The organism is Pectobacterium quasiaquaticum (assembly GCF_014946775.2).
Classification (GTDB): Bacteria; Pseudomonadota; Gammaproteobacteria; order Enterobacterales; family Enterobacteriaceae; genus Pectobacterium; species Pectobacterium aquaticum.
On sequence record NZ_CP065177.1, the window covers coordinates 1 to 230,686 of the forward strand.

Genomic DNA, 230,686 nt, shown 5'->3' on the forward strand with positions numbered 1-230,686 from the left:
GTGTCACTTTCGCTTTGGCAGCAGTGTCTTGCCCGTTTGCAGGATGAGTTACCTGCCACAGAATTCAGTATGTGGATACGCCCGTTGCAGGCGGAGCTGAGTGATAACACTCTGGCGCTCTACGCCCCCAATCGCTTTGTGCTGGATTGGGTCCGTGATAAATACTTAAATAATATAAATATTTTGCTGAATGATTTCTGCGGGACGGATGCCCCTTTACTGCGTTTCGAAGTGGGAAGTAAACCGTTGGTTCAGACGGTAAGCCAGCCTGCGCAGTTGCATCACACTCCTGTCAGCGTGACACGGCAGCAGCCAGTGCGTACGGCTCCGGTACGGCCAAGCTGGGATAACTCGCCTGTACAGGCAGAGCATACCTACCGTTCGAATGTGAACCCCAAGCATACATTTGATAATTTCGTTGAGGGTAAATCGAACCAGTTAGCCCGCGCAGCGGCACGTCAGGTGGCCGATAACCCTGGTGGCGCATATAACCCACTGTTTCTTTACGGCGGCACTGGCTTGGGTAAAACGCACTTATTGCACGCGGTGGGGAATGGCATCATTGCCCGCAAGCCCAATGCGAAAGTGGTTTACATGCACTCCGAGCGTTTCGTGCAGGATATGGTTAAAGCGTTGCAGAACAATGCGATTGAAGAATTCAAACGCTACTACCGTTCTGTTGATGCACTGCTGATCGATGATATCCAATTCTTTGCTAATAAAGAGCGTTCGCAGGAAGAGTTCTTTCATACCTTTAATGCGTTGCTGGAAGGTAACCAGCAAATCATCCTGACATCTGACCGCTACCCGAAAGAGATCAACGGCGTGGAAGATCGCCTAAAATCCCGCTTTGGTTGGGGGTTAACGGTCGCGATTGAACCGCCAGAGCTGGAAACACGCGTGGCGATTCTGATGAAGAAAGCGGATGAAAACGATATTCGTCTGCCTGGCGAAGTGGCGTTCTTTATTGCCAAACGCCTGCGTTCTAACGTGCGTGAACTGGAAGGCGCACTGAACCGCGTTATCGCAAATGCTAATTTTACCGGCCGCTCGATCACCATTGATTTTGTGCGTGAGGCGCTGCGCGATCTGCTGGCGTTGCAGGAAAAACTGGTTACTATCGACAATATTCAAAAGACCGTGGCGGAATACTATAAAATCAAGGTAGCTGACCTGCTGTCTAAACGTCGTTCCCGCTCGGTGGCGCGTCCGCGCCAGATGGCGATGGCGTTGGCGAAAGAACTGACGAATCACAGCCTGCCGGAAATCGGCGATGCCTTTGGCGGGCGTGACCATACGACGGTGTTGCATGCCTGCCGCAAGATTGAGCAGTTGCGTGAAGAAAGCCACGACATCAAAGAAGATTTTTCCAATTTAATCAGAACTCTATCGTCATAACACTATGAAATTTATTGTTGAACGCGAACGTCTGTTAAAGCCATTACAACAGGTCAGCAGCCCGCTGGGCGGCCGACCGACTTTACCGATTCTGGGCAACCTGTTGATTCAGGTGACGGAAGGCGTGCTGTCGCTGACCGGTACCGATCTGGAAATGGAGATGGTAGCGAAGGTCGCGCTGACTCAACCGCATGAACCGGGTGCCACGACCGTCCCTGCCCGCAAACTGTTTGATATTTGCCGGGGTCTGCCGGAGGGCGCGGAAATCACGATTATGCTGGATGGCGATCGCATGCTGGTGCGCTCCGGCCGCAGCCGTTTCTCGCTGTCCACGCTGCCTGCAGCGGATTTCCCTAATCTGGACGACTGGCAGAGCGAGGTTGAATTCTCTCTACCGCAGGCGACGATGAAGCGTTTGATCGAAGCGACGCAGTTTTCGATGGCGCATCAGGATGTTCGCTATTACCTCAACGGCATGCTGTTTGAAACCGAAGGCGAAGAGCTTCGCACGGTCGCGACCGATGGTCACCGTTTGGCGGTTTGCGCCATGCCGGTTGGCCAATCTTTACCATCACATTCGGTGATCGTGCCGCGTAAAGGCGTGATGGAGTTGGTGCGTCTGCTGGATGGTGGTGATACCCCGCTGCAGTTGCAAATCGGCAGCAACAATATTCGTGCGCATGTCGGTGACTTCATTTTCACGTCGAAGCTCGTTGATGGTCGTTTCCCTGATTATCGCCGCGTATTGCCGAAGAACCCAGATAAAACACTGGAAGCCAGCTGCGATCTGCTCAAGCAGGCCTTCTCCCGTGCGGCGATTTTATCGAATGAAAAATTCCGCGGTGTGCGTCTGCATCTAATTAAGAATCAGCTCAAAATTACTGCTAACAACCCAGAGCAGGAAGAAGCCGAAGAGATTCTGGATGTACAATACGACAGCACCGAGATGGAAATCGGCTTTAACGTGAGCTATGTACTGGATGTGCTAAATGCGCTGAAATGCGAAGGTGTGCGTTTACTGCTGACCGATTCCGTTTCCAGCGTGCAAATCGAAGATAGCGCCAGCCGAGCCGCGGCCTATGTCGTCATGCCAATGCGGTTGTAGAATTATCGGGCAAGTTGACTTGCCCTTTCATCATTAAGATAACTGCAACATGGCCCTTACTCGTCTTCTCATCAAAGATTTCCGCAATATTGAGGCGGCCGATTTGGCGCTGGTTTCTGGCTTTAATTTTTTGGTCGGCGCCAACGGCAGCGGTAAAACCAGCGTGCTGGAAGCGATTTATACGCTCGGGCACGGGCGAGCGTTTCGTAGCATCCAGGCGGGACGCGTGATTCGTCACGATCAGCCGGAATTTGTGCTGCATGGTCGTATTGACGGTATCGAAACGGAGCGATCCGTCGGGTTAAGCAAAAACCGTCAGGGTGACAGCAAAGTGCGGATTGACGGCAGCGACGGTCATAAAATCGCTGAACTGGCGCAACTGCTACCGATACAACTGATCACCCCAGAAGGATTTACCCTGCTCAACGGCGGCCCGAAATTTCGTCGCGCCTTTCTCGACTGGGGCTGTTTCCATAATGAACCCGGCTTTTTCGCGGCCTGGAGCAACATGAAGCGTTTGTTGCGCCAGCGTAATGCAGCGCTGCGTCAGGTGAGTCACTATGGGCAGCTTAGAGCCTGGGATCAGGAACTGGCGCCGTTGGCAGAACGTATCAGCGAATGGCGTGCGCAATACGCTGAGGCGATTGCCAATGATATTGCCACGACCTGTACGCAATTTTTGCCTGAATTTTCGCTCAGTTTCTCTTTCCAGCGCGGCTGGGATAAAGAAAGTGAGTACGCCGAACTGCTGGAACGGCAGTTCGAACGCGACCGTATATTAGGTTATACGGCGCTGGGACCGCATAAAGCCGACTTCCGCATCCGCGCCAGCGGCGTGGCGGTCGAGGATATGCTGTCCCGTGGCCAGCTCAAGCTGCTGATGTGTGCGCTGAGGCTGGCTCAGGGTGAATTTCTCACCCGTCAGAACGGACTGCGCTGTCTGTATCTGATCGATGATTTTGCTTCCGAACTGGATAGTACCCGCCGCCGTTTGCTGGCTGAACGGTTAAAAGCCACCCATGCACAGGTTTTTGTCAGTGCCGTGAGCGCTGAACAGATAGAGGACATGGTTGGTGAAAAGGGCAAGATGTTCCGCGTAGAACAGGGTAAAATAACGGTTCAATCACAGGACTAAAATGAGCGAGAAACGTTGATGTCGAATTCTTATGACTCCTCAAGTATCAAGGTATTGAAAGGGCTGGATGCGGTACGTAAACGCCCAGGTATGTATATCGGCGATACGGACGACGGTACCGGCCTGCATCACATGGTATTCGAGGTTGTGGACAACGCTATCGACGAAGCACTCGCTGGCTATTGTAAAGACATTATCATCACCATCCATGCTGATAACTCGGTATCGGTGCAGGATGATGGTCGTGGTATTCCTACTGGCATTCATGAAGAAGAAGGGATTTCCGCGGCTGAAGTTATCATGACTGTGCTGCATGCAGGCGGTAAATTCGATGATAACTCATATAAAGTCTCTGGTGGCCTGCACGGCGTAGGGGTTTCCGTGGTTAACGCCCTGTCAGAAAAACTGAAACTGGTTATTCACCGCGACGGAAAACTTCACGAACAAACCTATAAACACGGCGTGGCGCAGGCTCCGCTGGCTGTTACGGGTGAAACCAACAGAACCGGTACGACGGTACGCTTCTGGCCGAGCCATGAGACGTTCACCAATGTGCTGGAATTCGAATATGAAATTCTAGCCAAGCGTCTGCGTGAGCTGTCGTTTCTGAACTCCGGCGTCTCTATCCGCCTGATTGATGAGCGTGAGAAAGATAAAGCCGATCATTACCATTATGAAGGTGGCATCAAGGCGTTTGTTGATTACCTGAACCGTAACAAGACGCCAATCCACCCGAACGTGTTTTATTTCTCGATGACGAAAGACGACATCGGTGTTGAAGTGGCGTTGCAGTGGAATGATGGCTTCCAGGAAAACATTTACTGCTTTACCAACAACATTCCGCAGCGTGATGGTGGTACGCACCTTGCCGGTTTCCGTGCCGCGATGACCCGCACGCTGAATAACTACATGGATAAAGAAGGCTACAGCAAGAAAGCCAAAATCAGCGCCACCGGTGACGATGCGCGTGAAGGGCTGATTGCCGTGGTGTCCGTGAAAGTACCCGATCCGAAATTCTCCTCGCAGACCAAAGACAAGCTGGTTTCTTCCGAAGTGAAAACCGCTGTTGAATCGCTGGTGAACGAAAAGCTGGTGGATTACCTGATGGAAAATCCGTCAGACGCCAAAATTGTGGTCGGTAAAATCATCGATGCCGCACGTGCCCGTGAAGCGGCGCGCAAAGCGCGTGATATGACGCGTCGTAAAGGTGCGCTCGATCTGGCTGGCCTGCCTGGCAAGCTGGCGGACTGTCAGGAACGCGACCCAGCACTGTCTGAACTGTATCTGGTGGAAGGGGACTCGGCGGGTGGCTCTGCTAAGCAGGGGCGTAACCGTAAGAATCAGGCGATTTTGCCGCTGAAAGGTAAAATCCTGAACGTCGAGAAAGCCCGTTTTGACAAGATGCTTTCCTCGCAGGAAGTCGCGACGCTGATCACCGCGCTGGGCTGTGGTATTGGCCGTGATGAATACAACCCGGACAAATTGCGCTATCACAGCATCATTATCATGACCGATGCCGACGTCGATGGTTCGCACATCCGTACCCTGCTGTTAACCTTCTTCTATCGCCAACTGCCTGAAATTGTTGAGCGTGGTCACGTTTATATTGCGCAACCGCCGCTGTACAAGGTGAAAAAAGGCAAGCAAGAGCAGTACATCAAAGACGATGAAGCGATGGATCAGTACCAGATTGCACTGGCGCTGGACGGCGCGACGCTGCACACCAATGCTGAAGCGCCTGCGCTGGCGGGTGAACCGCTGGAAAAACTGGTTTCTGAGCATTATGCCGTGCAGAAACAAATTGGCCGCATGGAACGCCGCTTCCCGCGTGCGTTACTGAACCGTTTGATCTATCAGCCTACGCTGTCCGAAGCCGATTTAGGCGAGCGTGAAAAAGTACAGGCGTGGGCGGAATCGCTGGTTAGCAGCCTGAACGCAAACGAAGTGCACGGCAGTACGTACAGCTTTGTGATTCACCACGACGAAGAGCGTAGTGTATTCGAACTGGCACTGCGCGTACGCACGCACGGTGTGGATACCGATTATCCTCTGGGCGCAGGCTTCGTGGCGGGTAGTGAATACCGCAAGTTGAATCAGTTGGGTGAAAAATTGCGTGGCCTGATTGAAGAAGATGCGTACATCGAACGTGGCGAACGTCGCCAGCCGGTTGCCAGCTTTGAACAAGCGCTGGACTGGCTGGTGAAAGAGTCCCGCCGTGGCTTAACCATACAGCGTTATAAAGGTCTGGGTGAAATGAACCCGGATCAGCTGTGGGAAACCACGATGGATCCGGCTAGCCGCCGCATGCTGCGTGTAACAGTGAAAGATGCCATTGCTGCCGATGAGCTGTTCACGACCCTGATGGGTGATGCGGTTGAACCGCGTCGTGCGTTTATCGAAGAGAACGCCTTGAAGGCAATGAATATCGATATCTGATTTAGATAGATTCTGACCGCTCGATCGGTTTATCAGCAACCTGAGCCAGTTCCCTACGGAGCTGGCTTTTTTATATCTTTTTATCAGGCTAGCGCACGTCGTTTAGCGCTGCGCATTTCCTGTAGCAGGGTGATGAAAGACGTGATCAGCATAAAGATAACGGCAGACCAGAAAATGGCGTGAGGATGGCCGTGATCCAGCAGCCAGCCGAACAGAACCGGTCCTGCGGCACCGCCAATGTTGAAACCGGTGGAGACAATCCCAAATACTCGTCCTTCCGCGCCCGGCGGAGAGGCGGCGCGCACCAGCATATCCCGAGAAGGGGCGATCATGCCGGAGAGGAAACCAGCGGCGGCCAACAACGGCACGAGCACAACGGTGGGTAAAGAATACATGGCAACGATACTGACCAGCACGGCGGTGACGGCTAACGCCGCCGTCGCCACCAGCCCGTGGCGTTTAGTTTTATCTGCCAATGAGCCGCCAGCCAATACGCCAAAGGCGCTGGCGAACAGGAATGCGGTCAGCGCCACGTTAGCCTGTGACAGCGACAAATCGTAGCCCGTGACTAACGCCGTCACCGAGAAGTTCTGGATTGAACCCGTACTTAAATTCAGCAGCAGGAACAGAATGAGCAGCGCCAGAATCGGCAGCGTGAAAACGGGTGCGCGCGATTTGCTCGGCTGGGTGCCTGTTGCTGCCGCAGGTTTCACTCGGATGGGCTCATCGCGATCGGTCAGAAGCAGCGGTATCGTCAGCAAGCCGAGAACGCCGGAAACGATGAATGCGCTACTGATGCCGGAAAAGGCGGCAACGGACAGCAAAATACCGGGCGCAATGGCCGTGCCCAGAAAGCCGGAAAACGTATGCACCGAGAACGCGCGGCCCATGCGTTTCTCATCAATCCCGCGCGACAGCAAGGCGTAATCCGCCGGATGGTAAACTGCGTTCGCTACCCCAGCGAGTCCCATCGCGGCGACCAGCCAAACGTAGCTGCCTGAAAAACCGAGCGAGAGAAAACAGAGGCTTCCGAGCGTGATCCCGGCGGTTAACGTACGGCGTGCGCCGATACGGTCCACCATAAAACCAATCGGTGTCTGCACGCAGGCGGAGACAATGTTGAATACGCTGAGCGCAAAACCGAGCTCGACAAAGCTAATATCACGCTGGGCTGACAGCAGCGGAATGAGCGCGGGCAGCACCATCATATGGAAGTGACTCACCAGATGCGCTGATGAGATTTGCGCTAGTAGCGGTAGTTTTATGAATTTCATGTTGTTTTTGCAGCTTACAGGTCTGTAGATTTTATTATCGTGAGAGCTGGCGCAGGAACAGGGCGTCACTCCCTGGCAAATGGATCATAAGGTTAGCCTATTACTTATATCATCTATGGCGAATATTGATACCCGCCTTTTCGGCAGAATAGGGAGAGAATGGCATGACGAGTAAATCGTATTTGGGGGGTATTTGGTCAGATTCGTTCGAGGATTGCTGTCCACGCTGGGAATAACGCACAGGCCGTTTCCGGCCCGTGCGGGTGAGTTGGTGAAGGAAGAAATGGTGATTACGAGAGCTTAAATACCAGCACCGTTTGCGCGAGCTGTCTGGCCTGTTCTTCCAGTGACGCTGCCGCCGCCGTGGCTTCCTGCACCAGCGCGGCGTTCTGTTGGGTGACACCATCCATCTCGTGAACGGCCTGTGTCACCTGACTGATCCCGCGCGATTGTTCATCCGACGCTGAGACGATCTCATCCATGATGTCTTTTACCGACGTGACGGCACTCAGCATTTCTTGCATGGTCTCACCGGCGTTCTGCACCAGCGTGACACCACTGTCGACGCGGCTGGCGGATTCTGTAATCAGCGCGGTGATATCTTTTACGGCACTGGCGCTGCGCTGCGCGAGATTACGTACCTCGTTGGCAACAACGGCAAAACCGCGCCCTTGTTCGCCCGCTCTGGCCGCTTCCACCGCCGCGTTGAGTGCCAGAATATTGGTCTGGAACGCGATGCCGTTGATGATACTGGTAATGTCGGCAATTTTCTTCGAACTGTCGTCGATCTCATTCATTATATGAACAACCTGACCGACAATCTTGTCGCCTTTCTGGGCAATGTGGGCCGCGTTCTGCGCCAGAGTTGTGGCGTTATGGGCGTTATCCGCATTCTGTTTCACCGTCGCCGTAATCTGTTCCATGCTGGCGGCGGTTTCTTCCAACGCCGCTGCCTGCTGCTCGGTGCGCGAAGCAAGATCGATGTTGCCTGCCGCAATTTCCGTCGCACCGTGGCTGACGGATTCGCTGGTGCTAATTAGCTGCTCGGCGATATCTCTCAACTGTGCCTGCATGGTGTGCATTGCGTAAAAAATACTGCCGTCGTCCTTTGGCTGCACGGGGATAATTTGCGTTAAATCCCCTTGTGCCACGGATAGCGCGATCTGCGCGGCCTGAGCGGGTTCCCCGCCGATAGGACGGGCAACCTTGTGGTTAAAGATGATGCCCAGTACGCCGGAAACGACCACGATACTCAGCACTATAAGCAGTAGCGCCATGTTGCGCTGCTGCACCGTTTCCGCCATCACCACATTAACGGGAGCAGACAGGCCGAGCATCCAAGGCGTACCGGTATCGCCGATTTTTACTGGCACATACACGTTAAACGCCGGCGTGTTCAGCACGGCACTGTTACGTTCGATCTGATAAGGCTGACCGGTGGTGGCATGTTCAAGCAGCGTTGGGTCATTTTCAATTTTTTTGGTCACCCGAGCGTTGTCGGGATGAGAAATATAGGCACCCGTGTGGGACAGCAGCTGTGCATAGCCTGAGCCTTTATAGGGTTTGATGTCATTAGCGAGCCGTTGCAGTGTATCCAGCGAAAAGTCTGCGGTGACGGAGCCGTAAAATTTGTTGTTGATGATAATAGGCACGGCAATGGAGGTCAGCAGGACATCGACGCCGTTGTAGGGGTAGCTATACGGTTCCAGAATCACTTCTTTCTGGAGCTTTTTCGGTAGCAGATAGTAGTCGCCGCTGCCGGGCGTTTCATAATCCACCAGATTATGCAGAGCAACGTTGCCTGCGGTATCGCGATCGACATAGCGGACGAAGCGGCCTTGCGGGTCCTGATCGGGTTGACTGGCGAACTCCCGATCTTTGCCGTCAAACGCATCGGGTTCCCACGCCAGCGACATCGAAAGGAAGTCGGGATGACTCTTCAGCGCATTCTTCAGCAGTGTCTCCGCAGTTTTTCGATCGGCGTTACCTGCTTCTTGCAGGCTGACCACGCTCTGCACCAAATTACGTGCCGCATGGAGTGCGACATCCAGTTTTTGCTGAATCAGGTAGCTGTTGGTATACGCCGTTTGCTCAAGATACTGCTGTGCGATGGTCTTTTGCTGCTGGCCAGATTGCCAAATCAGCAGGCCGATGGTGAGAATAAAACCGAGTGCGATGGTGGTGACGCCCGCCAGGAGCATCAGCATCCGTGTGCTGAGTTTTCTTCTTAACGCGGTTGGCGAGGAATGAATGGGTAGATTGCTGTGATTAACCGGTAACAGTGTTGTAGACATATGCGTAATATCCTCGAGGATATAAGCGCCTGTAGGCACCTTGTTTCATAAAAGAATCAATCGATTGTCTTCCTTTCTGTTTTGGCGTCATTCCCTTGCGCGACTCGTCATTATTTGTGATGTAAGTCACAAATAAATTATCGGCGAGAAACACTATGTCTTTAGATTATTCACGAAAATGTCACAAATCAGGTGGTACTTAAATCAAGATAGCAGTGAGGCAGGACGCCTCACTGCGTGAGCGAGGATTAGGCGGCAGGGCCTTTGTTGACGGAATCGCGGATAATCAATTCGCCTTTGAAGGCTGGCGTAGGCGCGATGGTTTCACCTTCCAGTCGGCACAGCAGTTTCTCAAGGGTATAGCTGATCATCTCGGCGACGGGCACATGCACGGTAGTGAGGGGCGGGTAGAACCATGATGCCATCGGTAAATCATCGAACCCCAGTAGCGAGACATCCTGCGGAATCGCGAGGCCGTGTTCGCGTAGCGCTTTGGCCGCGCCAATCGCCATATCGTCATTACTGGCGACGAGCGCACTGAAGGTGGCAGACCGCTGAAGCAGGATTTGTGCCGCCGTATAGCCGCTGTCATGGGTCCAGTCACCTGGTGCAACCAGCCCGTCATTATAGGGAATCCCGTTTTCCTCCAGCGCCTGCCGGTAGCCCGCCAGTCGGCTTGTACCCGTGGGGGAGTTCGCCGATCCACAGACAAAGGCGATATCACGGTGGCCCTGTGCTATCAGGTAATTGACGGCATCATGGCAGTGCTGCTGGTGATTGGCGCAGATGCCGTTATCGCCGTGCTGATGCAGTGTGCGGTTCACGACCATGATCGGCTGATCGTGCTGTTCGATAATCTCTTCCAGTTCATTCGTAGAGAGAAAACGCGGATAGATAATGACGGCATCGCAGCGTAAATCGAGCAGGAACTGGATCGCTTCGCGCTCTTCTTCCGCGCTGTGCTTGCCATCTGCCATGATGAGCTGCCGCCCGTATTTCTCCGTCATGGTTGCCGTTTGGAACAGCAATTCGCTGAAATAGGGGCCGCTGTACAGCGTGTTGGTCACAACCAAACCAATAATTTGCGATTTGCTCGTGGCGAGCTGGCGCGCCAGCAGGTTGGGCCGGTAGCCAATCTCTTCAATCGCCTGGAATACCCGATCCCGCGTGGTTTTACTGACGTAGTTATTCCCTGTCAGCACGCGTGATACGGTGGCTTTGGATACACCGGCTTTTTTCGCTACATCGAGCATGGTTACCATCGTACTTTCTCGCTCTCCTGTACTGCCTGATGTCGTCATTATAGGGAAAAATCCTCCTTTTTTATCACCAATAACAAGTGTAGGGATAAAAATATTCCCCGATTGCGCTATTTATGATCGCCTTCAAAAAATAGTAAAAACAATATGAAACCGGTTGCATATTATTTTGTGTCTTGCTTGAATAATAAAAAAACGGACGGTGAGGTGCAGTATGAATAAGATTTTACTCTGTTGCGCAGCAGGAATGTCTACCAGCATGCTGGTACAGCGGATGGAAAAGGTCGCCGAGAAAAATGCGATCGCTGTTGAGATAAAAGCCGTGGGTTTTGAAGAGTTTAATGAGCTAATTGATGAATATGATTGCTGCCTTCTGGGGCCGCAGATTAAGTATAAATTGCCTGAATTCAAGGCGATAGCTGACGAGAAAGCGAAGCCGATCGCGGTCATTAATATGGTCGATTACGGCATGATGAATGGGGAAAAAGTCCTTAACGATGCCCTGGCGATGATCGCGTAATATAACGGGAGGAATAATGAGTAAATTAAGCGAGTCATTATTCAGCGTTATCGAAAACCGTATTAGCCCCATTGCGGCTAAACTTTCCAGCCAGCGTCATGTCGTTGCCATTAAAGATGGCTTCATTGCCTCGATGCCGTTTTTAATTGTTGGCTCTTTTATGATGTTATTCGCTCATCCACCTTTTAGCCCGAATAGTGAATGGGCTTTTGCACAGTGGTGGCTGGGGATGGTGGAACGCCACGGCGAACAAATCATGATGCCCTATAACATGACGATGGGCATTATGGCGGTGTATATCACCAGCGCCATCGCTTATAACCTGGCACAGAGCTATAAAATGAACGGCTTTATGGCGGCCAGTCTGGCGCTGATGTCGTTTATGGTCGTTGCGGCGCCGCAAATCGACAAAAGCCTGCCGGTCGGGTCGCTGGGCGGCGAGGGAATTTTCACCGCGATTATCGTGGCGATCTATTCGACGGAACTGATGCACTTTTTGCAGAAGCACAATGTTGGTATCCGCCTGCCTGAACAGGTACCGCCGAAAATCCGCCAGTCTTTCGATCTGCTGATCCCGATTCTTGCTATCTTCCTGACGCTTTTCCCGCTTAGCCTGTTTATGCAGAGCCAGTTCGGCATGTTGTTACCGCAGGCGATTATGGCCGTCTTCGCGCCGATTATCTCGGCATCCGACTCGCTCCCCGCCATCCTGATCGCGGTGCTGCTCTGCCATCTGCTGTGGTTTGCTGGGATTCACGGGGCGGTTATCGTCGGCGGCATTTTGCAGGCGTTCTGGCTGACTAACTTAGGGATCAATCAGGAAGCGTTTAACACGGGCGCACCGATCACCAAAATTTTTATTGAACCCTTCTGGCAGTTCTTCATTACGGTGGGCGGCTCGGGAGCGACCATGGGGCTGGTCTTTCTCTACTTGCGTAGCCGTTCTGCTCACCTGCGCTCCATCGGCAAGTTGGCCGTGGTGCCAAGCATGTTCAACATCAACGAACCGGTGATTTTTGGTTCACCCGTCGTGATGAACCCGCTGCTGTTCATCCCATTTATTACCGCGCCGCTGGTGAACGCCATCCTTGCTTATATCGCATTAAAAACCGATTTGGTACACCGCGTCATTTCTCTTGCACCCTGGACAACGCCGGGCCCGATTGGCGCAGCCTGGTCTACGGGGTGGGACTGGCGTGCGGTGGTGCTGGTGGGGGTACTGATTGTCGTTTCGTCCTTAATCTATTACCCCTTCTTCAAAATGTATGAACGTCAGCTGGTCGCACAAGAAGTGGGGACGGCAGAGGAGGCAGTGAGTGATGCGCGATGAAACCATTCTTGATGAAACGACAGTAATGGAACTGATTATCTATGCGGGAGAGGCACGTTCCAGCTCGATGGAAGCGCTGATCGCCGCCAGAAAATACGACTGGGACAGGGCTGAGGAACTGCTTAACACGGCTTCTGTGGTGGCGCGTAAAGCCCATCAAATCCAGACTGCCCTGATTGGTGCCGATGAGGGCAGCGGAAAAATCCCGGTCAACCTGATTCTGGTTCACGCGCAAGATCACCTGATGAACGCGATGCTATGCCGTGAGCTGGTGGAGGAGCTGATTCAACTGCATCGGGAAATCTCCACCCTGAAACAATCTATCCATTAAACCGATTGTAAATGAACAACATGTAAATCTGAACTAACGAAAAGGAAACAAGATGTCTGCTGAACAATTACCGAAAGACTTTCTGTGGGGCGGCGCGGTAGCGGCGCATCAAGTTGAAGGTGGTTGGGATCAAGGCGGCAAAGGCGTCAGCATTTGTGATGTCCTGTCCGGCGGTGCTCACGGCGTTGACCGTGTGATTACCGATGGCGTACAGCCTGGTGTCAGTTATCCAAACCATCAGGCGGTGGAGTTCTATTCCCACTATAAGCAGGATATTGCCCTGTTCGCCGAAATGGGCTTCAAATGCTTCCGCACCTCGATTGCCTGGACGCGTATTTTCCCCAATGGCGATGAGCTGGAGCCGAATGAAGTCGGTCTGCAATTCTATGACGACCTGTTTGATGAGCTGTTGAAATACAACATCGAGCCAGTGATTACGCTGTCTCACTTCGAGATGCCACATCATCTGGTTAAGCAATACGGCGGCTGGCTGAACCGTAAAGTGGTGGATTTCTTTGTCCGCTACAGCGAAGTGGTTATGAAGCGTTATCAGTCTAAAGTGAAATACTGGATGACCTTCAATGAGATCAATAACCAGCGTAACTGGCAGTATCCGCTGTTTGGCTACTGCTGTTCCGGCGTGATTTTTACCGATCACGACAAGCCAGAGCAGGCGATGTACCAAACGCTGCACCACCAGTTTGTCGCCAGTGCGAAAGTGGTGAAGCTGGGTCATGAAATTAACCCGAATTTCAAAATTGGCTGCATGCTGGCGCTGGTGCCGATCTATCCGTGGTCATGCCATCCAGATGACGTGATGTTTGCCCAGGAAGCGATGCGCCAACGCCACCTGTTCGGTGATGTGCAACTGCGTGGTTACTACCCGTCTTACATCCTGAAAGAGTGGGCGCGCAAAGGCTATCAGATTGATATGCAGCCGGAAGACGAACGGACGCTGCGCGAAGGCTGCACGGACTATCTGGGCTTCAGCTACTACATGAGCAGCGCGGTGCAGTTGGCGGCAAAAGGCCAGAAAAAGGAAGATGCGATTACGGGCTTTGACGGCGGCGTGAAGAACCCGCATGTGAAGGCATCGGAGTGGGGCTGGCAGATCGATCCGGTTGGCCTGCGCTATACGCTGAACAGCTTCTACGAGCGTTATCAGAAACCGATGTTCATCGTCGAAAACGGCTTTGGCGCGGTAGACAAGGTGGAAACCGACGGCAGCATTAGCGACGATTACCGCATCGAATACCTCAAGGCGCATATCGATCAGATGAAGAAAGCGGTTGTGGAAGACGGCGTGGAACTCATGGGCTATACCCCGTGGGGCTGCATCGACTGCGTGTCGTTCACCACGGGCCAGTACAACAAACGCTACGGTTTCATCCACGTGGATAAACACGATGATGGCACTGGCACGTTCAAGCGCTCGAAGAAAAAGAGCTTCGACTGGTATAAGAAGGTGATCGCCAGCAACGGCACTGAATTATAACGGCGATTACAGGAAAACGTTGGTCACAGAGCCGTGCTTAGCCGCACGGCTTTTTACGTTATACCCGTCATACTTCAAGTTGCATGTGCGTTGGCTCCATTCGGTCACCCGAATCACTTACTTGAGTAAGCTCATCGGGATTCTCTCATTCGCCGCCTTCCTGAAACTCGAATTATTTAGGGTATATATGTAATACGCCTGTCACCCTGCTGTATTTCACTAACGACTTCATCGCTGAATCGCGTTAGCATGAAAACAGATAACTTGATGCTGGAAAAACTATGTCTGTAAAACTGATCGCGATTGATATGGACGGGACGTTGCTGACGCCCCAAAATCAAATTTCACCTGCGGTAAAAGCCGCGATTACCGCTGCCAGAGAGAAAGGCGTGCAAGTTGTGCTGGCTACCGGTCGCCCCTACATCGGCGTGGAACGCTACCTGATGGAGTTGGATTTGCAGCAGGAAGGCTGTTACTGCATCACCAATAACGGTGCGCTGGTACAGCGTACGGTCAATGGCGACTGTGTGGCGCAAACGGCGCTGAGCTTCGATGATTATCTCTATTTCGAAGCACTGGCCTGCAAACTGGGCGTCCATTTCCACGCGCTGGACTTCAATTTCGTCTATACCGCCAATAAAGACATCAGCCCTTACACCATTCATGAATCTCACCTGACCGGGATGCCGTTGAAGTATCGCGCGATAGAGGAAATGGATCGCAGCCTGACGTTCCCGAAAGTGATGATGATTGATGAGCCAGAGATCTTGGATCGCGCCATCAGCCAGTTGCCACCGGAAGCCTTTGAACGCTACACCATCATGAAGAGCGCCGAATACTATCTGGAAATTCTGGATAAACGCGTCAACAAAGGTGAAGGCGTGAAGATGCTGGCGGAGCACCTCGGCATTCCACGTGAAAGCGTCATGACGCTGGGTGACCAGCAGAACGATCTGGCGATGATTCGCTATGCGGGTATCGGCGTCGCGATGGGCAATGCCATCGACGAAGTGAAAGCAGCCAGCCAGTTCGTCACCAAAACCAACATCGAAGACGGTGTCGCCTACGCGATCGAGAAATTTGTGCTGAATGCCTGATTAGAGAGATATAAATTGGAATAGCCATCAATGATGGCTATTTTTATTTAAAATAATAATCTGCTATTTATTTTTTATAAATCCATTCCCCAGTAGTCATTATTCAATAAATACATTAATAAAAATAACGATTTTTGCTGGAAATTATTTTAATTCCAGACTGCTCGCTATTTTTTCTTTCATAACCTGAGTGATGTGATTCACCACCTGGCTGCGGGGAATTTGCGGGGGATAAACCGCGCAATACGCCATTTTTATATCAGGATTGAAAGGCTTAACGATAACCGGCGAAGGGCTGTTCAGGGCGGTAATAAAATCCACCACGCCGATGCCGACGTTTCTTGATGCCAGCACGCAGCAGTTAGCCATTGAGGTTTCGATGGGGTTATGCAGATAGATCTGCTCTTTTCTGGAGGAGATATCAAGCTGCGCCCGCAGTGGTGTGGTTCTTCCCGGCAGAATAGCGCGCGTACTGGCCAGGTCGGCAAGCGTAATTTCATCCGCCGTGGCAAGAGGGTGATCCACCGCTAACACCGCGACAGCACTGGCGTCCGCCAGTGGTTCAGCTTCCAGCCCTTTGATGCCCGGCTGGCCAAAAATAAAGCCGACGTCATACTGATTTTCAGAAATGGCGCTCGTAATATGGCTACTGCTTTCTATGTCTAAAAACAGGGAAAGATCGGGGTATTTCTTGAGTAAGGTAGGGAGAACCTGATCTGAACAAAGAAACGAGAGCGCCTGAACGGCGGCGATGCGCAGCACGCTGCCCTTGGCATGGCGAATTTCATCCGCAATCATCCCGATGTGATCCAACCCCAGATAAAGACGCTCGACTTCGCGATACAGCTTCATCGCCTCCGCGCGTGGAACCAGGCCGCGCCCGTCCCTATCGAACAGCTTAAGGTTCAGTGCGTCTTCAAAGTCCTTAATGAGTCGGCTGACCGCGGGCTGGGTGATGTACATCATGTTTGCGGCAGCGGTGATGCCTCCAGTGAGGATGACTTTATGAAAGGCTTCAACCTGGCGGGGATTGATACGCATGCTCGTCACCTTAAAACATAACATTTAGTTATCAATTTAACACAAAATGCAATTTTTCATTATCCAATCTCGCGCATAGACTGACAATCATAAGATTTAATACACTTCACTAGTAATCAATCATGGAATAGAGGGTTAGTGAATGAAGAAATCAACGCTGGCGTTATTGTTTACCGTTTTATTTTCATCTTCACCTTTGGTTTATAGCGCGGACCTGAATATCGGTTTGGCTTCCTCCACCACATCAATGGATCCACAGTTTTATGTGAGTGGGGCGAATAGCGCAATGGCGCGCAATATTTTTGACGGTTTGGTTGTACAGGATGAAAAACAGCAGATTGCATCTGCCCTGGCAACCAGTTGGAAAGTGATTGACGACAAGACGTGGGAATTTGCATTGCGTCCTGGCGTTAAGTTTCACGACGGCAGTGATTTTACGGCTAAAGATGTGATTGCCAGCATCAAGCGTGTTGCGCTGGCATCGAAAAACAGCCCTAGCTCTTATGCACCTTACGTCAGCGACATTGCTGAGGTAATAGAAGTAAATCCACTAACGGTGCGGATTAAGACAAAAGAGGCTTCGCCGCTGCTGCTGAATAATTTAAGTCGAGTTTCCATTTTGCCTGCTCGACTTGAGAACGTCCCAACGGAAACGTTGAATTCAGGAAAAGATGTGATTGGTACAGGGCCATTCAAATTTGTTTCCTGGGTGCCGGACGACCGAGTAGTCCTTGTTCGAAATGACGATTACTGGGGAGGAAAAGCAGAGTGGGACAACGTTACTGTCCGTGTATTTAAAAACAGTAGTGCACGTGTAGCAGCCGTATTATCCGGTGATGTGGACATGATTGAAAACGTTCCAACAGCCGATAGCAGTAATATTGAAAAAAATCCGCAGTTAAAAACGATTTCAACACCAGGGAATCGTGTTATTTACCTTCACATGGACCAGCAGCGAGATGAATCACCGTTCGCCAAAGGTCCTGATGGTAAAAACCCATTACTAAAAAAAGAAGTACGCCAGGCGATGTCTTTAGCTATTAATCGCCAGGCAATCGTTGACCGTGTGATGGAGGGGCAGGCTGTTGTTGCCTCTCAGCTTGTACCTAAGGGGTACCTAGGTTATTCCGCTTCCATTCCTGCGCCGGTTTATAATCCGGATAAAGCCAAACAGGAACTGGCGGCGGCGGGTTACCCCGACGGCTTCACGCTGACCTTCCACGCGTCGAACGATCGTTATCCTAATGATTCTAAAATTGCTCAGGCCATTGGCCAAATGTTCACACGGGCTGGTATCAAAACCGAGGTGGTTACGATGCCCGGCAGTGTGTACTTCTCACGTGCGTCCCGTCTCGAATTCAGTTTGATTATGGGCGGGGCCGCGATTGAAACCGGGGAAGCTTCTGGCGTATTGGGGCCATTGTTAGAAACCTTTGGCCCCAATGCAGGACAGGGTAATCGTGGTCGCTATTCCAATCCTGTCTTTGATAAAACGCTGAACGAAGCACGTGTCACGCTGGATGAAACCAAACGTGGTGCGCTGCTGGCTGAGGCGATGAACATTGGCATGAACGATCTGGGTGTGATTCCGGTGATGTTCCTGTCCAACACCTGGGCGATGAAAAAGCAGTATACCTACGTGGGCCGTTCCGATGCCTACACGCTGCCGTACTTCGTCCGTTCTGCGAAATAGTCACCTGTCATTTATGATTCAAATAAGGGGTGAGTATTCACCCCTTATCTATCCGTAACAAGGAGAGCGGAGTGAATACATTTAGCGGTGTTTTTCCCTATCTGGTGTCACCCGATTCTCTTTAACACCTAATAGCTTTGTTATTTTTCACGCTATATAGAGGTGTGGGGTTTTCTGCACCTTGATGTTCGGCAGTACCTATTAAAAAGAGAAAAGGAATCATCGAAGGATGAGCGCTTTACCTATTATTATTGATTGTGATCCGGGGATAGATGACGCGATTGCGTTATTAAGTGCATTTGTGGCACCAGAGTTGGATATTCGCGGTATCTGCACAGTGTGCGGTAACCAGTCGCTGGACAAGACGGTGCATAATGCGCTGCAAATTGTTGAACTGGGGCAACGCACGGATATCCCCGTTTTCGCTGGCTGCCATCGGCCGCTGCTGCGCGACCCTATTCATGGCCAGTTTCACGGCGAAAGCGGACTGGGCCAGACGGTGCTGCCTGCGCCACAAAAACAGGCCGAAGCGAAACATGCGGTGAATTTTATCATTGAGCAGTGTCGTCAGGCGATCGCTGACGGCACGCCGATTACGCTCTGTACATTAGGGCCGTTAACCAACGTGGCGATGGCGCTGCGTATGGCACCCGAGATTGTCGACGGAATTGCACGCATCGTGATGATGGGCGGAGCGTACCGCGAAGCGGGCAACCGCAGCTTGACGTCTGAATTCAATATGATCGCTGATCCGCAGGCCGCCAAGGTGGTGTTCGACTCGTCGATTGCCATCGTCGCGTTACCGCTGGATGTCACGCATCAGGTAATTTTAACGCCGGAATTAGTGGCGCGTTTCATTGCGCTATCCGGACGCATCTCCGCGCCGTTGGGTGAAATGATGGCGTTTTGGGACCGCAATGATATCCGTCGCTACGGCTCACGCGGCGGCCCGCTACACGATCCGCTGGTCATTGCCTGGGTGCTGGCACCGCACTGTTTCACGACGGAAAAAGCCAGTGTTTACATTGAGCAGGAAAGCGAGCTGTGCATGGGGCAGACCGTTGCCGACTGGTACGGAAAAACCGATCGTCAGCCGAATGTCGATGTGGTGACGGGGGTGGATGCTAAACAGGTTGTCGAGCTGTTTGCTGACCTATTGAGCCGCTACAGCGAGGGTGTCTGACATGGTTCGAGAACGCATTATTATTGATACCGATCCCGGCGTCGACGATGCGATAGCCATCTGGCTGGCACTGGCGTCGCCCGAGCTGGACGTGCTTGGGATTACCGTGGTGGCAGGCAATGTGCCGCTTGCCGCCACGCTGCCGAACGCCTGCAATGTGGTAGGGGTGACGGGCAGAACCGATGTGCCGATTTTTGCGGGTGCCTCGCGCCCACTCATCCGCGATCAGGTGTTCGGTAAATATGCCCATATCGGCAAGTTTTCCTCTGAGTGGTTGCCAGAAAGCACGCTGTCACCGGAACAGGAACACGCCGTCGATTTTCTGGTGCGGATGACGCGTCAGGCGGCGGCCGACAATAACCCGATCACCATTTGTTCACTTGGCCCGCTGACGAATCTGGCGTTGGCGCTGTGCTTCCATCCTGATGTCGCTCGCGGCATCAAACAGATTGTGTCCATGAGCTGCGCCTTTACCGCGATGGGGAATCGCGTGCCGTGGGCGGATTTTAACGTTTATGCCGATCCGCATGCGGCGGAGATTGTTTTTTCTTCCGGTGTTCCGATTGTCATCATGCCGCTGGATGTAACCTTTCAGGCGCTGATTCAGACAGAACAGGTTGATGCCATCGCACGTAGCGGCGGTGCGCCGGGTAAGGCGATGGCCGCGCTGCTGCGCATGTTTGACCGTAGCGAAGTCGAGCGCTTTGGCCGTGAAGGTGGACCGATTCATGATGCGACCGTCATTGCGTGGCTGTTGAAGCCCGAGCTATTCAAGTCAAAACACGTTCGCGTCGGGGTAGACGTTTCTGGTAAGACCATGGGTTACGTGTTTGCCGATTTTTATCACAAGCTGGGTGAGCCAGCGAATGCGCTGGTCATGCGGGAAATCGACGAACAAGGATTCCTCGGGCTGATTGCCGATCGCCTGCGTCGCTATGGCTCTGAAGCAATAAATGATGTTGAAGCAATCAATGGATCTGAGGAGCGCTGATGGTCGCCTACCTGCTGAGCCGAATCGGACAAACGCTGCTGACGCTGGCTGTGATGTCGGTGCTGGTGTTTGTGGGGGTTTATCTGGTCGGTAATCCGGTCGATATGCTATTGAGTGCGACGGCCACGCCAGCGGAGCGGCTGGCGGTGATTCAGTCCTTTGGTCTGGATAAGCCCGTCTGGGAACAGTACGGGCTGTTTGTCTGGAACGCCTTGCAGGGCGACATGGGCAACTCGTTTATCTTCAACCAACCCGCGCTGACGCTGATTTTCCAGCGCATGCCCGCCACGCTCGAACTGGCGATGGTGGCGTTCGTGATGGCGCTGGTTGTCGGTATTCCGCTGGGGATCTACGCTGGCCTGAAGCCGGACAGCGCGGTGTCCAAATCCATCATGACTTTTTCCATCCTCGGCTTTAGCCTGCCCACGTTCTGGATTGGGCTGGTGATGATCATGCTGTTCAGCGTGAAGCTGGGCTGGCTGCCGTCCTCTGGTCGGGGCGATACGCATGAGTTATTCGGTATTCCATTCAGTTTTCTGACCCGCGATGGTCTCGAACATCTTCTCTTGCCTGCGTTTAACCTTGCGCTGTTTAAAATCTCGCTGGTTATCCGCCTGATGCGCGCGGGCGTGATGGAGTGTCTGCAACAGGACTATGTGCAGTTTGCTCGTGCGAAAGGGCTGTCGGAAACCCGCATCGTGCTGGTGCATGTGCTGCGCAACACGCTGATTCCACTGATTACCGTGCTGGGGCTGGAGCTGGGATCGCTGATCGCATTCGCCGTCGTCACGGAAACCATTTATGCCTGGCCGGGCATGGGCAAGTTGATTATCGACTCGATCGCCGTGCTCGACCGTCCGGTCATCCTGGCTTATCTGATGATTACCGTCGTGATGTTCAGCGTGATTAACCTGCTGGTCGATTTGCTGTATGTGCTGGTCGATCCACGTGTGCGGCTCGGAGGAGATAAGGGATGACGGGAAATACGATACACCAGCCCGCTGCCGTGCAAAAAAACGCTCATCCGGTGAGGCGCGTGGTGATGGCGCTGATTAACGATAGGCTGGCACTGTGCGGGCTGATCATGCTGGCAATTTTCGTGCTGCTGGCGCTCCTTGCCCCGCTGCTGTCGCCGCAGAATCCCTACGATTTGATGCAGCTCGACATCATGGATGGCCGACTCGCGCCGAGTGCGCAGAGCATGGCTGGCATGACGTATTGGCTGGGGACGGACGATCAAGGGCGCGACCTGTTCAGCGCCATTCTGTACGGCACCCGCATCAGCCTGATAGTGGGTTTCTCCAGTGCGGTGCTTGCGTTGCTGATTGGTGCCTCGTTGGGGCTGATTAGCGCCTACGTCGGTGGAAAAACGGATGCCACGATCATGCGTATCGTCGATATCCAGCTCAGCTTCCCGCCGATCCTGATTGCACTGATCCTACTGGCGGTGCTGGGGCAAGGGGTCGACAAGATCATCATGGCGCTGGTGGTGACCCAGTGGGCTTACTATGCGCGCACGATTCGCGGTTCGGCACTGGTGGAACGTCGCCGCAGCTACGTGGACGCGGCGCGCAGCATGGCGCTATCCAACCGCCGCATTCTGTTTCGCCATATTTTACCCAACTGTCTGGCACCGCTGATCGTGGTAGCGACGATGCGCATCGCCTACGCCATCATGCTGGAAGCCACGCTCTCGTTTTTGGGGATCGGGCTGCCTGTGACGGAACCGTCGCTGGGGCTGCTGATCTCAAACGGCTTTGAATACCTGATGTCGGGCGACTACTGGATCAGTTTCTTTCCGGGGCTGACGCTGCTGCTGCTGATTGTGGCGATCAATCTGGTCGGGGATGCGCTGCGCGACATCCTCAATCCGCGGAATTAATCTGTGGGAACGCCCATAGGAATAAGGGGTAACGCACACATGACAGCGCCGATTATGTCCGTTTCGCATTTGACCACAGCCTTTCAGGTGAACGGCGAGTGGATGAACGTGGTGCGGGATTTGTCCTTCACGATTGGCGAGAAAGAGACGGTCGCCGTGGTGGGGGAATCCGGTTCAGGGAAAAGCGTGATGGCGAAATCCATCATGCGTTTGCTGCCGCCCGGGCAAAGCCGGGTTGAGGGTCAGATTCATTTCGGCGACACCGAGCTGCTGTCGCTCCCTAATAAAGCGATGCAGGACGTGCGCGGGAACCGCATCGGCATGATTTTCCAGGAGCCGATGACCAGCCTGAATCCGGTCTTGCCGATTGGCTACCAGATTACGGAAGTGCTGCGACGCCATCGCGGCATGGGGAAAGCCGAAGCGCGTGCCGAAGCGGTGCGGTTGCTGGAAAAAGTACGTATTCCGGCGGCTAAATCACGGCTGAACGAATATCCGCAGAGCTTCTCCGGCGGGATGCGCCAGCGCGTGGTGATTGCGATTGCGCTGGCCTGCCACCCGAAGCTGCTGATTGCCGACGAACCGACGACGGCGCTGGACGTTACGATTCAGGCACAAATCCTGACGCTGATAAAAACCCTTCAGGAAGAAGAAGGGATGTCGGTGCTGTTTATCACCCATGACATGGGCGTGGTGGCGGAAGTGTCCGACCGCACGCTGGTGATGTATCAGGGCGAAATGGTGGAAAACGCCGTCACGCGGGAGATCTTCCATCATCCGCAGCAGCCCTATACCCGCATGCTGCTGTCCGCGGTGCCCAAATTAGGCTCGATGTCCGGTAGCGCATGGCCGCAGCGCTTTCCGCTGGTCGATCTCAAAACGGGCGAGCGCCAGCCGGTGCCGGAGGCGGTGAACACCGTGTCGGGCGAGGAGCCGGTGCTGACGGTAAAAAACCTGGTTACTCGATTTGATATCCGATCAGGGTTTTTCCGTCGGCTGTCCGGGCGCGTTCACGCGGTGGAGAATGTCTCGTTCGATCTCTGGCCGGGCGAAACGCTCGCGCTGGTCGGGGAATCGGGCTGCGGTAAATCGACCACGGGTCGGTCGATTATTCGCCTCAATGACGCCGTCAGCGGTGACATTCAACTGCTGGGAAAAAATATCCTGACGGCGGATAAGCGTGAGCTGACGGATTCGCGGCGGCAGATTCAGATGGTATTTCAGGATCCGTATGAAAGCCTGAATCCACGCATGCGGATAGGGGAAGCCATTGCCGAGCCGATGCTGTTGCACGGTCTGGCGACCCGACAGAATGTGAATGCGCGAGTGAGCGAACTGCTGGAACAGGTGGGATTATCCGGCGATATGGCTTCACGTTTCCCGCATCAGTTCTCCGGCGGGCAGCGGCAGCGCGTCTGTATTGCGCGTGCGCTGGCGCTGGAGCCAAAAGTGATCATTGCTGACGAATCGGTGTCGGCGCTGGATGTGTCCGTCAAGGCGCAGGTCATCAACCTGATGCTGGATCTCCAGCAGAAACTGGGGCTGTCATTCCTGTTTATCTCGCACGATATGGCCGTTGTCGAACGAATCAGCCACCGCGTGGCGGTGATGTATCTCGGTGAAATCGTGGAGATCGGGCCACGTTCGGCGATCTTCGACAATCCGCAGCATGACTATACCCGACGTCTGATTTCCGCGGTGCCCGTGCCGGATCCAGACACCCGCCCGGTGCGCAATATCACCAATGATGAGCTGCGCAGCCCGGTACGCGCTCCTGATTTCCATCCTCCCGCACGTCGCTATAAGCAAGTCGGAGAGGGGCATTTTGTTCTGGAGTGAACGAATCGCGTTTACTGAAAATCCAGAACGACTTAATTACAAAGTAAGCGCGATACGCTTACCATCAGGCAAGGTCACATCTAGCGTAAGCTTGCCGCCTAGAGCAGTGACATAGCGTTTCAGCGTTGACAGTTTTGGGTCATTTTCGACCTTCTCCATCTTAACAATAGATGGCTGCTTGACGCCCAGTGCTAACGCAAGCTGAGTCTGCGACATGTTCAGCTCTTCGCGTAATTTCGCTAAAGTGATTTCCTGACGGATCTCAGCCGTGCGCGCTTCAATGCGGGCGCGGCTCTCCGGTGAACGTTTAGCCATCATTTCTTTAAGCGTCGCCATCTTCTTTTACCTCCGGTGATATCAGATGCGATGCAAACTCAGCGTCTGCGATCTTAATCATACGTTCGTAGAACAACTTTTCATCTTCGCCTTTCTTATCTCCTGCACATAAAACAATCGCTTTACGTGTCCGGTCAAACGCGAAGAATGTTCGGAATGGGTGGCCGCTAACCTGAACTCGAAGCTCCTTCATATTTTTGTATTTTGAGCCTTTAATCTGATCAACCTGTGGTCGCCCTAGCTGTGGGCCATCCTCTTCGAGTATAGAGAGGTGTGCCAAAATTTCTTCCTGTACCGTTTCAGTTTGCTCATCAAACCACGTATCGAATAGTGCCCGTGTGACTATTTCCCATGCCAATCTGTAAACCTCCATGTCCTACACGCCGTAAATACATTATAACCCACAGGCTATATTAGCAAGCAATCCTTGTTAGGAATAATGGAGCCGCCTTCCATCTTCGCTCGACCCAATCCCTCTGGATGTTGAAATCTGGTAACACGCGATGTTGCCAAATTGTATTTATTGTCCGTTTTGTGATCCAGATTGTAGTACAAAGCATATATATAGTACTACAATAAATCCGAGAAAAGAGGGAAGGATGCGGTTATTGTGCAACAGTTCGACGACGTCAGGCGGCATGGCGGGTAAAGTAAGTGCAGTGATATCAATCCGTTTTGTCTCGTTGAGGTGATGATGAATAAGCAAGAATTAAGCAAAACCGACCGCATCATTCTGGATATTGGCCAACAGATCGTTGGCGGGAAATATGCCCCGGGTACGCCGTTACCCGCAGAAGCTGAGTTGTGTGAAGAATTTCAGACCTCGCGCAACATCATTCGCGAAGTGTTCAGAGCGTTGATGGCGAAAAGGCTGGTGGAAGTGAAACGGTATCGCGGCGCGTTTGTGGCCGCGCGTAACCAGTGGAATTACCTGGATACCGACGTTCTGCAATGGGTTCTGGCAAGCGATTACGACCCGCGGTTGATCAGCGCGATGAGCGAAGTACGTAATCTGGTAGAGCCGACGATTGCCCGCTGGGCCGCCGAACGGGCGACCTCAAGCGAGCTGGCGGTAATTGAAGCGGCGCTGAATGACATGATTTCCAACCATCAGAATCGCGACGCATTTAATGAAGCAGATATTCGCTTCCATGAGGCGGTATTGGCGGCGGTGCATAACCCGGTGTTACAGCAGTTGAGCGTCGCGATCAGTTCCTTGCAGCGGGCAGTGTTTGAACGCACCTATATGCCGGACGAAGACAACATGCCACGGACATTGCGTGAGCATCAGGATCTCTACGATGCCATTCGGCATCAGGATATTGAAGCAGCAGAGCGGGCGGCGTTGACCATGATTGCCAGCTCGACCAAACGGTTAAAGGACATTACATGAGTGAAAGCTATATCGCCATTGACTGGGGTTCGACCAACCTACGGGCGTGGCTGTATCTGGACGGCGTCTGTATCGACAGCGTGAAGTCTGAAGCGGGCGTCACGCGTTTGAACGGTCAGACACCGCAGCAGGTTTTTCAGCAGATCGTTGCGCCGTGGCAGCAGCACAACGTGCCTGTCGTGATGGCGGGCATGATTGGCAGCAATGCGGGCTGGCTTTCCGTGCCGTATCTGTCATGCCCGACTCGCCTGACGGACGTCGCCCATCGCCTGACGCGCGTGGAAGAAGCCCAGCCGCTGGCCGCCTGGATTGTGCCGGGGTTGAGTATTGCGCAGGACGATAACTGCAATGTGATTCGCGGTGAAGAAACCCAGCTGATTGGCGCATATAGCGAATGTCCTTCCTCTCTTTATTTAATGCCGGGAACCCACTCGAAATGGGTGCGGGCTGATGACAGCAACGTGCTGGATTTCCGCACGGTGATGACCGGTGAACTGCATCACCTGCTGATGACGCAGTCGCTAATTGGCGTGGGGCTGACCGAGCAGCAGCCGTCCTCTACCGCTTTCCAGCAAGGGCTGGAACTGGGCTTTGCCGACGACAATATCATCCGCTGCCTGTTTGAAACCCGCGCGGCGCATGTGCTGGGGCGTCTGGAGAAAAGTGCCGTGAGCGACTGGTTATCCGGGCTGCTGATTGGCAACGAAGTCTCACAAATGCAGCGCCATTATCAGATGGCAGTCGGAGACAGCATCACACTCATCGGCTCTCCTGCGCTGACCGCGCGCTACGAAAAAGCATTACAACAAGCTGGATTGCGCTGGCAGCAGTTGGATGGCGATCGGGCTTTTCAGGCAGGAATAAGGAGCATTGTTAATGAGCTGGAATACTAATCTTCCCTTGATTGCGATTCTGCGCGGTATCACGCCGGACGAGGTGCTGGAACACGTCGCGGCGCTGCTGGATGCCGGATTCGATGCGGTAGAGATCCCGCTGAATTCGCCGAACCCGTATGAAAGTATTCAACTGGCGGTAGAGCATTTTGGCGATCGCGCCCTGATTGGGGCAGGTACGGTACTAAAAGCCGGCTATGTCGATAAATTACAGGAAATTGGCAGCAAGTTAGTGGTTACGCCCAACATTTCCCCCGAAGTGATTCGTCGGGCTGTGGGTTACGGCATGATGGTGTGCCCTGGCTGTGCTACTGCGACGGAGGCCTTCACGGCGCTGGATGCGGGTGCGCAATCGCTGAAAATTTTCCCGTCATCGGCGTTTGGACCTGACTACATCAAGGCACTGAAAGCGGTATTGCCAAAAGACGTTCCCGTCTTTGCCGTCGGTGGCGTCACGCCCGAAAACCTGAAGGATTACCTTAGTGCGGGCTGCATCGGTGCCGGGTTAGGCAGCGATCTGTATCGAGCCGGTCAGTCGGTTGACGTCACCGCGCAAAAAGCACATGCATTTGTTAACGCCTATAAGGACGCTGTTCAATGAAAATTACCAAAATCACCACGTACCGGCTGCCGCCACGCTGGATGTTCCTGAAAATTGAAACCGATGAAGGCATTGTCGGCTGGGGCGAGCCGGTTATCGAAGGCCGTGCACGTACCGTTGAAGCTGCCGTTCACGAGCTGTCTGACTATCTGATCGGGCAAGACCCGGCGCGCATCAACGATATCTGGCAGGTGCTTTACCGTGCGGGCTTCTACCGCGGCGGCCCGATCCTGATGAGCGCTATCGCGGGTATCGATCAGGCATTGTGGGACATCAAAGGCAAGGCGCTGGGTGTACCAGTTTATCAGTTACTGGGTGGACTGGTGCGCGATAAGATCAAAGCGTACAGCTGGGTGGGCGGCGATCGTCCTTCCGAAGTGATCGCAGGCATCAAGAAGCTGACCGACATTGGCTTCGATACCTTCAAGCTGAACGGCTGTGAAGAGATGGGCATCATTGATAACTCACGCAAAGTGGATGCGGCGGTGGCCGTGGTCGCGGAAATTCGCGAAGCCTTTGGCAACAGCATCGAGTTCGGTCTGGATTTCCACGGTCGTGTGGATGCGCCGATGGCGAAAATCCTGATCAAAGAGCTGGAGCCGTACCGTCCGCTGTTTATTGAAGAGCCCGTGCTGGCTGAACAGGCGGAATACTATCCTCGTCTGGCGGCGCAAACCCACCTGCCGATTGCGGCGGGCGAGCGGATGTTCTCACGCTTTGATTTCAAACGCGTGCTGGCAGACGGCGGACTGGCCATTATTCAGCCTGACCTGTCTCACGCAGGCGGTATTACCGAGTGCTTTAAAATTGCTGCCATGGCGGAAGCCTATGATGTCGCGTTGGCACCACACTGTCCATTAGGCCCAATTGCACTGGCTTCCTGTTTACATCTCGACTTTGTGGCGCGTAATGCCGTATTCCAGGAGCAAAGTATGGGCATCCATTATAATAAAGGTGCCGAGCTGTTGGATTATGTTATCAATAAAGAAGACTTTGCTATGACCGATGGCCATTTCTATCCGCTGAATAAGCCTGGCCTCGGCGTGGAAATTAATGAAGAGCTGGTTATTGAACGTAGTAAAAATGCGCCAGACTGGCGTAACCCAGTGTGGCGTTATCCTGACGGTGCCGTCGCTGAGTGGTAATACCCGTCACTCACGTTGGCTTGCCTGCAACTCAAATGATTTAGGATATAACGAAAAAAATAGGTTAGGATTTTAATAACCAGTAATACATAACGCCTTTCCCCGGCACGACGGAATAAAGCAATCATGGATTATCACGGAATATATTATTTTGTGAGGGATTACTGTTTTATTTTATTAGCATCGGGGAAAGTAATCTTCCATTTATCATGAGTAAGCCACCACCAGGATTTTAAAAATAAAATATACCAACTGCTGGTGTTGTTGAACGTTCAAAAATAGCGGGCGATAAATATCGCAGCCCGTTTAATAAATAACAGGAATATAAGATGGATATGACATTAACTACCCGTCCTACAAAACGGCGTTATTTCACCTTGCTGATGATTTTTATTACGGTCGTCATCTGCTATGTGGATCGTGCCAATCTGGCTGTGGCGTCGGCACATATTCAGGAAGAGTTCGGCATTACAAAAACACAAATGGGCTATATCTTTTCCGCGTTTGCCTGGACCTATACGTTATGCCAAATACCTGGCGGCTGGTTCCTTGACCGCGTCGGTTCAAAGGTCACTTATTTTATCGCCATCATGGGGTGGTCGATTGCCACGTTGCTGCAAGGTTTCGCCACGGGTCTGGCGTCGTTGATTGGTTTGCGTGCGGTGACCGGGCTGTTTGAAGCGCCTGCGTTTCCGACGAATAACCGCATGGTGACCAGCTGGTTCCCTGAGCAGGAACGTGCTTCTGCCGTTGGATTCTATACGTCAGGACAGTTCGTTGGTCTGGCATTCCTTACGCCATTGCTTATCTGGTTGCAGGAAATCCTGAGCTGGCACTGGGTATTCATCGTCACCGGCGGCGTCGGTATTGTGTGGGCAATGATCTGGCACTTTGTTTATCAGCCACCGAAGAAAAGCAAAGGGATCAATCAGGCTGAGCTGGATTACATTGCCGAAGGCGGCGGTATCGTTGATGGTGATGCCCCGACTGAGAAAAAAGCACGTACGCCATTAACGGCAGCCGACTGGAAACTGGTGTTTAACCGCAAGCTGGTCGGCGTGTATATCGGACAGTTTGCCGTGACCTCTACGCTGTGGTTCTTCCTGACGTGGTTCCCGAACTATCTGACACAGGAAAAACACATTAGTGCACTGACGGCAGGCTTTATGACGACGGTACCTTTCCTGGCGGCGTTCGTTGGCGTGCTGCTGTCTGGATTTGTGGCGGACCGTCTGGTGCGTAGCGGAAAGTCGATCGGTCTGGCGCGTAAAACGCCAATTATCTGTGGCCTGTTGATTTCAACCTGCATCATGGGGGCGAACTATACGAACGATCCGGTATGGATTATGACGTTGATGGCGCTGGCATTCTTTGGCAATGGTTTTGCCTCCATCACCTGGTCGCTGGTGTCGTCTCTGGCACCGATTCGCCTGATTGGTCTGACGGGCGGGGTATTCAACTTTGTCGGCGGTCTGGGCGGTATCACGGTGCCATTGATTATTGGCTATCTGGCGCAGGATTACGGTTTTGCTCCGGCACTGACCTATATTGCTGGCGTAGCACTGGTCGGTGCACTGTCTTACATCTTACTGGTGGGTGAAGTGAAACGTGTAGGCTAACGCTCGTTACTTGCGTGCGGTAGGCTCTGGAAAAAACCATAAAAAAACGGACTTTCCTCTTGGTTGAGGAAAGTCCGTTTAATTTTTTGATTGTTTATCAGCAGCCATTATTTGTAGATAACAGCGACGCCGCGCAGTTGGTTGTCACCGGTGGCAGACGTAATGGTGAAGGCGTTGGCACCGGCTTTTTCTGCTTTCTGAGCCAGCTGCGCTTGCAGTGAATCCAGGCTGTGCGCGGTAGCACTAACGACCCCCACTTTTTCCAGGCTCTGCGCCTGTTGTGAAGACACCTGATCGGCAGCGAAAGTACCGAAAGACAGAGTAGACAGTACGGCAGCAGCGGCGAAGAGTTTTACGTTTTTCATGTGATGTATCCTATTCAATGTTGTTTGGAGTGAAAGGTCATTTCCTTTCGATGAAGAGGATATTACGCCGATGCAGGTAGAAGTAAAAACGGAGTGTTTTGAGATTGTCTGTCAATATTTTTGATTTTAAGTCTAGCGATAAGTTATCCCGTCTCGATTGCCAGCGGCGTCCCTTTGGTGAGCGGCGACGGTGAATGCGCGTGTATTGCAGAATCCACCATATATAGAAAATGCCTGAAATCAGAGCACTTAGCGTAATAAGCACTGCAATAGTGGGTTTTACTCGTCCTTCACGTCCGAAATCCGTTTTACATGACCTGCCTCACATTGTTTCCCGCAATGTCTATCATTTCGTGAACCTATTCTCATATATTGTCTTTTCATGGAAAACGGTTTCCATAGGCGTGTTTCCAATGCATGTATGTCCAATAGCGGTGTTTATTCACGATGCTTTTATTGATGCCATTTTTTATTCATAACGCTTTTTATTCATAACGTATGACGACGGGGTATTGAAAATGAAAAGGATCATGCTTTGTTGTTCCGCTGGGATGTCTACCAGCCTTTTAATGAGAAAGATGAAGGAGGCGGCCAGCGCACGTGGTCTGGACGTTGAGATTGCCGCCTACGCTGCCCATAAATTCGATGAGTAGATCGGGAAGTATGACGTTGTGCTGTTGGGGCCACAGGTGAAATATATGCCTGGTTGAAGAAACGCAACATCACGATTCGCCTGCCGAAAGAGGTGCCTACTGGCGTGGCGCGTTCGTTTGAAATCCTCATTCCAGCGCCAGCGCATAAACACGAGTGAAGCAGAGAGGAACGTATGCACGATCATCTTCAGAACGATTTTCGCTTTCCCGCGAATTTTTGGTGGGGTAGCGCCAGTTCGGCACCGCAAACGGAAGGCGAAAGCCTCAACTATGGTAAAAGCGCCACCGTGTGGGACGAATGGTTTGCCACGCAGCCCGGCCGTTTTCACCAGCAGGTTGGGCCGGCAGAGACTTCCACGTTTTATCAGCACTGGCGTGAAGATATCGCGCTGCTGAAGACGCTGAATCACAACACGTTCCGAACGTCGATCTCGTGGGCGCGGCTGATTCCCGATGGCGTCGGTGAACCGAATCCGCAGGCAGTCGCGTTTTATAATCAGGTCATTGATGAAATGCTGGCGCAGGGCATCACGCCGTTTATCAATCTGTTCCATTTTGATATGCCGATGGTGATGCAGCGGCTGGGCGGCTGGGAAAATCGGGCGGTGGTCGTGGCTTATGCGGGCTATGCGGCGACCTGCTTCCGCCTGTTTGGCGACAGGGTAAAACACTGGTTTACGTTTAATGAGCCAGTGGTGCCAGTGGAAGGCGGGTATCTGTATGATTTCCACTATCCGAACGTGGTGGATTTCAAACGTGCGGCGACGGTGGCGTACCACACGATGCTGGCGCATGCGCTGGCGGTGAGGGCGTATCGCCAGCAGTCTCAGGGTGGGGAAATTGGCATTATCCTCAATCTGACGCCTTCCTACCCGCGTTCCCAGCATCCGGCCGATGTTAAAGCTGCCAACATCGCCGATCTGATGTTTAACCGCAGCTTCCTCGATCCCGCACTGCGGGGCGAATACCCGCAGGAACTGGTCGATCTGCTGCATCGATACGGTCAACTGACGCATTGCCAGCCTGACGATCGTGCGCTGCTGGCCGATGGGATTGTCGATCTGCTGGGGATTAACTACTACCAGCCGCGGCGTATTCAGTGCCGCGACAGTCTGGTTAACCCTGATAGTCCATTTATGCCCGAGTGGTTTTTCTCCAGCTATGAGATGCCAGGGCGAAAAATGAATCCCTATCGCGGCTGGGAAATTTACGAACCGGGCATCTATGACATTCTGACCAACCTGCGAGTAAATTACGGCAATCCGCGCTGCTTTATTTCGGAAAACGGCATGGGTGTCGAGAACGAACAGCGTTTCGACGTTAACGGCCAGATTCAGGATGATTACCGCATCGATTTTGTCCGTGAGCACCTGAAGTATGTACACAAAGGGATCGCCGAAGGCAGCAACTGCCTTGGCTACCATATGTGGACGTTTATCGATAACTGGTCGTGGTCGAATGCCTACAAAAATCGCTATGGCTTTGTGCAACTGGATCTGGCAACGCAAAAACGCACGGTGAAGAAAAGCGGGGAATGGTTCGCGGCGACAGCGGCCGAGAATGGCTTTCAAGGTTCAACGTCGTAAGTCTTTATCCATGTCGGTGTGGCATTCTGCCACACCGAATTAATCGTCCTTCCAGCTTCCCCACAGTCTCCCTTCCACATAAAAATCACACATAAAAAAACGGCTTGCCCTGATGAGGAGGCAAGCCGGAAAGAGGGTAATACGCGATGTCTTGCAGGTGTTTCTATAATGGCATAGCGGGATAAAAAATTAGGGTAAACAACGATTAGTTGTAGATTACCGCAGAGCCACGCAGTTGATCGTTACCGGTCGCAGACGTGATGGTATAAGCTTTAGCGCCTGCTTTTTCTGCTTTCGCCGCGAGCTGAGCCTGTAGTGAGCTGAGGTCTTGAGCGGTAGCGGTAACGACGCCTGCTTTTTCCAGATTTTGAGCCTGTGCAGGAGAGACGTATTCAGCAGCAGAAGCACCGAAAGTCATGGTAGCGAGAACAACAGCAGCGGCGATGGTTTTTACGTTTTTCATGGTGTCTTATCCTTTTCTGATTTGATAGGTGAAAGGGGGCTGCCCTTTCGATATGAAGAATGTTACGCCGATGCTAATAAATTAAAAAACGGATGTTATTGAGCTAGTCTTTCTATTTTTTTGAATGAGATTTATCGATGTTGTTTGTTTTTTTTAAATTAAAAACAATAAGTTATACATAAAACTGAAATTTATTTACAAAAAATTGACTGATATTGAATAAGTGGGGTGATGTCTTGTCTGTTGAGGTTCAACTAACGTTTAATTCTTCTGGTCATCAACTTACCAATATTAATTGCTGGTCATGTGATGGGAATTGGCTGGTTTATGACATAAGACCCTATGGATCTTCATTCACAGGGCTGACCATTGAGCGCATACACCTGAAAAGCCGGGAAACCGAGGTGATTTATCGGGCGACGGCGGGGGCGCACGTGGGCGTGGTGACCTGTAGCCCGCAGGAACCGCTACGCTATGTCTTTATCCACGGTCCAGAAAACCCAGATAGCGAGTGGCAGTATGATTTTCACCATCGGTGTGGAACGATAGTGGCGGATCGCCAGCGCGATGAGGCCATCACGCTCGATGCTTTCTCCATTACGCCGCCTTATCAGGCCGGTGCGCTGCGCGGCGGCACGCATGTTCATGTCTTCAGCCCGGATGCCAGCCGCCTGAGCTTTACCTATAACGACCATGTGCTGCATGAGCGCGATCCGGCATTGAACCTGCGCAATGTGGGCGTAGCCGTGCCGCTACAGGCCGTCACCGTTGAAAAACACCATCCGCGTGAATATGACGGTAGCCACTATTGTGTGTTGGTTAGCAGAACGACGCCGCAGCCGCAGCCCGGCAGCGATGAGATCAATCGCGCCTATGAAGAAGGTTGGGTAGGAACGGCGGGCTATATCAGACAGGATGGTTCGCGGCAGCGCTGGGCGCTGGCGTTTATCGGCGATACGCGCGCGGCGGATGGGACAACGGTGCCGGAGGTTTTTATCGTCGACTTGCCGGAGGCGCTGGAAGAGTACGCCAAAGTGGGTGATGCGCCACTGGCGGGGACGGCAACGTCAATGCCTGCGCCGCCAGTGGGCGTGCAGCAGCGGCGTTTAACGTTTACGCACTCGCGTCGTTATCCTGGTCTGGTGAACCAGCCGCGCCACTGGCTGCGAGCCTCGCCCGACGGCAGTGAGATTGCTTTCCTGATGCGGGATGAGGCAGGCGTGGTGCAGTTGTGGACGCTTTCCCCGAACGGCGGTGAGCCAAGGCAGGTCACGCGCATGGAGCACGGCGTACAGTCGGCCTTTAACTGGCACCCGGATGGACGTTCTCTGGCATTTGTGTCTGACAACAGCATCATGCTGTGTGAGGCGAAAAGCGGTGAGCTTGTTCGGCTAACAGCGCGGACGGACAGCGCACCGAGTGCGGATGCCGTGGTCTTTTCCCCTGATGGGAAACAGATTGCGTATATGCGCGAGATTGACGGCTTTAATCAGCTTTTTGTTGTAGCAACGACGTAACCCTTACGCGCGAATTCATGGCGAGTGCGGTGCTATCAAAGCTGATTATGCGGCATCGTGGCGAGCTGCGAACTGGCGGTCTGGTTTTGCTCTTCGCTGTGGGAAATGCGCTCGCGCGTCGACAGTTTGTTCTTATCGCTGCCTGTGCGGTAGTAATCGTAGGGCAGCAACAGGGTGTCAGCCACCGCCGAGAACGGCAGGTCGATAGCGACCAGCGGCATCATCGCCCAACTGGTATCGTCGTCACGCAGCATATCCACACTGGCGCGCGTGCCGGAATAGTATCCCTGATCGCCTCCGGTATGCGTCATTACGCTGGAGCAACCGCTGGTTGCCACCGCACCGCTACCGGTAATGATGAAAGAGAACAACGCACTTTTCAGTAAGGTCATATTCCTGTCCATTAATAACCGCTGTCAGAGCGGGTCAAAGCCTAATACTGGTCACTTAAGTCCGTTTCCCCGTGTATCTCAATACTTAAACGATCGGCATGAGGTCAAAGCCTGTCTATCTTGAGTGTATGTGATAAGACCCGTAGCGTAAGTGAATATTGCATGAAACCCAGCGATTTTTCCTTTTTGCCTCTTGAAAGTCTGAGGGGGGTCACCATATTGATGATAAGCCGAAAGAAAACGATACGCCGTCAGGGTATCTGTCTCGGCTGTGAACCTGTCCTTATGAGGAAGGTAAAAATAAATCCTCGCTGCCTGTTTAGGAGGCTGTTTTATGCGTAACCCCGATTTTTCCCCACTGTACCGTTCTGCTATTGGTTTCGATCGCCTGTTTAATCTCTTAGAAACTGGGCAGACCCAGAGTAACGGCGGCTACCCTCCCTACAACGTCGAACTGGTTGACGAGAACCAATACCGCATTGCGATTGCCGTAGCTGGCTTCGCCGAGCAGGAACTGGATATCACTGCGCACGACAACTTATTGATTGTAAAAGGTGCCCATGCCGGTGAGCAGGTTGCCCGCAACTACTTGTATCAGGGGATTGCCGAGCGCAACTTCGAGCGTAAATTCCAACTGGCCGAACATATTCAGGTAAAAGGCGCCAATCTGGAAAACGGGCTGCTGTACGTCGATCTCGAACGTATCGTGCCGGAAGCGATGAAGCCGCGTCGGATTGAAATCAAGTAAACCCACATCACGTTATTTGCACGAATCGCGCATTGCCTGAAACGGCAGTGCGGTGGATGAACGCTTCGTCTGCCGAATGGGGACGACGCCAGCTATAGAATAGAACTGTGGCTGGCATAGTGTATGCCCGTATGGGCACCATTAATCTCGCTTCTTAGAAGGAGTCATATTATGCGTAACTACGATTTATCACCTTTACTGCGTCAGTGGATCGGTTTTGACAAATTAGCCAGCTCAATGCAGGGCAGCCAGGAACCGATTGATTTTCCTCCGTATAATATCGAGAAGAAAGACGACAACCACTACCGCATCACGCTTGCTCTGGCAGGGTTCCGGCAGGCCGATCTGGACATTGAAGTAGAAGGCCCGCGCCTGACAGTAAAAGGCAGCCCGGCACCGTCCAAGAAAGCCGTGGAATATCTGCATCAGGGGCTGGTGTTTAAGCCTTTCACGCTGAGCTTCACGCTGGCCGAGCATCTGCATGTGTCCGATGCACACTTTGAAAATGGCCTGCTGCATATCGATCTGGTGCGTGACGTGCCGGAAGCCTTGCAGCCTCAACGTATCGCCATCAATAGTGACCGTCCGGCATTGAACCAGCAGCCTGCTGAAGATGCCTCATAACGCGATATCCGCATTATTTGTTTGATGATTTCCCGCGCTCGTATCATTACGGGCGCGGTTTTGTGTTGCCCGCCACGTTTCCCTCCCCGGCATTCTGCCAGAATCACAATATACTCATCATAGAGTATGGCAGCAGTGGCATTTCCCAATAAAAACGTCCGCAAAGGATACGGGTATGAGTGATATCGCACTTACCGTGAGTATGCTGGCGCTGGTTGCGGTTCTGGGGTTATGGATCGGCAACTGGCGGATTTACGGCGTCGGTTTAGGGATTGGCGGGGTTCTGTTCGGTGGGATCATCGTCGGGCATGTTGCCCATCAGTACCAGATTCAACTGAATGATGACATGTTGCACGTCATCCAGGAGTTCGGGCTGATTCTGTTTGTCTATACCATTGGCATTCAGGTCGGGCCGGGTTTCTTTTCCTCTCTGCGTGTATCTGGCCTGCGCCTCAATGCGTTTGCGCTGCTGACGGTGTTCCTCGGCTGCGTGGTGACCGTCCTGCTGCATAAACTGCTTAATATTCCTTTGCCCATTATCCTCGGTATTTTCTCCGGCGCGGTGACCAACACGCCTTCGCTCGGCGCGGGTCAACAGATTCTGACCGATCTCGGGTCGAGTTCTGCATTGGTGAACCAGATGGGAACAGGCTACGCGATGGCGTACCCGCTGGGGATCTGCGGCATTTTACTGGTGATGTGGTTGATGCGGATCCTGTTTCGCGTCGCGGTGGAGAACGAGGCAAAGCAGTTTGAAGTCAGCAACGGTCTGCATCACGAGCAACTGCACACCATGAATGTGTCGGTGACGAATAGCAATCTGCAAGGGCTGGCGATTCAGGCTGTGCCGATTCTGAACCGCGACACCATCGTCTGCTCCCGCCTGAAACGCGGTGATGAACTGATGGTGCCGTCGCCACAGACGCTCATCCAACTGGGCGATTATCTGCATCTGGTGGGGGCGAAAAACGATCTGGAGCAGGCGCGTCTGGTCATCGGTAATGAAGTGGAGGCATCGCTCTCAACGCGTGGCACGGATCTGCACGTTGAGCGCGTGGTGGTGACGAATGAGAAGGTGTTGGGACGCAAGATTCGCGAGCTCAATCTGAAGCAAAACTACGATGTCGTGATTTCGCGCCTGAACCGTGCGGGCGTCGAGCTGGTTGCCAGCAATCAGGCTAGCCTGCAATTTGGCGACATTCTGAATCTGGTCGGGCGAAAAGCGGCGATCGATGCCGTCGCGGATATCGTGGGAAACGCGCAGCAAAAACTCCAGCAGGTACAGATGCTGCCCGTCTTTATCGGAATTGGGCTGGGCGTATTGCTGGGCTCGGTACCGCTGATGATTCCCGGCTTTCCCGTCGCGCTGCGGCTTGGGCTGGCGGGGGGGCCGCTGGTGGTAGCGCTAGTGCTGGGGCGCATCGGCAGTATCGGTAAACTTCACTGGTTTATGCCGCCCAGCGCGAACCTAGCGCTGCGTGAACTCGGCATTGTGCTGTTCTTATCGGTAGTGGGGCTAAAATCTGGCGGCGACTTCGTCGAGACGTTATTGAACGGCGACGGAGTGTGGTGGATTGGCTATGGCGCGCTGATTACCATTGTGCCGCTGCTGCTTGTCGGCATATTGGCGCGAACGTTGGGTAAGATGAACTACCTGACGCTGTGCGGCATGCTGGCGGGCTCCATGACTGATCCACCTGCGCTGGCGTTTGCCAATGGTCTACACTCGACCAGCGGTGCGGCGGCGCTGTCTTATGCGACGGTTTACCCGTTGGCGATGTTTCTGCGCATTATGTCGCCGCAGCTGTTAGCCGTACTTTTTCTTACCCTCTAAATGTTATCAGTTGGATAAAAAATAATATTTTCTCGCCGAATAATGGGGATTTATTTTTTTATTTTTTAATAGAAGAATACCTGAGTGAATAAATAATTAATGGATAACTGACTGTCTGGAAAAGAATTATATTACCACTGTTATGTATAAGGTCTTTTTATCATTGCGTTGTCGTTAACTTCGTTAATTTTATGTTCTTTAAATGTCAATTATTATTGAATCTTAAGGGTTTTTTATCAGGAAATTAAAACCACGATGGTTTCTTAAATAAATTAATGAACCGCTTTAGTAACTAAAGTTACGCTATTTTGTAGGCGCATTATAATACTATCTCTTCATTAATCACTTGATTTGATAAGACGAGAGAAGCACCCTGAACCCTTGTTTTCTCGTCTTTTTTTCCGCAGATGATTCCTGTTGCGTTGTTTTCAGCAGGGTGACGAAGGAAGAATAACGAAATACCCACTCCTCCGCACGGGACATCCGTCGTGAATATCTCCTGAATAATTTGAGTGTGACTCGAAGTATGACGGGGAATACAGAATCCGTTTTAATGAAGAGTGGTGTTCTTATGTCTGCGAATAACAGCAGGTTGATAAAGCTTCTAGTTATCCTTTGTATTGCCGGTGGCTTATGGTTATTGCCGGTTCCTGATGGGGTAAAACCCGATGCCTGGCATCTGATGGCGATTTTCATTGCCACCGTTGTCGGTCTGATTCTCTCTCCTTACCCGCTTGGCGCGATGGCGATGTTCAGCCTGACCTCGGTCGCCATATTAGGGTTATTACCCATTAAAGATGTGCTGACGGGCTTTAGCGATCCCACTATTTGGATGATCGCCTGCGCCTTCTTTATTTCTCGCGGCTTTATCAAAACCGGCTTTGGCCGACGCATTGGTCTGCTGTTCATCAGCAAGCTGGGGAATAGCTCACTCGGTCTGGCGTATGGTCTGGTGTTCACCGACCTGATGTTCGCTCCGGCCATGCCTTCCACGTCTGCACGCTGCGGCGGGATCATCACTCCGCTGTTCCGGTCCATTGCCGAAGCCTATGACTCCACGCCGGAAAAAGGCACGCAGCGTCGCATTGGTGCGTTTCTGGTGCAGTCCATTTTCCAGTGTAACGCCGTGACTTCCGCGATGTTCATGACCTCCATGGCGGGTAACCCGATGGTGGCGAAGCTGGCTTCTCAGTTTGGTATTCACATCAGTTGGACGGATTGGGCGTTGGCGACACTGCTGCCGGGCTTCCTGTCTTTGGCGCTGATTCCTTACCTGATCTATCGTTTCTATCCGCCTGAACTGAAGAAAACCTCAGAAATGCGTGCGATCGCCGTCGAAAGACTGCGTGAAATGGGCAAAATGACCCGCGACGAGTGGGTGGTGCTGGGTGTGTTCCTGGGTCTGGTGATCTTCTGGGTACTGGGTTCCACGCTGAATATCGATGCAACCCTGACCGCGCTGGCGGGCCTGAGCGTGCTGTTGCTCAGCCGTGCGCTGACCTGGGACGATGTGGTCAGTGAGAAAGAAGCCTGGCACACCGTGGTGTGGTTTGCCGTACTGATGACGCTGGCGGGTCAGCTCAACAAGATGGGGCTGATTGCCTGGCTGGGCGGATTGGCCGGTAATGCCGTGAGTGGGATGCACTGGCTGCCGATGCTGGGTCTGCTGCTGCTGGTGTACTACTACAGCCACTACCTGATGGCGAGTGCGATTGCCCACATCAGCGCCATGTATGCGATTTTTGTCTCTATCGCGCTGGCAGCCGGTGCGCCGCCGATGCTGACCGTACTGGTATTCGGTATCTTCAGTAACCTGTTTATGTCCACAACCCACTACTCCAGTGGCCCAGCACCAATTTTGTTCGGCACTGGCTACGTGCCGCTAGGAACCTGGTGGAAGATCGGTTTCCTGGTCAGTCTGGTCATCATCCCTATCTGGTTGGGTGTTGGCGGAATGTGGTGGAAACTGCTCGGTTTCTGGTAAAAACGCAGATACCCACAGGCTTTCGATGCGAAATATTCCTGACACAAAAAATGTACCGCAACGTTAAGCCTGATTTCCTTTCTTCACGCCTACGCCCTGTCCTTGTGACGGGGCGTATGCATCACGGCACGCGAAACGCGACGAAACAGTATAAGATAACGGTGTGATGATGGTGGTTTCGGAGAGTGACATGGGCAAGAAAAAGGCACCGCTAAAGCTGGGAACATCGGTGTTTCTGATGGTGTCGGTTGTGCTTGGTGCGGTGTTGCTGGTGGTCTATTCCTTGCTGTTTTTTCGCATTAATCAGCTTTCAGAAGATCATCTGCGAGAAAAAGCCTTTGCCATTGCCCGCACTTTTGCCGCCTCTCCCGTGGTGATTGATGAACTTAAAGGGATTGGTCGGCCTGAGGAAGTGCAGATCGCGGCGGAGACGATCCGACTGCGTAATCAACTGCTCTTCGTCACCGTCACGGACATGGATACGGTGCGCCATAGCCACCCTGAACCGGAAAGAATTGGTGAACATTTTGCCGGTCGGGATATCTACCCAGCGCTGTTGGGTATGGAAAATACCGCCATCAACCGGGGGACGCTCGATCCCGCGCTGCGGGTCTTTACACCGGTTTTCGACAGCAACCATAAGCAGGTTGGCGTCGTCGCGCTGGGAATTGCCTTAACCAGCGTGCAGAAGGTGATCAGCGATAACCGCTGGATGATTCCCTGGACGCTATTGGCGGGGGCGCTGGTCGGCTGGCTGGGCACGCTGATTCTGGTGAAGGTGCTCAAGCGCATTATGCTGGGATTCGAGCCGTTTGAGATCTCAAACCTGTTTGAACAGCGTAACGCGATGCTCAAACATATCAAAGAAGGCGTTATCGCGGTCGATCAGCATGGCCGGATTACGGTCATCAATGATGAGGCGCGACGGCTTTTCCGGCAGAATAAGCCGCAGGGCAGTGAAACGCCGGCTCCGAAGCCAGCCGAACGCGTCAGCGACCAGTGGCTTGAGCATTTGCACCTGAAACAAGTGCTGGAGAGCGGTACGCCGCGGCGTGATGAAGAGATTAACTTTAACGGCCACCTGCTGCTGACTAACACCGTTCCGGTTTTTGTGAAGGGCGACATTATCGGCGCGATTGCGACATTCCGTGATAAAACGGAGATCAGCCAACTGCTACAACGGTTGAGCGGGATGTCCTACTATGCGGATGCGCTGCGTGCGCAGTCGCACGAGTTTATGAACAAGCTGCACGTTATCTTGGGGATGCTGCACTTAAAGTATTACTCGCAGCTAGAAGACTATATCCTGAAGACCGCCAATAATTATCAGGCGGAAATTGGCTCGATTATTCGTAAAGTGAAATCGCCAGTGATTGCTGGCTTCCTGTTGGGTAAAATCAACCGCGCACGCGATCTCGGCATTACGCTCTCCATCAGCGAGGAGAGTCTGCTGCCGGATACTGATGATGTCGATGCCACAAATGAATTGATTACCGTATTGGGTAATCTGATTGAGAATGCGATGGACGCGATTGATCGGCAGGAAAACTGTGAAATCAGCGTGAGCTTTCATCATCAGAGCGGGCGCCTTCACTGTACCGTGGGGGATGACGGCCCCGGCATTTCACCGGAGAGTCAGGCGCGCATTTATGAACAGGGATTCTCTACCAAAGGCAGCGGGCGCGGTATCGGCCTGTACCTGACCAAGCAGAGTCTGGAGAAGATTGGCGGCACTATCGAGTTTGAATCAGAACCTGAGGTGTACACCCAGTTTTTCGTTACTATTCCTTATCAAGCAAGGCTGTTTGACCATGATTAATGTACTGATTGTTGATGACGATGCCATGGTTGCAGAGCTTAACAAATCTTATCTGAACCAGGTTTCTGGATTTAGCTGCTATGCGACGGTTCCCACGTTGCAACAGGCGCGAAACCTGCTGATGCAACCTGACTCGGAAATCGATTTGGTACTGCTGGATATTTACATGCAGCAGGATAATGGACTGGATCTGCTGCCGACTATCCGTGAATTCAGCGAAAAGACGGACGTCATCATCATCTCGTCTGCCAGCGATGTGTACACCATCAAGAAAGCGCTGCATTACGGTGTGGTGGACTATCTGATTAAGCCTTTCCAGTTCTCGCGTTTCGAACAGGCGTTGACCGCCTATCGTGAAGAGGCGAACTTGTTCAAACACCGCGATTTTGTTGGGCAGTCGGATATTGATAACCTGATTCGTCGTACCAGCGGTAGCACGGTTAGCGAACGTAAGAAATTACCGAAAGGGCTGACCAGCCTGACGCTGCGTACCGTCTGCGAGTGGATTGAAGGCAATCAGGGCATCGAGTTCTCTACCGAAATGCTGGCGAATGCGATTGGTATATCCCGCGTCTCCTGCCGTAAGTATCTGATCTATCTGTCTGATACTGGCATCCTGACCACCAATATCCTGTACGGCTCTACCGGCCGACCGGTTTATCTGTATCGCCTGCTGCCAGAAAAACAGGACTCGCTGCGCCAATACTGTGAATTGTGAATAAAAGGCTGTGAATAAAAAGCGGTAAGTAAATCGCGCTGAATAAGGTAAACAGAGACAAGGCGGGAGCAATCCCGCCTTGTGCTATCACAATTCAGTGACGATGAAACCAAATGGAGTTGGTTAAGTGGAACACGATAAATTTATGCAGTACGGCCGTGGGTTAGGGTTATGGCGGAATCCACGGGAAAATATTAAGCCTGACCCAATAAATTACTTCAGGGATGACCCGATTTACCTCACCCCCTCAAAAGGGGAATGGATTAATCAGAGCCAAGAATGCAAAAAAGAAAATAACCCATTAGAAAACGGTGTATTTATCTGGACAGAAACTAAGGGGACAGGTCACGCCTTTGTTTCCATTCATGAGGGTAATAGTGCTTCTGTTTTCACTTATGGCCGCTTTGGTAGACGGTCTGGTATTGTCGGGGCTGTCGGCGATGGCATCTTAAATTTTTTGCAGTTTGAAGATGCCAGAACGTATTACCGAGAAGAGCTGTACAAGATGGAGGCGAAGGCATTCATCATTACAGATGCAGATCCTACGATTGCAAGAATGTACTTTGAAAAGTTGTGGCGTTCAGGGGGAAAGGCAAAAGAAACTCCATCTATGAGGGATAGTACCAAAAGAAATGGCCACACAATTGATCAATATGATGTGACAGGGGTTAACTGTACAACCCATGCAACAAAAGGTGTGAAGATTGCGGGATCACAGATATTTGAGGGAGGATATACGACTCACTCTCAGATACGGATTAATTACGAAGAAGATTTTGCCGTGCCGGTATCGCTACAGCGGTATTTAGAACGAAAAAGCGCTGAGTCATCGATGCTTGTTGTTGATATGACGAGTGAGTTTAGAAAACAGCACCCCAATATTAATGGGTTTAACCCTCTAGATGAATCAACAATAAGAATGAAAGCTTTTCGAGCTGCCGCTGAGATAGCTTCTGGTGTTGGCAAGGTGTCGCCTTATTCTGGTGGTACTGTCGGGGGATTATTAGAAGGGATGCATGATGTTAACAAGTGAATGTAAGACGGTTATGCGCTGGGGAGGAATAGCATTAGTAACCTTTGTATATTATCTGTGGCTCTTTCTTGCTATTTTTCCGTTAGATGATAAAGGGGACATGCCACTGGGTAAGGTGGTTACTATCGAATATCATGAGGCTGTTATAGAAAATATTTATAAGGCCACAGATAATGTCCTTGAGGTTGCTTTAATTGGTTTTCCTGTGTGCATGACTCTGATTCTGATCATTTTCAAGAAGGTTAGATAAGAACGCGGTTGATGGGGTAGCGGAGCGCGGTTCTGAACTTGTGACACAGATAACGGCATAGCTGAAACGCTGTGTATACGGGCTTAAATGGTTTTTCTCATTCAGAATAAGGTTTCCCCCTGATTGAGGGAAACCGTGATACTGAGATTAAGCAACCCAGCCCAGCAGCAGCGTTGCGGCGATGACGGTAGATGCGCCGCCGATACGGGTAGCGATCTGTGCGAACGGCATCAGAGACATACGGTTAGAAGCAGACAGAATAGCCACGTCACCCGTACCGCCCAGTCCGCTGTGGCACGTGGTTACGATAGAAGCCTCAATCGGGTACATGTTCAGGTAAGGTGCAATCAGGAAGCTCACCAGCGCCATGGACAGCACCACAGAACCACAGACGATGACATAACCCACAGAGAATACCGCGACGACGCTTTCCAGCGGGATATACAGCATGCCAAGCCCGATCATCAGCGGCCACACCAGAGAACTGGATACGAACTTGTAAACGCTGTGCGCACCAGTTTCCATAATCGCTGGAATCACGCGTCCGTATTTACAGAACACGGCGATCAGAATCATCAGCACGGGGCCTGGGATGTGTACCAGTTTCTCAAACAGGCCACCGACGATGAAGAAGGCGCAAATCATCAACAGTCCGCCGCCCATCAGGTGAAAATCAACCGGTTTTGGTGCCTCATTGACGGCAAACATCGCGTTGTCTTCATCGCTGCGAACCAGACGGCCCTCGCCGTTCAGATCTTTGCGGCGCATCCCCAGACGAGACAGCACGCCGGCACACAGAATCGCGAAGATGTTGCCGACGACGGCAGCAGGCGCTAACTGAGCCACATACACATCTGGGGTTTGTCCCAGAATGGCAGAGTAGGCGAGAGATAATGGCAGGATGCCTTCACCAATACCGCCGCCGATGATTGGCACGATAATGAAGAAGAAGGTGTGATAGAAGCTGTAGCCGCACAGTTTACCGACCAGTAAACCGGTTGCCAGTGCGGTTGCGGTGCCGATGACCAGAGGAACGAACATGCGCACCATCCCCTGAATCAGGATTTTGCGGTTCATACCCAGAATACTACCGACCACCAGACAAGCGATAACGAAATACAGGAAATTCGCCTCTTTCATCAGCAGGTGGACGGTTTTCATGGTGTTGTCGTTGAACAGCTCAAAATACACCATCACGGAAGGCACCATCAGGCACAGAATGGCCGGGCCACCGATATCTTTGAACACGGGAATATTGCTGCCAATGTGTGCCAGTAAAAAACCCATCGTCATGATGACGGCGAAACCGCCAATCATATTTTTAGGCAAATATCCTTCGTAGGCCGCGATAGCGACAATGGCGGCAATCGCCATAAAAAGTGCAACGGGAACGGAGCCGATTTTCTTTTTAAAAAATCCCCCGATAAACGATTCTTGTGTTTCCAGAGCGAGATCGTTCTCACATAAAATATCAGTTTCAATTTTTTTCATTATATTCACCCTGCTAGGACAGTTGGTACAGAAAGAAATGACATACCTGCCGTGTAATATCGTTGAGGATATTGGTAACGCATCGTTATCGACGCATTTTATTGGCTTTTGCTTACCGATATCGGTATGGATATCGAGCCTTGCTAATGCCAATGGCGGCGGTATGTTTATTATCAAAAAGAAGAAAAATACGTTTTTTTGTTTTTTATCAGTTAGTAACAAAAAGATAATGAATGGTTGATGTTATTTAACAATGAATCCTGTTGAAGGGTAATCTAGCATGAGGAAATGTTAAAAATAATACGTTAATTACGTATTTGTGAACTTATCAGCAACTCTATTTTAAATAACTTATATTATTTTTTTGTAATTAAAATAATCCATTGAGACGGGGTGGGGAATTAAAACAGAAGGAGAGGTAACTCACAGAGTGAAAAATACCACTTTATAGGAATAAGTAAATAGCGTGTTTTGATTTTAGTGAAAATATTTATTTAACTAAAATAGCCAATTAATTATTGAGCAATATCATTGTCTCGCGGCTCGCCACCCTGGCGACCCTACTGCGAACAGAATGCGTCCTCAACCCTGCATCAGTTGCCTTTTTATCTAACGGATGTCTTCAGCAACGGATTTCTGGTAACGGCTATCCCACAGATAAACAACGCTGGATAAGGCCAGTTGGAGGAGGGGGAAAAGGCGTTTCTTCTGCCCCATAGAGTTTTTTTATGTAGCGTAGATAGTCATTTGTCTACTTATAGTAACGTGGTAAATATCAGAATTTCTTATTATCTGTCAGGATTTTCACCTGCCGTTAACGTTTTTAACAAAAAATAGTGCTCAAATCTTGGACATGTAAGACCAGATAACTATAGTTTTTTTAATGGTGATAATTTCTTTATGTCCGCATTGTATCAGTTTCTATCGCTGTTTTTTCATAAAAAAACAGGGAATATGCCTTACTTGAGGTGATGAACTTGTATTTTCTATTTTAAGAAAATGTAAGGAAATTTTGTAAATCCTTACGGCTTATATTGACGTCACCGCCATCTGTTGAGAAATTGAGGGCGTCATAGGGATATAAGGAGGAAAGCAGCGGCTTGTCTGAATGATTCTACGTCTTCATCCAGCATCCGTGAGCGGGTTGTGGCGCTTCAAGGTATACGTTGTAGTTATTATGACTATATCTAGCAGTGTGCGACTATCGGTTGTGGCAATCACCATTCCTCTCCCCATTATTTTAATTTTGCCTTCGGGCGACAGGGTACAGACCACAGTTCTTAAAAATACAGGTCTGGCCAACCATACCCAATTGATTTCGAGATGCAGGACGGACTATCAGCGCTGTTAGCCACTACGTTTTTAACGACAGTATTAACGCGTATGCAGCTTGGAGTATGGCGGGTATAGCACACAACATCATCCACAATGGAGCACACGTAATGGAAAAATCCCTAGTTAAATCAAGGGTGTTGAAGTTCGGCCTTGGCTTGCTCGCCATGTCCGTCGCTGCAGGCGTTCAGGCAAAGACGCTGGTGTACTGCTCAGAAGGCTCCCCGGAAGGTTTTAACCCACAGTTGTTCACCTCCGGCACAACGTTTGATGCCAGCTCTATTCCTATTTATAACCGCCTGGTGGAATTTAAAGACGGCACCACGGACACCGGTCCGGGTCTGGCTGAAAAATGGGATATTAGCGAAGATGGCAAAACCTACACCTTCCATCTGCGCAAAGGCGTGAAATGGCAAGACAGCAAGGATTTCAAACCTTCTCGTGAATTCAATGCCGATGACGTGATTTTCTCCTTCATGCGTCAGCAGGATGCCAACCATCCGTACCACAAAGTATCTGGCGGCAGCTATGAATACTATCAGGGTATGGGTATGCCAGAGCTAGTCAGCAAAATCGAAAAAGTTGACGACTATACCGTCCGCTTTGTGCTGAACCGCCCTGAAGCGCCGTTCTTGGCAAACCTGGCAATGGACTTCGCTTCCATCATGTCAGCGGAATATGCGGATAAGATGCTGAAAGCCGGTACGCCAGAGAAGATTGACCTGAACCCAATCGGTACAGGCCCATTCCAACTGCAGCAGTACCAGAAAGATTCCCGTATTCTGTACAAAGCCTTTGAAGGCTTCTGGGGCACCAAGCCGGGTGTTGACCGTCTGGTCTTCTCCATCACGCCAGATGCGTCTGTGCGTTACGCCAAGCTGCAAAAAGACGAATGCCAGATCATGCCGTATCCAAACCCGGCCGATCTTGCGCGCATGAAAGAAGACAAAAACATTACGTTGATGGAACAGCCGGGCCTGAACGTTGGCTACCTGTCTTACAACGTTGAGAAAAAACCGCTGGATAACGTCAAGATTCGCCAAGCGCTGAACTATGCAGTGAACAAGTCTGCCATCATTGAGGCGGTCTATCAGGGTGCCGGCCAGGCCGCAACTAACCTGATCCCGCCGACCATGTGGGGCTACAACAACGACGTTAAAGACTACAGTTACGATCCTGAGAAAGCGAAAGCGCTGCTGAAAGAAGCGGGTATGGCTGACGGTTTCTCTATCGACCTGTGGGCAATGCCGGTACAGCGTCCGTATAACCCGAACGCGCGTCGTATGGCGGAAATGATTCAGTCCGACTGGGCGAAAGTGGGCGTGAAAGCCAAGATCGTCACCTACGAGTGGGGCGAGTATCTGAAGCGTGCGAAAGACGGTGAGCACCAGACCGTGCTGATGGGCTGGACAGGCGACAATGGGGATCCAGATAACTTCTTCGCGACCCTGTTCAGCTGCGATGCGGCTAAAAATGGCTCCAACTACTCCAAGTGGTGCTATAAGCCGTTTGAAGACTTGATCCAACCGGCGCGCGCCGTTTCCGATCACGAAAAACGTATTGAACTGTACAAGCAGGCACAGGTTGTGATGCACGATCAGGCTCCGGCGCTGATTGTCGCGCACTCCACCGTGTACGAGCCAGTGCGTAAAAACGTGAAAGGTTATGTGGTTCAGCCACGTGGCGTGCATAGCTTTAACAACGTGACGTTGGATTAAGTCAGCCACTCGATTTTCACGGACATTAAAAACCCCGACCTTGCGGTCTCTCGTTAGAGGAGCCGTGGAGGCGGGGTTTCTTGCCCGTTAAATTTTATGGTGGACTTCCTGCCATCACCCTGTGGGCCGTCGCGCACGACGTTAAAATCGCATCTGGCGATTTTTTATCTGTGAGCAATGATAAGCCTGATGGCCAATGAGCCAACGGGCATGAATAGAGAGTTCGGGATATGTTGCAGTTCATACTCCGGCGTTTGGGGCTGGTTATCCCAACGTTTATTGGTATCACCCTATTAACCTTCGCGTTCGTGCACATGATTCCGGGCGACCCGGTGATGATCATGGCGGGGGAACGGGGTATTTCCGCCGAACGTCATGCGCAATTGCTGGCTGAAATGGGGCTGGATAAGCCGCTTTGGCAGCAATACCTCCACTACATTGGCGGTGTGATGCAGGGCGATCTGGGGATCTCCCTCAAGAGTCGCATCCCCGTGTGGGAAGAATTTGTGCCTCGCTTCAAAGCGACGCTGGAACTGGGTATCTGCGCGATGCTGTTTGCTATCGCAGTGGGGATTCCGGTTGGTGTGCTGGCTGCGGTCAAACGCGGTTCCATTTTCGATCATACCTCTGTTGGCCTGGCGCTGACGGGCTACTCCATGCCTATCTTCTGGTGGGGCATGATGCTGATTATGCTGGTTTCCGTTCAGCTCAATCTGACGCCCGTCTCGGGACGCGTCAGCGATACGATTTTCCTTGATGACAGCATGCCGCTAACCGGCTTTATGCTAATCGATACCCTGTTCTGGGGCGAGGAAGGCGACTTTATCGACGCGGTTGAGCACATGATCCTGCCTGCCATCGTGCTGGGTACCATTCCACTGGCGGTGATTGTGCGTATGACGCGCTCTGCGATGCTGGAAGTGCTGGGTGAGGATTATATTCGTACCGCTCGTGCCAAAGGGCTGAGCCGTCTGCGTGTGATTGTCGTGCACGCGTTGCGTAATGCGATGCTGCCAGTGGTAACGGTAATTGGTTTACAGGTCGGTACCATGCTGGCCGGGGCGATCCTGACGGAAACCATTTTCTCCTGGCCGGGGCTGGGACGGTGGTTAATCGATGCGTTGCAGCGTCGTGACTATCCGGTGGTTCAGGGCGGCGTACTGCTGGTGGCAACCATGATCATTCTGGTGAACCTGCTGGTCGATGTGCTCTACGGCGTGGTTAACCCACGCATCCGTCACAAGAAATAAGGGGAAGGCTAAGATGACACACGTCACTGAACCTGTTGTAAATAGCGCACCGAAGCCGATGACCCCGCTACAGGAATTCTGGCACTATTTTAAACGTAACAAAGGGGCGGTTGTTGGCATGGTGTATGTCGTGCTGATGCTGATTATCGCCATTGGTGCCAACGTGTTGGCTCCGCATGCGCCCGCCGAGCAGTTCCGCGATGCGCTGCTTCGTCCGCCGGTCTGGCAAGAGGGCGGAAGCTGGCAGTTTATTCTGGGAACGGACGACGTCGGGCGTGATGTCCTGTCCCGTCTGATGTACGGCGCACGCCTGTCGCTGCTGGTCGGCTGTCTGGTCGTCGCGCTGTCGCTGGTGCTGGGCGTGATCTTCGGCCTGCTGGCCGGGTATTTCGGCGGTGTGGTCGATGCGCTCATTATGCGTATCGTCGATATCATGCTGGCGCTGCCGAGCCTGCTGCTGGCGCTGGTGCTGGTGGCCGTCTTCGGACCTTCGATTGTGAATGCCTCGCTGGCGCTGACCTTCGTGGCATTGCCGCACTATGTCCGTTTGACCCGCGCGGCGGTGCTGGTGGAAGTTAGTCGCGATTACGTCACGGCTTCACGCGTGGCGGGAGCGAGTTCGGCGCGTCAGATGTTCGTTAACATTCTGCCTAACTGCCTGGCACCGTTGATTGTGCAGGCTTCTCTCGGCTTTTCTAACGCCATTCTCGATATGGCTGCTTTGGGTTTCCTCGGTATGGGTGCACAGCCGCCAACGCCAGAGTGGGGCACCATGCTGTCGGACGTTTTGCAGTTTGCGCAAAGCGCCTGGTGGGTGGTGACGTTCCCCGGTCTGGCAATCTTACTGACGGTATTGGCGTTTAACCTGATGGGGGACGGCTTGCGTGATGCTCTCGACCCCAAACTCAAGCAGTAGTAGAGGTAGAGAGATGGCGTTGCTCAATGTAGATAAACTGTCGGTTCACTTTGGTGATGAGGATCTGCCGTTTCGTGCGGTCGATCGTATCAGCTACCAGGTGGAACAAGGTCAGGTCGTCGGTATCGTCGGGGAATCCGGCTCCGGTAAGTCTGTCAGTTCGCTGGCGATTATGGGACTGATTGATTACCCCGGCAAAGTGATGGCCGACAAGCTGGAATTTAACCAGCGTGATTTAACAAAAATTTCTGAGAAAGAACGGCGTAATCTGGTGGGTTCTGAAGTCGCGATGATTTTCCAGGACCCGATGACCAGCCTGAACCCGTGTTACACCGTGGGCTACCAGATCATGGAAGCCATCAAGGTGCATCAGGGCGGTAACCGCAAAACCCGTCGCCAGCGTGCGATTGACCTGCTGACGCTGGTCGGGATTCCCGATCCAGGTTCGCGTCTTGACGTGTATCCGCACCAGCTTTCCGGTGGGATGAGCCAACGCGTGATGATCGCGATGGCGATCGCCTGTCGGCCGAAGTTGCTGATTGCCGATGAACCGACCACGGCGCTCGATGTAACCATTCAGGCGCAAATCATCGAACTGCTGCTCGAATTGCAGCAGCGCGAGAACATGGCGCTGATCCTGATTACCCATGATTTAGCGCTGGTGGCCGAAGCGGCACACCACATCATCGTGATGTATGCCGGGCAGGTCGTGGAATCAGGCAAAGCGGCGGATATTTTCAGCGCGCCCCGTCATCCGTATACCCAGGCGCTGCTGCGTGCGCTGCCGGAGTTTGCGGCGGATAAATCCCGACTGGCATCGTTGCCTGGCGTGGTACCGGGTAAATATGACCGCCCGAACGGCTGTCTGCTAAACCCGCGTTGCCCCTATGCACAAGACCGCTGCCGTCAGGAAGAACCTGTTCTGCGCGATATTCCTGGTCGTCAGGTGAAATGTCATACACCGCTGGATGATGCGGGGAGGCCAACCTTATGAGTGAACTGAACGCACCATCGCAGCCGTATTTGCTGCATGCGATTGATTTGAAAAAACACTATCCGGTGAAAAAGGGCTTTTTCGCACCAGAACGGATGGTGAAAGCGCTGGACGGCGTTTCCTTTACGCTGGAACGCGGTAAAACGCTGGCGGTGGTCGGAGAGTCCGGTTGTGGAAAATCCACGCTGGGTCGCCTGCTGACGATGATCGAAACCCCGTCTGATGGCGAACTGTACTATCAGGGACAGGATCTGCTGAAGCCTGATCCGGTGGCACAGAAGCTGCGTCGGCAGAAGATCCAGATCGTTTTCCAGAATCCTTATGGATCGCTGAACCCGCGTAAGAAAGTCGGCCAGATCCTGGAGGAACCACTCCAGATCAACACGGAACTGTCAAAAGCTGAGCGTCGTGAAAAAGCGTTGGCGATGATGGCAAAAGTGGGGCTGAAAACGGAGCATTACGACCGTTATCCGCATATGTTCTCTGGCGGCCAGCGTCAACGTATCGCTATTGCTCGTGGATTGATGCTGGACCCAGACGTGGTGATTGCTGATGAACCCGTTTCAGCGCTGGACGTGTCGGTTCGTGCGCAGGTGCTGAACCTGATGATGGATTTGCAGCAGGACCTGGGGCTGTCTTACGTCTTCATCTCACACGATCTGTCCGTGGTCGAACATATCGCTGATGAAGTGATGGTGATGTATCTGGGCCGCTGTGTGGAGAAGGGCAGTAAAGATGCCATTTTCAACAATCCGCGCCACCCGTATACGCAGGCGTTACTTTCCGCGACGCCGCGCCTGAACCCGGATTTACGCCGCGAACGCATCAAGCTGACGGGTGAACTGCCCAGCCCGCTGAATCCACCGCCGGGCTGCGCGTTCAACGCTCGCTGCCAGCGCTGTTTCAGTACCTGTACACAGTTCCAGCCGCAGTTGAAAACCTACGGCGAGCAGCAGGTCGCCTGCTTCGCCGTCGATCAGGACGAACAGGGCACCGCTGTAGCCTAGTTTGCCTTCGATGCCCCACGCTGCTTTGATGGAGCGTGGGGGCATCTCTGTCAGCGGCGACTTAGCTTTCCTGCATCGCCTTTTCCACTTCTTCAGCCAGAATCGCAATACCGCGTTCGATTTTTTCCGGCTCTGGCACATAGTTCATGCGCATGCACTGGTGAGCGTGCGGCCAGTCCTGATCTAAGCCAGGGAAGAAATGGTGACCCGGCACCATGAGGACGCCGCGTTTTTTCAGGCGTTGGTACAGAATTTCCGTCGTGATAGGCAGATCCTTAAACCACAGCCACAGGAAGATTGCGCCTTCCGGTTTATGAACCAGGCACTGCTCAGGCGACAGGTAACGACGAATAATTGCGATAGTTTCCGTCACGCGCTGTTGGTAGAACGGGCGTATGACGCCATTAGATAAGCGCAGCAGATCGCCACGCTGAATCATCTCGTGCGCCAGCGCTGGGCCGATTGCGCCGGGAGACAGGCTAATGATGCCGTTCATGTTGCCGATCGCCGAAATCACCTTTTCATCTGCAATCACGATACCGCAGCGTGAGCCGGGCAGACCCAGCTTGGACAGGCTCATGCACAGGATGATGTTCGGGTTCCACAGCGGCGTCGCATCGCTGAAGATAATGCCGGGAAACGGCACGCCATAGGCGTTATCAATCAGCAGGGGAATGTTGTGCTGCTGCGCCAGAATATCCAGACGCATCAGCTCGTCGTCGGTCAGCACGTTACCGGTCGGATTGGTCGGGCGGGATACGCAGACCAGCCCGATCTCATCGGTAATCGACAGGTGATCGAAATCGACGTGATATTTAAATTGCCCTTCGGGTAGCAGCTCGATTTGAGGACGAACGGAGACGAACATGTTGTCGTCTAGCCCGGAATCTGAATAGCCGATATATTCCGGTGCCAGCGGGAACAGCACCTTTTTCAGGCTGCCATCGCTGTGGCGACCGGCAAATAAGTTAAATAAGTAGAAAAACGCACTCTGGCTGCCATTTGTTAGCGCAATGTTCTGTGGTCCAATCTGCCAGCCTAATTCATTACTCAGCAGCTCGGCCAGCGCCTTAAGCAGCGTATCCTTACCTTGCGGGCCGTCGTAGTTGCATAGCGCTTCCGTTAATTTCCCTTGTTCCAGCATATCCTGACACAGCTGTTTGAAGTAGCTGTCCATCTCCGGAATATGCGCCGGATTGCCGCCGCCCAGCATGATGGCGCCTGGCGTACGCAGCCCTTCGTTCAGATCGTCCATTAATTGAGTGATGCCAGCGTGGCGCGTGAATTTTTTGCCGAAAAGAGAAAAGTTCATAGTTTAGTTATCAGTGGTCGTACACAGGTTACCGGCAACCATAGCGCTTGCGCCAATAGGGTGCAATGTGGTCAAAAAACAGACTGGTAATTTTTTATCCCGCGTAGCGTTTAATATTCAGAATAACTTGCTGACTCTAACCTGAGCGTGGAAATGATTTCAGACAGTCGGCTTTATTTTGCTGAAACGTTTTCAGCTTTTACCGATCGATATCTCAATAATTCTGCAATCATAGATGCTATTCATAGTGAATTAGTGATGCTAATTGGATAAATAACGCGACAATGCCGAATTTTTCCATCTGGTGATAGCTATCACATTCTGACCATTCGCTGATTTGTAGTCTTTAGCTCGCATTAGCTAAAACAATTCAGCAGAGAGGGATGGTTAACATGAAAAAATTACTGGCTATAGGCATTACACTGGCGCTGACATCATGGCAACTCTCGGCGCAGACGTTTGTGCTGACAGATGCTGAAAGCAGTGTGGAAAAGGGAAACTGGCAAATTGGCAGTGATGCCCTGAAGATAAAAAATCAGCATTTCAGCATTGAGCAAAAAGTCCTGCACGGCGGACGTCAGGAAGGCAGTAAAGTGATCACGATTACCAGTCAGGACGGCCTGAAAATTGCCCTCAGCCCGACGCGAGGGATGAACTTGCTGCATGTGACGGGAAAAAACATCCGTTTGGGGTGGGATTCGCCGGTTGATGAGGTCGTCAACCCGAATACCATCAATCTGGAAAGCCGTAACGGACTGGGCTGGCTGGAAGGTTTCAATGAGATGATGGTGCGCTGCGGCTTCGAATGGACGGGGCACCCGGTCGTCAGCGAGGGCATGATCTATACCCTGCATGGCCGCGCGGGCAACACGCCAGCGTCAAAAGTGGTGGTGGAAGTCAGCGATACTGCACCGCACACCATTACGGTGCGCGGCCTGCTGAAGGAAAACAGCTTCAAGAAGTCGAATCTGGAAACCTGGACCGAGCTGCGCTACGTCCCCGGTAGCGAGTCGTTCACCGTGCACGATGTGCTGACCAACAAAGCCGACTACGCGCGCGACTATCAGATTATCTACCACAGTAATTTCGGTACGCCGATTCTGGAAGAAGGCGCACGTTTCATTGCGCCGGTAAAAGACATTTCTCCGTTTAATGACCATGCCAAAGCAGGTCTGGCAACCTGGCAAACCTACAAAGGGCCGACAAAAGACTTCGATGAAATGGTGTTCAACATTACACCGTATACGGATGCACAGGGTAAAACGCTGGCGGCGCTGGTGAACAAGGCGGGAGATAAGGGCGTGTCGATTGCCTTTGACACCCATCAACTGCCGCTGCTGACGCTGTGGAAAAACACGGATACGGAAAAACAGGGCTACGTCACGGGGATCGAGCCCGGTACTAACTACGCCTATCCGGTTACGATTGAACGCGAACAAGGACGGGTCAAAAAGTTACAGCCCGGCCAGAGCACGACATTTGAGCTGACATACAGCCTGTTGAGTAGCGCTGATGCGGTACAGAAAACGGAGCAGAAAGTGAAAGCCATTCAGGGTGACAACAAAACCACGCTGACGGAAAAACCCATCGCCATCGAGTAACGCTATCTATGCCGGCCACAGAATCTGGTGGTCGGCCATCTCACGTCATGGTTACGCTTAGTCATTGTCACGTAACGCCATAATTATCTTTTCTTATCCGTTTTTTCATTTTACGCGTACCTTGAGGAAGGTATCTGTTACGTATTTGATCAGGGGATGAGGATGTCGTTGAAAGATGCGCTACTTGCGCTTTGTGTTGTCGTGCTATGGGGCGTGAACTTCGTGGTGATCAAGGTTGGGCTGAACGACATGCCGCCTTTCTTACTGGCCGGGCTACGTTTTTCGCTGGTGGCGCTCCCGGCAATTTTCTTTGTTCCTTTCCCACGTATTCCCCTGAAATGGCTGCTCGCCTATGGCATGACAATCAGCTTTGGTCAGTTTGGCTTTTTGTTTCTCGCCATCAAGCTGGGCATGCCTGCGGGGATTGCCTCGTTGGTATTACAGGCGCAGGCCTTTTTTACACTGCTGGTTGGTGCGGTTTTGCTGTCGGAAAAGCTTCGCTGGAATCACGTTGTCGGCATTCTGGTGGCGGCGCTAGGGATGGTGGTGCTGGCAGAAGGTCGCACAGCGCTGCAAATGTCGTCCGGAATGACTACCACCACGCTGCTACTGACGCTGGCGGCGGCGCTGTCATGGGCGGTGGGCAACATTATCAATAAAGTGATCATGAGCCAAAACAGCGACGTGCGCATCATGTCACTGGTGGTGTGGGGGGCGCTGGTGCCTGTCGTGCCGTTTTTCATCAGCTCCTGGCTGTTTGAAGGTCGGGACGCGATTGTCCATAGTTTAACGACCATCCAACTACCGACGATATTATCTCTGGTTTATCTGGCAATTGCGGCAACCATCATCGGCTACGGGATTTGGGGAAGCCTGCTGGCGCGCTATGAAACCTGGCGTGTGGCACCTCTGTCGCTGCTGGTGCCGGTGGTTGGGTTGGTCAGCGCCGCCGTGTTCCTCGGCGAATCTCTTTCATTATTACAAATTGTGGGCGCGCTGCTGATTATGGTCGGCCTGCTGGTGAATGTGTTTGGCGCGCGGTTACGTTCATGGCTGCCTGCGCGGCCGTTGTAGCACAAGGCTGAACGGCTAAGGATCATGGATGTGCGATAAAACGCACCCAGTGAAATCAATGGAATAAAGGGGTCTTCATGAGAATAAGAAACGCAGCATTGGGAAGAGCGGTATCGGGAAAATGGTTGCTGTCGCTGAGCGTGGCGGCGCTGCTAGTGAGTGGAACCGCGCAGGCGGCGTCTGCCCCTGCGGTGGAAGCGAAAAACGGTATGGTGGTCAGTTCGCAATATCTGGCTTCGCAGATTGGCGTCGATATCCTGAAAATGGGCGGCAATGCGATTGATGCCGCCGTGGCCGTAGGTTACGCGCAGGCGGTGGTAAACCCCTGCTGTGGCAATATCGGCGGCGGTGGATTTATGACGCTGCACCTGGCCGATGGGAAAGACACCTTTATCAACTTCCGTGAAACGGCACCTGCGGCAGCTAGCGCCAACATGTATCTGAAGGCTGATGGGAGCGTGAAAAAAGACGCGAGCCTGTACGGCTATCTGGCCGCTGGCGTACCGGGAACGGTGCTGGGGCTGGATACTGCGCTGCAAAAATACGGCAAATTGACGCGCGAACAGGTGATGGCACCGGCGATTAAACTGGCGCGTGAAGGCTTTGAGCTTACGCGAGCGGATACCGATATTCTGGACACCACGGTAAAGCGCTTCAAAGCCGATCCTGAAGCGGCGCGTATTTTCCTGCGCCCTGACGGCAGCGCGTTGCAGCCCGGCGATAAGCTGGTGCAAACCGATCTGGCGAATACGCTGGCGGCGATTGCCGCGAAAGGGCCGGATGCTTTCTACAAAGGCACGATCCCACAGACGGTGGAGAAGGCGGCAAAGCAGGGCGGCGGCATTCTAACGGCGGCTGATTTTGCCGATTACCGCATTACCGAAACGGCACCGGTAACCTGTAACTATCGCGGTTATCAATTTGTCTCTTCTCCGCCGCCCAGCTCCGGTGGCGTCACGATGTGTGAAATTCTCAATATTGTCGAAGGTTACGACATTAAATCGGCGGGCTTTAATTCGGCGGCTACCGTGCATGTGCTGACGGAAGCGATGCGCCACGCGTACATGGACCGCAACACGTATCTTGGCGATCCGGCGTTTGTGAGTAATCCCGTCGAGCGCCTGCTGAGTAAGGACTACGCTGCTGAAATTCGCAAACAAATCGAACCGGAGAACGCGACGCCGTCCAAAAACGTGCAGCCGGGGATTGGCCCACACGAGCGACCGGAAACCACGCACTACTCCATCGTGGATAATCAGGGTAACGCGGTGTCTACCACGTATACCGTGAATGGGCGTTTTGGTTCGGTGGTGATCGCGCCGGGTACGGGCTTCTTCCTCAATAACGAAATGGATGACTTTACCGTGAAGGTTGGCGAGAAAAACCTGTACGGACTGGTGCAAGGGGAACGTAATTCGATCGCCCCCGGTAAGCGCCCACTTTCGTCCATGAGCCCGTCGCTGGTGACGAAAGACGGCAAAGTCTTCATGGTGCTCGGTTCACCCGGCGGTTCGCGCATTATCACCATCACGCTGCAAACGGCGCTGAATATCATCGACCACGGCATGGCACCGCAAGAAGCGGTGGACGCACCGCGCATCCATCATCAGTGGCTGCCGGACGAGGTGTATTACGAACAGCGCGGGCTGTCTGCCGATACGCTGAACCTGCTGAAGCAGCGCGGCTACAAGATGGTGGAACAAACGCCTTGGGGGGCAGCGGAGCTGATTCTGGTCGGCTTACCGGGTGCGGCGGGCGTGACGCCTGCGGATTCAGGCAATGACTCGGCGGTATCTGGCAAAGTACGTGAAGGTTACCTGTACGGCGCAAATGACATGCGCCGCCCGGCCGGAGCAGCGATAGGGTATTGATTTTACTTTCCTATAAGTTAGCAGCCCGAAAGGGCTGCTCTGTCTGCGTTATTCTGATTTTTTATCAATTAACCCTAATAAAGACATATCATAGAGAAGATCTGATCTTTCCTCCTCGGTAATATCTTGGGTTAGTTTATCCAAACCTTGATTTGAGAGGATACTGTTTATACTGTTACGTAAATTTTTTTCAACCTGTTGTGGTCCCCTTCCTGCCATTAAAACCAATGTGACCACGTCGAGCATTAGGTTTTCTATATCTAATGCATAGGCATTTTCAAACTGATAGTATGCATAGCCGATCTCTGACTCATGTTCAGCCCATCTTTCACCTCGGCGATTAAACGACTCAATTTTATTCCTGCAATAGGCATAATAATATCTTAAAAGAGAGTTTTTAATTTCTTCATAATTAATTCTTTCCTCTGTCATTTTTTTGCTCCTGGTCTCAATGTAATCCCGTTGTTGTCAAGTATTTTCACTTCAATCCCAGGGTATCTTTGCTGAAATTGCTCTACAACTCCTAAGCAACTTCCACAGGCTGGACGCTCTGTAAAGATAGTAACCGTTCCTTTAGCTGATATATTACCAGCTAATTTGTCTGAAATATTATCCAGTATCTTATATTCTGAATCCGTATTTCTGGCTATTATAAACCCCTTATTATTAGGTATCTCTTGGTATTTGAAACTCTCACTTCCTTTACCAACTAAGCCATTACCGGATACATTCACACCACTATGCGCAGCTAGTGTTTTTGGAATGCCGGGGATATTAATATCTGCGACGGCAACATTACCACTACGTTTGGGATCTGATGGTAGTCCTGCTCTTAAATCTGTCACCTGCTGCCTAAAACCAGCCGCTTGCTGTATGGTCTTCTCATTAACCAGATAACTTTTCCAGCCTGCGGTTGGCGTCACGAGGCTTTTTGACAGGTATTGATTACCGACGCCTGCCTTGCCTATGCCTGCGAATGTACTCGCTATCGAAATACCAAAACCTAAAGTTTCTACTGTGTCCTTAGACCAGCCCGTCATCTGGCTAAAATTTTCAATCCATCGGTTTCTGGCAAACATCTGACCATCAGAAATGCTGTCGCCTGTAGTATAAGTAAACAACTGTTCCATGTCATAACCAACATAGAGCGGGTAATTACTTGTGCGTTGCCGATCTTTTTGCACCCAATAATTGGCGAGTATTCCATCTTCTTCGCGCGTTGTGGGGTACATTTCCATCAACATTTCGTATTGCTGGCGTTCGGCAGAATCTAACGATTCCTGCGCCACACAGTTAACTTTGCGGCAGGACGCAGCCAACAGGCGCATTTCCTTTTCATTATTACCTTTGGCAAGTTCTTGGATGGCCTGAATTTCATCAAGGTGTAATTGCCGGTTAAAACGTTCAACAATTTCAGCAGCGCTGGCACCGCTATTGACGCCACTGGCTTTGCCTGTGGCAACTGCTCCCATAACTGCACCTGCAAAGCGGCTGATTTGAGCCTGTTTTTCTTGCCATCCCTCTGATTTTACAAGATTATCGTTGATTATTATGCCCGCCAACTCTGCTGCCAGCGCACCAGCCGCAGCGCCTTTGACGTTACCACCGCTGATTTCAGCTGCTACGCCTGCGACAACGGCATGACTGAGCGTCTTGCCCGGCACGCCAAGGATAGTGCCGTTATCCCCAATCAGTTTTGCACCTTCGGCATTGATCTGGCTGCCGATATTGCTCAGGAGTGCCGTGGTGAAATTATCTTTGAAGCTACCGCCGTTAATCGCGGTGCCGATGCTGGAGCTGATAACTGACTGTCCGGCGACACGTTGCGCCACCTTACTCCAGTCACCGTTGCTGAGCATGGGTAGCTTAGCCTTAGCGGGGTCGATTACGGTTGTGCCGTTAGTGGCCTGACTAAATTGCATGACTTCATCGAAGCCTGCTAATGCGCCGCCGATCACCATTGAGGTAACCAGTGATTTGACCGAGTCGCTGCTGCTCATGGCCTGGAACGTTTTGGACAGGTTGCCTTTGTTATCCACCAGCGCGACTGCTGCCTGCGAGGTCAGTGCCGTCATGCCTGAATAAGCTGCACCGTTTACGACAGCGATTGTTGTCGCGCTGGCTCCCGTTCCCACAGCACCAGCTGCCATGTTACCTGCGGCGGCAGCCAGCCCCGCTCCTGCGGTTACCGCCGCAACGGCAATCGCAATCACGGCTCCAACAACGGGGTTCAGGCTTTGTGTGGTGTGGTTCCAAGTACTGTAGGCATCTTGTACCGTGTTCCATTGCACATCTGTGCGGCTGTTTAAATCCTTAAGCCAGGCAGTGCCGGGGTTGTTGCTCAACACCAAAAGAGCATTTTGCAGGGACTGCGCATTCTGGGTTTTTGCATCAGCAGTAATCCCGCTGGCGGCATCAAGAGTGAGTTGGCCGCCAGAGTGAATACTTGGAAGCAACCAGGTGTCTTTGGTATAGCCTTTATCAGCACTCTTAATGAAGAACCCTTTTGAAGTGGTGATCGTCTGCTCGAATGCGGTGTCCTTGACCGCCTTAAAGTTGATACTGCCTTGAGTACTGGTCAGTTTGGCGTTCTTGCCCGCGTTTATTTTGCTGGCTTCATAGGTGCTGTCATCACGGCTGAGTAGATTAATATCACCGCCAGCAGTGAATTCTGTCACTTTATTTGTCACATTGTGGCTGATTTGTCGAATGGTGGTTTTCTTGCCGTACCACTTGCGCTTGGTGGTGGTTTTTTCGTAATGGCTACTTTCTTCCGCCGCTTGTGCGTAGAGGAAACCGCCTTTGGCGGCCGCATCTAATGCACCTTTAGCGATAAGCTGGGTCGCCTGGAAGAGAATGCTGCCGTTGGATAACAGGGTAAGTATTCCACCACTGTTTAAAACGGCATTTTTTTGCGTGACGGACTCGCTATATTCGTTGTTTCCTTCTCGATAGATATGATTAACGACGGCATTAAATTCCATTTTTCCGCCAGAACTTAATGTCATATCACCACCGGAAGAGAAATCGGTTCCTGTTGCGATAAATTCGCCATTGGAAGCTATCGTCAGGTTTTTTCCCGCATGAACTTTGGCAGTAACATTTCGGTCGTCTTTATTATTGTCGTTCTGGCTATCAATGGCGGAGTAGGCTGTAGCAAGCAATTTTAGGCTATTGCCTGCGAGCAGGGTTGTGTTGCCATTGGAAGATAAGGTCGCTGATTGTGCAAGCAAGTCTTTTCCGCTGGAAATTAACAGCTGGTTTCCGGCGCTGACGGTACTACTAAGTTCTGCCTGTCGCGAGTTGACAAATAATTCTTCGGGAACGGCGTTAAGTACCCTCGGGCTCAGATTGATATCAGCCCCTGCTGTCAGGTTGATATCTTTTGTTGCATTCAGCGAAACACCTGCGATATCCAGCGTGTTTCCAGCATTGAACGTAATACTGCCTGTTGAGCTAATGCGTCCAAGCAGGTTAAAGATGTCATTAACGCTTTTTTGCTTTTCGGTATTGATGAGCGTTACACCCAAACGCTGTTGATTGAGGTGTATATCATCATTCTTGATGGTCAGATTATTACCTGCCAGTAATGATGTATTCTGGTTCTTGGTAATGTTGGCTCCATCCAAAACGATGTCTTTTCCTGACTGAATGGATAAGTCTCCTTCGGCGTTTAACGTACTGAACTGACGAGAACCATCTGTTGCATAATGTCGGACAGCATTGTCTGAATAAATATTGACATTTCCCTCTCTGCTGGTCAGGTTGATGTTTTTGCTAATGATGTTGCTTTGTTTGGCATCAATGTTGTTTGTAGCCAGTAGTGAAGTTGAATTCTTTGTATTCAGTGACGCATTATCTAAGATAATATTTTTTTCTGAGATAAGCACAATATCATTGTCTGACTTCACTCCTCCTGAAAGATGAATATTTCCCGCATTGAGTAGTATATCACTCGCCGAAATAGAGGCGACTTCCCCACTTTCTCTGCTCTCCGATATTTCTGTATTCTCGTAAGGTTTAGATTGTTCAACAGCGATTGAGTTTTTAAAATCAGCAGTTAGTGTTCCCTCTGAAATAATACTTGCGAGGAGATTTTCCTTCTGATCCCATGAAAATGCTTCTGCTGTATGTTTAAACCGTGTTACTCCTCCCATCTGCATTTCATATGGATAGTCATTTGATAATAATTCAGGTTTTAACTCGTATAAAATTGGATTTTTGGAGAATAGGTTATATCTATCGACAACGCCGATTCTCATACTTTTATTAAACAAATCATTTCCAGTTAATACTATATTATGCACGGAGCGTATTGTGCTGAATTTGTTATTTAATAATGTTGCATTTATATATGCATCACCACCTACTGAGATCAGTGATGACAGAGTTTTCGCTGTACCATACTCTTTTCTTTCCACATTTAAGTTGGATATAGTTTTAAAATCTACAGTGTTAAACCATGTTTTGGGTTCTTCTGGAGAGAATGCGCCTCTGACGTGGAAAACAACTGGCCCAAAAGGTTCGATATGTCTATTCTGCCAACCTAGTCGGTCGTTAGATATTCTGGATTCTGTTGGTAGGATATTATTTTCAGTAACATTAATACTATCAATGATATTATCTAACTGTCCCGTACGGATAACCATGTCACCTGTTTGGGTCTTTATAGTCCCCGAGCGGTTTTCGACCTTAACGCCTTTGTTTCCCGTCGCGTCTTTCTGAATCCACAGGTTATTGTTGGCCTGAATGGTGGCCTGCGTGTTGGTCAGGCTATCGTTGAACAGGCGCATATCCTGGCCTGCGACGATATTCCCTTGGTTATTTAATGTGGTACTGGCAAGCGTGATATCGCGGTCGCTTTTCACCGTATTGCCTGCGGCGATATCGACCTGCTGTGCATTCAGATTAATATCGGTTTTCGCGTGCACATTACCGAGCTGGATTTTACCTTTGCTGTCTAGCGTAATGCCTTGCTGAGAGCTGGTCAGGTTAGCGACGTTCGCACCAACGCCATCCTCGGTTGCCACGAGCCGGATGCGTTCAGCGTACATCCCGCCGAGTGCTTTGGTGTCGATTGCCAGTAGTGGTTTTGCACCTTCTCCGGCGATAGGAGCGATCGTGCCGGTTTTGAAGTCAACCCGATTGCTGCCTTGAGTCAGTGTTAGGCTTTTCGCGTTGATTTTGCCGTTCAGTTCGGTTGCCCGGCTGAGGATATCGACATAGTCCGTTGCTGAACCGTCCAGGCCTTTGCCACCAATGGTGATGCTGCCTTTTTTAACTTCCAGCGCTTCAAGTGCGCCTTGCTGATCTAAAACCGGTTTACCCGTCGTCAGCGTGGCTGAAGGCGTATTGATGAACCCGCATCCGTCACAGGTGATGCCGTTCGGGTTAGCAATCAATACGTTGGCTTTATTCCCGAATACTTCTATTTTCCCTTGCAGGTCTGAGCGGGTGGAGCCCGTCACCTCGTTGATAATCAAATCGGCCGCTTTGCCATTGAGGTTGGCGTTAGCGTTTAACTGTCCGGCCAACTGCGATTGACCTGCGGCAATGCTGTTATTTAGCACGGCACCAGGTGTTCCGACGCTGAAATCTTTATAGGTATTGTGAGAAACACCTGCCGCATTTGGCGTCGCGATATTGATGACCGGGACGGCACCCGCGTTGTTGACCTGCGTACGAGGGCCGTCTGGCGTGAGCGCCGCGAATGCAGGGTGTAAGGGCTGAATCGCGGTCAGATAGATCAGCAGGTAGCTAAGTCCGCGTGTGGCGCGGTTATTGAATTTTTCCATGTGACTTTCCTTGTTTTCCTTTTGCTGTGAATAAATTCTTAATCAAAAAGTGCTGTAACGGGGAGGGAGACGTTCCAGTAAACAACGGCGTTATCGGGATGGAGATCGTCCGGGAAATGCAGCGGTACGCCGAGCGACACGGATTGGCTTACCCAACGTGAAGACGCGGACAGACCAACGGAAGCGCCGGTCATATTGCCGCCATCAACTTTGCCGGTTTTCCCGGCGATCCATCCGCTATCCACTGCCGTTGTGAGCGCGATATCGCCCAGGAACGGCAGCGTGGCGAATTGCCAGTTCACTTCGTTACGCCAGTAGAAACCCCGATTGCCGGTCAGCGTTTGTTCCTTAAAGCCCCGCACGGAATACTCGCCGCCGAGCGAGACGCGTTCGCTGGTATACAGGTTGTCCGGCGTGGTTTGGCCGTAGAGGGAGGTCAGGAAGGTCAGCGAAGGTGCAAGCGGGTAGAAATAGCTGCTGCTGACGCTAAATTTACGGAACTCGCTGCGTGGCAGGCCACTGTTTTCCTTTGTGTCATCCGTCGCGCCCCAGCTCCTCAAGCCGTGGCTTAGCATCGGGTTGAGCGTAAAATATCCACCTGCCAGCGTGGTGCTGTAGCTGAGTCCAATACTGGCGCTGCTGACCGTAGGGCTGCTGACTTCAAGGCGTTCGCCTGCCATGCGGTTCTCGGTGCGTCGACGAGAAAGCGCGCTATCCAGCGCCAGCTTTTGCTTCCCATCCCGATAGAGCGTTCTGTTGAGGCTTAGGCGGTGGGTATTGCTTTGGCCTTCATAGCGATACGCGCTGCTGCCAATCGGGATCGGCTGGAAAAAGTCGTTCCAGGCGTATTGATAGCCGAGCGTCCAGTAGCCATAAGGCAAGGACATCCCGCCCGATAAGGCTTTGCTGCCGTAGCGATGGTTGAATGCGCTATCACGGCTGGCGGTGAGCCACCAGCGGTCAGCGAGTCGCAGCGGGTTATCGAGCGTGAGATGAGTGGAAAGTTGTTCGCGGCCCGTGCTTTTTTGTCCGCTGTTGTCCGTGCTGAGAGACAAGGCCACAGGGCGGGATTTTGTGGTGCGTTTTAGATAAACAATCGAACTTCCGGCTTGTTTTCCCGGCTGAATATCAATCGCCACCTGTTGCGAAGGCAGGCGATTAAGCTGTTCCATCCCTTGTTCGATATCGCGCAGATTAAGAATACGTCCTTCCAGCCCGGGGAATGCCATCTTGATTGCGAGTGGTGTTTCCCCTTCCATGCGAATCGCTTCAATCTTCCCCTCGCTGACGCTGATGATGAGCGTGCCGCCGGAGAGGTCTTGCTCCTGTAAATAGGCCTGACTGGTGACAAAGCCGTGATTGAGGTAGGTGTTGGTGGTTTCCCTCACGACGTTATGGATGGTGGCTAAATCAAGGCAGCGATTTTGGTAGCGTTGCTGGAGAGCGGCCCGATCTTTCGTCGAGAGAGTGTTTGCACCGTGAAAGACAATGCTTTGGATGGGGAAGCAGACGGCATCTTTTACTGTTGGTTCAGTGACCGTGGGTATCGTTAAGTTGGTGTTGTTTTCCAACGATAAACGCTGCTGCTTGGCCTGCTCCAATAATGCTTTTTGCTGGAGTTCTAGCGCATCGCGATCCGTTGGGCTGATGGCAGTGGCGGCAAAGGTTGAGCTGCTGACGCTCAAAAAAATAAGGCTTATAAAAGAAAGGGTTTTACACAAAATGAACGCAATCCTTACGTTGATTTACATTTTGCGCTTATATACACAAATGCCATATTCCGTGGCTAGGTAAACTCGATGCCCGATAGAAATTCGACAGAATGCATTGAGAAATTTAATTAATAAGAATAAAAGCAATATTTATCATTGGCTTGAGAATATTCAGAAGGTAACTCTATTGCAAGATAGTGTAATCTTGATATTTATCATAGGGTTTCCGCTGCGATGGAAACCCTATGAGGAGGAAGAGATCGAAATCAAGTACGCGTTAGCGCCCCCAGACAGTCATCCAGTGCGCCGACCAGCCAGTCGATATCTTGTTTCTGGAATGCCAGCGGCGGACGCAGTTTAAGCACGTTGCCATAAGGACCCGCCACGGACGTCAGTACGCCGTTGTCGCGTAGCGCTTCCGTTAGATTCAGCGCCAGTGCTTTATCCGGCGTTTTGTTCTCTCTGTCACTCACCAGCTCAAACCCGATGAATAGCCCAGCACCGCGCACGTTGCCTACACTGGCGTATTTTTCTTGAAGAGTAGTGAGTTCCGCCAGCAACTGTGCACCCACGATGCGGCTGTGTTCCTGAAGCTGCTCATCGTGAATCACCTTCAGCACCGCCTGTGCCGCGGTCATCGCCACCGGATTCCCACCGAACGTATTGAAGTAGGGGATCTGGTCGCTGAAGGCGGCGAGTACGTCGCTTTTTGCCAGCAGCCCAGATCCGGTGCATTGACCCGATAGGCATCCGGTGGTGGAACCAACTGCGTGGTCGCCGCCAACGGCTGGCCGCTGCCCAATGCAGGTGAGACGCCGGAGGTCAGATCGCTGGTGCCGTGGTAGGCTTCACGCGTCACGATCACACCTGTGCCTATACATCGAGGTATTTCTTGCCGTCGGCATGTTCGGCGCGGAAGCTGTTGGTATCCATGATGGTTGAACGTGTTGACATACTCTCTCCCGTTATAAAATGTGCGCTGCAGTGCTAGTTGGCATCGGCGACAAGCGGCTCGAGCAGATGTTCCCGTCGTGCTTTGGTCGTCAGGAAATAGAGGTAGCCGAGCAGCATAAAGGTGCAGAACAGCCCACCGATCACCGGGTTGAACCAGAGCATCGCAATCAGGCAGATGATGGCGCAGACGAGGGCGAACGCGGGGACGATGGGGTAACCGGGGGCACGATAGCTGCGTGCCATATTGGGAGCGCTACGGCGCAGGCGGAACAGGCTTAACATGCTCATGATGTACATGACGATGGCGCCAAAAACCGCCATGGTAATCATCGCTGCCGTCAGGTTCATGCCCTGTAGGTTAATCCCGTCGCAGAAGATGGCGGCAATCCCGATTGCGCCACCAGCCAGAATGGCGCGATGTGGGGTGTGGAAGCGGGACAGCTTGGCAAGCCCCGGCGGAAGATAGCCTGCGCGCGCTAGTGCGAAGAACTGGCGAGAATAGCCCAAAATAATACCGTGGAAGCTGGCGATAAGACCGAACAGACCAATCCACACCAGCATGTGCATCCAGTTGGAGTTTTCCCCGACGATGAGTTTCATTGCCTGTGGCAAAGGATCGTTGAGGTCGGAGAGCTGACGCCAGTCGCCCACGCCGCCAGCCATCACCATCACGCCAATTGCCAGCACCACCAGCGTCAGGATGCCGCTCACGTAGGCGCGTGGGATGGTGCGTTTCGGATCTTTCGCCTCCTCGGCAGCCATTGCTGCGCCTTCGATGGCGAGGAAAAACCAGATGGCGAACGGTATCGCTGCAAACATACCGGAAATGGCCGCGGGTGAAAATTCATGTTGTCCCGCCCAACCGTGTGCCACGAAATTACTCAGGCTAAAGCCTGGCGCAACCACACCCATAAACACCAGCAGTTCCATGACGGCCAGCAGCGTGACTACCAGCTCAAACATCGCCGCCAGCTTCACGCCGAGAATGTTCAGGCTCATAAAGATAAGGTATGCGCCAACTGCCGCGAATTTGGGATTCAACTCGGGGTATTGCACGTTCAGATAGGCACCAATCGCCATTGAAATGGCTGGTGGTGCGAAAACAAATTCAATCAGCGTGGCCATACCAGCAATCAGGCCACCCAGATCGCCGAACGCGAGTCGGCTATAGGCAAAAGGGCCGCCAGCATGGGGGATCGCCGTGGTGAGTTCGGTAAAGCTAAAAATAAAACAGGTGTACATGGCGGCAATGAACAGCGTCGTGACTAAAAATCCCAACGTGCCAGCGACACCCCAGCCGTAGCTCCAGCCAAAATATTCACCAGAAATTACCAGTCCTACCGCGATACCCCACAAATGCAGGGTGCCCAGCGTGGGCGTTAATTTGCTCGTCATCACATTATCCCCGTCAGTCTGCTCATGGTTATTCAGGGCCAGTACGGCAACCCCTGTTGGCTTGTGTAGCGATAATGCCCACGCTTGTTGGTGGAAAACTTGACGCTGGCGTATCGAATGCTGCGCGCTGAAGTCAACTTTTACGGTGGGTATCGCGCCTGCGCCTTCTGGGGTCAAACCGAGGTTCTGGTGCGTCAAGTTTCTCTGTACGACACACGCCATGCTGAACGCTCGTTGACTCGCGTCGGAGTGGGAACCATGAGTGCTAAACAATATGACACCTTAAATAATGCAGAAATTACCGCGCTGGCGCACCGGGCGCTTGCTTGCTACCCGGCGGCGCTACAAGGGGAAGTGCGGCTGCTGTGCCGCTCGGAAAATGCGACGTTTCTTGTTTCGTCGGCAGGTAAGCGTTATGCACTGCGGCTACATCGTAGCCACTATCACCAGAAAGCAGAGATTGAAAGCGAGCTGCTGTGGCTGGATGCGCTGCGAGAGACGGGCATTGCCGTGCCGGAAGCGGTTCGTAATGTGGACGGGGAGCGTGTGCAGTCACTGGGTTTATCCGACGGTTCCTGTCGCTATGCCGTGTTGTTTCACTGGATTGACGGCGAGATGCCGACCACCAGTATTGATCCGCGAGCGTTCCAGCAACTGGGCGAGATCACCGCTCGCCTGCACCAGCATAGCCGCCAATGGCAAAAACCTGACGGTTTCCAGCGTATTGTCTGGGATCATCACACGATGGTCAGCGCGCAGAGTCATTGGGGAAACTGGCGTGACGCGCCGAACCTATCGCGTGGCGAACACGGTATTGTCGAGGAGGCCATCGGGCGTATGGGGGCGGAAATGGCGGAATTTGGCAAAGCGTCGCACCGCTACGGGTTGATTCATGCCGACCTGCGCCTGACCAATCTGCTTCTGCATCGCGGCGAAACGCGAGTTATCGATTTTGATGACTGCGGTATGGGGTGGTATCTGCACGATCTGGCCGCAGCGATCAGCTTTGTCGAGCACCATCCGCGTGCGGCGGAGTGGGTTGAAAACTGGCTGTGTGGTTATGAACGTGTGGCGCACGTCAGCGATGAGGAATTGGCGCTGTTGCCGACGCTGTTGATCCAGCGGCGCATCCAGCTTACGGCGTGGGTAGGGTCGCACGCAGAAACCGAGATGGCGCAGAGTCTTGGGCCAGACTGGGCAAAACACAGCGTGCGTCTGTGTCGGCGCTATCTGGAAACCAGCGATCTGCCGATTGGCGTGGCCTGAATGCACCACGGACGGGCAGCGTGCGCTATCGTAATGCCTGCTCGTCCCACAAGAGATTTGTAACCCATTGATTTCGCTTCCTCACGCTCTGGTATGAAACTTGCTGGTATGAAGTCTGCTGATCGTTTCATGGCCCGTTGGCGGGTTGTGTGATACGGCGAGGTGAAAGGCAATGGAAAACGTGACGTACTCTTCGGCGCTGAATGCGGCGTTCTCCCGCAATTGTGGCGTGCTGGCGGCGGCGGCAACCGGACTCGGCGACTTTATCCATGATAATGGCGGTGATGCCGATCGTATATTCGGCATCAGCGGCGTCGATCCCGAGCAGCTCGCCAGCCCGACGCTCAGTCTGGGGCTGGTGAACTATTGCCGTGTGATGGAGGAAGCCGCGCGTAATTCAGGCGTTGATAATTTCGGTTTACGCTACGGCAAGCAGTTTAAACCGCAGTCATTAGGCCTGATCGGCTATATCGGTTTATGTTCGGATACGCTGGAGCAGGCGCTGCACAATGTGGTGAAGGCGTTTCCCTGCCATCAGCACGACACGCTGACGCGCATGGTGGATAAAGGCGACTGCTGGCGGCTGGATTACCAGGTTCGGCACGGCGCTATTCTGCATCGTCGGCAGGATGCTGAACTGACGCTGGGTATGCTGCTCAACCTGATTCGCCATGTTTTGGGCAAGCACTGGGCACCGCGTGAAGTGCATTTTGAGCATCCGCGCCCGGAAATGTGGCATGAGCACTGTAAGGTGTTCGATGCACCGGTTTACTTCGATCAACCCTATAATTCTCTGCTTATTCCCAAACACCAACTGACCCGCACCATGCCGGATCGCGACATGACATTGCTGCTGGTGATGCAAGATGCGATTCGCCGTCTGAACGAGACGTCACCGCAGCAAAGTATTGTCGATCAGGTGCGTACGCAGGTTCATCTATTATTGATGCAGAAAGAGCCGACGCTGGAAGAGGTGGCGGAGAAGGTGGGGTTGTCCAGTTGGTCGCTCCAGCGTCGTCTGCGAGAGGAAGGACTCAGCTTCTCTCTGTTGGTAGACAAACTGCGCTGTGAAATGGCGACACACTATCTTCAACAGAAGCAACTGCCGATTTCGGAAATGGCGCTGTTGCTCGGCTATTCCGAGGTGAGCGCCTTTTCCCGTGCATTCCGTCGCTGGTTTGGCATTAGCCCGCGCCAATGGCGTAAAGGTGAAGCCCTCAACGTTTCCTGATGCTGTCACTTAAAGTCCGCCTCAGGCAGGCGAGAATCCTGCCCGATTCTTCAGTCTGCTCCCCGAATAGCGATACTGGCTTATGCAGGGTATATCCCCTATTCTGAGGCCGCATTACTGCTGCTAGCCTAGGATTAAGATGAAATCCCCCGAACATCAACAGAAAACAGCATTAAGGCGACGATAAGCTGCCTTATACTATTTGCCGCGTATCAATCGTGTTGCTGTGTGTAACGCGTGCGCATTTTTCGCGTTGTATATTGCTCACCTGTTTGTGGTTTGGTGGGTCAGGTATCCAGGTTTGTATAAAGGTTGACGGAGAAAGCGCTTGCGGCTCAGACGTTCATTAACGATTAAACAGATGACAGCCGTGTCTGCCGTGGCACTGGTGACGATCAGCCTGTTTATCGTCATACAGCTCTTTCACTTCGTTCATCAGCGCCGTGAAGATTATGCCAAGCAACTGGAGAGCATCGCCTATTCCGTGCGTCAACCGCTGACGGATGCGGTGTTACAAGGTGAAGTGCAGCGGGCGGGCAATATTCTGGACAGCTTATTACCCGTTGCCTTTCTGAGCCGGGCAGATGTGCTGCTGCCGGATGATTTCCAGACGCTACACGCGAATTTCCCGAAAGAGCGCCCAGTGCCGGATTGGATCGCGCGAGTCTTTAAGTTACCAATTCGCATTTCTATTCCGCTTTATTCACCGCCACAGACGCAGTATTCGGCTCCGCTAGCGCATCTGGTGTTGCAGGCGGACTCCTACCGGATGTATCAATTTATCGTCAGCACTTTTTCAACCATGCTGGCGACGTATCTGCTGCTGGCGCTGATTATGTCGATCGCCATTACCTGGTGCATCAACCGCCTGTTGATACACCCGCTGCGTGGGATTATTGTCGAGTTACAGAATCTCCCGCCGGACGACATGCTCCACCGTCCGCTTACGCTGCCGCCCTGGCATCAGGACGATGAGCTGGGCGCGCTGGTGCGCAGTTATAACCGCAATCAACAACTGCTGGCGCAGTCGCTTTCTGCTGGAACGGGAGGGGCGGGGTTGCCGGACAACGCATACTTTATGCGACGTCTTGAACAGCGTCTGGCCGATGCCACACCGTTCAGTCTGCTGGTGTTCGGGCTGGATTCCTCTGCTGGCAAACAGGATAAGGTAGACACGCTAGCGAAGCAGCTCAGCGCAGTGATTGAAGAACAGAACGAGGCTGGGCTCATCTATCTGGCGCGTCTCGACTGTGATGAGTTCGCTATCATCGGGAAGCAGCTGCAATCCGCCGGACAGGCGCAAGATTGGGCGCAAAACGTGATGCTGGCGATTAATTCTCCCTTTTTACCTGCTGGCTCCCTGTCTGCACGGGCTGTCAGCGTGGGTATCCTTACTATTACCGATCCTCGACCCGAAGACGCGGCACTGCTTTTATCACAGGCACGTTTTGCTATGCAGCTGGCGCGGCGTGATAAAAAATCCGGGATTCATCCTCTTACGGTGCCTTCCTGAGTATTTGCAGGTAACGCAAATGTTACTTTTCATAGAAAGGTTTCCTGAACGGCACATTCCCCGTATGACGGGGTTTGAGGGTTTTTCAAGGCAATATTTCTGCCGAAAAAATGTGCATCTGTTACAGGTAAATTGCACTGATGTTTCTTTATAATTCCTGCTGACGTGATTCAGCTCTTGTTTTTAACCTGTTGTTCACAAACTAAACTTATAAAACATTCTCAGCTTGTTATTGCAATGTTACTTTTCGGCGCAATCACAGGCGGCATTTTCGTACCCTATTCCCCTCCTGTGTTTTCCCCACCATAGGACGTATGTATGAAAACATCAATTTTTAAAAGTCTTTATTTTCAAGTTCTTGCTGCCATTACAATAGGGATTCTGTTGGGGCATTTCTACCCCCAGCTTGGCGAGCAAATGAAGCCGCTGGGCGATGGGTTTGTTAAATTAATTAAAATGATTATTGCGCCGGTTATCTTCTGTACGGTAGTAACCGGTATCGCAGGCATGGAAAGTATGAAGTCGGTCGGTCGTACTGGCGCGGTCGCCCTGCTGTATTTTGAAGTCGTGAGTACGATTGCGCTGATTATCGGTCTGGTCGTCGTCAACGTGGTGCAACCTGGCGTGGGCATGAACATCGATCCAAGTACACTTGATGCGTCTGCGGTGGCGGTTTATACCCAACAGGCTTCGCAACAGGGTCTGATTCCGTTCCTGATGGACGTGATTCCGGGGAGTGTGGTCGGTGCGTTTGCCAGCGGTAATATCTTGCAGGTTCTGCTGTTTGCTGTGATGTTCGGCTTTGCGCTGCACCGCTTAGGGCCAAAAGGCAAAATGATTTTTGACGTGATCGATAGCTTCTCCAAGGTCATTTTCGGCGTCATTAACATGATCATGAAACTGGCTCCGCTGGGTGCGTTCGGTGCAATGGCCTTCACCATCGGTAAATATGGTGTCGGTACGCTGATACAACTGGGACAGCTGATCGCTTGCTTCTACATCACCTGTGTACTGTTCGTGTTCCTGGTGCTGGGCAGCATTGCCAGAGCGACGGGCTTCAGCATCTTCAAATTTATTCGCTACATCCGTGAAGAACTGCTGATCGTACTGGGCACATCCTCTTCTGAATCCGTGCTGCCACGTATGCTGGAGAAGATGGAGAAGGTCGGTTGTAAAAAATCCGTAGTGGGTCTGGTGATTCCTACCGGCTACTCGTTCAACCTGGATGGCACCTCCATCTATCTGACGATGGCGGCGGTATTTATCGCTCAGGCGACTAACAGCCATATGGATATCTGGCACCAGATTACCCTGCTGGTGGTTCTGCTGCTGTCCTCTAAAGGTGCAGCGGGCGTGACGGGAAGTGGATTCATCGTGCTGGCGGCAACGCTGTCTGCCGTAGGCCACCTGCCTGTTGCCGGTCTGGCGTTGATTCTGGGTATTGACCGCTTTATGTCAGAAGCCCGTGCGCTGACTAACCTGATTGGTAACGGTGTGGCGACCATCGTGGTAGCAAAATACTGCCGCGAGCTGGATGAGAAGAAACTGGATGCTGAGCTGTCTGGCACCAACAAAAACGATAACGCAGCCACACCGACTGCACAGTCATAATTCCAACGTATAGTCATCATTCCGGTATAGTTTTCTAAGTCAATTCCCCACGGCGCTAACGCTCTGTGGGGAATTTTTTTGTCTGCCAACATATCGAACCAAACTGTTTCCCTTCCTTTTCTTGCTCGCCAAGAAACGTAAAAATATTGTTAAATATGACTATTTTTTCCTTTTTTGCGGATTATTTCGCCTCTTGAGGTGACATAGACAAAAGCGCGCTGTCCAAGGGAATGGTACACTTCGCGTCTTCAATTTTTTCCGTGATATATCCACGAGAGTGTGCGGTGGCAGACGCAAGGCCACTATAATGATCAACAATAACCACATTTATTATGTTGGATAGCTATGAGTAGGGGTTCACATGCAGGGCACCAAAAAGGCGCTTTTCGTTGGTGGTTTGTTGCTGGCCGTGGTCAGCAGCGGCGTGCAGGCTGAAGCACTACAGCCCGATCCTGCCTGGCAGCAGGGTAAGCTTGATAATGGTTTTACCTGGCAGTTATTAACCACGCCACAGCGCCCCAGCGATCGGGTTGAACTGCGTCTGGTTGTTAATGCCGGGTCGCTGCTGGAAAACGCCCAGCAGGTAGGTTTTGCCCATTTTCTTCCCCGTCTGGCCTTAGCGCCCAGCGATAAGCTGTCCGCCGCTCAGCGACCTTCCATGTGGATGCGGGACGCTAACAGCTCACGCGTCTTGCCTCCGGTCATTGTCTCGTACGACTTCACGTCGTATAACCTGAGTTTGCCGAATAATCGCCCCGAACTGCTGAAAGAAGCGCTGACGTGGCTTTCGGAAAGCGCAGGGCAGATGACGTTTGATGAAAAACGCCTACAGGCTGCGTTGAAGGTGCCCGATCAGGTGGCAACCTTTCCAGTTAACCCACAGGATCCGAGCTGGCGCTATCGCCTGAAAGGCTCACCCCTGCTGGCGCACGATCCTGCTCAGGACGTCAAACCGCCGTTGAATGGCGAGCAGCTCCAGCAGTTTTATAAAACGTGGTACACACCCGATGCGATGACGCTCTACATCGTCGGTCATGTGGATAACCGCAGCGTGATCGAGCAGATCGGGAAAGTCTTCTCCCCGCTGGAAGGGAAACGTGAATCACCCGCGCCGTTGCCGACACTGAGCCCGCTACCGCCGCAGGCGATCAGCCTGATGAATAACAACGTCCAGCAGGATACGCTGTCGCTAATGTGGGATGCCCCGTGGCACCCGATTCGTGAATCGCAGGCGTTGGTTCGCTACTGGCTGGGTGATATGACGCGGGAGGCGATGTTCTGGCACCTACAGCAGGTGCTGGAGAAGAGCTCGCTGAAGAGCAACAACCTCCGTTTCGACTGCAATGTGTTTTATACCCGTTCTCAGTGTGCAATTCATATGGATGTACCGAATAGCGACGGCGTTGAGCTGGGCGTGACGTTTATGGCGCGTGAGCTGGCGACGCTGCGTGAAAAAGGGCTGACACAGCAAGAGTTTGATGCGCTGATTGCGCGCAAGACGGACGAACTGAACAAGCTGTTTGCGACCTATGCGCGGACCAGCACGGACATCCTGATGGATCAGCGACTGCGCTCCCAGCAGAATGGCGTCGTAGATATTTCTCCCGAGCAGTATCAGAAACTGCGCCAGACCTATCTGTCCGCGTTGACGCTCGATATGCTGAATCAGGAACTGCACCAGCAACTGGTACAGGATACGACGCTGATTTTGATCCAACAGCCCGGTGAACCGGAAGCGAATATGAAAGCGTTGCAGGAAGCCTACGACCGTATTATGACACCGGCGACCGAGCCGGTTGCCAGTACCGCGGCGGCTGCGCCGGAAGGGGCTATTCCTGAAGGAACGAAACCGCAGGAAACGGCACCCGCCGCACAGTAATTCGCTAATCAGTAACTCATTAATCAGTAAATAGAAAAGGCCGCGATTGCGGCCTTTTACTTATTATCACGCGACAGCCTGTTTATGCAGGCATTGCCTCTAGCGGGATAATTGCGCCACGGTATTGAATGACCGTGCTGGCCGTCAGGTGACCGCGCTGTGCGGCTTCCTGCGTGCTGCCGCCGTTCAGACGTACTGCCAGATAACCTGCGCTGAAAGAGTCGCCTGCGGCGGTGGTATCGACCACTTTCTCTTTTGGCAGTTTGACCGCTGGGACATCAACCAGCTCTTGTCCGCGTTCAGACACGATGCAGGAATCGGCACCGCGTTTGATGACCACTTCGTTAACGCCCAAACCGTGTGTTCGATCCAGCACCGTTTCCAGTGGCTTCGTGCCCCACAGCATGTCTTCGTCATCCAGTGTCAGGAAAGCGATATCGGTACAGGACAGGATGTCGGTGTAGGCCTGCTGCGTTTCTTCCTTGCTCTGCCACAGACGTGGGCGGTAGTTGTTATCAAAAATCACTTTACCGCCGTTGGCGCGGCAGGCGCGCAGCAGGGCGAGGAGACGCTGACGGCTTTCGGCGTTCAGAATCGCCAGACTGATGCCGCTCAGGTAGAGATAGTCAAACTGTGCTAGCGATTGACCGATTTTTTCTGCTTCCGGGCTGTCCAGCCAGTAACGGGCAGCAGCATCATTACGCCAATAGTAGAACGTACGCTCGCCGCTATCGTCGGTTTCAATGAAGTATAAACCGGGTAATTTGTTGTCCAGTCGCTGAATCAGGTCGGTTTTCACCCCTTCTTTTTGCCAGGCAGCCACCATCTCGGTACTGAAGCTATCGGTGCCGAGTGCGGTCACGTAATGCACACCCAGCTTATCGGCGTTTACCTGACGGGCAATGTAAACGGCAGTGTTCAGCGTATCGCCGCCAAATCCACGGTTAAGATCCGTGCCCTTCTGCGACAGTTCGATCATGCATTCGCCGATTACGGCAATGTTAGTAGTTGTCATCACTTTTGGCCTGTTTGAAAAGGTACCCTGCACCTGATGTTATTGGGGATAAAAAATGCGGAAATTAACGTCAGTCTCAACATTACGCGAGACTGAGTCAATAGCCTTGAAACGATGTTTTATTTTTTCATGACGCAGATCGGAAAACCAGTGCTTTCACGCTGCTTTTAGCGATCGGAGGGCGGTTCTTTTTCTTGCTCATTCTTATCCGTCGAGGTGTCGCCTTTGTAGTTCGCTGTGGCAATCCAAGCAGCGCAGAAGAGCGTCAGACGAGCGAAGAAATAGAAGAACGCCATCAGGCCAATGACCGAACCGAACGCAGCTCCGGAAGGGGAGCTGGCTAATTTAGGCAGCGCGACGGTCATCGCAAATTTGATTGCTTCAAAGCCCACGGCGGCGATTAGCGTGCCACGAAAGAGTGCTTTACGTTTGGGTTTGTGGCGCGGTAAAACGAAAAATATCCACAGAAATAACAGATAGTTGGCGAAGATGGAGATGGACAGGGCAATCAGCGTTAACGCGGGGCGCAACCATTCTATGCCATCCAGCCCCAGCGCGTTCACAATCATGTTTTGCGCGGTGCCGGCAACAGAGGTCAGGAAAAGCGTAATAATGAGTGCAATGACCAGGCCGATCAGCGACAGGAAATCCCGCGTGTACTGAAAGTAAATCTTCTCTTCATCTTTCGGGTTTCGTTCCCACACGTCGCGCGACTGGGCGCGAATCGCCTCACGCAGGTTTCCCATCCAACTGATGCCGGAATAGAGTGCGATTAGTAACCCAGTAAGCCCCACGGTGGTACGCTGCTGCACGGCGGTGTTAACGGTACTTTTCAGCGTATTGGCCAGATTAGGATCGCTGATGCTGTTGACGATACGGTTAATCAGGCTTGTCAGCAGGTCAGGGTTGGAGGCCAGCACGAAACCCACGGCGGCAAAAGACACCATGAGAATCGGGATCAGCGACAGAAAGGAAAAATAGGTAATGGCCGCGCCAAACTGGTTGCCCATCCGATCGTTGAAACGTTCGCCCGCGCGAATCAGGTGCGCCACGCTGGGGATCGCCTGAATACGGGCGACCAGACGCTGACTCTTGCCCAGAAACGAAAGGGGTTTCTGTGGTGATTTATCCCCTTCAGGGGGTGACGATGTTGACTGGCGCTCCGAGTCTGCCGGTACAGGCATTGCGTTTCTCCTGTGTTCGGGATTAGTTTATTAGCATAAGGTTGATTATAACCAACAATATACTCGTCATCCTTCAAGTTGCATGTGCGTTGGCTGCGTTCAGTCACCCGAATCACTTACTTGAGTAAGTTCATCGGGACTCCTTCTCTTGCCGCCTGCCTGAAACTCGAATTATTTAGAGTATATAACAATATGATTTTTCAATTTTTTCTGAACGTACGTCATACACGGACGTTAAGCGAGTGAATTTTCCATGCCAACACCTTCCCCATCCGAACCGGCGCTGAGCGGGCTGCGCCTTAATCTGCGCATCGTGTCGATTGTGGCGTTCAACTTCGCCAGCTATCTGAATATCGGCCTGCCGTTGGCGGTGCTGCCGGGGTATGTGCATGATCACCTTGGCTACAGTGCATTCTGGGCCGGGCTGGTGATCAGCCTGCAATACTTCTCCACGCTACTGAGCCGCCCGCATGCGGGCCGCAGCGCCGATGAAAAAGGGCCGAAGAAAATTGTCGTCTGGGGGCTGGCTGGCGTCATGCTGAGCGGAGTGTTCTACCTGATGGCCGCCTTTAGCGATGCCTCGCCTGCCATCACGCTGCTGTTGTTGTGTCTCGGACGTGTCGTTCTGGGAGCCGGACAGAGCTTTGCCGGTACAGGCGCAACGCTCTGGGGCGTCGGTGTGGTCGGTTCCCGACACATCGGGCGCGTGATTTCATGGAATGGCATTGCCACCTATGGCGCGATGGCGATTGGCGCACCGCTCGGCGTCTGGCTCAACCATATCGGTGGGCTAAAACTGCTTTCCGTCTGCATTATCCTGATCGCAGCCGTGGCGATTGTCCTCGCGCTACCGCGTCCCGCGGTGCAGGTCGCTCCGGGGAAAAAGATTCCTTTCCGCGAAGTGCTGGGGAAAGTCTGGGTTTACGGCATTATTCTGGCGATCGCCTCTGCGGGTTTTGGTGTGATCGCCACCTTCATCACGCTGTTTTATGCTGACCGTAACTGGGAAGGCGCGGCGCTGACGCTAACCATTTTCAGCTGTGCCTTTGTCGGTGCACGATTGGTGTTTCCTAAAAGTATTCAACGGCTTGGTGGGCTGCGCGTGGCGATGGCGTGCTTTGTGGTTGAGATCGTCGGGTTATTGCTGGTCTGGGGGGCGACGCAGCCGCTGATGGCGGAAGTCGGTGCGTTCCTCGCGGGGGCGGGTTTCTCTCTGGTGTTCCCAGCATTGGGTGTCGTCGCCGTTCAGGCCGTATCGCCGCAGAATCAAGGGAGCGCGCTGGCAACCTATACGATATTTCTCGATTTATCGCTGGGCATCGTCGGGCCGGTGGCGGGCGTGCTGATGGCCTATACCGGTATTGCCTCTATTTATCTGGCGGCGGCGCTGCTAGGGCTATGCGGTCTGGCACTGACGTGGCGACTGACCCAGCGTCCGGCGCAAGGATGAGGGCAGCCATAATAAACATCATGCCTCCTGATTGCCGATAATATGCCGCCGTTCCTTGCTCACGGTGACCTCATTACCTCACAGGCTGTTGGTCTGTTTTAGGCTGGTTGGCGCGGTAGGCATCCATGATCGGTGCCCAGTCCCTACCTAATGGGATAGGGTGCTGTTTAAACAGCTCGCCGTACTGCTTGCCAAACTCAGCCCAACGCTTTTCATATTGTTTTTCCAAGGGTATGGCCTTATCTCTCCAATCATCGGTGACCTCTTCGGCAATACCACGGGCAAGCAAGAGATCTGGACTGACGCCAAGCCCACGCCCCATCAAGACCACCTCATAATAACCGCCGGGTGCCAGGCCAAAATAGAGCCGATTTCGTTGATCAAGGCGTTCGCCAACCTGATAGCGTTGCTGCATTTGTCGCGCTAAATTTGCAGGTAAATCAACCGTGATGCGGTACCGCTTACGATCGTAGAAGGACACCATTTCTATCGACGCGCTGTCAGGGACGGGAACACCCTCGGTAGGTAACCCGCCCCCCCCAGCCCAATAATACTTTTTGTCAATGATGCTTTTATACGGTGCACCAGCGTTACATCCTCCACCGGGATAACTGGATACGATTTTCCCATGATGATAGAAGGTGGCTTTTGTCGTACAAAAACTGTCAATATTGCTACCTGAACCATAGCTCCAGCGAACGTGAGTCATTGGGTTCGGGGTTGAGCAGGCGTTCAGCGAGATACATAATCCCACCGCTATAATAAAATATCTCAACATCATGCCTCCTGATTGCCGATGATATGCCGCCGTTCCTTGCTCACGGTGGTTTCCTGTTTGTGGACTCCTGCGGGACTGGATATGCCCTGATTGCTGGCGCTGCGGTGCACATAGTCGCGACGCAGCGCCCGATAAACCTCGGGGGAGAGCTGCTGACTCAGGTTCTTTATCACGCCCTGCTCGGTGGCTGCCAATGCCCAGAGTTGATCCAGTTTAGCCAGATTAACCGCTGGCAATTTGATGGCTCCAGATTCAAGAAGATGCCCGTTTATTGTGGGATCCCACACCTTAAACGGCACCCCAGCAGAACGTCCGGCCTCCACCATCATATGTAACGGGATACGCGAGTATTCCCCTTCTACCACGCGGTTCATCACCACCTCCACATACACGGCCTTTTTCGGCCAGGCATCATCCTTACCGCGCTTGCGGATAAACGAATAGGGGATCAAACTGATTGCCACCCACGGGTGGCGTGGTCGCACGCGGTAAATGCGGGTGAAGCCGATCCACCCAGCCCTGTGCGATCTTTTCCTCGGCATAAGCGCGTGCCTGGTGGTAGGCGCGACTTTCCGTCTCCGGCGTAGTCGTCGCTTCTTCGCTCATAAAGCGCTCCAGTTCAAGGCACTCGGTCAGCGCTGGGTCACTGTTCGGGTTACGCAGGCTCCAGCGGCTGTAATACCCGCCGCCGATATCCGAGTGTGCACCCGGCAGCGCCAGTTCGGTAAAATGCGCAGGGATGCTGGTGCCAATGGCCGTGGGCGTGATGCGTGTTAAGGGGAAGTGCTTGCGTACCTCATCCAGCGCGGTTAAATGTACCACCCGTTCGGCGCAGTCATCCTGCAAGCGGATATTGAGGCTGGGATGGTACGACGAGGCTACCGTATCAAAAATCCCGACAAAGGTGATACGCACATCGTCCCGCTTGGCCCAGTCAAACCCCGCTTTCAGCCGGATAGTGGGCATATTGGCGATCGCTTGTACCAGCGGGTGATCGGCTTTTTGGTCGATGACATTGACAAAATGGCGTGCCGCCGCCGCCCCACGGCTAAAGCCAAACACATCGAAGACAATACGGTGGATGCATTCAATATTGGGTAAAACATCCTCCAAATCCCGCATGACTGCGGAAACAATGCTCTGTTCACAGGCCTGATTCACCTTGCCAACGATAGAGGTATTTTCACCACCAAAATCGAGATCCAGCCCCTTCGTTAACATATTGTCCGATCGGTATTCCTGCCCCTCGTTTCCTGCAACCGGATCGCGCGTGCCAATGCCGCTGATATAGCTATGGGCGCTCAATGTCTTAGCCCCAAAGATATATTGATCGTAGAGTTTCCCCACATTAGTAATGTCGTTCGCCGCACTGTCACTCACCGGAAGCCTCCCCATCTGACAGCCACGCAGCTCTTTCTCCCGCTGTGCCGGATCGGCACAGGTTTCAGCCAGCCATTGTTCCACTTTTCTGAGGCCAGACTCGGCGTTATAGGTGTTATTCCCTGTGCCATCGAAGAACACGCCGATGCGCAGCACGTTGATCTGGTAGCCTTTGACCTCGATAACGTAGGAATGGTTGGTAAAGAAACGGACGCTACCGGCTTTGCCTTCCTGATGCGCTTCTGGCAAGGGTTGCTCAGGTGCGGTCAGGCACAGGTCACCGGTGGTCGCCTTAATATGTTCACGTGGCGTGTCATCGTATCCCGCTTTCTCTGCCACATAGGCAGGGACGGCACTTTGCCCGTCCTTCAATACTTCACGTGATTGCGCCGCCTTGAGCCAGGGCTGCGTCTCCAGCTTCACGGTGATAGGGCCCACCGCAAAGCCCTGTACGACGACAGGCCCTTCTTTAAGGGTGACTGTTTCGGACTTGCCGGTATCGTCGGTGAGTGTCGCTTTTAGCCCCTTAAACGAACGATTGTGTTCATCACGCACCTCAATTTCTATCCAGCAATCGTAATGTTCGCAGGGGATACAGTAGGGATCGGCTGCCATTAGTTAACTCCTATCAATGCATTATGCTGCACCATCCAGTGGTTGACCTGCGCGAATTCAGCTTCGGTCAGCATCAGCGGCGCTCGAATACTCTCCAGAGGAAGCCCGACCTGCAAGGTCAAGGCTCCAGCCACCACTCCATCGAGCACGTCGTCCTGAAGCTTCTCCGCATTGGCTTGCCTGAGAACGGACAAAATAGCCCTGACCGGTTCGGGATGACGTGCCATCATGCTCGTCATGGTCTGCCACAGACGCCGACGAAGAATATAGGCATGGCGATCGTCGTCATACAACGCCGCCAGATGAGACGGATGAATGTGAAACCAGGGGCTTTTTAACGGGGGATGAAATGGCGTCTCTGGATTCCGTGTAAACCCAGTGTCGTTGATCCAAATTCCATTGCAGGGGCCAAGCACGGCATCCCGCTCTTCTGGGTTCATCGCGCAGAACATCGGCAGAAAAATACGAGGCTCAGAGAAACGAAACCAGACCGCCTCTCCTTCACGGATAGCCAATATCAGGCTTTGCCAATGGTGGCGAACGACGTCAAGAGACTGTTCACTGACCAGATAGAACCCACTCAGTGCCGGAGAATCCGCCACGAATGCAGGTGAAGGGTTAGACAACAGCCAGGGGCCAAGTGCCACTTGTTCGTCAAATTCTGTCCCCGCAAAGAGGGGGAAAGCTTCACCCTGACTGAGTTCATAGAAACGGGCTACCGCCGCGCGATCTAACGCGCCGTCGACAATAGCAAAGAGGGTGCCGCTATGTTGTGCTTGCCACGTATTCAGACTCATGCTTTGCCTCCCTTCGCAAGGGGGCAAGGTTTGACCAACGGTGACATCGATTCCATGCTTTTATGAATGGCGGGTGCAGGTAATGTCGCGGGAGGAGCAGAGGGGACGGCAACACCGCCCGGCAGAATGGGGCTCTGTCCGGCCCAGCCCGAACCACTACCCGCGTTGCCCCCTGAGTTAATATTGATAGCTGGGCCAACGATGCTCACGCCACTGGGGTCAATCTTCACGAAGCTTCCCCCAACCTTCAGCGTCAGCTCCGCGCCCGCTTCAAGCACCACCTTAGCCCCCGCTTTTACATGCACTTCCTCACCCGCCTCAACCAGTAACGCTTGCCCCAGTTTCTGATGCATCGACGCATCAACGGTCAGCGAGAGGCCTCCTTTCACGTGGTCACGTTTCTCGTTCTCCACCGTCAGGTGATCGTTAGCTTTAATGCGGATGACTCGCTCATTATCAATCTCCGTGTGGGCATCATGTTTGATGTGCCAGACCACATCATTCTCAACGAGCGCCTTGAGGTCTTTCTGCCCGTGAAGATAAATCTCCTCCTGACCGGCCTGATCTTCGAAGCGCAATTCATTAAATCCTTCTCCCTGATGCGTCTTCGTGCGCAGTACGGTGCGCGTCTTGTGGGCAGGCAGGTCATAAGGAGGACAGTTAGTGGCGTGGAAAGTACGCCCGGTGACAATCGGCTGGTCCGGATCGCCTTCAAGGAAGCTGACGATCACTTCATGGCCGATACGTGGGATGGCAATCATGCCGTACTGGCCGCCCGCCCAGCCCTGGCTGACCCGCACCCAGCAGGAGCTCTGGTCGTTACTCGCCCCGTATCTGTCCCACGGGAATTGCAGTTTTACCCGACCATACGGGTCGCAGTAGATTTCTTCCCCCGTTGGGCCGACGACGGTAGCGATTTGCGGGCCGTCCACCATCGGTTTGTACGGCATAGCAGCACGCCATGTCGTCGTGCCTTTCACCACGGCAAAACTGTTGCTCATGGTTGTCGGTTCACCGCCGCTTTCCTCTTCCAGTGCCTGCGGTTGCTGCCCGACGTGCGTCACGCTCACCGTCTGCCACACCGCATTCAGCGTCGCATTCGGGTGCTCCGTCAGGGTGAACGTGTTGCCAGGCATCAGCCCCGCGCAGTTGGATTCGCCTTCGCTCTTCACTGCCCCTGAGCGCAGCGCATCCAGCCGGTAGCCGCTGAACGCCTTGCCGCTCGGGTCTTGCTTATAGCGCCCCGGGTAGTCGTAATGCTGATAGCTTTCGCGCTGGTGTGCCAGCTCACTGCTCATTTTCTTGTGCGACAGCCCGTAAGCCGGTGTCTTGAAGCTGTAGTCTTTCAACTCGACTTCGGCCGTACTCACCCGCTCCGCGTAGTGGAAACGTCGGACATATTCGCCCTCGCTCAGCCCTTGTGTCGCCAAGTTGAAGAACAGCTCGGGGCCTTTGGTCAGTGCACCCGCATCGTCGGCAAACACCACGCGGTGCTTGCCTTCCTCAAACTCATGGAAGAAGTACAGACCTTCTTCTGCAGCCAGTCGGGTGATAAAGGCTAAATCGCTTTCCCGATACTGCACGCAGTATTCGCGTGGCGCGTGCTCATGGCGCAGCGCAAAGGCGTAGTCGGTGATACCGGCTTCTTCCAGCAGCGCCCCGATAATCGCCTCCGGCTTCTGCGCCTGAAAGATGCGGGCGTTGGTGCGTAATCCCAGTCGCCACAGGGCAGGACGGACGTCTATCTGATAGCGCGTGCGCCGGAATCCGGTGTCACCCTGCGTGAAGCCGCTGATAATCCCGCTGACCCGACGTTTCAGCTCGCCTTCATACCAGATCATCAGCTCGCACGGCTGGTCCAGCACCGCGCCGAAATCGACATCCGGCAGCGCGCTCGCCAGACTCAGCGACAGGCTGAAAGGCCGGTTCAGCCCTTCATCCAGCCTGAAATCCACCACCGCGAAAGTGCCTGCATCCAGGGCACCGACCTTTACGGTGAACTGTAATCCTGTACTGTTTGCCACCTGTCCTCTCCTTTTTCCTTCGCCGTTACCATGGCTACCGCACGCCTCGGGTTTTCCCAGAGCGGCACGTCACTATCCTGATTAAAATAAAAACCTGCGCTGTGGTCTGAGTCTGCTCACACCACAGTTCATGTTGATAAAACACGACGCGGGCTAAACACCATGCGAGAAAAAACGCGGCTTTAGAGAAAAGCGCAGGAATTTAAATTGAACAGCGATTCGGTGTGTTCACTACACGGTAAAAAGCAAACAGAGCGCAGGTTTTAGGCGGTAGGCAGAATACTAAAAACGTCCCCTGTCACATCCTTGGCGCAGGTCCTGTTGATAAATAACAGCGAGGGGAGGATAGCAGGCGAAGTGAAAATCGATAGTATGAAGAAAGGACTGAAAACAGGTCAATCAATTGATTGATATTGAAATAATTTTATTTTTAAGTAAAAACTCATAGAGAGCGACTCTTTCTCCCACGTTGGTATAGGCAGGGTTATTAGGTTAAATACTAAGCGGGTAGGTGCATAAATCCCCAGTGAACTGGGGATTTATTAAGAGACTGGTGGGGGGGATTATTTCAGCTTCAGGGTGTGGATGATGCCTTCCGCTTCGGTCTGTGCCTGCTGCTGATTATCCGCTGGCAGCGTGATCTGCAAGGTCAGTAGTTGGTTTTCCACTTTACCCAGCACGACAGAGGAATAAGCCTGTTGTCCGCTGCTGGTGATAATGCTGTCGAGTTGTTGCAGCTTCTTGCCGTCAACGTCGATGGTCTTGTTGGTAACGACCTGGAGGTTGGCGTCACGCGTGCGCTGTTGATCTTCCAGACGCTGCGCTAGCACGGTCAACTCTTCTGTGGTGTTGTCGCCCAGAATCACGATGACCGCTTTCTGCCCATTGTCATTGGCGTAAACGTGCATGTTGTTCGCCTGCGTTCCCACTTTTCCACTCTGGTCACGCATATCGGCCGGCAGAGTAAACGCAATCTTGCCTTCCATTAATTCAATATTCTGACCTGCGCTGGCTTCTGCGGCAGGTTTATCTTGTGCGCCCGCTTTTGCGGCGTCATCCGTTTTGCCATCACAGGCAGCAAGCAGGCCGACAAGCAAGCCGACACCGAGGTATTTGATGATATTCGACATGGGATCCCTTTCTCTCGTTTTTGAAACAGATAATTTTTCTATACCCTAAATAATTCGAGTTTCAGGCAGGCGGCAAGGGAAGGAATCCCGATGAACTTACTCAGGTAAGTGATTCGGGTGACTGAACGCAGCCAACGCACATGCAACTTGAAATATGACGGGTATAAACAGGTAATAACAGTATGGCACCCTATTCAGATAGCAAAAACAAGCATTTTGTTGTTGCAAACCGTTGTTGTTGCCTGCGTTATTTTTACAAAACGATGAGTGACTTGATGAGAAAAGGCGGCACAAATGGCCGCCTGATTGGCATTAATGGTGGCTGCTGACGGAACGGTAGTCGGCCGAGTCTTTCTGTTCGCTTAGACGTTTAAGCACCATGTTCAGCATGACGCCGTACATCGGCAGGAAGAATGCCAAGCTGATCAGCAGCTTGAAGGCATAATCCACCATCGCAATTTCAACCCAGTTTGCCGCCATGAAGGCATCGGTACTGCGGTAAAACGCAATGAAGAAAAAGGCCAGCGTGTCGCTGAAATTACCAAACACGGTCGACACAGTCGGCGCGATCCACCACGCGCGTTTCTGACGCAGTCGATTAAAGACATGAACATCCAGAATCTGGCCGAGAACATAAGCCATGAAGCTGGCGCAGGCGATACGTGCCACGACGATATTTATCTGATTGAATGCCTCGAACGACTGCCACGATCCCTGATAAAACAGGCTCGACACCAGATAGGAAATGACCAGAGCAGGCACCATCACGGTGAGAATGATACGACGCGCCAGCGGCGCACCGAAAACTCGTACCGTCAGGTCAGTTGCCAGAAAAATAAACGGGAAGGTAAACGCGCCCCAGGTGGTATGAAAACCGAAAATCAATACCGGGAGCTGAACCAGATAATTACTCGACGTAATGATCAGGACATGGAACAACGATAGCCAGATCAGCGCCGTAAGCCGCTGCTGGGGAGTAAAACGATACATAATGTGACCTTTTTGGTTATTGGGGTTAGGGAACCCAAGGGATAACGTGCAGATTTATGCTGCAACGCGGCGGCATAATACGCAATTGTTTCGTTAATGCAATTATTTCGCTACGGGCATGTGTTTTGCCTATAAAAAATGGTTGTTTTATGCGCAAATGTTGTCGTCGCTTGCGTCGGGAAATCCTCAGCGTAAACTAAGGCGGTTTTTTGATTCCTGTACTGAGAACGTTGATGACCGATCCCTTTACCAACCCGGATAAAACCCTTGATGCACAGGGGCTGCGCTGCCCTGAACCTGTAATGATGGTGCGTAAGACGGTACGCCAGATGGAAACTGGGCAAACGCTGCTGATTATTGCCGACGATCCGGCCACCACCCGCGATATTCCCAGTTTTTGCGTGTTCATGGAGCATGAGCTTCTGACACAAGAGACCGAGCAAGTTCCCTATCGTTATCTGCTGCGCAAAGGTTAATAATACTCGGTGCGTTATATCGTTCGTTGACGTGTGTGATTAGGAGAAACACGGGGATGAGGTTCCCGTAGGGAGGCCTCGCCCCGTGGTCGCTCCGTGTATCTCGATCCTTCAACCAACAGCCAGCAACGGTAATATCAGTCCTGTTTTCTCAGCAGCCGCAGCGCGTTGGCGGTGACCAGCGCCGTTGCGCCGGAATCCGCCAGCACGGCGAGCCACAGCCCGGTAATACCCAGAATGCTGGTGACCAGAAAGACGGCTTTCAGCCCCAGCGCGATAGTAATGTTCTGGTGAATATTGCGCTGCGTCGCCCGCGACAGGCTAATTATCGCCGCCAGACCGGTCAGGCGGCTGTGCGTTAAGGCTGCATCGGCCGTCTCCAGCGCCACATCCGTACCGCTTCCCATCGCAATCCCGATCGTTGCGGCTTTCATCGCCGGTGCGTCGTTGATGCCGTCGCCGACCATTGCCACAGGATGCTGCTGACTCAATTCGCTGACTGCCGCGACCTTATCGGCGGGGAGCAGGCTGGCGCGGTAATCGATCCCTAATGTCGCCGCAATCGCCGCCGCCGCGCGGGGATTATCGCCCGTGAGCATGACCCCACGAATCCCCAACTGCTGTAAGGCATCCAGCGCTTCACGCGCATCGTGACGTAGCGTATCGCTCAACGCCAGCACGCCGAGCAGGCTATCGTCCTCTTGCACCACCACGACGGTTTTTCCTTCGTTTTCCAGCGCCTCAACCCGCTGTAACCAGTCGGTATCAAGCAAGTCGGACGCGACACGAGTCGGCGCGCTGACCTGAATTCGCTTGCCGCCAATCGTACCTTCCACGCCGACACCCGCCAGCGCTTTGCGATTTTCCGCCATTGGCAGGAACGTGCTGCTGGATCGCGCATGCTGGACAATCGCTTTGGCAAGCGGATGGTGTGAACCGGACTCCACGGCGGCGGTGCGTGTCAGCAGCGCCGTTGCGCTCACGCCTGCGGCGGGCAATACGTCCGTCACCTGCGGTTTGCCTTCTGTCAGCGTGCCCGTTTTATCGAACGCGATAGTCTTGATGCTGCCCAGCGATTCCAGCGCCGCGCCGCCTTTAATCAGCGCTCCACGGCGCGTTGCAGCGGCTAGCCCCGACGTAATCGCCGCAGGCGTTGAGATCACCAGTGCACACGGACAGCCGATTAACAACAGCGTCAGGCCGCGATAAATCCACTCTTGCCACGGCTGCGCCAGCAGCAACGGCGGCACCAGAATCACCAGCAGCGACAGCAGCATGATGGCTGGCGTGTAATAGCGGCTGAATTTATCGAGGAAGCGTTCTATCGGCGCACGGCGCTCTTCCGCTTCTTCGATCAGTTGCAGAATGCGGTCGATCGCGCAGTTGCCCGGCTGTGACACCACGCGCAGTTGCACGACCCGATCGACGCACAGGCTGCCTGCGGCAATTTTCTCACCGGGCGTACGTTCAACGGGAACCGATTCACCGGTCAGCGCGCTTTCATCAAAGCTGGCGTCGCTGTTCAAGAGTTCCGCATCGGCGGGGAGCCGGCCACCGGGGGCGACTTCAATCACGTCACCGGGAACCAGACTGGCGACGGGAACGAGGCGTCGCTGCCCGTTGCCGACGACCGTAGCATCTTCGGGAAGCAGCGCCATCAGCGCCGTTACGCCCCGCCGTGCACGGTTTGCCGCGTAAGATTCCAGATGTTCGCCCAGCATAAACAGCAGCAGGATGACGGTGGCTTCGGTGGTGGCGCCAATCAAGAGCGCCCCGATGGAAGCCACGCTCATCAGTGTTTCAATCGCGAAGGGCGTACCCGTGCGAATGAGCTGCACCGTTTTCTTCAGTATCGGAATCAGCCCGATGATGGTGGTCGCGATAAACGCGATCTGCCCGCCGCGCTCGCTTAGCAGGGAAAGTCCCCAGCTTGCAGCAGCCAGCAGAGTGAAAAGTATTAAGAAACCATATTCATGTACGAAGCGACGTACGGTCGACGTGTCGGGTGGCGCGAGGGGGAGTGCGGTGTCCTGCAAGATGAAGCCCACTTGCTGAACAGCATGTTGAACCTGGAGTCGAATATCGGTGTTGGCATCAACAACCAGTTTTTCGGTGGCGAACAGCACTTTGGCCTGTTCAATTCCGGTGAGATTTTTTACGGCATTTTCGATTTTACGTGCGCAGCTGGGACAATCCATCCCGCTGATTTTCCAGCTGAAACGCTGGTGGGATCGGGGCCTGTCGCTGTCTCCGCCGTCGGGGTCGTCTGAATCCGTGCTACCGCCGCTGTCTGACGACGACTGATCTGTGCCGCACGCACTCTGCACTACAGCGTCAGATGTGTGCTTGGTTGAACAGCAACTGTGGTCGGCGTGGTTTGAATGCTGCGTGTGCTCGTTGCAGCAACTTTTGGCGCGGCGTGGCGCGCGGTGAACGCTGTTATTGCAGCAGGCTGATTTCTCAGCGCTGTGGTTATGCTGATGAGAGTGCATCTCTTCCTCCATTGTTAGTGACTGACATTCTCATCAGGAACTTTACACCGCCGCTCAATGCTTAGCCAGATTTTCGTGAGCGCCGCGAGCGTCAGAAATAGAGGGAGCGAACGATCAGGAAATGGCCGCCAAAATAGCCCGCCGCCACAATCGCCTGATGGGCACGGAATGGAAAACGGTAATGGTGAATCAGCCAGGCCGCATGGGCGATAAACAGTAGTACGGTGCCCGTCAGCAGGGAGACATTCGCGTTTGTCCCCAGCGCAAAATACCGCTCGCCAGCAATCCAGACCATTAACGTCGTCATGATGATGAATGCGCAGGCGGGCCAACGCTGTGCGTCCAATCGTCCCCAGATAATGGCGATCAGGATCGCGGCCAGAATGACGAGCGTTAATGCCAGCGGCCAAAAGAACGTCAGTGAAATCTGTCCGGTAAAAAAGCTAATGGTGTACAGCAGATGGGAGAGGAAATAAACACCAAACGCGTAAAGCAGGCGCTGAGTCGGCAGCAACAGCAGGGTGTCTGCGACCAGCGTTGCCAGCAGCCCCAGTACAATTAGATAGCCCGGCACACCAAGCAGCGGCGTCTGCCAGGCCAGAGCCAGCAGCAGTAGCATCGTGACCGGTTTGAATAACCAACGTTGCCACGTTGGCCCACGGTAGCTGGCGTCTACATACAACCAACCAGAAAAAAGCACAGCAATAAATGACCAAAGCATAGCGTGTCCTTTTTGTGTTTTTGTTTGTGTCAGGATAAAAATAAACCGTTCTTTGTTCAGTGTAGGGGATTGTGGGGAAGTTAAACAACACGGGGCGAGACGGATGCGACTTCTGTTAGCTTCATGTTATGTTATCGCCTGTTTTTATTGTAGATGGGCGCCGTGAAGTCTAGAAGGGAGCATTGTGTTGAATGAGTAATGAATCCGCGCTTTATCGTATTCAATTTATAAATAACGGTAAGAATTACCAGCTTTACGTGCGTGAGTTGGTGCAGAGCAGCCTATTCGGTTTTATTGAAATTGCCGACTTCGTGTTTGATAGCCAGTCTACGGTGTTGGTTGACCCGTCAACCGAGAAACTGAAAACGGAATTCTCCGGTGTGAGCCGCAGTTTCATCCCTCTACAGGCGATCATTCGCATTGATGCCGTGACGGAAAAAGGCAGCGCGCGCATTTCTGATTTAGGCGACAACGTTACTACGTTCCCTTATCTTCCCAGCAAGAAACCCTGATTTTCTCGGCGCGTGTCCTTTGAGCGAAAGGGCACGAGCTTTATTCGCATTGTGCCTCAATTCGGATTGTGCCCCAGCAGAGGTAGCGATTACGGCTTCGGTGGTTTAGGCTGTTTTTTCTGCCACGCCAGCAGTTCAAACACGCCAAAAAGGAAAATGCGTGCCTGAAGCGCGCGACTCAGCGCGGGGCTGTCTTTCGGCTGGCTGGATTTTAACAGCAGCAACTGAAAACCATGCATCAGGATCATAAATACCATCGCCACGGTCATGAAGATATTCAACGGCTTGGGAAACGGTTGAATCAGGTTAAGCAACAAAAATCCCCACACGCCCAGCATCAATAGCCTGCCAAGGTTAATCAAAATCATCTCTTACCCTTACCGTCGCTGCGAAGATCACTGACGGATGTATAAACGGTAGGCGACCTGACCCGCAATTTTCTCACGGTGCAGTTGCCAATTTTCTGGGATAGTCAGCTGCGCATTTTCCGCCTCGGTTTCCACGTAAATCCATGCATCGGGTGCCAGCCAGCCCTGTTGTTCCAGCAGGGCAAGCGTGTTGTTCAGCAGCTCTTTGCGAAACGGCGGATCGAGAAACACAACGTCAAACGGCGTGCCCAGCTTCGCCAGCCAACTCAGGGCATCAGTATTGACGACCTCGGCGTTTTCCGCCCGAAGCAGCGCCAGATTTTGCGTTAATTGCTGGGCGACTGCACGTTCCATCTCCAATAATGTGGCGTGCGCAGCATAACGAGAAAGGGCTTCCAGCCCGAGCGCACCGCTGCCAGCAAAACAGTCCAGACAGCGCGCCTGTTGAATGACGGGAGCCAGCCAGTTAAACAGCGTTTCCCGCACGCGATCGGTGGTGGGACGTAAACCGGGGCTATCAGGAACCGGAAGTTTTCTGCCGCGCCATTGACCACCGATGATTCGGATTTGTCCGGCGGCTGACGATGCATTTTTTTTAGCCATAGCTCACAGGGTTATTGTTGTGCCGCATCATCATGGTGTGGATGCGGGCAGGAAATTTCTGGCGCTATTCTAGCGGCGGTTACGTGTAGAGGGAATGTTAAGATGGGTGTTAAAGCGCTTAACCCAAAATTTTGTGCTATCTACGGGCTTTCGATAACGCGCAGCGTTTGACACACTTCGTTACGGACAGTGCCTTTCGTTACGAAGATTGTCGGCAGCGCCGAGAATTGTCGGTCATTGCCCCGTTGGCTGCGTGTTGCTGTCGGCCGGAAAGTGTTAAACTTCTTGTTTAAATATGATTTTCATTGATTGATTCGCTGCGGTGAGCAGCGTGGAGCGCGATCACACATGTCAAAAGAAAAGAAGCGCGGTTTTTTTTCCTGGCTGGGATTAGGGAAACAGGAAGAGAAGCAACAGGAACAGCCGCCAGAGCAGCCAGTTGTTGAAGAACAGATAAAGGTTGAAGCGGAAGACGTGATCCAATCGGGTGCTGAGCGTGATGTTACCGCCTTTGCTGACGCGATCGACCATGACGTTCTCGATCGGGATGTCGTCGATCCGATCGTGCAGACCGCGATCGCCGACAGCGCGACGGTGGCTAATGCTGAGCCGGACGTTGCGCAGCAGGAAGAGCAAGAATACGAAGAACCAGAACCTGTGCAGCTAGATGATGTCCCAGCTGTGGCGCAAGAGCAGGAACGTCCGACAAAAGAAGGTTTCTTCGCTCGTCTGAAACGTAGTTTGGTCAAAACGCGCCAAAATCTCGGTTCCGGATTTATCGGATTGTTTCGCGGTAAGAAAATCGACGACGATCTGTTTGACGAACTGGAAGAACAGTTGCTGATTGCCGATGTCGGGGTTGAGACGACCCGTAAAATTATCGGCAGCCTGACGGAGCACGCCAGCCGCCGCCAACTGAAAGATGCTGATACGCTTTTTGTGAAGCTGAAAGAAGAAATGGCGGAGATTCTTGCTAAGGTGGACGCCCCGCTGAATATCGAAGGCAAAACGCCGTATGTCATTCTGATGGTTGGCGTTAATGGTGTGGGTAAAACCACCACCATCGGGAAAATGGCACGTCAGTTCCAGGCGCAGGGCAAATCCGTGATGCTGGCGGCGGGTGATACTTTCCGTGCGGCGGCGGTCGAGCAACTGCAGGTCTGGGGACAGCGCAATAACGTGGCGGTGGTGGCACAGCATACCGGTGCGGATTCGGCATCGGTGATTTTCGATGCGATTCAGGCAGCGAAAGCGCGCGGCGTTGATGTCCTGATCGCGGACACCGCCGGCCGCTTGCAGAACAAAGCGCATCTGATGGAAGAGCTGAAAAAGATTGTGCGCGTAATGAAGAAGCTGGATGAAGACGCGCCGCATGAAGTGATGCTGACGCTGGATGCGAGCACTGGGCAGAACGCAGTGAGCCAGGCCAAGCTGTTTAATGAGGCGGTTGGGCTGACGGGTATTACCTTAACTAAGCTGGACGGTACCGCGAAAGGCGGGGTGATTTTCGCCATTGCCGACCAGTTCGCTATTCCTATCCGCTATATTGGGGTAGGTGAAGGTATTGAAGATTTACGGCCATTCAAGGCCGATGATTTTATTGAGGCACTTTTTGCCCGAGAGGATTAAAACGGATGATTCGTTTTGAACAGGTCAGTAAAGCTTACCTCGGTGGGCGTCAGGCATTACAAGGGGTGGATTTCCATCTGCGCCCCGCGGAAATGGCGTTCCTGACTGGCCATTCCGGCGCAGGGAAAAGTACCCTGCTGAAACTGATTTGTGGCATTGAACGTCCTAGCGCGGGTCAGATTTTGTTTGGCGGCCACAATATCAGCCGCCTGAAAAAACGCGAAGTCCCGTTCCTGCGACGCCAGATCGGCATGATCTTTCAGGATCATCACCTGCTGATGGAACGCACGGTCTATGACAACGTCGCGATGCCGCTCATTATCGCGGGCGCCAGCAGTGAGGATATCCGTCGCCGGGTATCCGCCGCACTGGACAAGGTTGGCCTGCTGGATAAAGCGAAGAACTATCCTATTCAGCTGTCCGGTGGTGAGCAGCAGCGTGTTGGCATTGCACGTGCAGTGGTGAACAAACCTGCGGTATTGCTGGCGGATGAACCGACCGGCAACCTGGACGACGCGCTGTCAGAAGGCATTTTGCGCCTGTTTGAAGAATTCAATCGTGTTGGCGTTACCGTCCTGATGGCGACGCATGACACTGGGCTTATCGCCCGCCGTAATTACCGTGTGCTGATGCTGTCGGATGGCCGCATGGTGGGGGGAAACCACGATGGCGAATAACGTCCGTAATGCGAAAAAACCTGTCGCAAAAGCGAAAGCGCTGCGCGGTGGCTGGCAGGAACAGTGGCGCTATGCCTGGGCCGATATGTTAGCTGATATGCTGCGCCAGCCGCTGGCTACCTTTCTGACCGTGATGGTCATCGCTATCTCGTTGGCGTTGCCCAGCATCTGCTATCTGGTCTGGAAAAATGTCAGTCAGGCGGCCACACAGTGGTATCCCTCGCCGCAGTTGACGGTGTATCTGGACAAATCGCTGGATGACAACGCAGCACAGGCGGTTATCACGCAGCTTCAATCTGAAGACGGTGTCGATAAAATCAATTATCTGTCGCGCAATGAAGCGATGGGCGAGTTCCGCAACTGGTCCGGTTTTGGTGGCGCGCTCGATATGCTGGAAGAGAACCCGCTGCCAGCCGTGGCGATTATCACGCCGAAAATGAGTTTTCAGGATTCCACGACGCTGACGACGCTGCGCGACCGCGTGGCGGCGACGCAGGGCGTGGATGAAGTACGGATGGACGATAGCTGGTTTGCGCGGTTGGTGGCATTGACCAATCTGGTTGGGCAAATTTCCGCGATGATTGGTGTCCTGATGATCGTCGCCGTCTTCTTGGTGATTGGCAACAGCGTGCGTTTGAGTATTTTCAGCCGCCGCGAAACCATCAATGTGATGAAGTTGATCGGTGCGACGGATGGCTTTATTCTGCGCCCGTTCCTGAATGGCGGGGCGGCGATGGGCGTAGGCGGCGCGGTGCTGTCGCTGACTTTATCGCAGGCGCTGGTTTGGAAGCTGGGTGCGGTGGTGGCGCAGGTAGCGTCCGTCTTCGGTACGACGTTTGCCGTCAAAGGATTAAGCTGGGATGAATCTCTGCTGCTGCTGTTAATCGCTGGCATGATTGGCTGGTTGGCCGCCTGGCTGGCAACGGTGCAACATTTACGCCGTTTTACACCACAGTAAGCGTTTTCTGGTATAATTATCCCCTGTAATTCAGACCGTATTGCAGGGGAAATCTCCTCAGCGACATTTCTTCTTTGCTCTTCCCGCTGTGTTTTCCCCTTGGTTTTTTGTGTGTGAGTGACGCGTTTTTCTCTTGCTTGATCTCTGGCATGAGGTGAATAAAATGAGAGGAACTTGCGAGCGAAATCACAGTCTGAATAGACAGATTTTAGGATTTGATTAATCTGGTTTTAGGTTTTTCATAAAATAAGCTTTTAAGGTGCCGCATTTTGCCATTTTCGCGCAAAACGATGCGGTTAAGCAGTGCTAAGATAGCCAACTGCAATATGACGAGTAGAGCAACTGAGAGGGTTGAATGACCAAAGATATGCAAACTTTCACCTTAGTTCCCCAAGGCAGTTTGGAAGGATATATTCGTGCCGCCAATGCCTATCCGATGCTGACGGCGGAGGAAGAGCGGGCGCTGGCTGAACGGCTGCATTATCAGGGCGATCTGGATGCGGCTAAGCACCTGATTCTGTCACACCTGCGTTTTGTTATTCACGTTGCCCGTAACTATTCCGGCTACGGCCTGCCGCAGGCGGACCTGATTCAGGAAGGGAACATCGGCCTGATGAAAGCGGTACGTCGCTTTAACCCTGAAGTCGGCGTGCGTCTGGTTTCTTTCGCCGTGCATTGGATCAAAGCCGAAATTCATGAATACGTGCTGCGCAACTGGCGTATCGTGAAAGTCGCGACCACTAAAGCACAGCGTAAGCTGTTCTTTAACCTGCGTAAGTCGAAAACGCGCCTCGGCTGGTTTAATCAGGATGAAGTCGAACTGGTCGCGCGTGAGCTTGGCGTGACGAGCAAAGACGTGCGCGAGATGGAATCCCGCATGGCGGCGCAGGACATGACGTTCGATCCGACGCCTGAAGAAGATTCACACGACGGCAAGGCGATGTCGCCGATGCTTTACCTACAGGATAAATCGTCTGACTTTGCCGATGGCATTGAAGAAGATAACTGGGAAACGCATGCGGCCGATAAGCTCACCTACGCGCTGGAAGGGCTGGACGAACGCAGCCAGCACATTATTCGCGCCCGCTGGTTGGATGATGACAACAAATCCACCTTGCAGGAGCTAGCCGATCAATACGGCGTTTCCGCAGAGCGTGTGCGTCAGCTAGAAAAGAATGCGATGAAAAAACTGCGAGCGGCCATAGAAGCTTAATCGCTCTCATCGCCTCTTTCTTTCGCGGCCGGGTAATAATACCCGGTCGTTTTGTTTTTTTTGTCTGATACCAGCCCGCAGAGCGTGAGCTATGACTTCTCTGGGTTGAGTTGGTCAAGAACCAACGGCGTTTCTTTTCTACGAATGTAGCGCCAGCCGCCGGATACAGGTGAAAAGCCGCAAGACAACATAAATCGCGCCAGTACCTCCTCTTTGATCGTCGCGTGATCGGCTGTGGCCAGCCACCACTCGTTCACTTCAGGAAGCTGACGACGCACTTCATCAATCAACAGTTTCCCTACGCCCCGTCGTCGCGTGACGTCTCTCACCATCAGATCGCTTAGCTCTGCATAGTCCCCTTCAATTTCGACCAGCACACCACCTAACAGCCGATCGTTAAAACGGGCTGCAAATAATCGCCAATCGAGTGAGAGGTCTTCTTCTAATAAATCAATGTTCTGATGTGGCCAGATTTTTGCCAGATCAATTTTATCCTGAGGGCTGAATCGGGTGAGGCATTCAACTGTTAGTTTCATTTTTATCGGCACTCCATCATATGAGTGAAGAATAATGTCGTTGTTTTGTAGTGGTTCGGTGATGTAATTTGATCGTTATGGTTAATAGGGCAAATGTTTTTCTCATTCTTTGTTTTTCGAGTAATCCATCAACAATTAATGCACAAAGTAGAATATCTGACTATATATAAATTAAATGCTGGTTTTTGCATCTGGTGTTTTGTGCTGTTTGCTCCGCTTGTTTCTGACAGTGTCAGTTGATTTGCAGCATAAAATTCCTGTTTAATAATATGAAAAATAAAGCCTTATTAGAAATTATTACTAATAATAACCTAAGCCTTTCTTACTTATAAGAAAATAGCAGGTTATGGCGGAAGGCGGTCAGGTTTTCGGCAATATCCATAATGACAGATGGGGTAAAAAGAATGAAGCTCAGTAAAGGTAAAGTATTGCTGATGGGTTGTATGGCTGCGGCGTTGAGTCACGCAGTCAGCGCTGCCGATATTAAGGTTGCGGTTGTTGGTGCCATGTCTGGCCCCGTTGCACAGTATGGCGATATGGAGTTCATTGGCGCGCGTCAAGCCATTGAAGACATCAACGCAAAAGGCGGCGTAAACGGTAACAAACTGGTTGGCGTTGAATATGATGACGCGTGCGACCCTAAGCAGGCCGTTGCCGTCGCAAACAAGGTCATCAATGACGGTATCCGTTATGTGATTGGTCATCTGTGTTCCTCCTCAACGCAGCCTGCGTCTGATATCTATGAAGAAGAAGGCGTGATCATGATTACGCCTGCGGCAACCAACGCTGACTTAACCACGCGCGGCTATAAAATGGTGCTGCGCACGACGGGGCTGGATTCCGATCAGGGGCCAACTTCAGCAAAATACATTGTCGAAACCATCAAGCCACAGCGTATCGCCGTGGTTCATGACAAACAGCAATATGGTGAAGGCCTGGCCCGCTCTGTTCAGGATAGCCTGAAAAAAGCCGGTGCGAACGTTGTTCTGTTTGAAGGTGTGACGGCGGGTGATAAAGATTTCTCCACGCTGGTTGCGCGTCTGAAGAAAGAGAACGTCGATTTCGTCTATTTCGGTGGCTACTACCCAGAAATGGGGCAGATTCTGCGTCAGGCGCGTCAGGCTGGCATGACCACAAAATTCATGGGCCCAGAAGGCGTGGGTAACTCGTCGCTGTCCAACATCGCAGGCGATGCGTCTGAAGGCATGCTGGTGACGCTGCCGAAGCGTTACGATCAGGTTGCGGCTAACCAACCAATTGTTGATGCGCTGAAAGCTAAGAAGCTGGATCCAACCGGTCCGTTCGTTTGGACGACCTATGCCGCACTGCAATCGCTGACCACCGCGATGACACGTACCAGTAGCGATGAGCCGGCAAAACTGGTCGCGGATCTGAAAGCCAATCCTGTGGATACGGTAATGGGACCATTAAGCTGGGATGCAAAAGGCGACCTGAAAGGGTTTGAATTTGGCGTATTTGAGTGGCACAAAGACGGTACTTCCAGCGCAGTGAAATAAGCATCATGCCGAGAGGTGGGTAACGGATGAAGATGCCGTTGTCTGCCTCTTCGGCGTGAAGAGCATTCTCCGCTCGCTGAGTGTATACCACTACTAATCCCTCAATACCGAAGCCCCCGTTGCCGCAAGGCGCGGGGGCAGCATTTAAGGTTTAAGGTATGTCCGAGCAGTTCCTTTACTTTTTTCAGCAGATGTTCAACGGCCTGACGTTGGGCAGTACCTATGCGCTGATCGCCATTGGCTACACCATGGTTTACGGCATTATCGGCATGATTAACTTCGCACATGGCGAAGTGTATATGATCGGTAGCTACGTCTCTTTTATTGTGATTGCGGCCCTGATGATGATGGGTATCGATGCTGGCTGGCTCCTGATTGGTGCCGCTTTCATTGCCGCCGTGGTCATTTCCAGCGCCTACGGCTGGAGTATCGAACGGGTGGCTTACCGACCTGTTCGAACGTCAAAGCGTCTGATTGCACTGATTTCTGCCATCGGGATGTCAATTTTCCTGCAAAACTACGTCAGCCTGAATCAGGGCTCGCGTGATGTTGCGCTGCCGAGTCTGGTGACCGGCCAGTGGGTGCTGGGCGAAAGCAATGGCTTTGCTGCGACGATTAGCACCATGCAGTTAACCATCTGGATTGTTACGTTCCTCGCCATGCTGGCACTGACGTTATTTATTCGTTATTCCCGTATGGGTCGCGCTTGCCGCGCCTGTGCGGAAGACTTGAAAATGGCTAGCCTGTTAGGTATCAGCACCGATCGCGTGATCTCCCTGACTTTCGTCATTGGTGCGCTCATGGCCGCCGTTGCCGGTGTGCTGCTGGGACAATTCTACGGCGTTATCAACCCCTATATCGGCTTTATGGCCGGGATGAAAGCCTTTACGGCGGCGGTACTGGGTGGAATCGGCAGTATCCCTGGTGCGATGATCGGTGGGCTGATTCTGGGCGTAGCCGAAGCGCTGACGTCCGCTTACCTGAGCACGGAATACAAAGATGCGGTGTCGTTTGCGCTGCTGATTGTGGTGCTGTTAGTGATGCCAACCGGCATTCTGGGTCGCCCGGAGGTTGAGAAAGTATGAAACAGCTCAACCTGTTTAATGCGTTAGTTTCCGCGCTCATGCTGCTGGTGCTGGCGTCGTTCTTAATGGGCATGCAGTTGGCGCTGGATGGCACCAAATTGGTGGTGCGCGGTGCTGATGAAGTTCGTTGGTATTGGATTGGTGCGGGCTGCATCGTGGTGTTCTTCTTCCAGTTGATTCGCCCGTTCTTCCAGCAAAGCATCAAGAAATTCTCTGCACCTGCGCTGGTGCTGCCGAGCTTTGATGGCAGTACGCCACGGCAGAAGATAGTAGCAGCGGCATTGATTATCGCCGCTATTGCATGGCCGTTTTTGGTGTCGCGAGGTACGGTGGATATCGCCACGCTCACGCTGATTTACGTGATGCTGGGTCTGGGCTTGAACGTTGTGGTGGGCCTGTCTGGCCTGCTGGTATTGGGCTACGGCGGGTTTTACGCTATTGGTGCGTATACCTATGCGCTGTTGAATCACTATTACGGATTGGGTTTCTGGGAAAGTCTGCCGCTGGCGGGCATGGCGGCGGCGTTGTCCGGCTTCCTGCTGGGGTTCCCAGTGCTGCGTTTGCGCGGTGATTATCTGGCGATTGTGACGCTCGGGTTCGGTGAAATTGTCCGTATCCTGCTGCTGAACAACACTGAAATTACCGGTGGTCCGAACGGTATCAGCCAGATCCCTAAACCGACCTTCTTTGGTCTGGAATTTGGCCGCAGTGCGCGCGACGGCGGTTGGGATACGTTCCACAATTTCTTCGGTCTGCAATATGATCCGAGCGACCGTATTATCTTCCTGTATCTGGTCGCGCTGCTGCTGGTCGTGTTAACCCTGTTTGTTATTAACCGTCTGTTAAGGATGCCGTTAGGACGAGCTTGGGAAGCGCTGCGCGATGATGAAATCGCCTGCCGCTCTCTGGGGCTAAGCCCAACGCGCATTAAGTTGACTGCGTTTACTATCAGCGCTGCGTTCGCGGGGTTTGCTGGTACGCTGTTTGCCGCGCGTCAAGGCTTTGTCAGCCCAGAATCGTTCACGTTCGCTGAATCTGCCTTTGTGCTAGCCATCGTCGTGCTGGGCGGGATGGGCTCGCAGTTTGCGGTCATTCTCGCTGCAATTTTGCTGGTCGTGTCCCGCGAATTGATGCGCGATCTGAATGAATACAGCATGCTGCTGTTGGGCGCGTTGATGGTTCTGATGATGATTTGGCGTCCGCAAGGCCTGCTGCCGATGAAGCGTCCTGAGATGAAGTTGAAAGTCGCGAAGAAGGAAGAGCAAGCATGAGCACGCAGCCACTATTATCAGTCAGAGGTCTGATGATGCGTTTTGGCGGCCTGCTGGCGGTCAACAACGTTGAAATGGATATTCATGCGGGCGAAATCGTCTCGCTGATCGGCCCGAACGGGGCAGGGAAAACCACGGTCTTTAACTGCCTGACCGGTTTTTATCGCCCAAGCGGCGGCACCATTATGCTGCGCGATCGTCACCTGGAAGGGTTACCCGGACAGGCGATTGCCCGAATGGGCGTGGTGCGCACATTCCAGCATGTTCGTCTGTTCCGTGAAATGACGGTGATCGAGAACCTGCTGGTCGCGCAACATCAGCACCTGAAAAGTGGCGTGTTTGCTGGGCTATTGAAAACGCCGGGCTTTCGTCGTGCGGAAGCCGATGCGCAAGAGCGCGCCGCGGTGTGGCTGGAGCGTATCGGTCTGTTGGATTTAGCGAACCGTCAGGCGGGGAATCTGGCTTACGGCCAGCAGCGCCGTCTGGAAATTGCCCGCTGCATGGTGACGCGCCCTGAGCTGCTGATGCTGGATGAGCCTGCGGCTGGTCTGAACCCGAAAGAAACTGACGAGTTAAATCAGCTGATTGCGGAACTGCGCGGTAGCCATCAGGTGTCCGTGTTGTTGATTGAACATGATATGAAACTGGTGATGGGAATTTCCGACCGGATTTATGTTGTCAATCAGGGCACGCCGCTGGCACAAGGCACTCCAGCTGAAATTCGTAACAACCCGGATGTCATCCGTGCCTATCTGGGTGAAGGATAACGTTTATGCTGTCATTACATCAGGTTTCGGCCCACTACGGAAAAATTCAGGCGCTGCATCAGGTGAGCCTGCATATTAATCAGGGCGAGATTGTTACGCTGATCGGCGCGAACGGTGCCGGTAAAACCACGCTGCTGGGCACGCTGTGCGGTGACCCGCGCGCCACAGAAGGCACCATCACGTTTGATGGCAAGGACATCACGAACTGGCAGACCGCGCAGATTATGCGTGAAGCTATCGCGATTGTGCCGGAAGGGCGTCGCGTCTTTTCCCGCATGACGGTAGAAGAGAATCTGGCGATGGGTGGGTTCTTTGCCGAGCGCGATCAGTATCAGGAACGGATTGCGCGCGTCTACGATCTGTTCCCGCGTCTGTATGAACGACGCGCCCAGCGTTCCGGTACGATGTCCGGCGGTGAGCAGCAGATGCTGGCGATTGGCCGTGCGCTGATGAGCCAGCCGCGTTTATTGCTGCTGGACGAGCCGTCGCTGGGCCTGGCACCGATCATCATCCTGCAAATTTTCGATACGATCCAGCAACTGCGCGAAGAGGGCATGACCATCTTCCTGGTAGAGCAAAACGCCAATCAGGCGCTGAAACTGGCCGATCGGGGTTATGTACTTGAAAACGGCCATGTCGTATTGGAAGATACCGGAGCGGCATTGTTAGCTAATGAAGCGGTACGTTCGGCCTATCTGGGCGGATAATTTTAGAGCAGATCTACCCTAAATCATTCGAGCGGCGGAACGCCAACGCGCATGCTGCTTGAAGGATTACAGGGAGAATCGTTATCGGGCCGGTTTACCGGCCTGTTTCGTAGAAGGGTTAAGAAGAAATGGCCATTGAAGGGTTGTTAGCGCACCGCATCGCTCGGTTAAAAAGTTCCGCCATCCGTGAACTGCTGAAACACAGCAAGATGGAAAATATTATCTCGCTGGCTGGCGGGATTCCGTCAGATGCATTATTTGATTTCGAAGGGCTAAGCCAGGCCACGCAGTTAGCGATTACCGAACAGCCGAAAACGGCATTCCAGTATGGTTTAACCGAAGGCAGCGGCGTGTTGCGCGATCGCATTGCCGAGCTGTGCGCCGTACGCGGCGTAAAAACGCGCGGTGACGACATTGTCGTGACGGCCGGTTCGCAGCAGGCGCTTGACCTGATCATGCGTGCGATGGTCGATCCGGGCGATGTGTTCGTCGTTGAACGCCCGACTTACTTGGCTGCGCTGCAAACGCTGGAACTGGCGCAGGCGCAGGTGATGTCGGTGTCGTCCGATGCCGACGGCATGGTCGTCGACGAGTTGGAAGTGTTGCTGAAGAAACAGCGCATCAAAGGCGTTTATATCGTTCCGAACTTCGGTAACCCGAGCGGCGTGACGCTGAGCTATGAACGTCGCCTGAAATTGGTTCAACTGGCAGAGCGCTACGGTTTTGTCATTATCGAAGACGATCCCTATGGCGAGCTGCGCTTCACCGAAGAGCGCAACCCGACGCTGTTCCAACTGGCGCAAGAGCAACTGGGTAGCACGGAATACGTGCTGTATACCTCTACGTTCTCGAAGGTGCTGGCACCGGGATTACGTCTCGGCTGGGCGATTCTGCCGGATTGGCTGTTGCACAAAGTCGCGATTATCAAACAGGCCGCTGACCTGCATGCCAGCGCATTATCGCAGACCGTCGCGGAATGCTATCTGGGATTAGGACGTCTGGATACGCAGATCGAGAAAATTCGCCACGCATATAAGCACAAAGGCGAACTGCTGGCACAACTGGTCGAGAAGGAACTGGGTGATGTGATCACCTTCAACCAACCGAAAGGTGGGATGTTCCTGTGGGCGAAGTTCCGTCAGGACGATTTCAACACGACGGAATGGCTGAAGAAGACGCTGGATCAGGGCGTGGTCTTCGTGCCGGGCGAGTTCTTCTTCCCAGATAATCTCGATTACTCAACGCTGCGTCTGTCCTTTGCGACGGCAACGGATGAGCAAATGCATGAAGCGGTGGCTCGCCTGCGTCGGGCGCTGTAATCGCCGATAACGGATTACCCGCTAATGTAAAAAGCCGCTGAAGAGTCAGCGGCTTTATTTTGTGTGCTAAGTGGCTCCGGAATCTATCACTTGGCCGCGTTCGTTAAAAGGTTTCCCAATTATCACGGCTTGTGCTGCCTGGTGTACCAGCCAGAGCCAGCCTCGGTGTCGTCGGCTTCTTCGCTTGTGATGTCAGCCGTGGTGCTGGCGTTTGAACGCCGCTGATTTTGAACACGCCCATTAATTCCAGCAGCGTTCTGGCTTGCTCACTCAGGCTGTCGGCGGCGGAGGCAGATTCTTCAACCAGCGCGGCGTTCTGTTGCGTCACCTGATCGAGCTGATTCACCGCATCATTCACCTGAGCAACGCCCTGTTCCTGCTCGTGCGTGGTCAGGCCAATTTCACTGAGCAGGTTGGCAACGTGCTGAGACTTTTCGACGATCTCTTTGATGGTGATGCCCGCATCGTTAACCTGTTTCTCCCCCATTTCCACGTTGGCCACACTTACGCTAATCAGATCTTTGATTTCACGCGCGGCAGAAGCGGAACGCTGTGCCAGAGATCGCACTTCACCGGCGACCACGGCGAAGCCACGGCCTTGTTCACCCGCTCTGGCTGCTTCAACGGCAGCGTTGAGCGCCAGAATATTGGTCTGGAAGGCAATACCGTCAATCACACCGATAATATCGCCAATTTTACGCGAACTGGCGATAATATCTTCCATCGTACGCACAACGTTATTGACCGCATCGCCACCTTTTTGCGCCGTCGTGCTGGCGGAATGGGCCAACTCTGTTGCGGTGCGCACGGTGGCGGCATTTTGCTTCACCGTGGTATTCATTTGTTCCATTGAGGCGGCAGTTTCCTGAAGATTTGCAGCCTGTTCTTCCGTGCGCTGGCTCAGATCGGTGTTTCCCATCGCAATCTGCGTCGCGCCTGTAGCGATAGATTCGCTGCTCTGGTGCACTTGACCGACGAGGTTGCTCAGGTTTTGACGCATCTCTTCCATCGCGGCCAGCACGCTAGTGGTATCACCGTCGCGCAATTCAATCGCAACGGCCAGATTCCCTTGCGCAACCTGACGCGTGACTTCCAACGTGTAGGCCGGTTCTCCCCCGAGCTGACGTTTAATGGTTCGAGTTATCCACCATGAGATTATTGCGCCCAACACAACAGCAAGCAGGGCGATGATGACCATCAATGTACCTGCGCTGGTAGCATTCTTTAAGGACTGGTTAGCAGCATCAACCGTAATCTTCTCTTGCCAACTAACCATATCATTCAATGCGCTGAAGACGATATCCTGCTTAGCCTGAACGTCGGTTAATAGTAGGTCTTGAGCTTCTTTGTTCCTGTGTGCCGTGGCCAGTGCGATGGCGCTTCTTATGCTGTCGTTATAGGCTGGTCGCACGCGATCCAGTACCGCAATCAGTTCTTGTGAGTGTTGATCGATAGCGCGGTCGCGTATTTTGGCGAGTAACGCATTATTACGGGCGATCATATTGTCGATGTGGGTTTTCTCTTCCTGTATCTTTTGGCTGTTTTCCCGCATCGTGAGGTTTCTGATGGTGATCGCGTTAGTGTTTATGTTGTCTTTAAACTCCTTCATCATCATGAGGTTGGTAATGCGGACTTGCGACAGCAGTTGGATGTTTTCTCCGAGCTTGTCGAGTTGGATACGGCCAAATACCGCCACCAGAAATCCGATAGCGATGACCAGGGTAAAGCCAGTCCCTAGCATTTTACCCAGGCTACTCTTTTTTATGAGATTCATTGTGTCCCTTATTATATGTTGAGAATGAATATGGTTGGTGTCGGCGTGCTTTAAACGTGAAATAGGCGTTGCGAAAATGTATTTATTTTGCAAGCACCATCACGTTGATACCCTAAAGACTCGCGTCGCAGAAAGATAAATAAACATGCGACTTGAAGAATGACAGGTATATCCTTTCCCGTAATCGTTGCCTGTTTTCCTTGGCTAATAAACTTATCCTAAGTTTACTTTTTCCTGTCACGCTTTCCGGTAAGTAGTCGTCGTGTCTGGTGCGCTAAAACATAGACAAATAAGGGTAAATGATGGCGCTGGAGTATAAAAGGTGGCGGTAAAAGCCGCAATATCTCTATGGGTTAGAGAAAAAATAAACTGGAGTCATACTGTAATGCTAAATTGACAATCATGTTAATAAACGTTGTGGTTATGATTTTTTGCTTATTTATTCAACGCTGAGGGGTGTTTATTTTTTATTCATTCTTTTTTTTCGAACAACATGATGTTTTTACCTTCATATATTTGATGTTTTTATCATCGAACATTGCATTACTTGTTTTTTTATTGATTTTATTCAATTACGTTTAATATAAAATGCATTGCTGATTTTTCTCTTTATTCATTGTCTTTCCCTATTGAAAGATTTCGCTCGTCATTGTCGATGAGGGTCGGAAAGGTAATGTGAGACGTTCGGGTCATAAAGGGATCAAAAAACCGCCGATCGCTCAGCGGTTTTGGGGGACTTTTGGCTGGCTGTTAAAAGGTTTCCCAGTTTTGCTTATCGTTTCCCGCGCTGCTTTTAGGATTGGCGAGAGAGAGTGTGGCGCTGGTAGGTCTTTTCAGCTGTGGTGCAATGCGTGGTGACGATCCGCCCTCTACGGTGAAGGTTTTCATGAGCTCGACCAGATGGGCCGCTTGATCGCTCAGGCTATCGGCAGCGGAAGCGGATTGCTCAACGAGCGCGGCATTCTGCTGCGTCACCTTATCAAGCTGGTTAATCGCATCATGAATCTGCGAGACGCCGGATTCTTGTTCCTGCGTCGTCACGCCAATTTCGTTAATCAGATCGGCAACGTGGCGGGCCTGACGCACCAGTTCTTCGATTGTCGTTCCCGCATCGCTGACCAGTCTGGAGCCTACTTCGACTTTCTCAACGCTGTGGCCGATGAGCTCTTTAATCTCTTTGGCTGCCGTTGCAGAACGCTGTGCCAGCGAGCGAACTTCGCCTGCTACGACCGCAAAGCCACGACCTTGTTCACCTGCGCGTGCGGCTTCTACCGCGGCGTTAAGTGCCAGAATGTTGGTCTGGAAGGCAATACCGTCAATGACGCTAATGATGTCGCCAATTTTGTGCGAGCTGTCGGTAATCTCTTTCATGGTGATAACGATATTGCCGACGGCTTCACCGCCTTTCGCCGCGGTATTGCTGGCGGCCTGCGCCAGTTGAGCGGCATTGCGCACCGTATCGGCATTCTGACGCACGGTCTGGCTCATTTCTTCCGTGGAGGCGGCGGTTTGTTGCAGATTCGCCGCCTGCTCTTCCGTACGCTGGCTGAGATCGGTGCTGCCTGCGGCAATTTGGCTGGCACCGGTTGCGATCGATTCGCTGCTCTCACGCACTTGCTCAACAATGCTGCTTAAGCTTTTGCGCATGTTGTTCATTGCGAACAGCAGGCTGGTATTGTCGCCTGATGTCAGATCGACCGGCATCGCGAGATTACCTTGTGCGATTTCCTGTGTGACCTGCGTGGCATAGGCGGGTTCGCCCCCCAGCTGCTTCTTGATATGGCGGGTAATCAGCCAGGCAATGCCTGCACCAAACAATGAAGCGATGACGGCCAGAACCAGCAGTGAATTGCCATTATAGTAGGACTCTTCTATCGCGTTGGTTGCCGTTTGCGTGGTGTAGTCTTTCTGCAACTGAATCATGTTGTTCAGATTGTTAAAAAGCCGGGTTTGTATGGGTTCAAGCTGGGTTTTCACCAACTCGATAGATTCGGCCTGCCTGTTGCTGAGTGACAACGCGACGGCCTGACGGCCCACGGTGGCAAATTCAGTGCGATTTTGCTGAAGCTCACCCAGAATATTGCGGACTTCGGTTGCACGTAAATTTTCTTCCAACTGAGTGACGAGTTTCGTGTTTTTGGCGCTCGTGGCTTCAATCAGTTTTTGATTGTCTTCCAGAACCTTTTGTTCGGTTGCGATAAGCATACGCAACGTGGCTTTGATCGTGACGTTAAGATTATCTTTCAATTCTTGTAGCACGATGAGGTTGGCGAGGTGGTGTTTGGCCAGCCTGTCAGTGGTATTACCGAGGCCAACTAGATGCATTCTGCCGAAAATGGCCACTAATAGGCCGATAACAATAACAATGGCAAAACCCGAACCGACCTGAGTACCCAGTTTCATTTTTCTTTTATTCTGCATGTTATCCTCATGACTTATTGACACTGTTTATTGTTATTAAGCGGATTTTCTTTTGCACGACGGGAGCGATGTACGACTGCAGTTTCTAAATCCTTCTGATGAATAACTAAGCAGTCCACTCTAGAATATCGGCATGACCAGAGAAAACATTGATTTTAATTGTCGATATTGCCGCATGCGGATGAGGCAAAAACAGGACATGCAGGAAATAGATGCTGCTGGCGGTGAAGGGATGTGAAAGTAAAGTGGGGGGATGTGCGATCCATCCCCCGCGTAGAATTAGAACTGCTCCCAGTTTTGGTTATCGCTTCTCGTGCTGCTTTTAGGATTAGCGAGAGAGAGTTTGGCGCTGTCAGGCCGTTTCAACGGCGGTGTAATACGCTGTGACGATCCGCCTTCAACGACGAACACTTTCATCAGTTCGACCAGACGGGCAGCCTGATCGCTCAGGCTATCGGCGGCAGAAGCGGATTGCTCAACGAGTGCGGCGTTCTGCTGTGTGACCTGGTCAAGTTGGTTCACGGCATCATGAATCTGCGAGACGCCGGATTCTTGCTCCTGCGTGGTGACGCCAATTTCGTTAAGCAGACCCGCAACATTGTGTGCCTGACGTACCAGCTCTTCAATCGTCGCGCCAGCGCTGTCTACCATGGCGGAACCGGCTTCCACCTTCTCGACGCTGTGGCCGATCAGCTCTTTGATTTCTTTTGCCGCAGAAGCGGAGCGTTGTGCCAGAGAACGCACTTCACCCGCAACCACCGCAAAACCACGGCCTTGTTCGCCAGCCCGTGCGGCTTCCACCGCGGCGTTGAGCGCCAGAATGTTGGTCTGGAAGGCGATGCCGTCAATGACGCTAATGATATCGCCAATTTTACGCGAACTGTCGGTAATCTCTTTCATGGTGACAACGATATTGCCAACGGCTTTGCCTCCTTTGGCTGCGGTATCGCTGGTGGCCTGTGCCAGCTGTGTGGCATTACGCACCGTCTCGGTGTTTTGGCGCACGGTCTGGCTTATTTCTTCCATTGAGGCGGCGGTTTGTTGCAGATTGGCCGCCTGCTCTTCTGTGCGCTGGCTAAGATCGGTACTGCCTGCGGCAATCTCGCTGGCACCGGTTGCGATCGATTCGCTGCTCTCACGCACCTGTTCAACAATCCCACTCAGGCTTTTGCGCATACCGTTCATGGCGGCCAGCACGCTGTGGTTGTCGCCGGGGCGCAGATCGACGCTGACGGCCAGATTTCCCTGTGCAACCTCTTGCGCGATGTATGCGGCGTAAGCGACTTCGCCACCCAGCAGATTTTTTATCGTGCGGGTAATCAAGATGGAGATAAAAATCCCGACGAAGACTGCGAACGCAGCGAACAGCAGCAGCGTATTGCCATCGTCTCTGGCTTTATGCATGGCGTTGGTCGTCGTTTCCATCGTTTGTTTTTTCTGCAACGCTGTCAGCCCGTCCAGAGCCGCAAAAACTGACGCCTGTGCGGGGGGTAATTCATTGACCATAACTAACGCGGCCTGCACTTTTTCTTCCGGCACCCCAGAGAGGCTTAATGCAATAGCTTTATTCACCGCTTTCAGATAAACCGGCCGAGCCTGCGTAAGTTGTTCCAGCAAGGCACGCGCCTCCGGTTCGGCAAGCTGTTTATAGACTTTTTCCAGCGCTTCACTATTACGGGTAATTTGCTGATCTAAAATGCGTTTTTCTTCCTGGATACGCGCGCTGTCTTGTGACAGCCCGATATTACGGACAACACGGGCGACAACCTCAAAGCCACTCTTGGTGTCCTGAATCAGAAGCAGGTTGGTCAGGTTTTTTTCAGAGAGTGATTCAATATCTTTACCCAGATTGGCGAGATGGACGCGCCCCAGAATGGCAACCATCAGACCGATAATGATGACAGAAGCGAAACCTGCGCCAAGCATGGCACCCAGTTTCATTTTTGATAGAAAATTCATAATGTTCCTTTATTATTTTTCATTGATTGATGCAGGCTTTGCCTTATAGATTGGGCATCCTTTGCGACAGGTCAGGAATTGGGTGCACTTCTGATTAATTACATTAATGTGTGCGGTATGCCAATTTGCGAGAGTAGGCAGGAAAACGCGTTGTTTCTTACCTGAAGATATTATAAAGGCAGAATAAAAACGGGTAGATGTGGAATACGGGAGTAAAAAGGGCGCATTTTTCAGCATAAAGGAGGTATGTACATGCATTATTCAGTTGATACCAACGGGGAAGCCGCAGCCTCCCCATTGTGAAATTTCACGCTATTACAGCACCAGCGCTATTACAGCACCAGCCACAATGCCCAGGTGAAGAGGAACCCAGCCAGCCCGAGGATCGTCGTCAGCACCGTCCAGGTGCGCAGGCCGTCGGCGACGGACAGCCCCAGATATTTGGTGACAATCCAGAAGCCAGAGTCATTGACGTGCGACAGGCCCAGTCCGCCAAAGCAGGCAGAGAGCGTCACCAGCACCAGCTGCATCTGGTTCAGGCCGCTGACGGCTTCGCTCAGCAGGCCGCAGGTGGTGAGAATGGCAACGGTAGCGGAACCTTGCGAGGCACGCAGCGCCAGTGACAGAAGAAACGCGGCAGGCACCAGCGGCAGGTGAATGCTGGTCAGCGTATCCGCCAGCGCCTTACCGACACCGGATTCCACCAGCACTTTACCGAATACGCCGCCCGCACCGGTCACCATGATGACGACCGCCGCGGCAGGCATGGCATCGCCCATAATGTTGCCGGTCTTTTCAAGCGACCAGCCTCTACGCATAGCGATAAAGTAAAAGGCGAGTGCCAGGGCAATCAGTAGCGCAACCGCAGGGGAACCGACCAACGTGGTGATATTACGCAGCGGGTGGCCTGCTGGGAACAGCGTCGCCGCCACGGTGCCGAGCATAATAATGGCGATAGGGATGACAATCAGCGCCGTAACCAGACTGGCGGAAGGCGCATTATTATGTGGCGCCACCTCATTTTTTTCTTCAGTTTTTGCTAATTGCAGTTGCTCCAGCACATCAACAGATAGCGCGTACTGCCGACGGTTAATATATTTTGCAACCCAGAAACCGATAATGCCGACAGGAATAGAGATCGCCAGCCCCAATATGGTTAACCAGCCCACATCGGCTTTTAACAAACTGGCCGCGGCCACTGGGCCTGGGTGAGGAGGAAGCGCAACGTGCACAGTCAGCATGACACCGGCGACGGGCAAACCGAATTTGAGTGGAGAGACTTTCGCGACTTTCGCAAAGCCGTAAATGATCGGGGCGAGGATAATAAAGCCGACATCAAAAAATACCGGAATGCCGAGAATAAATGCCGCTATGGTCAATGCGGCAATGACGCGTTTTTCTCCCAGTGTTTGCGTGAATTTCTTTGCCAAAGACTCAGCACCACCAGAAACCTCGATCATTCTGCCTAGCATGGCACCTAGCCCAATGATCATGGTGATCGAACCGAGTACCCCGCCCATTCCACTGGACATCACTTTCATTATTTCTTCTGTGGGTATTCCGGTTGCTAATGCAACCAATAGACTGACAACCAGCAGGGCGACAAAGGGCTGTATTTTAAATTTAATGACCATCAGCAGCAGGAGTAATACCCCGGCGATAGCGATGCAGAGTAAGAGCGAGGTGGCCATGTTCTTATCCTCATTGACCCATTTTTCAATTCAGAGGCTGAAAAGGTAGTGGGTATCTGTTTGTTATTTGAATAAAGGGATGCCTCGACTCCTGCAATATATACAGGAGTCTGACTTATTCTTTTTTATTTATTCGCGTCTAACGACTATGTTTCTGGTGTTGACATTATTATCCTGGATAAGTGAATTAGTGTTTTTTCTCCAGCCAAGGTTTAGCCCATCCCAATCCGTCTTCCGTTTTACCGCGTGGGTTATATTCACAGCCAACCCAGCCGGAATAATTCACGCGATCCAATTCGGCAAAGATGAACGGATAATTAATTTCCCCTTCATCGGGTTCGTGTCGTGCAGGAACCGAAGCAATTTGAATATGTCCGATACGGTCAGCCAAATCGTGAATAATTTGCGTCAGGTTGCCATCGACAATTTGTGCGTGGAAGAAATCCAGCTGGATATACACATTCGGTCGGTCGATCAGATTGGCTAATTCCAGCGCCTGATACTGACTGGCGAACAGATAATTCGGTTTCACTTTCGCACTCAGCGCCTCAATCATGATATTGATGCCGTGCGGCGCAAATTTATCGGCGGCATAGCGCAGGTTATCGATAAAGGTTTGCTGATAGGCCGCGCGGTCTTCACCGGGCGGCACGACGCCCCCCATCACCAACACCGACGGGCAGTTGAGTGCTAGCGCATATTCCAGCGCGTTATCGATATCCCAGCGGGCATCTTCAATGCGGTCGGGCAGCGCAGAAACGCCCCATTCACCCGCAGCAATATTGCCGGGCGCGGTATTGAATAACACCTGCTTCAGGCCATTTTCCCGCAGCTTTTCCGCTAGCAGCGGTGCCGGATAGTCATAAGGAAACAGGTACTCAACCGAGGTGAAACCCGCATCGGCAGCGGCTTTAAAACGGTCGAGAAACGGCACATCGGTAAACAGCATAGAAAGATTGGCAGCAAACTTAGGCATGGTTAACTCCTTGGCTCAGCAAAAAATGGCTCATCAAGATAGCTCTGCAATATCGTCAGCGGTGAGGTAGCGAATTTTTCGATCGCCGAGAATAAAAATCAGCTTGGCGGTTTCTTCCAGCTCTTCCATGTTGTCCGCCGCCGCTCGCAGATCTTTACCAGTGACGACAGGGCCGTGGTTAGCCAATAAGAACGCCTTGTAGCGCGAGGCCAGCTTCGCCAGATCTTCACCGAGCCGGGCATCGCCGGGGCGGTAATAAGGCACGACGGGCACTTTACCGACGCGCATGACCACATAAGGTGTGAACGGCTTGATGGCATCCTGCGTGTCCAACCCTTCCAGACACGAGAGCGCCGTCAGGTAAGTGCTGTGCAGGTGGACAATCGCCTTACAGTCGGGGTCGTTACGGTAAATCGACAGGTGAAAGCTGACCTCTTTCGACGGTTTATCCCCAGAGATCCACTCGCCGCTCAGGCTGACTTTGGACAGCCGCTCGGCATCCAGTTCGCCAAGGCAGGAGCCGGTCGGCGTTGCCAGCAGCGTGCCGTCATCCAATAGCAGCGAGAGATTGCCCGCTGAGCCAGTGGCGTAGCCGCGCTGGAAAAAGGACGCGCCCAGCTTGACCATTTCCGCGCGTGCGCGTTGTTCGTTGTTCAACGCAGCTTCTGTGCTGTGGTGTGTTTCACTCATGCAGCAAACTCCTTTTGGGCGCGGGCAAAAAAGTCTTCATCACCGAAATTGCCGGATTTCAACGCCAGAGAGAGTGGATGATTGGTCGAACGCACCCACGGCACGCCGGGAGAAATGGACGGCCCGATATGGAATGCGTGAATGCCCAGCGTTTGCACCACGATGCTGGAGGTTTCCCCGCCCGCGATGATGAAGCGCTGGAAGTCATCCTGCTGAAGCTGGCGGGCGACGGCGGCAAACAGTTTCTCAACCGCCTGGCTGCTGGCTTCTGCGCCCCAGCGCTGCTGAATCTGCGCCAGTTCGTCGGGTGATGACGTGGCGTACAGCAGCGGCGCGAGTGCGTCACCACGATGTGCCTTCACCCAGTCTGCCAGTTCCTGCACATAGACTTGCTGAGCATCATCGCTTTCCAGACAACGAGCGACGTCAATCGCGCGCCCCGCTGCCTGTTTCAGGTAGTGAGCGACCTGTTTGTTGGTCATCACTGAGCAGGAACCGGACAGTACAACGCCTGCGCCGGATTGTGGCTTACCTGCCTCGGTGGCGGAGCCAGTCTGTGCTGCGGGCTCTGCCCACTGACGTGCCAGGCCAATCGCCAGGCCGGAACCACCGGTGACCAGCTTCATGTCGCGCAGCGCTTCGCCCTGCGTTAACAGGTGCTGTTCGTTCAGCGTATCCAGCACCACATAGCGTATGCCTTGTTCTTTCAACTGCGTCAGCCGCTGCTTAACGGCCTCTGCACCCTGATCCATCACCGCATACGGCACCAGCCCGCAGCGTCCGGCTGCCTGCTGTTCCATGACGCGCATCAGGTTGCTGTCCGTCATCGGCGTGACGGGATGGTGGCGCATCCCAGATTCAGACAGCAACTGATCCATCACGAATAAATGGCCCTGATAGACGGTTCTGCCGTTCACCGGCAGCGCCGGAGAGATGATGGTTTGCGTTTCGCCGAGCTGCTCTAACAGCGCATCGGTCACCGGACCGATGTTGCCTTTCGCGGTGCTGTCGAAGGTGGAACAATATTTAAAGTAGAACTGCTGGCAGCCCTGCTGTTGCAGCCACGCCAGCGCCTTGAGTGAATCCGCCACGGCCTGTTCCGCCTGGCAGGAACGCGATTTCAGGCTAATCACCACGGCCTGCGTGTCGACCTTAAAATCGGACGGCGGTACGCCGTTGAGCTGCACGGTCGGCAGCCCGTTGTTCACCAGAAAGCTGGCGATATCCGTGGCGCCGGTAAAATCGTCGGCAATCACACCTAGCTTGATCATGGTGCCTCCTTCTTTTCCGGCAGCGTAATGCCGTTAAAAATCTTGATGACCGCGCTGTCGTCTTCTTTACCGAATCCGGCGTTGCTGGCGGCGGTAAACATGTTGAATGCCGTGGAGGCCAGCGGCAGCGGGAAATGGAGCGATTTGGCGGTGTCGGTGACCAGTCCCAGATCTTTCACGAAAATATCAACGGCGGATTTTGGCGTGTAGTCGCCGTCCACAACGTGGCGCATGCGGTTTTCAAACATCCAGGAATTCCCGGCAGCGTTGGTCACCACGTCGTACATAATATCCAACGGGATATCCGCACGCGCGGCCAGTGCCATTGCTTCTGCGCCGGCGGCGATGTGTACGCCTGCCAACAGCTGGTGGATAATTTTAACGGTCGCACCCAGCCCGATCTCTTCACCGATGCGATAGACCTTGCCCGCGACGGCATCGAGCACAGGTTTCAGTTTCTCAAAAGCCAGATCGGAGCCGGATGCCATCACCGTCATGTCGCCTGCGGCAGCTTTTGCCGCCCCGCCGGATACCGGTGCATCCAGCATGATGAGCTGGTGCTCAGCCAGACGCTGTTCAATGTTTTTGGCATCCTGCGCGGAGATCGTGGAAGACACCATAACCACGGTGCCGGGCGTGAGTTTCGCTGCGACCTGCGGCTCACCGAACAGAATCCCGTTAACCTGCGCGGCGTTTACGACCAACAGCAGCACGGCATCCAGCTTGTCAGCGAAGGCATCAATATGTGTCTCTGCCTGTGCCGCCCCCGCCTGACGTAAGCGTTCCAGTGCTTGCGGATTGATATCGACACCGTATGTCGTCAGGCCAGCGTTGATGCAGGACGCCGCAGCGCCAAAGCCCATGGAACCCAGACCGATAACGGCGACAGCATAATCAGAAGTCTTTTTCATCGTGGTTGCCTTGTTAAAATTAGTGATTTTTTGTTCTCTGGTGTTAAATATAAGGACTATCAGAACAAATTGTGGTGATTTTTATCACATAAATTAACATTGAGATCGTGATGATTCAGTGTAGTTGAACCTCGCTGGGAAGGTAATTTCCATTATTATCTTTAAATATCATTATATTATCTCTATTTTGGCATTGAGTGATGAGAAAGGTTGTTATGTCTGGCGTGGTTTATGACGTGAATTTATGATAATTATCGTCATCAAGCGGGGTGTTTCTCACAATATTTATCAGCCCCCCTATTTATCAGACCAGCACAATCAAACAGGGAACGGACAGCGTGATTCCAGTAGAACGTCATCAACAGATTCTGGCGCTGATCGCCGAGCGCGGCGCGGTAAGCATTAACGAACTGACCGAGCGACTGGGCGTGTCGCACATGACGGTACGGCGCGATGTGCAAAAGCTGGAGCAGGACGGCCTGCTGCTGAGTGTCTCCGGCGGTGTGCGCTCGCCTGAACGGCTGGCGATTGAGCCGTCGCATCAGGATAAATCGGTGATGTTCAGCCAGCAGAAAGAAGCAATTGGCAAACTGGCGGCACAGCATATCCCGTTCAATAGCTGCATTTATCTGGATGCGGGCACTACCACGCTATCGCTGGCGCGCGAACTGGCCGATCGTGACGATCTGCTGATTGTCACCAACGATTTTGTTATCGCAGCCTTTCTGATTGAGTCCAGCCAGTGCCGTATGATCCACACGGGCGGCACGCTGTGTCGGGAAAACCGCTCTTGCATTGGGGAAGGGGTGGCGCAGGCGCTGCGCCACCTGTTTATCGATATTGCGTTTATTTCCGCCTCTTCATGGAGCCTGCGCGGGCTGTCCACGCCGAATGAAGACAAAGTGGTTGTGAAACGCGCGGCGGTGGAAGCCAGCAGCAAATGCGTCCTGCTGTGCGACACCTCAAAATACGGCCGCATCGCCACCCATCTCGCCACGCCGCTCAGCGTCTTCGACAGTATCATCACCGACGATGGCTTGCCTGCCGCCGCCAAAGAAGCCTTGAGCAAAATGGGGGTTGAGGTACTGGTGGCGTGAAGGAGGGGATTATGTCTGTTTGTCTAACTGGCAAAAATATCCAGACCTTTCTCGTTGATTATATTGAGAAGACGTAGTGCAGCCCCTGAGGGTTTCTTCTCATTTCGTTCCCATTTTGAGACGCTCTCAACGGACATATTGAGAGCGTAAGCTAAAGAAGATTGCGACATTTTATAACGGGAACGCATGTTCTGAATGTCTGCTCCGCTCATTGCGTGAGCTTGCTCAATGCGTTCACGGAATTCCCTTGCTGCAACCCGATTATTGATGCGTTCCATCGTGGTATCAGTGATACCTCCATGTTCATGCAGGCTTTTCGCCATTTCCTGTAGCTCTTTCATTTTTGCAGCCATCGCATTCCACCTCTCGTAGTTCTTTCACTTTTACTAATTGAGCTATTTGTTGAACGGTGAGTTGAAATAGGTCACCAGCAATGTCTTTATAAACAGCCAGCTCATCATCCTGAATTTCTTTAACGCCTTTCCTGACCTGATTTTTTTCCATCCATCGGCAAAAAATAGATTAGAGCCAGCTTGAAAAAGATGATTGTTCTGGCTCCTGCACTCTTTCCGGCATTCAATGCAATTCGTTTTTTAAGCACGCCACCGCCAAGGTCACCCTCAAAACTGCCATTCATCACCTCATGAGCAATCTTACAAAGATAACTATCAGAAAGTATTTCGCTTTTTAGTTTTTTATCGAAGAGCTTAGTGGTGTATACCGCCACGGTTAATCCTTAAACATGACTAGTAATAATAACTATAGTCTAAATTACGGGTTTTCTGCAATGGTTGCAATTGTAGTGGCACGAAATAGTATGTTTAATCGGTGCTTTTATCTTTCCCTCTCTTAGTCATTTCCCCGTCATTTTCCAGCTATTTTTTCTGTCATACGCGCATGCCATGTTTGTTTTCGCCTAAAAAACGCTGTGATGTTCAGCCAGCAGAAAACGCGTCGAAATACGGTCGCATTGCCACCCATCTTGCCACGCCGCTCAGCGTCTTCGACAGCATCATCACCGACGACGGCCTGCCCGCCGCCGCCAAAGATGCATTATGTAAAATGGGGGTTGAGGTGCTGGTGGCGGGGTGAGAGGGATAGCTAAATTGGGACGGTCTAACTATCGTCTTGAGTCGAATGTGGAAATAAACGTATTATCGCGATGTCGTTAATTAAATAAACTCATGAAAAACAAAGGAATGTAAATAATGAGCGTGCGTAGTGAAATTATTGATGGCCGACAAGCCTCTGGTGTGACATATGGCTTGATTTATACCGAGGTGCTAGGGTGGATTGATTTAGGCCATGCGAAAGGGGACGACATTAAGGATATTATTCAACAAATGTATGTCGGAGAGAATACTGAAGACGGAATGCCATACTACGATGTGACCTATAAACAAGGCATGATTGGACTCAGAAGAAGTGTCACTATCAACCGGTTTATTAAATGGCGGATAAAAAAAGGAAGGTCTCTTCAAGAAAGACATCGCATTGCTCTTGCTATGATGCTCACCGTAGCGAAACGGTTTGAATCTATGCAGGCCTCTTTTCCATTCAATTTAGTTACAGATAGTGGATTTAGTGGGGAAGATCTTGTTTCAGATTTATTAGGTTTTTACCGAGTGGTTTCTACTCCTAATCCTTTTTATTTATTACGGCCAGTGAGTAAAGAAGAAGCATTAAAACGATGGGATTTTTATGGCCCTATCGGAAATTTTAAAAACATAGGATTCCGCCCTATTTTATTTCCAGACCCTGAGAAGATGCCGCATGCTCAACCTCGATTGGGGTATCTCCCCTCTTTTATGCAAACAATACAACCCTATAATGATTTTAAGTCAGGAAACGTAGGTATTGCATCCTACGATGGCACTGAAATAATAACTCATCTATTTGAATAAAATGAAAAAAAAGATAATTATATTACTCGCTGTATCGCTCCTCATTGCCTTGCCGCTTATCTATTATTGGCCTGCATTAGTCATTCTGATGGAAGGAAGTTCTCGCTATTCGGAGCTGGACACCCGACGGTATGAAATGCTTACGGACGATATCATTAAAAATAGCCCGCGCATTTCTTCTCTCTATGATTTTGGCTATGCAACGGTTGATGGCCCTGCGTTGGAAGTCAGCAATATTACGTTTCAAAATACCAATGATGCGACAAACATACGCAGCTATCTAGCGTCGCTTGGTTTTACGCTGAGTTACACAGACACGACGGGTGAGTATTGGAAGTCTACGGATTCAGATAAAACTATACATATAGGAATCATCAACGATCCGAAAACCGTTATCGTTGATGCCATTCGAAAATAGCCTTGAGTAGGGTATTCAGAGTGTTTAATAGAACCTTATGGTTTCATGCCGTTATTCTAGCCTTTGTTGCGATGGGGGCGGGCTAGAAGAACTATTCTGATTACGCTTTTTATTCTCGGCAATTTCATGCAGCGTCAATGGACTTTCGCCGCTTTCATCTCCTGCCAAGATAGCGTGGTATAAGGAGTAACGACCAGCATTATCTTGAATATTGGTTTTTAGACTGTTATTCCACTTCTTACGCTGGTTGTCGTCCATGTTTAGTGAAAACCTGTAAAATCTATTTACTGTAGGATAAAAGACTTCTTTACTTATGTCCTCCCCTTTCTTTGTCACTTTCCCGTCATTTTCCAGTTATTTTTCTGTCATGCACTCATGTCATGTTTACCTTCGCATAAAAAACGCCGTGATGATGGCGCATTTAATTGATTGCAGGAGACAGGCATGTTCAACAACACAATTCGTAAAACACATGCTATTCGCACCGCCGCGGCGTGTGTGGCATTAGCGCTGATGAGCGCCAGTGCGCAGGCCGCGACAGAAATTCCTTTCTGGCACTCCATGGAAGGCGAATTAGGGAAAGAAGTGAATTCTCTGGCTGACCGTTTTAACAAAGCGCACAGCGATGTAAAAATTGTGCCGGTCTATAAAGGCAACTACGAACAAAACCTGGCTGCCGGGATTGCGGCCTATCGTGCGGGGAATGCGCCCGCTATTTTGCAGGTCTATGAAGTCGGTACGGCGACCATGATGGCAAGTAAAGCCATCAAGCCTGTCTATGAAGTCTTCAAAGACGCAGGCATTAATTTCGATGAGTCGGTGTTTGTACCGACTGTCTCCGGTTATTACACCGATGCGAAGAGCGGTCACCTGCTGTCGCAGCCGTTTAACAGCTCCACGCCGGTGCTGTACTACAACAAAGATGCCTTCAAGAAGGCCGGCTTAGATCCTGAGCAGCCGCCGAAAACCTGGCAGCAGATGGCTGAGTACACCGCCAAACTGCGTGCAGCCGGGATGAAGTGTGGCTACGCCAGCGGCTGGCAAGGCTGGATTCAGATTGAAAACTTCAGTGCCTGGCACGGTCTGCCCGTTGCGAGCAAAAACAACGGCTTTGACGGCACCGATGCCGTGTTGGAATTCAACAAACCAACGCAGGTTAAGCACATTCAGCTGTTGCAGGACATGAACAAGAAGGGTGACTTCACCTATTTCGGGCGCAAAGATGAGCCGACCGAGAAATTCTATAACGGCGACTGCGCTATCACCACGGCCTCTTCCGGTTCGCTGGCGAATATTCGCGAACATGCCAAGTTCAACTACGGTGTTGGCATGATGCCATATGACGCCGATGCGAAAGGCGCACCGCAGAACGCCATTATCGGCGGAGCCAGCCTGTGGGTGATGGGTGGAAAAGATGCCGCGACCTACAAAGGCGTCGCTGAGTTTATGAAGTTCCTGGCCGAGCCAGAAAATGCGGCCGAATGGCACCAGAAAACCGGTTACCTGCCGATCACCACGGCAGCGTATGAGCTGACGCAGAAGCAGGGCTTCTATGAGAAAAACCCAGGTGCGGATATCGCTACGCGTCAGATGCTGAACAAGCCACCGTTGCCGTTCACCAAAGGTCTGCGTTTGGGCAACATGCCGCAGATTCGTACCGTTGTGGATGAAGAATTAGAAAGCGTATGGACAGGTAAGAAGACGCCACAACAGGCGTTGGATAGCGCAGTAGAACGCGGTAACGCGCTGCTGCGTCGCTTTGAACAATCGACGAAGTAATACGCTTCTGTTGAGCAATATCGGGCCGAAGGGAATCGGCCTGTTTCTTTTCTGTTTGCAATGAGTTACCGCATGACATCATCCCGCCCCGTTTTTCGCAGCAGTTGGTTGCCTTACGTGCTGGTGTTACCTCAACTGCTGATTACCGTGATTTTCTTTATCTGGCCTGCTGGTCAGGCGCTGTGGTATTCGGTGCAGAACCTGGATCCATTTGGGCTATCCAGCGAATTTGTCGGCATGGAAAACTTCAGGCAACTGCTTAATAACCCTTACTACCTTGATTCGTTTTACACCACGCTGATATTCAGCTTTCTGGTGGCAGGGTTTGGCATGCTGATTTCACTCTTTCTGGCCGCGCTGGTGGACTACGTGATCCGTGCCAGCCGCCTGTACCAGACGTTGATCATCCTGCCGTATGCCGTGGCGCCCGCCGTTGCTGCCGTGCTGTGGATGTTCTTGTTTAACCCCGGTCTGGGGCTGATCACCCACTTTCTCGGGCTGCTGGGCTATACGTGGAACCACGCGCAGAACAGCGGTCAGGCGATGTTTTTAGTCGTGCTGGCGTCGGTCTGGAAACAGATTAGCTATAACTTCCTGTTCTTCCTTGCTGCGCTGCAATCGATCCCCCGTTCACTGGTGGAAGCGGGCGCGATTGATGGTGCTGGCCCCGTGCGGCGCTTCTTCAATCTGGTGCTGCCGATGATTTCTCCGGTGAGTTTCTTCCTGCTGGTGGTCAATCTGGTGTACGCCTTTTTCGATACCTTCCCGATTATCGATGCCGCAACGGCCGGTGGGCCTGTGCAGTCGACGACCACGCTGATCTACAAAATTTATCGTGAAGGCTTCGCAGGGCTGGATCTGTCCAGTTCGGCAGCGCAGTCGGTGGTACTGATGATATTGGTTATCGGGCTGACCGTGATTCAGTTCCGTTTTGTTGAGCGGAAGGTGAATTACCAATGAAGATAAATCTACAAGGTCAATGCCAATGATTGAGAATCGTCGCGGGTTAACTATTTTCAGCCATGTCATGCTGATCGTCGGTATTCTCGCCGTACTGTTTCCGCTGTACGTGGGGTTTGTGGCCGCCACGCTGGATAATCAGGAAGTCTTTCAGGCTCCGATGACGCTCATCCCCGGTTCTCACCTATGGGAAAACCTGCGTTATATCTGGCTGCACGGCGCGGGCAACAACACCACGCCGTTCGGACTGATGCTGCTCAACAGCTTCGTGATGGCGCTGGCGATTACGATAGGCAAAATCACCGTATCGATCCTGTCCGCTTACGCCATCGTCTATTTCCGTTTTCCGCTGCGCAACCTGTTCTTCTGGATGATTTTTCTGACGCTGATGCTGCCGGTGGAAGTGCGTATTTTCCCGACGGTGGAAGTGATCGCGCGGCTGGACATGATGGACAGCTACACCGGTTTAACGCTGCCGCTGATGGCCTCGGCGACCGCGACCTTCCTGTTCCGTCAGTTCTTTATGACGCTGCCGGATGAATTGATGGAAGCGGCGCGTATCGACGGTGCCAGCCCGATGCGTTTCTTCTTCGACATGGTTTTACCGCTGTCGAAGACCAATCTGGCGGCGCTGTTCGTGATCACGTTCATCTACGGCTGGAACCAATACCTGTGGCCGCTGCTGATTGTCAGCGATGCCGATCTGGGCACCGCAGTCGCTGGGATTAAAAGCATGATTGCCTCCGGCGATGGGGCCACGCAGTGGAATCAGGTGATGGCGGCCATGCTGCTGACTATGTTGCCGCCGCTGCTGGTTGTGCTACTGATGCAGCGCTGGTTCGTTCGCGGTCTGGTCGACAGCGAAAAATAAATCAAGACGAATTTCGGAAACGCTTATGGCATGTTTAAAACTTCAGGCTGTCACCAAGTCTTACGATGGCAAAACACAGATTATCCAACCTATCGATCTGGACGTCGCGGACGGCGAATTCGTCGTGATGGTCGGGCCGTCAGGCTGCGGTAAATCGACGCTCCTGCGCATGGTGGCAGGCCTCGAACGCACCACCAGCGGTGATATCTACATTGATAACCAGCGGGTCACCGATCTGGAACCAAAAGATCGCGGTATTGCGATGGTGTTCCAGAACTACGCGCTTTATCCCCATATGAATGTGTTCGACAATATGGCTTACGGCCTGAAAATCCGTGGCTTCGGTAAGGTGCAGATCCGCGAGCGCGTGGAAGATGCGGCGCGAATTCTGGAATTGATGCCGCTGTTGCAACGCAAACCGCGTGAGCTATCGGGCGGTCAGCGTCAGCGCGTGGCGATGGGACGGGCGATTGTGCGTGAACCGGCGGTATTCCTGTTCGACGAACCATTATCGAATCTGGATGCTAAATTGCGCGTACAGATGCGGCTCGAATTACAGCAACTGCACCAGCGCCTGAAAACCACCAGCCTGTACGTCACGCACGATCAGGTTGAAGCGATGACGCTGGCACAGCGCGTTATCGTCATGAACAAAGGGATCGCCGAACAAATCGGTGCGCCGGCTGAGATTTATCGCCGCCCGGCATCGCTGTTTGTGGCCAGCTTTATTGGTTCACCGGCCATGAACCTGTGGTCAGGTCGCATTAGCGATGACGGCTGCCGCTTTGAAATCGATGGTGACATCGCGCTGGCGCTGCCTGAACCGAAGCCGCAATGGCGTGGTAAAGCATTGACGCTGGGGGTTCGACCAGAGCATATTCAGCTGGCGACGAGCGAAACCGGCGGTATCCCGTTGCAGATTTCAACACTCGAACTGCTGGGCGCGGACAATTTAGCGCACGGCAAGTGGGGCGGGCAGAACGTGATCGCGCGGCTCTCTTATGAGCACTGCCCCGCGATCGGTTCAACGCTCTGGCTACACTTACCGACGTCATCATGGCACCTGTTTGATTCGCAAAGCGGATTACGGATGGAATAATGGAAACAATCTGGCCTTACCCGAGCATTGTCGCCCATCGCGGCGGCGGTTCACTGGCACCGGAAAACACGCTGGCGGCGATTGATGTTGGTGCCAGCCTCGGTCACAAGATGATCGAATTTGACGCCAAGCTGTCGCAGGACGGCCAGATTTTCCTTTTACACGACGACACGCTTGAGCGCACCAGCAACGGCTGGGGCATTGCTGGGGAACTGCCGTGGGACAAGCTGGTCGGGCTGGACGTCGGCGGCTGGTACGGTCATAAATTTGTCGGTGAACGCCTGCCGCTGCTATCGGAAGTGGCAAAACGTTGTGTGCAGTACGGCATGGCGGCCAACATCGAAATTAAACCCACCACCGGATATGAAACAGAAACCGGGCGGGTGATTGCGCTGGCGGCGCGCCAGTTGTGGGCCGATCATCCGGCAGCACCGCTGCTGTCATCGTTCTCTATCGACGCTCTGGAAGCGGCGCAGCAGGCGGTGCCAGAACTGCCGCGTGGGCTGCTGCTGGATGAGTGGGACGAAGACTGGCTGGCGTTAACACAGCGTCTGGATTGTGTGTCCATCCACCTGAATCACAAACTGCTGACGGCAGAACGCGTCGCGTCGCTGAAAGCGGCGGGTTTGCGCATTCTGGTTTATACCGTCAACCAACCTGATCGCGCGCAAACTTTGCTGGATTGGGGCGTTGACTGTATCTGTACTGACCGGATAGATTTAATCGGGGCACACTTCGCGACCGGCTGAGGTCTGCCTCCTTCCCGTAATAGCGTGCTGTGGCGATATTGATATCGTCGCAATAAAGATAATGCGGCGATCCCCTTTCTGACTCGGTGCCGGTAATAAGGAAGTGGCGTCATGCCCGCATTTATTGTTTCGCTTTGGCACCAGATTTTTCTGTCGTTACCCCTCTTTGTTCTTATCGCGCTCGGCTATAGCCTGATTCGCTACGGTAAATGGCCGACCACCGTGACCGACGGCATGACGCGCTTTGTCTTCTCCGTCGCCATGCCCGCCATGCTGTTCCGCCTGATGTCGGATTTTTCCAAACGTCCGGTGGTAGATGCCCGACTGCTGATCGCCTTTTTTGGCGGCTGCCTGCTGGTGTTTGTTCTAGGTCGCATCGTGGCGCGCAAGGTCTTTCATCTTGATGGCGTCTCCGGCTCGCTGTTTGCGTTAAGCGGCATCTTCTCCAACAACGTGATGCTGGGGCTGCCGATTGCTACGCTGATGCTGGGCGAAGAGGCGATCCCGTCGGTCGCGCTGGTGGTGGTGTTTAACGGGCTTATTTTGTGGACGCTGGTGACGGTGTCGGTGGAATGGGCGCGTAACGGGGCGCTGTCGCTACAGGGCTTTACCAAAACCGCGCTGGGCGTGCTGAAGAACCCGCTGATTATCGGCATTCTGTCCGGTACGGCGTTCAGCCTGACGGGCCTGCCGCTGCCGTCGTATGTCGATCAGCCGCTGGCTATGCTGGGACAGATTGCCGCGCCGCTGTCGCTGGTGGCGCTGGGAATGGGGCTGGCGGAATACCGCGTGCGTGACGGCTGGCAGATCAGCACGGCGATTTGTACGATCAAACTGCTGGTACAGCCGCTGGTGATCTGGGGGATTGCGATTGCACTCGGCCTGCCGGAAATGGAGACGCGTGCGGTCGTGCTGCTGGGGTCGATGGCGGTGGGCGTCAACGTCTATCTGATGTCGCGCCAGTTCGATGTGCTGGGCGGCCCAGTGGCATCAAGTCTGCTGTTATCAACGGCGATGGCGGCGTTAACCACGCCGTTGATTTTAACGCTGATGGGTGTGCGGCTATAGTCAGCCATCGAATCAGGGGTTCTGTTTAATTGATGGTGGCGGTGTGGTTCTCTGTGAACGCTGTAAATCCTGCTGTAGCTGCTGCTGGCGTTGTTGCTGCAACTGCTGGTTGCGCTGCTGGAGCTGATTATTCAACTGCTGTTGCTGCAATTTCTGGTTCTGCTGCATATTCTGCTGCAACTGTTTCTGGCTGCTGATACCACTCTCAAACTGCTGCTGAGGCGTGGGCGCTTGCGGCGTGTTAGCACTTGCCAGAAGCGGCAGGCCGAGCAGGGCGGCACAGGCCAATAATGTCTTAGGGTGTTTCATTAAACCTCCACACAGGCAGTATGCCTGCATCGTGTTTTCATCAGTACATAGCACTGATGTCTTTCCTTAAGTGTAATCGCTGTAGAGGAAAACGTCGTGCAGAGTAATCCGCAATCCTGCGTGCACAGGTTTTGGGCTGCCCCGTGGGAATGCGCTATACTGCGGCGGAATTTTTCTTCGTGGTTGACGCTATCTCATGTTCCATATCGCGCTCTATGAGCCTCAAATTGCACCGAACACCGGCAATATTATCCGACTGGCGGCCAACAACGGCTGTACGCTTCATTTGATTGAACCGCTGGGGTTCGATTTTGAAGAGAAAAAGCTGCGCCGCGCGGGGCTGGATTATCACGATCTGGCGAACGTCAGCCGTCATAAAAACTATCAGGACTTTCTGGCGGCGGTTCTCGGTAAACGCATCTTCGCGTGTACCACCAAAGGCAGCCGTCCCTACGATCAGCCAACCTACCAGCCAGATGATGTATTGCTGTTTGGATCGGAAACGTCCGGCCTGCCAGACGAGATTCGTAACGGCTTTGAGTCGGATTTCCGTATCCGCATTCCCATGCAGTCTAATAACCGCAGCCTGAATCTGTCCAATGCCGTGGCGATCATCAGCTATGAAGCCTGGCGGCAAAATGGCTTCGGTGGTTGCCTGTAGCCATAGCTTGCTACAGTCTGCCGTTGGCGGATTTTTTCAGGGGTGGATTCACCAGAAACACCACTTCCCCGCGATAATACGGTGAAGTGGCAAGGCGTTGCTGCCACTGCGGTTCCCACTTGCCGTGTTGTACCAGCCCGACTCGGAAAGGCAGGGTCAGTTTCATCAGTGCAGGCAGGTACTCGGCGTAGTTGGTAATGGTGCTGCGACCCTGATAGGTTTGTACCACCACTTCATCCAGCTTGCCCTGTAAGCGGTTCAACGTCGCAACATCACCGGTTTTCGACCAGTCGAGCAGCCCCGTAATACTGAGCTGACAATCTTCGGGTAAACGCTTGCGCAATTGCGTCAGAAACGCGACATAGCCTGCTAACTGATAGCTTTTCGCGTCAAAATCGATCTGAATCCCAACCACTTGATTGCCCTGACGCTGCCACTTTTCCCGTAACTTTAGTATCCGGTTCAGGTGGCGATCGGAAAGCTCCAGCGTGGTCATGCGGAAAGCCAGCCAGACACGGTTAACGCGCAACTGGCTGGGCGGGATCCCCTGACGCAGGAACACGACTTTACCCTGACGGCGCGCCACTTCACCTTGATGCAGGTATAGCGTCTGTGCCTGATGCAGAATCGGCTGGGGCCGCACCGCCGCCCATAGCCAGAAGTCCTGATAGCGTGTCGCGTCGACGATGGCGGGCACCGCGTTGATGGCTGAAGGCGCAACGTTAACGGAAGCGGCCTGCGTACAGAACGCGAGCAGGCCAGCCAGCATGATTAACGGCGTTACCAGTAATAATCGAGCTTGTCTGCCCACACGCTGCCTTTGTACTTGGTTTTTAGTTGGGTAAACCAGGCTTTGCGGGTTGCCTTGCTGATGTCCTGCGGACCACAGTCGTTATAGCCGCTTGGCGCATAGCAGTTAACCGCGCGATACAGGGCATAGGTTTTGTCTTCCGGCGGCGCTTTTGGGTCGGCAATCACCCGCATATACCCATCCAAACGGTTATATTCGGTGCCGACGAACTGCGTTGGCGCGTTGGTGAGTCCACTCAACATGCTGCCTTCTCCCCAGTCGAAGCCCACGCTGTTATTGGTGCGCAGGAAAAACTCGCCGAGGCAGTTAATCGAACGGGCATCATTGGGGCGTTGATTCAGCGTCTCGACCACGTCATTCAGCGCTGGGCATTGGTAGTCTTCTTCGGTATCGCTGCCGTCCCAGTCAAATGCTGTTAAATCTTCCTGATTCCAGCTTTGATTTTCGCTGCTGACGAGCGGCGCAATGTCTTTCCTCAACTGAACATCTTTGAGATAGCTGGCGTAATCACCGTGGGTGAGCGACTTGGTTAACAACGTATGCAGTGCGATAGCCCGTTCTTCATGGGTTTGCTGCGGGCCCGTTTGCTGACGCAGCAGCTCGGCGCTGGCACTAATTTTCAGCACGGCGGAACGGAAACGCAGATTTTTCACTGGGCTGTCGGCGGCAAAGATCCGCTCTGGATGACCTGCCTTGACCAACGTTTCCGCCAGCGCCAGTTGCAGGAACTGATTTTGCGTGTACCCCATATTGCGTGTTAAGAGTTGACGCCAATGCGCTTCCGCCTCATCCCAGCGCTCCAGACGCACCAGCGCCCGACCGCGTAAGACTTGCAGGCTGAAACGCACAGTATCAGTCAGATCGTTCGCCTGTGTCGCGGGAACGCTGTTAACCACGGCAGCGTAATCTTTTTGACCATAAAACAGCTGTGCTGCCTGAAGGTAGCTGAACGCATCCTGCATGTTGTCTTGCGCAAACAGCGGTTTCTGCGCGGCCAACTCGTCAGCGGATAAGGCGGGTAATGCCAGCCAGCCGTCATCTGAACGCAAGCGTTTGAGGTCTTGCACCATCGTCAACGGAGGGCTGCCCGGCGCGCTGGTGAATTGCCGATTTTCCAGCAGCTTGTTGTCGATCTCGTCGCTCAATTCAAGGAGTGCTTCGACGTCGGCGGTGTTGTCCAGCTCGTGTTGGTACGTTGTCGCTAAGGCATTCATATCGTCCATAATCCAGTAAGCGCGGCGATACAGCCCGTTAGCGGACTCGATGTAGTGCCCGTCTGGATACTGTTTCAGATAGTCGCCAATATGCTGAATGGCAAGCTGTGCAGCCGCTTTATCGGCTTTACTGGCATCAAACATATTGTATTCATCAAGCGCGTTTTCCATCGCTTTATTGATCGCTACGCGAATCAACATATAGCGCGAGGTTTCCGCGACCCACGGCTGTGGTGAAGATGTTAACGCCTGAAAGCTGCTTTCCGCCTCATCGAAGTGGCCCTGATAAAACGCCAGCGCCGCGAACAGATACTGAGTGAGTGCGCTGGCATGTCCTTCGCCCGGTAGGCTGGCAAGACCTTTGTTCAGCGCCTCTTTGGTATACAACGGGCTGAGAAGATTCACCCGCTGATGTGCCAGCAGCGTGCGCTGTTCATGGGTGAGCGGTGTGTCAGCCCGCAGGACGTCGAAAAACGCTTCCAGCGTGGAAAGCGCATTGGAAATATGGCGACCTTCGTTATCGTCAGGCGAAAACGTGGAGATCGTGCCCTGAACGGCTGAAGAGAGGTTAAGCTGCTTCGCTTTATTCAGCGTTGAAAGGTAGGGCGCATCAGCCGTGACATCTTCCCCAGAATCGGAAGAGGGAACCCCTTCTGTGGCGGCAATCCCCATGACTCGGTAGGCCGTAAAAGGGTCGATACGTGAACGCGTTTGATCGGGTAAAGGATGGGGTAACGGAAGCGACATGTTGTGGAGACGGCTTTGCAGCAACATCAGGTTAGCACGAGTGTCGTTGCCCGGCTGCAAATAGGGCAGGGCAGACACGCCACATTCCGAGTCGGAAAAGCCGCACACTCCATCGCTGGAACTGAATGCCTGACTGCTCATTAGCGCGGTCAGTACGCCAGCCAGCAGCGTTACTCCTTTCATGGTTTGTATCCTTCATTCAACACGGGTCTTGCCTGTTTTCGGCATGAGTGACGAGTACTCTACGCAATCGCCTAAAAAACTCAATGCAGTATAACCGTGAGAAGATAAACAGAAAGTGACAGGTGCCCATGTCGGGCACCTGAGAGCGTGTTATCGAGGGAAACGTCGGTGGCGGGAAAAACTCTCGTCCGACTTACCGCTGATGCAACGGCAGCCAGATGATCAGACGCAATCCACCCAGTGGACTGTCTTCCGCTTTTACCCAGCCTTTGTGCTGCGTAATGGCAGTTTCCACGATGGCGAGCCCTAAACCGCTGCCGCCGGATTCGCGGTCACGCGCTTCATCCGTACGGTAGAAGGGACGGAAAATCTGCTCGCGATCTTCTGGGCTCACGCCGGGGCCATCGTCATCCACTTTAATGGTGATGCCCTGATTATCCACCGAGAAGGCCACTTCGATGTGGTTGTGAGAATAACGCAGCGCGTTGCGCACGATATTTTCCAGCGCACTGTCGAGCGAGGCGGTGTTGCCAAAGAGCGTCCACGGCCCCGGAGGATAGGGCACTTCCAGCGTTTTCCCCATCTGCTCGGCTTCAAAGGCGGCATCATCCAGCACATTGCCCCACAGTTCATCGGCACGCAGGAACTCACGGGTCAGTTCGTTCTTGTGTTGATTACGTGAGAGCACCAGTAGATCGTTAATCATGCTGTCGAGCCGCTGAGTTTCCATTTCAATGCGGTTCAGCTCATTGCCTTCACCCTGACGCCGACGCAGCAGCGCCGTTGCCAACTGCAAGCGTGTCAGCGGCGTACGCAGTTCATGGGAGATATCCGACAGCAGGCGTTGCTGTGCGGTAACCATTCGTTCCAGCGCGCTGACCATCTGGTTAAAGCTAACGCCTGTCGCCAGAAACTCCTGTGGGCCAGACTCCAGCTCAGGGTGCTGGCGTAAGTTACCTTTGGCGACTTCGTCGGCTGCGTGTTTGAGCTTACGTGCGGGTTTCGCCAGACTCCAGGCGAGCCAGAGGAGCAGCGGTGAACTGATCAGCATGGTGAAGATCAGCAGCAGTAAAGGGCGGTCAAACAGCAGGCTGATGAAATCGGACTGTGGGCTGCTGCTTGGGCGGCTCAGGTAAAGTTGGTAGTTGTCTTCACCATCACGAATAGAGAAGGGGCCAAGCAGTTCAATGCGGCCATAGTTTTTCTTTTGTGGATGATCGGCGTTATCTGACAACCCGATAAAGTTGCGCACGATCTGCATTTCATTCTTTTGTGCACCCAGCACGCGTCCTTCGCTGGTGACTAACAGGAGGCGCTGCCCCGGTGGAGCCCACTTTTCCAGCACCCAGAATAGCCGTAACCACCAGCGCAGATCGTTGGCTGGCGTATTGGCAAGGTCTGCTTCAATGTGCTGTTCCAGCATGATGCCCTGCCGCTGCTCGTTCTCCAGCAAGGCGGTAAGCTGGCGCGAGTCCAGCTTAGGCACCATCAGGACCAGCATGAGTACCAGCGCCAGCGTCAACCAAAAAATGGCAAAAATACGGGCGGTCAAGCTATTGATCATGCAGCCGATACCATCAAATAGCCTCGTCCACGCAGCGTTTTAAACCAAGGCAGGCCGTCCTTGCGTTCTGGCAATTTGCGTCGTAGGTTCGAGATATGCATATCGATCGCGCGATCAAACGGCGTAAGCCGTTTCCCCAGCACTTCCTGACTTAAATGTTCGCGGGACACTACCTGTCCCAGCCGCTGTGCCAGCAGATAGAGCAGCGTAAATTCGGTGCCTGTCAGGTCCAGTACGATATCGTCGAAGCTGGCTTCCTGTCGTCCGGGGTTCAGACGCAAGCTGTCGACTTCCAGCGTCGGGGCGCTGTTATCACCCGCCTGCTGTTGATCGGTCCAGTTGGAGCGGCGGAGAATTGCGCGAATCCGCGCCACCAGTTCCCGGTCGTTAAAAGGCTTCGGCAGATAATCATCTGCACCCAGTTCCAGACCAAGAACGCGGTCTAATTCGCTGCCGCGGGCGGTCAGCATAATGACCGGCGTTTGATGCTGCTGTCGTAGTTCTTTTAATGTATCGATACCGTTTTTCTTCGGCATCATCACATCCAGTAATAACAGGTCAATGGTGTTATCTAATATCTGTAACGCCTGCTCGCCGTCGTAGGCGACAACGACGTTAAAACCTTCCATTTCGAGCAATTCTTTCAGTAAAGCGGTCAGCTCTCTATCGTCATCAACCAGCAGAATTTTATTCATGTTTTCTCTACCTCCAAGGGCAAAATACGACATAGATTAGCGCTATTCCATGACTTTACGTAGTTTTACATCCTCTGACGCATGTTTGCAGCAAGATGCGTAGACTCCTGTTCATTGATTCACAAAACGACGTACCGCTCTGGAGAGTTATTGATGCAACAGTTCGCAACCTTATCTCTTGCTTCACTGCTTATGTTAGGCACTTTTACCGCCGTTGCAGCAGAAAGTGGAGACGCCTCGGTGAGCGGCTGGCATATCGATGATTCCGTCACAAAAGGCACATCCGTCCAGCAAGGTATGTTCGATGGCGTGAGGCTGACTGAGCAACAGCGTCAGCAAATGCGTGATTTGATGCACCAGAGTCGTCAGGACAAGCCGACGTTTAATGCCGAAGATGTTAAAGCCATGCATAAGCTGGTGACGGCAGAAACGTTTGATGAAGCGGCGGTGCGAGCGCAGATAACCCGAATGATGAGTGTGCAGCTCGAGCGTCAGATTCAGATGACCCGAGTGCGCAACCAAATGTATAACCTGCTGACGCCAGCGCAGAAAGAGATATTAGAGCTGAAGCATAAGCAACGCATGAAAGAGATGCAGCAACAGATATCGATGTTGAGCCAGATGGCCGCGCCGGCACCAGGTATGACAAGCCATGCCGAGACAGAGAATCCCGAGTAGTAGTGCGAGTGTAGTAAGTAGCTTGTAGTAAGCGTAGTGCAGTCCGAGTAGTCATGTGTAGTAGGTACACACCCTGTTTTTCCTTGCCATAGACACCATCCCTGTCTTTTTGCCCTCCATGATGGAGGGCTTTTTTTTGGTTTTTTTAAGGCATATAGCGTGTTTTGACTTCATGATTTGACTTCATATTAGCGGCGTCTATACTGACTTCAGTAAATGACATCATGGAATCAGTAATGCAGGGAAAAATAGCCAGCCTACGAAAGAAGCAGCGGGAAACGCTGATCCAAATTTTCAAAACACCAGTACTTTCAGGTGTTAAATGGTCGAATATTGAGTCACTCGTCACTCGTCACTCGTTACTCGTTACTCGTTACTGCGTTAGGCGGTGAAATTAAGGAAGGTAGCGGATCACGAGTGCGATTTTTATTGAACGGGAGTATCGCCCGATTCCATCGTCCTCATCCGTCACCGGATACTGATAAAGGCGCACTGGTTAGCCTGCGTGAATGGCTGGAAAGTATAGGAGTAAAACCATGACGAAAGCACTCAACACACCAAATACGATGGTTGTTTCTGGACAACCGGCCATTATCAGTTATGTACCGGAAATGGGTATGTTTCGCGGTAAGTTTATTGGTTTATCTGGCTACTGTGATTTTGTCGCCGACAGTATTAATGGCTTGAGAAGCGAGGGTGAAATTTCGCTACGCGAATATCTGGAAGACTGTCAGGAAAATGGCATTGAACCTTACGAGCGTGAAGAGAAGGTGAAAACATTCACCCTCCGTTATCCTGAATCATTCGGGGAACGACTGACCATTGCGGCCGCTGAACGCCAAATTTCAGTGAATACGTTTATTGTTGAAACACTTAGCGAACACCTGAAACAGGCTTAATAGTATCCCGCTTCGGCGGTTTTGTTGCATAAAAACGACAGTGAAAGCCCATATTTCACTGTGAAACCTCGTAACGCAGTTACTCTTCTCCGCTAGAGAACAGCATAAAAGTTGAGTAAGAAGAGCACGAAAAAAGACAGCGTAAGGGAGCGGTAAAGCGTAGAATGTGAGCACCAAAAATGATGCTCATGAATGTTCCCTTACCTGTTTTCAGGCTTTTGGCTGACATCCTCATAAAAGCACGCTGAAACACCCTTGGCCGCTCGCCGATTACACGGCGATGTCATACTTTCCCTGTACCATTGCTTCATCGCGTTAGCCTCTGCCACGACAGGGGGCGCATTCTTTTATTTTAACTTTTGATATCAATACCATGACCCGTTCTTCCCGTTCGACCGCTTGGTTACGCGTCGTCAGCCTTTCTCTGGCGGCCTTCATTTTTAACACCGCTGAATTTGCCCCCGTAGCACTCCTGTCAGACATCGCTGCCAGTTTTTCCATGAGCGCTGCGCAGGTTGGGCTGATCATTACGATCTATGCCTGGGTGGTCGGGCTGATGTCGCTGCCTTGCATGCTGATGTCCAGCGATATGGAGCGACGCAGCCTGCTGATCAAAATCTTTATCCTGTTCGCCGTCAGCAATGTGCTGTCCGGTCTGGCTTGGAACTATTGGGTGTTGGTGATTGCTCGTATCGGCGTGGCGCTGGCTCACGCGATATTCTGGTCGATTACGGCATCGCTGGTGGTGCGTTTGGCACCTGCAGACAAAAAAGCGCAGGCGTTAAGCTTGCTGGCGACCGGCACGGCGCTGGCGCTGGTGCTGGGGTTACCGCTGGGGCGTGTGGTCGGGCAGTATCTGGGCTGGCGTGTGACGTTCGTTCTGATTGGCCTGATTGCTGCGGGGATTATGGTGGGTCTGATGAAACTGCTGCCTGTGCTGCCGAGCAGTAATTCCGGTTCGTTGAAGAGTTTGCCTCTTCTGCTTAAACGTCCGGCGCTGCTGTGTGTGTACGGCCTGACCGTCATGATCGTTACGGCGCATTTTACCGCCTACAGTTATATTGAGCCGTTTATCCAGAAAGTGGCGTTGTTGAGTGAAAACTTCACGACCATCTTGCTGCTGATTTTTGGTGGTGCTGGCATCATTGGCAGCATGCTGTTCAGCCGCTACAGCGGCAAATATCCGGCAGGCTTCCTGATTGTCTCGTTCGCGTTTCTGGCGGTGTGTTTACTACTCCTGCTGCCTTTGTCATTCAGCGGCTGGAGCCTGTCGACGCTGTGTGTCGTCTGGGGGATCGCCATTATGGCGCTGAGTCTGGGGATGCAGGTCAAGGTGTTGACGCTGGCATCGGATGCCACCGACGTGGCGATGGCGCTCTACTCAGGAATCTATAACATTGGGATCGGCGGCGGTGCGCTGCTGGGCAATCAGGTTATTATCCATTTGGGCCTGCCCGACATCGGTTTCATGGGTGCGGCGATGGCGATACTGGCAACCGTGTGCTGTATTTTTACGTTTGTCCGCTATGCCCGTGTGTTAAAAACATCATTGGCGAACTGAATACGGGCAATGACCCAAGCGATCCTTGTTTCTGTCAACGTCTCCGTTTTCTGTAAGGGCATTCGTTTTACGTGAGGGCATGATGAATCCACACTATGCACGTCTGGTGACGCTGGCAGCCGTGAGCGCAACGGTCGTGGCGCTGGTACTGTTCATAATGAAAGTGTTTGCTTGGTGGCATACCGGTTCGGTAAGCCTGTTGGCGTCCTTGGTTGATTCGCTGGTAGATATCGCCGCGTCGCTGGTGAACCTGCTGGTGGTGCGCTATTCGCTGCAACCCGCAGACACTGAGCATGCATTCGGCCACGGTAAAGCGGAATCGCTGGCTGCGCTGGCGCAGAGCATGTTTATCTCCGGTTCGGCGCTGTTCCTGATTCTGATGGGGCTGCAACATTCGCTGGAGCCGCAGACGCTGCACGCACCGGAAGTGGGCATGTGGGTGACGCTCACTGCGCTGGTGGCTACGCTGCTGCTGGTAGCGTTCCAGCGCTGGGTCGTGAAGCGTACGCATAGTCAGGCGGTGCGTGCGGATATGCTGCATTATCAGTCCGACCTGTTGATGAACGGTGCGATTCTGGTGGCGCTGGCGCTCAGTTGGAAAGGTATTATGCGCGCCGACTCCCTGTTTGCATTGGGTATTGGCGGCTATATTTTATATAGCGCGTTACGCATGGGGTATGACGCCGTGCAGTCGCTGTTAGATCGTGCGCTGCCGGACGAGGAGCACCGTGCCATTGCTGAGGTGATTGTGAACTGGCCGGGCATTCGCGGCGCACATGCGTTGCGTACCCGACGTTCCGGCCCAACGCGCTTTATTCAACTGCATCTGGAAATGGATGACACGCTGCCGCTGGTTCAGGCGCATCAAATTGCAGACGATCTGGAGCAGGCATTACGTGAACAGTTTCCGGGGGCCGATATTATTATCCATCAGGATCCGGTTTCTGCCGTGCCGGAAAATCAGCGTGGCAGATTGACGGCGTAGTCGGCTAGGTTTCAGCATTTTATGTTAAAAACGTGATATGCCATGAAAATTTATGCACAATTTAGCCTGACCTGAATCAATTCAGCTTCGGGTGTTTGTTATAATATGCTAATAAAAGAATAAGGCGTTGCTGCTGTGTTTCACGGCGGCGGTGAATTTACGATAGAAGAATCCTGCAAAATTACATCTACAAGTCCAGAGGTTGTCATGATTAGAAGAATCGGAGTGTTGACGAGCGGTGGCGATGCACCAGGTATGAATGCCGCAATTCGAGGTGTAGTTCGCGCTGCGCTATCGGAAGGGTTAGAAGTTTACGGCATTTATGATGGTTATCAGGGCTTGTACGAAGATCGCATGGAGCAGTTGGATCGTTACAGCGTGTCGGATGTGATTAACCGTGGCGGCACGTTTCTGGGTTCCGCGCGATTCCCGCAGTTTCGTGATGAAGCGGTGCGCCAGGTCTGCGTGGAAAATATGAAAAGACGCGGCCTGGATGCGCTGGTCGTTATCGGCGGTGACGGTTCCTATATGGGAGCCAAGCGCCTGACCGAAATGGGTTTCCCTTGTATCGGCTTGCCCGGCACGATCGATAACGACGTTGCGGGTACGGACTACACTATCGGTTACTTTACCGCGCTGGAAACCGTGCTGGAAGCGATTGACCGCCTGCGCGATACCTCCTCTTCACACCAGCGTATTTCCATTGTTGAAGTCATGGGACGCCACTGCGGTGACCTGACGCTGGCGGCGGCGATTGCCGGCGGCTGTGAGTTCATCGTTCTGCCAGAAGTGCCGTTCAGCCCGGAAGATCTGGTCTGTGAAATTAAAGCGGGCATCGAGAAAGGCAAGAAACACGCGATTGTGGCGATCACCGAACTGGTGTGCGATGTCGATGAACTCGCTAAATACATTGAGAAAGAAACGGGACGCGAAACCCGTGCGACCGTACTCGGCCACATTCAGCGCGGTGGCTCGCCAGTTGCCTACGACCGTATTCTGGCCTCACGCATGGGTGCCTACTCTATTGAGCTGCTACAGCAGGGTTACGGCGGCCGCTGTGTCGGTATCCAGAATGAGAAAATGGTGCACCATGACATCGTTGATGCCATTGAGAACATGAAGCGTCCTTTCAAAGGCGACTGGCTGGATACAGCGAAAAAACTGTTCTAAGAAATCTGATCCTCCGTCTCTTAGTCCATTTTATGCGGACGCCGAGACGGTTTCGTGCGCGGTAATGTCGTTATTTTCATGCTACCTCGTAGCACGCGCCCGACACGGGGCGGCTTAAGCGCCGCTCGCCCCGTGACCCCTTGGCTTTTGGCGCGAATTATGCCGCTACGCGGTGCCTTCGTCGGTATCTGGCTTAACGGACCGCTTGCGACACGTTCCCTACGTGGCGCAAGCTTGAGCCGCGTCCCTGCGGCTCATCCTAAGCCCGCTATCTCCTCAGCATAATTTTTTACGCCGGATAACGGCAAAACTCGCGATGCCCCTGGATTGGCGTATAAGAGACCGTGCTGCATATATAACCGGTAAGAATATAAACATCGGTTTTATTATTTTTTCTGCACGTCTAGACCTGCTAGCCTGCCCATTCCTTCCGTCTTGATGACACGCCGATTGCCGCTATGAATATCGATCTTCGCCAACTGCGTCACTTTATTGCCCTGATTGAGCATCGCAATTTTACGTCGGCGGCACAGGCGATGAAGCTTTCCCAATCTGCCTTCAGCCGCAGCATCCAGTCGCTGGAGCAGACCATCGGCACCCGCCTGATTGATCGCATGAATCAGTTGGAGCCGACGCCGAAAGGATTGGTGGTGCTGGAACATGCGCGTCGCCTGATTAATCAGACGCACGATCTGTTTAACGACATTCAACAGTTCAATGAGAAAGAAGCGGGCGAAGTGAATTTTGGCTGCGGTCCGGCTCCCGCCGCCTGGCTTATGCCGCAGGTGATCGGGGATTTCTCGCGACATTACCCAAAGGTGCGGATGGTTTTTCGCGTCGATAACTGGCAGGCGCTGGGCCATCGGCTGATGGCCGAAGAGCTGGATTTCATCGTGGCGGATATGCGCAACTTTGAATTCGATACCCGCTATCGCGTACAGCCTCTGAGCCAGCACCGCTGGGGATTTTGCTGCCGCAGCGGACACCCGCTGGCGACGCAGGAAGAGATTACCGTCGAGCAGTTCTTTTCCTATCCGCTGGCGGCAACGATCCGCCCACCCAACCTGCACCGCGCGCTGGTGCAACTGAGCGGTAAACTGGATATTCGTACCAGCATTGAATGTGAGAATGGCTACAGCCTGCTGGATGTGGTACGTCATTCGGATGCCATTGGGACGACCAATCATTTCAACGAGCCCGATCGGCATGGTATTCACATGTTGAAGATTGCCGGTCTGGACGACAATACCGACGAGTTTTATACCCATTACGGCATTATTTATCTGGTGGACGCCCGTCTATCGCTGTTGGCGCGCAAGCTGATTGAAACCTTCGTGCAGGTCGATAGCGACCTGCACGGTACACCCGTGGCGCTTACAGCGGAGTGATGCTGAACTCGCGGATTTCCTGACGTGAGAATACCGTCCGAAAGCCGAAATAGCCCAGAGCCGGCGTATTCGGATAGCTGGCATGGAAATAGAGCACATCGTCGACCCAAAAACGGGTTTCCCGCCGATCCACTTCAATCACGATGCGATAGCGATGATGAGGACGCAGCAGATGCGCGGCATCGGTGTACTCGCCGAGCAGCAGGCGCTCGCCGTGACCGTCGTAATAGCGAAAGCGCGTGGTGCTGTTCCAGTTACCGCCCATCCCGACATAGTACAGATTCAGGCTGTCATACTCGTTGAGTTTGCCGTACCGGGTAAACAGATTCGAATGATGCAGGTCGCGCGCGGCCCAGAACTGGTTCAGGTCGGATACGCGGTCGTAAGGGCGATCGGCGACCAGAACTTCTCGCGTAAAGGCGATGCGATAGGTGCCCGAGAGCGGGGCATCCAGCCAGATCGTTAGCCCAGCGGCGCTTTCCAGCGTTAGACGATCTGGCGTGGTCTGGATCGCGGTGCGGTCAGGGTCTTCCTGCTCCACCTGCCAGCGTAGCGGCTGGCCAGTGGGATCCGTGGACCAGAGAAACGTTGAACGGTGTGGTGAATCGATAATTTCACGCGTGCCGTCTGCCTGCGGCGACAGGAGGAGCGTGTTTTCAGTACAGCCTGGGTCAGTCATGGTGATGTCCTGTAGCGTGCCGCCGGGTGGCGGCATTAAGAAGAGGGAATGTCATCCAGCAAGGCCAGCAGGGCGATGGCCGTTAATCCCCACTGGGCGACGGCGTTGGTCGCCAGATTGACGGCTGCGGTGCTGCCGGCATGTTTATGAATGGTGGAATCGATCACCGGCTCATTGATCGGATAGAGCACGATAGGAGGCGTTAAGCGTCGCTGTTCGAGAGTTGGATGGGCGATGCCGCCGCTACCAGCGGTAAACTCTGCCCAGGCGCGCTGCGCCAGCGCGCGATCGTTCAACTGTCGGGCGGCAAAGGCGGTCAGTCGGGCATGTCCCTGAGCCAGATTGAGCTTTTTCACCGTCTTGCCCACGGCCGCACTTAACGCGACGGGGTCGTTATACAGTCGGCAGTAGTCGAGCCACGCGCGCGTAAAGGCGGGGTCGGGCAACGCCTCAACCAGTTCGCTACAGATTTCCGTCAGACCAAAAACCGCACTCAGATGTGAGATCTCCACCTGATCCGCAGGCGCGGGAAGAAAGCGGCCGGTATCGGGGTCAATGGCCGAACCACCGGTGAAAAAGCCGTGCGGCTGGGCGGCAATGGTCTGCATACTGGTGAGCAGGCGTGCGCGTATTGCCGGATCGCCGTGTCGCTCCCAGGCGGTTAGCCAGACGGCGGCTACCGCACCCCAGTCCGTTCCGAAACTCAGGCTGACGTGATGCGGATCGGCAGGCGATGTCTGCCCGATTTTGCGGCCGGGCAGCACGGTGCCAAGCGTACGCAGCGCCTCAACCTGTTCATCCATCAGTTCACCGATGCGCTCATCGGCGGTGAGGTAGTAGAGAAAGCGGCGGTTGGCGACGGTAGAAATACGCAGCTGTTTGGCGCTGTCGCCCCAGTGGCGCACATTGTGCCGCGACCCCAGCGGACTGAAGCGTCCCAGATGGTGTACGTCCACTTCGCCCGTGTGGCGCGTCATGGCTTCCGCCATGCGAAACGCCTCGGCGCGCCCGCTGTGTAGGAAGTAATACCAGAGCCACAGATCGGTGCTGAGTTCCGAGTTATCCCACGCGTAGCCGCCCACGTCGTAGCGCCAGACGTGACGGTCGCTGTCATAGGTGTGCATCACGTCGCCGAAATCCCAAAAGCCGTACCATTTGCGCTGTTCGACTTCCTGCTGATAGACGTCGAAATACGCATCCAGCTGTTTCTCCAGCCTGATGCGGCCGGGCGTGGTGGCAGAGGAAGAAGGGGCGGAAGCGGGTGCCCACAATGGGCCAAATGCCTGCGCGTGGTGCAGAGCTTGTGCGTCCGCCACCAGCAGCGGCGGTTGCTGCATGCGTCGCGCCCGATTCACCAGATTTTCCGCGTCTGGCGTTGCGGGCAGCACATCGATAAACAGTTCGCTGGTGCGTGCCACGCCGACCGCCGAACCGAAGCCCGGTTCGTAATCTTCGTAGGTGATCGCCAGCCCTTCACGCTGTTTGTCATGGGTATCCTGACCCAGCCCGTCGTGATAAAAGCGCATATCCATCGGTTCTGCCCACGGTGACCACAGCCAGAGCGTGACGGTCGCCACGTCGGTGTGGGCATTGTCGATTTCCAGACTAGCGGGATAGCTCTGCCAGAAATTTCGCAGGCTGAACGCCACGCCGCCTTTCGGCGTACCCAGATAGCCGACGCCCGCTGCTCGTTCGCCCGTGGCGGAAAGGAGCCAGCCCTGTCCGGCAGCAGTGCGTTTGTGTATCTGGAAACCGTCAGGGTGGTGCTGCGTCAGGCGGTAGCTGCCAAACGCGGGTATGTAATCCAGCCGTTTCCCGACTTCTGGTGAAAAATCCGCTATCGGCGGCGTGGCTTGCCCCGCCAGCTGTGCCGCAATAACGGCTGCGCCGGGATCGCGACGTAGTCCACTCAGGCCGCGTACCGCCTCACGAAAGAGCCCGCCCTGATCCGAAACAAAACGTACGTGGCGATCGTGCAGTTCTCCCTGTAGCGGAACGTCGAACGCCAGACCAAGCCCTTTCAGGCTGAGGTGGTCGTCGTCGTTGTCATAGATCAGCGTGTGTATGACGCGCAGCGAGTCGGTGTTCGCATAGCTATACAGCCGGATAATAAAGGGGATGTGCGTCACCCCTTGCGGCTGCGCGTGGTGTGTACCGCGTAGCGCAATCACCGTCCGCTGCGGTCCATTTTGCTCCACCGTGACCGTCTCGATCACGCCCTGATAGGCATCCTGCGTCAGCGTGCTATCCGTCTCCGTGCCTCGCTGCATGCGCAGCACCAGCCTGCCGTTGGTTAACGCCAGCCGATTATTTCGCCAGATCTCTTCGATCAGACGGGGGCCAGAACGTGGAATCATGCAGCGAATGTGTCCGGTATCCACCGTCCAGCCATGGGCATGTTCGCTGACCATCCCAGAACTCGATGGCTCCTCTGCTGTGGCTGTCGGCCGCAGCCTTAGCCCGTCTTCCGGCGGGGTGTCACCGCCCAGCGCATGTGCTGACCATTTAATCGAGCCGTCCGGCCAGCGAGCCAATGGCCAGCTTTGCAGGTCATAAGCTCGCTGCTGTGCATCATGCAGTTGGAAACCGCTGTCGTTGCGCACGGCCCCCTGCGGCCAGGGGACGCCCCAGGTCACGCCGGTGAACGCGAGAGGGCGTTTCCCGTCCAGCCAGCGCAGGCTGACTTGCGGCACCACTTCACCAGCGTAGGCTGAGGCAAGCGGCGCGGCGGCGTGCGCCGATCTCCAGAACGGTGCCGACAACGCCAGCAGCGTGCTGTCGCGCAGGAAGCGCCGGCGTGAGTAAGCCATCTTGTCCATGACGTTAGCCCTTGAAATCGTAGCCGACGGAGATCCCAACCATGCGCGGTTCACCAATCACGCCCGTTGTAGCGCTGGAGCCTCTGACGGAGCGGTAGTAGTTTTTATCCAGCGCGTTTTTCACCCACAGAGACACATTCCAGCGGTTGTCACCTTGCTTGCCGCTCAGCCCGCTAGACAGGTTGAGGACACCGTACGAGGGAATGCGGTTGGATTCGGAGTCGTCGAGCGTGCCGTAGGCCCAGCTCCGCCATGACCATTGACCGGAAACTGAGGCTTGCAGGTTATTTGGCGTATCCCATTGATAACGTACGCGGGTGTTGTAGCTCAGAGTTGGGGATTTAAAGACGCGCTTTCCAGACATATCGCACGAGACGGCGGAGATTTCTGCCGGGCAGCGGGCGTTAGGGAAATTCAGGTAGCTGGCATCCAGAACAGTACCGGCCAGACTGATGCTCAGGCCGTCAACGGGGTGCAGCGTTAACTGCGTTTCGCCGCCGCGCGAGCGGAATTTCCCGGCGTTAATCAGATAGCTGGTATCCGTTTCCTCGTCATAGGCATTGTTCTGGAAATCTTCGACGACGCTCCAGAACAGCGCGGTATTCCATTCTACTTTGCGTTGTAGCCAGTGGGTTTTCACCCCCAGTTCCGCTGAACGGGTTTTCTCTGGATCGACGTACAGCGAATCAATCCCCAGTTGCCTTGCTGCCCCAGATGATACATTTAGGCCACCGGATTTTTCCCCGTAGCCTAGCGTGACGTAAGGAGTCACATTCGGTGCCGCGAACCAGTTCAGGCTGATGGAACCCGAAGGCAGGCGGTTGGTTTGCGATAGCGGGCCGGAGTCAAAGGTGGCACGATTTTTACGCTGGAATGTTCCCTCTTTCTTTTCATAGGTTTGACGTAGACCGACAATGACATCCAGTTTATCGGCGGCATGCCAAGTCCCGCGGCCATAGACGGAATAGACGGTGTCATCCAGTGTGCCAAAGCGCTGAACGTTAATGCCCTGATAGCCATTTCCGACCCACGTCCGCACGCGGTTGTCGTTGTAGTAGCGACTGTTTGCCTCGGTATCGAGGTTCTCACCCCAGTAATCGACGCCCACTGAATAATCGAAGGTATTGCCTTTGGGCGAATCGAGCCAAAAACTTTGCGACCAGACGCGATCGCGTACGTCAGCGCCGCTGTCGCGATAGAGTGGGATATTCCAGTTATCTGCCGTGCTGGGCAGCACACGGAAATAGCGCAGTGATGACAATGAATTGAGGCTATAACCGCTCTTCAGTTTCCAGTTGGCTTCTACCGAGCCGCCGCCTTGTGCAACGCGAATCACGTTCTCGTCATCCATCGCGACCTGACGACCACCGACAACCTTAAGGCCAGTTTGTTGCGCACGGGTGCGGAATGCATCGGTTGCACTCACCAGTACTGAGACCGGACGCTGGGTGGAATCGCTGTAGTCGCCAGTAATTCGGAGGCTAAAACTGTCATTGGGCTGATACAGCAACTGGCCGCGCACACCGTTATTGGTGCTACCTCCGAGCTTATGGCCGTTTTCGATATTCGTGACGTTTCCGCCACGCTCCGTGCGTGACAGGTTGATGCGTCCCGCCCAGTGCTCGCTGAGTGGCCCAGACGCCATCAGTTTGGATTGCAGATAGCCGCGCTGCCCGAACGATTGTTCCAGTGAATATTCAGGCGTGAAGGTCGGCTTGCGGGTGCGAATATCAATCGCGCCGCCGGTGGTATTGAAGCCGTAGGCCGCGCCCTGCGGGCCTTTCAGCACGCGGGTGCTGTCGATATCCAGCAAGTCATTAGAGATGACGCCGGGGCGGGACAAGTAAACACCATCGACAAACAGCCCCACGCTGCCCGGCATACCGATGTTGGTGCCGCTCTCGCCGCCGTCGCCAATCCCGCGAATAGTCACGGTGGTGTCCATTACATCGACGGTATCGACATCCAGCCCTGTTACCAGTTGCGACAGTTCTTCAAAGCGGTAGATCCGTTCTTCTTCGAGCGTTTTGCCATCGATCACCGATGCCAGCGTGGTCGGTGGTTGAACAGGCGTACGCTGAGCATTCACTTTCACACGCTTTAGTTGAACGGGGGCGGCGGTTGCTGCCTCGGTGCCGGGTGTGATCTGTTGTGATGGGTTATCCGTTGTGATTTGCGGATCGGCTGCTCGTGCCATCGCGGGAAGCGTTAAGACGCAGCTCATTAAAAGGCCTGACGTTATTTTGCGCTGGTGTTTTTTTAAATACTGTTGGTGTTGTTTTAAATACATAGCTTCTTCCGAATTGAGTCAATAGGCTGCCGATTGCCGTGAAATTCACGGCAATACGTGGGCTATAATCTTTTGGGGGGAATAAATTACTGAGTTGCTTTCAGATAAGAATCATCCAGCCATTTATCGACATCAAAAGGCTGTCGAATAAGGCGTGATTCATAGGCCAATGTGACGGCACGTTTTAGTTTTTCCACAAAGGCCCGATCCAATTCGGGTGAAAGACGCTCGGTTAATGGCGGCAATGTATCCCATTCGACGCGTAATATATTTTCCGGATACCCTGATTGGGTAGCTAAGAGTCGAATAAACTCATCTTTATTTTTCTCATCGCTCGCCCAGTTTGCCGCTTCTCGTTGGACTTTGACCAGGCGGCGCAGAATATCTTCGTTGCCTTTGGCAAATTTCTCATCCACCAGCAGGAAGCCGCTGAGCTGGCCTGCGCCGTCGAGGTCACGGCTCGACAGCGGAATGTCCGCCAGCCCTTTATCCCGCAGCGAGAGCGTATTGCTGCCGCCCCAGGTGGCGTCAATCTGTCCAGCGGCTAACGCCGCGCTGGCTGCTGCGAAATCGAGATTGATCAGCTTCACATCAGAAGGCTTCAGGCCCTGTGAATCGAGCGCGCTAACGAAGGACAGCTCACCGGCTGTTCCGCGAAAGATACCAATACGTTTGCCTTTCAAGTCGGGGATTTTCTCAATACCGGAGCCTTTCGCTACCGCCAGATAATGGTTGATGCCGCGTGATGCTACGGCGATCACGCGCGTATCCAGACCGCGAGAGCGACCGATAATGCTGGCTAAATCACCCAGATAGGCCACGTCAACCTGATGGTTGCCAAACGCTTCGTTGATGACGGGGCCTGCGCCTTTGATGAATGTCCAACGGACGCTGATCCCGTCTTTGCCAAACTCGCGCTCCAGCAGCTTCTGGCTGTGAATGACGTCAAGCAGGCCGCCGCCGCTGGGTTTTGTGCCTGCGCCAATGTCTGGTGCGGCAATACGAATTTCAGTAATCGCCGATGTGATGCCTGACCAGGCCATACCCATTGCCAATAAGCCGGTCACTAACCATTTTCGTCCTGATGTTGTCATTTCTTACCCGCCAGTGATGAGGTGTTTGAATGTGAGTGTGCGAATATCAATGTTGTTATTGCGCCGGTTTAGCACGGCGTCATCTCGTTGCAGAACCACATTTAAAGGCTTGGCAATAAACTGACTAATACAAAAAAAGCATTATTATTTTTAGTAAATAGCTAAATCAGCATTCATCGCTTATTTCATCACTATGCAGCGAACGAAAAAAAACTATTCCAACTATGCATTAGCCTATCGGGACTTATTACCTTTAGTTTGTCGTTAGGCGATGAATACCATTATCTTTCCAATTAAATAAATATCGATATACAGATACATACGTTGACTTTATTAAGCACTCGAGAAGAATCGATTATTCCACCGCTATTTCAGGTCATCTATCCATGACGCCTGCAATGTGAAGTATGACGGGTATAAATAAACACGGTCAGGAGTCCACCATGACGGAATTACTCTATGCGGGAGCGGCGTCAGTATCCCGGTCTTATTCACCGGAGCCGACTCCGCACGCCAGCCGGGTGAGCGGCGTCGTGCAGCCGCGCTTGCCGATGTTGAATACGACGGTATCGTCCCGACCTGAACGCTGGCTGGCGGTGGTCGCGACGTTGCTATTGCACGCGGCGGTACTGGCGTTATTCAACAGCGCATCGACGCCGCCCGTTACGGTACCTGCCCGACCACAGCCTGTCAGCGTCGAGCTGGTTGCTGCGGTTGCCGAACCAGTGCCGCAACCCCAACCTGTCGAACCTGAACCTATTGAGCCTGACGTCGTAACGCCACCGCCGGAACTCGTTCCGCCGCCCGTGGACAAGCCGGTGGATGACAACGCGCTGTTGCCGCCGAAACCTGAAAAAAAGGAACCCGAGAAAAAAGAGCCTGAGAAAAAGCCTGAACCCGCGCCTAAAAAGGTCGCGGTGAAAAAGAATCCGCCCGCACCGACGCCAAAATCTCAGGCTGAAACGGTATCGGCAAGTGCCCCGGTAACGCCAGCTCCGGTGGCGCAACAGGCGGTCGCACAGCCCGTTGACGCGCCGTTGACGCCGCCGCTCGCGAATGCTGATTACCTGCACAATCCCGCACCGCCTTATCCCGACGTGGCGATTAGCCGTGGTTATGAAGGTACCGTGCTGTTGAACGTGCAGGTGCGTGCCGACGGCAAGGTGCAAACCATTCGTATCCATCAATCAAGCGGCTATCCCTCGCTGGATGACGCCGCCAGAGACACGGTGCGGCGCTGGTCTTTCGTTCCGGCACGCCGTGGCAGTCAACCGGTTAGCGGCTGGGTGGTTGTTCCCGTCGATTTTTCGCTAAATTCATGAGGTATTGGTTATGACGCTCGGACACATTGAACTCTTTTCTGCGGAAGGCGCAGTGATTCTGTTGCTGCTGTTGTTTTCTCTCGTCACCTGGGGATTGGGGCTACTGAAATTCGTCCAATATGGGCGGGCGCAGCGGCGCGATCGACGCTTTCGTGCCGCCTTCTGGCAGCAGGATGACGTCAGCCAGACGCCAGAAACCAGCGCAAAACAGCCCGGTTCCCTCGCCAATCTGGCGCTGGCCGCCGTTAAAGCACCGGAGCGGATCAGCGGGCAACTTGCTCTGAATATTCATCTGCCCGATCGGGTTGAGCGCGCGCTGCAACAGCAGATCCAGCGTGAACGCCGTTCGCTGGAAAGCGGGCTGGCGGTTCTGGCCAGTATCGGCAGCACGTCGCCGTTTATCGGCCTGTTTGGCACCGTGTGGGGGATTATGGCCGCGTTGCAGGAAATTGGGCTTTCTGGTTCTGCCAGTCTCGACACCGTTGCGGGGCCGATTGGCAACGCGCTGATTGCGACCGGGATAGGGATTGCTGTCGCCGTTCCTGCGGTGCTGATTTACAACTACTTTTTACGTCGCCTCAAGCTGGCTGTCGCAGACATGGATGACTTCGCCCATGATGTTTACAGCGTGATGCAGGCACACGATTTTCACGTCAGCACGTTTCATACCAGCGCTGAGCCATCGGCCGCCGCTTTCTCCGTGAAGAACCTGAGAGAGGTAGTGTGATATGGCGTTTACCTCGCGTAATGATGAAGACGTCATGAGTGAAATGAATATCACGCCGCTCGTGGACGTCATGCTCGTGCTGCTGGTGGTGTTTATTGTTACCGCGCCGATGTTGACGAATGCCATTCCGATTCAGTTGCCGAAAACGTCGGCGGTGGCACCGGCCGATCGCGCCGATCCGGTGGTGATCAGCATTGATGGTGAGCAGCGTGTGTTCATCAATAAAGAAAATCTGGCACGCGAACAACTGGTACCGCGTTTGCAGCAGGCTAAAGCAGGTAACGCTGATCTGGTGGTGCAGGTGCAGGCGGACAAAGAGGCGAATTACGGCGAGGTTGCCGCGCTGCTGGCCGATGTCGAGCAGGCGGGGATTACGCGTCTATCCCTGCTAACGCAAAAATAACGTAGCCGGATACCGACGATCATGATGCCTAAATACCTGTTGCGGATACGCTCCGCCCCTGACGCTTCGCTGACCGCCACGCTGTCAGCGGGATATTCCGCGTTGGTCATTTCATTAGTCGTGCCGCTGCTGGTCCTTGCTTGCTGGTGGCTGGCCAGTCGTCACGGGTGGATGTCTGAACAGATTCTTCCTTCGCCGCTGGCAGTCATCGATAGCGCGCGGGCTTTTATCCCCGAAGAGCTGATTCACCAGTTGCCTATCAGCCTGATACGGCTGGTGATTGGCTTTAGCGGCGGGATCGCGCTGGGTCTGGTGCTCGGCAGCTTGTTTGGCCTGAATCGCCGGTTGAATGCGCTGTTTATGCCGCTCTTCACCGTCATCGCGCAGATCCCGACGCTGGCCTGGATTCCGCTTTTGATGTTGTCACTGGGTATCGGTGAAGCGCTGAAACTGGTGGTGCTGGTGAAATCGGTAACGGTGCCGGTTACGCTCTACACGTGTGCCGGTATTCAACAGACGCCACAAAAGCTGCATGAAATGGCGCGTAGCCTGCGTTTACCCCCCGCCGCTTTCCTGCGTTACCTGATTCTGCCTGCGATGCTGCCTTATGTGATGACGGGCATTCGGCTGGCGTTTTCTACCGGATGGGTCGCCTTGATCGCGGTCGAGCTGCTCGCATCTAGCGAAGGGCTGGGCTATCTGCTGGTACAAAGCCGCCAGCTATTTATGCTGGATTTGGTGTTTGTCTGCATTTTGATTATTGGAATACTGGGATTTGCCGGGGAGCGTGTGCTGCTGAAGCTGGAGCGTCGCTGGATTCACTGGCCTGCACCAGTGCTGGGGCGCGATAGCCTGAGCACTACGCTGCCGAGCCTGTCGATGACGCCTTGGTTAGTGCCACTGGTACTGGTTGTGCTGTGGCAGGTGAGCAGCGTGCACGAGTGGGTGAACGTGGCCTTTCTTCCCGCACCGAGCAGCGTGGTCGACGCGCTGTGGACGGGGCTGGTTCAGGGCGGGCTGTCGGCCGATCTTCATGCCAGCCTGCTGCGTGCGCTACAGGGCTTTGTGCTGGGCAGCGCGATCGGCGTGCTGGTCGGTGCGTTACTTGGCGGTTGGCGTATCGCCGACAGGCTGTTTAATCCGGCGCTGTCCGCGCTGCGCTGCGTGGCGCTATTTGCCTGGCTGCCGCTGATCACCGCCTGGTTTGGTTTAGGGGAGAGCGCCAAAATCGTGTTTATCGCCGTCGCGGCGTTCTTTCCTGTGATGCTGGCAACCTGTCAGGGGATCGCCCAGCTTCCGCCTGCGCTATTGGAAGTGGCGCAGGTGCTACGTCTGACGCCGGTGCAGACGCTCCGAATGTTGATACTGCCCAGCGTATTGCCGCCGCTGTTTTCCGGCCTGCGGCTGGCGCTGATGCATGCGTGGACGGGCGCGATTGGCGCAGAGTATTTCATGCCGTCGGGAGAGGGATTGGGCGGCATGATGATTCGCGCACAGCAGTTGCTTGAATCCGATCGCATCATGGCTGGCGTGGTGCTGATTGCTGTGGTGGCCGCGCTGTTTTCCCGATTGATTACCTTGTCTGAACGGCGGCTGACCCGCTGGCGCTTTGCGTGACCGTTAACGGAGAATCTATGTCCCTGCATTTTCAGCATATTACTAAACATTTTACCGTCAACGGCGCGCCGCTGACGGTGTTACAGGACATCGATCTGTCGCTGCATTCTGGCGAACTGGTTGCGGTCATCGGTGCCAGCGGCTGTGGTAAATCGACGCTGCTGCGTTTGGCCGCCGGGATTGATACCACAGAACGTGGACGCATTCTGATTGGTGAGCGGCCTGTACAGGGTATTCCCGATGATGTCAGTCTGGTGTTTCAGGAGCCGCGCCTGTTTCCGTGGCTCACCGTGACGGACAATATCCGCCTCGGTATGCTTAATCTCACGCTTTCCCCAGCGGAAGTTGCGCAGCGAATTGCCCATTATCTCCAGATGATGGGGCTGGAAGGCTTTACTGACGCGTGGCCGCATCAGCTATCAGGAGGAATGGCGCAGCGTGTGGCAATTGCTCGTGGGCTGGTGTCGACGCCGCGTATTCTCTTGTTGGATGAACCTTTTGGTGCGCTGGATGCGCTGACCAAACAGCAGTTACAGGAGCGTCTGGCGGAAATACGCCAGCAAACGGACTTGACGATCCTGCTGGTGACGCACGATGTGGAAGAGGCGGTTTTTCTGGCTGACAGAGTAGTGGTGATGTCGCCCCGACCTGGCCGGATTAGCGCAATTTTGCCCGTGACGTTGCCCTATCCTCGTGACCGCACCAGCCCAATGCTGTTGGAACAGCGGCAAGTGGTCAGTCAGGCGCTACATCAGGCGGATACTATTGAAGCCTGATGCTGTTGCCTACCGCTTTCTCTCAATCTTAATCATTGATAGAAACCGCCGTGGAAAAGGCGGTTTTTCTTTTCTGCTCGTCACGCGAGATCATTCATTTTCAGCATAGTGAAGTCTCGTCATTAACTGGCATAATGCGCATGTCATTTTCGGTCAATACCTTAACGGAACGTTCCCGTCGGGCATGAGTCGGCGTGTTGGCCTACACTCGTTAAGGCCGTGCCGGTTAGTGCCGATGCATAATCGTGACCGAGAGAAACACTTATTGCCGATACTCGCCGGTAAGAAAGGGCGGGTATATATCGTTATTATTGAGGTTTTCGCATGAAAAAAGTTACCGTTGCCGCAACACAAATGGCGTGTTCCTGGGATCTGCCCAAGAATATCGAAAACGCTGAAAAACTGGTGCGACAAGCGCATGCAAAAGGCGCGCAGGTTATCCTGATTCAGGAACTGTTTGCCGCACCGTATTTCTGTATCGATCAAAGCCCGGAGCACTATGCGCTGGCGCAGGAGCTGGAAACCAGCCCGCTGATTAAGCATTTTTCCGCACTGGCGGCGGAGCTGAACGTGGTGCTGCCGTTGAGCTTCTTTGAGCGTGCCAATAACGCCTATTACAACTCGCTGGTGATGATTGACGCGGACGGCGCCGTGCTGGACGTTTACCGCAAAACGCACATTCCGAACGGCCCGGCGTATCAGGAGAAGCAATTCTTCATTCCGGGCGACACCGGCTTTAAAGTCTGGCAGACGCGCTACGCAAAAATCGGCGTGGGCATTTGCTGGGATCAGTGGTTCCCGGAAACCGCCCGCAGCCTGGCGTTGCAGGGCGCAGAGCTGATTTTCTATCCGACCGCGATTGGTTCCGAACCGGCTTACCCGGATATCGACAGCCAGCCGCACTGGACTCGCGTTCAGCAAGGTCACGCCGCCGCGAATCTGGTGCCGGTGATCGCATCCAACCGTATCGGTACCGAAGCCAGCAAATACATCGACGGTCTGGAAATGACGTTCTACGGTTCGTCCTTTATTGCCGACCAAACGGGTGCGCTGCTGGTTCAGGCCAACAAGACAGATGAAGCGATTCTGGTGCATGAATTTGATTTAGAAGCCATTGCTGCACAGCGTGCGTCATGGGGGCTGTTCCGCGACCGTCGCCCGGACATGTACGGCACGATTGCCACCTCTGACGGCAAGACCCGGAGATAAGTGATGTCACAGCTAGCTACTCCCCATCTCACCACGCCGCATCAGGATGGTTTTGCGATGCCTGCCGAATGGGCACCGCATGATGCCGTGTGGATGATTTGGCCGTATCGGACCGATAACTGGCGCGAACAGGGCGTTCCGGCGCAGAAAACGTTCGCGCGCGTCGCGGAAGCCATCGCCCAGAACACGCCGGTGATCATGGGCGTGCCTGCACGCTACATGGCGGATGCGCAACAAGTGATGCCGGTGAACGTCACGCTGGTGGAAATGGAAAGCGATGACGCCTGGATGCGTGACACCGGTCCAACCATCGTGCTGAATCAGGCTGGTGAACGTCGGGGTATCGACTGGCAGTTCAACGCCTGGGGCGGCGAGCTGGGCGGTCTGTACGAAGACTGGCGTCAGGATGAGAAAGTCGCGGCACAGGTGCTGGACTATCATCAGGCTGCACGTTATGCCGCACCGCTGATTTTGGAAGGCGGCTCGATCCATGTCGATGGTGAAGGCACCCTTCTGACTACGGCGGAATGCTTGCTCAATCCGAACCGTAACCCGCATTTGAGCAAAGCGGAAATCGAACAGCTGATGCGTGATTACCTCAGCATCTCGACGATTATCTGGCTGGATGAGGGCGTGTACAACGACGAAACCGACGGGCATATCGATAACATGTGCTGTTTCGTGCGTCCCGGTGAAGTCGCGCTGCACTGGACGGATGATGAAAACGATCCGCAGTATGCACGCTCCGTCGCGGCCTATGAGGTACTGTCGGCCGCGCGGGATGCGCAAGGGCGTGAGCTGAAAATCTGGAAACTGCCTGCACCCGGCCCGCTGCATGCGACCAAAGAGGAAGCGCAGGGTGTGGACAGCGGCGATGCGATTGAACGTCTTGCTGGCTCGCGTCTGGCGGGGTCTTACGTGAATTTCCTGATCAGCAATCAGCAGATCATTTTCCCACTGCTGGATGAGAAGACGGATGACGTTGCACGCGATCTGCTGCAACAGATGTTCCCTGGCTACTTGATTAGCGGCGTGCCTGCGCGGGAAATCCTGCTGGGCGGGGGAAATATTCACTGCATTACGCAGCAAATCCCTGCGGCGAAGTAACGGTCGAGCCGTTAACTGACGGTTTAAAAGAAGGGTACAGACAGGGATATCCGTTATAAAAAAACGCTGGGAGCGTTTTTCAACGTTGCGCAAGCAACGGCCCGAAGGGTGACGGATAGGGATATCCGTCATAAAAAAAGCCGGTTGGCGCGATAGCGTGAACCGGCTTTTTGATCGGACGAACCTTTGTCCGCCCATTTTCGATAAAGCTTAGCCGCGTTTAGCGTCGGCTGCTGCTTTCACGATGACAGCAAAGGCGTCAGCTTTCAGTGATGCACCGCCAACCAGCGCGCCATCGATGTCCGGCTGGGTGAACAGCTCGGCAGCATTCGCCGCATTCACCGAACCGCCGTACTGGATGATTACTTGTTCAGCAACGGCAGCATCTTGCTTAGCGATGTGGTCACGGATGAATTTGTGAACAGCCTGAGCTTGCGCAGGAGTCGCAGACTTGCCGGTACCGATAGCCCATACAGGTTCGTAGGCGATAACGGTGTTTTCAAATGCTTTCGCGCCCAGCGTATTCAGCACAGCGTCCAGTTGACGCGCACAGACGGCTTCCGTCTGGCCTGCTTCGTTTTCTGCTTCGGTTTCGCCAATGCACAGTACCGGAATCAGACCGGCATCTTTCAGCACGCCAAATTTCTTCGCAATGAATTCATCGCTTTCTTTGTGGTAGGTGCGGCGCTCAGAGTGGCCGATGATGATGTATTTCGCGCCGATGTCTTTCAGCATCTCGGCAGATGTTTCGCCGGTGAAAGCGCCGGAAAGGTTCACGTCAACGTTCTGCGCGCCCAGCGCAATGCGGCTGCCGGCCAGTTGGTGATTAGCTTGATCGAGGTAGATAGCCGGTGGTGCAATCGCTACGCCACAGCCGTCAACGGTGCTGAGCTCTTTACGCAGGCCCGCGATCAGTTCGTTGACCATGTTAGTGCTGCCGTTCAGCTTCCAGTTACCCATAACTAATGGATGTCGCATCTTTTTTCCTCCAGCCGGAATCGCGAATGAATCAATATGTTAATAAATCAAGGTGTTAATGAACCGATGTATAAATTTTACTGCCGACAGGCAATATGACCTGCGCACAGTATAGAGACGAAATGTGACCGTGGCTCTGTTTTTCGTCATGAATTACCGTGCTGATCACGGTTCAGATAGCGTTAGCTTAATCGGTTCAACAGCAAAAGTTAGCCCTTTTTCACCATCATCTGCAACAACATAACGCAAAGCTCCTTCCGTTTGCTGATAAAAGCGCTGTCCCTTGCCTTTTTCCAGCAGTCCGGTGACTTTTTTCACACTCTGTTCTTCCGTCAGTGACGGTGCGAATGTGCGCGCCAGCGCAGCCATATAGTCGATGGCCTGCTTACGACGCACCGCGGTTTCTTGTTCACTTTGCGGTTGCGGTAGCCAGGTAATTTGCAGCGTTTTGATTTTCCCGGTGCCTTTTTCCAACGCGGTTGAGGCATAGAGGTTGTCGTTGATCCGGCTGGCGGCGCGGGTCAAGATGCTGGTGATATTACCGGTGTCGACAACCCTAAATTCCCCGATCGGCAGCGTCGGATTACTCAGATTATAGCGAGAACGAAACTGCGTGATGGTTTGATCGAAGGTAGGGGCACCAGCCAGCAGATACGGCGCATTGGCTGAGGTTTTAGGCGGGAACGTCGGATCGGCTCCTGCGTGAGTCTGGTACAGCACTAGCGATGATAAAACCAAAAGTGAAGCGATGCGTTTTCGTGTCATAGGGATTCGGGTCAACCACTGCAGAAGATGTCCAGGCCGCTAACGGCGGAATACGTTTGATTAAAACGGCATTTGTGCGTCGTTGTCAAAAATAGTGCGTCGTTGTCAAACATAGTACGTCGTTGTCAAACATAGTACGTCGTTGTCAAAAATAGTACGTCGTTGTGAGAAATCACACGTGGCTGACAAAAATCGCGTAAAGATTGCGGGCAACTGTCTCGGTTGAGGTAAAATCAGCCAGCGTAAAATACAGATTAATTCGGCCAGAGAGGCCGACAATTCAGGGCGTTATCGTTAATGACATTACAGCAGTGGTGCTTCTCGTTTAAAGGCCGAGTCGGTCGTCGTGATTTCTGGCTTTGGATGGCGATTTGGGTCGCATTGATGGCGGTGCTGTTTACGCTATCTGGCCAAAGCTGGCTGGATACGCAATCGACGGCGTTTGGTTTGGTGGTATTACTGTGGCCGACGGCGGCGATCATGGTGAAACGGCTGCATGACCGTAATAAGAGCGGCTGGTGGGCGCTTCTGCTCGTGGTGGCGTGGATGTTGGTTTCGGGGAATTGGACGATGTTCTCGCCCATCTGGCAATGGGGCATTGGCCGTTTCTTGCCGATCCTGATTGTCGTGATGACGCTGCTCGACTGCGGCGTTTTTCTGGGGACAAAAGGAGAAAACCGCTTTGGAGCAGCGGCGGAGCCGTTTCGTTTCCGCCGCTAGTTGGTATAAAACGCGGTTTACCAATAGTTTTCGGCGGTCATATGGCCGGGCCTGCGGCGCAGGTGCTTGGTCATTTGGCGCTCTTCTTTCAGCAACAACTGAGTGTCGCGTACCATCTGCGGGTTGCCGCACAGCATGACGTGGCTTGTCGCTGCATCCATCGGCAGGCCCACGGCGGCTTCCAGCGTACCGCTGCTGATAAGCTGGGGAATGCGGCCCGTCAGCGAGCCCGTTTCTTCTTCTCGACTGACGACCGTTTGAATACGCAGTTGACCGTGGTAGCGCTGCTGTAACTGCTGCATTAGCGGCAGATAACTCAGATCGCGTGAGAAGCGGGCGGCGTGTACCAGCACGATATTCTTAAAACGCTCCAGACCCTTGCCTTCCTGAAGAATCGACAGATAAGGGCCGATACCCGTCCCTGTTGCCAGCATCCACAGCGTTTCGCAATCAGGCACTTCTTCCAGCACGAAAAAGCCAGCAGCCTCTTTGACGATCAGGACGTCTGAGCCGGGCTGCAACGCATGCAGATGCGGGCTGAGCTTACCTTCTGGCACCGTCACCAGATAGAACTCAAGCGTGGGATCGCTGGGCGCATTCACGTAGGAATAAGCGCGCTGCACCTTCTCGCCATCAATCTCCAGCGCCAGTTTGCCATACTGCCCGGCAGTGAATGCATCGGTGGGCGCGTGAACCCGAATGCTAAACAGACTTTCTGTCCAGTTTTCTACCTGAACTACCTTGCCTGTCACCCATTCAGCCATATTTTTCTGCTCCTGTTGTACCCGTCATACTTCAAGCTGCATGTGCGTTGTTCAAAACGATAACGTTTTGTCCTGCAGCTCGAATTATTTAGGGTATTGACGCCACTATTCGTGCATCTACGATACGCCATTTATTAACAACTGTGAAACAATCAGTCCCCCGATCGGTGGTCAGCTACAGCAGGAACTCGTGCAGCATACGATCCTTACGATCCAGATAGTGCGTCGATTTAATCCGGCGGATCGTGCGGGATTTGCCGCGGATCAGCAGCGTTTCGGTCGTTGCCATATTGCCTTTACGCGCGATCCCGTCCAGCAAATCACCTTTGGTGATGCCAGTTGCAGAGAAAATCACGTTATCGTTGCGCGCCATGTCATCAAGCTTGAGGACGCCACCGGCTTCGATGCCCATTTGGCGGCAGCGTGCCAGCTCATCTTCACCGATACGGCGGTTTTCAGCACTATCGCCTTTGACCTGATGACGGGCGAGCAAACGCCCCTGCATGTCGCCATCAAGCGCGCGGATAACGGCTGCTGAAATTACGCCTTCTGGCGCGCCGCCGATGCCGTATAGCACGTCAACTTCGCTGTCTGGCATGCAGGTGAGGATGGACGCCGCAACGTCGCCGTCTGGGATCGCGAACACTTTCACACCCAACTGCTGCATGTCCGCGATACAGGTATCGTGGCGCGGTTTAGCGAGTATAGTCACCGTTAATTGGCTCAGCGGTTTACCCAGCTTCAGCGCGACATTAAGCAGGTTGTCTGCCAGCGGCAGGTTGAGGTCAATCGCGCCTTTTGCCTCGGGGCCGACAATCAGCTTTTCCATGTACATATCTGGCGCGTGCAAAAACGTGCCTTTTTCGCCAACGGCCAACACGGCCAGCGCGTTCGCTTGACCCATTGCCGTCATCCGTGTGCCTTCAATCGGATCGACGGCAATGTCGACGGCATCGCCCTGACCGGTACCGACCTGCTCGCCGATGAACAGCATAGGCGCTTCGTCGATTTCCCCTTCACCGATGACAATCTGACCGTTGATATTGACCTGATTCAGCATGATGCGCATTGCCTGTACGGCAGCATTGTCGGCGGCATTCTTGTCGCCACGGCCTAACCACTTATAGCCTGCCAGCGCGGCTGCTTCGGTGACGCGCGAGAACTCGATGGCTAATTCACGTTTCATAAATACCTGTCTATTGTCGATCGGGAAAGGAAGAGATGTGGGCAGGATTTTATCACAACGATGTAGGGAGGCGGTTGGGCGATAGGGAAAAAACGGGCGCGACAGGCGCGCCTGATGTGGATAGATGCGTTGGCGGATTACGCGTCGTGGTCTTCCCAGTTACGAGCACGAGCCACGGCTTTCTGCCAGCCGCTGTAGCGCACGTTGCGCTCTACCGTTTCAATGCTGGGGCGGAATTCACGCTCGATCGTGGCTTTGCTCTTCACTTCATCCAGATCGTTCCAGAAGCCTGTCGCTAAGCCCGCCAGGAAAGCGGCACCCAGTGCTGTGGATTCACGCACTTCTGGACGTTCCACGCGCGTGCCGAGAATATCGGACTGGAACTGCATCAGGAAATTGTTGGCGACCGCGCCACCGTCGACACGCAGCGCTTTCAGGCGCGTATTGGCGTCCGCCTGCATGGCATCCAGTACGTCGCGGGTCTGGAAGGCAATCGATTCCAGCGTCGCACGAATGATGTGGTTAGCGTTCACGCCACGGGTCAGACCGAAGATCGCGCCACGGGCATACGGGTCCCAGTAAGGGGCACCCAAACCGGTAAAGGCAGGGACGACGTAAACGCCGTTAGAATCCTTCACTTTCGTCGCGAAGTATTCGGAGTCCATTGAGTCGCCGATCAGCTTCAGCTCGTCACGCAGCCATTGGATGGATGCACCGCCAACGAACACGGAGCCTTCCAGCGCGTAGTTCACTTCGCCGCGTGGGCCGCAGGCGATGGTGGTCAGCAGGCCGTGTTTGGACAGCACCGCTTCTTTACCGGTATTCATCAGCAGGAAGCAGCCCGTGCCGTAGGTGTTTTTCGCCATGCCAGGATTGACGCAAAGCTGGCCATACAACGCCGCCTGCTGGTCACCCGCGATACCGGCGATAGGAATACGCGTGCCGCCTTTACCGCCAATGTTGGTCTGGCCGTAAATTTCTGAAGATGCGCGCACTTCTGGCAACATTTCGCGCGGGATATCCAGCGCTTCCAGCATGCGGGTATCCCATTCCAGCGTATGAATGTTAAACAGCATGGTGCGGGAGGCGTTGGTGTAATCCGTTACGTGAGCACGCCCTTGCGTCATTTTCCAGATCAGCCAGGTGTCGATGGTACCAAACAGCAGTTCACCGCGTTTGGCGCGCTCGCGAGAGCCTTCAACGTGATCCAGAATCCATTTCACTTTGGTGCCGGAGAAGTAGGGGTCGACCACCAGACCGGTGGTGTTGCGCACGTACTCTTCCAGACCGTCTTTCTTCAGCTTTTCGCAAATTTCAGCGGTACGGCGACACTGCCAGACGATGGCGTTATAAATCGGCTTGCCGCTCTCTTTTTCCCATACGACGGTGGTTTCACGCTGGTTGGTGATACCAATGCCTGCGACTTCATCTGCGCTGATGTCGGCTTTAGCCAACACTTCGTTCAGCGTTGAGCTTTGTGATGCCCAAATCTCCATCGGATCATGCTCTACCCAGCCTGCTTTTGGATAGATCTGAGTGAATTCACGCTGTGAAACGCTAACGATATTCGCATCGTGATCCAGTACGATGGCGCGGGAGCTGGTTGTGCCCTGATCGAGCGCGACAATGTATTTTTTTTCCGGGTTCATAAATCCAATCCTGTAATGATTAACCGTGAAATAGGATGGTCGTGGCGTTAAGTTTAACGGCCTTCACGACGCGGGGTACTTTCTGCCTCGGGTTCGCACACATCACATGGCAGATTGTGGCCAATCAGTGCGCGATAGCCGAAGGCACCCAGGCAGGCACCGATAATCGGGCCGAAGATGGGAACCAGGAAGTAAGGAATGTCGCGTGCGCCAGTGAAGGCCACGTTGCCCCAGCCCGCCAGAAACGCGAACAGTTTAGGACCAAAGTCACGCGCGGGGTTAAGGGCGAAGCCGGTCAGCGGCCCCATGGATGCACCGATAACGGCAATCAAAATACCGATCAGCAGCGGAGCGAGTGGCCCGCGTGGGATACCGTTACCATCATCGGTCAGCGCCAGAATCAGGCACATCAGTATGGCGGTGATGACGGTTTCAACCAGCAGCGCCTGCATGACAGAAATGTGTGGGTTCGGATAGGTTGAGAAAATGCCCGCTAAACTCAGGCTTTCGGTGCTGCCGCGCACCATATTGTTGGTTTGTTCATAATCCACGAACAGATTGTGATACAGACCGTAGACCAGTGCAGCGGCACAAAAGGCTCCTGCAATCTGCGCCAGAATGTAAGGCACAACCTTGTGCCCATCGAAGCAGGCAAACAGCCACAGGGCAATAGTGACGGCTGGGTTGAGGTGAGCACCGGAAATGGCGGCGGTCAGGTAGATTGCCATCGCAACCCCCAGACCCCAAATGATGCTGATCTCCCACTGTCCGAAGCTGGCTCCCGCCAGTTTCAAGGCGGCGACACAGCCGACACCGAAGAAAATCAGCAGGCCAGTGCCGAGAAACTCGGCGATGCACTGGCCTTTTAGCGTTGAACGTTCTGCTTGGCTCATATTTTTTCCTGCTGGGTAACATACAGAGTGGTAGGTCTAAGGATACTGTTGGGGCATCCTCTGTTTTAAATGTATTTATGATGTGAATTTATCGTTAGTGCGCGAAAACGAGAAATATCGAAATTTAAATGTGTGTTGTGCGTCAATAAAATGAGCGTATTCGCTTATAAAATGACTCGCGGTGGTTTTTCGCCCACGGTTGATAGTAACGCTCAGGTTAAATTTATTAACACAATAGGGGTAATGGGGAAGCGAACAGGCGTCGTTTTCAGTTTACGCCGCCCATTTTTCCATTTCGGCTTTCCGTTTTTCAGTTTGTACTGTTTGTTTTTCAGTTTGTACTGCCTGTTTTTCAGTTTGTACTGATAGTGTTACGTAAGAAAAGCTGCCACACTCGCGTAGTGGGGGATGTGTGCTAGACAGGTGGCGGTTGGCTACATACAATTTTGCTATGGTCTGTCTTGCCAGCCGTCCCGCGGTCAGGATTATGTTTACGGGCGGATGACGCGACACCGTTGAGTGTTGGTTATGGAGTCCGAAAGCCAGCGTTAACCGATCTTTGCCTTGTTGCGATTAAAAGGGGTTTGAAGAATGTCATTTGAAGTGTTTGAAAAGCTGGAAGCGAAAGTTCAGCAGGCGATTGATACCATCACGCTGTTGCAAATGGAAATTGAAGAGCTGAAAGAGCAGAACAACGCGCTGTCGCAGGATGTTCAGGCGGCAGCGGGTTCACGTGAAGCGCTGGTGCGCGAGAACGAGCAGTTGAAAGAAGAGCAAGTGGTATGGCAAGAGCGCCTGCGCGCGCTGTTAGGCAAAATGGAAGAAGTCTAATAGGACTTTTGACAGCCTGAGAAGCCTGTTTCACTGAAGTAGAACGGTGATAATGGGATAGAAGAGTAAAGCGTCCGCGCCAGGGATGGCGCGGCTCGAGCGTACAGGGATGTATTTACCGCGTCTTTACGATCTACCCATTATCATCGCTCGACGCCATCAATCCCTGACAATGCAACGATATTATTCAATATCCAGCGGGTCTTCCGCCAAAATAATACCGGTATTATCGGCATACAGATGGTCACCGGAGAAAAAGGTGACGCCACCGAAGTTGACGCGAATATCGCTCTCGCCGATGCCTTCGCTACCCGCGCCGACCGGAATGGCCGCCATCGCCTGAATACCGATATCCAGCTCGGCCAAATCGTCAACCTGACGCACCGCGCCATAAACGACAATGCCTTCCCACTCGTTTTGCGCCGCTAACCGAGCGATTTCCGCGTTAATCAACGCGCGGCGCACGGAGCCTCCGCCATCGATCACCAGCACGCGCCCGAGACCGTTCTCTTCAAGGAGATCGAACAGCAGGCCGTTATCTTCAAAACATTTCACTGTGGTGATTTTGCCACCAAATGAAGTACGCCCGCCAAAATTAGAGAACAGAGGCTCAACAACATTCACCTCTTCGTGGTAGATATCGCACAGTTCGGAAGTATCGTATTTCATAGGATTAACGTCTGTTTGCCGCCGGAATCATGAGTATATCCCTTTCTGGCGGCTGTTGGCAAAATCATCAAATGTTAACTTGATGCGTATCAGTAAATACGCACCGCTTTTCGCCTGTGCTTACTTTACCCGCACTAACTCAATATCACGCCGACAGCGAACAGAATGTTGGTCAGCAGCGCGCCTTTCACCGTTTTTTCCAGCATCGGACGCATACTGAATGCGCTGGTTTCACGCAGTACATAGCGTGCCTGCTGAATGAGTAACGGAAGCGTCAGAATAAAGAGCCAGCCTGCCAGACTGTGCAGATAAAACGTTGCAAACAGACCGAGACAAACCGGAGCCAGCAACAGCAGCATCGTATGGTAGAAGCGCGCTTTTTCCGCTCCAAGACGCACTGCTAACGTGTTTTTTCCGCTGATGCGATCGTTATCGATATCGCGCAGGTTATTGATATTCAATACCGCCGTCGCCAACAGACCGCAGGCCGTTGCTGGCAGCATCACGACGCTGTCGAAATACCCAGTTTGCAGGTAATACGACCCTGCGACGCTGAGCCAGCCGAAAAAGATCAGCACCGAAATATCGCCAAGTCCGATGTAACCGTAGGGCTTGTTGCCAACGGTATAGGTGATGGCGGCGAAAATCGCCAGCAGCCCCAGAATCAGGAAACCAAAGATATCCGCTGGCTTTTCACACGCCAGAATCACCAAGCTCACACCGGAAATGATGGTGAGTGCCACGGTCACGATTAGCGCATTGCGTAGCTGTGTCAGTGTAATCGCTCCGGTCTGAATACCGCGCAACGGCCCGATGCGTTCCTCGGTATCGCTGCCTTTTATCGCATCCCCATAGTCGTTCGCCAGATTGGAAAGGATTTGCAGCAGTCCGGCTGTTAACAACGCCAGTAATGCTACGCCCGGTTTAAAGCTACTATGCCAGCTCGCGATCGCCGAGCCGGTGACGATGGACGCAAAAGCTAATGGCAACGTCTTTGGACGCAGGCTATCCAGCCAGGCTTTGGTTTTGCTGCTATGGGTCGATAAGGTCATGGTGTGCTTCAATTTTATTGACGATTCAATTGCGTGAATCATCCGTTTATAAACAAGAAAAGTCAGTGATGGCGCGTCAGAAACAAAAGTGGGAGGCCAACGCCTCCCACTTTATCGTTAATCGTGCGATCCGCGAAAACGGATTATAAGATAAATCGACTCAGATCTTCATCTGCTACTAATTCATCCAGATGATTACGTACGTAATCTGCGTCAATGGTAACACTTTGACCATTCATTTCGCTGGCGTCGTAAGACACGTCCTCGATCAGACGCTCCATCACAGTATGCAGACGGCGTGCACCGATATTTTCGGTGCTTTCGTTGACCTGCCAGGCGGCTTCGGCAATACGGCGGATACCATCGGGGGTGAACGAAATATTCACGCCTTCTGTCGCCATCAGCGCTTTGTACTGCTCGGTCAGCGAGGCGCTGGGTTCCGTCAGGATGCGCTCGAAATCTTCTGTGGTCAGCGCCTGCAACTCTACGCGAATCGGCAGACGCCCCTGCAATTCTGGAATCAGATCGGACGGGCTGGCAACCTGGAATGCGCCGGACGCGATAAACAGGATGTGGTCAGTTTTGACCATGCCGTGCTTGGTGGACACGGTGCAGCCTTCGACCAGCGGCAGCAGGTCGCGCTGAACGCCTTCACGGGAAACATCTGGGCCGGAGCTTTCGCCACGCTTACAGATTTTGTCGATCTCATCGATGAACACGATACCGTGCTGTTCAACAGCTTCAATCGCCTGCTGTTTCAGCTCTTCCGGGTTCACCAGCTTGGCGGCTTCTTCTTCTATCAGCAGCTTGAAGGCGTCTTTAATTTTGACCTTACGGGCTTTCTGCTTCTGTCCTGCCAGGTTCTGGAACATGGACTGGAGCTGGTTGGTCATCTCTTCCATGCCCGGAGGAGCCATGATCTCTACGCCAACAGGGGCGGCTGCCAGATCGATCTCGATCTCTTTGTCATCCAACTGGCCTTCACGCAGTTTTTTGCGGAATGCTTGACGGGTTGAAGACGGCTCCGGTGTGCTTTCAGCCTGTCCCCAGTTGTTTTTCGCGGGGGGAATCAACACGTCCAGAATGCGGTCTTCCGCCATCTCTTCCGCACGGAAGCGGTTTTTTTCGATGGACTGAAGGCGCACCATTTTGATCGCGGAATCTGTCAGATCGCGGATAATAGAGTCAACTTCTTTACCGACATAGCCGACTTCGGTGAATTTGGTGGCTTCCACTTTGATGAACGGTGCGTTGGCTAGCTTCGCCAGGCGACGAGCGATTTCGGTTTTACCGACGCCGGTCGGGCCGATCATGAGAATGTTTTTAGGCGTCACTTCATGACGAAGTGCTTCGTCCAACTGCATACGGCGCCAGCGGTTACGCAGCGCGATGGAAACGGCGCGTTTCGCTTTATGCTGGCCGATGATATAGCTGTCGAGCTCGCTGACTATCTCGCGCGGGGTCATTTCAGACATAGTTGATCCTTACGCCTTGGAGGCTAATTCTTCTATCGTGTGGAACTGATTGGTGTAGATACAGATGTCGCCAGCAATCCCCAGAGATTTCTCGACGATATCACGCGCACCCAGCTCGGTGTTTTCCAGTAAAGCACGCGCGGCGGCCTGTGCATAAGGACCGCCGGAACCAATAGCGATCAGATCGTTTTCAGGCTGCACGACATCGCCATTACCGGTAATGATCAGCGAGGCGTTTTCGTCCGCAACGGCTAACAGGGCTTCCAACTTGCGTAGCATACGGTCGGTACGCCAGTCTTTCGCCAGCTCGACGGCCGCTTTTACCAGATGACCTTGATGCAATTCCAGCTTGCGCTCAAAAAGCTCAAAAAGGGTGAAGGCATCCGCCGTGCCGCCTGCGAAGCCCGCGATGACGCGGTCATGGTAGAGACGACGCACTTTACGCACGTTGCCTTTCATCACGGTGTTGCCCAGAGTGGCTTGTCCATCACCGCCAATGACCACCCGGCCATTGCGGCGTACGCTTACAATTGTTGTCACGAGTCAGTCCCCGTTTGAAGAAAAAGATCCCCGCATGATTCGGGGCACATTGATTTTATAGATGGGGGAAAGCGTGGGGTTTTTCAACCCCCGCTGGCAAGAGGAATACAGTTTGATGCGCCTGCGCCTTTAAGACGTTGGATCATGCTATCTGCGGCAGCACGGTTGTTATAAGGCCCAAGCAGAATACGGTTCCAGCCTCCGTTAGAGGTGATGCGGCTTTCGATACCGGCAAACGCCAGCTGTGCTCTTACCGATTCTGCAGGGTCCATCGTTTTGAAGGAGCCACACTGAATCGCCCAGTGTTGGACTTTCTCGACTTTTGGCGCTTCAGGCTGTTTAACTGGCTGTTGCTTCGGTGCTTCCTGTCTTGGTGCTTCTTGTTTTGGCATGTCTTGTCTGGAAACAACAGGCGCCGTTTGCGTGACTACAGGCGCCCGCGTGGTGGGCTGAGTCGTTACGACAGGCGGCTGCTGCATTAATTGCGTCGGTGGCTTAATCGTCACCTGGGAACGCGGAACCTGCGTCTGGTCGTTATACGGCACCTCGGAAAGCTGTGTTGGCTGACGACGCATATCAGACTGCATCTGTTCCAACAGTTGGCGCTGCTCGTCCGTCAACTGTACCGGCGACTGAATCTCGCCACCTGCGGAAGGCTCCGTTGGTGTGGTGACGCCCAACTGACGGTTTTCCAGTTCTTTAATGTAGCGCCAGCGTTCTTCCGGCTTGGGCGGCAGTCCGTTACCTTTGCCTGCATTCTGATGCGGCAGGATGGGGGATTCGTCCGGTTTATTATGGGCGATAAAGTACAGACCGCCTGCGAAGGTGACCAAAACGGCAACAGCGAGTGCGACCATCGTTTTGGACGCGCCTGAAGCGTTGCTTTTTTTCCGGCTATTTGTCGTTTTCCGATGCGTTCCTGATGAACGTCCTCGGCTCACGTAGTCTCTTTGTGCCACTGTTGTTTCGCTGTGAATTGATAGGTAAATAACATAATTAGGGGGTAATGTTACTGAACCCTCAAATATTTGACCAGCACCTGAAGTCTTAAAGCCGGTTACGGGCGTAATTCGGGGCGGCGACGCTGTCGCGTATGACCAGCTCACTGGACAACAGACGGGAACCGCTTTGTACCGTGTTGCCTTGCAACTGCTCTAAGAGTAGCAGCATTGCCTCGCGTCCGATCTGATAACGGGGCTGGGCGACAGAAGTCAGAGGTGGCCAGCTGTACTGCGCCTGTTCGATATCATCGAAACCGATAACGGAGAGATCGCGTGGGATATCCAGCCCCATCTTTCTGGCCTGCGCCAGCACACCCAGTGCCATGAGGTCGCTGTGACAGAAGATTGCGCTGGGCGGTTGCGGGTGCTGCATCAGCGCAATCAGGCCGTTAATCCCAGTTTCGTAGTTGAAATCACCGCGAAAAATGTACTGGTTATCGATCAGAATTCCATTGCGGCGCAAGGCCTGAACGTACCCCTGCAGGCGATATTGGCTCAGGTGCATGTGCTCCGGACCCGCAATGCAGGCGATGCGCTGATGACCCGCCTGATAAAGATAATGTACGGCTTCAAAGGCGGCGGTCAGGTTATCAATATGCACGGTGGGCAGCGCCAGATCCGGTGAGAACTCATTCGCCATCACCATCGGCGGCAGATTACGCTGCTCTTCCTGGCCTGCGTCAAACGGCAGATTGGAGCCGAGTAACACCATGCCGTCGATCTGCTTGGTAATAATCAGGTCGACGAAGGTTTTTTCTTTTTGATGTTGGTGAGCGCAATCGCCAATCAACACCAGATAGCCGTGTTCGGCTGCCGTTTCCTCTATCCCGCGAAATATTTCGGAGAAATAGGGATCGCAGATATCCGGGACGATCGTCAGGATCGTGCGCGATTCGTTACGTTTGAGATTCCTGTTGAGCGCGTGGGGCGAATAGCCAACGGCGATGACGGCCTGCTCGACCTTCCTACGGGTGGTCGCAGAGACTTTCTCTGGGTTCATTAACGTTCGGGACACGGTCGCGGTGGAAACCCCCGCTTCATCCGCCACGTCTTTCATCGTCGCCGTGGTGACGCCTTTCTTTTGCTTCAACGCTTTTCTCCTTGCGTCAGCGTTAACTGGCGCTGACTGCCAGCAGAACGCTCCTGTCTGCTGACTTTCTATGATTATGGGTATCGCTTTTCTGCGCAGACAGTGATAACAGATTGAACGCAGGTTTTGTTGCTTAATTTGCACAGAAAGTGTGATGAATATCGTGTTCTCGACGCCGATCGCAAAAAATGCGCGGCAAGAAACCGAAATGATCTAACAGGAAGCGCTAACCGTCCGTGGGGTCGACATCCAGCATCCATTTCACTTTACGCGCCTGCGGCAGCGTACCGATTAGCGTCAGCGATGTTCTGACCAGTTTCTGCAATAGCGCTCTGGAAGGGTGCTGTAGCAAGAGCTGCCAGCGGAAGCGTCCCGCGCGTTTGGGTTGCAAAGCAGGGACTGGGCCCAGCAGCCAGAGTGATTCATCTCGCAGCGGGCTCGCCTCCAGCAAATTACGCAACTGCTGAAGGAATAAGGCGGCCTGCTGATTATCGTGATCGTCAGCGCGAAAGAGGATATGGCTGGTAAACGGCGGCAGAAAAACGCTTTTCCGTTCAGTCAGCGCCTGACTGGCAAAGGCATCGTAGCCCTGTTGCAGCAGCGTTTGTAATAGTGGATGCTCCGGGTGGTGAGTTTGCAGCGCTACTTCGCCCGCCTTGCCTGCACGTCCTGCGCGACCCGCCACCTGAGTATAGAGCTGTGCAAAACGTTCGGCTGCGCGGAAGTCGGCAGAGAACAGCGAACCGTCCACGTCCAGCAAAGCCACCAGCGTCACGTCAGGAAAGTGATGCCCTTTCGCCAACATCTGTGTGCCGATGAGAAGACGCGCTCCTCCCTGCCTGACCTGCGAGAGCTGTTGCTCAAGCGCCCCTTTGCGGCTGGTGGTATCACGGTCGATGCGGGTGATCGGAACATCGGGAAAGATCGGCGCAAGGCTTTGCTCAAGCTGCTCGGTGCCCAGACCGACGGGCACCATATTCGTCGAACCGCAGCTGGGGCACTGTTGTGGAACCGGACGCTGGCTGTCGCAGTGGTGGCAGCGCAACATCCTCTGATGCTGGTGATAGGTATAGTAGTGATCGCAGCGCTGACATTCAGCAATCCAGCCGCACTCGTGGCACATTACCACGGGGGCGAACCCGCGCCGATTGAGGAACAAAATAACCTGATTATCGTTCGTTAGATGGTGGCGGATACGGGTAATCAACGGCTGGGATAACCCGGCTGTTAACGGCAGCCCTTTCAGATCGATGATGTGCTGTTTGGCGAGCGCGGCATTACCCGCTCTTTTGGTCAGATTCAAGCGTCGATACTTGCCGATCTGGACGTTATACAGCGTTTCCAGCGCGGGCGTCGCCGTCCCCATAACGATGGGAATGTCTTCTTCTCTGGCGCGGAAGACCGCCAAATCACGGGCGTGATAGCGCCAGCCTTCCTGCTGTTTGTAGGAACTGTCGTGTTCTTCATCGATCACAATCAGCCCCAAACGGGCAAAGGGCGTAAATAACGCCGACCGCGTTCCGATGACGATGGCGGCTTCACCGCTGCGGGCGCGTAGCCAGACGGCGAGGCGTTCGCTGTCGTTGAGTGCAGAGTGCAGCACATCCACCGGAGCGTTAAACCGTTCGCGGAAGCGGGCGATGGTTTGCGGCGTCAGGCCAATTTCCGGCACTAACACCAGCGCCTGTTTGCCCTGTGCCAGCACGTTTTCCAGCACGCTGAGATAGACTTCGGTTTTGCCCGAGCCGGTGATACCCGCGAGCAGCCAAGCGGCAAAGTGGTTATCTTCGCTGCGGATCGCGCCGACGGCAGTGGCCTGTTCAGTATTCAGGCGCAGGCGATCGGTTGCCATGCTAAAGCTTTGACGCCAGTCGTGAAGCGTTTGCTCTGTAGCCTGTAATTCGCATAGCCCTTTGCTACGCAGCGCCTGCAATGCTATCTCCGTCAGCCCAATTTCGCTCACCTGATGGCGGTAAAGCGGCGACTGAAGTAGGGCCGCCAGCGCCTGCTGCTGTTTTGCGGCACGTTTGAGTGTACTGAGCGGGGTCGCCCGACCCTGTTCGGTGGCAAACCACTGCCAGAGCGGAGCGCGGTGTGCGGGTTTCCCCTGACGCAGTAGGATCGGCAGCGCGTGGAACAGCACTTCGCCAATCGGATAGTGATAATACTCAACGGCCCACAGCAAAATGCGCCACAGGCTGGGTGGGAACAGCGGTTGCTCGTCCAGCACGTCATGCACGGGTTTTAATTGCTCAAGCGGAAGTTCACTGGTGTCGCTCAGCGCGGTAATAATGCCGATCGCTTTACGGTTACCAAAGGAGACGCTGACGCGTGCGCCGACCTGCGGAGTCACGCCTCCTGCGGGTAGCAAATAATCGAATGTACGTGCCAGCGGCACGGGCAATGCGACCTGAGCGACAGACATAACCTCTCCGTGATAGTCGACGTGATTTGCGTGGCGATCAATGACATAACCGAGCGGTTTGTATCATGTGCGACGCGGGGTGAAAATAAGGCAAGGCGCTAGTGTACATGCTGCGAGGGATAATGTGTGGATGCGATTGCATCAGGGTAGCGGATTCTGTATGATCCGCCGCCATTGTGCCATTTGCATAATGAACTTACTCATACAACTTTCGTGTGGTGTCTGGCGGAACAGGGCTGGATAGCGACACGGCCTTAACAGAGGTTTCCCATGAAAAAAGGTATTCACCCGAATTATTCTGCAGTTACTGTAACTTGCTCTTGCGGTAACGTGATCAAAACCCATTCTACTGTGGGTCGTGACCTGAACCTGGACGTTTGTGGCGAATGCCACCCGTTCTACACTGGCAAACAACGTGATGTTGCAACTGGTGGCCGTGTTGACCGCTTCAACAAGCGTTTCTCCGTTCCAGGCGCTAAAAAATAAGTTTTACTGGCCTCATTGGCACAGTAACTTTCTGCAAAGGCACCGACAGGTGCCTTTGTTGTTTCTGGTGGCTCAGTGCTGTTCATCGGGAAGACGAGATTCGCGCTAATGCCGCCTGCGCGAGAAAACCTGAGCGGCTTTTAAATTCAGGATTACTCGCCACGCAACGATCAATTCGGTCAATCAGGGATTTAGGCAGCGTGACGTTAATTTTTTCTGAACCGCCCATTAAACGCGTCACATCGATATCAACAACCGCCCACGTGTACCCAGCGTATTCTGCGCTTTTTGCCCATTGGCCTACTGAAGACACGGTAGGAATATCCTGACCCATCTCGATCAGCAGTTCGATATGTCCGGTAATCGCCTCTTTCGCATTCGCGATGGCATCGTCTAGCGTATCGCCTGCGGAAAAACAGCCCGGTAGATCTGGCACTGTTACACCGTATGCGTGGGTATCGTCGCCTGCTTCAATTGCAATCGGATAAAACATAATTAAGCCTCTTCGAGTCAGCGATGATCATATTCCTGCTTGTTTCCTGATGTTTTTTACCGTGCCTATCGGTAAATCTTTCTTAGGGTGGGGGATTGTGACTAACCCCAGTTTACTAGGATGCATAAAATGGTGGTGGCTTCCGTTCACTCTTATCAGTTCCCACCCATCGGCCTTGATTTCTGCTATTAACGTCCTGCTATCCATCCCTGCACCCCGCAGCCCTTTAATACGATAAAGATAACCCCAATAACTCCGGTTGGCAATATTTTGGAGTTATGGGAGTTATTTCATCCCTGCTGACGTTTTACCAGCATCCCCAGCACGAAGATGCCGCCTAATCCCGCGGTAATAATCCCGATGGGCAATTCCTGTGGTGCCAGTAACTGTCGGCTGAGCCAATCGCAGTTGCACGGCAGTCAGCGTGACTAACAGCGACGTGGCGAACGCGCAGCAGCACGGGTTTACTGGAGAGAAGCTCTGTCATGATGCACGCATATCACCGTTATAGGTTGAAAATGTTGTGATATAACATATCAAGTAAAAGGCAATCCCGATTCACAACATGAGTGGAAGACGAAGCATTCGGAAGACGTGCGAGCGGTAGAGGGGCGAGGTTTTAGAGGTTAATGAAGAGTGATGTGTTGAGCGGGATTCTCTGCATAGCAAAACCCCGCCGGAGAAGGCGGGGTTTTGCTAGAAAATTGACAGCGTAAGCGCGATCAGTATTCCCACGTATCCGGGTCGATACCCATTTCACGCATGATGATTTTCGCGGCTTCAGGAATTTCATCGCTGCGTTCTTTACGCAGGTCTTCGTCATTCGGTAACGGTTGACCAGTGAACGCGTGCAGAAACGCCTCGCACAGCAGCTCGCTGTTGGTGGCATGGCGCAGGTTGTTCACCTGACGACGCGTGCGTTCGTCAGTTAGTATTTTTAATACTTTCAATGGGATAGATACTGTTATCTTCTTGACTTGCTCGCTTTTTTTACCGTGTTCAGCGTAAGGGCTGACATACTCGCCGTTCCACTCAGCCATGGGATACCTTAAAAATTAATCTAATGAAGACAGCATCTGTCATGAAATGCCACAATTCTAACGGTTATTCTGCTTATGCTCAATCTATACGCAAAGAAGTTTAGATGTCTAGATGTGTTGACGTCTATTAAAACTGCGTTTACTCTTAACTTCCTATCTTTTCAGCCTCCAGCCAGGAAATGAGCCGATGACGCGTAAACAGGCAACGATCGCAGTCCGCAGCGGGTTAAATAATGATGAGCAGTATGGCTGCGTCGTCCCACCCATTCACCTTTCCAGCACGTATAACTTTACCGGATTCAACCAGCCACGGGCACACGACTATTCGCGTCGCGGTAACCCCACGCGTGATGTTGTGCAGCGCGCGCTTGCCGAACTGGAAGGCGGTGCGGGTGCGGTAATGACGAGCAGCGGAATGTCGGCGATTATGCTGGTTTGCACGGTGTTTCTGCGTCCCGGCGATCTGCTGGTGGCGCCGCATGATTGCTATGGCGGCAGCTATCGTCTGTTTGACAGCCTGAGCAAGCGCGGCGCATTTCGCGTCAAATTTGTCGATCAAAGTGATACCGATGCGCTCAACGCGGCGTTGGCAGAAAAGCCGAAGCTGGTGCTGGTGGAAAGTCCAAGCAATCCACTGCTGCGCGTCGTGGATATTGCCGCGATTTGTCAGGCCGCGCGCGAAGCGGGTGCGGTTAGCGTAGTGGATAACACCTTCCTGAGCCCGGCGTTGCAGAAGCCGCTGGAGCTGGGTGCCGATCTGGTGGTGCATTCGTGTACCAAGTACCTGAATGGTCACTCTGACGTGGTGGCGGGTGCGGTGATCGCCAAAGATGCCGACACCATTACTGAACTGGCCTGGTGGGCAAATAATATTGGTGTTACAGGCGCGGCGTTTGACAGCTATCTGCTGCTACGCGGCCTGCGTACCTTATCGCCACGTATGGCGGCCGCGCAGCGTAATGCGCAACAAATCGTTGAATTCTTACAGACGCAGCCGTTGGTGAAGGCGCTGTATCATCCTTCACTGCCGAACAATCCCGGCCATGATATTGCCCGCCGTCAACAATCTGGCTTTGGCGCTATGCTAAGTTTTGAGTTGGATGGAGATGAAGACACGCTGCGCCGTTTTCTGGCATCGCTGGAGCTGTTCACGCTGGCGGAATCGCTGGGCGGAGTGGAAAGCCTAATCTCTCATGCGGCAACGATGACGCATGCCGGCATGGCGCCAGAAGCGCGTGCGGCGGCGGGTATCTCTGAAACATTACTGCGTATTTCCACCGGCATTGAAGACGGCGATGATCTGGTTGCCGATCTGGATCGTGCGTTTCAAGCCGCTGCCAAGAGGTAAGAATGAGTGCATTAGGAGCAGCGCCATCGGTAACGGGCCGACAGTTGCATAAGTTTGGTGGTAGCAGTCTGGCCGATGTGAAGTGTTACCTGCGCGTAGCCGGTATTATGGCGGAGTATAGCCACCCCGGTGATTTGATGGTGGTGTCTGCCGCTGGCAGTACCACAAACCAACTGATTAGCTGGTTGAAACTGAGCCGAAGCGATCGCCTGTCGGCGCATCAGGTTCAGCAGGCATTACGCCGCTACCACAGTGAACTGATTGCTGGGCTTCTGCCTGTGCAAGAGGCAGAAGCGCTGACCGCCCAGTTTATTCGCGATCTGGAGCGTTTGGCTGTGCTGTTGGATGGCAAGATGACGGATGCCGTCTACGCCGAAGTGGTCGGGCACGGTGAAATCTGGTCGGCTCGCCTGATGTCTGCTGTGCTGAATCACCGAGATATGAATGCCGCGTGGCTGGATGCACGCGATTTTCTCTGCGCGGAACGTGCCGCGCAGCCGCAGGTGGATGAAGGGCGCTCCTGGCCGCTGTTGCAGCAATATCTGACGCAACACACAGGTCAGCGTTTAGTGGTAACGGGTTTTATCTGCCGTAATGATGCAGGCGAAACGGTACTGCTGGGGCGCAACGGGAGTGACTACTCCGCGACGCAAATTGGTGCATTGGCGGGCGTTGAGCGTGTGACTATCTGGAGCGACGTCGCTGGGGTGTATAGCGCCGACCCGCGCAAAGTGAAAGATGCCTGCCTGTTGCCACTGCTGCGGTTAGATGAAGCCAGTGAACTGGCACGTCTGGCGGCACCGGTATTACATACGCGTACCTTACAGCCCGTTTCCGGCAGCGATATCGACCTGCAACTGCGTTGCAGCTATCAGCCTGAACAAGGGTCGACGCGCATCGAACGCGTGCTGGCCTCGGGCACAGGTGCCAAAATTGTCACTAGCCATGATGACGTGTGCCTGATTGAAGTTCAGGTTCCTTCTGAACACGATTTCGTGCTGCTGCAAAAAGAAGTCGAACAGCTTCTGAACCGTGCGCAGCTGAAACCGCTGGCGATCGGCGTTCATCAGGATCGTAACCTGCTGCAACTGTGCTACACCTCCGAAGTGGTGGATAGCGCGTTACAACTGCTGACACAGGCCGCGTTATCCGTTGAGCTCAACCAGCGTGACGGGCTGGCGATGGTGGCGATGGTGGGCGCGGGCGTGGGTAACAATCCGCTGCACAGCCACCGTTTCTATCAGCAGTTGAAAGATCAGCCGATTGAATTTGTCTGCCAGGCCGATGATGGCATCAGTCTGGTCGCTGTGCTGCGCGTTGGTCCGACGGAGCATTTGATTCGTGGGTTGCACCATTCGTTGTTCCGAGCAGAAAAACGTATTGGGCTAGTGCTGTTTGGCAAAGGGAATATTGGTTCACGCTGGCTGGAGCTGTTTGCGCGTGAGCAGAGTAATCTGTCTGCACGCACCGGCTTTGAATTTGTACTGGCTGGCGTGGTGGACAGTACGCGCAGCTTGCTGAACTATGATGGGCTGGATGCCAGCCGTGCATTGGCTTTCTTCGAAAGTGAAGCACAAGAGCGGGATGGCGAAGATCTGTTCCTGTGGATGCGCGCGCACCCCTTCGATGATTTGGTGGTGCTGGACGTCACCGCCAGTGAATCGGTCGCCGATCTGTATCTGGATTTCGCCAGCTACGGTTTCCATGTCATCAGCGCCAACAAACTGGCGGGGGCGTCCGGTGGCAATAACTACCGCCAGATCCGCGACGCGTTCGCGAAAACGGATCGCCACTGGTTGTATAACGCGACCGTCGGTGCAGGGTTGCCGGTCAACTTTGCCGTACGCGATCTGCGGGAAAGCGGTGACAGTATTCTGGCGATTAGCGGGATTTTCTCCGGCACGCTTTCCTGGTTGTTCTTGCAGTTTGACGGCACCGTGCCGTTCACCGAACTGGTCGATCAGGCTTGCCAGCAGGGGCTGACCGAACCGGATCCGCGTGTTGACCTCTCTGGTCAGGATGTCATGCGTAAATTGGTGATTCTGGCGCGTGAGGCTGGCTATGATATCGAACCGAGTCAGGTTCGGGTTGAGTCGCTGGTGCCGCCGGGCTGTGAGCAGGGTTCTGTCGATTACTTCTTCGAGAACGGCGATTCGCTGAACGAGCAGATGCTGCGTCGTCTGGAAGCCGCACAGGAAATGGGTCTGGTTCTGCGTCACGTCGCACGCTTCGACAGCAATGGTAAAGCGCGCGTGGGCGTTGAAGCCGTTCGCCCCGATCATCCGCTGGCCTCGCTGTTGCCGGGTGATAACGTGTTTGCGATTGAAAGCCGCTGGTATCGGGATAACCCGCTGGTTATCCGTGGGCCGGGCGCGGGGCGCGATGTCACCGCCGGTGCGCTTCAGTCTGACCTGAACCGTTTGGCGCAGTTATTGTAGAACCTGTTGTCAGCGCGACATACTATTGGCCGTCTCCGCGTATGGGGAGATGGCCAATACTCAAGAGACCCATTCCCTCATTTCCCTTCTGGCTAAAAAATTTCCACCGCTATCTTTCTTGTCAGTCGTGTCATTGAAATGTCACGGTGACAACACGCCACTGACACGATGTCACCGCACAATCAGCGCATTGTTTGATTATCGTGGAATGCACAGCTGTGCAAAAAACAACGTCCTCTGCGGCAGCCCCGCACATTGTCATCGACCACCTACATGTTGGATACGGCACGACCGCCGTATTGAACGATATCCATCTGGAGATTGCACAGGGCGAATTCGTGGCGTTGCTCGGTTCGTCAGGGTGCGGCAAGACGACGTTACTGCGTACGGTCGCTGGGTTCTCGTCACCGCGAGCGGGGGCGATTCGCGTTAACGGGCAGGATATGACGCAAGCGCCACCGGAGAAACGCGGAATGGCGCTGGTGTTTCAGAGCTATGCGCTGTGGCCGCATATGACGGTGGCACAGCATATTGCCTATGGACTGCGTTTGCGTCGCGTCCCGCGTGCGGAGATTGCCAGCCGTGTGGCGGAACTGGAAACCATGCTCGGTTTAACGGGCCTGAGCGCCCGTAAGCCTGCGGAACTGTCCGGTGGACAGCGCCAGCGGGTTGCCTTGGGGCGCGCACTGGCGGTACGACCCGATATTCTGCTGCTGGATGAACCGCTCTCCAATCTGGATGCCCGCATTCGCCTACAGCTGCGCGATGAGATTCGAGCGTTGCAACAGCGGCTGGGATTGACCGCGATCCACGTGACGCACGATCGCGAAGAAGCAATGGTGATGGCGGACCGCATCGTGATTTTGAATCAGGGTCGGATCATGCAGGCGGGCAGCCCGCAAGAGGTGTATCACCATCCTGCCAGTTCGTTTGTCGCGGCGTTTATGGGCGCGGAGAATCGGCTTGTGCTAGAAGCTCGCTATGACGGCGAGACGCTGATGATTCCCGGTGATGCCGAGAGTCATTCGCTGGTGCCAGCGAATACGTCGCTACCGCCCGGAGCGATAGAAGCACGTTTTCGTGCGGAAGCCGCTCGCCTTTACGATGCGGCGGACGTCCCGCTTATCCAGCCCGGCATGTTGATGCGCTACGGCACGGTACAGGCACAGAGCTACCCCGGCGGATACTGGCTGCATACGATTTCCAGCGGCACTTGGCGGATACAGGTTCATGCGTCGCACCCCTATGCCATCGGGCAGCGGGTTGCGGTGCAGATCCCTGCTGAGGCGCTGTTTCTTTTCCCGCTGGCAGAAGAGGCTGTGCCTTTGACGGCGGTACCAGATACCACTTCACGTTATTCCTCGCTTCCCGGCCTGACGGCCTGATCCTGAATTGGAGACAAATGATATGAAACGCATTTTTGCTGCAACGCTGATGATGAGTACGCCGCTGGCGGCGGTACAGGCACAGGAATTAACGGTGTTGACGGCGGGTGACCAGAACATGGTCGATTATGTGAATGAATACTTAGGGCCGCTGTTTGAGAAGCAGCATCCCGGCGTAAAAGTGCGCGCTGTCGGTACCGGACCGGGTGATGCGGGGTCGCAGAAGATTCTTGAGCGTTTCAATGCACAGCAGGCCGCTGGTGCCAAAGTCTGGGACACCGATGTGGCGGTTGTGCATGAGAAGTTTGTCGGCCCGATGGTGCAAAAGGGCGACCTGCTGAAATATCGCGATGATATCGCCAGCGGCAAGCTGGTCAGCATGGCTGCTGCGGATAAAGCCATGGGCACAGACGTAAAAGGCTACGTCATGCCGATGTTCAGCAGCCAGACGGCGCTGGCCTATAACCCCGGCATGGTAGTGAATCCGCCTAAAAGCTATGACGAAATCCAGCAGTGGGCTGCCGCGAATCCGAAGATGTTCGGCTACAACGGCATTAAGGGCGGCGCATCGGGTGTGAGCTTCGTAATGGGTTGGATTTACGCTTACGGCGGCGATGCTCAGAAGCTGATGAACGGGCCGTTTGACGAAGCGGAAGCACAGAAATGGCAACCGGCGTTTGAGCGCCTGAAAGCCTTTAACAAGAACGTGACGCTGACGCCGGGCAACGCTGGCACGCTCGACATGCTGAGCCGTGGCGAAATCGCGATGGGGCCGGTGTGGGTCGATATGTTCTATTCCTGGAAAGCGAGCGGGCAACTGCCGGACAATTTCAAATTGCTGCTTCCTGCGCCCGGTATGCCAGGGCAGCCGATGCACTATGTCATCCCCGCGCAGGCACCGAACCGCGAACTGGCTAAACAGTTTGTCGAACTGGCAACCAGCGCCAAAGTACAGGCCGAAGGGATTGTGGAACGCTTTAACTGGTATCCGGGGATCGATGCCAAGTACGTTCAGGCCGAGCTGAAGCCCGCTGTCTGGCAGCGTCTTTTCACGGACGTAACGCCTGATGAACTGGCGAGCAAAGGCAAGACGTTCCCTATCGCGCCTTATCACACCGCGATTTTGAACGCCTATGAGCAGGCGATGGCAAAATAGTGCCGCTGGCTTAGATACCCCTTAGCATCACAGGCGCTCTGGCGCGATGAAGCCAGAGCGCGGAGACATTCATGTTGCAAGTATCCCAATTCTCTTCCCGACTGGCGGGTATCGCGCTTGTGCTACCCGCGCTGGCGGTGGTGGCGGTCTGTTTTATCACGCCGCTGGGGCTGTCGGTTGGGGGCGCTTTTGTTAGTCAAAATGGCGTGGGCGTTGATAATTTTGTCACCGCATTAACGCTGTATCTGCCCGATATCCTGTTTACCTTACTGATTGTGAGCCTTGCGACGCTGCTGATTGGCCTGCTGTCCGTCATGATCGGCGGCTACCTGACGTTAGGGGAAAGCCCGCGCATGGTGGCGCTGCTGCGCTGGGTCTATCGCTGGCCGCTGTTTATTCCGTTTATCGTGACCGGGCAAATTTTACGCACGTTTCTGGCCAAGAACGGCTGGTTGAATGGCGCACTGGATACGCTCGGTATTGTCGATATGGCCAGCGCCAGCAACTGGCTGGACTGGCGCGGCATCGTGTTCGCCTTTGTCTGGAAACAGACGCCGTTTGTGGCGCTGCTGGTCGCGGGAGCGATGGCGTCACTGGATCGTACGATGATCGAATCTGCCCGTAACTTAGGCGCATCACGCCTTCGTATCTTGTGTGAAATTGTGGTGCCTCAGGTTGGGCAAACGCTGCTCACTGGGCTCATTCTCTCTTTCGTCACCATGATGTCGGTACTGTCCGTGCCGATGATGATTAATGCTCAGTCGCCGACGATGCTAACCGCCAACATTGCCTTCCGCATTAACGCCTACGGCGATTATGGCGTGGCGAATGCGTTGGGGGTGATTTCCCTGTTGATGACTGGTTTGTTTGCTGTGATTTATCTCCGCCTGAACATGAGGGATAAAGCATGAAGAACGTACTGTGGTTGATCCCGAGAATGCTGATTCTGGGGACGCTGATCTTCTTGATCTTTGGGCCATTGGCTAACCTCCTGCTGTGGTCGGTGGCGGAAAAATGGTTCTATCCCCATCTGCTGCCTAATGACTGGGGCTTTGCCTTCTGGAAGCGGGTGTTTTCACCGCGCGGGGTAGCCTGGGAAGCGCTGGGGAATAGCGTGCTGGTGGCGGTGTTCACCGTGCTGGCCTCATTGTCGCTGGCGATTCCGGCGGGATATGCGCTGGCACGCCTGCCGCTGCCCGCTCGTGGATTGATACTGCTGGTCTTCCTGATCCCACAGGCATTTCCGAATTTGACGGTGTACGTCAATATCGCTCGCCTATTTTATCAGTGGGGGCTGAACGGCACGCTGCTGGGCGTTGTGCTGGTTCACACGGTTCACGGGCTGGTATTTGCGGTCTGGATTGCCTCGGCGGCGTTCTCGGCGGTGGGACGTGAAATGGAGCAGGCGGCACGATCAATTGGTGCCGGGCCGTGGCGTGCTTTTGTCGATATCACTTTGCCGCTGGCTATGCCGGGGCTGATGGCATCGGCCATCTTCGTTTTCCTCGAATCGCTGGATGAATTTACTGGTAGCTACTTTGTGGGAGCACCGGATGTGCAGATGATGCCGCTGCTGCTCTATACCGCGGGGGCGGGCGGTAACTATCAGATCGCTTCCATTACTGCGCTGGTGCTGCTGATTCCTTCTGTGCTGTTCATGCTGGTGGTGGAACGTTTTTTGAAAGCCGACGTAATGGCAAGGATAGGGAAATGACGGCAGGTAAACAGGGATACGTTAGCGCACAGGATGTTGCGCGTCGGGCTGGCGTATCACGCTCGGCGGTGTCCCGCAGTTTTACCCCCGGCGCCAGCGTGTCGGCTGCCACCTATGCCAAAGTCATGACGGCGGCGCAGGAGTTGGGCTATCAGGTTAACGATCTGGCCCGCGGCCTGCTGGCGAACAGCAGCCGTCTGGTTGGGCTGGTGGTGACGCACCCCGAGGTCGGGTTTCGTGCCAATTTGGTTGCAGAACTGTCGCAGGCGTTAATCCAACGCGGCTCAATTCCTGTGCTTATCAATACCGGTCATGTGCGGGAAGCGATGGCCGCCGCGCGTTCGATTCTGTTTGGTCACCGTGCGGAAGCGACGATTGTGCTTTCCGGCTCGCCACCGAAAGAGTTTGTTGAGCTGGCGCAGCTAAACGGTCAGCCGCTGATTGTTATTGGGCGGCATGAGCCGGCGTGTGACAGCGTACACATCGATAATGACACCGCCGCGCGTATGGCGGCGCGGCTGTTTGCCTCATCGGGCAGAACGCGTCTGGCTTTGGCTGGAGCGGCGTCGGCAACGCCCAATATCATCGAGCGTGAACAGGCGTTTTGTGAAGAGGCGCATTTGTTAGGGCTGTCCGTCGTTGTGGTGCGTGGTGGTGATACGGATTATGACGACGGGCTGGCGGTGGGGCAGAGGCTATTTTCACTTCCCGCAGCCGCCAGGCCGGATGCGGTGTTCTGCGTTAACGATTTAGTCGCGTTCGGCGTGATCGACCGCGCAAAGCAGTGTGGGCTTGCCGTTCCGCAGGATCTCATGGTGATCGGGTTTGATGATATTCCGGCCGCAGGGTGGGATGCCTATGCGTTGACGACATTTCGTCAGGATCCCGCAACGATGGCGGCACAGGCGTTGGCGTTGCTCGATCGACGCCAGTCTCAGGGACAAGAACCCGCATGTCGAGCGAAAGTGGCTGCCCCGCTCATCCGCCGCCAGTCGGCGTAACGGCATTGGCAGGCGATAGCGCGTGGATAGTGAAAACGAGGAGAAATATGAAACTGATTCAACTTTCCGACCTCCATTTGACCGCACAAGGCGGCAACTTGCATGGCCGCGACCCAGAGCAGCAACTGAAAGCGGCGATTGCCGATATCAACGCACACCATCGCGATGCCGATCTGGTGGTCATCTCCGGCGATCTGTCCGATGACGGCAGTGCGGCATCTTATGTGTTTCTGGCCTCGGCGCTGGCTGAACTCCAGCTTCCCTGGCGTGTGACGATGGGGAATCACGACGACAGGGAGACGTTTTTGGCCCAGTTCCCGACGCTGGCGGATGAAAACGGGTTTGTGCAGAACGTGACGTCCGTGGGAGATGATTGCGTCATTCTGCTGGATTCGTTGCAGGCCGGTGACGTTGCCGGAACGCTGTGTTCCGCGCGGCTGGCGTGGCTGGAGCAACAGCTTCAGGCTGCGGAAGGCAAGAATGTGTTTCTGTTCCTGCATCATCCTCCGATGTCGATCGGGCTTCCGGCGCTGGATAATGTTCGATTAGCCCCTGAGGCAGCAGATGCGCTGTATCAGGTGTGTCATCGCTTCGGTAATGTGCGGCATATTTCCGCAGGGCACGTGCATCGGCCTGCTAGCGGCAGTTGGCGGGGAATATCGTTCAGCACGGTGCGCGGCACCAACCATCAATCCGCGCTGCGTTTCGCTCCAGGATTTGAAGTCAGCCTGGAAGCCCCGCAGTACGCCATTTTTCTGACGACGAAAGAAGGGCATACCGTACATTTTCACGATTTCCCCTGTGGTTGACGGCGTATCCCCTTGCGTTTACGTAGCCTGAGAGATGGTTTCGTGCGTCACAATCCCGCCATTTTCATGCAACCTCGTAGCACACGCCCGACACGGGGCGGCTCAGCGCCGCTCGCCCCGTGCCCCCTGGCTTTCCGGCGCAAATTATGCCGCTAACGCGGTACCTTCGTCGGTATCAGGCTTAACGGACCGCTTGCGACACGTTTACTCGTCCCATAAATGGGACTCGCCCTTCGGGCCAGCACAAGTGCTGTTCAAAAACGTTGCTGACGTTTTTGTCCTACGTGGCGCAAGCTTGAGCCGCGTCCCTGCGGCTCATCCTAAGCCTGCTATCTCCTCAGCATAATTTTTTACGCCGGATAACGGCAAAACCCGCGACATCTTCTGCGTTTGCGTATAAAAGTCACCACGCCTGATCCATCATGAACTTTTTTCATTTACCGTGAGCAATCATCACGGTTTGTCGTGCTGAAAAACGTTGACTCTTTAAGCGGATTACGTCATTTTCTATATAGCCGTCTAAACGTATAGACGTGTAGCGAATGATAATAACAGTCACGGTCAACGGGGTAGCAGGTATGAGCTTTTTTCACGCAAACCAGCGGGAAGCGCTGAATCAAAGTCTGGCGGAATTACAGGGGCGCATTAATGTGTCATTCGAATTTTTCCCGCCGCGTACCAGCGAGATGGAAGACACCCTGTGGAGCTCTATCGATCGACTGAGCAGCCTGAAGCCCAAGTTTGTTTCGGTGACCTACGGGGCAAATTCTGGCGAGCGTGACCGTACTCACAGCATTATCAAAACCATTAAAGAACGTACCGGTCTGGAAGCGGCACCTCACCTGACCTGCATTGATGCCTCGCGTGAGCAACTGCGTGAAATCGCGCAGGATTACTGGCAGAGCGGTATCCGCCATATTGTCGCGCTGCGTGGCGACTTGCCTCCAGAAGGTGGCAAACCGGATATGTACGCGGCGGATCTGGTTTCGCTGCTGAAAGAGGTCGGTGATTTCGATATTTCGGTTGCCGCCTATCCTGAAGTACACCCTGAAGCGAAAAGCGCGCAGGCTGACCTGATTAACCTGAAACACAAGATTGATGCTGGCGCGAATCGCGCTATCACGCAGTTCTTTTTCGACGTGGAAAGCTATCTGCGGTTCCGTGACCGCTGCGTGGCGACGGGCATCGATGTAGAAATTGTGCCGGGCATTCTGCCAGTGTCGAACTTCAAGCAGTTGCAAAAATTTGCCACGATGACCAACGTCCGCGTGCCGAACTGGATGACGACCATGTTTGACGGCCTGGATAACGATCCAGAAACCCGCAAAATGGTGGGCGCGTCTATCGCCATGGACATGGTGAAAATTCTCAGTCGTGAAGGCGTAAAAGATTTCCATTTCTATACGCTGAACCGCGCGGAGCTGAGCTATGCGATTTGCCATACGCTGGGCGTCCGCCCTGATGTGGCACGCTGAGGCGACACGCAAGGTTTCAGGAAGAAAAAGGCCGCATGCGGTGACGAAGAGTAACGATATTGGGATGCCTTTCAACGTCACTTACGGCGGCCCTGAAAAGGAGGAGTCTCAGGATGAGATTCCTATTCATGCGGCTCGGCCGTCTGGCTAATCTTTATCTCCCGCGCCTGCTTTTATCTCTTACCCCATTTTTATTGCTAGTCGTTCCTATAAATAATCGTTTCTATCACTCATAACAGTACGATGACCGCTCGGCGGCGTTATGAGCCATCCGCCTGACTATTCGAATCCCCTCTTTCTCTCCACCTATCCTCATCCTGTTAATGGCTTTGCCTGCTGGTCAGATTTCCAGGTATCGATCGCGGGAGTATCGTTGGCCGATACACACAAAATGCTGTTGCTGCCAAGTCGTTTGAAGACGTTAGTCTGGTTGTTATAGCGTGGCGGAAGGCAAGAGTAGGTATACCCGTGGTACCGAAATCGTAAAAATATTGTTTTATTCCTGTAGAAATAAATAGATACGCTTTGGTGGGATATATTATTCATTTTGGATGTTGATAGGGATTATCGTTCATTGATATCCTATCTATTGCTGTTAGCTATCATTATAAGGAGAATAATAATGAATATTCGGGACTTAGAGTATCTTGTCGCGCTGGCAGAACATCGTCACTTTCGGCGTGCGGCAGATTCCTGCCATGTGAGTCAGCCAACACTCAGTGGACAGATTCGTAAACTGGAAGATGAACTCGGGGTGATGCTACTGGAACGAACCAGTCGCAAGGTCTTGTTTACGCAAGCTGGGCTGTTGCTAGTCGAGCAGGCCCGAACGGTATTACGTGAGGTCAAGGTACTAAAAGAGATGGCAAGCCAGCAGGGCGAAGCCATGTCTGGGCCGCTGCACATTGGCCTGATCCCCACCGTGGGGCCTTATTTGCTGCCCCAAATCATTCCGATGCTGCATCGCACGTTTCCCAAACTCGAAATGTACCTGCACGAAGCGCAAACCCATCAACTACTAGCCCAGTTGGACAGCGGCAAACTGGACTGCGCCATTCTGGCGATGGTGAAAGAGTCCGAAGCTTTCATCGAAGTTCCTCTCTTCGACGAGCCAATGAAACTGGCGATTTACCAAGATCATCCTTGGGCGAACCGCGAACGTGTGGCGATGTCCGATCTGGCGGGTGAAAAACTGCTGATGCTGGAAGACGGCCACTGCCTGCGCGATCAGGCGATGGGTTTTTGTTTTCAGGCGGGGGCGGATGAAGATACGCATTTCCGAGCAACCAGCCTGGAGACACTGCGCAACATGGTCGCAGCTGGAAGCGGTATTACGCTGCTGCCGGCGTTATCGGTTCCGCGCGAGCGCGAACGCGACGGCGTCTGCTATTTGCCGTGCTATAAGCCGGAGCCCAAGCGCACTATCGCGCTGGTGTATCGCCCTGGTTCACCGCTGCGCGGACGTTATGAGCAACTTGCTGATACCATCCGCGAGCATATGCAAGGCTATATGGAAAACCTGTCAAAATAAGCGGTTAAGCCCGTTCAGCGCGGCTACACGGTACGCTTCTGCCATGGTTGGATAGTTGAAGGTAGTATTAACGAAATATTCGATAGTATTGCCTTCACCTTTCTGTTCCATGATGGCCTGCCCGATGTGGATAATCTCAGCGGCGCGCTCACCAAAGCAGTGAATACCCAGAATCTGTTTCGTTTCACGATGGAACAGAATCTTCAAACTCCCCACATTCATCCCAACAATCTGCGCCCGTGCCAGATGTTTGAACTGTGCCCGCCCGACTTCATAAGGCACTTTCATCGCGGTGAGCTCTTGCTCGGTTTTCCCCACGGAGCTGATTTCTGGGATGGTATAAATGCCGGTTGGGATATCTTCGATCAGATGCGCGCTGGCATCGCCTTTGATGATCGCCTGTGCGGCGAGTCGACCCTGATCGTACGCCGCCGATGCTAGGCTTGGATAGCCAATGACATCGCCGATGGCATAAATATGCGCCAGCGCCGTCTGGTACATGCTGTTGACCTTGAGCTGCCCGCGGCTGTCGGTGCTCAGGCCGATATTCTCTAGCCCCAGCGTTTCCGTGTTACCCGTGCGTCCGTTGGCATAAAGCAGGCAGTCTGCCTTCATCTTTTTGCCTGACTTCAGATTAACGATAACGCCGTCAGACAGCCCTTCAATACTCTCGAACTCTTCGTTGTGGCGAATCACCACGCCGTTATTCCAGAAGTGGTAGGACAAGGCATCCGACATTTCCTGATCGAGAAAGGCTAGCAGCCTATCGCGGGTATTGATTAAATCGACCTTAACGCTCAGGCCGCGAAAGATCGAGGCGTATTCGCAGCCGATAACACCCGCGCCGTAAATAATGACGTGCTGAGGCTCGTGATCGAGTTGCAGAATCGAGTCGCTGTCGTAAATACGCGGGTGGTTGAAGTCGACTTCTGCCGGATGATACGGACGTGAACCGGTCGCGATAATGATATTTGCGGCGGTCAGCGTTTCATGGGTGTTGTCTGGGTAGTGAACGGCAATCGTATGTGCATCGATGAAGCTGGCTTCACCGGAAAACAACTCGCACTGGTTACGCTCATAGAATCCTTGTCGCATACGGGTTTGCTGACCAATGACGCTGTCGGCGTGGCGCAGGATGTCGGAAAATGAGGAGCGGATAATGCGGGAGTTGTCACTGTAGAGGGGGTTTTGATTGAACTCGATAATACGGCTGACGGCGTGGCGGAGGGCTTTGGAAGGAATCGTACCCCAGTGGGTACAGCCGCCGCCGACATTGTAGTGACGTTCAATCACCGCAATTTTGGCACCGTGCTTGGCCAATCCCATTGCTGCACCTTCACCGCCGGGACCGGAACCAATCACAATGGCATCATAATCGAATTGATGTTCTAGAGTCATGGTAGGTTAAACCTGTTTTTATACAAAATAATAACGTGGCTGTAACATTGTGCATTGTAACATCGACTGCGGAAGAACCCAATCATCCCTGCCTTTACTATGGAAACAGATTCTCACATTCTTAATATGGCAAACTTTGTCTCATTCTGCGGACAATAAAGTTTGCTATAGTGCCCCTCTGGAAAAGGGAGTAGATCATTTGGGCAGCATAATGGGTGTCAGAGCACAACAGAAAGAACGGACTCGTCGTTCCCTTATTGAAGCTGCATTTAGCCAGTTAAGCGCTGAGCGTAGCTTTGCCAGCCTGAGCCTGCGTGAAGTCGCTCGTGAAGCGGGTATCGCACCGACGTCTTTCTATCGTCATTTTCGTGACGTGGATGAGCTGGGGCTGACAATGGTTGACGAAAGCGGGTTGATGTTGCGCCAGTTAATGCGACAGGCCCGGCAGCGTATCGCCAAAACCGGTAGCGTGATCAGGACGTCGGTTGCCACCTTCATGGAATTTATCGGCAATAATCCTAATGCGTTCCGGCTCTTGCTGCGTGAGCGCTCAGGGACGTCGGCGGCATTCCGTGCGGCGGTCGCGCGGGAAATTCAGCATTTTATCGCTGAATTGGCGGATTATCTTGAGGTGGAAAACCATATTCCCCGCAGTTTCGCGGAAGCGCAGTCGGAAGCGATGGTGACCATTGTTTTCAGCGCGGGGGCGGAAGCCCTGGATGTTTCCTTGGAACAGCGTAAACAGCTAGAAGAGCGGCTAGTACTGCAACTGCGGATGATCGCCAAAGGTGCTTATTACTGGTACAGAAAAGAACACGATAGTAGCTTTACCGTGCCATAAATCCTCTATACCAACATGAGAAGGGATAAACCATGACACACAAACCTCATCAAGAAAAAGGTACGCTGGTGCTGGCGTTGATTGCGGGCCTATCCGTAAACGGCGCATTTTCCGCCCTGTTTAGCAGCATTGTTCCATTCTCGATTTTTCCCCTGCTTGCGCTGATATTATCCATTTATTGTCTGCATCAACGTTATTTGCACCACAGTATGCCGGAAGGTATTCCGATGCTGGCAGCGGCCAGTTTTCTGCTGGGATTGTTGATTTACAGCGCCATTGTGCGCGTTGAATATCCCGCCATAGGATCGAACTTTATTCCGTCAATCCTGTGCGTAGTGTTGGTTTTCTGGATTGGCCTGAAGCTGCGCCGCAGAAAAGAGTCGGATTCCGTATCCGCAGACGAGAGCGAGACGCTGTAGCGAGTGTATTCTGGCGGGGTGACCCGCCAGGTTGTGTGCTGTTACTGACGCTTTTCCAACAGCACGCCACACTCCATGTGGTGGGTGTAAGGGAATTGATCGAACAGCGCCAGACGGCGAATGTCGTGGGTTTCCGCTAGAGTTTGCAGGTTGTTGCTCAGCGTTTCTGGGTTGCAGGAAATATAAAGAATGCGCGGATACGCCTGCACCAGTTTCACCGTTTCGTCATCCAGTCCGCTGCGCGGCGGGTCAACAAAAATGGTCTCGCACTGGTAGCTCGTCAGATCGATACCCTGTAAGCGGTTAAACTGGCGTACGCCCTGCATAGCCTGCGTAAATTCTTCTGCCGCCATGCGGATAATCTGCACGTTCTCTATCTGGTTCGCCGCGATATTATACTGTGCAGCCGCGACGGAGGGTTTGGCGATCTCCGTCGCCAGTACGCGTTCGAAATTTCTTGCCAGCGCGAGTGAAAAATTGCCGTTACCGCAATACAGCTCCAGTAAATCTCCTGTTGATCCCGCTGTCGCATCCAGCGCCCATTCCAGCATCTGAATATTTATCGCGGCATTCGGCTGCGTGAAGCTGTTTTCTACCTGTCGGTAAATCATATCCCGACCTGCAACCGGCAGGCATTCATCGACATAATCGCGATCGAGGCAGATTTTGGTTTTTGTCGCGCGACCAATCAACTGTAGGCGGAACCCCTGCGCTGTCAGGCTGTCGCGCAGCGCGCGGGCATGTTCCTGCCATTCCTCATCCAGTGCGCGGTGATACAGCAGCGAAACGATTACTTCCCCGCTCAGGGTGGACAGGTAGTCTATCTGGAACAGTTTGCGGCGCAGGATGGAATCGGGCTGAATGGCAGCAAGCAGTTCCGGCATCAAGCGGTTGATCAGTTCACTGGCAGCCGGAAAGCGATCGACCCGAATGCGCTGTTTGGTTTGCTGGTCAAACATGATGTGATAAAGCTCGTCGCCATCGTGCCAGATACGGAATTCGGCGCGCATCCGATAGTGACTGACGGGAGAACGGAAGACGGCAGGCTCTGGTGCATTGAACGGTGCCATCATCCCACGCAGACGCTCGGTTTTCTCTGCAAGCTGGTCGTCGTATTGTTCGATGGGCAGGATTTCTGGCGTCATGGTTTTCTCGTCAACAGCGTCTAAAAGGGTGTTATTGGCCGGGAATTGTAGGGAATCCGGCCAGGAAGTCCAGTTTTGTTACGTGATTATACTGTAGTGATATAGAAGTCTAGACTTCCACAATTCGCGATTGTAGGATGAGCGTCCGGCCTTGTTCCACAAGTTAAAAGGGAATCCAGTGTAAATCTGGAGCTGACGCGCAGCGGTAAGGAATGCCTCGGCGATAGCATTATTATGCAGACACTGTCTTCAACTTTTGAGGATGGGAAGTCATCGCTTTCGTTGTATCACCTACCGTCGTTGACGATTTGTGGGACAACGGCATCCAAGCCCGAAGACCTGCCGGAATACGTCGCAATTGGTTCTGCATATCGCGTGCTATTAACAGAGCCTGCGGCATCCTTATTATTTCTCGGATGCTTTAACAATGATTAAAAAAATTTCGCTGCTGACGGCGCTTTCTGTCACGGCATTTTCTGGCTGGGCACAGGAAAACCCTTCATCTCCAAATTCGTCATCGGAAAAAAATGCCGATGATATGGTAGTCACAGCAAATCGTTTCGCACAGCCGGTTTCTTCGGTGCTGGCACCCATTGATGTGGTCACTCGTGATGACATCAATCGGTGGCAAGCGAAGAATGTTTTGGAAGTTATGCGTCGATTGCCAGGGGTGAATATTGCTCAGACTGGTGGGTTGGGACAAAGCGCATCAATGTATATTCGGGGCTCGGAAGCACGTCATACGTTGGTACTCATTGATGGTGTCCCTATTGCTAAATACGGTATTACAGGCGATCCAGATTTCAACCTTATCCCTATTGCTTTAGTACAGCGCATTGAGTTTATGCGTGGTCCACGTTCGGCGGTATACGGTGCCGACGCTATTGGTGGCGTGGCTAATATCATTACGCAAACAACAGAAAATAAAACAGTACTTAATGCAGGGGCTGGTTCGAACCGCTATCAGGAATATAGTGGAAGTTTGCATCAGTCGGTTGGTGATAGCACGCGAGTCTCTTTAGCTGGAGCTTATCAGGATACTCGGGGATTCAATGTTTACCCGGATTCATCTAATCAGGCGTTAGACTCAGATAAAGATGGCTGGCGCAATAAAACATTCTGGGCAGGTGTTGAACATCAGTTTAACGATTCAATTTCTGGGTTCTTCCGTGGCTACGGTTATGGCAGCAACGGTGACTATGATGCGCTTTCCCAAGACTTTGGTTTTCCTATTCAAAATGAACAGCAGAGCTACAACCATACCTATAGTGGCGGGTTGCGATTCTCCCAGGAAAATTATGCTTCTCAGTTGATTGCCAGCTATCAGAAATATACTTCAATCCAATATCTCAGTACTCAAGGGCGCTATGGTGCTTATAACTCTCAAGATGATATTGACCAATATGACGTGCTGTGGGGGAATACCTTGGCGCTCAGCCATGGTATGGTCAGTGCGGGTATTGACTGGCGCCAGCAGAAGTTAACTTCAGAAGGTGTTAGTTTTAATACACTAAACCGCGAGAGTAACCGCTATAAGCAGGATAACTCAGGGGCCTATTTAACCGCGCAACAGCAATATGGTGCTGTTATTCTGGAAGGATCTGTACGCGGTGATGACAATGAGAAATTTGGTAGACATGGTACTTGGCAGCTTGCATCAGGCTGGGAATTTTTCCCCGATTACCGAGTAACCCTCTCCTATGCGGCAGGCTTTCAGGCGCCCACTTTGGGACAGTTGTATGGTCAGAAGCGTTTCGATATTGAATCAAATGAAAACCTAAAGCCTGAAGAGTCGAAACAATGGGAAGCCGGATTGGAAGGTTTAACCGGACCATTAAGTTGGCGTTTGTTGGGTTATATTAATAAGATCGATAATCTGATCGCGTATGAGCATGCTTTTGCAACAAATACTGGGACTTATTATAACGTTGATGCAGCAACAATGAAGGGGCTGGAGTGGACGGGATCATTTGAGACTGGTGTACTGAATCATCAAATCACTTTGGACTATCTTGATGCCCGTAACGATGAAAACGATAAGGTTTTGGCCCGTCGTGCGAAGCAGCAAGCAAAGTACCAAGTTGATTGGAACCTGTATGACGTCGATTTTAATCTGAGTTACCAGTATGTAGGTAAGCGGTTTGATAATGCAGAAAATACCCGCCGCCTACCTAGCTACAGTACGGTTGATGTTTCCGCCTCATATCCGATCACCTCTCATCTGACAGTTCGTGGTAGAATCGCCAACCTGTTTGATAAAGATTATGAGACGGCATATGGCTACCGCACGGCAGGGCGAGAATACTATCTCACAGGAAGTTATACCTTCTAACCTGCCATCCCGTCCTACGGTTCTGGTCTTCGATTCTGGCGTAGGCGGGCTGTCTGTTTATGATGAAATCCGGCAGCTCTTGCCGGATCTTCACTATATATACGCATTTGATAACGAAGCGTTTCCCTATGGTGAGAAATCACAGCAGTTTATTATCGAGCGCGTGGTTGAGATTGTTAACGCAGTTCAACTACGCCATCAGCTCGCATTGGTTGTAATCGCCTGCAATACGGCGAGTACGATTTCCCTTCCTGCGTTACGTGAGCGCTTTACTTTCCCTGTCGTGGGTGTTGTCCCTGCGGTGAAGCCTGCGGCTAAGCTGACGCGCAACGGCGTTGTCGGCCTATTGGCAACGCGCGCAACGGTTCAACGTTCGTATACGCACGAACTGATTGCCCGTTTTGCGACGGATTGCCAGATTTTGTCATTGGGATCGTCAGAACTGGTCGAGTTAGCAGAAGCGAAATTGCAGGGGGAGATGATCTCCATTTCCGAATTGCAAAAAATTCTGCGCCCTTGGCTGCGCTTACCTGAACCGCCAGATACGGTTGTGCTCGGGTGTACACATTTTCCGTTGCTAGCAGAAGAGCTGAAAGCAGCGTTGCCAGATGGTACACGTCTTGTCGATTCCGGTGCCGCTATTGCCAGAAGAACAGCATGGTTGATTGCTAATCTGGATAATCCTGCACTTTCGACAGATAAGAATCTGGTTTATTGCCTGGCGATTACACCTAAAGTCGCTACGCTGTGGCCAATATTGCAGCGTTATGGCTTCGATTCGCTGGAAAAACTGCCACTTTGATAGCCTTATGGGCAAATAGTAGACAAACGATAATTTTTTTGCATTTAGCGCTTGTCAGTGGCCGAGAAGTCCCTATAATGCGCCTCCACTGACACGGCAACAGCGACTTACGAAGTTGGTGTGACAGAAAAAATTCAACGAAGGCGGTCAGTAATGACTTGACTTCACAGCGGAAAAGCATAATATATGCGGCCCGCGCCACGGAAGATGTGGCACTGCTCTTTAACAATATAATCAGACAATCTGTGTGGGCACTCACAAGACCGTATCTTAACGATATAAAAAAGTCTTGAAGAGTGAACAACAGTAAATTCATTACGAATAAACAGTTACTAATTCTTTGAGCATCGCTGACGAGTTCAGCAAATCAAACAAATCTTAAATTGAAGAGTTTGATCATGGCTCAGATTGAACGCTGGCGGCAGGCCTAACACATGCAAGTCGAGCGGTAGCACAGGAGAGCTTGCTCTCTGGGTGACGAGCGGCGGACGGGTGAGTAATGTCTGGGAAACTGCCTGATGGAGGGGGATAACTACTGGAAACGGTAGCTAATACCGCATAACGTCTTCGGACCAAAGAGGGGGACCTTAGGGCCTCTCGCCATCGGATGTGCCCAGATGGGATTAGCTAGTAGGTGAGGTAATGGCTCACCTAGGCGACGATCCCTAGCTGGTCTGAGAGGATGACCAGCCACACTGGAACTGAGACACGGTCCAGACTCCTACGGGAGGCAGCAGTGGGGAATATTGCACAATGGGCGCAAGCCTGATGCAGCCATGCCGCGTGTGTGAAGAAGGCCTTCGGGTTGTAAAGCACTTTCAGCGGGGAGGAAGGCGATGAGGTTAATAACCTTATCGATTGACGTTACCCGCAGAAGAAGCACCGGCTAACTCCGTGCCAGCAGCCGCGGTAATACGGAGGGTGCAAGCGTTAATCGGAATGACTGGGCGTAAAGCGCACGCAGGCGGTCTGTTAAGTTGGATGTGAAATCCCCGGGCTTAACCTGGGAACTGCATTCAAAACTGACAGGCTAGAGTCTTGTAGAGGGGGGTAGAATTCCAGGTGTAGCGGTGAAATGCGTAGAGATCTGGAGGAATACCGGTGGCGAAGGCGGCCCCCTGGACAAAGACTGACGCTCAGGTGCGAAAGCGTGGGGAGCAAACAGGATTAGATACCCTGGTAGTCCACGCTGTAAACGATGTCGATTTGGAGGTTGTGCCCTTGAGGCGTGGCTTCCGGAGCTAACGCGTTAAATCGACCGCCTGGGGAGTACGGCCGCAAGGTTAAAACTCAAATGAATTGACGGGGGCCCGCACAAGCGGTGGAGCATGTGGTTTAATTCGATGCAACGCGAAGAACCTTACCTACTCTTGACATCCAGAGAACTTAGCAGAGATGCTTTGGTGCCTTCGGGAACTCTGAGACAGGTGCTGCATGGCTGTCGTCAGCTCGTGTTGTGAAATGTTGGGTTAAGTCCCGCAACGAGCGCAACCCTTATCCTTTGTTGCCAGCGATTCGGTCGGGAACTCAAAGGAGACTGCCGGTGATAAACCGGAGGAAGGTGGGGATGACGTCAAGTCATCATGGCCCTTACGAGTAGGGCTACACACGTGCTACAATGGCGTATACAAAGAGAAGCGACCTCGCGAGAGCAAGCGGACCTCATAAAGTACGTCGTAGTCCGGATTGGAGTCTGCAACTCGACTCCATGAAGTCGGAATCGCTAGTAATCGTAGATCAGAATGCTACGGTGAATACGTTCCCGGGCCTTGTACACACCGCCCGTCACACCATGGGAGTGGGTTGCAAAAGAAGTAGGTAGCTTAACCTTCGGGAGGGCGCTTACCACTTTGTGATTCATGACTGGGGTGAAGTCGTAACAAGGTAACCGTAGGGGAACCTGCGGTTGGATCACCTCCTTACCAAGAAGATGTGCGTTAAGTGAAGTGCTCACACAGATTGTCTGATGAAAATACTGAGCAAGCGCACCTGTTGATGCGATGAGTGTAAACTCATGCTGACGCGAGCGTACCAGGTTTATGACCTGGTGCGGATTTTTCGTGTCCCCATCGTCTAGAGGCCTAGGACACTGCCCTTTCACGGCTGTAACAGGGGTTCGAATCCCCTTGGGGACGCCAATCCGATAATGAGTGAAAGACATTATCATGAATATCTTAAAGATGATTCTTCGGAGTCATGTTTACGATATTGCTCTTTAACAATCTGGAACAAGCTGAAAATTGAAACATGACAGCTGAACATGCATGACAGCCTTCGGGTGTGTCGTGGTGAGTCAGTCTGTCAATGAGTCTCTCAAATAATCGCAGCGCGACAGTGACTTTGATTTATCAAAGACATCTTCGGGTTGTGAGGTTAAGCGACTAAGCGTACACGGTGGATGCCTAGGCAGTCAGAGGCGATGAAGGGCGTGCTAATCTGCGATAAGCGTCGGTAAGCTGATATGAAGCGTTATACCCGACGATACCCGAATGGGGAAACCCAGTGTGTTTCGACACACTATCATTATGTGAATACATAGCATAATGAGGCGAACCGGGGGAACTGAAACATCTCAGTACCCCGAGGAAAAGAAATCAACCGAGATTCCCCCAGTAGCGGCGAGCGAACGGGGAGGAGCCCAGAACCTGAATCAGTTTGTGTGTTAGTGGAAGCGTCTGGAAAGTCGCACAGTAAAGGGTGATAGTCCCGTACACAAAAATGCACAAGGTGTGAGTTCGATGAGTAGGGCGGGACACGTGACATCCTGTCTGAATATGGGGGGACCATCCTCCAAGGCTAAATACTCCTGACTGACCGATAGTGAACCAGTACCGTGAGGGAAAGGCGAAAAGAACCCCGGCGAGGGGAGTGAAATAGAACCTGAAACCGTGTACGTACAAGCAGTGGGAGCCTACTCGTTAGGTGACTGCGTACCTTTTGTATAATGGGTCAGCGACTTATATTCTGTAGCAAGGTTAACCGAATAGGGGAGCCGCAGGGAAACCGAGTCTTAACTGGGCGTTAAGTTGCAGGGTATAGACCCGAAACCCGGTGATCTAGCCATGGGCAGGTTGAAGGTTGGGTAACACTAACTGGAGGACCGAACCGACTAATGTTGAAAAATTAGCGGATGACTTGTGGCTGGGGGTGAAAGGCCAATCAAACCGGGAGATAGCTGGTTCTCCCCGAAAGCTATTTAGGTAGCGCCTCGTGAACTCATCTTCGGGGGTAGAGCACTGTTTCGGCTAGGGGGTCATCCCGACTTACCAACCCGATGCAAACTCCGAATACCGAAGAATGTTATCACGGGAGACACACGGCGGGTGCTAACGTTCGTCGTGAAGAGGGAAACAACCCAGACCGCCAGCTAAGGTCCCAAAGTCATGGTTAAGTGGGAAACGATGTGGGAAGGCATAGACAGCCAGGATGTTGGCTTAGAAGCAGCCATCATTTAAAGAAAGCGTAATAGCTCACTGGTCGAGTCGGCCTGCGCGGAAGATGTAACGGGGCTAAACCATGCACCGAAGCTGCGGCAGCGACACTTAGGTGTTGTTGGGTAGGGGAGCGTTCTGTAAGCCGTCGAAGGTGGCCTGTGAGGGCTGCTGGAGGTATCAGAAGTGCGAATGCTGACATAAGTAACGATAATGCGGGTGAAAAACCCGCACGCCGGAAGACCAAGGGTTCCTGTCCAACGTTAATCGGGGCAGGGTGAGTCGACCCCTAAGGCGAGGCTGAAAAGCGTAGTCGATGGGAAACAGGTTAATATTCCTGTACTCGGTGTTACTGCGAAGGGGGGACGGAGAAAGCTAGGTTATCCGGGCGACGGTTGTCCCGGTTTAAGCGTGAAGGTGGATGACCTTGGTAAATCCGGGTCGTCATTAACACTGAGGCGTGATGACGAGTCACTACGGTGATGAAGTAACCGATGCTACGCTTCCAGGAAAAGCCTCTAAGCTCCAGGTAACATCAAATCGTACCCCAAACCGACACAGGTGGTCAGGTAGAGAATACTCAGGCGCTTGAGAGAACTCGGGTGAAGGAACTAGGCAAAATGGTGCCGTAACTTCGGGAGAAGGCACGCTGATGGTAAGTGAAGTGACGTGCTCACGGAGCTGAAATCAGTCGAAGATACCAGCTGGCTGCAACTGTTTAATAAAAACACAGCACTGTGCAAACACGAAAGTGGACGTATACGGTGTGACGCCTGCCCGGTGCCGGAAGGTTAATTGATGGGGTCAGCCGCAAGGCGAAGCTCTTGATCGAAGCCCCGGTAAACGGCGGCCGTAACTATAACGGTCCTAAGGTAGCGAAATTCCTTGTCGGGTAAGTTCCGACCTGCACGAATGGCGTAATGATGGCCAGGCTGTCTCCACCCGAGACTCAGTGAAATTGAACTCGCTGTGAAGATGCAGTGTACCCGCGGCAAGACGGAAAGACCCCGTGAACCTTTACTATAGCTTGACACTGAACCTTGAGCCTTGATGTGTAGGATAGGTGGGAGGCTTTGAAGCGTGGACGCCAGTCTGCGTGGAGCCGACCTTGAAATACCACCCTTTAATGTTTGATGTTCTAACGTGGGCCCGTAATCCGGGTTGCGGACAGTGTCTGGTGGGTAGTTTGACTGGGGCGGTCTCCTCCCAAAGCGTAACGGAGGAGCACGAAGGTTAGCTAATCCTGGTCGGACATCAGGAGGTTAGTGCAAAGGCATAAGCTAGCTTGACTGCGAGAGTGACAGCTCGAGCAGGTGCGAAAGCAGGTCTTAGTGATCCGGTGGTTCTGAATGGAAGGGCCATCGCTCAACGGATAAAAGGTACTCCGGGGATAACAGGCTGATACCGCCCAAGAGTTCATATCGACGGCGGTGTTTGGCACCTCGATGTCGGCTCATCACATCCTGGGGCTGAAGTAGGTCCCAAGGGTATGGCTGTTCGCCATTTAAAGTGGTACGCGAGCTGGGTTTAGAACGTCGTGAGACAGTTCGGTCCCTATCTGCCGTGGGCGTTGGAAGATTGAGAGGGGTTGCTCCTAGTACGAGAGGACCGGAGTGAACGCACCACTGGTGTTCGGGTTGTGATGCCAATTGCATTGCCCGGTAGCTAAGTGCGGAAGAGATAACCGCTGAAAGCATCTAAGCGGGAAACTTGCCTCGAGATGAGTCTTCCCTGGGCACTAGATGCCCCTGAAGGGCCGTTGAAGACGACGACGTAGATAGGCTGGGTGTGTAAGCGTAGCGATACGTTGAGCTAACCAGTACTAATGACCCGAGAGGCTTAACCTTACAACACCGAAGGTGTTTTAAAGACTCATAGAGAACGATATTCAGCTTGTTCAGAGATTGGTTCTGGTGGTTACGGAGATGACAAAGAGAAAGTCATGTAAAGTAACGGCTGGAATGAAACAGAATTTGCCTGGCGGCGATAGCGCGGTGGTCCCACCTGACCCCATGCCGAACTCAGAAGTGAAACGCCGTAGCGCCGATGGTAGTGTGGGGCTTCCCCATGTGAGAGTAGGGAACTGCCAGGCATCAAATTAAGCAGTAAGCCGGAGCAATCTGGTAATTGTAGAAAAACTCGGTGGAGCGGTAGTTCAGTTGGTTAGAATACCTGCCTGTCACGCAGGGGGTCGCGGGTTCGAGCCCCGTCCGTTCCGCCACTTATTAAAAATTATGCCTGCTTGTTTTAGCAGGCATAATATTAAGCGTAATTTAGGGGCGTAGCTCAGTTGGTAGAGCACCGGTCTCCAAAACCGGGTGTCGCGAGTTCGAGTCTCTCCGCCCCTGCCAAATAAAACCCTTCACGTTATCGTGAAGGGTTTTTTTTGGGTTCATCGCGCTTTACTGGGGAACGCGGACTTTATCTTCATAAAAAAGTAATCGTTATCCCGGTATCCATAAGCCATGCGTTTGATTACCTTTATTTTATTATTCATCCCCTCCAGTACACTGGTGTTCAGATGATGCGTCGCGCTGGCTATAATCCCAATCACGTACCCTTTCAGCCCGTCGGCGAACTTTATCCCACTTTCCTCTGATTGCCTGTACCACTCATTCCACCGTTGCCTTGTCTCCTGTTCATCTCGGGCATACCACTGCTCTTTCAGCGCCGTTTTCATCACATACACCGTATTTAGCGGCTGGTTGGCTTCCAGTAACTCTGCCAGTTTCGCCTCATGTCCTACCGGCAGATTTTCCGGATTACGCAACAACAGCATATTCCGACCCAAACCGATCATTGATTCCGATGTAATCCGATCGCACTTTCCGATTTAATTCGACCGCGGATTCCGATTTGTTCCGGCCAAATCTGGCCATCTGTCGGAATCCGTGATCCTGTCGTCGGAATCCCGCGCTTTTCACTTTTAAAACAATGGACAACACTTTCTCCTGATAACCCATCTTCCGGAGACGTGTCGCCATGGCAAGACTGAGAACGCGGATGAGTAAAATTAAAGAACTGCTGCGCCTTAAATTTGACTGTCACCTGCCCAACAGGAGCATCTCGGCCTGTCTGAATATCGGGTGCAGCACTGTATCTGATGTGGTCACCCGCTTCAGGGGAAGCCAGTTGGCTTGGCCCCTGCCAGAAGATATGACGGAATTACAGCTCGAAGCGCTGCTCTATACCGAGCGAGCCAGCGACAGCCATAAGCGGATGCCGGACTTCCCGATGTGCTATCAGGAGTTGAAGCGTAAAGGGATGACCAAAATCCTGCTCTGGCAGGAATATCAACAGGATGCCGGAGAGAAGCTGTTCCTCGACTTCTGCGGGCCAACAATCCCTGTCATCAACCCGGATACGGGTGAAGTGAGACAGGCGCATATCTTCGTCGCCACGCTGGGTGCCTCAAACTACACCTACGTCGAAGCCTGTGAAAACCAGCGCCAGGAAAGCTGGCTGATAGCGCACGTCAGAGCATTCGAGTTCTTCGGTGGTGTGCCTCAGCTTCTGGTTCCGGACAACCTGAAAGCGGCGGTCAGCCGCGCAGACCGCTATGAGCCGGTACTGAACGAGAACTACCGTAAGCTGGCCCGCCACTACAACACGGCAATAATCCCGGCCAGACCGCGTAAACCCAAAGACAAACCCAAGGTTGAAAACGCCGTCCTGGTCGTGGAGCGCTGGATCCTGATGCGGTTACGGCATGACGTGTCATACGCTGGCTGCGCTGAATCTGGCCATCAGTGAGCGACTGCAGGCGCTGAATGAGCGGTCGTTCCGTCGGTTACCGGGTTGCCGGAAAAGCCTGTATGAACAACTGGATAAACCCGCGCTGAAGGCACTCCCGCCATACCGGTACGAATACGTTGATATCCGTCGGGCAAAGGTCGGCCCAGACTACCACGTGCTGTACGGCAAACATGCGTACTCGGTCCTCCACGCACTGGTTGGCAGCCATATCGATATCGAGGCAGGTGCCAGGCTTGTTCGTCTCTATCACCGGGGAACGCTGGTTGCCCAGCATCCACGGGCGCAGCAACAGCGTGGCTTCACCACGCAGGCAGAACATATGCCGGAGTCGCACCGGCAGCAACGCTGGAGCCCGGACAGGCTGCTGTCCTGGGGAGAAAGCATCGGCAGTGCCACCCGTGCCGTGGTGGCCTGGCATATGCACCACCGGGCACATCCGGAACAGGCTTACCGGACCTGCCTGGGACTGCTCAATCTTAGCCGGGAATATAGCGATGCCTGACTGGAGAATGCCTGCCAGCAGGCGCTGTTACTGGAGCGACCCTGGCGGCAGGTGATCCTGAATCTGCTGACCAACAACCGGGACCGGCTGAAAGATGAAGCGCCGGATGAATCCCCTGTAGGGCACAGCAATGTACGCGGTGCTGGGTACTACCACTGAGGAAACAATCATGCACAACAACCTGCTGGAACAGATACGCGCCCTGCGTCTAGGGCACATGAGTAACGCGCTGGAGCTGCAATGGTCACAGCCGATGACCTACCTCGCTGAGCTTCGAGGAGCGTCTGGGGCTTCTGCTGGAGCACGAACTGCTACAGCGTGAGGTCTCGAAGGTCAATCGCCTGCGAAGACAGTCGAAACTGAGGCTGGATGCGCAGCCTTCGCAGCTTGACTACCGGCCGGAACGGGGGCTGGACCGACAGTTACTCGTTCAGTTGCTGACCGGTGCTGCTGATCCTTGACGACTGGGGTCTTGAAAAACTGAATCCTCGGCAGTCCTCAGACCTGCTGGAGGAGATGGAAGACAGATACCAGCGGGGAAGCACTATCATCATCAGCCAGCTCCCGGTGAGCGAATGGTACAAACTGGTGGGTAACCCGACGGTTGCCGATGCGCTGATGGACCGGCTTCTGCATAACGGGCACCGCGTTGAGCTCAGAGGTGAATCAATGCGTAAACTGGCGCAAACCGATCAGACGAGTTAAAAACTAAAGTAAGAAATAATCAGCGCGAGAAGCGCGATCGAAATCGCGGCGCTGGAACGGAAAGCTCATGATGAGGCCTGTGGTGAGATTGACACTGCTCATCTGGGTTATCTCGGGTCACAGGACACGTTCTATGTGGGCAATCTGAAAGGCGTCGGGCGTATCTATCAGCAGACGTTCGTTGATACGTACTCGAAAGTGGCTCACTGCAAGCTCTACGTGACTAAAACGCCGATTACAGCGGCTGATTTACTGAATGACCGTGTACTGCCGTTTTATGAGTTTCATGGGCTGCCGATGCTGAGGATACTGACAGACAGAGGCACCGAATACTGCGGCAAAGTGGATCAGCATGATTACCAGCTTTATCTGGCGATAAATGACATTGAGCATACGAAAACGAAGGCAATGTCACCGCAAACTAATGGTATCTGTGAACGGTTCCATAAGACGATATTGCAGGAATTTTATCAGGTGACATTCCGTAAAAAGCTTTACGGGGACCTTGATACTTTGCAATCTGATCTTGATGAATGGTTGGAGTATTATAATAATGCCAGAACGCATCAGGGAAAAATGTGCTGTGGACGCACGCCGATGGAAACATTAGTTGATGGAAAGCGCGATGAACCAAAAATCAGCCTCAATCTGGCTCCAATACCCGCAACGGCTACTCGACAAAGACCGTAGCGACGACTGATGGCCCGCTTGAACTGCGTACTCCTCGCGATCGCGAAGCTACCTTTGAGCCTCAATTGCTGAAGAAAAACCAGACCCGAATTACTGGCATGGATAACCAGATCCTGTCGCTGTACGCCAAAGGGATGACCACATGCGAGATCGCCGCCGCATTCAAAGGCTGTATGACGCCGATGTCTCGCCAGCGCTGGTCTCAAAGGTCACCGATGCCGTCATGGAGCAGGTTGTCGAATGGCAAAACCGCCCACTGGATGCAATCTATCCCATTGTTTATATTGACTGTATTGTTCTGAAGGTTCGGCAGGACGGCCGCGTCATCAACAAGTCGGTGTTTCTGGCATTGGGCATTAATATTGAAGGCCAGAAAGCGTTGCCGGGGATATGGCTGGCCGAAAATGAAGGCGCGAAGTTCTGGCTGAATGTGCCGACAGAGCTGAAGAATCGCGGCCTGAACGATATTCTTATCGCCTGCGTTGACGGCCTGAAAGGCTTCCCTGACCCCATTAACGCGGTGTATCCGGAGGCCCGGATCCAACTGTGCATCGTCCACATGGTACGTAACAGCCTGCATTTTGTCTCTTGGAAGGACTAAAAAGCCGTAACGCACGATCTGAAAGCCATCTATCAGGCCCCCACGGAAGAGACTGGTTTGCAGGCGCTGGAAGCATTCGCCGGAGCATGGGACAACCAGTATCCTCAGATAAGCGGTAGCTGGCAGGAAAACTGGGTCAATCTGGTGACGTTCTTCGCTTACCTGGCAGACATTCGCAAAGTCATCTACACAACCAACGCTATCGAATCACTGAACAGCGTGATCAGGCACGCCATCAAGAAGCGTAAGGTGTTGCCGGTGAAGCCAGAGTTGATGGCAAACAAGTCAGCATTCGCACGCCGCGTGCAGCAGGAAATATTGCCCTGAGGATCGCAAAACTGACGGCATTGTCGGTGCGGCAACGGTACGAGATAACATCATTTTGGCGCTTCAGGCGCAACGTGGCTGGCTGAAGCCCATTTCCTTACGTGAGCAAACCCATATCGCTGAAAAATTTATCAGCCTATTAGGGATTCGTACGCCGAGTCCAGAGCAGGAAATTCAGTATCTATCGGGTAAGAATCAGCAAAAGGTCCTGCTATCGCGCTGGCTGGCAATAGAACCGCGCTTCTTGATTTTGGATGAGCCAACGCGAGGGATCGATGTCGGTGCGCATGCTGAAATTATTCGCCTGATCGACATCCTTAACCTCGGTGCACCCGTTGCGCTGCTGGCATTAGGTATGACGTTGGTGGTTGCCACTGGTGGTAGCGACGAAGTCTGTGGGCACAGTTATGGCGATTGCTGGAGCGACGGCCGCAACACTGACCGCCGCAGGTCATCCACTCCCTTCTGTACTGCTGTCTGGCTATCGGCCGGAATTCAAACTGGTTCTGAAGGCACTCGTCGTTCTGCTGGTTTTGGTTATGCAATCTCCGCGTATTTCGCTGCATCACCTGTTCAGGAGGAAAACATAATGTTGAAGCGCCACTTTCCCCTGTTGATAACGATTCTAGTCTTTATTGCTGGCTATTTATTCTGTCTCAGCCAGTTTCTCGGCTTTGCTTCGACGCGAGTTTTCTTTGATTTACTGACGGATAATGCCTTTCTGGGGATCGTGGCTGTTGGGATGACGTTTGTCATCCTGTCTGGCGGGATCGATCTCTCCGTAGAGCCAGTCATTGTATTTACTGGTGTGTTATTGGCCAAATTGATCGGTACGTATGGAATTGATCCTTTCTTTGCGTTCGCAATAGCGCGGGTGATGGGCACCCTGTTTGGCGTACTGATTCAAGGTCTGATTCAAACGTATATCACGGTTGATGGTACCTTGAGCTCATGGATTAATCACAATAGGCGTTTTCAGCAACTGACGAATCATCGTCTGCTGATCGCTGTTTTGTAACCAAACCGCATAAAACGGGCGCACGACGGGTTGACTGTCGCCGACTATCCGCAGGTTGGAGTAGGTTTGTAACCAATGGCTGGGTAAAAACGCGCAGCCGCCGGTTGTTTCAAGCAATTGACGGGTCAGTTGGGCCGATGTTGTTGTCAAAACGGGAAGTTGATCGCTGGCTAATAGGCGATGTTCCTGCTGATGAAAGTCTGCGCCCCACTCCAATTTTATATAAGGCAGTTCCTGTCCGGGTGGGTGCGCTTCTGCTGCAAACAGCGAAAGGGAGAAGTTGCCCAGTAGCTGGCTCGCCAATTCTTCCATTTTTGGCTGTTCGGTCGTAATCAACAGATCCAACTGACGCTCATGGAGTTGTTTTACCAGCGAGTGACGTAAGGCAATGCGCGCTTCTAGCTGGAGCAGCGGGCGCTGTTGGTACAGCGATTGTAGCCAGGGCGTCAGATATGCCTCCCAGAGCGATGCGGTTGCCCCCACCGAAAGCAGGCTGTGTTGCTGCGAGCGTGCGACTTCTTTTTTTGCGATCTGCCAGGTACCGATGAGGCTTTCCGCATAGGGCAGAAGCCGTTCGCCGGCGGGCGTCAGGCGTATGTTGTTCCGATGGCGGGTGAACAGGTTGGCACCAAGCTGCGTCTCTAACTGGCGAATCCGAAAACTCACCGCTGACTGCGTGAGATACAGGGATTCGGCGGCACGGCCAAAGTGTCTTGTCCTGCTGACTTCCAGAAAGGTTTTTAGTAATTCGGTATCCACGCCCATCTCCAAAAAAATTTTGTCGTAATGATTTAAATGTTTTGTTTTACACAATGTCAAGCCTATCTAATACTCCGCGCCATAAACAACACGACCATAGAAGAATTAGGAGCGTGTAAGATGGCAGAAAGCTTCTCTACCACTCATCGTTTTTTTGATAACAAGTTCTACCCGCGTGGTTTTTCTCGACATGGCGACTTTACAATTAAAGAAGCACAATTGTTGGAGCGCCACGGTTACGCGTTTAACGAGCTGGATTTGGGTAAACGTGAACCAGTGACTGAGGAAGAGACATCGTTTGTTGCGATGTGCCGCGGCGAACGTAAAGCGGAAACGGAACTGGAAAAAATCTGGTCCAAATATCTGGAACGTGTCCGTCGCCCTAAACGCTTCCATACGTTGTCTGGTGGTAAGCCGCAGATGGATGCAGTGGAAGAATACACTGAAAGCGATGATTAATTAAATGGGGCGTTAGCCCCATTCAGACTGTTGACGAGCCCCACGTTTTTTGTGGGGTTCTGTTTTTGTAGCGACCGCAGGCCGCGATATTTCCCCCTGTTTAGCCTGCAAACGCTTTTATCGGGTCGGATGGGTGCGTGACGCTCTGACGTGCCAGTGCCTGTAATAACCGACAAAGAAGCGCCAGCAGCGCCATCTTCTTCTTTGCGCACGAGATGGCCTTCGGGCACGAGTTCTTCAAGGGTAACCATTTTCAAACGGGTATTGCTGCGTGGCTGGTTCTCGGAGCATGGTGGTCAGTCCGTTTTTTGCACTGACCTCATGAGCTCAACGTTCCTGCCGTGAGGGCAGGACTTTGTCAACAGCCTGAAATCCCACTGCTGTGGGATTTTTGGTTTCTAGTCGTGCTCTGACAGAACTTTCCTGTGTTTAGACGCGCTCAAATACCGTCGCAATGCCTTGTCCCAGCCCGATGCACATCGTCGCCACGCCAAACTGAGCGTCGCGGCTTTCCATCAGATTAATCAATGTGGTAGAGATGCGCGCGCCTGAGCAGCCGAGCGGGTGACCCAGCGCAATCGCACCGCCATTGAGATTGACCTTTTCATCGAGCTGCTCCAGCAACCCCAAATCTTTAATGCAGGGTAGCGTCTGAGCGGCGAAGGCCTCGTTGAACTCAAAGAGACTGATATCGGTGAGGCTTAATCCTGCTCGCTTCAGTGCCAGTTTGGTCGCGGGGACCGGGCCGTAACCCATAATCGAAGGATCGCAGCCAACCACGGCCATCGCCCGAATGCGAGCCCGTACGGGTAAACCTAACGATGCCGCACGGGATTCGCTCATGATCAACATGGCTGCGGCACCATCGGATAGCGCCGAGGATGATGCGGCTGTCACTGTACCGTTAACCGGATCGAACGCGGGTTTGAGTGCCGCAAGGCTATCGACGGTGGTGTCTGGGCGAATGACCTCATCATAATCGAAGCGTTGCAGCACGCCGTCTGCATCATGGCCCGCCGTGGGGATAATTTCATGACGAAACGCTCCTGACTGGGTGGCGCTGTGGGCGCGCTGGTGCGAACGTGCGGCGAACTGATCCTGCATCTCACGGCTAATATTGTGCATACGCCCCAGCATCTCAGCCGTGAGCCCCATCATACCTGCGGCTTTAGCTATGGTGCGGCTCAGCCCCGGATGAAAATCGACGCCATGATTCATCGGCACATGGCCCATATGCTCAACGCCACCGATTAAGCAGACATTCGCGTCTCCCACCATAATGGCGCGGGCGGCATCGTGGAGCGCTTGCATGGAGGAGCCGCACAGCCGATTAACCGTGGTCGCAGGGACATTCATCGGAATTTCTGCCAGCAAAGCGGCATTGCGGGCGACGTTGAAGCCTTGTTCCAGCGTCTGTTGCACGCATCCCCAATAGATATCGTCGATCTCACGGGCGTCCAGCGCCGCGTTACGGCTCAGCAAGCTACGCATCAGGTGTGCAGACAGGTCTTCGGCTCTTACCTGGCGGAAAGCGCCGCCTTTGGAGCGCCCCATCGGCGTACGTACGGCATCAACAATTACTACCTTTTCCATATTTCCTGTCCTCATGCCGGTTGACCGTAAGAAACGTCCGCGTGTGGCGCGACCGATGGGTAATAGCCTTCATTGCTTCTGGCTTTTTGCTGCAAGCCGTCTGGCACCTGATAGATGGCGCCGAGGTGTGCCAGCTGTTGCGCCATCTCGACATAACGTTCGCTACCTAATGTATCCAGATAGCGGCAGGCTCCGCCGTGGAAGGGAGGGAAACCTAACCCATATACCAGCGCCATGTCTGCTTCGGCGGGGCTGGCGACGATACCTTCTTCCAGACAACGAGCGACTTCATTAATCATTGGGATCATCATGCGCGCGATAATCTCTTCTGCGCTGAACGTTTTTTTCGGTTGGCTGATGTCCTGAAGGATCGCATCTACAGCTTCATCCTGTTCTTTACGCAGCTTCCCCTTGCTATCGGTTTGATAACGGTAGAATCCGTGACCATTCTTTTGCCCGAAACGCTGGTGTTCAAACAGCACATCAATCGCATCGCGATAGTCTTTCGCCATGCGCTGTGGGAAGCCCTCAGCCATCACGGCCTGAGCATGGTGAGCGGTATCAATACCGACAACATCCAGCAGATAGGCCGGTCCCATCGGCCAACCGAATTTTTTCTCCATGACGTTATCAATATCGCGGAAATCGGCACCGTCTCTGAGCAATAGGCTGAATGCAGCAAAATAGGGGAACAGCACCCGATTCACGAAGAATCCAGGGCAGTCGTTCACGACAATGGGCGTTTTGCCCATCTTGCTGGCGTAAGCCACCACGCTGGCGATGGTGCTATCGCTGGTTTGAGGGCCGCGAATAATTTCGACCAGTGGCATGCGGTGTACCGGGTTGAAGAAGTGCATACCACAGAAGTTTTGCGGTCGTTTTAGCGACGCAGCCAGTGAAGCAATTGGGATCGTTGAGGTATTCGAAGCCAGAATCGTATTCTCACTCACGTGCGATTCGGTTTCTGCCAACACGCTGGCTTTGATTTTCGGGTTCTCAACTACGGCCTCAACGACGATGTCGGTGCGCTCGAACCCAGCGTAATCCAGCGTTGGCTGAATACTGGCCAGAATCGTCGCCATTTTCATTCCGTCCAGCTTGCCGCGCTCCATTTGTTTATTCAGGAGCTTAGCGGCTTCATTCATCCCCAACGCGAGCGGCTTCTCGTTGATATCTTTCATCCGAATCGGCACGCCTTTGAACGCAGATTGATAGGCGATGCCGCCGCCCATAATACCTGCCCCTAGCACTGCTGCCTGCTGCGGTATAGATGTCTCGCCAATCAGCTTCTTTGCTTTGCCTTTAACATATTGATCGTTGAGGAAAATGCTGACGAGTGCGCGGGCTTCATTGGAACGCGCCAGTTGAACGAAGTGCTGCGTCTCAAGCTGCAATGCGTCATCGCGTGTCATGGTCGCAGCAGCTTCGATGGTTTTTACCGCTAGCATCGGTGCGGGATAGTGCTTGCCCGCAGTTTGTAGCACCATCGCTTTGGCGGTGGTAAAGCTCATCATGGCTTCAATCTTATTGAGCTTCAGCGGTTCAAGTTTCGGACGTCGGTAAGCCTGCCAGTCCAGTGAGCCATTAATCGCCTGTTTCAACATCTTGATGGCGGCGGGAACCAGCTTGTCATTGGCGACAACGGCTTGCACCAGCCCCACTTTTAAAGCATCGGCTGCGCCGATGTCTTTACCTGCGGCGATAATCTCCAGCGCGCTGTCTGTACCCAGCAGGCGTGGTAGCCTGACCGTGCCGCCAAAGCCCGGCATGATCCCCAGCTTGGTTTCGGGCAACCCGATTCGCGCATCCGTCGTTGCCAACCGAAAATCGGTCGCCAGCACACATTCACACCCGCCGCCCAACGCATAGCTATTAATCGCGGACAGCGTAGGAACGGGCAAATCCTCAAGGCGGCTGAAAATGTTGTTGGCGAAGACAAGCCATTCATGCAGCTTTTCGGCCGGTGCGGCAAAAAGAGAAAGGAATTCTGTGATATCGGCACCGACAATAAATGCTGGTTTATCGGAACGTAGTAGTAAGCCCTTCAGATTCGGCTGTTCCGCCAGAACGTCCAGCGCTTTACCCAGGCTGGCAACCGTGCGGGTATCTAGCTTGTTTACGGAGCCAGGGGCAGAAAATACCAGCTCGGCAATGCCGTCCTCAAGCCAGTTAAGGTAGAGGGATTCACCTTGATAAAGCATGTTTATCTCCGCTGTTTGTGTGAGTGATCTGGTATGACCAGATAATCGAATTGTGGTTTTAATGTTAACGTTTTGCAAACGAGAGATTAATTTTTTGCCGAATCGATCACAAAGCACCGGACGCTGCCCTTGGGGAATGCCTGTGTTAAAATGGAGGGATCATGTCGTGACGTACAAGGATACTCATGGAAAAGCTGGCTTCTTTATATCATCACCATCTGGCTACGCTGCAAGCGCGTGCTCAGGCGGTTTTAGCGCGCCATCAGCTTGACGCATTACTGATTCACTCTGGTGAGCTGTTGACCGTTTTTCTGGACGATCACGACTATCCTTTTAAAGTTAACCCGCAATTTAAAGCCTGGGTGCCCGTCACGCAGGTGCCGAACTGCTGGCTATGGGTTGACGGCGTTAACCCGCCAAAACTGTGGTTCTACTCGCCGGTGGATTACTGGCATAACGTTGCACCGGTTCCCGAGAGTTTTTGGACTGATGAAATTGAGATTACCGTGCTACGGAATGCTGATGATATTGGGCAACTGCTTCCATCGCAGCGCGAGCGTGTTGCCTACATCGGCTATGCCCCGCAGCGTGCGCAGGATTTGGGGATTCGTGCAGACAATATTAACCCTCAGGGCGTGCTGGATTATCTGCACTACCATCGGGCTTATAAAACGGATTACGAACTGGCCTGCATGCGTGAAGCGCAGAAGACCGCCGTTATCGGTCACCGAGCGGCGCATGAAGCGTTCCTGTCCGGGATGAGCGAATTCGATATTAACCTGGCGTATCTGACTGCCACTGGTCATCGTGATATCGATGTCCCTTACGGTAATATCATCGCGCTAAATGAACATGCCGCAGTGTTGCACTATACCCAACTCGATCATCAGGTGCCTTCCGATGTCCGCAGTTTTCTGATTGATGCGGGTGCCGAATATAACGGCTATGCCGCCGATCTGACACGTACCTATTCTGCGCAGAGTGATGGTGCGTTTGCCTCGCTGATTAAAGATCTCAATCAGGAAATGCTGTCATTGATTGATACCGTTCAGGCGGGAGTGCGCTATACCGATTACCATCTTCAGATGCATCAGCGGATTGCGAAGCTGCTGAAATCACATCAGCTGGTGCGGGATATCAGCGAAGAGGCCATGGTGGAGCAGGGGCTGACATCGCCTTTCCTGCCGCACGGTCTTGGCCACCCGCTGGGTTTGCAGGTGCATGATGTCGCCGGATTTATGCAAGACGATCGCGGCACACATCTGGCGGCGCCGTCGCAGCATCCTTATCTGCGTTGTACTCGCGTGCTTGAACCCAGCATGGTCATGACGATCGAACCGGGCATCTATTTCATCGAATCCTTGCTTGCTCCGTGGCGTGAGGGAGAATTGCGTCAGCACTTTGACTGGCAAAAAATCGATGCGCTGAAACCGTTTGGCGGTATCCGTATCGAGGATAATATTGTCATTCATGAAGGGCGTGTGGAGAACATGACGCGCGACCTGAATCTGGCCTGATGCAAGCGTATCCTATTCCTGCTGCGCCAGTGAGCTTCAGCGAGGAAATCAAGAAAAGCCGCTTTACGACGATCCTGGCGGCAACACCGGGAATCGACGCGGCGAAAGCGTTTATCCAGCATGTCAGGGAAGAGCATGCTTCGGCGGGTCACCACTGCTGGGCATTTGTTGCGGGTGCGCCTGACGATTCCCAGCAGCTTGGTTTTTCTGACGATGGTGAGCCTTCCGGCACGGCGGGTAAGCCGATGCTGTCGCAACTGATGGGAAGCAGTATCGGTGAGATTACGGCTGTGGTCGTACGCTACTATGGCGGAATCCCGCTGGGCACGGGGGGGTTAGTAAAGGCTTATGGCGGTGGTGTTCAGCAAGCGCTGAAGCTGCTATCGCTGCAAGAGAAAGTATTGCAACAAGAGTATGGCTTACAATGTGACTATGCACTGTTGCCCCAGGTGGAATCCCTGATCTTCCAGCTTGGCGGAAAAATTCTGCATAGTGAGTATGGCGTGGAAGTCGTATTGCGGTTCTCTATCCCCGTTAGGGGAACCGAGGAGGCGGCAATGAAATTACGTGATTTAAGCCGCGGCGCGTTGCATTTATTGCCGATTCCATAATAATCCCAGCGCTTTTTATGAATCATTAAGGAATTCCCTGCGATGCACTTGCGCGCCATAACTCGTATTGTCGGCCAGTTGGTTATCCTGTTTTCCGGGACAATGGTTATTCCCGGACTGGTAGCGTTAATTTACCGCGATGGCGCAGGCCGAGCGTTTACGCAGACATTTATTGTCGCGCTGGCGATTGGCATCACGCTGTGGTTACCAAACCGCAAACAGAAGCATGAACTGAAATCTCGCGAAGGGTTCCTGATCGTTGTTCTCTTCTGGACGGTGCTAGGAAGCGTCGGTGCGCTGCCTTTCCTGTTTGCGGAACACCCTAATCTGGGCGTAACGGATGCTTTTTTCGAATCGTTCTCTGGCCTGACGACAACGGGTGCCACTACGCTGGTCGGGCTGGATTCATTGCCTAAAGCCATCCTGTTTTATCGACAAATGCTGCAATGGTTTGGTGGGATGGGGATCATCGTACTTGCCGTTGCCATCCTGCCGATTCTCGGTGTTGGTGGGATGCAGCTTTATCGTGCGGAGATGCCGGGGCCGTTGAAGGAAAACAAAATGCGCCCGCGTATTGCCGATACGGCAAAAACGCTGTGGCTGATTTATCTCTTACTGACGATTGCCTGTGCTGTCGCGCTTTGGCTGGCTGGCATGCCGGTATTCGATGCGATTGGCCACAGCTTCTCTACGGTGTCCGTCGGCGGGTTCTCTACCCACGACGCCAGTATCGGCTACTTCAACAACCCAACAATCAACACCATCATCGCGATATTTCTGCTGATTTCCGGCTGTAACTTTGGATTGCACTTTGCCCTGCTGAGCGGCCGCAGCCTGAAGGTATACTGGCGTGACCCAGAATTCCGCATGTTCATCTTTGTTCAACTGTCGCTGGTGGCCGTGTGTACGATTGTCCTGTGGTTCCACCACGTTTATGACAGCGGAATGCAGACGATCAATCAGGCGTTCTTTCAGGTTGTCTCTATGGCGACAACGGCAGGGTTTACCACGGATAGCATTGCATCGTGGCCGCTTTTTCTGCCGGTTTTGCTTCTGTGCTCGGCATTTATTGGCGGGTGTGCAGGTTCAACCGGGGGCGGCTTGAAAGTGATTCGTATCCTGCTGCTTTTTCTACAAGGATCGCGTGAGCTTAAGCGTTTAGTGCACCCGAATGCGGTTTATACGATTAAACTGGGTCATCGGGCGTTGCCAGAGCGTATCCTGGAAGCTGTGTGGGGATTCTTTTCCGCATATGCGCTGGTTTTTATTGTCAGCATGTTGGCTGTCATTGCGACAGGTGTTGATGATTTCTCCGCATTTGCGGCGGTCGCGGCCACATTGAATAACCTAGGGCCTGGGCTGGGCGTTGTCGCTGAGAATTTTACCTCGATGAATGATACGGCGAAATGGATTCTGATACTGACGATGCTGTTTGGTCGTTTGGAAGTCTTCACGCTTTTAGTGCTGTTTACGCCAACCTTCTGGCAGGAATAGTCCCATAAGGATAAAGAACAATGAAAGCTTTGATCGTGTTTTCGAGTCGGGACGGGCAAACAAGAGCGATTGCCTCCTATATTGCAAATACGCTGAAAGGAACCCTGGAGTGCGATGTGGTTAACGTACTCAATGCGAATGATATCGATCTGGGCCAATACGATCAGGTCCTGATTGGGGCATCGATTCGATACGGGCGCTTTCATCCTGCGGTAAATAAATTTATCCATAAGCATCTGACTTCTCTACAGCAGCTACCCAGCGCATTCTTCTCCGTGAACCTCACTGCACGTAAGCCAGAAAAACGCACGGTACAGACCAATGCCTATACGCGTAAGTTCCTGCTGAATTCTCCCTGGCAGCCAGATTTGTGCTGCGTGTTCGCTGGCGCCCTACGCTACCCACGCTACCGCTGGTTCGATCGGGTAATGATTCAACTCATTATGCGTATAACTGGGGGGGAAACAGATAGTACTAAAGAGATTGAATATACAGACTGGCAGCAGGTTTCCCGTTTCGCTCAGGATTTCGCTCAATTCGCGGCGAAAAACCCGGCATAATGGCGTCTTTTAATTCGCTTTGCTGAAAAAAACCTCACTCGGTAATTTTTTTGCATTTAGCGCTTGTCAGTGGCCGAGAAGTCCCTATAATGCGCCTCCACTGACACGGCAACAGCGACTTACGAAGTTGGTGTGACAGAAAAAATTCAACGAAGGCGGTCAGTAATGACTTGACTTCACAGCGGAAAAGCATAATATATGCGGCCCGCGCCACGGAAGATGTGGCACTGCTCTTTAACAATATAATCAGACAATCTGTGTGGGCACTCACAAGACCGTATCTTAACGATATAAAAAAGTCTTGAAGAGTGAACAACAGTAAATTCATTACGAATAAACAGTTACTAATTCTTTGAGCATCGCTGACGAGTTCAGCAAATCAAACAAATCTTAAATTGAAGAGTTTGATCATGGCTCAGATTGAACGCTGGCGGCAGGCCTAACACATGCAAGTCGAGCGGTAGCACAGGAGAGCTTGCTCTCTGGGTGACGAGCGGCGGACGGGTGAGTAATGTCTGGGAAACTGCCTGATGGAGGGGGATAACTACTGGAAACGGTAGCTAATACCGCATAACGTCTTCGGACCAAAGAGGGGGACCTTAGGGCCTCTCGCCATCGGATGTGCCCAGATGGGATTAGCTAGTAGGTGAGGTAATGGCTCACCTAGGCGACGATCCCTAGCTGGTCTGAGAGGATGACCAGCCACACTGGAACTGAGACACGGTCCAGACTCCTACGGGAGGCAGCAGTGGGGAATATTGCACAATGGGCGCAAGCCTGATGCAGCCATGCCGCGTGTGTGAAGAAGGCCTTCGGGTTGTAAAGCACTTTCAGCGGGGAGGAAGGCGATGAGGTTAATAACCTTATCGATTGACGTTACCCGCAGAAGAAGCACCGGCTAACTCCGTGCCAGCAGCCGCGGTAATACGGAGGGTGCAAGCGTTAATCGGAATGACTGGGCGTAAAGCGCACGCAGGCGGTCTGTTAAGTTGGATGTGAAATCCCCGGGCTTAACCTGGGAACTGCATTCAAAACTGACAGGCTAGAGTCTTGTAGAGGGGGGTAGAATTCCAGGTGTAGCGGTGAAATGCGTAGAGATCTGGAGGAATACCGGTGGCGAAGGCGGCCCCCTGGACAAAGACTGACGCTCAGGTGCGAAAGCGTGGGGAGCAAACAGGATTAGATACCCTGGTAGTCCACGCTGTAAACGATGTCGATTTGGAGGTTGTGCCCTTGAGGCGTGGCTTCCGGAGCTAACGCGTTAAATCGACCGCCTGGGGAGTACGGCCGCAAGGTTAAAACTCAAATGAATTGACGGGGGCCCGCACAAGCGGTGGAGCATGTGGTTTAATTCGATGCAACGCGAAGAACCTTACCTACTCTTGACATCCAGAGAACTTAGCAGAGATGCTTTGGTGCCTTCGGGAACTCTGAGACAGGTGCTGCATGGCTGTCGTCAGCTCGTGTTGTGAAATGTTGGGTTAAGTCCCGCAACGAGCGCAACCCTTATCCTTTGTTGCCAGCGATTCGGTCGGGAACTCAAAGGAGACTGCCGGTGATAAACCGGAGGAAGGTGGGGATGACGTCAAGTCATCATGGCCCTTACGAGTAGGGCTACACACGTGCTACAATGGCGTATACAAAGAGAAGCGACCTCGCGAGAGCAAGCGGACCTCATAAAGTACGTCGTAGTCCGGATTGGAGTCTGCAACTCGACTCCATGAAGTCGGAATCGCTAGTAATCGTAGATCAGAATGCTACGGTGAATACGTTCCCGGGCCTTGTACACACCGCCCGTCACACCATGGGAGTGGGTTGCAAAAGAAGTAGGTAGCTTAACCTTCGGGAGGGCGCTTACCACTTTGTGATTCATGACTGGGGTGAAGTCGTAACAAGGTAACCGTAGGGGAACCTGCGGTTGGATCACCTCCTTACCAAGAAGATGTGCGTTAAGTGAAGTGCTCACACAGATTGTCTGATGAAAATACTGAGCAAGCGCACCTGTTGATGCGATGAGTGTAAACTCATGCTGACGCGAGCGTACCAGGTTTATGACCTGGTGCGGATTTTTCGTGTCCCCATCGTCTAGAGGCCTAGGACACTGCCCTTTCACGGCTGTAACAGGGGTTCGAATCCCCTTGGGGACGCCAATCCGATAATGAGTGAAAGACATTATCATGAATATCTTAAAGATGATTCTTCGGAGTCATGTTTACGATATTGCTCTTTAACAATCTGGAACAAGCTGAAAATTGAAACATGACAGCTGAACATGCATGACAGCCTTCGGGTGTGTCGTGGTGAGTCAGTCTGTCAATGAGTCTCTCAAATAATCGCAGCGCGACAGTGACTTTGATTTATCAAAGACATCTTCGGGTTGTGAGGTTAAGCGACTAAGCGTACACGGTGGATGCCTAGGCAGTCAGAGGCGATGAAGGGCGTGCTAATCTGCGATAAGCGTCGGTAAGCTGATATGAAGCGTTATACCCGACGATACCCGAATGGGGAAACCCAGTGTGTTTCGACACACTATCATTATGTGAATACATAGCATAATGAGGCGAACCGGGGGAACTGAAACATCTCAGTACCCCGAGGAAAAGAAATCAACCGAGATTCCCCCAGTAGCGGCGAGCGAACGGGGAGGAGCCCAGAACCTGAATCAGTTTGTGTGTTAGTGGAAGCGTCTGGAAAGTCGCACAGTAAAGGGTGATAGTCCCGTACACAAAAATGCACAAGGTGTGAGTTCGATGAGTAGGGCGGGACACGTGACATCCTGTCTGAATATGGGGGGACCATCCTCCAAGGCTAAATACTCCTGACTGACCGATAGTGAACCAGTACCGTGAGGGAAAGGCGAAAAGAACCCCGGCGAGGGGAGTGAAATAGAACCTGAAACCGTGTACGTACAAGCAGTGGGAGCCTACTCGTTAGGTGACTGCGTACCTTTTGTATAATGGGTCAGCGACTTATATTCTGTAGCAAGGTTAACCGAATAGGGGAGCCGCAGGGAAACCGAGTCTTAACTGGGCGTTAAGTTGCAGGGTATAGACCCGAAACCCGGTGATCTAGCCATGGGCAGGTTGAAGGTTGGGTAACACTAACTGGAGGACCGAACCGACTAATGTTGAAAAATTAGCGGATGACTTGTGGCTGGGGGTGAAAGGCCAATCAAACCGGGAGATAGCTGGTTCTCCCCGAAAGCTATTTAGGTAGCGCCTCGTGAACTCATCTTCGGGGGTAGAGCACTGTTTCGGCTAGGGGGTCATCCCGACTTACCAACCCGATGCAAACTCCGAATACCGAAGAATGTTATCACGGGAGACACACGGCGGGTGCTAACGTTCGTCGTGAAGAGGGAAACAACCCAGACCGCCAGCTAAGGTCCCAAAGTCATGGTTAAGTGGGAAACGATGTGGGAAGGCATAGACAGCCAGGATGTTGGCTTAGAAGCAGCCATCATTTAAAGAAAGCGTAATAGCTCACTGGTCGAGTCGGCCTGCGCGGAAGATGTAACGGGGCTAAACCATGCACCGAAGCTGCGGCAGCGACACTTAGGTGTTGTTGGGTAGGGGAGCGTTCTGTAAGCCGTCGAAGGTGGCCTGTGAGGGCTGCTGGAGGTATCAGAAGTGCGAATGCTGACATAAGTAACGATAATGCGGGTGAAAAACCCGCACGCCGGAAGACCAAGGGTTCCTGTCCAACGTTAATCGGGGCAGGGTGAGTCGACCCCTAAGGCGAGGCTGAAAAGCGTAGTCGATGGGAAACAGGTTAATATTCCTGTACTCGGTGTTACTGCGAAGGGGGGACGGAGAAAGCTAGGTTATCCGGGCGACGGTTGTCCCGGTTTAAGCGTGAAGGTGGATGACCTTGGTAAATCCGGGTCGTCATTAACACTGAGGCGTGATGACGAGTCACTACGGTGATGAAGTAACCGATGCTACGCTTCCAGGAAAAGCCTCTAAGCTCCAGGTAACATCAAATCGTACCCCAAACCGACACAGGTGGTCAGGTAGAGAATACTCAGGCGCTTGAGAGAACTCGGGTGAAGGAACTAGGCAAAATGGTGCCGTAACTTCGGGAGAAGGCACGCTGATGGTAAGTGAAGTGACGTGCTCACGGAGCTGAAATCAGTCGAAGATACCAGCTGGCTGCAACTGTTTAATAAAAACACAGCACTGTGCAAACACGAAAGTGGACGTATACGGTGTGACGCCTGCCCGGTGCCGGAAGGTTAATTGATGGGGTCAGCCGCAAGGCGAAGCTCTTGATCGAAGCCCCGGTAAACGGCGGCCGTAACTATAACGGTCCTAAGGTAGCGAAATTCCTTGTCGGGTAAGTTCCGACCTGCACGAATGGCGTAATGATGGCCAGGCTGTCTCCACCCGAGACTCAGTGAAATTGAACTCGCTGTGAAGATGCAGTGTACCCGCGGCAAGACGGAAAGACCCCGTGAACCTTTACTATAGCTTGACACTGAACCTTGAGCCTTGATGTGTAGGATAGGTGGGAGGCTTTGAAGCGTGGACGCCAGTCTGCGTGGAGCCGACCTTGAAATACCACCCTTTAATGTTTGATGTTCTAACGTGGGCCCGTAATCCGGGTTGCGGACAGTGTCTGGTGGGTAGTTTGACTGGGGCGGTCTCCTCCCAAAGCGTAACGGAGGAGCACGAAGGTTAGCTAATCCTGGTCGGACATCAGGAGGTTAGTGCAAAGGCATAAGCTAGCTTGACTGCGAGAGTGACAGCTCGAGCAGGTGCGAAAGCAGGTCTTAGTGATCCGGTGGTTCTGAATGGAAGGGCCATCGCTCAACGGATAAAAGGTACTCCGGGGATAACAGGCTGATACCGCCCAAGAGTTCATATCGACGGCGGTGTTTGGCACCTCGATGTCGGCTCATCACATCCTGGGGCTGAAGTAGGTCCCAAGGGTATGGCTGTTCGCCATTTAAAGTGGTACGCGAGCTGGGTTTAGAACGTCGTGAGACAGTTCGGTCCCTATCTGCCGTGGGCGTTGGAAGATTGAGAGGGGTTGCTCCTAGTACGAGAGGACCGGAGTGAACGCACCACTGGTGTTCGGGTTGTGATGCCAATTGCATTGCCCGGTAGCTAAGTGCGGAAGAGATAACCGCTGAAAGCATCTAAGCGGGAAACTTGCCTCGAGATGAGTCTTCCCTGGGCACTAGATGCCCCTGAAGGGCCGTTGAAGACGACGACGTAGATAGGCTGGGTGTGTAAGCGTAGCGATACGTTGAGCTAACCAGTACTAATGACCCGAGAGGCTTAACCTTACAACACCGAAGGTGTTTTAAAGACTCATAGAGAACGATATTCAGCTTGTTCAGAGATTGGTTCTGGTGGTTACGGAGATGACAAAGAGAAAGTCATGTAAAGTAACGGCTGGAATGAAACAGAATTTGCCTGGCGGCGATAGCGCGGTGGTCCCACCTGACCCCATGCCGAACTCAGAAGTGAAACGCCGTAGCGCCGATGGTAGTGTGGGGCTTCCCCATGTGAGAGTAGGGAACTGCCAGGCATCAAATAAGTGAAAGCCCCTGTCGAAAGACAGGGGCTTTTTGCTATGGGAATTTTTTTGTGTATATGTTGTTTATACCTTACCTGTGGTAAAAGACAGTCGGTATCTTGCGTAGATCAGGTAGACTATGTGATATCTGAATTAGTAGGTATTTCCAGCATGGTGTCGAGAATTATTTCATTGAAGTCTCATAACTCTTTCTCATTATCTGTGTCTGCGTCTCGCATTACGGTAGCGGATACTCAAGAGAAATTGATCGAAGAATGGCGCGTCTCCTGCGCATTACAAGAGCCCGTTTTATTGCTAGGAGAAGGAAGTAATGTCCTTTTTCTGGAAGATTTTTTAGGTACTATTCTGCTAAATCGGCTCAAAGGTATAGATGTTCGAGAAGAGAGCGATGGCTGGTATCTTCATGTTGGTGCAGGTGAGAATTGGCATCAATTAGTTGAATATACGCTTAAATACGGTATTACTGGGTTAGAAAATCTTGCGTTAATTCCTGGATGTGTGGGCTCTGCACCGATACAAAATATTGGTGCGTATGGTATTGAATTACAAAATGTCTGTGATTATGTGGAATTGCTGGATCTGACTGAAGGTAAGGTCATGCGTCTTAGCTCTGAGGAATGTCAATTCGGTTACCGTGAAAGCATATTCAAGCATAAATATCGCTCTGGGTTTGCGATTACTGCTGTAGGGTTTTTTTTAAAGAAAGAGTGGAATCCAGTACTCAACTACGGTGATTTGGCAAAACTGAATCCTGAAACCGTGACGTCACAGCAGGTATTTGATTTTGTTTGTCATATGCGTCGAAGTAAACTTCCAGACCCTGTAGTGACAGGTAATGCTGGTAGCTTCTTCAAAAACCCAATAATTACACAACAGCAGGCCGAACGTATTTTACAAGACTATCCGAATGCTCCTCAGTATTTACAAGCTGATGGTAACGTTAAATTGGCCGCTGGATGGTTAATTGATCAATGCAAACTTAAAGGATTCCAGCTTGGTGGTGCCGCTGTTCATGAGAAACAGGCATTAGTTCTGATTAATAAAAATAATGCAAAAAGCTCAGATATTGTTGAATTAGCTCGTTACGTCCGCAACCAGGTTTCTGAAAAATTCTCCATACAACTGGAACCTGAAGTTCGCTTTATTGCTGCGCATGGAGAGGTCAATGCCATCGAGGTATTATCATGAAAGATATTACGGTTCCTCTTAAATTAATTAAAATCCTATCTGATGGTGAATTTTATTCCGGTGAGCTACTGGGCGAAATGATGGGGATGAGCCGAGCTGCGATTAATAAACATATTCAAACTATACGTGATTGGGGAATTGATGTTTTTACTGTAACGGGTAAGGGCTATTCTTTGCCAACGCCTATGCAGTTACTAGATGAAGAAGTTATTCTTAAGCGCCTACCGGAAAGTGGCGTGACGGTTTTACCTGTCGTTGATTCTACGAATCAGTACATTTTAGAACGATTGGATTCGCTGTCATCCGGTGATGCATGTATTGCTGAGTATCAGCAATCTGGGCGTGGTCGTCGGGGGCGGCAATGGTTTTCACCCTTTGGTGCGAATTTGTATTTATCCTTATATTGGCGTTTAGAGCAGGGACCGGCTGCGGCTGTTGGGGTGAGTCTGGTTATCGGTATCGTAATGGCCGAAGTGCTACATAAGCTTGGTGCTGATGGTGTTCGAGTCAAATGGCCTAATGATTTATATCTGAAGGATAGAAAATTGGCTGGTATTCTTGTTGAACTGACTGGGAAAACTGGGGATGCTGCTAATTTGGTAATTGGTGCAGGCATTAATTTACAAATGAGGGCACCTGCCCCAGATACGATTAATCAAGGTTGGATAAATTTACAAGAGGCTGGTATAGAGATTGATCGTAATACTCTCGCTTCGGCTCTTATTTCTGAATTAAGAAGCGCTTTGGCCGTCTTTGAACTACAAGGTCTTGAACCATTTATTCCCAGATGGGAAAAATTGGATAACTATTTTAATCGTCCGATCCGTTTGATTATCGGTAATCGCGAAATACATGGGATAGAACGAGGAATCGATCACCAGGGTGCATTGTTATTAGAAAACGATGGTTTGATAGCACCGTATATTGGTGGGGAAATTTCTCTGCGCGGTGTATAAAAAGGGGGGGGATATCCCCCTTTTATATATTTATTTTCTTAATCTAACACATTCAACGGCATGGTTGGCGCTTTTAGTCATAATAAGACTAGCTCTCTCCCGGGTAGGGAGGATATTTTCTTTTAGATTAAGTCCGTTAATTTCCTTCCATAATTGAGATGCAATACCGATAGATTCTTCTTCCGTCAATTTTGCATAATTATGAAAATATGAGTTTGGATTTGAGAATGCACCCTGCCTAAACTTCAAAAATCTATTTATATACCATGTCTGTAACAGTGTTTCAGGCGCATCCACATAAATAGAGAAATCTACGAAATCAGAAACAAAAACTCTATGTGGATCATGTGGATAATCCATTCCGCTTTGTAAAACATTCAAGCCTTCTAATATTAAAATATCAGGTTGCTCCAGCACTTTATTGTTATTAGGGACAATATCATATGTCAGGTGAGAATAAGTTGGGGCTGTGACTTTGTGTGTCCCTGATTTTATATCAGAAACAAACTTCACTAGGCTATGCATATCGTATGATTGCGGAAAGCCTTTTTTCTTCATCAAGTCGCGTTCTTTTAGCACCTTATTTGGATGAAGAAATCCATCGGTTGTAATGAGTTCTACACTGCGGTGTTCCGGCCAACGGCTTAATAACGCTTGAAGCACACGAGCTGTGGTACTTTTCCCTACAGCGACACTGCCTGCAATGCCGATTATGTAAGGTATCTTTTGTCCATCAGTTCCTAAGAACTGCTCAAGCACCGCCTGACGTCGTAAATTAGAGCTGATATAGAAATTGAGCAGGCGAGATAGCGGTAGATAAATTTCCGCGACTTCGTCTAATGAAAGGTCTTCGTTAATCCCTTTAAGCTTAACGATTTCTTCCTCTGTCAGCGTTAACGGGACGGAATCGCGCAAGGCGGCCCATTGGCTGCGGTTAAATTGTAGATATGGCGTGGACAAAGATTGCTCTCTATTGCTCATAAGTCGTGTTCTGCCTGCTTCACAGGTAAGAAAAGGGACTCTCAGCCCAGCGAAGAAAACGGGCTATTAGTTTAGTCAACGCGATGATCGCGGCACCTTCTCTTATGTAATAAATTTTTGATAATGGGCAGGTTAACACTTTGCTGCTAGAAATAAGAAGAGAAAATCGGTGCTGTACCCGATGCTGCCATGTTGACGCATCGGGTGTTTGCTAACTAGCGATGACTTTACCTAAACCATTCACGGCAAAGAGGCGCTTATAATAAATGGCCGTTGGGTGATAATAGCCATCGGGTGTGCAAGCATAGTCTGGTAATTCTCCCAGATGGCGATAGCCCAATGCACGGTAGAACGCTTCTGCGGGGGAACCTGCTTGAGTATCTAAGTAGAGTAATCCCCTCTGTTGTGAAAGCGCGCTCTGTTCCAATAGTTGAATGAGCAGTCGGCCTATTCCTGCTCTTCTTGTGCGACTATGAACCAATAATTTTTGAATTTCAGCTCTGTTTTTCCCATTTTGCTTTTGACACAACTCAAGCTGTACGCTTCCGACGACACCATCCTCATCGCGCGCTACCCATAACATGCGTTCACCGCTGGCGACGAATGTTTGCAAACTATGAAAATATTCTGTGGCTTCTTTGTGGGACAGTGGCGAGTGGTACCCAACAGAAGCACCTTTTTCTACAGCATCTATGAGTAGGCTAGCCAGTTCCTCACGATAGGCAGGTAAGGTTGCGGCATTGAGTTGAACGGTTTTCATCGTATTTTTCCTCTTCGACAGAAATTTATTTCTAACCGAGCAAAATGTATTCCAAGTGCTTTTCCTTAGAAAAGCGAGCAAAATAGCATCAGCCAGTGCAGTGCGTGCTCTTCTAAAGAGCAAAACCGTATTTTAGGTGCAAGAGGCATAGGCGGAAATTTGATGGCGAAACCTCCACTTTACTGGATAGAGTTGGTGGTTCTTTGCGCTAATTCTTACTGTTACTCTAGATTTATAGCCGGATTTGGATAAAATCTAAGCGATAGCGCATTTTGCGCAATTTTTTTGTTGCATCGAGCGTTCTGTCTACCTAGAATGCGCAGCACTTGAAGCCGGCTTAGCTCAGTAGGTAGAGCAACTGACTTGTAATCAGTAGGTCACCAGTTCGATTCCGGTAGCCGGCACCATCAAGTACATAATCAGGTGGGGTTCCCGAGCGGCCAAAGGGAGCAGACTGTAAATCTGCCGTCACAGACTTCGAAGGTTCGAATCCTTCCCCCACCACCAAATTCAATCCTGGCAACAGGATACTCGATACGGTAGTAAGAGTAAGCCGGATCGACGAAGGCGGGGTATATAAAATCTTATTCCCCAATTTCAAAATCTACAGAAAAATTAGGTAGCCGAGTTCCAGGATGCGGGCATCGTATAATGGCTATTACCTCAGCCTTCCAAGCTGATGATGTGGGTTCGATTCCCACTGCCCGCTCCAAGATGTGCTGATATAGCTCAGTTGGTAGAGCGCACCCTTGGTAAGGGTGAGGTCGGCAGTTCGAATCTGCCTATCAGCACCACTTCCTTTTCCTCCTCCTGATTTTCTTTCTGTGAATAAATTCAGCAAGCTAATGCTTGGTTGATGTGGTGATACCACCGATTTATCCGTGTCTTAGAGGGACAATCGATGTCTAAAGAAAAATTTGAACGTACAAAACCGCACGTTAACGTCGGTACTATCGGCCACGTTGACCATGGTAAAACAACGCTGACCGCTGCAATCACTACCGTTCTGGCTAAAACCTACGGTGGTAACGCGCGTGCATTCGACCAGATCGATAACGCGCCAGAAGAAAAAGCACGTGGTATCACCATCAACACCTCTCACGTTGAATACGATACCCCATCTCGCCACTACGCGCACGTTGACTGCCCAGGACACGCCGACTATGTGAAAAACATGATCACCGGTGCTGCCCAGATGGACGGCGCGATCCTGGTTGTTGCTGCGACTGACGGCCCAATGCCTCAGACCCGTGAGCACATCCTGCTGGGTCGTCAGGTTGGCGTTCCTTTCATCATCGTGTTCCTGAACAAATGTGACATGGTTGATGACGAAGAGCTGCTGGAACTGGTTGAGATGGAAGTGCGTGAGCTGCTGTCTCAGTACGACTTCCCAGGCGACGATACCCCAGTGGTTCGTGGTTCAGCTCTGAAAGCGCTGGAAGGCGACGCTGAGTGGGAAGCAAAAATCATCGAACTGGCAGGCTACCTGGATTCTTATATCCCAGAACCAGAGCGTGCGATTGACAAGCCGTTCCTGCTGCCAATCGAAGACGTATTCTCCATCTCCGGTCGTGGTACTGTTGTTACCGGTCGTGTAGAGCGCGGTATCGTTAAAGTGGGTGAAGAAGTTGAAATCGTTGGTATCAAAGATACGGCGAAATCTACCTGTACTGGCGTAGAAATGTTCCGCAAACTGCTGGACGAAGGTCGTGCAGGCGAGAACGTTGGTGTTCTGCTGCGTGGTATCAAGCGTGAAGAAATCGAGCGTGGTCAGGTACTGGCTAAGCCGGGTTCAATCAAGCCGCACACTCAGTTCGAATCCGAAGTGTATATCCTGAGCAAAGATGAAGGCGGCCGTCATACTCCGTTCTTCAAAGGCTACCGTCCTCAGTTCTACTTCCGTACAACTGACGTGACGGGCACCATCGAACTGCCAGAAGGCGTAGAGATGGTAATGCCGGGCGACAACATCAAAATGGTTGTTACCCTGATCCACCCAATCGCGATGGATGACGGTTTGCGTTTCGCAATCCGTGAAGGCGGCCGTACAGTAGGCGCGGGCGTTGTTGCTAAAGTTATCGCTTAATCGCTGATAACGTTTGACGCGACACGCGATAAAAGGGCATCATTTGATGCCCTTTTTCTACGCTGTCATGGTAGAACCTATCTCATCAGCGATTGTGAGATATAATCATTGGTGAGATAGGCTCTGTAGATACGGCGTAAATACCGAATTATTCGTTTTACAGAACATCTTTCGGTTTGGTTGCTCCGTGGTTACGGGGCAAAGTTATTTGTCTGAATCATTGTGACAGGTTGGTTTATGAGTGCGAATACCGAAGCTCAGGATAGTGGGCGTGGCCTGGAAGTGATTAAGTGGCTGGTAGTAGGTGCCTTGCTGGTCGTTGCGATTGTTGGCAATTATTATTACCGCGAACTTAGTCTTCCTCTGCGTGCATTGGCTGTTGTTATCCTGATCGCCGCAGCTGGTGGTGTGGCTCTGCTGACCACAAAAGGCAAAGCAACCGTAACGTTTGCTCGCGAAGCGCGTACTGAAGTACGCAAAGTAATTTGGCCGACTCGTCAGGAAACGTTACACACCACGTTAATCGTTGCCGCGGTGACTGCCGTGATGTCACTGATTTTGTGGGGGCTGGATGGTATTCTGGTCCGTCTGGTATCGTTTATCACTGGCCTGAGGTTCTAAGATGTCTGAAGCTCCAAAAAAACGTTGGTACGTCGTTCAGGCGTTTTCTGGTTTTGAAGGTCGCGTAGCACAATCCCTGCGTGAGCATATAAAACTCCATAATATGGAAGAGCTTTTTGGCGAAGTCATGGTTCCTACTGAAGAAGTCGTTGAGATCCGTGGTGGCCAGCGTCGCAAGAGCGAACGCAAGTTTTTCCCTGGTTATGTTTTAGTACAGATGGTGATGGAAGATGCTAGTTGGCATCTTGTACGCAGCGTACCTCGTGTTATGGGGTTCATTGGTGGCACATCTGACCGTCCTGCCCCAATCAGTGACAAAGAAGTGGATGCGATTATGAATCGTCTCCAGCAGGTTGGTGACAAGCCTCGTCCGAAAACGTTGTTTGAACCGGGTGAAATGGTTCGCGTTAACGATGGTCCATTTGCCGACTTTAACGGCGTTGTTGAAGAAGTAGACTATGAGAAGAGCCGCCTGAAGGTGTCTGTTTCTATATTTGGTCGTGCGACACCTGTTGAACTAGACTTTGCTCAGGTCGAAAAAGGCTAATTACCTGATAAGATTTGCTGAAAATAGCGACTTGCCTATGGCGCGAAATTAACCTATAATTTCGCGCCTTTTGTTTTTCAGTGGCCTCAATGGCGACTGAAGCGTAATACAAACCACGGGGAGCCTTTCACTAGGCGCTATTACCCAATCGAGGAAAGTTAAATGGCCAAGAAAGTACAAGCCTACGTCAAGCTGCAAGTTGCGGCTGGTATGGCTAACCCGAGCCCACCGGTAGGTCCTGCTCTGGGTCAGCAAGGTGTTAACATCATGGAATTCTGTAAGGCGTTCAATGCTAAAACTGAAAGCCTTGAGAAGGGTCTGCCGACTCCGGTTGTTATTACCGTTTATTCTGACCGTTCTTTCACCTTCGTTACCAAAACGCCTCCAGCAGCTGTTCTGCTGAAGAAAGCGGCTGGTATCAAGTCTGGTTCTGGCAAGCCGAACAAAGACAAAGTAGGTAAAGTAACGAGCGCTCAGGTTCGTGAAATCGCAGAAACTAAAGCTGCGGACATGACTGGTTCTGATGTAGACGCCATGGCGCGCTCTATCGCAGGTACTGCTCGTTCCATGGGCCTGGTAGTGGAGGATTAATAAATGGCTAAGCTGACCAAGCGCATGCGCGTGATCCGTGACAAAGTTGATGTAACTAAACAGTATGACATCAACGAAGCTGTTGCTCTGCTCAAAGAGCTGGCCACTGCTAAATTCGTAGAAAGTGTAGACGTCGCTGTTAACCTCGGCATCGATGCACGTAAATCTGACCAAAACGTTCGCGGTGCAACCGTTCTGCCTCATGGCACCGGTCGTTCTGTTCGCGTAGCAGTCTTCACCCAAGGCGCAAACGCTGAAGCTGCTAAAGCTGCTGGTGCTGAGTTTGTGGGCATGGAAGATCTGGCTGACCTGATCAAGAAAGGCGAAATGGGCTTTGACGTTGTTATTGCATCTCCAGATGCAATGCGCGTTGTTGGCCAATTGGGCCAGGTTCTGGGTCCACGCGGCCTGATGCCAAACCCGAAAGTGGGTACTGTGACTCCTAACGTTGCTGAAGCAGTTAATAATGCTAAAGCGGGTCAGGTTCGTTACCGTAACGACAAGAACGGCATCATTCATACCACTATCGGTAAGGTTGATTTCGATTCTAACAAATTGAAGGAAAACTTGGAATCTTTGCTGGTTGCGCTGAAAAAAGCAAAACCATCTCAGGCGAAAGGCGTGTTCATCAAGAAAGTTAGCTTGTCTACTACTATGGGCGCTGGCGTTGCCATCGACCAGAGCGGTCTGAACGCTGCTGCTAACTAATAGCTTTTGTTCCGCTTTACTCGGGTGTGAAATTTACCTATAATTTTACGCCCGTTGTTCCTTAAGTGGGATAATGCAAGAATTTTTCGGTTGGAGCCTGGCCTATCCAGGCCTCCGTCCAAGACCGCAGGTGTTTCGTAAGAAACTTAATTCTCCTGCGTAGACGGTGACAGAGCCTAAATAACGTTTTTCTTTATATTTATAAAGAATAATTTTTTACTGGATTCTGCTCACCGTGTTTCAACGCTTATCTCTAATTTTGGCGATAAGTGAAGTGAGTTCCGGAGAGTTTCTCCGGCTAAATCCAGGAGCAAAAGCTAATGGCATTAAATCTTCAAGACAAACAAGCGATTGTTGCTGAAGTCAGCGAAGTAGCCAAAGGTGCGCTGTCTGCGGTTGTTGCGGATTCTCGTGGCGTTACCGTTGATAAAATGACCGAACTGCGTAAAGCAGCGCGTGAAGCTGGCGTTTACATGCGTGTTGTTCGTAACACCCTGCTGCGCCGCGTCGTTGAAGGCACTCAATTTGAATGCCTGAAAGACACGTTTGTTGGTCCGACCCTGATTGCATACTCTATGGAACACCCGGGCGCTGCTGCTCGTCTGTTCAAAGAGTTCGCTAAAGCGAATGCAAAATTTGAGGTCAAAGCTGCAGCCTTTGAAGGCGAGCTGATCCCGGCGGCTCAAATTGACCGTCTGGCAACGCTGCCGACTTACGAAGAAGCACTGGCACGTCTGATGTCGACCATGAAAGAAGCCGCTGCCGGCAAACTGGTCCGCACTCTGGCTGCTGTTCGCGATGCAAAAGAAGCTGCGTAATAGCACTTTCTTTTCTAACGTACTTGCTAACGTATAAACTATTTCTGATTCTTAGGAACAATTGTTATGTCTATCACTAAAGATCAAATTCTGGAAGCAGTAGCAGCTATGTCTGTAATGGATGTTGTTGAGCTGGTTTCTGCTATGGAAGAAAAATTCGGTGTTTCTGCTGCTGCTGCTGTCGCTGTTGCTGCTGGCCCAGCTGAAGTTGCTGAAGAAAAAACTGAGTTCGACGTTGTGCTGAAAGCCATCGGTGCTAACAAAGTTGCTGTAATCAAAGCTGTTCGCGGCGCAACTGGTCTGGGTCTGAAAGAAGCCAAAGATCTGGTTGAGTCTGCACCAGCCGTGATGAAAGAAGGCGTGAGCAAAGATGACGCTGAAGCACTGAAAAAATCATTGGAAGAAGCTGGCGCAGAAGTTGAAGTTAAATAAGCCAACCTTTCAGGTTGCAGCCTGATTTATTAGGCTGATGGCTGGTGACTTTTTAGTCACCAGCCTTTTTGCGCTGTAGGGCATCAATGGGATTTCACACTGTTTAGCCATTGATTTCCCCCAATATTTTTTTCTATTGACGACTTAATATACTGCTTTCCTGCATGGGCTCCATGCCTAAGCAAGAGCAACGAAATGGTTTAAGAGTAATAGAAAGACGTATTACGGAAAGTTCTCTATTTTCCGACCAACATAAATAGTGTTGCATGAACTGTCCTTGTTAGGGCAGACAGAGTGGTTCGACTTGTCAGCTAGCTGAGGAACCCTATGGTTTACTCCTATACCGAGAAAAAACGCATCCGTAAGGATTTTGGTAAACGTCCACAGGTTTTGGACATACCTTATCTCCTTTCTATCCAACTTGACTCGTTCCAGAAGTTTATCGAGCAAGACCCAGAAGGTCAGTACGGTTTGGAAGCTGCATTCCGTTCTGTCTTCCCTATAAAAAGCTATAGCGGCAATTCAGAGCTGCAATACGTTAGCTATCGCTTGGGCGAGCCTGTATTTGACGTCAAAGAATGTCAGATCCGTGGTGTGACGTTCTCTGCGCCACTACGCGTAAAACTGCGCTTGGTGATCTACGAGCGCGAAGCGCCTGAAGGCACCGTTAAAGACATCAAAGAACAAGAAGTTTACATGGGCGAAATTCCGCTCATGACCGATAACGGTACCTTCGTGATCAACGGTACTGAGCGCGTAATCGTGTCTCAGTTGCACCGTAGCCCAGGTGTGTTCTTCGATAGCGACAAAGGTAAAACCCACTCTTCAGGTAAGGTGCTGTATAACGCACGTATTATTCCTTACCGTGGTTCCTGGCTGGATTTCGAGTTTGATCCGAAGGATAACCTGTTTGTCCGTATCGACCGCCGTCGCAAATTGCCTGCGACCATTATCTTGCGCGCGCTGGGTTATTCCACCGAACAGATTCTCGATCTTTTCTTCGATAAAATTGTCTATGAAATCAATGGCAATAAATTGCAGATGGATCTGATTCCTGAGCGCCTGCGTGGTGAAACCGCATCGTTTGATATTGAAGCGAACGGTAAAATTTATATCGAGAAAGGTCGCCGCATCACTGCGCGCCATATCCGTCAGTTAGAGAAAGACGGTATTGAGCGCATTGAAGTGCCTGTTGAGTATATCGCTGGCAAAATACTGTCCAAAGATTATGTCGACGAGAGCACCGGTGAACTGATCGGCGCAGCCAACATGGAGCTGTCGCTGGATCTGCTGGCTAAACTGAGCCAGTCTGGCCACAAACGTATTGAGACACTGTTCACCAACGATCTTGATCATGGTGCATACATGTCTGAAACCGTGCGCGTCGATCCGTCAAACGATCGTTTAAGTGCGTTGGTTGAAATCTATCGCATGATGCGTCCTGGTGAGCCACCAACGCGCGAAGCCGCAGAAACGCTGTTCGAGAACCTGTTCTTCTCTGAAGACCGCTACGATCTGTCTGCGGTTGGTCGTATGAAGTTCAACCGTTCTCTGCTGCGTGACGAGATCGAAGGTTCCGGTATCCTGAGCAAAGATGACATCATCGAAGTGATGAAGAAGCTCATTGATATCCGTAATGGTAAAGGCGAAGTGGATGATATCGACCACCTTGGCAACCGTCGTATCCGTTCCGTCGGCGAAATGGCAGAAAACCAATTCCGCGTTGGTTTGGTGCGTGTAGAGCGTGCTGTAAAAGAGCGTCTGTCTCTGGGCGACCTCGATACGCTGATGCCACAGGACATGATCAACGCCAAGCCGATTTCGGCTGCCGTGAAAGAGTTCTTCGGTTCAAGTCAACTGTCACAGTTTATGGATCAGAACAACCCGCTATCGGAGATTACGCACAAACGTCGTATCTCCGCATTGGGTCCAGGCGGTCTGACGCGTGAACGTGCTGGCTTTGAAGTTCGTGACGTACACCCGACTCACTACGGTCGCGTTTGTCCTATCGAAACGCCGGAAGGTCCGAACATCGGTCTGATCAACTCCCTGTCCGTTTATGCGCAAACTAACGAATACGGTTTCCTTGAAACCCCGTATCGTCGCGTGCGTGAAAATGTGGTAACGGATGAGATCCATTACCTGTCTGCGATTGAAGAAGGTAACTTCGTTATCGCACAGGCGAACACCAATTTGGACGAAGAAGGCCGCTTCATCGACGAACTGGTTACCTGCCGTAACAAAGGTGAGTCCAGTTTGTTCAGCCGCGATCAGGTTGAATACATGGACGTTTCCACACAGCAGGTGGTTTCCGTCGGTGCGTCCCTGATTCCGTTCCTGGAACACGATGACGCCAACCGCGCCCTGATGGGTGCGAACATGCAACGTCAGGCCGTTCCGACTCTGCGCGCTGATAAGCCGCTGGTTGGTACCGGTATGGAACGCGCTGTTGCGGTTGACTCCGGTGTAACTGCCGTAGCCAAACGTGGTGGTACAGTACAGTACGTGGATGCATCGCGTATTGTAATCCGCGTTAATGACGATGAAATGTATCCGGGCGAAGCTGGGATCGACATCTATAACCTGACCAAATATACCCGTTCTAACCAGAACACTTGCATCAGCCAGATGCCGTGTGTGTCTTTGGGCGAGCCGGTAGAACGTGGTGACGTTCTGGCAGATGGCCCGTCCACCGATCTGGGTGAACTGGCGTTGGGTCAGAACATGCGCGTGGCATTCATGCCATGGAATGGTTACAACTTCGAAGACTCCATCCTCGTTTCCGAGCGTGTGGTTCAGGAAGATCGCTTTACGACCATCCACATTCAGGAATTGGCCTGTGTGTCTCGTGACACCAAGTTAGGGCCTGAAGAAATTACTGCGGACATCCCGAACGTGGGTGAAGCAGCACTTTCTAAATTGGATGAGTCTGGCATCGTTTATATCGGTGCGGAAGTAACCGGTGGTGACATTCTGGTTGGTAAGGTAACGCCGAAAGGTGAAACCCAGTTGACGCCAGAAGAGAAACTGCTGCGTGCGATCTTCGGTGAGAAAGCGTCTGACGTTAAAGACTCTTCTCTGCGTGTACCAAACGGTGTTTCCGGTACGATTATCGACGTACAGGTCTTTACCCGCGATGGTGTGGAAAAAGACAAACGTGCGTTGGAAATCGAAGAAATGCAACTGAGGCAGGCGAAGAAAGACCTGACTGAAGAGTTGCAGATTCTGGAAGCGGGTCTGTTTGGACGTATCCACGCAGTGCTGGTTGCCGGCGGCGTAGAAGCTGACAAACTGGACAAACTGCCGCGCGAGCGCTGGTTGGAACTGGGTCTGACTGATGAAGATAAACAGAATCAGTTGGAACAACTGGCAGAACAGTATGATGAGCTGAAGCACGAGTTTGAGAAAAAACTCGAAGCTAAGCGCCGTAAAATTACCCAAGGCGACGATCTGGCACCTGGTGTGCTGAAAATCGTTAAGGTTTATCTGGCCGTTAAACGTCAGATCCAACCGGGTGACAAGATGGCAGGTCGTCACGGGAACAAAGGTGTTATCTCCAAGATCAACCCGATCGAAGATATGCCTTACGATGAGAACGGTACGCCGGTCGATATCGTACTGAACCCGCTGGGCGTACCTTCACGTATGAACATCGGTCAGATTCTGGAAACCCACTTGGGTATGGCTGCAAAAGGTATCGGCGAGAAAATCAACGCCATGCTTAAGCAGCACGAAGAAGTGACTAAACTGCGTGAGTTCATCCAGAAAGCCTACGATCTGGGCGACGATGTGCGTCAAAAAGTTGACCTGAGCACTTTCTCAGACGAAGAAGTTATGCGTCTGGCTGAAAACCTGAAGAAAGGTATGCCAATTGCAACGCCGGTATTCGACGGTGCAAAAGAGAAAGAAATCAAGGAACTGTTGCAGATGGGCGGTATCCCTACCTCCGGTCAGATTACCCTGTACGATGGACGTACCGGTGAGCAATTTGAGCGTCAGGTTACCGTGGGCTACATGTACATGCTGAAACTGAACCACTTGGTTGACGATAAGATGCATGCTCGTTCCACCGGTTCTTACAGCCTGGTTACTCAGCAGCCGCTGGGTGGTAAGGCGCAGTTCGGTGGTCAACGCTTCGGTGAGATGGAAGTGTGGGCGCTGGAAGCTTATGGTGCAGCTTATACCCTGCAAGAAATGTTGACCGTTAAGTCTGATGACGTGAATGGCCGTACCAAGATGTATAAAAACATCGTGGATGGCAATCATCAGATGGAGCCAGGCATGCCGGAATCCTTCAACGTATTGTTGAAAGAAATCCGCTCGCTGGGTATCAACATCGAGCTGGAAGAAAAGTAATTCCAGCCTGTTGTATTGCTGGCATTCGTCATAGGGACACCTGAACTGTGTTTTTAACAGCATGG

At 52.8% G+C, this 230,686-nt stretch carries 185 protein-coding genes, 8 tRNA genes, 6 rRNA genes, 13 pseudogenes and 1 riboswitch; of the genes and pseudogenes, 136 read left to right on the forward strand and 76 right to left on the reverse strand.

The genetic code is table 11. The annotated features are described in order from the left end of the window. From dnaA to gyrB, 4 genes are read left to right on the forward strand one after another with little or no spacing between them, the layout of a single operon-like run. Entirely contained in the window at nt 1-1,398 is a 1,398-nt protein-coding gene (dnaA, locus tag IG609_RS00005) for a chromosomal replication initiator protein DnaA (protein ID WP_102117966.1), read from the forward strand. A 4-nt stretch (nt 1,399-1,402) separates the two neighbouring features. Then, nucleotides 1,403-2,503, forward strand: coding sequence for a DNA polymerase III subunit beta (gene dnaN / locus IG609_RS00010; protein WP_116164523.1), 1,101 nt, complete (start codon nt 1,403-1,405; stop codon nt 2,501-2,503). 49 nt (nt 2,504-2,552) lie between these two features. Beyond that, nucleotides 2,553-3,638 (forward strand): DNA replication/repair protein RecF, encoded by a 1,086-nt coding sequence (recF, locus tag IG609_RS00015; protein WP_193400316.1) that lies wholly within the window; start codon nt 2,553-2,555, stop codon nt 3,636-3,638. Nucleotides 3,639-3,656: 18 nt separating this feature from the next. Continuing rightward, nucleotides 3,657-6,074: a DNA topoisomerase (ATP-hydrolyzing) subunit B gene (gene gyrB, locus IG609_RS00020; RefSeq protein ID WP_102117963.1), complete on the forward strand. Its 2,418-nt coding sequence runs from the start codon at nt 3,657-3,659 to the stop codon at nt 6,072-6,074. Nucleotides 6,075-6,157: 83 nt separating this feature from the next. On the opposite strand, the gene IG609_RS00025 is transcribed toward gyrB, so the two are convergent. The 3 genes from IG609_RS00025 to IG609_RS00035 form a co-directional block, all read right to left on the reverse strand. Next, entirely contained in the window at nt 6,158-7,348 is a 1,191-nt protein-coding gene (locus IG609_RS00025) for an MFS transporter (RefSeq protein WP_119870765.1), read from the reverse strand. Between the two features lie 290 nt (nt 7,349-7,638). Next, nucleotides 7,639-9,642 carry a methyl-accepting chemotaxis protein gene (locus IG609_RS00030; protein WP_431040724.1) on the reverse strand — a complete coding sequence of 668 codons (2,004 nt, stop codon included), beginning with the start codon at nt 9,640-9,642 and terminating at the stop codon, nt 7,639-7,641. Nucleotides 9,643-9,890: 248 nt separating this feature from the next. Further along, nucleotides 9,891-10,904 (reverse strand): LacI family DNA-binding transcriptional regulator, encoded by a 1,014-nt coding sequence (locus IG609_RS00035; RefSeq protein WP_180787271.1) that lies wholly within the window; start codon nt 10,902-10,904, stop codon nt 9,891-9,893. A 211-nt stretch (nt 10,905-11,115) separates the two neighbouring features. Between IG609_RS00035 and IG609_RS00040 the strand changes: the two genes are divergently transcribed. From IG609_RS00040 to yidA, 5 genes are all read left to right on the forward strand, one after another. Then, entirely contained in the window at nt 11,116-11,421 is a 306-nt protein-coding gene (locus tag IG609_RS00040; protein WP_193397261.1) for a PTS sugar transporter subunit IIB, read from the forward strand. A 16-nt stretch (nt 11,422-11,437) separates the two neighbouring features. Next, a complete protein-coding gene (locus IG609_RS00045) occupies nt 11,438-12,751 on the forward strand; it encodes a PTS sugar transporter subunit IIC (RefSeq protein WP_193397260.1) in 1,314 nt (437 codons plus the stop codon). Continuing rightward, nucleotides 12,741-13,082 carry a PTS lactose/cellobiose transporter subunit IIA gene (locus IG609_RS00050; RefSeq protein ID WP_193397259.1) on the forward strand — a complete coding sequence of 114 codons (342 nt, stop codon included), beginning with the start codon at nt 12,741-12,743 and terminating at the stop codon, nt 13,080-13,082. Before IG609_RS00045 ends, IG609_RS00050 begins: the two co-directional genes overlap by 11 nt. A 52-nt stretch (nt 13,083-13,134) precedes the next feature. Next, nucleotides 13,135-14,577: a 6-phospho-beta-glucosidase gene (locus IG609_RS00055; protein WP_193397258.1), complete on the forward strand. Its 1,443-nt coding sequence runs from the start codon at nt 13,135-13,137 to the stop codon at nt 14,575-14,577. A 281-nt stretch (nt 14,578-14,858) separates the two neighbouring features. Beyond that, on the forward strand, nt 14,859-15,674 hold the full coding sequence (gene yidA / locus IG609_RS00060; protein ID WP_193397257.1) for a sugar-phosphatase: 816 nt from the start codon (nt 14,859-14,861) through the stop codon (nt 15,672-15,674). A 144-nt stretch (nt 15,675-15,818) separates the two neighbouring features. Here the strand turns inward: yidA and IG609_RS00065 are convergent, their stop codons facing one another. Continuing rightward, complete coding sequence (locus tag IG609_RS00065; protein WP_180787237.1) at nt 15,819-16,715, reverse strand: LysR family transcriptional regulator; 897 nt, start codon at nt 16,713-16,715, stop codon at nt 15,819-15,821. A gap of 142 nt (nt 16,716-16,857) precedes the next feature. Between IG609_RS00065 and IG609_RS00070 the strand changes: the two genes are divergently transcribed. The 6 genes from IG609_RS00070 (at nt 16,858) to IG609_RS00095 (ending at nt 24,303) form a co-directional block, all read left to right on the forward strand. Further along, entirely contained in the window at nt 16,858-18,408 is a 1,551-nt protein-coding gene (locus IG609_RS00070) for an ABC transporter substrate-binding protein (protein WP_193397256.1), read from the forward strand. 229 nt (nt 18,409-18,637) lie between these two features. Next, a complete protein-coding gene (locus tag IG609_RS00075) occupies nt 18,638-19,591 on the forward strand; it encodes a nucleoside hydrolase (RefSeq protein ID WP_193397255.1) in 954 nt (317 codons plus the stop codon). Between the two features lies 1 nt (nt 19,592). After that, entirely contained in the window at nt 19,593-20,582 is a 990-nt protein-coding gene (locus IG609_RS00080; protein ID WP_193397254.1) for a nucleoside hydrolase, read from the forward strand. Then, on the forward strand, nt 20,582-21,559 hold the full coding sequence (locus tag IG609_RS00085) for an ABC transporter permease (RefSeq protein WP_010296900.1): 978 nt from the start codon (nt 20,582-20,584) through the stop codon (nt 21,557-21,559). The genes IG609_RS00080 and IG609_RS00085 overlap by 1 nt, the downstream gene beginning before the upstream one ends. Continuing rightward, nucleotides 21,556-22,464 carry an ABC transporter permease gene (locus tag IG609_RS00090; RefSeq protein WP_193397253.1) on the forward strand — a complete coding sequence of 303 codons (909 nt, stop codon included), beginning with the start codon at nt 21,556-21,558 and terminating at the stop codon, nt 22,462-22,464. The genes IG609_RS00085 and IG609_RS00090 overlap by 4 nt, the downstream gene beginning before the upstream one ends. A gap of 39 nt (nt 22,465-22,503) precedes the next feature. Further along, nucleotides 22,504-24,303, forward strand: a complete 1,800-nt coding sequence (locus tag IG609_RS00095; RefSeq protein WP_193397252.1) for an ABC transporter ATP-binding protein — start codon at nt 22,504-22,506, stop codon at nt 24,301-24,303. A gap of 36 nt (nt 24,304-24,339) precedes the next feature. Here the strand turns inward: IG609_RS00095 and IG609_RS00100 are convergent, their stop codons facing one another. Further along, nucleotides 24,340-24,639 (reverse strand): helix-turn-helix domain-containing protein, encoded by a 300-nt coding sequence (locus IG609_RS00100; RefSeq protein ID WP_010281167.1) that lies wholly within the window; start codon nt 24,637-24,639, stop codon nt 24,340-24,342. Then, nucleotides 24,626-25,012: a type II toxin-antitoxin system RelE/ParE family toxin gene (locus IG609_RS00105; protein WP_102117949.1), complete on the reverse strand. Its 387-nt coding sequence runs from the start codon at nt 25,010-25,012 to the stop codon at nt 24,626-24,628. Before IG609_RS00105 ends, IG609_RS00100 begins: the two co-directional genes overlap by 14 nt. A 321-nt stretch (nt 25,013-25,333) precedes the next feature. Between IG609_RS00105 and dgoR the strand changes: the two genes are divergently transcribed. The 5 genes from dgoR to IG609_RS00130 all read left to right on the forward strand — a co-directional run bounded on the left by dgoR (nt 25,334) and on the right by IG609_RS00130 (nt 30,290). Next, nucleotides 25,334-26,032 carry a D-galactonate utilization transcriptional regulator DgoR gene (gene dgoR, locus IG609_RS00110; RefSeq protein WP_005976717.1) on the forward strand — a complete coding sequence of 233 codons (699 nt, stop codon included), beginning with the start codon at nt 25,334-25,336 and terminating at the stop codon, nt 26,030-26,032. Continuing rightward, entirely contained in the window at nt 26,029-26,925 is an 897-nt protein-coding gene (locus IG609_RS00115) for a 2-dehydro-3-deoxygalactonokinase (protein ID WP_193400318.1), read from the forward strand. The genes dgoR and IG609_RS00115 overlap by 4 nt, the downstream gene beginning before the upstream one ends. Further along, complete coding sequence (locus IG609_RS00120; RefSeq protein ID WP_193400319.1) at nt 26,909-27,526, forward strand: 2-dehydro-3-deoxy-6-phosphogalactonate aldolase; 618 nt, start codon at nt 26,909-26,911, stop codon at nt 27,524-27,526. Before IG609_RS00115 ends, IG609_RS00120 begins: the two co-directional genes overlap by 17 nt. Continuing rightward, nucleotides 27,523-28,671: a galactonate dehydratase gene (gene dgoD, locus IG609_RS00125; protein ID WP_180787230.1), complete on the forward strand. Its 1,149-nt coding sequence runs from the start codon at nt 27,523-27,525 to the stop codon at nt 28,669-28,671. The genes IG609_RS00120 and dgoD overlap by 4 nt, the downstream gene beginning before the upstream one ends. A gap of 329 nt (nt 28,672-29,000) precedes the next feature. Then, nucleotides 29,001-30,290, forward strand: a complete 1,290-nt coding sequence (locus IG609_RS00130) for an MFS transporter (RefSeq protein ID WP_193397250.1) — start codon at nt 29,001-29,003, stop codon at nt 30,288-30,290. A gap of 107 nt (nt 30,291-30,397) precedes the next feature. Here the strand turns inward: IG609_RS00130 and bhsA (IG609_RS00135) are convergent, their stop codons facing one another. Next, nucleotides 30,398-30,655 (reverse strand): multiple stress resistance protein BhsA, encoded by a 258-nt coding sequence (bhsA, locus tag IG609_RS00135; RefSeq protein WP_193397249.1) that lies wholly within the window; start codon nt 30,653-30,655, stop codon nt 30,398-30,400. 518 nt (nt 30,656-31,173) lie between these two features. Here bhsA (IG609_RS00135) and IG609_RS00140 point away from each other — a divergent pair. The 3 genes and pseudogenes from IG609_RS00140 to IG609_RS00150 form a co-directional block, all read left to right on the forward strand. After that, nucleotides 31,174-31,305 (forward strand): annotated as a pseudogene (locus IG609_RS00140) (PTS sugar transporter subunit IIB); the annotation flags it as partial. 44 nt (nt 31,306-31,349) lie between these two features. Continuing rightward, nucleotides 31,350-31,442 (forward strand): annotated as a pseudogene (locus tag IG609_RS00145) (hypothetical protein); the annotation flags it as partial. A 39-nt stretch (nt 31,443-31,481) separates the two neighbouring features. Continuing rightward, nucleotides 31,482-32,894 carry a glycoside hydrolase family 1 protein gene (locus tag IG609_RS00150; RefSeq protein ID WP_193400321.1) on the forward strand — a complete coding sequence of 471 codons (1,413 nt, stop codon included), beginning with the start codon at nt 31,482-31,484 and terminating at the stop codon, nt 32,892-32,894. 205 nt (nt 32,895-33,099) lie between these two features. Here the strand turns inward: IG609_RS00150 and bhsA (IG609_RS00155) are convergent, their stop codons facing one another. Beyond that, complete coding sequence (gene bhsA, locus IG609_RS00155) at nt 33,100-33,357, reverse strand: multiple stress resistance protein BhsA (RefSeq protein WP_039546079.1); 258 nt, start codon at nt 33,355-33,357, stop codon at nt 33,100-33,102. Between the two features lie 236 nt (nt 33,358-33,593). Between bhsA (IG609_RS00155) and IG609_RS00160 the strand changes: the two genes are divergently transcribed. Continuing rightward, nucleotides 33,594-34,874, forward strand: coding sequence for a YidR family protein (locus IG609_RS00160; protein WP_193400324.1), 1,281 nt, complete (start codon nt 33,594-33,596; stop codon nt 34,872-34,874). A gap of 35 nt (nt 34,875-34,909) precedes the next feature. Here IG609_RS00160 and IG609_RS00165 read toward each other — a convergent pair whose 3' ends face one another. Further along, entirely contained in the window at nt 34,910-35,266 is a 357-nt protein-coding gene (locus IG609_RS00165; protein ID WP_102117942.1) for a YceK/YidQ family lipoprotein, read from the reverse strand. A 334-nt stretch (nt 35,267-35,600) separates the two neighbouring features. Between IG609_RS00165 and ibpA the strand changes: the two genes are divergently transcribed. The 8 genes from ibpA to IG609_RS00205 all read left to right on the forward strand — a co-directional run bounded on the left by ibpA (nt 35,601) and on the right by IG609_RS00205 (nt 44,276). Next, nucleotides 35,601-36,014 (forward strand): small heat shock chaperone IbpA, encoded by a 414-nt coding sequence (ibpA, locus tag IG609_RS00170; protein ID WP_095701006.1) that lies wholly within the window; start codon nt 35,601-35,603, stop codon nt 36,012-36,014. 171 nt (nt 36,015-36,185) lie between these two features. After that, nucleotides 36,186-36,638 carry a small heat shock chaperone IbpB gene (gene ibpB, locus IG609_RS00175; RefSeq protein ID WP_193397246.1) on the forward strand — a complete coding sequence of 151 codons (453 nt, stop codon included), beginning with the start codon at nt 36,186-36,188 and terminating at the stop codon, nt 36,636-36,638. 175 nt (nt 36,639-36,813) lie between these two features. Next, nucleotides 36,814-38,472, forward strand: a complete 1,659-nt coding sequence (locus IG609_RS00180) for a putative transporter (RefSeq protein ID WP_193400326.1) — start codon at nt 36,814-36,816, stop codon at nt 38,470-38,472. A 571-nt stretch (nt 38,473-39,043) separates the two neighbouring features. Beyond that, nucleotides 39,044-40,456, forward strand: coding sequence for an anion permease (locus tag IG609_RS00185; RefSeq protein WP_180787219.1), 1,413 nt, complete (start codon nt 39,044-39,046; stop codon nt 40,454-40,456). A 190-nt stretch (nt 40,457-40,646) separates the two neighbouring features. After that, complete coding sequence (locus IG609_RS00190; protein ID WP_180787218.1) at nt 40,647-42,275, forward strand: sensor histidine kinase; 1,629 nt, start codon at nt 40,647-40,649, stop codon at nt 42,273-42,275. Beyond that, nucleotides 42,268-42,993 (forward strand): two-component system response regulator DcuR, encoded by a 726-nt coding sequence (gene dcuR / locus IG609_RS00195; RefSeq protein WP_180787217.1) that lies wholly within the window; start codon nt 42,268-42,270, stop codon nt 42,991-42,993. The genes IG609_RS00190 and dcuR overlap by 8 nt, the downstream gene beginning before the upstream one ends. A gap of 127 nt (nt 42,994-43,120) precedes the next feature. Next, on the forward strand, nt 43,121-44,026 hold the full coding sequence (locus tag IG609_RS00200) for a hypothetical protein (RefSeq protein WP_193400328.1): 906 nt from the start codon (nt 43,121-43,123) through the stop codon (nt 44,024-44,026). Further along, nucleotides 44,010-44,276 (forward strand): hypothetical protein, encoded by a 267-nt coding sequence (locus IG609_RS00205; RefSeq protein WP_039317590.1) that lies wholly within the window; start codon nt 44,010-44,012, stop codon nt 44,274-44,276. The genes IG609_RS00200 and IG609_RS00205 overlap by 17 nt, the downstream gene beginning before the upstream one ends. Nucleotides 44,277-44,423: 147 nt before the next feature. Here IG609_RS00205 and IG609_RS00210 read toward each other — a convergent pair whose 3' ends face one another. Beyond that, nucleotides 44,424-45,767: a 2-hydroxycarboxylate transporter family protein gene (locus tag IG609_RS00210; RefSeq protein ID WP_039465531.1), complete on the reverse strand. Its 1,344-nt coding sequence runs from the start codon at nt 45,765-45,767 to the stop codon at nt 44,424-44,426. A gap of 1,442 nt (nt 45,768-47,209) precedes the next feature. Here IG609_RS00210 and dppA point away from each other — a divergent pair. The 5 genes from dppA (at nt 47,210) to dppF (ending at nt 52,984) form a co-directional block, all read left to right on the forward strand. Next, entirely contained in the window at nt 47,210-48,817 is a 1,608-nt protein-coding gene (gene dppA / locus IG609_RS00215) for a dipeptide ABC transporter periplasmic-binding protein DppA (protein WP_193397244.1), read from the forward strand. Between the two features lie 230 nt (nt 48,818-49,047). Continuing rightward, a complete protein-coding gene (dppB, locus tag IG609_RS00220) occupies nt 49,048-50,067 on the forward strand; it encodes a dipeptide ABC transporter permease DppB (protein ID WP_193400330.1) in 1,020 nt (339 codons plus the stop codon). A 13-nt stretch (nt 50,068-50,080) separates the two neighbouring features. After that, on the forward strand, nt 50,081-50,983 hold the full coding sequence (dppC, locus tag IG609_RS00225) for a dipeptide ABC transporter permease DppC (protein ID WP_116163903.1): 903 nt from the start codon (nt 50,081-50,083) through the stop codon (nt 50,981-50,983). A gap of 13 nt (nt 50,984-50,996) precedes the next feature. Next, nucleotides 50,997-51,977, forward strand: a complete 981-nt coding sequence (dppD, locus tag IG609_RS00230; RefSeq protein ID WP_014917083.1) for a dipeptide ABC transporter ATP-binding protein — start codon at nt 50,997-50,999, stop codon at nt 51,975-51,977. Beyond that, a complete protein-coding gene (gene dppF, locus IG609_RS00235; RefSeq protein WP_193400332.1) occupies nt 51,974-52,984 on the forward strand; it encodes a dipeptide ABC transporter ATP-binding subunit DppF in 1,011 nt (336 codons plus the stop codon). Before dppD ends, dppF begins: the two co-directional genes overlap by 4 nt. A gap of 61 nt (nt 52,985-53,045) precedes the next feature. On the opposite strand, the gene IG609_RS00240 is transcribed toward dppF, so the two are convergent. Next, entirely contained in the window at nt 53,046-54,296 is a 1,251-nt protein-coding gene (locus tag IG609_RS00240) for a valine--pyruvate transaminase (protein WP_193400334.1), read from the reverse strand. A gap of 392 nt (nt 54,297-54,688) precedes the next feature. On the opposite strand from IG609_RS00240, the gene IG609_RS00245 reads away from it, so the two are divergent. The 3 genes from IG609_RS00245 (at nt 54,689) to ggt (ending at nt 58,842) form a co-directional block, all read left to right on the forward strand. Next, a complete protein-coding gene (locus tag IG609_RS00245) occupies nt 54,689-55,897 on the forward strand; it encodes an aldose 1-epimerase family protein (RefSeq protein WP_014917073.1) in 1,209 nt (402 codons plus the stop codon). A 162-nt stretch (nt 55,898-56,059) separates the two neighbouring features. Next, the gene (locus tag IG609_RS00250) at nt 56,060-56,971 is read left to right on the forward strand and encodes an EamA family transporter (protein ID WP_193400336.1); all 912 of its coding nucleotides are present in this window, start codon (nt 56,060-56,062) and stop codon (nt 56,969-56,971) included. 77 nt (nt 56,972-57,048) lie between these two features. Beyond that, the gene (ggt, locus tag IG609_RS00255) at nt 57,049-58,842 is read left to right on the forward strand and encodes a gamma-glutamyltransferase (RefSeq protein WP_193400338.1); all 1,794 of its coding nucleotides are present in this window, start codon (nt 57,049-57,051) and stop codon (nt 58,840-58,842) included. A 48-nt stretch (nt 58,843-58,890) separates the two neighbouring features. On the opposite strand, the gene IG609_RS00260 is transcribed toward ggt, so the two are convergent. From IG609_RS00260 to eat, 5 genes and pseudogenes are all read right to left on the reverse strand, one after another. Beyond that, complete coding sequence (locus IG609_RS00260; RefSeq protein ID WP_193400340.1) at nt 58,891-59,274, reverse strand: hypothetical protein; 384 nt, start codon at nt 59,272-59,274, stop codon at nt 58,891-58,893. Beyond that, nucleotides 59,271-64,637, reverse strand: a complete 5,367-nt coding sequence (locus IG609_RS00265; protein WP_193400342.1) for a DUF637 domain-containing protein — start codon at nt 64,635-64,637, stop codon at nt 59,271-59,273. The genes IG609_RS00260 and IG609_RS00265 overlap by 4 nt, the downstream gene beginning before the upstream one ends. A 38-nt stretch (nt 64,638-64,675) precedes the next feature. Beyond that, complete coding sequence (locus IG609_RS00270; RefSeq protein ID WP_193400344.1) at nt 64,676-66,358, reverse strand: ShlB/FhaC/HecB family hemolysin secretion/activation protein; 1,683 nt, start codon at nt 66,356-66,358, stop codon at nt 64,676-64,678. A gap of 257 nt (nt 66,359-66,615) precedes the next feature. Next, nucleotides 66,616-67,223, reverse strand: a pseudogene (locus IG609_RS00275) (aminotransferase class III-fold pyridoxal phosphate-dependent enzyme); the annotation flags it as partial. A gap of 113 nt (nt 67,224-67,336) precedes the next feature. Next, nucleotides 67,337-68,698 (reverse strand): ethanolamine permease, encoded by a 1,362-nt coding sequence (gene eat, locus IG609_RS00280; RefSeq protein ID WP_116156622.1) that lies wholly within the window; start codon nt 68,696-68,698, stop codon nt 67,337-67,339. 258 nt (nt 68,699-68,956) lie between these two features. On the opposite strand from eat, the gene IG609_RS00285 reads away from it, so the two are divergent. The 5 genes from IG609_RS00285 (at nt 68,957) to IG609_RS00305 (ending at nt 76,198) form a co-directional block, all read left to right on the forward strand. Next, nucleotides 68,957-69,964, forward strand: coding sequence for a phosphotransferase enzyme family protein (locus IG609_RS00285; protein WP_193400346.1), 1,008 nt, complete (start codon nt 68,957-68,959; stop codon nt 69,962-69,964). A gap of 172 nt (nt 69,965-70,136) precedes the next feature. Then, a complete protein-coding gene (gene qhpR, locus IG609_RS00290; RefSeq protein ID WP_193397235.1) occupies nt 70,137-71,195 on the forward strand; it encodes an AraC-like transcriptional regulator QhpR in 1,059 nt (352 codons plus the stop codon). A gap of 361 nt (nt 71,196-71,556) precedes the next feature. Then, nucleotides 71,557-72,708 (forward strand): diguanylate cyclase domain-containing protein, encoded by a 1,152-nt coding sequence (locus tag IG609_RS00295; RefSeq protein ID WP_193400348.1) that lies wholly within the window; start codon nt 71,557-71,559, stop codon nt 72,706-72,708. A gap of 318 nt (nt 72,709-73,026) precedes the next feature. Further along, nucleotides 73,027-74,319, forward strand: a complete 1,293-nt coding sequence (locus tag IG609_RS00300) for a dicarboxylate/amino acid:cation symporter (protein ID WP_193397233.1) — start codon at nt 73,027-73,029, stop codon at nt 74,317-74,319. Between the two features lie 361 nt (nt 74,320-74,680). Beyond that, nucleotides 74,681-76,198 (forward strand): M16 family metallopeptidase, encoded by a 1,518-nt coding sequence (locus IG609_RS00305; RefSeq protein WP_193397232.1) that lies wholly within the window; start codon nt 74,681-74,683, stop codon nt 76,196-76,198. Between the two features lie 82 nt (nt 76,199-76,280). Here the strand turns inward: IG609_RS00305 and kdgK are convergent, their stop codons facing one another. Both kdgK and yhjD read right to left on the reverse strand, forming a co-directional pair. Beyond that, entirely contained in the window at nt 76,281-77,213 is a 933-nt protein-coding gene (kdgK, locus tag IG609_RS00310; protein WP_180786878.1) for a 2-dehydro-3-deoxygluconokinase, read from the reverse strand. Between the two features lie 167 nt (nt 77,214-77,380). Then, a complete protein-coding gene (yhjD, locus tag IG609_RS00315; protein WP_193400350.1) occupies nt 77,381-78,397 on the reverse strand; it encodes an inner membrane protein YhjD in 1,017 nt (338 codons plus the stop codon). Nucleotides 78,398-78,650: 253 nt separating this feature from the next. Between yhjD and IG609_RS00320 the strand changes: the two genes are divergently transcribed. Continuing rightward, complete coding sequence (locus IG609_RS00320; RefSeq protein ID WP_193400352.1) at nt 78,651-79,847, forward strand: MFS transporter; 1,197 nt, start codon at nt 78,651-78,653, stop codon at nt 79,845-79,847. 73 nt (nt 79,848-79,920) lie between these two features. Here IG609_RS00320 and IG609_RS00325 read toward each other — a convergent pair whose 3' ends face one another. The 7 genes from IG609_RS00325 to IG609_RS00355 form a co-directional block, all read right to left on the reverse strand. Beyond that, the gene (locus tag IG609_RS00325) at nt 79,921-80,625 is read right to left on the reverse strand and encodes a DUF2931 family protein (protein WP_193400354.1); all 705 of its coding nucleotides are present in this window, start codon (nt 80,623-80,625) and stop codon (nt 79,921-79,923) included. After that, nucleotides 80,625-81,089 carry a hypothetical protein gene (locus IG609_RS00330; RefSeq protein ID WP_250116843.1) on the reverse strand — a complete coding sequence of 155 codons (465 nt, stop codon included), beginning with the start codon at nt 81,087-81,089 and terminating at the stop codon, nt 80,625-80,627. Before IG609_RS00330 ends, IG609_RS00325 begins: the two co-directional genes overlap by 1 nt. After that, nucleotides 81,043-82,620: a T6SS phospholipase effector Tle1-like catalytic domain-containing protein gene (locus IG609_RS00335; protein ID WP_226373289.1), complete on the reverse strand. Its 1,578-nt coding sequence runs from the start codon at nt 82,618-82,620 to the stop codon at nt 81,043-81,045. Before IG609_RS00335 ends, IG609_RS00330 begins: the two co-directional genes overlap by 47 nt. Beyond that, the gene (locus tag IG609_RS00340) at nt 82,620-83,417 is read right to left on the reverse strand and encodes a DUF4123 domain-containing protein (protein ID WP_193397230.1); all 798 of its coding nucleotides are present in this window, start codon (nt 83,415-83,417) and stop codon (nt 82,620-82,622) included. Before IG609_RS00340 ends, IG609_RS00335 begins: the two co-directional genes overlap by 1 nt. After that, nucleotides 83,414-85,441: a type VI secretion system Vgr family protein gene (locus IG609_RS00345; RefSeq protein WP_250127228.1), complete on the reverse strand. Its 2,028-nt coding sequence runs from the start codon at nt 85,439-85,441 to the stop codon at nt 83,414-83,416. Before IG609_RS00345 ends, IG609_RS00340 begins: the two co-directional genes overlap by 4 nt. 563 nt (nt 85,442-86,004) lie before the next feature. Then, on the reverse strand, nt 86,005-86,571 hold the full coding sequence (locus IG609_RS00350) for a DcrB family lipoprotein (protein WP_193397803.1): 567 nt from the start codon (nt 86,569-86,571) through the stop codon (nt 86,005-86,007). Between the two features lie 312 nt (nt 86,572-86,883). After that, nucleotides 86,884-87,561: a 7-cyano-7-deazaguanine/7-aminomethyl-7-deazaguanine transporter gene (locus IG609_RS00355; RefSeq protein ID WP_116164041.1), complete on the reverse strand. Its 678-nt coding sequence runs from the start codon at nt 87,559-87,561 to the stop codon at nt 86,884-86,886. 233 nt (nt 87,562-87,794) lie between these two features. Here IG609_RS00355 and tusA point away from each other — a divergent pair, with 233 nt between their 5' ends. Continuing rightward, entirely contained in the window at nt 87,795-88,037 is a 243-nt protein-coding gene (gene tusA / locus IG609_RS00360; protein ID WP_116164043.1) for a sulfurtransferase TusA, read from the forward strand. A 137-nt stretch (nt 88,038-88,174) separates the two neighbouring features. On the opposite strand, the gene IG609_RS00365 is transcribed toward tusA, so the two are convergent. Both IG609_RS00365 and IG609_RS00370 read right to left on the reverse strand, forming a co-directional pair. Beyond that, the gene (locus tag IG609_RS00365; RefSeq protein WP_193397802.1) at nt 88,175-90,529 is read right to left on the reverse strand and encodes a zinc/cadmium/mercury/lead-transporting ATPase; all 2,355 of its coding nucleotides are present in this window, start codon (nt 90,527-90,529) and stop codon (nt 88,175-88,177) included. A gap of 91 nt (nt 90,530-90,620) precedes the next feature. Next, nucleotides 90,621-91,250 (reverse strand): lysoplasmalogenase, encoded by a 630-nt coding sequence (locus IG609_RS00370; RefSeq protein WP_193397801.1) that lies wholly within the window; start codon nt 91,248-91,250, stop codon nt 90,621-90,623. A gap of 191 nt (nt 91,251-91,441) precedes the next feature. Here IG609_RS00370 and IG609_RS00375 point away from each other — a divergent pair, with 191 nt between their 5' ends. Continuing rightward, nucleotides 91,442-91,762 (forward strand): DUF1820 family protein, encoded by a 321-nt coding sequence (locus IG609_RS00375; RefSeq protein ID WP_193397800.1) that lies wholly within the window; start codon nt 91,442-91,444, stop codon nt 91,760-91,762. Between the two features lie 89 nt (nt 91,763-91,851). On the opposite strand, the gene IG609_RS00380 is transcribed toward IG609_RS00375, so the two are convergent. Beyond that, nucleotides 91,852-92,127: a DUF1145 family protein gene (locus IG609_RS00380; RefSeq protein WP_161503027.1), complete on the reverse strand. Its 276-nt coding sequence runs from the start codon at nt 92,125-92,127 to the stop codon at nt 91,852-91,854. 30 nt (nt 92,128-92,157) lie between these two features. Next, the gene (rsmD, locus tag IG609_RS00385) at nt 92,158-92,733 is read right to left on the reverse strand and encodes a 16S rRNA (guanine(966)-N(2))-methyltransferase (RefSeq protein WP_039557565.1); all 576 of its coding nucleotides are present in this window, start codon (nt 92,731-92,733) and stop codon (nt 92,158-92,160) included. A gap of 348 nt (nt 92,734-93,081) precedes the next feature. Between rsmD and ftsY the strand changes: the two genes are divergently transcribed. The 4 genes from ftsY (at nt 93,082) to rpoH (ending at nt 97,210) form a co-directional block, all read left to right on the forward strand. Then, nucleotides 93,082-94,362 (forward strand): signal recognition particle-docking protein FtsY, encoded by a 1,281-nt coding sequence (gene ftsY, locus IG609_RS00390; protein ID WP_193397799.1) that lies wholly within the window; start codon nt 93,082-93,084, stop codon nt 94,360-94,362. A gap of 5 nt (nt 94,363-94,367) precedes the next feature. Beyond that, nucleotides 94,368-95,039 carry a cell division ATP-binding protein FtsE gene (gene ftsE / locus IG609_RS00395; RefSeq protein WP_193397798.1) on the forward strand — a complete coding sequence of 224 codons (672 nt, stop codon included), beginning with the start codon at nt 94,368-94,370 and terminating at the stop codon, nt 95,037-95,039. Next, on the forward strand, nt 95,029-95,997 hold the full coding sequence (ftsX, locus tag IG609_RS00400) for a permease-like cell division protein FtsX (protein WP_193400697.1): 969 nt from the start codon (nt 95,029-95,031) through the stop codon (nt 95,995-95,997). The genes ftsE and ftsX overlap by 11 nt, the downstream gene beginning before the upstream one ends. Nucleotides 95,998-96,352: 355 nt before the next feature. Next, complete coding sequence (gene rpoH / locus IG609_RS00405; RefSeq protein WP_039275909.1) at nt 96,353-97,210, forward strand: RNA polymerase sigma factor RpoH; 858 nt, start codon at nt 96,353-96,355, stop codon at nt 97,208-97,210. A gap of 89 nt (nt 97,211-97,299) precedes the next feature. Here the strand turns inward: rpoH and panM are convergent, their stop codons facing one another. After that, nucleotides 97,300-97,746 (reverse strand): aspartate 1-decarboxylase autocleavage activator PanM, encoded by a 447-nt coding sequence (gene panM, locus IG609_RS00410; RefSeq protein ID WP_193397796.1) that lies wholly within the window; start codon nt 97,744-97,746, stop codon nt 97,300-97,302. A 404-nt stretch (nt 97,747-98,150) separates the two neighbouring features. Here panM and IG609_RS00415 point away from each other — a divergent pair, with 404 nt between their 5' ends. From IG609_RS00415 to IG609_RS00440, 6 genes are all read left to right on the forward strand, one after another. Further along, nucleotides 98,151-99,263 carry a branched-chain amino acid ABC transporter substrate-binding protein gene (locus tag IG609_RS00415; protein WP_102118125.1) on the forward strand — a complete coding sequence of 371 codons (1,113 nt, stop codon included), beginning with the start codon at nt 98,151-98,153 and terminating at the stop codon, nt 99,261-99,263. 158 nt (nt 99,264-99,421) lie between these two features. Continuing rightward, nucleotides 99,422-100,348 (forward strand): high-affinity branched-chain amino acid ABC transporter permease LivH, encoded by a 927-nt coding sequence (gene livH, locus IG609_RS00420; protein ID WP_039275912.1) that lies wholly within the window; start codon nt 99,422-99,424, stop codon nt 100,346-100,348. Further along, the gene (locus IG609_RS00425) at nt 100,345-101,619 is read left to right on the forward strand and encodes a high-affinity branched-chain amino acid ABC transporter permease LivM (protein WP_102118126.1); all 1,275 of its coding nucleotides are present in this window, start codon (nt 100,345-100,347) and stop codon (nt 101,617-101,619) included. Before livH ends, IG609_RS00425 begins: the two co-directional genes overlap by 4 nt. Next, the gene (livG, locus tag IG609_RS00430; RefSeq protein WP_193397795.1) at nt 101,616-102,386 is read left to right on the forward strand and encodes a high-affinity branched-chain amino acid ABC transporter ATP-binding protein LivG; all 771 of its coding nucleotides are present in this window, start codon (nt 101,616-101,618) and stop codon (nt 102,384-102,386) included. The genes IG609_RS00425 and livG overlap by 4 nt, the downstream gene beginning before the upstream one ends. Before the next feature lie 5 nt (nt 102,387-102,391). Next, nucleotides 102,392-103,093, forward strand: coding sequence for a high-affinity branched-chain amino acid ABC transporter ATP-binding protein LivF (gene livF / locus IG609_RS00435; RefSeq protein ID WP_010306529.1), 702 nt, complete (start codon nt 102,392-102,394; stop codon nt 103,091-103,093). Between the two features lie 128 nt (nt 103,094-103,221). After that, nucleotides 103,222-104,412: an aminotransferase-like domain-containing protein gene (locus IG609_RS00440; protein WP_193397794.1), complete on the forward strand. Its 1,191-nt coding sequence runs from the start codon at nt 103,222-103,224 to the stop codon at nt 104,410-104,412. 103 nt (nt 104,413-104,515) lie between these two features. Here IG609_RS00440 and IG609_RS00445 read toward each other — a convergent pair whose 3' ends face one another. From IG609_RS00445 to ltnD, 8 genes are all read right to left on the reverse strand, one after another. After that, nucleotides 104,516-106,186, reverse strand: coding sequence for a methyl-accepting chemotaxis protein (locus IG609_RS00445; protein WP_193397793.1), 1,671 nt, complete (start codon nt 106,184-106,186; stop codon nt 104,516-104,518). A 750-nt stretch (nt 106,187-106,936) separates the two neighbouring features. After that, the gene (locus IG609_RS00450; protein WP_193397792.1) at nt 106,937-108,607 is read right to left on the reverse strand and encodes a methyl-accepting chemotaxis protein; all 1,671 of its coding nucleotides are present in this window, start codon (nt 108,605-108,607) and stop codon (nt 106,937-106,939) included. A gap of 279 nt (nt 108,608-108,886) precedes the next feature. Further along, on the reverse strand, nt 108,887-110,566 hold the full coding sequence (locus IG609_RS00455) for a methyl-accepting chemotaxis protein (RefSeq protein ID WP_193397791.1): 1,680 nt from the start codon (nt 110,564-110,566) through the stop codon (nt 108,887-108,889). Between the two features lie 332 nt (nt 110,567-110,898). After that, a complete protein-coding gene (locus IG609_RS00460) occupies nt 110,899-112,257 on the reverse strand; it encodes a GntP family transporter (RefSeq protein WP_193397790.1) in 1,359 nt (452 codons plus the stop codon). 187 nt (nt 112,258-112,444) lie between these two features. Beyond that, the gene (gene otnI / locus IG609_RS00465) at nt 112,445-113,233 is read right to left on the reverse strand and encodes a 2-oxo-tetronate isomerase (RefSeq protein ID WP_193400699.1); all 789 of its coding nucleotides are present in this window, start codon (nt 113,231-113,233) and stop codon (nt 112,445-112,447) included. Between the two features lie 33 nt (nt 113,234-113,266). Beyond that, the gene (gene otnC / locus IG609_RS00470) at nt 113,267-113,923 is read right to left on the reverse strand and encodes a 3-oxo-tetronate 4-phosphate decarboxylase (protein ID WP_193400702.1); all 657 of its coding nucleotides are present in this window, start codon (nt 113,921-113,923) and stop codon (nt 113,267-113,269) included. Beyond that, entirely contained in the window at nt 113,920-115,194 is a 1,275-nt protein-coding gene (gene otnK, locus IG609_RS00475) for a 3-oxo-tetronate kinase (RefSeq protein ID WP_193400704.1), read from the reverse strand. The genes otnC and otnK overlap by 4 nt, the downstream gene beginning before the upstream one ends. Then, nucleotides 115,191-116,105: an L-threonate dehydrogenase gene (ltnD, locus tag IG609_RS00480; RefSeq protein ID WP_193400706.1), complete on the reverse strand. Its 915-nt coding sequence runs from the start codon at nt 116,103-116,105 to the stop codon at nt 115,191-115,193. The genes otnK and ltnD overlap by 4 nt, the downstream gene beginning before the upstream one ends. A 338-nt stretch (nt 116,106-116,443) precedes the next feature. Here ltnD and ygbI point away from each other — a divergent pair, with 338 nt between their 5' ends. Beyond that, entirely contained in the window at nt 116,444-117,202 is a 759-nt protein-coding gene (ygbI, locus tag IG609_RS00485; RefSeq protein WP_193400709.1) for a DNA-binding transcriptional repressor YgbI, read from the forward strand. A gap of 23 nt (nt 117,203-117,225) precedes the next feature. On the opposite strand, the gene IG609_RS00490 is transcribed toward ygbI, so the two are convergent. Genes IG609_RS00490 through IG609_RS20545 form a run of 3 tightly spaced genes read right to left on the reverse strand, consistent with a single transcriptional unit; the run spans nt 117,226 to nt 117,929 of the window. Beyond that, a complete protein-coding gene (locus tag IG609_RS00490; RefSeq protein WP_039308513.1) occupies nt 117,226-117,555 on the reverse strand; it encodes a helix-turn-helix domain-containing protein in 330 nt (109 codons plus the stop codon). Next, the gene (locus tag IG609_RS20540) at nt 117,506-117,706 is read right to left on the reverse strand and encodes a hypothetical protein (protein WP_205562248.1); all 201 of its coding nucleotides are present in this window, start codon (nt 117,704-117,706) and stop codon (nt 117,506-117,508) included. The genes IG609_RS00490 and IG609_RS20540 overlap by 50 nt, the downstream gene beginning before the upstream one ends. Continuing rightward, nucleotides 117,675-117,929: a type II toxin-antitoxin system RelE/ParE family toxin gene (locus IG609_RS20545; RefSeq protein ID WP_404825823.1), complete on the reverse strand. Its 255-nt coding sequence runs from the start codon at nt 117,927-117,929 to the stop codon at nt 117,675-117,677. Before IG609_RS20545 ends, IG609_RS20540 begins: the two co-directional genes overlap by 32 nt. Before the next feature lie 221 nt (nt 117,930-118,150). Here IG609_RS20545 and IG609_RS00500 point away from each other — a divergent pair. The 3 genes and pseudogenes from IG609_RS00500 to IG609_RS00510 form a co-directional block, all read left to right on the forward strand. Next, a pseudogene (locus tag IG609_RS00500) lies at nt 118,151-118,294 on the forward strand (DeoR family transcriptional regulator); the annotation flags it as partial. 116 nt (nt 118,295-118,410) lie between these two features. Beyond that, nucleotides 118,411-119,106, forward strand: a complete 696-nt coding sequence (locus IG609_RS00505; RefSeq protein ID WP_193400710.1) for a hypothetical protein — start codon at nt 118,411-118,413, stop codon at nt 119,104-119,106. Between the two features lies 1 nt (nt 119,107). Beyond that, nucleotides 119,108-119,524, forward strand: coding sequence for a hypothetical protein (locus IG609_RS00510; RefSeq protein ID WP_193400712.1), 417 nt, complete (start codon nt 119,108-119,110; stop codon nt 119,522-119,524). Nucleotides 119,525-119,575: 51 nt separating this feature from the next. Here the strand turns inward: IG609_RS00510 and IG609_RS00515 are convergent, their stop codons facing one another. Beyond that, on the reverse strand, nt 119,576-119,782 hold the full coding sequence (locus tag IG609_RS00515; RefSeq protein ID WP_125226370.1) for a hypothetical protein: 207 nt from the start codon (nt 119,780-119,782) through the stop codon (nt 119,576-119,578). A 186-nt stretch (nt 119,783-119,968) separates the two neighbouring features. Here IG609_RS00515 and ugpB point away from each other — a divergent pair, with 186 nt between their 5' ends. From ugpB to IG609_RS00545, 6 genes are all read left to right on the forward strand, one after another. Then, nucleotides 119,969-121,303 (forward strand): sn-glycerol-3-phosphate ABC transporter substrate-binding protein UgpB, encoded by a 1,335-nt coding sequence (gene ugpB / locus IG609_RS00520; protein ID WP_102118137.1) that lies wholly within the window; start codon nt 119,969-119,971, stop codon nt 121,301-121,303. A gap of 72 nt (nt 121,304-121,375) precedes the next feature. After that, nucleotides 121,376-122,263 carry a sn-glycerol-3-phosphate ABC transporter permease UgpA gene (ugpA, locus tag IG609_RS00525; protein WP_039502377.1) on the forward strand — a complete coding sequence of 296 codons (888 nt, stop codon included), beginning with the start codon at nt 121,376-121,378 and terminating at the stop codon, nt 122,261-122,263. A gap of 25 nt (nt 122,264-122,288) precedes the next feature. Next, nucleotides 122,289-123,134, forward strand: a complete 846-nt coding sequence (gene ugpE / locus IG609_RS00530) for a sn-glycerol-3-phosphate ABC transporter permease UgpE (protein WP_039275834.1) — start codon at nt 122,289-122,291, stop codon at nt 123,132-123,134. Nucleotides 123,135-123,159: 25 nt separating this feature from the next. Further along, nucleotides 123,160-124,233 (forward strand): sn-glycerol-3-phosphate import ATP-binding protein UgpC, encoded by a 1,074-nt coding sequence (locus IG609_RS00535; protein ID WP_193397780.1) that lies wholly within the window; start codon nt 123,160-123,162, stop codon nt 124,231-124,233. Next, nucleotides 124,233-124,982: a glycerophosphodiester phosphodiesterase gene (gene ugpQ, locus IG609_RS00540; RefSeq protein ID WP_193397779.1), complete on the forward strand. Its 750-nt coding sequence runs from the start codon at nt 124,233-124,235 to the stop codon at nt 124,980-124,982. The genes IG609_RS00535 and ugpQ overlap by 1 nt, the downstream gene beginning before the upstream one ends. A 111-nt stretch (nt 124,983-125,093) precedes the next feature. Beyond that, a complete protein-coding gene (locus IG609_RS00545) occupies nt 125,094-126,050 on the forward strand; it encodes an AEC family transporter (RefSeq protein WP_193397778.1) in 957 nt (318 codons plus the stop codon). Between the two features lie 12 nt (nt 126,051-126,062). On the opposite strand, the gene IG609_RS00550 is transcribed toward IG609_RS00545, so the two are convergent. Further along, nucleotides 126,063-126,359, reverse strand: a complete 297-nt coding sequence (locus IG609_RS00550) for a hypothetical protein (protein ID WP_193397777.1) — start codon at nt 126,357-126,359, stop codon at nt 126,063-126,065. Nucleotides 126,360-126,555: 196 nt separating this feature from the next. Between IG609_RS00550 and IG609_RS00555 the strand changes: the two genes are divergently transcribed. Beyond that, on the forward strand, nt 126,556-127,020 hold the full coding sequence (locus tag IG609_RS00555) for a tRNA (cytidine(34)-2'-O)-methyltransferase (protein ID WP_193397776.1): 465 nt from the start codon (nt 126,556-126,558) through the stop codon (nt 127,018-127,020). Between the two features lie 10 nt (nt 127,021-127,030). Here IG609_RS00555 and IG609_RS00560 read toward each other — a convergent pair whose 3' ends face one another. The 4 genes from IG609_RS00560 to cpxR all read right to left on the reverse strand — a co-directional run bounded on the left by IG609_RS00560 (nt 127,031) and on the right by cpxR (nt 132,234). Beyond that, entirely contained in the window at nt 127,031-127,831 is an 801-nt protein-coding gene (locus tag IG609_RS00560; RefSeq protein ID WP_193397775.1) for a DUF3142 domain-containing protein, read from the reverse strand. Next, nucleotides 127,801-129,975 carry a PA5441 family protein gene (locus IG609_RS00565; RefSeq protein ID WP_193397774.1) on the reverse strand — a complete coding sequence of 725 codons (2,175 nt, stop codon included), beginning with the start codon at nt 129,973-129,975 and terminating at the stop codon, nt 127,801-127,803. Before IG609_RS00565 ends, IG609_RS00560 begins: the two co-directional genes overlap by 31 nt. A 193-nt stretch (nt 129,976-130,168) precedes the next feature. Then, nucleotides 130,169-131,539, reverse strand: coding sequence for an envelope stress sensor histidine kinase CpxA (gene cpxA, locus IG609_RS00570; protein WP_193400715.1), 1,371 nt, complete (start codon nt 131,537-131,539; stop codon nt 130,169-130,171). After that, entirely contained in the window at nt 131,536-132,234 is a 699-nt protein-coding gene (gene cpxR, locus IG609_RS00575) for an envelope stress response regulator transcription factor CpxR (RefSeq protein ID WP_193397772.1), read from the reverse strand. The genes cpxA and cpxR overlap by 4 nt, the downstream gene beginning before the upstream one ends. Nucleotides 132,235-132,387: 153 nt before the next feature. On the opposite strand from cpxR, the gene cpxP reads away from it, so the two are divergent. The 7 genes and pseudogenes from cpxP (at nt 132,388) to IG609_RS00610 (ending at nt 138,915) form a co-directional block, all read left to right on the forward strand. Continuing rightward, entirely contained in the window at nt 132,388-132,912 is a 525-nt protein-coding gene (gene cpxP, locus IG609_RS00580; protein ID WP_193397771.1) for a cell-envelope stress modulator CpxP, read from the forward strand. Nucleotides 132,913-133,148: 236 nt separating this feature from the next. Continuing rightward, nucleotides 133,149-133,452, forward strand: a pseudogene (locus IG609_RS00585) (type II toxin-antitoxin system HicA family toxin). Continuing rightward, nucleotides 133,449-133,811, forward strand: a complete 363-nt coding sequence (locus IG609_RS00590) for a type II toxin-antitoxin system HicB family antitoxin (protein WP_014917022.1) — start codon at nt 133,449-133,451, stop codon at nt 133,809-133,811. The pseudogene IG609_RS00585 and the gene IG609_RS00590 overlap by 4 nt, the downstream one beginning before the upstream one ends. Nucleotides 133,812-134,184: 373 nt before the next feature. Next, nucleotides 134,185-135,372: a sugar transporter gene (locus IG609_RS00595; protein ID WP_193397770.1), complete on the forward strand. Its 1,188-nt coding sequence runs from the start codon at nt 134,185-134,187 to the stop codon at nt 135,370-135,372. Nucleotides 135,373-135,454: 82 nt separating this feature from the next. After that, a complete protein-coding gene (fieF, locus tag IG609_RS00600; protein WP_193397804.1) occupies nt 135,455-136,357 on the forward strand; it encodes a CDF family cation-efflux transporter FieF in 903 nt (300 codons plus the stop codon). 207 nt (nt 136,358-136,564) lie between these two features. Further along, a complete protein-coding gene (gene pfkA / locus IG609_RS00605; RefSeq protein WP_102118188.1) occupies nt 136,565-137,527 on the forward strand; it encodes a 6-phosphofructokinase in 963 nt (320 codons plus the stop codon). 458 nt (nt 137,528-137,985) lie between these two features. Further along, the gene (locus IG609_RS00610; RefSeq protein ID WP_193400717.1) at nt 137,986-138,915 is read left to right on the forward strand and encodes a LysR family transcriptional regulator; all 930 of its coding nucleotides are present in this window, start codon (nt 137,986-137,988) and stop codon (nt 138,913-138,915) included. Here the strand turns inward: IG609_RS00610 and IG609_RS00615 are convergent. The 4 genes from IG609_RS00615 to IG609_RS00630 form a co-directional block, all read right to left on the reverse strand. After that, a complete protein-coding gene (locus tag IG609_RS00615; RefSeq protein ID WP_193400719.1) occupies nt 138,902-139,630 on the reverse strand; it encodes a DUF6250 domain-containing protein in 729 nt (242 codons plus the stop codon). The two genes, IG609_RS00610 and IG609_RS00615, sit on opposite strands and share 14 nt — an antisense overlap. Further along, nucleotides 139,630-142,413: an exo-rhamnogalacturonan lyase family protein gene (locus tag IG609_RS00620; protein WP_193400722.1), complete on the reverse strand. Its 2,784-nt coding sequence runs from the start codon at nt 142,411-142,413 to the stop codon at nt 139,630-139,632. Before IG609_RS00620 ends, IG609_RS00615 begins: the two co-directional genes overlap by 1 nt. Nucleotides 142,414-142,417: 4 nt before the next feature. Further along, nucleotides 142,418-144,703: a TonB-dependent receptor gene (locus IG609_RS00625; protein ID WP_193400724.1), complete on the reverse strand. Its 2,286-nt coding sequence runs from the start codon at nt 144,701-144,703 to the stop codon at nt 142,418-142,420. Between the two features lie 86 nt (nt 144,704-144,789). After that, nucleotides 144,790-145,797 (reverse strand): ABC transporter substrate-binding protein, encoded by a 1,008-nt coding sequence (locus tag IG609_RS00630; protein WP_193400725.1) that lies wholly within the window; start codon nt 145,795-145,797, stop codon nt 144,790-144,792. 443 nt (nt 145,798-146,240) lie between these two features. On the opposite strand from IG609_RS00630, the gene IG609_RS00635 reads away from it, so the two are divergent. The 7 genes from IG609_RS00635 to aguA all read left to right on the forward strand — a co-directional run bounded on the left by IG609_RS00635 (nt 146,241) and on the right by aguA (nt 152,958). After that, on the forward strand, nt 146,241-147,119 hold the full coding sequence (locus IG609_RS00635; RefSeq protein WP_193400727.1) for an energy transducer TonB: 879 nt from the start codon (nt 146,241-146,243) through the stop codon (nt 147,117-147,119). A gap of 10 nt (nt 147,120-147,129) precedes the next feature. Then, complete coding sequence (locus tag IG609_RS00640) at nt 147,130-147,846, forward strand: MotA/TolQ/ExbB proton channel family protein (protein WP_010281558.1); 717 nt, start codon at nt 147,130-147,132, stop codon at nt 147,844-147,846. Between the two features lies 1 nt (nt 147,847). Continuing rightward, complete coding sequence (locus IG609_RS00645) at nt 147,848-148,249, forward strand: ExbD/TolR family protein (protein WP_039545946.1); 402 nt, start codon at nt 147,848-147,850, stop codon at nt 148,247-148,249. Nucleotides 148,250-148,270: 21 nt separating this feature from the next. Then, the gene (locus tag IG609_RS00650) at nt 148,271-149,866 is read left to right on the forward strand and encodes an ABC transporter permease (RefSeq protein ID WP_193400729.1); all 1,596 of its coding nucleotides are present in this window, start codon (nt 148,271-148,273) and stop codon (nt 149,864-149,866) included. A gap of 17 nt (nt 149,867-149,883) precedes the next feature. Continuing rightward, a complete protein-coding gene (locus IG609_RS00655) occupies nt 149,884-150,642 on the forward strand; it encodes an ABC transporter ATP-binding protein (protein WP_193400731.1) in 759 nt (252 codons plus the stop codon). A 324-nt stretch (nt 150,643-150,966) separates the two neighbouring features. After that, nucleotides 150,967-151,851 carry an N-carbamoylputrescine amidase gene (gene aguB, locus IG609_RS00660; RefSeq protein ID WP_193400733.1) on the forward strand — a complete coding sequence of 295 codons (885 nt, stop codon included), beginning with the start codon at nt 150,967-150,969 and terminating at the stop codon, nt 151,849-151,851. Nucleotides 151,852-151,854: 3 nt separating this feature from the next. Beyond that, entirely contained in the window at nt 151,855-152,958 is a 1,104-nt protein-coding gene (aguA, locus tag IG609_RS00665; RefSeq protein ID WP_193400735.1) for an agmatine deiminase, read from the forward strand. A 210-nt stretch (nt 152,959-153,168) separates the two neighbouring features. Here aguA and tpiA read toward each other — a convergent pair whose 3' ends face one another. Both tpiA and IG609_RS00675 read right to left on the reverse strand, forming a co-directional pair. Beyond that, complete coding sequence (gene tpiA / locus IG609_RS00670) at nt 153,169-153,936, reverse strand: triose-phosphate isomerase (protein ID WP_102118155.1); 768 nt, start codon at nt 153,934-153,936, stop codon at nt 153,169-153,171. A gap of 165 nt (nt 153,937-154,101) precedes the next feature. Continuing rightward, nucleotides 154,102-154,701, reverse strand: a complete 600-nt coding sequence (locus IG609_RS00675) for a YiiQ family protein (protein ID WP_102118156.1) — start codon at nt 154,699-154,701, stop codon at nt 154,102-154,104. A 297-nt stretch (nt 154,702-154,998) separates the two neighbouring features. Here IG609_RS00675 and IG609_RS00680 point away from each other — a divergent pair, with 297 nt between their 5' ends. Continuing rightward, a complete protein-coding gene (locus IG609_RS00680; protein ID WP_102118157.1) occupies nt 154,999-155,421 on the forward strand; it encodes a DUF805 domain-containing protein in 423 nt (140 codons plus the stop codon). A gap of 17 nt (nt 155,422-155,438) precedes the next feature. Here IG609_RS00680 and fpr read toward each other — a convergent pair whose 3' ends face one another. The 4 genes from fpr to IG609_RS00700 all read right to left on the reverse strand — a co-directional run bounded on the left by fpr (nt 155,439) and on the right by IG609_RS00700 (nt 159,913). Then, complete coding sequence (fpr, locus tag IG609_RS00685) at nt 155,439-156,185, reverse strand: ferredoxin--NADP(+) reductase (RefSeq protein ID WP_010281538.1); 747 nt, start codon at nt 156,183-156,185, stop codon at nt 155,439-155,441. Nucleotides 156,186-156,360: 175 nt separating this feature from the next. After that, a complete protein-coding gene (gene glpX, locus IG609_RS00690; protein ID WP_193397760.1) occupies nt 156,361-157,371 on the reverse strand; it encodes a class II fructose-bisphosphatase in 1,011 nt (336 codons plus the stop codon). A gap of 137 nt (nt 157,372-157,508) precedes the next feature. After that, nucleotides 157,509-159,020: a glycerol kinase GlpK gene (gene glpK / locus IG609_RS00695; RefSeq protein WP_193397759.1), complete on the reverse strand. Its 1,512-nt coding sequence runs from the start codon at nt 159,018-159,020 to the stop codon at nt 157,509-157,511. Between the two features lie 53 nt (nt 159,021-159,073). Next, the gene (locus IG609_RS00700; RefSeq protein WP_193397758.1) at nt 159,074-159,913 is read right to left on the reverse strand and encodes an MIP/aquaporin family protein; all 840 of its coding nucleotides are present in this window, start codon (nt 159,911-159,913) and stop codon (nt 159,074-159,076) included. A gap of 591 nt (nt 159,914-160,504) precedes the next feature. Between IG609_RS00700 and zapB the strand changes: the two genes are divergently transcribed. After that, on the forward strand, nt 160,505-160,744 hold the full coding sequence (gene zapB / locus IG609_RS00705) for a septal ring assembly protein ZapB (protein WP_010281529.1): 240 nt from the start codon (nt 160,505-160,507) through the stop codon (nt 160,742-160,744). Nucleotides 160,745-160,927: 183 nt separating this feature from the next. On the opposite strand, the gene rraA is transcribed toward zapB, so the two are convergent. The 7 genes from rraA to priA all read right to left on the reverse strand — a co-directional run bounded on the left by rraA (nt 160,928) and on the right by priA (nt 168,996). Further along, nucleotides 160,928-161,413, reverse strand: coding sequence for a ribonuclease E activity regulator RraA (rraA, locus tag IG609_RS00710; protein ID WP_193397757.1), 486 nt, complete (start codon nt 161,411-161,413; stop codon nt 160,928-160,930). A 134-nt stretch (nt 161,414-161,547) separates the two neighbouring features. Beyond that, nucleotides 161,548-162,465: a 1,4-dihydroxy-2-naphthoate polyprenyltransferase gene (locus IG609_RS00715; RefSeq protein ID WP_193397756.1), complete on the reverse strand. Its 918-nt coding sequence runs from the start codon at nt 162,463-162,465 to the stop codon at nt 161,548-161,550. Between the two features lie 143 nt (nt 162,466-162,608). Beyond that, nucleotides 162,609-163,940 carry an ATP-dependent protease ATPase subunit HslU gene (hslU, locus tag IG609_RS00720; RefSeq protein ID WP_102118163.1) on the reverse strand — a complete coding sequence of 444 codons (1,332 nt, stop codon included), beginning with the start codon at nt 163,938-163,940 and terminating at the stop codon, nt 162,609-162,611. 9 nt (nt 163,941-163,949) lie between these two features. Continuing rightward, entirely contained in the window at nt 163,950-164,480 is a 531-nt protein-coding gene (gene hslV, locus IG609_RS00725; RefSeq protein ID WP_039486803.1) for an ATP-dependent protease subunit HslV, read from the reverse strand. A gap of 83 nt (nt 164,481-164,563) precedes the next feature. Continuing rightward, entirely contained in the window at nt 164,564-165,439 is an 876-nt protein-coding gene (gene ftsN / locus IG609_RS00730; protein ID WP_193397755.1) for a cell division protein FtsN, read from the reverse strand. An 88-nt stretch (nt 165,440-165,527) separates the two neighbouring features. Then, nucleotides 165,528-166,571, reverse strand: coding sequence for a DNA-binding transcriptional regulator CytR (gene cytR / locus IG609_RS00735; protein ID WP_193397754.1), 1,044 nt, complete (start codon nt 166,569-166,571; stop codon nt 165,528-165,530). 226 nt (nt 166,572-166,797) lie between these two features. Beyond that, on the reverse strand, nt 166,798-168,996 hold the full coding sequence (gene priA, locus IG609_RS00740) for a primosomal protein N' (RefSeq protein WP_193397753.1): 2,199 nt from the start codon (nt 168,994-168,996) through the stop codon (nt 166,798-166,800). A gap of 270 nt (nt 168,997-169,266) precedes the next feature. On the opposite strand from priA, the gene rpmE reads away from it, so the two are divergent. Further along, entirely contained in the window at nt 169,267-169,482 is a 216-nt protein-coding gene (gene rpmE, locus IG609_RS00745; RefSeq protein ID WP_010281510.1) for a 50S ribosomal protein L31, read from the forward strand. A gap of 82 nt (nt 169,483-169,564) precedes the next feature. Here rpmE and IG609_RS00750 read toward each other — a convergent pair whose 3' ends face one another. The 4 genes and pseudogenes from IG609_RS00750 to metJ all read right to left on the reverse strand — a co-directional run bounded on the left by IG609_RS00750 (nt 169,565) and on the right by metJ (nt 171,015). Further along, nucleotides 169,565-169,975, reverse strand: a complete 411-nt coding sequence (locus IG609_RS00750) for a type II toxin-antitoxin system HicB family antitoxin (RefSeq protein WP_193397752.1) — start codon at nt 169,973-169,975, stop codon at nt 169,565-169,567. Between the two features lie 27 nt (nt 169,976-170,002). Beyond that, nucleotides 170,003-170,182, reverse strand: coding sequence for a type II toxin-antitoxin system HicA family toxin (locus IG609_RS00755; protein WP_193397751.1), 180 nt, complete (start codon nt 170,180-170,182; stop codon nt 170,003-170,005). An 83-nt stretch (nt 170,183-170,265) separates the two neighbouring features. Continuing rightward, nucleotides 170,266-170,394: pseudogene (locus IG609_RS00760) on the reverse strand (iron chelate uptake ABC transporter family permease subunit); the annotation flags it as partial. A gap of 303 nt (nt 170,395-170,697) precedes the next feature. Further along, nucleotides 170,698-171,015: a met regulon transcriptional regulator MetJ gene (metJ, locus tag IG609_RS00765; RefSeq protein ID WP_005973355.1), complete on the reverse strand. Its 318-nt coding sequence runs from the start codon at nt 171,013-171,015 to the stop codon at nt 170,698-170,700. Between the two features lie 187 nt (nt 171,016-171,202). On the opposite strand from metJ, the gene metB reads away from it, so the two are divergent. From metB to oxyR, 10 genes are all read left to right on the forward strand, one after another. Continuing rightward, nucleotides 171,203-172,363, forward strand: coding sequence for a cystathionine gamma-synthase (gene metB / locus IG609_RS00770; protein WP_193397750.1), 1,161 nt, complete (start codon nt 171,203-171,205; stop codon nt 172,361-172,363). A 2-nt stretch (nt 172,364-172,365) separates the two neighbouring features. Then, nucleotides 172,366-174,801: a bifunctional aspartate kinase/homoserine dehydrogenase II gene (locus tag IG609_RS00775; RefSeq protein WP_193397749.1), complete on the forward strand. Its 2,436-nt coding sequence runs from the start codon at nt 172,366-172,368 to the stop codon at nt 174,799-174,801. Between the two features lie 218 nt (nt 174,802-175,019). Next, nucleotides 175,020-176,186, forward strand: a complete 1,167-nt coding sequence (locus IG609_RS00780; RefSeq protein ID WP_193397748.1) for an ABC transporter ATP-binding protein — start codon at nt 175,020-175,022, stop codon at nt 176,184-176,186. A gap of 22 nt (nt 176,187-176,208) precedes the next feature. Beyond that, nucleotides 176,209-177,342 carry an extracellular solute-binding protein gene (locus IG609_RS00785; RefSeq protein ID WP_193397747.1) on the forward strand — a complete coding sequence of 378 codons (1,134 nt, stop codon included), beginning with the start codon at nt 176,209-176,211 and terminating at the stop codon, nt 177,340-177,342. Nucleotides 177,343-177,413: 71 nt separating this feature from the next. Beyond that, nucleotides 177,414-178,253: an ABC transporter permease gene (locus tag IG609_RS00790; protein WP_014916987.1), complete on the forward strand. Its 840-nt coding sequence runs from the start codon at nt 177,414-177,416 to the stop codon at nt 178,251-178,253. After that, nucleotides 178,250-179,056: an ABC transporter permease gene (locus IG609_RS00795; protein WP_193397746.1), complete on the forward strand. Its 807-nt coding sequence runs from the start codon at nt 178,250-178,252 to the stop codon at nt 179,054-179,056. Before IG609_RS00790 ends, IG609_RS00795 begins: the two co-directional genes overlap by 4 nt. After that, a complete protein-coding gene (locus IG609_RS00800; RefSeq protein ID WP_193397745.1) occupies nt 179,053-180,057 on the forward strand; it encodes a LacI family DNA-binding transcriptional regulator in 1,005 nt (334 codons plus the stop codon). Before IG609_RS00795 ends, IG609_RS00800 begins: the two co-directional genes overlap by 4 nt. A gap of 47 nt (nt 180,058-180,104) precedes the next feature. Further along, on the forward strand, nt 180,105-180,866 hold the full coding sequence (locus IG609_RS00805) for a phosphodiesterase (RefSeq protein ID WP_193397744.1): 762 nt from the start codon (nt 180,105-180,107) through the stop codon (nt 180,864-180,866). Between the two features lie 578 nt (nt 180,867-181,444). Further along, nucleotides 181,445-182,341 carry a methylenetetrahydrofolate reductase gene (gene metF, locus IG609_RS00810; RefSeq protein ID WP_010281488.1) on the forward strand — a complete coding sequence of 299 codons (897 nt, stop codon included), beginning with the start codon at nt 181,445-181,447 and terminating at the stop codon, nt 182,339-182,341. Nucleotides 182,342-182,963: 622 nt separating this feature from the next. Next, nucleotides 182,964-183,872, forward strand: coding sequence for a DNA-binding transcriptional regulator OxyR (oxyR, locus tag IG609_RS00815; protein ID WP_102118178.1), 909 nt, complete (start codon nt 182,964-182,966; stop codon nt 183,870-183,872). Here oxyR and sthA read toward each other — a convergent pair. Continuing rightward, a complete protein-coding gene (sthA, locus tag IG609_RS00820) occupies nt 183,864-185,270 on the reverse strand; it encodes a Si-specific NAD(P)(+) transhydrogenase (protein ID WP_012772922.1) in 1,407 nt (468 codons plus the stop codon). The genes oxyR and sthA overlap by 9 nt on opposite strands. Before the next feature lie 211 nt (nt 185,271-185,481). Here sthA and fabR point away from each other — a divergent pair, with 211 nt between their 5' ends. Together fabR and IG609_RS00830 are read left to right on the forward strand one after the other, a co-directional pair. After that, nucleotides 185,482-186,111, forward strand: a complete 630-nt coding sequence (fabR, locus tag IG609_RS00825; protein ID WP_014916981.1) for an HTH-type transcriptional repressor FabR — start codon at nt 185,482-185,484, stop codon at nt 186,109-186,111. Nucleotides 186,112-186,143: 32 nt separating this feature from the next. Beyond that, on the forward strand, nt 186,144-186,530 hold the full coding sequence (locus IG609_RS00830) for a YijD family membrane protein (RefSeq protein ID WP_193400738.1): 387 nt from the start codon (nt 186,144-186,146) through the stop codon (nt 186,528-186,530). 41 nt (nt 186,531-186,571) lie between these two features. On the opposite strand, the gene trmA is transcribed toward IG609_RS00830, so the two are convergent. After that, nucleotides 186,572-187,675 (reverse strand): tRNA (uridine(54)-C5)-methyltransferase TrmA, encoded by a 1,104-nt coding sequence (trmA, locus tag IG609_RS00835; RefSeq protein ID WP_193400740.1) that lies wholly within the window; start codon nt 187,673-187,675, stop codon nt 186,572-186,574. Nucleotides 187,676-187,806: 131 nt separating this feature from the next. Then, nucleotides 187,807-188,036, forward strand: a riboswitch (cobalamin riboswitch). Between the two features lie 66 nt (nt 188,037-188,102). Between trmA and btuB the strand changes: the two genes are divergently transcribed. From btuB to IG609_RS00875, 8 genes are all read left to right on the forward strand, one after another. Next, entirely contained in the window at nt 188,103-190,007 is a 1,905-nt protein-coding gene (gene btuB / locus IG609_RS00840) for a TonB-dependent vitamin B12 receptor BtuB (RefSeq protein ID WP_193397741.1), read from the forward strand. After that, a complete protein-coding gene (gene murI / locus IG609_RS00845) occupies nt 189,952-190,809 on the forward strand; it encodes a glutamate racemase (RefSeq protein WP_193397740.1) in 858 nt (285 codons plus the stop codon). Before btuB ends, murI begins: the two co-directional genes overlap by 56 nt. Nucleotides 190,810-191,189: 380 nt before the next feature. Continuing rightward, nucleotides 191,190-192,731, forward strand: a 16S ribosomal RNA gene (locus IG609_RS00850). A gap of 140 nt (nt 192,732-192,871) precedes the next feature. Next, nucleotides 192,872-192,947 (forward strand) — tRNA-Glu (locus IG609_RS00855). Nucleotides 192,948-193,180: 233 nt separating this feature from the next. Then, a 23S ribosomal RNA gene (locus IG609_RS00860) occupies nt 193,181-196,087 on the forward strand. Between the two features lie 129 nt (nt 196,088-196,216). After that, nucleotides 196,217-196,332: ribosomal RNA gene (gene rrf, locus IG609_RS00865) — 5S ribosomal RNA — on the forward strand. The 16S, 23S and 5S rRNA genes sit together here with 3 tRNA genes alongside, the layout of an rRNA operon. A gap of 52 nt (nt 196,333-196,384) precedes the next feature. Next, nucleotides 196,385-196,461: transfer RNA gene (locus IG609_RS00870), tRNA-Asp, on the forward strand. A gap of 54 nt (nt 196,462-196,515) precedes the next feature. Beyond that, nucleotides 196,516-196,591 (forward strand) — tRNA-Trp (locus IG609_RS00875). A 41-nt stretch (nt 196,592-196,632) separates the two neighbouring features. Here IG609_RS00875 and IG609_RS00880 read toward each other — a convergent pair. Further along, nucleotides 196,633-197,019, reverse strand: coding sequence for a transposase (locus IG609_RS00880; RefSeq protein ID WP_240349052.1), 387 nt, complete (start codon nt 197,017-197,019; stop codon nt 196,633-196,635). Between the two features lie 203 nt (nt 197,020-197,222). Here IG609_RS00880 and istA point away from each other — a divergent pair. The 7 pseudogenes from istA to IG609_RS00915 form a co-directional block, all read left to right on the forward strand. Further along, nucleotides 197,223-198,657 (forward strand): annotated as a pseudogene (gene istA, locus IG609_RS00885) (IS21 family transposase). 10 nt (nt 198,658-198,667) lie between these two features. Beyond that, nucleotides 198,668-199,203: pseudogene (locus IG609_RS00890) on the forward strand (ATP-binding protein). Between the two features lie 39 nt (nt 199,204-199,242). Further along, a pseudogene (locus tag IG609_RS00895) lies at nt 199,243-199,893 on the forward strand (integrase core domain-containing protein); the annotation flags it as partial. Next, a pseudogene (locus tag IG609_RS00900) lies at nt 199,836-200,752 on the forward strand (IS256 family transposase); the annotation flags it as partial. The pseudogenes IG609_RS00895 and IG609_RS00900, both read left to right, overlap by 58 nt. Nucleotides 200,753-200,876: 124 nt before the next feature. Next, nucleotides 200,877-201,026 (forward strand): annotated as a pseudogene (locus tag IG609_RS20550) (sugar ABC transporter ATP-binding protein); the annotation flags it as partial. A gap of 99 nt (nt 201,027-201,125) precedes the next feature. Further along, nucleotides 201,126-201,294: pseudogene (locus tag IG609_RS00910) on the forward strand (ABC transporter permease subunit); the annotation flags it as partial. Nucleotides 201,295-201,410: 116 nt separating this feature from the next. Further along, a pseudogene (locus IG609_RS00915) lies at nt 201,411-201,743 on the forward strand (ABC transporter permease family protein); the annotation flags it as partial. Between the two features lie 27 nt (nt 201,744-201,770). On the opposite strand, the gene hdfR reads toward IG609_RS00915, so the two are convergent. Beyond that, a complete protein-coding gene (gene hdfR / locus IG609_RS00920) occupies nt 201,771-202,598 on the reverse strand; it encodes an HTH-type transcriptional regulator HdfR (RefSeq protein WP_010294681.1) in 828 nt (275 codons plus the stop codon). Between the two features lie 120 nt (nt 202,599-202,718). Here hdfR and IG609_RS00925 point away from each other — a divergent pair, with 120 nt between their 5' ends. Further along, nucleotides 202,719-203,057 (forward strand): MaoP family protein, encoded by a 339-nt coding sequence (locus IG609_RS00925; RefSeq protein ID WP_014701822.1) that lies wholly within the window; start codon nt 202,719-202,721, stop codon nt 203,055-203,057. A gap of 429 nt (nt 203,058-203,486) precedes the next feature. On the opposite strand, the gene fadA is transcribed toward IG609_RS00925, so the two are convergent. Then, a complete protein-coding gene (fadA, locus tag IG609_RS00930) occupies nt 203,487-204,650 on the reverse strand; it encodes an acetyl-CoA C-acyltransferase FadA (protein WP_193397476.1) in 1,164 nt (387 codons plus the stop codon). Nucleotides 204,651-204,661: 11 nt separating this feature from the next. Beyond that, on the reverse strand, nt 204,662-206,851 hold the full coding sequence (gene fadB / locus IG609_RS00935) for a fatty acid oxidation complex subunit alpha FadB (RefSeq protein WP_193397477.1): 2,190 nt from the start codon (nt 206,849-206,851) through the stop codon (nt 204,662-204,664). 185 nt (nt 206,852-207,036) lie between these two features. Here fadB and pepQ point away from each other — a divergent pair, with 185 nt between their 5' ends. The 10 genes from pepQ to birA all read left to right on the forward strand — a co-directional run bounded on the left by pepQ (nt 207,037) and on the right by birA (nt 218,721). Further along, complete coding sequence (pepQ, locus tag IG609_RS00940; protein WP_193397478.1) at nt 207,037-208,368, forward strand: Xaa-Pro dipeptidase; 1,332 nt, start codon at nt 207,037-207,039, stop codon at nt 208,366-208,368. Next, nucleotides 208,368-208,979 (forward strand): IMPACT family protein, encoded by a 612-nt coding sequence (locus tag IG609_RS00945; protein ID WP_193397479.1) that lies wholly within the window; start codon nt 208,368-208,370, stop codon nt 208,977-208,979. The genes pepQ and IG609_RS00945 overlap by 1 nt, the downstream gene beginning before the upstream one ends. Before the next feature lie 42 nt (nt 208,980-209,021). Continuing rightward, nucleotides 209,022-210,473, forward strand: coding sequence for a Trk system potassium transporter TrkH (trkH, locus tag IG609_RS00950; protein WP_193397480.1), 1,452 nt, complete (start codon nt 209,022-209,024; stop codon nt 210,471-210,473). 20 nt (nt 210,474-210,493) lie between these two features. Further along, nucleotides 210,494-211,033 (forward strand): menaquinone-dependent protoporphyrinogen IX dehydrogenase, encoded by a 540-nt coding sequence (gene hemG, locus IG609_RS00955; RefSeq protein ID WP_193397481.1) that lies wholly within the window; start codon nt 210,494-210,496, stop codon nt 211,031-211,033. A 392-nt stretch (nt 211,034-211,425) separates the two neighbouring features. Then, nucleotides 211,426-212,967, forward strand: a 16S ribosomal RNA gene (locus IG609_RS00960). Between the two features lie 140 nt (nt 212,968-213,107). Further along, nucleotides 213,108-213,183 (forward strand) — tRNA-Glu (locus tag IG609_RS00965). Between the two features lie 233 nt (nt 213,184-213,416). Then, nucleotides 213,417-216,323, forward strand: a 23S ribosomal RNA gene (locus tag IG609_RS00970). A gap of 129 nt (nt 216,324-216,452) precedes the next feature. After that, nucleotides 216,453-216,568 (forward strand): 5S ribosomal RNA (rrf, locus tag IG609_RS00975). A gap of 159 nt (nt 216,569-216,727) precedes the next feature. Beyond that, on the forward strand, nt 216,728-217,765 hold the full coding sequence (murB, locus tag IG609_RS00980; protein ID WP_193399548.1) for a UDP-N-acetylmuramate dehydrogenase: 1,038 nt from the start codon (nt 216,728-216,730) through the stop codon (nt 217,763-217,765). Further along, nucleotides 217,762-218,721 (forward strand): bifunctional biotin--[acetyl-CoA-carboxylase] ligase/biotin operon repressor BirA, encoded by a 960-nt coding sequence (gene birA / locus IG609_RS00985; RefSeq protein WP_116156672.1) that lies wholly within the window; start codon nt 217,762-217,764, stop codon nt 218,719-218,721. The genes murB and birA overlap by 4 nt, the downstream gene beginning before the upstream one ends. A gap of 30 nt (nt 218,722-218,751) precedes the next feature. Here the strand turns inward: birA and coaA are convergent, their stop codons facing one another. Both coaA and IG609_RS00995 read right to left on the reverse strand, forming a co-directional pair. Then, the gene (coaA, locus tag IG609_RS00990) at nt 218,752-219,702 is read right to left on the reverse strand and encodes a type I pantothenate kinase (RefSeq protein WP_193399546.1); all 951 of its coding nucleotides are present in this window, start codon (nt 219,700-219,702) and stop codon (nt 218,752-218,754) included. Nucleotides 219,703-219,913: 211 nt separating this feature from the next. Continuing rightward, nucleotides 219,914-220,462, reverse strand: a complete 549-nt coding sequence (locus IG609_RS00995; RefSeq protein WP_193399547.1) for a GNAT family N-acetyltransferase — start codon at nt 220,460-220,462, stop codon at nt 219,914-219,916. A gap of 331 nt (nt 220,463-220,793) precedes the next feature. On the opposite strand from IG609_RS00995, the gene IG609_RS01000 reads away from it, so the two are divergent. The 12 genes from IG609_RS01000 to rpoB all read left to right on the forward strand — a co-directional run bounded on the left by IG609_RS01000 (nt 220,794) and on the right by rpoB (nt 230,621). Further along, nucleotides 220,794-220,869, forward strand: a tRNA-Thr gene (locus IG609_RS01000). A gap of 15 nt (nt 220,870-220,884) precedes the next feature. Next, nucleotides 220,885-220,969, forward strand: a tRNA-Tyr gene (locus tag IG609_RS01005). 130 nt (nt 220,970-221,099) lie between these two features. Beyond that, nucleotides 221,100-221,174: transfer RNA gene (locus IG609_RS01010), tRNA-Gly, on the forward strand. A gap of 6 nt (nt 221,175-221,180) precedes the next feature. Beyond that, a tRNA-Thr gene (locus IG609_RS01015) sits at nt 221,181-221,256 on the forward strand. A 107-nt stretch (nt 221,257-221,363) separates the two neighbouring features. Then, nucleotides 221,364-222,548 carry an elongation factor Tu gene (tuf, locus tag IG609_RS01020; protein WP_102116828.1) on the forward strand — a complete coding sequence of 395 codons (1,185 nt, stop codon included), beginning with the start codon at nt 221,364-221,366 and terminating at the stop codon, nt 222,546-222,548. Between the two features lie 237 nt (nt 222,549-222,785). After that, nucleotides 222,786-223,169, forward strand: coding sequence for a preprotein translocase subunit SecE (secE, locus tag IG609_RS01025; protein WP_102116827.1), 384 nt, complete (start codon nt 222,786-222,788; stop codon nt 223,167-223,169). Between the two features lies 1 nt (nt 223,170). Further along, entirely contained in the window at nt 223,171-223,716 is a 546-nt protein-coding gene (gene nusG, locus IG609_RS01030; protein WP_005970339.1) for a transcription termination/antitermination protein NusG, read from the forward strand. A gap of 162 nt (nt 223,717-223,878) precedes the next feature. Then, nucleotides 223,879-224,307, forward strand: coding sequence for a 50S ribosomal protein L11 (gene rplK, locus IG609_RS01035; RefSeq protein ID WP_005970337.1), 429 nt, complete (start codon nt 223,879-223,881; stop codon nt 224,305-224,307). 3 nt (nt 224,308-224,310) lie between these two features. Then, nucleotides 224,311-225,015 (forward strand): 50S ribosomal protein L1, encoded by a 705-nt coding sequence (rplA, locus tag IG609_RS01040; protein WP_095701240.1) that lies wholly within the window; start codon nt 224,311-224,313, stop codon nt 225,013-225,015. Between the two features lie 320 nt (nt 225,016-225,335). Then, a complete protein-coding gene (gene rplJ / locus IG609_RS01045; protein WP_193399397.1) occupies nt 225,336-225,833 on the forward strand; it encodes a 50S ribosomal protein L10 in 498 nt (165 codons plus the stop codon). Nucleotides 225,834-225,899: 66 nt separating this feature from the next. Continuing rightward, a complete protein-coding gene (gene rplL / locus IG609_RS01050) occupies nt 225,900-226,265 on the forward strand; it encodes a 50S ribosomal protein L7/L12 (RefSeq protein ID WP_005970331.1) in 366 nt (121 codons plus the stop codon). Between the two features lie 327 nt (nt 226,266-226,592). Next, nucleotides 226,593-230,621, forward strand: coding sequence for a DNA-directed RNA polymerase subunit beta (rpoB, locus tag IG609_RS01055; protein ID WP_193399398.1), 4,029 nt, complete (start codon nt 226,593-226,595; stop codon nt 230,619-230,621). Nucleotides 230,622-230,686: the final 65 nt, after the last annotated feature.

What these genes read in the sequence shown, in the direction of transcription:
- bhsA (WP_193397249.1), bottom strand. Translation starts at nt 30,655, where the DNA reads ATGAAAAACGTAAAACTCTTCGCCGCTGCTGCCGTACTGTCTACTCTG.
- IG609_RS00615 (WP_193400719.1), bottom strand. Translation starts at nt 139,630, where the DNA reads ATGCCGCCACCCGGCGGCACGCTACAGGACATCACCATGACTGACCCA.
- IG609_RS00305 (WP_193397232.1), top strand. Translation starts at nt 74,681, where the DNA reads ATGCAGGGCACCAAAAAGGCGCTTTTCGTTGGTGGTTTGTTGCTGGCC.
- IG609_RS00100 (WP_010281167.1), bottom strand. Translation starts at nt 24,639, where the DNA reads ATGGCGACGCTTAAAGAAATGATGGCTAAACGTTCACCGGAGAGCCGC.
- rplK (WP_005970337.1), top strand. Translation starts at nt 223,879, where the DNA reads ATGGCCAAGAAAGTACAAGCCTACGTCAAGCTGCAAGTTGCGGCTGGT.
- cpxP (WP_193397771.1), top strand. Translation starts at nt 132,388, where the DNA reads ATGCAACAGTTCGCAACCTTATCTCTTGCTTCACTGCTTATGTTAGGC.
- IG609_RS00565 (WP_193397774.1), bottom strand. Translation starts at nt 129,975, where the DNA reads ATGAAAGGAGTAACGCTGCTGGCTGGCGTACTGACCGCGCTAATGAGC.
- IG609_RS00070 (WP_193397256.1), top strand. Translation starts at nt 16,858, where the DNA reads ATGAAGAAATCAACGCTGGCGTTATTGTTTACCGTTTTATTTTCATCT.
- IG609_RS00075 (WP_193397255.1), top strand. Translation starts at nt 18,638, where the DNA reads ATGAGCGCTTTACCTATTATTATTGATTGTGATCCGGGGATAGATGAC.
- ggt (WP_193400338.1), top strand. Translation starts at nt 57,049, where the DNA reads ATGAGAATAAGAAACGCAGCATTGGGAAGAGCGGTATCGGGAAAATGG.
- IG609_RS00040 (WP_193397261.1), top strand. Translation starts at nt 11,116, where the DNA reads ATGAATAAGATTTTACTCTGTTGCGCAGCAGGAATGTCTACCAGCATG.
- dppF (WP_193400332.1), top strand. Translation starts at nt 51,974, where the DNA reads ATGAGTGAACTGAACGCACCATCGCAGCCGTATTTGCTGCATGCGATT.
- ftsE (WP_193397798.1), top strand. Translation starts at nt 94,368, where the DNA reads ATGATTCGTTTTGAACAGGTCAGTAAAGCTTACCTCGGTGGGCGTCAG.
- IG609_RS00555 (WP_193397776.1), top strand. Translation starts at nt 126,556, where the DNA reads ATGTTCCATATCGCGCTCTATGAGCCTCAAATTGCACCGAACACCGGC.
- birA (WP_116156672.1), top strand. Translation starts at nt 217,762, where the DNA reads ATGAAAGATATTACGGTTCCTCTTAAATTAATTAAAATCCTATCTGAT.
- IG609_RS00090 (WP_193397253.1), top strand. Translation starts at nt 21,556, where the DNA reads ATGACGGGAAATACGATACACCAGCCCGCTGCCGTGCAAAAAAACGCT.
- otnK (WP_193400704.1), bottom strand. Translation starts at nt 115,194, where the DNA reads ATGATCAAGCTAGGTGTGATTGCCGACGATTTTACCGGCGCCACGGAT.
- IG609_RS00625 (WP_193400724.1), bottom strand. Translation starts at nt 144,703, where the DNA reads ATGTATTTAAAACAACACCAACAGTATTTAAAAAAACACCAGCGCAAA.
- IG609_RS00880 (WP_240349052.1), bottom strand. Translation starts at nt 197,019, where the DNA reads ATGCTGTTGTTGCGTAATCCGGAAAATCTGCCGGTAGGACATGAGGCG.
- IG609_RS00755 (WP_193397751.1), bottom strand. Translation starts at nt 170,182, where the DNA reads ATGGATAGCAGGACGTTAATAGCAGAAATCAAGGCCGATGGGTGGGAA.
- IG609_RS00750 (WP_193397752.1), bottom strand. Translation starts at nt 169,975, where the DNA reads ATGTTTTATCCGATTGCAATTGAAGCAGGCGACGATACCCACGCATAC.
- IG609_RS00790 (WP_014916987.1), top strand. Translation starts at nt 177,414, where the DNA reads ATGTTGCAAGTATCCCAATTCTCTTCCCGACTGGCGGGTATCGCGCTT.
- pepQ (WP_193397478.1), top strand. Translation starts at nt 207,037, where the DNA reads ATGGAAAAGCTGGCTTCTTTATATCATCACCATCTGGCTACGCTGCAA.
- dppB (WP_193400330.1), top strand. Translation starts at nt 49,048, where the DNA reads ATGTTGCAGTTCATACTCCGGCGTTTGGGGCTGGTTATCCCAACGTTT.
- IG609_RS00025 (WP_119870765.1), bottom strand. Translation starts at nt 7,348, where the DNA reads ATGAAATTCATAAAACTACCGCTACTAGCGCAAATCTCATCAGCGCAT.
- IG609_RS00095 (WP_193397252.1), top strand. Translation starts at nt 22,504, where the DNA reads ATGACAGCGCCGATTATGTCCGTTTCGCATTTGACCACAGCCTTTCAG.
- fieF (WP_193397804.1), top strand. Translation starts at nt 135,455, where the DNA reads ATGAATCCACACTATGCACGTCTGGTGACGCTGGCAGCCGTGAGCGCA.
- kdgK (WP_180786878.1), bottom strand. Translation starts at nt 77,213, where the DNA reads ATGACAACTACTAACATTGCCGTAATCGGCGAATGCATGATCGAACTG.
- dppD (WP_014917083.1), top strand. Translation starts at nt 50,997, where the DNA reads ATGGCGTTGCTCAATGTAGATAAACTGTCGGTTCACTTTGGTGATGAG.
- IG609_RS00590 (WP_014917022.1), top strand. Translation starts at nt 133,449, where the DNA reads ATGACGAAAGCACTCAACACACCAAATACGATGGTTGTTTCTGGACAA.
- IG609_RS00325 (WP_193400354.1), bottom strand. Translation starts at nt 80,625, where the DNA reads ATGTTGAGATATTTTATTATAGCGGTGGGATTATGTATCTCGCTGAAC.
- IG609_RS00295 (WP_193400348.1), top strand. Translation starts at nt 71,557, where the DNA reads ATGACAGCCGTGTCTGCCGTGGCACTGGTGACGATCAGCCTGTTTATC.
- IG609_RS00240 (WP_193400334.1), bottom strand. Translation starts at nt 54,296, where the DNA reads ATGAACTTTTCTCTTTTCGGCAAAAAATTCACGCGCCACGCTGGCATC.
- fadB (WP_193397477.1), bottom strand. Translation starts at nt 206,851, where the DNA reads ATGCTTTATCAAGGTGAATCCCTCTACCTTAACTGGCTTGAGGACGGC.
- dppA (WP_193397244.1), top strand. Translation starts at nt 47,210, where the DNA reads ATGGAAAAATCCCTAGTTAAATCAAGGGTGTTGAAGTTCGGCCTTGGC.
- IG609_RS00285 (WP_193400346.1), top strand. Translation starts at nt 68,957, where the DNA reads ATGAGTGCTAAACAATATGACACCTTAAATAATGCAGAAATTACCGCG.
- ugpQ (WP_193397779.1), top strand. Translation starts at nt 124,233, where the DNA reads ATGGAAACAATCTGGCCTTACCCGAGCATTGTCGCCCATCGCGGCGGC.
- hslU (WP_102118163.1), bottom strand. Translation starts at nt 163,940, where the DNA reads ATGTCTGAAATGACCCCGCGCGAGATAGTCAGCGAGCTCGACAGCTAT.
- tuf (WP_102116828.1), top strand. Translation starts at nt 221,364, where the DNA reads ATGTCTAAAGAAAAATTTGAACGTACAAAACCGCACGTTAACGTCGGT.
- IG609_RS00675 (WP_102118156.1), bottom strand. Translation starts at nt 154,701, where the DNA reads ATGACACGAAAACGCATCGCTTCACTTTTGGTTTTATCATCGCTAGTG.
- IG609_RS00105 (WP_102117949.1), bottom strand. Translation starts at nt 25,012, where the DNA reads ATGGAGGTTTACAGATTGGCATGGGAAATAGTCACACGGGCACTATTC.
- IG609_RS00340 (WP_193397230.1), bottom strand. Translation starts at nt 83,417, where the DNA reads ATGAGTCTGAATACGTGGCAAGCACAACATAGCGGCACCCTCTTTGCT.
- IG609_RS00535 (WP_193397780.1), top strand. Translation starts at nt 123,160, where the DNA reads ATGGCATGTTTAAAACTTCAGGCTGTCACCAAGTCTTACGATGGCAAA.
- oxyR (WP_102118178.1), top strand. Translation starts at nt 182,964, where the DNA reads ATGAATATTCGGGACTTAGAGTATCTTGTCGCGCTGGCAGAACATCGT.
- IG609_RS00510 (WP_193400712.1), top strand. Translation starts at nt 119,108, where the DNA reads ATGAAAAAAAAGATAATTATATTACTCGCTGTATCGCTCCTCATTGCC.
- dcuR (WP_180787217.1), top strand. Translation starts at nt 42,268, where the DNA reads ATGATTAATGTACTGATTGTTGATGACGATGCCATGGTTGCAGAGCTT.
- aguA (WP_193400735.1), top strand. Translation starts at nt 151,855, where the DNA reads ATGTCACAGCTAGCTACTCCCCATCTCACCACGCCGCATCAGGATGGT.
- rplL (WP_005970331.1), top strand. Translation starts at nt 225,900, where the DNA reads ATGTCTATCACTAAAGATCAAATTCTGGAAGCAGTAGCAGCTATGTCT.
- IG609_RS00925 (WP_014701822.1), top strand. Translation starts at nt 202,719, where the DNA reads ATGGCAGAAAGCTTCTCTACCACTCATCGTTTTTTTGATAACAAGTTC.
- rpoH (WP_039275909.1), top strand. Translation starts at nt 96,353, where the DNA reads ATGACCAAAGATATGCAAACTTTCACCTTAGTTCCCCAAGGCAGTTTG.
- aguB (WP_193400733.1), top strand. Translation starts at nt 150,967, where the DNA reads ATGAAAAAAGTTACCGTTGCCGCAACACAAATGGCGTGTTCCTGGGAT.
- qhpR (WP_193397235.1), top strand. Translation starts at nt 70,137, where the DNA reads ATGGAAAACGTGACGTACTCTTCGGCGCTGAATGCGGCGTTCTCCCGC.
- trkH (WP_193397480.1), top strand. Translation starts at nt 209,022, where the DNA reads ATGCACTTGCGCGCCATAACTCGTATTGTCGGCCAGTTGGTTATCCTG.
- rsmD (WP_039557565.1), bottom strand. Translation starts at nt 92,733, where the DNA reads ATGGCTAAAAAAAATGCATCGTCAGCCGCCGGACAAATCCGAATCATC.
- gyrB (WP_102117963.1), top strand. Translation starts at nt 3,657, where the DNA reads ATGTCGAATTCTTATGACTCCTCAAGTATCAAGGTATTGAAAGGGCTG.
- dppC (WP_116163903.1), top strand. Translation starts at nt 50,081, where the DNA reads ATGACACACGTCACTGAACCTGTTGTAAATAGCGCACCGAAGCCGATG.
- ugpA (WP_039502377.1), top strand. Translation starts at nt 121,376, where the DNA reads ATGACATCATCCCGCCCCGTTTTTCGCAGCAGTTGGTTGCCTTACGTG.
- ftsX (WP_193400697.1), top strand. Translation starts at nt 95,029, where the DNA reads ATGGCGAATAACGTCCGTAATGCGAAAAAACCTGTCGCAAAAGCGAAA.
- IG609_RS00700 (WP_193397758.1), bottom strand. Translation starts at nt 159,913, where the DNA reads ATGAGCCAAGCAGAACGTTCAACGCTAAAAGGCCAGTGCATCGCCGAG.
- livH (WP_039275912.1), top strand. Translation starts at nt 99,422, where the DNA reads ATGTCCGAGCAGTTCCTTTACTTTTTTCAGCAGATGTTCAACGGCCTG.
- livG (WP_193397795.1), top strand. Translation starts at nt 101,616, where the DNA reads ATGAGCACGCAGCCACTATTATCAGTCAGAGGTCTGATGATGCGTTTT.
- fabR (WP_014916981.1), top strand. Translation starts at nt 185,482, where the DNA reads ATGGGTGTCAGAGCACAACAGAAAGAACGGACTCGTCGTTCCCTTATT.
- IG609_RS00505 (WP_193400710.1), top strand. Translation starts at nt 118,411, where the DNA reads ATGAGCGTGCGTAGTGAAATTATTGATGGCCGACAAGCCTCTGGTGTG.
- ugpE (WP_039275834.1), top strand. Translation starts at nt 122,289, where the DNA reads ATGATTGAGAATCGTCGCGGGTTAACTATTTTCAGCCATGTCATGCTG.
- rplJ (WP_193399397.1), top strand. Translation starts at nt 225,336, where the DNA reads ATGGCATTAAATCTTCAAGACAAACAAGCGATTGTTGCTGAAGTCAGC.
- IG609_RS00945 (WP_193397479.1), top strand. Translation starts at nt 208,368, where the DNA reads ATGCAAGCGTATCCTATTCCTGCTGCGCCAGTGAGCTTCAGCGAGGAA.
- metF (WP_010281488.1), top strand. Translation starts at nt 181,445, where the DNA reads ATGAGCTTTTTTCACGCAAACCAGCGGGAAGCGCTGAATCAAAGTCTG.
- IG609_RS00245 (WP_014917073.1), top strand. Translation starts at nt 54,689, where the DNA reads ATGAAAAAATTACTGGCTATAGGCATTACACTGGCGCTGACATCATGG.
- IG609_RS00335 (WP_226373289.1), bottom strand. Translation starts at nt 82,620, where the DNA reads ATGGCAGCCGATCCCTACTGTATCCCCTGCGAACATTACGATTGCTGG.
- IG609_RS00165 (WP_102117942.1), bottom strand. Translation starts at nt 35,266, where the DNA reads ATGACCTTACTGAAAAGTGCGTTGTTCTCTTTCATCATTACCGGTAGC.
- IG609_RS00445 (WP_193397793.1), bottom strand. Translation starts at nt 106,186, where the DNA reads ATGAATCTCATAAAAAAGAGTAGCCTGGGTAAAATGCTAGGGACTGGC.
- IG609_RS00455 (WP_193397791.1), bottom strand. Translation starts at nt 110,566, where the DNA reads ATGAATTTTCTATCAAAAATGAAACTGGGTGCCATGCTTGGCGCAGGT.
- IG609_RS00150 (WP_193400321.1), top strand. Translation starts at nt 31,482, where the DNA reads ATGCACGATCATCTTCAGAACGATTTTCGCTTTCCCGCGAATTTTTGG.
- IG609_RS00115 (WP_193400318.1), top strand. Translation starts at nt 26,029, where the DNA reads ATGAGTGAAAGCTATATCGCCATTGACTGGGGTTCGACCAACCTACGG.
- IG609_RS00595 (WP_193397770.1), top strand. Translation starts at nt 134,185, where the DNA reads ATGACCCGTTCTTCCCGTTCGACCGCTTGGTTACGCGTCGTCAGCCTT.
- IG609_RS00635 (WP_193400727.1), top strand. Translation starts at nt 146,241, where the DNA reads ATGACGGAATTACTCTATGCGGGAGCGGCGTCAGTATCCCGGTCTTAT.
- IG609_RS00365 (WP_193397802.1), bottom strand. Translation starts at nt 90,529, where the DNA reads ATGCACTCTCATCAGCATAACCACAGCGCTGAGAAATCAGCCTGCTGC.
- IG609_RS00655 (WP_193400731.1), top strand. Translation starts at nt 149,884, where the DNA reads ATGTCCCTGCATTTTCAGCATATTACTAAACATTTTACCGTCAACGGC.
- IG609_RS00680 (WP_102118157.1), top strand. Translation starts at nt 154,999, where the DNA reads ATGACATTACAGCAGTGGTGCTTCTCGTTTAAAGGCCGAGTCGGTCGT.
- IG609_RS00080 (WP_193397254.1), top strand. Translation starts at nt 19,593, where the DNA reads ATGGTTCGAGAACGCATTATTATTGATACCGATCCCGGCGTCGACGAT.
- IG609_RS00210 (WP_039465531.1), bottom strand. Translation starts at nt 45,767, where the DNA reads ATGAAAAAAATTGAAACTGATATTTTATGTGAGAACGATCTCGCTCTG.
- yhjD (WP_193400350.1), bottom strand. Translation starts at nt 78,397, where the DNA reads ATGCCTGTACCGGCAGACTCGGAGCGCCAGTCAACATCGTCACCCCCT.
- IG609_RS00190 (WP_180787218.1), top strand. Translation starts at nt 40,647, where the DNA reads ATGGGCAAGAAAAAGGCACCGCTAAAGCTGGGAACATCGGTGTTTCTG.
- trmA (WP_193400740.1), bottom strand. Translation starts at nt 187,675, where the DNA reads ATGACGCCAGAAATCCTGCCCATCGAACAATACGACGACCAGCTTGCA.
- IG609_RS00775 (WP_193397749.1), top strand. Translation starts at nt 172,366, where the DNA reads ATGAGTGCATTAGGAGCAGCGCCATCGGTAACGGGCCGACAGTTGCAT.
- fadA (WP_193397476.1), bottom strand. Translation starts at nt 204,650, where the DNA reads ATGGAAAAGGTAGTAATTGTTGATGCCGTACGTACGCCGATGGGGCGC.
- IG609_RS00130 (WP_193397250.1), top strand. Translation starts at nt 29,001, where the DNA reads ATGGATATGACATTAACTACCCGTCCTACAAAACGGCGTTATTTCACC.
- IG609_RS00995 (WP_193399547.1), bottom strand. Translation starts at nt 220,462, where the DNA reads ATGAAAACCGTTCAACTCAATGCCGCAACCTTACCTGCCTATCGTGAG.
- IG609_RS00350 (WP_193397803.1), bottom strand. Translation starts at nt 86,571, where the DNA reads ATGTCGAATATCATCAAATACCTCGGTGTCGGCTTGCTTGTCGGCCTG.
- IG609_RS00120 (WP_193400319.1), top strand. Translation starts at nt 26,909, where the DNA reads ATGAGCTGGAATACTAATCTTCCCTTGATTGCGATTCTGCGCGGTATC.
- hemG (WP_193397481.1), top strand. Translation starts at nt 210,494, where the DNA reads ATGAAAGCTTTGATCGTGTTTTCGAGTCGGGACGGGCAAACAAGAGCG.
- IG609_RS00035 (WP_180787271.1), bottom strand. Translation starts at nt 10,904, where the DNA reads ATGGTAACCATGCTCGATGTAGCGAAAAAAGCCGGTGTATCCAAAGCC.
- IG609_RS00490 (WP_039308513.1), bottom strand. Translation starts at nt 117,555, where the DNA reads ATGGCTGCAAAAATGAAAGAGCTACAGGAAATGGCGAAAAGCCTGCAT.
- btuB (WP_193397741.1), top strand. Translation starts at nt 188,103, where the DNA reads ATGATTAAAAAAATTTCGCTGCTGACGGCGCTTTCTGTCACGGCATTT.
- metB (WP_193397750.1), top strand. Translation starts at nt 171,203, where the DNA reads ATGACGCGTAAACAGGCAACGATCGCAGTCCGCAGCGGGTTAAATAAT.
- IG609_RS00800 (WP_193397745.1), top strand. Translation starts at nt 179,053, where the DNA reads ATGACGGCAGGTAAACAGGGATACGTTAGCGCACAGGATGTTGCGCGT.
- nusG (WP_005970339.1), top strand. Translation starts at nt 223,171, where the DNA reads ATGTCTGAAGCTCCAAAAAAACGTTGGTACGTCGTTCAGGCGTTTTCT.
- tusA (WP_116164043.1), top strand. Translation starts at nt 87,795, where the DNA reads ATGACCGATCCCTTTACCAACCCGGATAAAACCCTTGATGCACAGGGG.
- IG609_RS00300 (WP_193397233.1), top strand. Translation starts at nt 73,027, where the DNA reads ATGAAAACATCAATTTTTAAAAGTCTTTATTTTCAAGTTCTTGCTGCC.
- rplA (WP_095701240.1), top strand. Translation starts at nt 224,311, where the DNA reads ATGGCTAAGCTGACCAAGCGCATGCGCGTGATCCGTGACAAAGTTGAT.
- IG609_RS00180 (WP_193400326.1), top strand. Translation starts at nt 36,814, where the DNA reads ATGAGTGATATCGCACTTACCGTGAGTATGCTGGCGCTGGTTGCGGTT.
- IG609_RS00250 (WP_193400336.1), top strand. Translation starts at nt 56,060, where the DNA reads ATGTCGTTGAAAGATGCGCTACTTGCGCTTTGTGTTGTCGTGCTATGG.
- fpr (WP_010281538.1), bottom strand. Translation starts at nt 156,185, where the DNA reads ATGGCTGAATGGGTGACAGGCAAGGTAGTTCAGGTAGAAAACTGGACA.
- IG609_RS00205 (WP_039317590.1), top strand. Translation starts at nt 44,010, where the DNA reads ATGATGTTAACAAGTGAATGTAAGACGGTTATGCGCTGGGGAGGAATA.
- dgoD (WP_180787230.1), top strand. Translation starts at nt 27,523, where the DNA reads ATGAAAATTACCAAAATCACCACGTACCGGCTGCCGCCACGCTGGATG.
- sthA (WP_012772922.1), bottom strand. Translation starts at nt 185,270, where the DNA reads ATGACTCTAGAACATCAATTCGATTATGATGCCATTGTGATTGGTTCC.
- ugpB (WP_102118137.1), top strand. Translation starts at nt 119,969, where the DNA reads ATGTTCAACAACACAATTCGTAAAACACATGCTATTCGCACCGCCGCG.
- rpoB (WP_193399398.1), top strand. Translation starts at nt 226,593, where the DNA reads ATGGTTTACTCCTATACCGAGAAAAAACGCATCCGTAAGGATTTTGGT.
- pfkA (WP_102118188.1), top strand. Translation starts at nt 136,565, where the DNA reads ATGATTAGAAGAATCGGAGTGTTGACGAGCGGTGGCGATGCACCAGGT.
- ibpA (WP_095701006.1), top strand. Translation starts at nt 35,601, where the DNA reads ATGCGTAACCCCGATTTTTCCCCACTGTACCGTTCTGCTATTGGTTTC.
- IG609_RS00440 (WP_193397794.1), top strand. Translation starts at nt 103,222, where the DNA reads ATGGCCATTGAAGGGTTGTTAGCGCACCGCATCGCTCGGTTAAAAAGT.
- cpxR (WP_193397772.1), bottom strand. Translation starts at nt 132,234, where the DNA reads ATGAATAAAATTCTGCTGGTTGATGACGATAGAGAGCTGACCGCTTTA.
- IG609_RS00545 (WP_193397778.1), top strand. Translation starts at nt 125,094, where the DNA reads ATGCCCGCATTTATTGTTTCGCTTTGGCACCAGATTTTTCTGTCGTTA.
- IG609_RS00065 (WP_180787237.1), bottom strand. Translation starts at nt 16,715, where the DNA reads ATGCGTATCAATCCCCGCCAGGTTGAAGCCTTTCATAAAGTCATCCTC.
- IG609_RS00055 (WP_193397258.1), top strand. Translation starts at nt 13,135, where the DNA reads ATGTCTGCTGAACAATTACCGAAAGACTTTCTGTGGGGCGGCGCGGTA.
- ftsY (WP_193397799.1), top strand. Translation starts at nt 93,082, where the DNA reads ATGTCAAAAGAAAAGAAGCGCGGTTTTTTTTCCTGGCTGGGATTAGGG.
- priA (WP_193397753.1), bottom strand. Translation starts at nt 168,996, where the DNA reads ATGTCTGTCGCTCAGGTCGCATTGCCCGTGCCGCTGGCACGTACATTC.
- IG609_RS00830 (WP_193400738.1), top strand. Translation starts at nt 186,144, where the DNA reads ATGACACACAAACCTCATCAAGAAAAAGGTACGCTGGTGCTGGCGTTG.
- IG609_RS00795 (WP_193397746.1), top strand. Translation starts at nt 178,250, where the DNA reads ATGAAGAACGTACTGTGGTTGATCCCGAGAATGCTGATTCTGGGGACG.
- IG609_RS00630 (WP_193400725.1), bottom strand. Translation starts at nt 145,797, where the DNA reads ATGACAACATCAGGACGAAAATGGTTAGTGACCGGCTTATTGGCAATG.
- otnC (WP_193400702.1), bottom strand. Translation starts at nt 113,923, where the DNA reads ATGAGTGAAACACACCACAGCACAGAAGCTGCGTTGAACAACGAACAA.
- IG609_RS00050 (WP_193397259.1), top strand. Translation starts at nt 12,741, where the DNA reads ATGCGCGATGAAACCATTCTTGATGAAACGACAGTAATGGAACTGATT.
- IG609_RS00805 (WP_193397744.1), top strand. Translation starts at nt 180,105, where the DNA reads ATGAAACTGATTCAACTTTCCGACCTCCATTTGACCGCACAAGGCGGC.
- murB (WP_193399548.1), top strand. Translation starts at nt 216,728, where the DNA reads ATGGTGTCGAGAATTATTTCATTGAAGTCTCATAACTCTTTCTCATTA.
- recF (WP_193400316.1), top strand. Translation starts at nt 2,553, where the DNA reads ATGGCCCTTACTCGTCTTCTCATCAAAGATTTCCGCAATATTGAGGCG.
- IG609_RS00620 (WP_193400722.1), bottom strand. Translation starts at nt 142,413, where the DNA reads ATGGACAAGATGGCTTACTCACGCCGGCGCTTCCTGCGCGACAGCACG.
- secE (WP_102116827.1), top strand. Translation starts at nt 222,786, where the DNA reads ATGAGTGCGAATACCGAAGCTCAGGATAGTGGGCGTGGCCTGGAAGTG.
- metJ (WP_005973355.1), bottom strand. Translation starts at nt 171,015, where the DNA reads ATGGCTGAGTGGAACGGCGAGTATGTCAGCCCTTACGCTGAACACGGT.
- IG609_RS00550 (WP_193397777.1), bottom strand. Translation starts at nt 126,359, where the DNA reads ATGAAACACCCTAAGACATTATTGGCCTGTGCCGCCCTGCTCGGCCTG.
- livF (WP_010306529.1), top strand. Translation starts at nt 102,392, where the DNA reads ATGCTGTCATTACATCAGGTTTCGGCCCACTACGGAAAAATTCAGGCG.
- eat (WP_116156622.1), bottom strand. Translation starts at nt 68,698, where the DNA reads ATGACGAGCAAATTAACGCCCACGCTGGGCACCCTGCATTTGTGGGGT.
- IG609_RS00610 (WP_193400717.1), top strand. Translation starts at nt 137,986, where the DNA reads ATGAATATCGATCTTCGCCAACTGCGTCACTTTATTGCCCTGATTGAG.
- IG609_RS00460 (WP_193397790.1), bottom strand. Translation starts at nt 112,257, where the DNA reads ATGGCCACCTCGCTCTTACTCTGCATCGCTATCGCCGGGGTATTACTC.
- ltnD (WP_193400706.1), bottom strand. Translation starts at nt 116,105, where the DNA reads ATGAAAAAGACTTCTGATTATGCTGTCGCCGTTATCGGTCTGGGTTCC.
- glpK (WP_193397759.1), bottom strand. Translation starts at nt 159,020, where the DNA reads ATGAACCCGGAAAAAAAATACATTGTCGCGCTCGATCAGGGCACAACC.
- IG609_RS00415 (WP_102118125.1), top strand. Translation starts at nt 98,151, where the DNA reads ATGAAGCTCAGTAAAGGTAAAGTATTGCTGATGGGTTGTATGGCTGCG.
- IG609_RS00185 (WP_180787219.1), top strand. Translation starts at nt 39,044, where the DNA reads ATGTCTGCGAATAACAGCAGGTTGATAAAGCTTCTAGTTATCCTTTGT.
- IG609_RS00650 (WP_193400729.1), top strand. Translation starts at nt 148,271, where the DNA reads ATGATGCCTAAATACCTGTTGCGGATACGCTCCGCCCCTGACGCTTCG.
- IG609_RS00785 (WP_193397747.1), top strand. Translation starts at nt 176,209, where the DNA reads ATGAAACGCATTTTTGCTGCAACGCTGATGATGAGTACGCCGCTGGCG.
- IG609_RS00030 (WP_431040724.1), bottom strand. Translation starts at nt 9,642, where the DNA reads ATGTCTACAACACTGTTACCGGTTAATCACAGCAATCTACCCATTCAT.
- IG609_RS00045 (WP_193397260.1), top strand. Translation starts at nt 11,438, where the DNA reads ATGAGTAAATTAAGCGAGTCATTATTCAGCGTTATCGAAAACCGTATT.
- dgoR (WP_005976717.1), top strand. Translation starts at nt 25,334, where the DNA reads ATGAATAAGCAAGAATTAAGCAAAACCGACCGCATCATTCTGGATATT.
- yidA (WP_193397257.1), top strand. Translation starts at nt 14,859, where the DNA reads ATGTCTGTAAAACTGATCGCGATTGATATGGACGGGACGTTGCTGACG.
- ibpB (WP_193397246.1), top strand. Translation starts at nt 36,186, where the DNA reads ATGCGTAACTACGATTTATCACCTTTACTGCGTCAGTGGATCGGTTTT.
- tpiA (WP_102118155.1), bottom strand. Translation starts at nt 153,936, where the DNA reads ATGCGACATCCATTAGTTATGGGTAACTGGAAGCTGAACGGCAGCACT.
- IG609_RS00450 (WP_193397792.1), bottom strand. Translation starts at nt 108,607, where the DNA reads ATGCAGAATAAAAGAAAAATGAAACTGGGTACTCAGGTCGGTTCGGGT.
- IG609_RS20540 (WP_205562248.1), bottom strand. Translation starts at nt 117,706, where the DNA reads ATGGAAAAAAATCAGGTCAGGAAAGGCGTTAAAGAAATTCAGGATGAT.
- coaA (WP_193399546.1), bottom strand. Translation starts at nt 219,702, where the DNA reads ATGAGCAATAGAGAGCAATCTTTGTCCACGCCATATCTACAATTTAAC.
- rpmE (WP_010281510.1), top strand. Translation starts at nt 169,267, where the DNA reads ATGAAAAAAGGTATTCACCCGAATTATTCTGCAGTTACTGTAACTTGC.
- zapB (WP_010281529.1), top strand. Translation starts at nt 160,505, where the DNA reads ATGTCATTTGAAGTGTTTGAAAAGCTGGAAGCGAAAGTTCAGCAGGCG.
- IG609_RS00640 (WP_010281558.1), top strand. Translation starts at nt 147,130, where the DNA reads ATGACGCTCGGACACATTGAACTCTTTTCTGCGGAAGGCGCAGTGATT.
- IG609_RS00355 (WP_116164041.1), bottom strand. Translation starts at nt 87,561, where the DNA reads ATGTATCGTTTTACTCCCCAGCAGCGGCTTACGGCGCTGATCTGGCTA.
- IG609_RS00425 (WP_102118126.1), top strand. Translation starts at nt 100,345, where the DNA reads ATGAAACAGCTCAACCTGTTTAATGCGTTAGTTTCCGCGCTCATGCTG.
- IG609_RS00645 (WP_039545946.1), top strand. Translation starts at nt 147,848, where the DNA reads ATGGCGTTTACCTCGCGTAATGATGAAGACGTCATGAGTGAAATGAAT.
- IG609_RS00085 (WP_010296900.1), top strand. Translation starts at nt 20,582, where the DNA reads ATGGTCGCCTACCTGCTGAGCCGAATCGGACAAACGCTGCTGACGCTG.
- IG609_RS00515 (WP_125226370.1), bottom strand. Translation starts at nt 119,782, where the DNA reads ATGGACGACAACCAGCGTAAGAAGTGGAATAACAGTCTAAAAACCAAT.
- IG609_RS00320 (WP_193400352.1), top strand. Translation starts at nt 78,651, where the DNA reads ATGCCAACACCTTCCCCATCCGAACCGGCGCTGAGCGGGCTGCGCCTT.
- glpX (WP_193397760.1), bottom strand. Translation starts at nt 157,371, where the DNA reads ATGAAACGTGAATTAGCCATCGAGTTCTCGCGCGTCACCGAAGCAGCC.
- IG609_RS00370 (WP_193397801.1), bottom strand. Translation starts at nt 91,250, where the DNA reads ATGCTTTGGTCATTTATTGCTGTGCTTTTTTCTGGTTGGTTGTATGTA.
- rraA (WP_193397757.1), bottom strand. Translation starts at nt 161,413, where the DNA reads ATGAAATACGATACTTCCGAACTGTGCGATATCTACCACGAAGAGGTG.
- cpxA (WP_193400715.1), bottom strand. Translation starts at nt 131,539, where the DNA reads ATGATCAATAGCTTGACCGCCCGTATTTTTGCCATTTTTTGGTTGACG.
- IG609_RS00715 (WP_193397756.1), bottom strand. Translation starts at nt 162,465, where the DNA reads ATGACCTTATCGACCCATAGCAGCAAAACCAAAGCCTGGCTGGATAGC.
- IG609_RS00375 (WP_193397800.1), top strand. Translation starts at nt 91,442, where the DNA reads ATGAGTAATGAATCCGCGCTTTATCGTATTCAATTTATAAATAACGGT.
- IG609_RS00265 (WP_193400342.1), bottom strand. Translation starts at nt 64,637, where the DNA reads ATGGAAAAATTCAATAACCGCGCCACACGCGGACTTAGCTACCTGCTG.
- IG609_RS00260 (WP_193400340.1), bottom strand. Translation starts at nt 59,274, where the DNA reads ATGACAGAGGAAAGAATTAATTATGAAGAAATTAAAAACTCTCTTTTA.
- bhsA (WP_039546079.1), bottom strand. Translation starts at nt 33,357, where the DNA reads ATGAAAAACGTAAAAACCATCGCCGCTGCTGTTGTTCTCGCTACCATG.
- otnI (WP_193400699.1), bottom strand. Translation starts at nt 113,233, where the DNA reads ATGCCTAAGTTTGCTGCCAATCTTTCTATGCTGTTTACCGATGTGCCG.
- dnaN (WP_116164523.1), top strand. Translation starts at nt 1,403, where the DNA reads ATGAAATTTATTGTTGAACGCGAACGTCTGTTAAAGCCATTACAACAG.
- murI (WP_193397740.1), top strand. Translation starts at nt 189,952, where the DNA reads ATGGCTACCGCACGGCAGGGCGAGAATACTATCTCACAGGAAGTTATA.
- panM (WP_193397796.1), bottom strand. Translation starts at nt 97,746, where the DNA reads ATGAAACTAACAGTTGAATGCCTCACCCGATTCAGCCCTCAGGATAAA.